The following is a 228198-nucleotide window of genomic DNA, read 5'->3' on the forward strand; positions in this document are numbered from 1 at the left end:
GAGGGTGACCGTGTCACCCGTCGTCAGTCGCTGGACGGCGGCACTGTCATTGGCCAGCACGAAGCTGTAGCTGCCATTGGCGTTGAGCTGCAAGGTGCCGTAGTCAGTCAGCACCGTCGACAACCCGGCCGGGGCAACCACCGTGCCGCTGCCGTCCCAGCTGACAAAGCTCTTGGGGTCGTCGGCGCCGTTGAGGTCATTGCTCAGCACAGAGGCACTGAGCGACTGGGTCGCACCGTCTTCGCGGACGCTCGGGGTGTCGTTGACCGCTTGTGGCAGGTCGTCCACCACCTTCACATCCAGCGAGGCGGTCTGACTGTCGCCGTCACGGTCCATCACCTTCACCGCAAAGCTGTCCAGCATGCTGTTGCTGCCGTCGCCCGTGGGGTGGTTTGCGTCATTGACCAGCGTATAGCTGTAGCTGACCGTGCCGTTGCTGTAGCCCGTCACCGTCAGCGTGCCCAGTGCCGAGCTGACGCTGTGATCCGTGGCCAGGGTGCCATCGGCATTGACCACCTGCTTGCTGCCGATCCACAGGCCTGCAAAGCCATCCGGGGTGCTGACGCTGAAGCTGCCGGTCTGCGTGAGCGCTCCGGCATCCGGGCTGCGCCCGTCGGCCAGATTGGCTTCATAGACGGTTTCTTCGGCACCTTCGCCCGACAGGCCGGTGATGCTGACCCCGTCATTGGCACCCTGGATGCTGATCACCAGCTGGGCGCTGGACGGGTCGCCGTCGGCATCCTGCATGGTGTAGCCCACCGTGAGGGTGACCGTGTCACCCGTCGTCAGTCGCTGGACGGCGGCACTGTCATTGGCCAGCACGAAGCTGTAGCTGCCATTGGCGTTGAGCTGCAAGGTGCCGTAGTCGGCCAGCACCGTCGACAACCCGGCCGGGGCAACCACCGTGCCGCTGCCGTTCCAGCTGATAAAGCTCTTGGGGTCGTCGGCACCGTTGAGGTCGTTATCAAGCACATTGCCTGATGCGCCAATGGACTCGCTTTCTTCCCCATAGCCATCTTCGCTTAACTTGACAGCGTCATCGATGGCTTGCGGTACCGTATCCAGAATATTGATCGATCCCGTATCCGTACCTGTCTGACCCAGTTGATCCGTCAAGGAAATACTGATGCTGTCACTCAAGGCTCCATTGCTATGATCCTGACCGCCGGGATTGACGACAAACTCATAACTCAAGGTCCCGGTCTGGCTGTCAAAGCCGGTGAGAATGAGTGTCCCGTGTTCGGTCACAAATTCGGCAGGTGAGCCGCCAAGATTCAGCAGCTGTGCAAGTGTTAGGGTAATGCTGCCTTCACTTCCGGTCAGAGTGACACTGGCAATACCACCATCAGCCTGCAGCAGAATATTGCCGGTCACTCCAGCCTGGGCATTTTCAACGATGGTATTGTTGCCTGCCGCCTCTCCGTTGCTGTCTAAGAAATCGACAACGGGAGGATCCACAGGCGTCACGCCAATCTTCACCGTTGCGGTATCAACCCCGCCTTTTCCGTCGGTAATGGTGTAGGTAAAGCTGCCGCTGCCGTTGAAACCCTCATCCGGTGTAAACACTACCTTGCCGTCGATTAGGGCTACAGTGCCATTGACTGCGCCCTGCACACTGATGATGGTCAGCGGGTCACCTTCCGGATCGGTGTCATTGGCCAGCAAGACGGCTGGATCAATAGTCAGCGGCGTGTTTTCACGAGTAATCAGGGCATCATTGATCGCATCCGGAATCGTGCCATCATCCACAGCATCGGGTGGCTGGTTGACTGCCGGTGGTGTTCCGGGATCGGAATTGGCAATCGGGTCAAGCAGGTTGACATTGATGCCACCCGTATCAAATCCGCTACTCAAAGTACGCTGGGTATCATTGAAGGCGACAACCACGATGCTGCCACCGCCGTCATCCCCCCCGCCACCGGCCCCTGTCGGCCCAGCTGCGGTTGCTTCGGTAATTTGGGTCGGGTCGACGCCCTGAGCAATCAATTGCTGGATTTTTTCAGCATCACTGACCTCGGCAGCCCGATCTGCCGGAGCCGCAGCCAATTCATCTGCAGGTTTGAAGACGTCGAAGTCCAGCAGCATGCTGCTATTGCGCCCCAGATCGAGATGCTGGCCATTCTGAAAGGCAATACTGACGCTGCCGTCCTGCGTCTGGATGGTCTCGTTCTGGAAAACGGTATCACCGGCCTTGAGTTGCCGAACCACACCGGCACTATCCACAGCAGTGACTTCACCCGTCACCGCCTTGACCGTACCGATACCTTGCGCAGTCGCGCTGCCCTTGATGGTTTGGGTGGATACCCCGCTTTGCCTGGCCATGATGCACCTCCATAGAGGAAATCAACTATCCCGATTGGATATAGGAATGCTTCAGGCTCAATTTAGGCTGTTGCGGTCAGCCCCCCCTCGTACTTAGGTACTAGGAATCCTGCGCGGCCTGACCGTTGGTCGATTGCTGCTGGTGCAAGAGCAAAGCCAGCTGCAGGCGATCTGCCACCCCGAGTTTGCTGAAGACGGCTGTCAGATGGGTTTTGACCGTGCGATCGGTAATATTCAGGGCACGGGCAATCTGCTTGTTGCTCGAGCCATCAGCCACCAGTTGCGCTACGTCGCGTTCGCGACCGGTCAAGGTTTGCAAGGCGCCTGCAGTTGGTGTAGCCATCGCCTCGCTGCGCTGTTGTAGATGCTGCATGAACAGTGGCCAGGCCCGGGCTGAAAGCCAGAATCCCCCTTGTGAGACCACCGCGATGATGCGGCGGCAGTCCTCCACTTTCAGGGCAGGATCACAACAGGCCAGAATGCCACAGCCCAGCCAGTGGAGCTCCTCCTGCTCGCTGAATCGGCGTCCGGCGAGCAACATCCGGCAGCGCCGCGCCAGCAGTGCCACCCAGCGCTCCAACACGACAGCGGGCATGCGGGCATCCAGCACGAGCAACTGCTCCTGCCCAAGTTGTTCAAGCGCCAGCAATTCGCAGCCTTCATGGCTGCATATTGGCGCTTGCTCCTCAAGAACCTGCTGCCAGGCGAGCCGGAAAGCCCGGCGACCAGAAACAATGTGCTGCACCTTGACCTTGCCCGCCGGCCAAGCCGGCATTAACGCTGCTTTACTTTTTATAGGCGGAAGCCGTCAATCTGCTGTCGCAATCAGCCGTGAAATGTCGACGGGGATCAGAGGAAACAATACATGCGTACGTATAGCCGTATAGTCGATTGAAAACATAGCAACCTGGCACATACCCACCACCCTCATCGCGTCGTCGCACACACTGGCGGGCGCCGATTCGGCTACAATAACAGCCCATACCGAGGTACCGACACGTGACGACATCCCGCTTTGCTTCGCTCAATCTCTCTGCCGATTTTCTGGGCAATCTGGATAGCCTTGGCTACCGGGAAATGACAGCAATCCAGGCAGCGGCGCTACCGGATGCGCTGGATGGCCGGGATCTGATCGCCCAGGCCAAGACGGGCAGCGGCAAAACCGCGACGTTTGGCATTCCGATTCTGCACAAGCTGAATCCGCGCTTTTTCGGCATTCAGGCACTGGTGCTGTGCCCGACGCGCGAACTGGCCGACCAGGTTGCCAATGAGCTACGCCGGCTGGCACGCCACATCGACAATGTGAAGATCGTGACGCTGTGCGGTGGCGTCCCAATGGGGCCGCAGATCGGTTCGCTTGAACACGGAGCGCATATTGTTGTTGGCACCCCGGGGCGCATCCAGGATCACCTCTACCGGGAAACGCTCGACCTGTCGCGCATCAGCACGCTGGTCTTGGATGAGGCCGACCGCATGGTGGACATGGGCTTTGTCGACGATATCACGCGCATCGTGCGGGCCTGTCCGCGCTTTCGCCAGACGCTGCTGTTTTCGGCCACTTATCCGGACAGCATCCGCAAGATTGCATCACCCTTCCTGCGCAGCCCGCTGGAAATCAAGGTGGAAAGCCAGCATACCAGCAAGCTGATCGAGCAGCGCTTTTATGCCTGCGAACACGAATCACGCAATGAGGTGGTCGCCGAACTGCTGCGGCATTACCGCCCAGTGTCGGCACTGGCGTTCTGCAATACCAAGATCCATTGCCGCGAACTGGTCGAGCAGCTGCAGGATGCCGGCTTCTATGCCCTGCCACTGTATGGTGAACTGGAACAGCGGGATCGTGATGCAACACTGGTACAGTTTGCCAACCGCAGCATCAGTGTACTGGTCGCGACCGACGTCGCCGCACGCGGGCTGGATATCTCCGGCATCGATCTGGTGATCAATGTGGACATCGCCAAGGATACGGAAATTCACATCCACCGGATCGGCCGCACGGGCCGTGCCGGCGAGAAAGGCATGGCGGTCAGTATCGCCAGTCCACAGGAAAAAAAATGGGTGCGCTTCATCGAGGAATATCAGGGCGGCCCGGTGCGCTGGTACGAGCGCGATAGCCTCAACGACCCGGATGGCGCCCCGTTGCTGCCTCCGATGAAAACACTGAACATTGCCGGCGGCAAAAAGGACAAGCTGCGCCCGGGCGATATTCTGGGCGCGCTCACCGGCGATGGCGGACTGAGCGGACAGCAAGTTGGCAAGATCGCGGTATTTGACCAGCAGAGTTTTGTAGCCATTGATCGCAGCGTGGCCGACAAGGTATTCCGCCAGCTGGAACGCAGCAAGATGAAAGGTCGCGAATTCAAGATGCGCTGGATCGGTCTCTAGCCAAGAGCGCGGCCAGCTGCAGGGCTGGTCGCACCCGAAAACTAGTAACTGCGCAGCGGGGCTCCCCCTGTCGACGGCGCCCCAGCCAGTTCGTACACCGTCTTGCCCTGGAGGCGGAAGTAATCTGCCGCGTGATACAGGTTTTCCGAATGCCCGACAAACAGCAAACCGTCCGGCTTCATCAGCGGAGCAAAGCGCTGCAGGATTTTGAGCTGGGTCGGCTTGTCGAAGTAGATCATCACGTTGCGGCAGAAAATCGCATCAAACGGGCCGCGCACCAGCCAGGAAGCCTCGATCAGATTCAGCTTGCGAAACACGATCATGTCGCGCAGTTCCTGCTTGACGCGGTAGGTTCGGCCATCGGCCTGCTTGTCAAAGAAACGACTGACACGCGCCGCACCGATTTTCTGCACTTCCTCGGCGTTGTAGATCCCGTTCTTGGCCACCTCGAGTACATTGGTATCCAAATCGGTTGCGACAATCTTCACCGGCGGGCGCAGCGTATCGAAGGCCTCGCAAGCGGTCATCGCAATCGTATAGGGCTCCTCGCCCGTGCTGGATGCCGAACACCAGACATTGAGCCCACCCAGGGCTGAGCGCTGCTTGCGCAGATGCTCGGCCAGAATCGGGAAATGATGCGCCTCGCGAAAAAACGAAGTGAGGTTGGTGGTCAGCGAGTTGGTGAACAGCTCGAATTCCTTGCTGTCGCCACGCTCCAGCACCCGCAGATAGTCGTTGAAGGTCTGCAGATTCAACGCACGCAAGCGCTTGGCCAGCCGGCCGTACACCATATCCTGCTTGGACGGTGCCAGCGCGATACCCGCGTAGTCGTAGATCATCTTGCGGACTTTTTCGAAATCGGCCTGGGTGAACTGAAATTCGCGGGAACTGGAAATCATGGGCTCACTCGGATGAGGTTATGTTGGGGATACTGGCACACGGCAAGCCGCGCCAGCCACTGGGCTTACTACGATATAGCACCTGCACTGGTGGGCTGCGCAAAACGCTGCGCCAATTGCGAGCCATAGTACTCGACCCGCAAGGCAGCGTGCCCCTGCTGCAGCAGGAACAGATTGATGCGGGCCAGCCGCGCCAGCAGTGCCGGGCGGCAGTCGGCACAGGCCGTTACCAGTTGTAGGCTGATTTCGACCGCTTCACGGTGCTGCTCGATCTCGGGCGGGATATAGCCCGCGTTTTTCAGTGGGCGATAAGCAATGCGCTGATGCTCGGGCAGCAGTGGGTCAATCGCTTCTTGTGGCAAGGGCTGCCCCATGCCGGGCAGATTATCGAACTCCCCTGCATCGCGCGCCGCCTCGATGCGGCGCTCGGCGAGCTCAAGCAGCAAACCGAAACTCATCGGCCAAGACCCAGGCTGGCAGGATCGATTTCAGCCAGCAGCGCATCGATGCGTGCCACGGCAGCGCCATCGCGTTCGATCACCCGGCCCCATTCGCGATTGGTTTCACCCGGCCACTTGTTGGTGGCATCCAGCCCCATCTTGCCGCCCAGGCCGCTGATGGGCGAAGCAAAATCGAGATAATCAATCGGCGTGTTTTCCACCAGCACTGTGTCGCGCACCGGATCCATGCGCGTGGTGATTGCCCAGATGACCTCCTGCCAGCTGCGCGCATCGACATCGTCATCCACCACCACAATGTACTTGGTGTACATGAACTGACGCAGGAAGGACCACACACCGAAGAGCACGCGCTTGGCGTGACCGGGGTATTGCTTCTTGATCGAAACGATCGCCATCCGGTAGCTGCAGCCTTCGGGCGGCAGATAGAAATCGGTGATTTCCGGGAACTGCTTTTGCAGGATCGGCACGAAAACTTCATTCAGTGCCACCCCCAGCATCGCCGGCTCATCAGGCGGCTTGCCGGTATAGGTGCTGTGATAGACCGGATTGTCGCGATGCGTGATGCAGTCGATTTCGAACACCGGAAACCAGTCCTGTTCGTTGTAGTAACCAGTGTGATCCCCGTACGGCCCCTCCAGCGCATGCAGGTAACCATTGATTTCCTTGATGGGGACGCCATGCTCTGAAACACCACTGAACCCCGGCTCGCAGGGCTTGATGGCGCCTTCGAGCACGATTTCTGCAGTGGCCGGCACCTGCAGATCGCTGCCGATGCAGCGGGTCAACTCGGTCTTGCTGCCACGCAGGAGGCCGGCGAACTGGTATTCGGACAGCGTGTCCGGCACCGGCGTAACAGCGCCGAGGATCGTAGCCGGATCACAGCCCAGCACCACGGCAATCGGGAATGGCTGGCCCGGATTTTGTGCGGCATGTTCGCGAAAATCCAGCGCGCCGCCCCGATGCGCCAGCCAGCGCATGATCACCTGATTTTTTGCGATCACCTGCTGCCGGTAGATGCCGAGATTCTGGCGCTTCTTGCCCGGCCCGCGCGTGACCACCAGCCCCCAGGTAATCAGCGGGGCCACATCACCGGGCCAGCAGTGCTGCACCGGAATCGTGCCCAGATCAACCTCGCTGCCTTCCAGCACATTCTGCTGCACCTGTCCCTTGCCGATTTCTTTCGGCGACATGGACAGCACCTGCTTCAGCAGCGGCAATTTGTCCCAGGCATCGCGCAAGCCTTTGGGCGGCTCGGGCTCTTTCAGATACGCCAGCGTCTTGCCGATCTCGCGCAACGCCGAGGTGTCCTGCGCGCCCATTCCCAACGCAACACGTCTGGGAGTACCAAACAGATTGCCCAGTACCGGCATGCGGTACCCGGGCACATTTTCAAACAGGATCGCCGGCCCTTGTGCGCGCAGGACGCGATCGCACAGTTCGGTCATTTCCAGGCGGGGCGATACCGGCACACTCAGCCGGCGCAATTCGCCCTGCTGCTCCAACCCCTTCATGAAATCGCGCAAATCTCGGTATTGCATGGCTTTTCCCGTGAAAACGCCCGGACTCGCCGGGCGCATATACATTAGCACGTACCAGCCGGAATCATCCGGAAATAGTCATGTTCGCGCGATATACCTCACCCGGCTTCAGGGTGATGGCATTATCGAACGCATCGCCCCGCTCAACACAGACAAAGCCGGTATACGCGGGACCGATATCACCGCCCTTGAGGGCATTGGTCCCCGGATTCCAGACAATCGCGCTGCGCGTGTCACTATCGATACGGGTTTGCCCTGAGGGCGTGCGGATGATCTGTACCGCCGGTACATCAAGATAAACCGAATCATGAACATCGCGGATGACCACATCGCCTTCATTATGCAGGCGGGTGATGCCACCCAGGGTATTGATCTGTTCGCAGCCAGCCAGCCCCTCGATCACGCATTCGGCCACATTCGGCACGGCAAAGTAGCTATGCATGGCAGCGGTAAATTCGACCGGCACATGCCCCTGATGTTCCGCCTCCAGCATCACGGTCAGCTCGCTGCCGACGGTGATGGCAAAGCGGAAATGGAAATGATGCGGCCACATCTCGCGGGTCAGCAAGGTATCCTTCAGGCCGAGCACCAGCTGATGGCGGCCGTCGGCGAGTACCTCGGCACTTTCCAGTTGCCAGTCGCTGGTGCGCGCGAAACCGTGCGCCGGCAGCCCGCGACTCTTGTCTGGATGGCCACCAAACCATGGCAGGCACAGTGGAATGCCGCCGCGGATCGCTTTGCCGGGATTGAATTTGGCCAGCGGCGACAGCCAGAGCAGGTCACGCCCGCCCTGCGGCACGAAGGACAGCAGATGCGCCCCCTGCAGGGCAAGGACAGCGCGCCCGTGGGCATTCTGGATTTCCAGTACGGGCAGTCCTGCCCCACGTCCCGGATACAACTCGTCCGAGGAACGCAGAACGACTCCGGGCACGGCAGCAAGCAGCTGGGCCAGATCGGCTGGACTGGTCATTGGAAATCTCCCTTTGGCAAAACGGGCATTGTAATGCATGGAGCCAAGCCGCGGCAAAGCCGGGGAGCGTCACCTTACATGCCGTTGCGCCGGGACAAGGGTAGAGAAAAAGCAGGCGAGGATGGCGGCCCCAACAGGAATCGAACCTGTAACTAGCCCTTAGGAGGGGCTTGTTATATCCATTTAACTATGAGGCCTGCCCAAGATGCATCCGCCGCCTCCGGACGAAGGCGTGTCTGACGCTGGCGCATGATACCGAAGCAGCGCAAAAACGGGAAGCTGCCATGGTCGCCCGCCCGGCATCGCGGTTGCATCCTTGTCGCCCGGATGCACGCAGTGCTGGCCGGGATACGCGCTTTGCTCTAAGGTGGCGGTTTGTCGCAATCGTGGAGCCGGTCATGAGCGTCATTGCCGTTTTCAACCAGAAAGGCGGGGTCGGAAAAACCACCATCGCGGTGCATCTGGCCGCAGCTCTGGCCCGCAATGGCGTTGAAACGATCGTGATCGACCTGGATCCACAGGCGCACCTGACCTCGGTCTGGCGGCCGCAAGCCAAGGCCAATGAATCCATCTACCGCTTCTATCAGGGCAGCTGCCAGCTGCTTGATCTGGCGCGCCCGCTGGATCGCCATGTGCATTTCATCCCTTCGCACATCGAACTCTCCCGCGTGGATGCCATGGTCAGCCGCCATCGCGATAATCTCTGGCGGCTCAAGCTGGCACTGGAAGCCGAAATGCTGGCTGGCAGCGACATACCTATCATCATCGATTGCAGCCCGATGCTGGGGGTACTGGCTTTTTCGGCACTGCTTGCGGCTGACATGGTATTGATTCCGGTTGCGGCCGAGTATCTGGCACTCAACGGCGCGCACCTGCTCGACAATACGCTGGCAGGTCTGGAAAAATTCCAGCCTCGGGTACCTCGCCGCTACCTGCTCAACCGCTACCAGCCCAATGCGCCGACCTCGCAGAAAATCCTGCAGCAGCTCAATCGGCATTATCCCGGCGAAGTTCTGCAGACGCGCATTCACGAGAACATCGACATCATCGAAGCCATCGGCGCAGGCACCGATGTGTTTACATCGACTCCTAATGGCAGCGGCGGCACCGATTTTGCGTTTTTGCTCGATGAGCTGGTCGAACAGGGTCTGATGCACGCCACGCCATCAAGCCGCGAGCAGACTCTGCTCGGGCTGTAGCTCACCGCAAGGCCTGCTGCTGCGGCATTTCTCACACCGCTGCACCGCAGCACAATGGTAAACTGCGCCCTCGCCAACCCGACGGCCTGCCATGTTCGAATTTCTGCTGGGCTTGCGCTACACGCGCGCCAAACGCCGCAACGGCTTCATTTCCTTCATCTCGCTGGTCTCCATCTTGGGCATCGCGCTCGGCGTCGCCGCGCTGATCATCGTGCTGTCCGTCATGAACGGTTTCCAGCAGGAAGTCCGCAACCGCATTCTCGGCATGACGGCACATGTCACGATCAGCTCCCCCGAAGGCCAGTTACATGACTGGGAACATGCCGCCGACGTCGCCAGCAAACAAAACGAAGTGATCGGCACCGCTCCCTTCGTGCTCGGTCAGGGACTACTGACCAGCGGTGAGCAGGTCAAGGGCACGCTGATCCGCGGCATCGATCCGCAACACGAAGGTTCAGTCAGCGAAATCCCGCAAAAAATGGCCATCGGCTCGCTGGCAGACCTGCGGCCGGGTGAATTCAACATCGTCATTGGCTGGGAAATGGCACGCGAGCTGGGCGTCAATCTGGGCGACAAGATCACCCTGATCACGCCCCAGGGTCAAGTCACTCCCGCCGGGATGATCCCCCGGCTCAAGCAGTTCAAGGTCGTTGGCGTCTTCAAGGCGGATTATTACCCGTACGATTCGAGTCTTGGCCTGTTGAATCTGCAGGATGCCCAGCGCCTCTTCCGACTGGGTGACGCCGTGAGCGGCGTGCACGTCAAACTGTCCGACATCATGCTGGCACGCCAATTGGCGCCGAAAATCAACGCTGGCCTGCCCAATCTCTACGTCAACGACTGGACGCACGAAAATCCAACGTATTTCCGCGCAGTTGAAATCGAAAAGCGCATGATGTTCATCATCCTCACGCTGATCGTGGCCGTCGCGGCATTCAATCTGGTGTCGACACTGGTCATGCTGGTCACCGACAAGCAGGCCGATATCGCCATTCTGCGCACACTCGGCGCCTCACCGGGCAGCATCATGCGCATTTTCATGATCCAGGGAGCCATTTCCGGCTTCATGGGAACCGCCGCTGGCGTGATCGGCGGTGTAGTGGTCGCACTGAACATCGGCACCATCGTGCCCTTTATCGAACGCCTGCTGGGCACGCGCATTCTCTCGCCGGATGTGTACCTGATTACCGAACTGCCATCACGGGTCATCCCGTCCGACGTTAGCAGCATCGCCATCATTTCCTTGCTGCTGGCACTGTTTGCCACGCTCTACCCGAGCTGGCGTGCCGCCCGCATCAATCCGGCCGAGGCCCTGCGCTATGAGTAAGCCCGACGACATCATCCTCGCCGCCAGCAGCCTTGGCCGCACCTACCGTAGCGGCAAGCTGGAAACACCCGTCTTGCATGCGGTGGATTTTTCCCTGCGGCGCGGCGAAATCGTCGCGATTGTCGGCGCCTCCGGCTCGGGAAAGTCCACCCTGCTGCATTGCCTCGGCGCACTTGACACCCCTGACAGTGGCAGCGTCAGCCTGCTGGGACAAAATCCGTTTGTACTGGACGCCCGCCGCCGCGGCGAGCTGCGAAACCGCAACCTGGGTTTTGTCTACCAGTTCCACCACCTGCTGCCGGAATTCACGGCCGCGGAAAATGTGGCCATGCCCCTGATCATCCGGCGCGAGCCCCGCAAGGCGGCCCTCGCACAAGCCGTTGCCATGCTGGACAAAGTGGGACTCGGAGCCCGTTCGCATCACAAGCCGGGCGAGCTCTCCGGGGGCGAGCGTCAGCGCGCAGCCATTGCCCGGGCACTCGTGACGCAACCTGCTTGCATCCTGGCCGATGAGCCAACCGGCAATCTTGATCGCGACACGGCCGAGGGCGTGTTCGCCCTGCTATTGCAACTGTCACGCGAATGCGGCAGCGGCATCGTCATCGTGACTCACGATAACGAGTTGGCAGCGCGCTGTGACCGCATCCTGCGACTTGACCATGGCCGGCTAAACAATACATAGGTATGAGCCCGTAAGCCCTATGAATAAGCTCACTACCGAACATACCCATCAGTGATGCAAATTACCCAGGTAATCCGCCTTCCCCAGGGGCACCCCGTTATGCCGCAAAATCGCATATGCCATGCTCACATGGAAGTACAGATTGGGCAGGGCAAAATGCAGCAGGTAGAAGTCTCCCTGCAAGGGAGAATCGGGTAGCCAGGGCAGAGTGATGTGCTGCTCGCCAGCCTGCGCCAAGTCATCCGGACGCAGGCTCTCGATATAGGATTGCGTGCGGGTGATACGCTGCTGCAGTTCCGCAAACGTCGTTTCCTCATCGGCAAAGCTCGGTGCCTGCTGCCCTGCCAGCCGCGCCAGTGCTCCCTTGCTGACATCGGAAACGATCTGCACCTGGCGCAGCAGCGGATACATGTCCGGCGCCAGCCGGCTTTGTAGCAGCACCTGCGGCTCGATCTTGCGCTCGATTGCCCAAGCTTCCGCGCTGGCCAGAATGGCCGACAGATTGGCCAGCATGCGGTGGCATGTCGGGGCAATGATCTTGTAATGACTCAGACTCATGATTTACTCCGGTGCGCGAATCTCTGACGGTGACTTGCCAAGTTATGGCAATGCTGGTGTACTTCGCCTTTATAAACGCTCGGCAAGCTTTTTGCCGGCATCCCTGTTCTATGGAGAGTAAAGCGGATGTTCAAGGAGTTTCGTGAATTCGCCATGCGCGGCAATGTCATCGATCTCGCGGTCGGTGTAGTCATCGGTGCGGCCTTCGGCAAGATCGTTGATTCGCTGGTCAAGGACGTGATCATGCCGCCGCTGGGTTTCATCATCGGCAAGGTCGATTTTGCCAACCTGTTTGTCACACTGGCCGATGGCAAGGTCGCCGGCCCCTACGCCACGCTGAAGGCTGCGCAGGATGCGGGCGCAGTCACCATGAACATCGGCATGTTCATCAATACCCTGATCAGCTTCATTATTGTGGCGTTTGCCATCTTCCTGGTGGTAAAGGCGATGAACAAGCTAAAGCGTGAAGAAGCACCGGCACCGGCGGAGCCTGCAGCGACTCCGGAAGACATCGCACTGCTGCGCGAAATTCGCGATCTGCTCAAAAAGTGAAGGTATAGCCCGCCACGCCTCACCAAGCAAGGCATTCAGGCACATACATCCAAAACCCGCCATCCGGCGGGTTTTGTCTATGCAATCCCATTCATTTGCGCTTGCAGCTGCGGATGTAATCCAGCTGCGGGAAACCGGCCTTGAGATAAGCCGCGCCATCTGGTGCCGCAATACGCTGCGGATCCGGCCCCTTGCCCCAGGGCGGCATGTCACCATACCGGGTTGTCAGCTGGGGCAACACCTTGCTCAGCGATGGCTCGGTAATCACCGCAAACGGTGCTTCCCAGGGTTGTGTACCCAGGCTCTCGACCTTCTCGCCCAGCGTAATGAAGGCATGGTTGCTGCGGCTATTAGGACCACTGCCTGCAAAACTCAGATAACCTCGCTTGAAGGGCAGCAGCTCCCTTTTCACCGGATCATCGGGTATTGCGGCATAGTTGCGCGCCCCCGCCTTCAGTGGCACGACACCGAACTGGCAGAGAAAGTTGTTCACACAGCGAAACAGTGGCACATCCTGATAAAAGCCTTGCTCGACCAGCTGCAAAAAACGGGCCGCCCCCTGTGGCGCCCAGGCGGGCTGAACCAGAATATCCAGATCACCCTTGCTGGTCGTGCAGACCACATGGACGGGTTTGACTACTGGCGTGGTCGCCTGCGCCGCCAGGAGCGGCGCAGCGGCAAACACAAACGAGACGAACAGGCTCAGACGCATGCTGGAATCCATCATCCATGGTAAAGGTGCCGAGCTTAACGCAATCGGCACGAGAGAGAAATGTGGGGCGCGCAACGATGATCAGATTGCCACACCATGCAAATACCCAAATCAGTATCTTTACCTAGACATTGATTTCAATGAATTACAGGCACATACCCATATAAACTCATATCTACCCCATCAAATAAAGGGGGCGACAACCAACAAAAAACCCGCCGAAGCGGGTTTTTTGTTGCAGACCGGAAGTGCTTAGCAGCCGTAAGGGTGACGCAGCACGATGGTTTCTTCGCGATCCGGGCCGGTCGACACGATATCGATCGGGGCTTCGCAAACTTCGGCAATGCGTTCCAGATACTTGCGGGCGTTTTCCGGCAGGTCTTCCCACTTCTTCACGCCGAAGGTGGATTCGCTCCAGCCCGGCATCGATTCGTAGACCGGCGTGCAGCGGGCGATCTGCTCGGCGCCGACCGGCAGGATGTCGATCTTCTCGCCATCGAGCATATAGCCGGTGCACAGTTCGATGGTTTCGATGCCGTCCATCACGTCGAGCTTAGTCACGCACAGACCGGAAACACCGTTGATCTGGATCGAGCGCTTCAGCGCAGCGGCATCGAACCAGCCACAGCGACGCGGACGACCGGTTACCGAACCGAATTCATTGCCGCGCTTGGCCAGACCAGCACCGACATCATCGAACAACTCGGTCGGGAACGGGCCGGAACCCACGCGGGTGGTATAGGCCTTCACGATACCCAGCACATACTGCAGCATCTGCGGCGCCACACCGGCGCCGGGCGCTGCGGCACCGGCCACACAGTTGCTGGAGGTCACAAACGGATAAGTGCCGTGATCGATGTCGAGCAGCGTACCTTGCGCACCTTCGAACAGCAGCGGCTTGCCTGCCTTGTTCATGTCGTAGAGCGTGCGCGAAACATCAGCCAGCATCGGACGGATGCGTTCGGCGTGCTTGAGGGTCTCGTCATAGACCTTCTGGAAATCAACCGGCTCGACCTTGAAATAATTGACCAGCTGGAAGTTGTACCACTCGAGGTTTTCCAGCAGCTTGGCGGCAAAACGCTCCGGATGGTAGATGTCCTGCAGGCGAATCGAGCGGCGTGCGATCTTGTCTTCATAGGCCGGGCCGATGCCGCGTCCGGTGGTACCGATCTTCTTGTCGCCCTTGGCGGCTTCGCGCGCCTGGTCCAGTGCAATGTGGTACGGCAGGATCAGCGGGCAGGATTCGGCGATACGCAGACGGCTGGCAACATCGATGCCGGCAGCATCCAGTTCGTCGATTTCCTTCAGCAGTGCTTCCGGCGAAATCACCACGCCGTTACCGATAAAGCAGGCCTTGCCTGCATGCAGGATACCGGACGGGATCAGGCGCAGAACGGTCTTCTTGCCTCCAACCACCAGCGTGTGACCCGCATTGTGGCCACCCTGGAAGCGAACCACACCCTGGGCGTGATCGGTCAGCCAGTCAACAATCTTGCCCTTGCCCTCATCGCCCCATTGGGTGCCGATCACGACGACGTTTCTGCTCATTCAAAACCTCGATGCCGTTTCAGTTGCAACACATGCACACTACACAAGACAAGGCACGGGAACGCTCCTCGCGGGCGTTCCCGTGCCGTAAAAATGCAATCATACCTGCTGTTAGGGTTTTCCGCTAATCCTCAGGCGTAACGATTCAGCCTTTCATCAGGCCGCTACAACCTGCCATTGCCCGCCCTGCTCGGCCAGACGTCGATCATAGGCCACTTCCCCATCCACCACACCGAGATCGACAATAACCGTTTCGCCAGCGGCACGCAGCGCGCGAATGGCCGCAACCAGCCCAGCCTCATCCCCCTGCGGCGCCAGAATACCCGGTTTACCCTGCGGGAAGGGCAACTGGGTCAGCGCGCGCACATCAAGACTGAAACCGGTGGCAGGACGCGAACGGCCGAATTTTTCGCCCACCGAATCATAACGCCCGCCCCTTGCGACGGCATTGGCAAACCCCGGCGTGTAGGCGTTGAACACCAGCCCCGTGTGGTAATAGCTGCTGTGCAGCTCGGAAAGGTCAAAACCAACGGCAATGCCACGCACCTGCAAGGCCGATTGCAGAGCCACCAGGGTATCCAGCGCAGCGCTGACAGCCGGCAATGCGGGCAGCGCGGCACGTGCCTTCGCCAGCACATCGCTGCCACCATAACAGCGGGCCAATGCCTGCAGCCCCTGTGCGGCATCCTGCGGCAATGCCGCCGTCAATTCGATCAGACCCGGCAGATCTTTCTGCTGCAATGCCACGAACACCTGCTCGCGCAACTCTCCCTGCAGTCCGGCTGCGTCAGCCAGCGCCAGGAACAGACCGATATGCCCGATTTCCAGGCGAATATCCTTGACACCAGCCAGCGACAGACTTTCCACCATCAACTCGATGATTTCAACGTCCGCGGCAATTCCAGGCACCCCGTAGAGCTCCGCGCCGATCTGGCGCGGCTCGCGCGTAGCCAGAATGCCATCAGGGCGAGTGGTCACCACCGAGCCGGCGTAGCACAGGCGCGTGGCCCCCTGACGGTTGAGCAGATGCGCATCAATCCGCGCCACCTGCGGGGTGATATCGGCACGCAGGCCCATCTGGCGCCCGGTCAGTTCATCAACCAGCTTGAAGGTTTTCAGATCCAGCGCCCGGTCGTCCTGGGTAAACAGGGATTCGACGTACTCCACCAGCGGTGGCTGCACCAGCTCATAGCCGTAGCGGGCAAACAGGTCGAGCAGATTGCGGCGCATGGCCTCGATCTGGCGCGCCTCGGAAGGCAGCACGTCGGAGATGTATTCGGGAAGGATCCAGTTTCGCATGTTCGGAGCACAGAAAAATGCCCGCGCACGACATGGCGCGGGCTGAAACACTATTCTACCTCAGTCAGCTCGCCAGCAGCACCACCGCCAGCCCGGCCAGCAGTCCACAGAAGCCAACCAGCCGGATCTGCCGGTCCGAAAGACGCGCCAGATTGAGCATGGTGGCCCGCCAGGCCGCCGGCATCGAAAAGGGCAGAATCCCTTCGAAGACCAGCATCAGCCCGACTGCCAGCCAGAGCGTGTCACTCACTTGCCGCCACCGGCGCGGGGATTCTTCATGTACTTGAAGAATTCCGAGCTCGGGTCAAGCACCATGACGTCGCTCTTCTTGTTGAAGCTTTCGCGGTACGCATCCATGCTCTTGTAAAAGGCATAGAACTCCGGATTTTTGCCGTACGCGGCCGCGTAAATTGCCGCAGCCTTGGCGTCGCCGTCACCCTTCATCTGCTGTGCCTTGTTGTAGGCATCGGCAAGAACCACTTCGCGCTGCTTGTCGGCATCGGCCCGAATCTGGTCAGCCTGGGCGGCCCCCTCGGCACGCAGCCGGTTGGCTTCTGTCTTGCGTTCGGACTGCATGCGCTCGTATACCGAATTCAGCGTACCGGTTTCCAGCTCTACGCGCTTGAGCCGCACATCGACAATGCGCACACCAATTCGCTCGGCGTCCGCATCAGCCACCTTGCGTACTTGCCGCATCACTTCCTCGCGTTTGCCGGAAATCACATCCTGCACAGTGCGCTTGCCAAACTCGTCTCGCAGCATGTTGTTCACTGTGGTGCGCAAACGATCAGTGGCCTTGCCTTCGACCTGGCCAACGGCCTTGTAGTATTTCTCCACATCAGCGATCTGCCATTTGATATAGCTGTCAGCCAGCACATTCATCTTCTCGACGGTCTGGATCCGTGCCGGACTGGATTCGTCGATGGTCTGGATGCGTTTGTCGAAACGGCGGACCTCCTGCAGGAACGGCACCTTGAAGTAGATACCTGGCTTGCTGATGATGCGCTTGGCTTCCGAGAACTGGAACACTACAGCGTGATAGCGCTCGTCAACCGTAAAGAACGAGAGGAAAAAGGCAAAGGCGGCAAACAGGCCGATGGCCACAACGGAAAATAAACGATTCATGGCTACCCCCTTAGCGGCCGTCACGGTCGGAGCGCAGCGGCGAAGCCGGGCGCTGCGGCGCAGTTTCAGCCGGCTTGGCGCTCACCACCTCGGCTGGCTTGACCTCGCCAGCCGGCGCCGGTGCAGCGGTCTGCTGCATCAGCTTGTCCAGCGGCAGATACAGCAGATTGCCACCCTGCTTCTGATCCACAATCACCTTGGTCGATTTCTGCATCACCTGTTGCATGGTGTCGTAATACATGCGGTCGCGCGTCACCTGTGGCGACTTGGCATACTCGGCAGCAATCTTGCTGAAACGATCAGCCTCACCCTCCGCACGCGACACCACCTGCTGCTGATAGCCTTCGGCTTCCTGCAGCAGCTTGCCGGCAGTACCGCTCGCACGCGGCACGACATCGTTGTAATACGCACGCCCTTCATTGATCAGACGTTCGCGATCCTGGCGGGCCTTCACCGCATCACTGAATGCTTCCTGCACTTCCTTCGGTGCATTCACATCAGCAATGTTCACACGGGCAATCGAAATGCCGGCGTTATAACGATCCAGCAAGCCCTGCATCAGCACCTTGGTGTCTTCGCCGACCTTGGCCCGGCCTTCATTCCACACGGCATCGACATTGTTGCGACCGATCACCTCGCGAATGGCCGACTCGGCAACCTGATTCACCAGATCGCGTTCATCACCATCCTTGAAGCGGTTGTTGAACAAATAGTCCCGTGCGCTGTTCAGCGTGTACTGCACATTCAGCTTCACCTCAATGACATTCTGGTCAGCGGTCAGCACCATATTCGATGCGGATGCAGAGCCACCGCCCAGCTCCAGACTGCGGATTTCGGTCATGTTGACCAGCTCCGAGCGCTGGATCGGCCATGGCAGATGCCAGTGCAAACCCGGGCTGGCCACGGTTTCGACATAGCGGCCGAACTGGGTCAGTACGGCGTTCTCCCGTTCATCGACCACATAGAGCCCGCTTGCCACCCACAGTGCGGCAACGGCACCAACAACCAGCCCCCCTATACCGGTGAAGCCTTTCCCCGGCTGTTGCGAGGCCCCGTTGCCACCGCCACCGAACAAGGAACCAACCTTGTTGCTGACCGAGCGCAGGATTTCGTCCAGTTCGGGCGGACCGTCCTTGCGGCCACCGCGTTGCGGATCATTTTGACTCATTCATCTTCCTTGACGGATTGGTCCATAGTTTCGATCAGCGCCTGGCGCAATTCATCCAGGCCCAGGTTCTGCATGGCACTGACCCGTACCGCCACGGCACGGCCATGCTCGTCGTGCTCAACGCCGGCAGGCTGGTCGCGCAGATCGATCTTGTTCCAGACCAGCAATTGCGGAATCTGTTCCGCACCAATTTCAGCGAGCACCTTGTTGACCTCGGCAATTTGCATCTCGCGCAGGGGATGGCTGACGTCAACCACGTGCAGCAGCAGGTCCGCTTCGACCGTTTCCTCCAGCGTCGCCCGGAATGCCGCTACCAGCGTATGCGGCAACTGGCGGATGAAGCCGACAGTATCAGAGATGATGACGGAGTGCTCGGAATCAAGGTAGAGCTTGCGCGATGTCGTGTCCAGTGTGGCAAACAACTGGTCGGCAGCATAGATCTTGGCTTTGGTCAGCGCATTGAACAGCGTCGACTTGCCGGCATTGGTATATCCGACAATCGAAACGGTAAACTGGCCGCGCCGCTGGCGTGCACGGCGCTGGGTCGAGCGCTGCTTTTGCACGGTCGCCAGTTGCCCCTTCAGGCGCTTGACCCGCTCGCCAATGAGCCGGCGATCGGTTTCAAGCTGGGTTTCACCCGGCCCGCGCAACCCGATACCACCCTTCTGCCGCTCCAAGTGCGTCCAGCCGCGAATCAGCCGGGTCTGGATGTGCGCAAGCTGCGCCAACTCCACTTGCAGCTTGCCTTCCGAAGTCCGTGCGCGCTGGGCAAAGATATCGAGAATCAGGGTTGTGCGATCCAGGACGCGACATTGCAGGGCGCGCTCCAGATTGCGTTCCTGGGCGGGCGAGAGCTGGTGATTGAAAATGACCAGCTCGGCACCGTGCGTGCGAACAGCCAGCGCGATTTCATCGACTTTGCCGGTCCCGGCAAAATACGCAGGATCGGGCCGCGAACGCTTGCCCTCGACCACATCCAGTGCAGTCACCCCAGCGGATTCGACCAGTTGCACGAATTCGGCAACATCATCACGAAAATCCGGATTGCCGAAATCAAGGCAGACCAGTATGGCCTCCTCGCCCCCTTTATGACGCTCGAACATCCAGTACTCGCAGGTATACAGACATAAACTACAAAATCAAAAACCCCGCGAGGGATACCCTGCGGGGTAATTGATAACCCGACACTTAACCCTCGAGGGTAGCCGCGTTCGGGGAGTCGTGCGGAATATTGACCGGGCGCGACGGCACGACCGTGGAAATGGCGTGCTTGTAAACCATTTGCGTGACTGTATTGCGCAGCAGGACGACATACTGGTCAAACGATTCGATCTGGCCTTGCAGCTTGATGCCGTTGACCAGGTAGATGGAGACCGGTACATGTTCCTTGCGCAGGATATTCAGAAATGGGTCCTGCAACATTTGCCCCTTGGCACTCATTTATTAGTTCTCCGACTTTTGCGTTATTAGGTACCACGATTTACGACGTCGCAGTGCTCAGCGTCTTACGCTTATAGTACAAACGACGTCAAAAGCCAATAGGCTAAAGCCCCTGCCTGCCTCTGGCTGTAACTATTACCAGGTTATTTCTTCGCCTTCCCTTCGGCCAGCTTACCACGATGCTTGGTTTTCATGCGCGGATTGAGCTTGGCTGTCGGCGCCGGCTTGACCTCGAACGGGTTCTCGCTCTTCTTGAACTGCACGCGCAGCGGTGTTCCCTGCAGCTTGAACATCTTGATGAAGCTGTGTTCCAGATAGCGCCAGTATGCTGCAGGCACAGCCTCCAGCGCATTGCCGTGGATCACAACCACTGGCGGATTGGTGCCTCCTTGGTGCGCATAGCGCATTTTGGGGCGAATCTTGCCGGCCAGCGGCGGTTGCTGCCGCTCGAGGGCCAGCTGCAGGGCGCGCGTGAGTTTCGGCGTCGGAATTTTGGTCATGGCCGCCGCATAGGCCTGGTCAATCGACGCGAAGAGGTCTCCGACACCCTTGCCCTGCAGCGCCGAGATGTAATGGAACTTGGCAAAATCGAGGAACGCCAGTTTGCGGGCGATATCGCGCTTGATCTGGTCTTTCTGCTCCTGCGTGGCTGCTTCCCATTTGTTCACGGCCACCACCAGCGCACGCCCGGCCTCCAGAACAAAGCTGGCTACACGGGCATCCTGATCGGAGACATCCTGCGTGGCATCCAGCACCAGCACGGCGACATTGGCATCTTCAATTGCCTGGATGGTTTTCACGACCGAGAATTTCTCGATCACATCAGTCACCTTGCCACGGCGACGCACACCGGCCGTATCAATGATCGTGTAGTTACCGCCATTGCGTTCGAAATCGATATAGATCGAGTCGCGGGTTGTACCCGGTGCATCGAAGGCAATGACGCGTTCTTCACCGAGCACGGCATTCACCAGCGTGGACTTGCCGACATTCGGACGACCAACAATCACGAATTTCGGATGATCGGGATCTTCCTCCGGTTCCGGCTCGGGGAAGCGTTCAAGAATTTCGTTAAGCAAGGTGCGCACACCTTCGCCATGCGAAGCAGAAATCGCCACCGGCTCGCCAAGACCCAGCTCGAAGAACTCGGAAGTCACGACGGCACGATTCATGCCCTCCGCCTTGTTGACCGCCAGCCACACCGGCCGGGAGCCTTGGCGAAGCCGGTTGGCGATGATCTTGTCATGCGGGGTCAGGCCGGTACGGCCATCAACGATAAAGACAATCGCATCCGCTTCATCAACAGCCTGCAGCGTCTGCTTGGCCATCTCGAACATGATGCCTTCGTCCACCACCGGCTCGAAGCCGCCAGTGTCCACCACCAGATAGGGTTTGTCACCCACGCGGCCATGACCATAGTGACGGTCGCGAGTCAGACCCGGCTGATCGGCCACCAGCGCGTCACGCGATTTGGTCAGGCGGTTAAACAGGGTCGACTTGCCAACATTCGGGCGGCCGACCAGAGCAATCGTGGGTTTCATTCAAATCCTTACTTCACACCAAAAGCGTACAGCCCACCCTTGGTGGTCTGTACCAGTACTGTATCGCCGGAAAGTGCCTGCGGAGCAACCGCTACACGCCCGCCGTCGGTCGGACGCTGAGCCACAAAGGCGCCGTCGTCGCGATTGATCCAGTGCAGATAGCCTTCAAAATCACCAACCAGCAAATAGTTGCCGTGTAGCGCCGGCGCACTCAAAGCGCGGTTCGCGAGCTTGTCCTGACGCCAGAGATTGCGGCCACTGCTGCGATCCAGCGCCACCACCGCCCCCTTGTCGTCCGTGAAATACACCGCCTGACCATCGGCTTCCAGACCAGAGGCACTGGAGGCCTCGCGCGTCCACAGCAAAGTACCAGAAGCGGCCTCAATGCATCCGACACGTCCCTGGTATGCCACGGCGCAGACCGAGCCACTGGCAAACACCGGGGTAGTCACGACGTCCGTTACGCGCTCCAGTTCGGAAGCCCCGCGCGGCAAGGCCAGCGGCGCATCCCAGCGCACCCGTCCATCCTGCAGATCGAGCGCAACCAGCCGCCCAGCCGGAAGCCCGACATAGGCGACTCCATTATTGATCAGCGGAGCCGCGAAATTGCGCAGCAGCAATGCCGGCTGCTGGCGCTGATAGAACCATTTCAGCGAGCCATCTTCGGCGGAAAATGCCGAGACACGCCCATCACCGCTGCGCACCAGAACCACGCCACTGCCGATTACCGGAGGAGCAATGATTTCGCTAGTCGCCTTGGCGGTCCACAGCTGTTGGCCGCTGCGACTGAAGGCGATCACGTCACCCTTGAGCGTCCCGACCACCACCAGCTTGTCATTCAGACCGACACCGCCTGCAACCGGACGCTCCAGCGTCACGGTCCAGCGAGCCTGACCGCTGGCCTTGTCCAGCAAGGCCAGCTGATTGGGAGCACCCGCTACGGCAATGGCCTCGTCACTGACCGCCGGCCGATAGCGCAGCTCGGTAGAACCACCAATGCTGCGATTCCACCGCACAGCAGCGCCGGCCTTGTCGGCAACTTGCGGCAGCGGATTGGGTTCAGGTGCATTGCTGGTGGTACCACACGCCGCCAGCGCCAGAATCAGGCAGGATGCAAGACCGAGACGCTTCGTCGACATTATTGGGCTCCAGCGGCGTGCAACTTGAATTCGATCAGCCGGTAATTCGGCATTTCCTTGTTGGTCTTGGCCAGCGCCTGCTGGTACGCATCGCGCGCGGCCCCCTTGTCACCCTTCAGCAGATAGGCGTCGCCACGGGTTTCGGCAAACACGGCCGAGAAACTGGTTTCTTCCGGCGCCTTGGCCAGAGACAGCGCCTCATCGAATTTCTTTTCGTCCAGCGCAATGCCGGCTTGACGCAGACGAGCCAGATCGCGCAGCACGGATTCGCCGGAGTGATCGATCACCCATTTCAGCTCCGCGCGCGCATCCTGCAACTTGCCCAGTGTATAGGCCTGTTGGGCAGCAATCATGGCCCCACGCGACGCATACGGAGTGGAGGTATAATCAGACTTCAGTTTATCCAGCTGAGCCTTGAACTTGGCGGGATCAGCCACCACATCCTGCAGCGCAATGAATTCAGCACCCGCTTTTTCATGCACATGCCGCTGCCAGGCTTGCCAGCCCTGCCAGCCGATAAAACCGATCAGGACGGCCGCCAGCACGGCTGCCAGATAGCGCCCCCAGTCCTGCCACCAGCCCTTCAACTGGGCCAGCTGTTCCTGTTCCTGCAGATCGAATGCAGCCATTTCACGTCACCCCTGTTCAGTTTGTTGTTCTTGCAGCCAAGATGATCTCAGCCAGATCGGTCAGCACCACGCTCTGCTGTTCACCCTGGCGCTCACCGGTCAGCACTTTCAGATTGGCCTGCCCGGCTTCGGCCTCGGCCTCGCCGATAATAACGGCGAAGCGGGCACCACTGCTGTCGGCTTTCTTGAATTGCGACTTGAAGCTGCCGCCACCGGCGTGCAGGATGACATCGAGTCCGGCCGCGCGCAATGCCATTGCACAGCGGAATGCCGGCATTGCGGCGGCGTCACCCTGATGCACCAGATACACATCCGGCTGGGCTACCTGGCCAGCAACACCTTGCGCCTCGAGCAACAGCAGCAAACGCTCGATGCCGATGGCAAAGCCAACAGCAGGGCAAGGCTTGCCCCCCAGCTGCTCGACCAGCCCGTCGTAGCGCCCGCCCGCCGCGACCGTGGCCTGCGCGCCAAGTTGCGTAGTCGTCCACTCGAATACCGTGCGGTTGTAATAATCCAGCCCGCGCACCAGCCGGTCATTCAGCACATAGCCGATACCCGCCGCATCCAGCCGTGCACGCACGCCATCGAGATGCGCGCGGGATTCGGCCCCCAGAAAATCCGCAAGTTTCGGCGCATTCTGCGCCATGTCCTGCAGAGCCGGATTCTTGGTATCCAGCACCCGCAGCGGATTGGTGTAGAGACGACGCTTGCCATCATCATCCAGAATGTCGACGAAACCTTCGAGGTAGGCAATCAGCGCCACACGGTGCGCAGCACGCTCATCGGCGTTGCCGAGCGAGTTAAGCTCGAGTTGCAGGCCGGTCAACCCCAGGCGTTGCCACAAGTCAGCCAGCATGACGATGAGTTCGGCGTCGACGTCAGGACCTTCGAAGCCGAAGGCTTCGATACCCAGCTGATGGAACTGGCGATAGCGGCCCTTTTGCGGGCGTTCGTGGCGGAACATCGGCCCGATATACCACAGACGCTGCGTCTGGTTGTAGAGCAGATTATGTTCGATGCAGGCGCGCACGCAGCCCGCAGTGCCTTCCGGGCGCAAGGTCAGCTTTTCGCCGTTGAGGCTATCCTCGAAGGAGTACATTTCCTTCTCGACGATGTCGGTATGCTCGCCTACCCCACGTACGAACAAGCCGGTCGGCTCGACGATGGGCATGCGGATATTCTTGTAGCCATACGCCGCGGCCCAGTTACGAAAGACCTGCTCGACATGCAGCCATGCCTGGGAATCCTGCGGCAGCACATCATTCATGCCGCGGATACCTTGAATAGTATTCGCCATAAATCGCTTATATTACTGGGTTACAACCTCATACCCCGACAATCGGGATAACCTTCTGCACCGGTTCGCGGCGCTTGCTGCCACCTTCGCCATAGCGGGTGCGCACATAGTTCTCGACGATGGCCTGGAATTCCTCGGCAACGCGCCCCCCCTTCAGGGTCACATCCTTTTCGCCATCGATATAGACCGGACATACCGGAACTTCACCCGTACCGGGCAGGGAAATGCCGATATCGGCAAGCTTGGATTCACCCGGGCCATTGACCACACAGCCCATTACGGCGACCTTCATGTCTTCGACGCCCGGATATTCCGTACGCCAGATCGGCATCTGCACACGCAGGAAATTCTGGATGTCCTGAGCGAGTTCCTGGAATACCGTCGACGTCGTGCGGCCACAACCTGGGCATGCCGTTACCAGCGGCACGAAAGAGCGCAAGCCCATGGTCTGCAGCAGCTCCTGCGCCACGACTACTTCCTTGGTACGGTCGCCGCCGGGCTCCGGGGTAAGCGAAATGCGGATGGTATCACCAATCCCTTCCTGCAGCAGAACCCCCAGCGCCGCCGAAGAGGCCACGATGCCCTTGGAACCCATGCCGGCCTCGGTCAGGCCGAGATGCAGTGGATAATCGCAGCGTCCAGCCAGATCACGATACACCGCAATCAGATCCTGCACATGCGACACCTTGCAGGAAAGCAGAATCTGATCGGCCGACAAGCCCCAGGACTGCGCCTGTTCGGCAGATTCAAGCGCTGACACAATCAGCGCCTCGCGCATGACGGCCTCGGCCGGCAGAGGCTGCGACAACCTGCTGTTTTCATCCATCATCCGGGCGGCAATCGCCTGATCAAGCGACCCCCAGTTCACACCAATGCGCACCGCCTTCTGATATTCGATCGCCTTCTCGACCATGAAGGCGAACTTCTCGTCACGCTTGGCTCCCTTGCCCACATTGCCGGGATTGATGCGGTACTTGGCCAGCACCTGGGCACATTCGGGGTAGTCGCGCAATAGACGATCGCCATTGAAATGGAAATCCCCTACCAGCGGCACTCGACAACCCCAGTTGTCCAGCTTTTCCCAGATGGCAGGTACGGCAGCCGCCGCTTCGGCACTGTTAACCGTGATGCGCACCACCTCGGAGCCTGCACGCCAGAGCTCGAAAATCTGCCGGGCCGTACCTTCGGCATCGGCTGTATCGGTATTGGTCATGGACTGAACCATTACCGGATGATCACTACCGACCCAGACATGGCCGATCCGGACCTGCCGGGTTTTACGACGGGGAATTGCTGATGTCATGGCTGTACTTATTTGAGTTCGATCGTGGCCACATTGGCTCGCGTTGCAGAAGCAAGATCAACCTGCTTGCCACGGAAAGTGATGCGGGTATTCGGTGCATTACCCACAGTAAGAGTGTAGGGAAGCTTGCCACCCAGCACCTGATCTGCGCCGGGCTTGAGCATTCCGGAGTAGAGTTTCTGGCCGTCGGCATCGCGGACCTCGACCCAGCTGTCTGCCTGCGCGGCGATCTGCAGATCGCCATGCCCCAGCGGCACACTAGCCCCGAGCGAGCCCGGCGCGCTGGCCGGCTTGATGACAATAACCGGCTCACTGGCAACCTGCGCAGCAGACCCCGCCAACACCTGGCTGGCGGCTGATGCCTGGCGCCCTGCGACTGCGGATGCCGGAATGATCTCACTGGCGACCAGATCACTCGCCGCAACAGGAACCAGCGCCACAGCCGGAGCCGAGGATTCAGCAAGAGCCAGCTCAGGGCGCGCCGGTTGCTGCAGATACCAGAACACCAGTACAGCACCAAGTAGCAAACCTGCGAGCACGGCGATGATACCCAGAAGCGGCTTGCCCCCCCCTCCCGCCGTTGCGGTAAAGCTCGGACCATCTTCCTGGGGCAAGCGCGGAAGTGCGGCTTGCGCTCGCTCTGCCGGTAGCAGCAAGGCCAGTTGCGCCAGCAAGGGTTCCGATTCCATTCCCAGCAAACGGGAGTAATTGCGGACAAATCCGCGGATGAAGGTGTTTCCGGGCAGCCGATCAAAGGCATCCGCCTCCAGCGCAGCAATCTGCCCGGTAGAGAGCTTCAACTGGGACGCGACGTATTCGATGGTCCAGCCCTTGATTTCACGGGCTACGCGCAGTGCAGCACCGGGAGACGGGGCCACAGAAGGTGCCACAGCAGCCTGGCTCAGTTCGTCCATACTCATTATTCGTACTGCCCTGCTTTCAAATAACCAGCTTCACGTGAATCGGGAAATTGCGCCAGCAATTGGTCGGCAAGTTTCTTCTCGGCAGCACGGTTACCTGCCTTGCGCTCAAGCCGCACGCCCAGCCAGATGACATCGGGAGCCGGGCGAGAAACGACACGTGTGAGGCCATTGTAGGCATCCCGCGCCTCCGCGAGCTGCCCCTCCCGCAGATACACCGAAGCCAGCCGATAACGCGCCAGCGCATTGCCGGGCCGATACTGTAACGCCATCCGGTAATAGGCCAGCGCCTGCTTGGTATCTCCCGCCTTATCCAGGCAATCACCTGCTACCGTGTAGCTGTTATCAATACCCGCATAGGAAGTAACCCCGAACACCTGCTGCAAGCGTGCCAAACCCGCTGCATATTCGCCCTTGCTGCACAGATATCGGCCATAGTTGTGATTCAGATCGAGATTGCCGGGCTCGATATTCAGCCCTTGCTGGAAATTGCTGCGCGCCATGCCATCATCCAGCAATTCGGCGAACGCCAAGGCCATCACGAGATACGCCGGGGCATAGTCTGCCTTGGATTGAAGAGCCTTCTTGGCCTCCTCGATTGCAATCGGATACTGATTGCGATTGTAATATTCGGCCGCCAGCTCCGTTCTAATCCGCGCCCGATCGGCATCGGTATAGGTCGGTGCCTCTTCGGCTGCGCTGGCTACCCGGCCAGTCAGCACACTGCACAGCAATACAGCACTTGCAAAAATCCGCATCAGTTTCCCTGCCCCTGTTTGTGAAACACGATGGGCGAAGCCTCGGCGAGCCGCGCAGTGCGCCGCGTTTTATCTTTCACCTGCCCAGCCAGCTGGCCACAGGCGGCGTCGATATCATCCCCACGCGTCTTGCGTACCGTAACGACCTGTCCGGCTTCGGCGAGCACATCCCGGAAACGGAGAATAGCATCGCGCGACGAACGGTTGTAGCCCGAGTTCGGAAAGGGATTGAAGGGAATGAGGTTGAACTTGCACGACACCTGCTTGGCGATATCGAGCAATTCACGGGCATGCTCGGGCTGGTCATTCACCCCTTCGAGCATGATGTATTCAAATGTCACAAAATCGCGCGGCGCCCTGTCCAGATAGCGGTTACAGGCTGCCAGCAGCTCTTTGAGCGGGTATTTCTTGTTAATCGGCACGATCTCGTCGCGAATCCGGTCATTGGATGCATGCAGACTTACTGCGAGTGCCACCGGACACTCATCCCGCAGCCGATCCATCGCCGGAACCAGCCCGGAAGTCGACAAAGTGACGCGTCGGCGCGACAGTCCGTAGGCATTGTCGTCCAGCATCAGCTTAAGCGCACGAACCACATTGTCGTAATTGGCCAAGGGCTCACCCATGCCCATCATGACCACATTGGAAACAATGCGGGCATCGTCATTGGCCACTTCACCGATCCGCGCGGTTTCACGCGACAGGCGCTGATTGGCCCACCACAGCTGGCCGATGATCTCGCCGGTTGACAGATTGCGGTTAAAACCCTGGCGCGCGGTAGAACAGAAGGTACATTCCAGTGCGCAGCCCACCTGACTGGAAACGCAGAGCGTTCCGCGGTCATCTTCAGGGATGAACACCGTTTCGATGCCGTTGCCGACACCGACATCGAGCAGCCACTTGTGCGTACCATCACTGGCCACCTGCTCGGCCAGCATGGACGGCGCCTTGACACAGGCACCGGCATGCAGCTTTGTGCGGAAAGTCTTGGCAATGTCGGTCATCGCGTCGAAATCGCTCTCGCCGCGCTGGTGCACCCATTTCATCAACTGCTTGCCGCGAAAGGGTTTCTCACCGAACTCGGCCATCAATTCCTGCATGCCTGCAGCGTCGAAATCCAGCAGATTGACCGACATTGTTTTACTCCTGCACTACCGGATTAACGACCGGCGTAAACTTCGCTGGAGGCGAAGAAAAAAGCGATTTCAATTGCGGCATTTTCCGGGCTGTCGGAACCATGCACCGCGTTAGCATCAATAGAAGCGGCGAAATCGGCGCGGATGGTGCCGGCGTCAGCCTTCTTCGGATCGGTAGCGCCCATCAGTTCGCGATTCTTCAGGATGGCGTTTTCACCTTCCAGCACCTGGATCATGACCGGACCGGAGGTCATGAAGTTCACCAGATCGTTGAAGAAGGGGCGTTCCTTGTGCACGGCATAGAAACCTTCGGCTTCAGCGCGGGACAGATGCTTCATCTTGGCGGCCACAATCTTCAGGCCAGCAGATTCGAAACGGTCATAAATTTTGCCGATTACATTCTTGCCTACAGCGTCCGGCTTGACGATGGAAATCGTGCGTTCGATAGCCATGTGAATATCTCCATTACTTTCACGGTTGTTATAAACTTGACACACCACCTCAGCGCCACGACATCCATTCCGGCTCTACGGACGGATCAGGAGCCATGCGCCACACACAAGCCAGCCAAAAACGGCTCTTGCGCCCAGGGTGAATGCAAAATAGCCGCACAGTATAACAAACCAGACACGCACGGGATATGAGCGACAGCCAAGACCCTCTTCTGCAGCAGCGCGAACAGAATCAGCTGCGCACCCAACTCCTTTGGCGACTCGCCATCGCCATCTGCCTGATCGGTGCCGCGCTAGGCGCCATTTACTGGCTTGAAAACCGGCAAGCCCCTGCCGAGCAACCTGCGCCCGTCACACCCAGGATTGCACCGCCATTAAGCACCCCGGTCATTACACCTGCCAGCCCTCCGGCATCGGCCAGTCCAGCGAGCAGCGCCAGCAGCACTGCCAGCGCCCCGATCACTAGCCAGACAACCATCACGCCCCTCCCCGCCAGCACGCCCCCATTGCCAGCAACTGACACAGGGGCAAGTCCGATTCCGACGCAGCCCCCAACCAACAAAAAGAGCGCAGCGGCCGCACCTGCACCAACTGCCGCAGCCTTACCTGCCAGGCTAGCGGAGAAAGCCACCCCTCAGCCCTCCAGCAAGCCCCAGCCGCAACCAGCGACTACACCACCGCAGTCAACCCAGAACTTGCCTCTTCCGGCAGTTGCAACCCCGGCCCCGAATAGCAAGAGCAGCTACACGGTGCAGGCCGGAGTGTTCCTGCATGCCGCACGGGCAGAAAAACTGCTCGAACAGCTGCAGCAGGCGGGCATTCCTGCGTACCTGGAAACGCGGGTGCAGATTGGGCCTTTCAACAACAAGGCAGAAGCGGACAAGGCCATTCAGAAATTGCGCAGCATGGGCATCGAACCCGTTGTACGGGTGCAATAACACATACCCACCAATGTATTTACCCCAAACTTTTAATAACAAATAGCTACAAGCGCATACCTGTGCATCAGTCTATTATTTCATCAGGAAGCATGGTCACCGTCGGCAGACCGGAAATCAGCACAGCCTGACGCAGCGCCTCGATTGCCGCCGCGCGGGGGAAATTCTTGCGCCAGGCCAGCAACACCCGGCGGGTCGGCGCCTCGCCGGAGAAGGGACGTATCGCCAGCAAATGTTCATCCGCCTCGGTCACCGAGGTCGCCGGCAACACCGTCACGCCCACCCCACCGGCAACCATGTGCCGGATAGTCGTCAGCGAGCTCCCTTGCAGGGTGCGCTGCAGACTGCCTGCGGGGAGACTCTCGCGATTCAGGTCCGGACAGGCCTGCAGCACATGATCACGGAAACAGTTGCCCGGCGAGAGCAGTAACACGTTCTCGTCCGCCAACTGCTCGGCCGAAACCGCCTCCTGTTCCTCCCAGGGATGCCCCTTCGGGGTGGCAACGACAAAAGGCTCCTCGTACACCACCTGGGTGAGTACGCCCGCCTCGCTGAACGGCTCGGCCAGGATGGCCACATCGATCTCACCCTGCTTGAGCATCTCGGCAAGCCTGGCGGTGTAATTTTCTTCCAACAGCATCTGCATCTGCGGCGCCTTCAGCCGCAGCGCCGGAATAAGATAGGGCAACAAATAGGGGCTAATGGTGTAGATGATCCCGACCCGCAGGGCTCCCGCCAGCGGATCCTTGCCTTGCTCGGCCAGCTGCTTGATGAGCTGCACCTCTTCAAGCACCGTTTGCGCCTGATTCACAATCCGCTCGCCAATCGGCGTCAGCGTGACATCGCCAGCGGAACGCTCGAACAGCGCCAAACCAAGCTCGTCCTCCAGTTTTTTCACTGCAACAGACAGGGTAGGCTGAGACACAAAACAACTGGCCGCTGCGCGTCCAAAATGGCGCTCGCGAGCCACCGCGACGATGTAGCGCAATTCAGTAAGCGTCATGCTTTTTCCTTGGAAAATTGCCAGTGGCGGATCAGCCAGCCCGAGGTGGCCATAGCCACAAACCCCAGCCCAGCCCAGATAGCCAGACTGAGACCGAGCACCTCATCCTTCGCAGCACATTCGCCATGACCGGAGAGAACCGAGCTGAACACCTGCAACCAGGGCTGCGTATCAAAGAGAAAGCCAAGTCCTGCACCGCAACTAGGCAGACTGGCCGGATCAATAAAATACTGCAGATAGACCTGCCGCAGCGAAATGGACAAGCCACCGAGCGCCACTCCACTCAGCAACAGAGGCCAGAAACGCGACCAGCGTGGCAAGGGCAGCACGGCTGCCATCAACGCCACCACGCCACAGCCCATCACGGCCACGCGCTGAAAAATACACAAGGGACATGGGTCCTTGAATTCGTAGTATTGCTGGTACAGCGCAAATGCGATCGTTGCCGCACAGAAAAGTACCACCGCAAGAAAGCCCAGCCGCCAGCGCATCATGTCCGATCCAGTCCAGTTTGGTTTCACAAAACGCTGATTCTAGCGCCAACCAGCAAAATCCTGTAACAGCGACGTTCGGCAGCAGCATGGCCTTCCCCGCCGGCATTCTGTATAATGCGGCTTTGCGTCCAAGGATTCGTACCAATGCGTGTCATCCAGAAAGCCCTCACTTTCGACGACGTTCTGCTCGTTCCCGCCCATTCCAATATCCTCCCGCGTGACGTCAATCTGGCCACCCAGCTGACGCGCGACATCCGCATCAATCTCCCGCTGATTTCCGCCGCCATGGATACCGTCACCGAGGCGCGTCTGGCCATTGCCATCGCACAGGAAGGCGGCATGGGCATCGTACACAAGAACATGACGCCCAAACTGCAGGCGCTGGAAGTCTCCAAGGTCAAGCGCTACGAGTCCGGTATCGTCAAGGATCCGGTCACCATCGCCCCGAACATGCTGGTTCGCGACGTACTGAACCTGACCCGCCAGCACAAGATTTCCGGCCTGCCGGTCATCGACGCCAGCGGCACCGTAGCGGGCATCGTTACCAACCGTGACCTGCGCTTCGAATCTCGCCTGGATGAATCGGTTGCCAACATCATGACCCCGCGCGAGCGCCTGGTTACCGTGCGCGAAGGTGCCAGTATCGATGAAGCCCGCCGCCTGATGCACGAAAACCGCCTTGAGCGCGTACTCGTTGTTGACGACGCCTTCCGCCTGAAGGGCCTGATTACCGTCAAGGACATCATCAAGACCAGCGAACACCCGAATGCCGCCAAGGACGATCAAGGTCGTCTGCGCGTTGGCGCCGCCGTTGGTGTTGGTGCCGGCACCGAAGAGCGTGTCGAGCTGCTGGCTGAAGCAGGCGTGGATGTCATCGTGGTCGACACCGCCCACGGCCATAGCCAAGGCGTACTGGACCGCGTGAACTGGGTGAAGAAAAACTTCCCGCAAGTGCAGGTCATTGGCGGCAACATCGCCACCGCGGGTGCGGCACTGGCACTGGTTGACGCCGGCGCCGATGGCGTCAAGGTCGGTATCGGCCCCGGCTCGATCTGCACGACACGCATCGTGGCCGGCGTCGGCGTGCCGCAGATCACTGCGGTTGCCAATGTCGCCGATGCCCTGGCCGGCAGCGGCGTACCGCTGATTGCCGATGGCGGCATCCGCTACTCCGGTGACATCGCCAAGGCACTGGCAGCCGGCGCGCATTGCGTGATGCTCGGCGGGCTGTTCGCCGGCACCGAAGAAGCACCGGGTGAAGTCGAGCTGTATCAGGGCCGCAGCTACAAGAGCTACCGCGGCATGGGCTCGCTGGGCGCTATGGCCGGCGCCAATGGCTCGTCCGATCGCTACTTCCAGGACAAGACCGCCGATGCGGACAAACTGGTTCCGGAAGGCATCGAAGGTCGCGTCGCTTACAAGGGCCCGATGACTGCCATCGTGCACCAACTGGTCGGCGGCATCCGCTCCTCGATGGGTTATCTGGGTTGTGCGTCGATTGCCGAGGTACACGCCAAGGCCGAGTTTGTCGAAATTACTTCGGCCGGCATCCGCGAATCACACGTGCATGACGTACAGATCACCAAGGAAGCACCGAACTACCGCATGGAATAAACGCGAGATCGTTCGGACAATAAAAAACCGGAGCCTTGCTCCGGTTTTTTATTGTCCGGTGTACTTCCTAGCTCCCACCGGCACGCAAGCGTGCCGCGCGGCGGGAAAAAACACCACGTCTGATCAACTCCAGTTGCAAATAGAGCCTGAGTCGATAGGCCAGTTGGTAGAGTCTGGACTCCGGTTTTGCAGTTTCCAGCATCTGCCCGGCCTGCTGCTCGATCTGCACCAGCTCGGCGGTTTCGTAAAGTTGCGGGTTCATGATTGCCAGCCTCCTTGCCATTGTGCGCGCAGCGTTTTCAGCAGCGCACTCAGAGTAAAGATATCGCCACACCCTGCAAAAACAAACAGCACACCGACACTCGGCAGACATAACTTGTAAGAATCAGAGCAACGACAAGCAAAGCATACGCGCTCGATCAAGATACCCATTACGGTATTACCGGATTGGACTTTATTAACAACACTCATTCTGATATACCCAACGGAAATCCAGATCGTCGTCTTGATCAACCATTCGTCGGAGAACGCTATCGACACCAGGAGACTGGCTGCCTTGGGCAAGCGCTCATGGTTTGTTATCATCGCCCTCCCTGCCCCGCGAGGTCGCCCGACGTGTCACGATTTGCACCTGAACCGGAATTCTCCCATGGTCAGCCTACCCGCACAGGGGTACTGGTGGTCAACCTTGGTACGCCCGCAGCGCCAACCTCCAGTGCCATACGCCCTTGGCTGAGGGAGTTCCTCTCCGACCCACGGGTGGTAGAACTTCCGCGCGCACTGTGGTTACCGATTCTGCATGGTTTCATTCTGCCATTTCGACCAGGCAAGACAGCGCACAAATATGCCAGCATCTGGAGCAAGGACGGCTCGCCACTTGCCATCTGGACCGAAAAGCAGGGCAAATTGCTCAAAGGCTGGCTGGGCGAACGCCATGGCGACAGCATCCGAATCGCCCATGCCATGCGCTATGGAAGCCCATCGATCGAAACTGGCATCCACCAACTTCGTCAATCCGGATGCGAGCGCATCCTGATTCTGCCGCTCTATCCACAATACTCCGCCAGCACCACAGCCACCGTCATAGATGAAGCAGCCCGGGTTCTCGCTACGTTGCGCAACCAACCTGCGCTTCGGACACTGCGTGGCTTTCATGATGACCCCGGTTATATCAAGGCACTGGCGCAGTCTGTGCAGCGAGACTGGATGACTCACGGCCGCGGCAACCACCTGCTGATGAGTTTCCATGGTGTACCACGCTATACCCTTGACAAGGGTGACCCCTATCATTGCCTGTGCCTGAAAACCGCCCGCCTGCTGGCGACTGAGCTCGGGCTTGCTGAAGGCAGCTGGTCGGTTGCATTCCAGTCCCGCTTCGGCAAGGCGGAATGGCTCAAACCCTACACCAGCACTGTCATCAGTGAACTGGCGAAGAAAAAGATCGGCCGACTTGACGTTATCTGCCCCGGCTTTGTCTCAGACTGCCTGGAGACGCTGGAAGAAATCGCCCTGGAAGGCAAAGCGGATTTTCTTGCAGCCGGCGGCAGCGAGTACCACTTCATTCCCTGCCTGAACGATGCGCCGGAGTGGATTCATGCCCTGGGCATGCTCGCCGAACGCGAGCTTTCAGGCTGGCTGACAGACGGCAAGAACGCATCTGCGCAAAAAAATCTTACAGAACAGACACTTTTGCGGGCCAAAGCCATGGGCGCCTCAAAATGAGCTTGGGGATTCACGAAATTAACGCTACACTCAGCGGTAAGTTTAGACTTACAAACACGGAGTTCCCGCATGGCTACACGCCTCTTTCTTGCCGAAGATGATCTGATTCTCGCCGATGCGCTGAAAACCAGCCTTTCTCAGGCAGATTTTCAGGTTGACTGTGTCAATGATGGCGCACTGGCAATGCAGATTCTGCTGCACAATGATTATGACGTCGTCGTCCTGGATATCGGCTTGCCCAATATGGACGGCCTGACCGTATTGCGCAACGTGCGCCAGCACAAGCCGTCGATGCCCATTCTGCTGCTGACTGCGCTTGATGGTCTGGAAGATCGGGTTGCCGGCCTGGATGCCGGCGCCGACGACTACCTGCCGAAACCTTTCGAATTCGCCGAACTGGAAGCTCGCCTGCGCGCCCTGCTGCGCCGCAGCCAGATTTTGCCGCAATCGGTACAGCAACTGGGCAATCTGCGACTGGATCGTGCCGGCCAGCGCGCCTGGTGTAACGATACACCGCTGGATCTCTCTGCCCGTGAACTCACGGTGCTGGAAATCCTGATGTCGAACATCGACCGCGTGGTAACCAAAGAGCAGATTGTCAGCGAACTCGGCAACGAGAACGCCGAGGTCGGCCTGAACGCCATTGAAGTTTACGTTCACCGTCTGCGCAAGAAACTGGAACCGTGCGGTGTTGTGATCCGTACCATCCGTGGCCTGGGCTACCTGCTGGAAAAACAGCAACCCGGCGTAACGGATGCAGACCAGTAAGCGCACCCTCAAGCAGCAGCTGCTCAAGTGGCTGCTGCTACCGCAACTGGTATTCTGGCTGGTCGGCGCGGCACTCTCCTACGGGGTCGCGCTGCACTATGCCAACACCATCATCGACGGAAACCTGCAGCAAATTGGCAGAGCCCTCTCCTTGTTGATCAGTACCACCCCCGCCGGGGTCAATGTGGCACTTCCGCCTGAAGCCGCCAGATTGCTCGATAGCTCCCAGCAAGGCTCGATTCATTACACAATCCGCGATCCTGCCGGAAATGTGGTTTCCAGCAACACCCTGCTCCCCCTTCCAGGCAAAACGGAACTTAGCAAGCTGACAGCAGAGCCTGAGCTTTATAACGCCCAGCTTGGGGAATCCGCCCTACGTATTGCGATACTGCGCCTTTCTCCGGCAAATGGCCCTTATCCATGGCTGATTTTCCAGACGGCCCAGAAAGCCGACTACCGCAATAATCTGTCCCACCAGATCATTCTCTCGATTGCACTGCCACTGGCGCTACTGATGCTGGCCACCTCGATTCTGGTGTGGTGGGGGCTGGGTACCGGCCTGCGTCCGCTGGCGAAGCTCAGGAATCTGGTGGCCAATCGCAAACCGCAGGACATGTCGCCCATCGTCATGCCTGATGCACCGGATGAAGTAATTCAGATTGCCGATTCACTGAACGAGCTGCTTTCCACCACAGAAGCCAGCATCGCCCGCCAAAGACGTTTCATTGCCGATGCCGCACACCAATTGCGGACCCCGCTAGCCGGCCTGAAATCCCAGACGGAACTGGCCATGCGGGAAACCTCGCCCGAGCAATTACGCGATCGCCTGCGCATGGTGCACACCAGTGCCACACGCAGCATTCACCTGGTCAACCAGCTGCTCACTCTGGCCCGCTCGGAGCCAGGCAGTCAAACCGGCATACCCAAGGTTCAGATGGATCTGGCACGGATGCTGCGCGACATCACCGCCGAATCAGTTCCGCGTGCACTGGCCGCCGGCGTTGATCTGGGCTGTGAGATTTTCGTCAGCGAAGCTGTTACCGAAGGCAACTCCGCCCTGCTGCGCGAACTGTTTATCAATCTGGTAGACAATGCGATCAAGTACATCCCCCGCAACGGCTGCATTACTGTACGCCTGCTGGAAGACGCAACCCACTATCGCATCTCCGTCGAAGACGATGGCCCGGGCATCCCTGATGAAGACAAGGTCCGGGTGTTCGAGCGCTTCTACCGCCGCGAACAGACCGGCAATGGCTGCGGCCTCGGCATGGCAATTGTCAGGGAGATTGCCGAGCGGCATGGTGGAACAGTCGAGTTGCGCGATGCCGACCCGCATGGTCTGATCGTGCTGGTGAGCCTGCCACACCACAAACCCGTGCAGCCTCCTGGCGAAGACTGAGTTAGCCCTTCATTCGATAAAAAGCCCGCGGTATCGCGGGCTTTTTATTTGTTTTACCACTCAGGAGAAGATCACCGTCTTGTTGGAATACACCAGCACCCGGTTTTCCAGATGCCAGCGCACAGCCCTGGACAACACGATGCGTTCAAGATCGCGCCCCTTGCGAATCAGCGAATCCACATCCTCGCGATGGCTGATACGGATCACGTCCTGCTCGATGATCGGACCATCGTCGAGCACTTCGGTCACATAGTGACTGGTGGCACCAATCAGCTTCACACCACGAGCAAAGGCGCGGTGATAGGGTTTGGCGCCATCAAACGCCGGCAGGAAACTGTGATGAATATTGATCACGCGCTGCGGATAATCCGCAGTAAAGTCGTGGCTGAGCACCTGCATGTAGCGGGCCAGCACAATCAGATCAATTCCATGCTCGGCCAGCAAAGCCTTTTGTTGCGCCTCGGCCTCGGCCTTGTTGTCCTTGCTTACCGGAATCACATGGAAGGGGATTCCGTAGAACCTGGCCAGCGGCTCGCAGTCCGGATGATTGGAAATGATCAGCGGAATCTCGCATGGCAATTCACCACTGCGATAGCGATGCAGCAGGTCAACCAGGCAGTGGTCATATTTCGACACAAAAATGGCCATGCGCTGGCGGCGCGAAGACAGGGCTACTTTCCACTCCATCTGGAAACGGTCGGCAATCGGAGCGAATGCGGGCGTGAACGCCTCCATATCCAGCGTGAAATCGGTCAGATCCCACTCCACGCGCATCAGGAACAAATTTTCGGTTGTATCCTGGTGCTGGTCGACATGCACGATATTGGCATTGTAGGTGTAGAGAAAATTGGCAATCGCGGCCGACAAACCCTTGCGGTCCGGGCAGCTGATAAGGAGGGTTGCGGTATTCATTGGCACCGATCAGCATTAATCAAATCACAATGCCTGATTCTAACAGCAGCCGGTGCAAACAGGCGATGCAGACAAACCCGATCCTGCTCCGGATCAAGCGCTAGTCGGCAATAAACAAACCGCTGTTTGCGCTGCGCGGCCCCGATGCGGATAATCCGCAACTTCTCTCGCCCGCGGCGGCCTGTCCCGCCCTCAATCGCAGCCTTCGCCATGTTCGATGTCGTTCTCTACCAGCCGGAAATCCCGCCCAATACCGGCAACATCATCCGTCTTAGCGCCAACACGGGCGTTCGCCTGCATCTGGTCAAGCCGTTGGGCTTTCCGCTGGACGATGCCAAAATGCGCCGCGCCGGGCTGGATTATCACGAATATGCCGAGATGCAGGTGCATGAGAGCTGGGAAGAATGCCTTGCAGCACTGCCGGGGCGCCGGTTTTTTGCCGCGACAACCAAGGGGGCAGTACGTTATGACTCGGTAGCGTATCAGGCTGGCGATGTGCTGGTGTTCGGTCCGGAAACACGGGGGCTTTCCGACGAACTACTGGCCACCCTTCCGGCGGAACAACGCATCCGGTTGCCGATGCGCCCGGACAACCGCAGCCTGAACCTCTCGAATGCCGTTGCCGTCATCGTGTATGAGGCCTGGCGGCAGCAAGGCTTTGCCGGCGGCGCATAAATAGCCACGTATAAGGCTACAAGCTCTATCAATCATCGGCTGCAGCCTTATACCCACCACGATTATTCTTTATTGCGCATGAAGTCCGCAGTCCGGAAGAACGCCTCCTCCAGATGGCTGCGCAGCCCTTCATCCATCGGGATCTCCGCCATCGCCTGATACATGCAGATCAGCCACTGATCGCGCTCGTCTTCACCGATGGCAAAGGGCAGATGCCGCGCACGCAAGCGGGGATGCCCGTATTTCTGCACAAAAAGCTCAGGCCCACCCAGCCAGCCGGATAGAAACTCGAACAGTTTTTCGCGGATCAGCCCCGTATCGGCCGCATGCATGGCATGAATTCCTGCGGCACGCGGATCACTGGCCATAATGTCGTAGAAGCGATCAACCAGCTGGCGCAGCACCGGCGACCCACCCAGCAAATCATACGGACTCAAAGCCTTGGGGTCGCTCATGCGCCCTCCTTGCTGACCACCACCGGTTGCACCAGGCTGGCTGCATGGCGTGCCCGCTCACGTGCCACGTCGGTATCCGGACCCGCAGCCAGCGCAACGCCCATGCGACGACGGGTGAACGCCTCGGGCTTGCCGAACAGTCGCAGGTCGGCCCCTGGCACCGCGAGTGCCGCCGGAACCCCATCGAAGGCAATGCCTGTCGCATCCACGCCGCCATAAATCACGGCACTGGCAGCCGGCTCACGCTGCTCGACATTCACGGGCAAGCCCAGAATGGCTCGTGCATGCAGTTCGAATTCCGAATAGCGCTGGCTCATCAATGTCACCAGCCCGGTATCGTGCGGACGCGGACTAACTTCTGAGAACCAGACCTGATCGCCCTTCACAAACAGCTCGACACCGAAGAGCCCTCGTCCACCCAATGCAGCCGTAACCTTGCCGGCAATATCCTGCGCCCGCTGCAAAGCCAGCGGGCTCATCAGCTGCGGCTGCCAGCTTTCCACATAGTCGCCCTTGACCTGGACATGGCCGACCGGTGCGCAGAATGACGTCGCGATCTGCCCGTCAGCCCCCAGCGAACGCACTGTCAGTAGGGTGACTTCATAATCAAAGTCGACAAACCCCTCCACGATTACCTTGCCATGATTCACGCGACTTCCTTCCAGCGCATACTGCCAGGCAGCTAGCACGTCCTCCGCCCCCCGCAGCAGTGATTGCCCCTTGCCGGAGGATGACATAACCGGCTTGACCAGACAGGGAAAGCCGATCTCGGCCACGGCCGCTTCTAGCTCGACCAGCGATCCGGCAAAACGGTAGCTCGAGGTGGGCAAGCCCAGCTCCTCGGCGGCAAGCCGGCGGATGCCTTCACGATTCATGGTCAGCTGGGTAGCCCGGGCGGTTGGGATCACGCTAGCCAGGCCATCCTCCTCGATACGCAGCAGCGCTTCGGTAGCGATTGCCTCGATTTCCGGAACGATCAGCTGCGGACGTTCGGCCTCGACAAGCCGGCGCAGAGCCTGTGCATCGCTCATGTCGATCACGTGGCTGCGGTGTGCGACCTGCATTCCCGGTGCATTGGCATAGCGATCCACGCCAATGACCTCGACGCCCAGACGCTGCAAGGCAATGATGACTTCCTTGCCCAGTTCGCCGCAACCAAGCAGCATCACCCGCGTCGCGGTATGACTGAGAGGGGTTCCGATGCGCATGTGCACTACTCCTGAATGATCTGCAACGAATGGCGGGATTCTAACAGTCTGCGCAGCAAGTTAACTGAGCCTTGTCTATATTGCGTGGAACTTCGCCTTGAATAATCCGGAGTGCCCCATGCTCAACCAGATCAATATTGCCAAACGCATTGCGCTTGGCTTCGCAATCCTGCTGCTCTTCATCCTGCTGATCTGTCTGGCAGCCCTCTACAACCAGCAGCGTCTGCAAGCAGTCAGCTCGGACATGATGCATCACACCTTGCGCTACAGTCTGGCGCTGGACGACGCCCGGTATCAGGTCGGCAATCTGCGTCGCTACGAAAAGGACATGTTCCTGAATATTGCCAAATCCGAGAAGGTCAGCGAATACAAGAAAAAATGGGACGAGACGCTGGAAAAGGCTGGCAAGGCACTCAAACAGGCCACCGAGGCAGCTCGGCCCGAACAGCAAGCTGACGTGCAAAAGCTTGAAGCAAGCCTGGCGGCATACGCACAGGGCCTGAATGCCGTGCACCAGGAAATCACCGCCGGACAAGTCACCACACCAGCAGACGCCAATGCGGCAATGGACAAACACAAAGCCGCCGTCCGGAAACTGGGGGACGATATCACTGCCCTGACCGATGCATCCCTGGAAGCAGCGATGAAAATTGACGACCAGCTCGATGCGATTTCGGACAGCAACCGCAGCAAGCTGATCACACTTGGCGCCATTGCGCTCGTACTGGCGGTAGCCGCCGCCTTTTACATCACCAACAGCATCCGCCGTCCGCTGGCGCAGATGCAGGACATGATCCGCAGCATTGACGAGAGCAAACAGATCAACCTGCGACTGCCAATACTCGGTAACGATGAAGTCTCGGCTACGTCTGCCAGCATGAACAATCTGCTCGCGGGCATGGGCAAGGTGATCGGCGCGGCCAAGCAAAACTCCACCCAACTGTTCACCGCCTCGCAGGAGCTGGCCAATGCGGCATCGCAGGTGAGTAGCGCCTCGGGCATGCAGGCGGAGGCAGCTTCTTCAACCGCTGCCGCCGTCGAGGAACTGGCGGTCAGTGTGAACATGATTTCCGACAACTCCCGCAGCCTGGAAGCAGACGCGCGCAATGTTGCAGGCACAGCGGCAGCCAGTTCAAGCCGGGCTCGCGCCGCCGCCGATGAAATCCTGCAGATTGCCGAGGCGATTGGTCATTCAACCACGCTGATCGGCAAACTGAATCAGCGCTCCGATGAAATTGGCAGCATTGCCATGGTGATCAAGGAAATCGCGGATCAAACCAACCTGCTGGCGCTGAATGCTGCGATCGAAGCCGCCCGCGCCGGTGAACTTGGCCGCGGGTTTGCCGTTGTCGCCGACGAAGTGCGCAAATTGGCCGAACGCACCACCCAGGCAACTGTCGAGATCACGTCGAAAATCCAGGCCGTGCAACAGGATACCGCCGAGGCCTCGCGTGGCATGCAGCAAGCCAGTGGACGCGTCGATCAGGGCGTGGAAACAACCCAGGAAGTATCCTCCGCACTGGGCGAAATCGAAGCCATGGCCAATAGTACGGTCGCACATGTCAGCAGCATTGCCATCGCACTGAAGGAGCAAAGCCAGGCCAGCCAGGAAATCGCTCGCCACGTTGAGCGCATTTCGCAGGCCAGCGAGGAGAACAATATGGCCGCACGTTCCACCAATGAACTGTCGCAACGGCTGACCGGGCTGGCCTCGCAGCTTGACGGCATCATCCAGCAATACCGTACCTGAGCGACATAACTAGGGAAAGCCCCAATCTTTTCAGTCTTGACGGCTGTTATTTGCAGGGAGCATCATCAATTCCATGACTACGTTCAACGCCGTTTCCTTCGCATATTATTACTGGTGGCGCCATTAGGCGGCACCGGGACGCGTTGCGCATCAACCGCATACACGAACCTGCCGCCGGATCTGGCGGCAGGTTTTTTTATATCCACACCCTCCCCCAGCATCCGGCAGCATAGACCAGGAGAAGTCCATGTCTGACCAGGAAATCATCGTCGTCACAGGCGACCGTACCACCGGCCCGCTGCACCTGGGCCACCTTGCCGGCTCACTCCAGAACCGCCTGCGTCTGCAGGGGCAGTACCGCCAGTTCCTGCTGCTGGCCGATACCCAGGCGCTGTCCGACCATCAGGGCGATTACAGCCGCGTGCGCCAGAGCGTGATCGACGTGGCACTGGATTATCTCGCCGTCGGCCTGGATCCCAAGCAATCGACTTTTCTGATCCAGTCCATGGTGCCCGAGCTGGCAGAATTGTCGTTCTACTTCATGAATCTGGTCTCGGTGGCCCGGCTTGAGCGCAACCCGACGGTGAAAAACGAGATCCGCCAGAAAGGCATGGAGCGCGATATTGCGGCCGGTTTTCTCAGCTATCCCGTCAGCCAGGCCGCCGACATCTGCGCCTTGAAAGGCACCCTCGTCCCGGTGGGAGAGGATCAGCTGCCCATGATCGAGCAGACCAATGAAATCGTGCGCCGTTTCAACCGCATGGTCGGCAGTGACATTCTGCGCGAGTGCAAGGCAGAAGTCGGCAAGGTGGCCAGACTGCCGGGCATCGACGGCGCCAGCAAGATGAGCCGCGCACTGGGCAATCACCTGCCCCTGTCTGCCTCGCCCGATGAAATTCGCCACGCGGTCCAGCGCATGTTCACCGACCCGCAGCACTTGCGAGTCAGTGATCCCGGCCGCATCGAGGGCAATGTGGTGTTCACCTTCCTCGATGCCTTTGCCAGCGATAGCGAGCAGGTAGCCGAATTCAAGGAGCACTACCAGCGTGGCGGGCTGGCTGATTCAGCCGTCAAGACCTACCTTGAACAGGTACTGCTGGAACTGCTGGAGCCGATCCGACTGCGGCGCGCCGAGCTGGCCAAAGATCCGGACCAGATCCTGTCACTGCTGATGGCCGGCTCCAGCCGGGCCCGCGAAGTGGCTGTACTGACGCTGTATCAGGTCAAAAAGGCCATGGGTATGTTCTACTTCTAGTGCGGGCGCCACAACATGGCAGCAGTACAAATCTGCATGCAAGAGGAACTTCGGCAATAATGTCAGTCTGATGTCATTTAGTCGCAGGAGGAAGATCGCATGCCCATTGCCCAGTTTCTGCTGCGCTATATGCGGCAGCTGCAGCAACAGCGTCTGCCGATGCGGGTGCTGTTCTGGAGCAGCTGGCTACTGGTGTTGCTGCTCGCGCACGTCACGCTGATCCACTATCTGGAAAAGCTGCGCTGGTTTGACGCGCTATGGCTGACCCTGACCACCGTCTTCACGGTTGGCTATGGTGACCTCTACCCGAAAACCGACGCCGGTCGCTGGACCACCATCCTGCTGCTGTACGCCGGCTCCATTTTCATCCTGGCCAATCTAGTCGGTGAATTCTTCCAGCTGCTTTCCGCCCACTTCCAGCGCCGGCTGCACGGCAAATGGAGCTATCACACCATGCATGATCATGTCGTCATTGTTGGCGCTCCCGCCAATCATCCCGTGCGCTATCTGGAACGCCTCATCGACGAATTGCAACGGCATCGCGACTGGCAGGACCGCAGCATCGTGGTTCTGAACCAGCGCTTCGAACAGCTCCCCATTGAACTGGTTGACCGCAAGGTGCGCTGGGTCAACGGCTGCGGCACCAGCCAGACCAGCCTGACTGCAGCAGCGGCCGGGCAGGCCCATGCCGTGATTCTGGTTGCCGCCAACAGCACGGATGCCGATTCCGACTCCTACACGCTGGATTGCATCGACCGGCTGCGCAACGGCGGCATGCGCGGGCTGATCGTCGCGGAATGCGTGAAGGATCCCAACCGCGAACGCATGAAACGCTTCGGTGCCAGCGCCGTAGTGCGTGTGATGCACGGCTACCCAGAGGCCATTGCCCGTGCCGTACTGGCGCCAGGCGCCGAAGTCGTTCTGGAGGGATTGTTTTCCAGCGAAGGCGAGGAATGCGAGCGCATCAGCCTCAGCGGAAGCTACGCCTGGCGTGACGTGCTGATCACACTGGCCGATGCCGGCATTGGTACCGCACTGGCAGCCCAAACACGCGCTGGCGAAATCGTGCTTAACCCGCTCGGGAAGACACTCGAAATCGAGGCCTTGTTCGTGATGATGGATGACAGCGGCTCGAGCAGAAAACACGAAGTCGCCGCGTTGCTCGCCGACAAGAAGAAATAGAGGGTATATACCCACAAGCGAATTTTGAATTAGCCTGCAGACATATACCCACTTAACATTAACTCAATCCGCGCTGCAGATCGGCGATCAGGTCGTCGGGATGCTCCAACCCCACCGAAATGCGGATCAGGCCGTCACGGATTCCGGCTGCAGCACGAGCCTCAGGGCTGACCCGGCCATGCGTAGTGGTTGCCGGATGCGTGATGGTCGTGCGCGTATCGCCCAGATTGGCGGTACGGCTCATCAGTGTCACCGCATCGACAAGCTTCCACGCCGCATCCTTGCCCCCCTTCACCTCAAACGACACGATGCCGCCGCCCCCCTTCTGCTGGCGTTGCGCCAGTTCATGCTGCGGATGCGAAGGCAGGCCGGGGTAATACACCCGCTCGATCTGCGGCTGGGCTTCCAGCCATTGCGCGAGCTTCAGCGCATTCTCGCAATGGGCACGCATGCGCAGCGGCAGGGTCTCCAGACCCTTGAGCATCACCCAGGCATTGAACGGCGACAGGCTCGGACCAGCGGTGCGCAGGAACAGATACACCGGATCAACCAGCTCCTTGCGGCCGACCACGGCACCACCCAGTACCCGCCCCTGCCCGTCCAGATACTTGGTACCGGAATGCACCACCAGATCGGCGCCCAGCTTCAGCGGCTGCTGCAAAATCGGGGTACAGAAACAGTTGTCCACCGCCAGCAGCGCACCGTGTGCATGCGCGATGGCTGCAATCGCAGCGATATCGGCCACTTCGGTTAACGGGTTGCTGGGGGTTTCCAGGAAAAACAGCCGGGTATTGGGCTTGACTGCCGCCGCCCAGGCGGACGGATCGGTCGGTGCGGCATAAGAGACTTCCACACCGAACTTGCTGAAGTAGGTATTGAACAGCTGGATCGTCGCACCAAACAGCCCATTGGACGCCACCACATGATCACCGGCCTTCAGGTGGGCCATTCCGAGTGACAGGATCGCCGCCATGCCGCTGGCGGTCGCAATGGCCGCCTCGCCGCCTTCCAGCGCCGCCAGCCGCTGCTCGAATGCGGTGACGGTCGGATTGGTAAAGCGGGAATAGATGTAACCCGGAATCTGATTAGTGAATTTCAGCGACGCCTCTTCGGCGCTGCCAACGCAGAAGCTCGACGTCAGATGCAGGGCATCGGAATGCTCGCCGAATTCGCTGCGCAGGGTGCCAGCCCGCACCGCCAGCGTTTCAGGATGCAGGTCATCAAAATCATCAAATTGCATGCTTCGTCTCCAGACGGCAACGGGGGCCGCAGCCCCCGTTGTGATTAGTATGGCTAGTTTCCGATTATCCGGAAAATGCCGGCATAGCCTGTAACCAGACTTACATCAGATTCTGCTCGGCCACACCGATGTTCAGGTCCAGATGACCAACCGAATCGGCCTTGGTCGACAAGGGCGAGAGGCGTTTGGCCTCCAGCTCGTCGAGATAGGCATCGGTCACATCGCCGGTGATGTAGTTGCCGTCGAAACAGGACGTTTCGAACTTGCTGATGCGGCCACCGCTGGCATCGCTACAGGCCTGGATCAGCGCCCCCAGCTCCTGATAGATCACGGCATCGGCTGAGATTTCGTGGGCAATCTGTACCGCATCGCGCCCCGTGGCGATCAACTCGCCGCGCGTGGGCATATCGATGCCGTACACGTGCGGGAATTTAACCGGCGGAGCCGCAGAGGCCAGATAAACCTTTTTCGCGCCGCAGTCGCGCACCATTTGCACGATTTCTTTCGAGGTAGTGCCACGAACGATCGAATCATCCACCAGCAGCACATTCTTGCCGCGGAACTCGACCGCAATCGGGTTCAGTTTCTGGCGCACGGACTTCTTGCGACTGGCCTGACCCGGCATGATGAACGTACGGCCGATATAGCGGTTCTTCATGAAGCCTTCGCGATACGGCTTGCCCAGTGCCAACGCCAGCTCCATCGCGGAATCGCGACTGGTATCGGGAATCGGGATGACCACATCGATTTGATCGTCACTGACCGTTGCACGCACCTTTTCGGCCAGCTGCTCGCCCATTTTCAGGCGCGCCTCGTGCACGGAAATACCGTCGATTACCGAATCCGGACGGGCAAAATACACGTGCTCGAAGATGCAGGGCACCAGTTGCGGGTTCGGATGGCATTGTTTGCTGTGCAGCTGGCCATCGAAGGAAATGAAGAGCGCCTCGCCCGGAGCAACATCGCGCTCGAAGCGGAAGCCCAGGGTATCGTGGACCACGGATTCGGACGCCACGGCAAACTCGGGGCCGTCTGCCGTCTCGTGACGACCGAGGCTGAGCGGGCGGATGCCATAGGGATCACGGAATGCCACGAGGCCGAAACCGGCAATCAGCGCCACCACGGCATAGGCCCCCTTGACGCGGCGATGTACGGCAGCCACCGCATCGAAAATGGTCGCCACATCCAGATGCGGCCCCTGCACACGGCGCGAGAGCTCGTGCGCAAACACATTCAGCAGCGCTTCCGAGTCGGAATTGGTGTTGATGTGCCGCAGATCGGTGCGGTACATCTCGTCCTTCAGTTGCTTGTCGTTGGTCAGATTGCCGTTATGCGCCAGCACGATACCGAAAGGGCTGTTCACGTAGAACGGCTGCGCCTCGGCCAGACTGGAGGCCGAACCGGCAGTCGGGTAGCGCACATGGCCGATGCCGGCATTACCCAGCAAGGAACGCATGTTGCGGGTGCGAAATACATCACGCACCAGCCCCTGACCCTTGTGCATGTGCAGACGCTGGCCTTCGGCGGTCACAATGCCGGCGGCATCCTGACCACGATGCTGCAGCATGAGCAGACCGTCATACAGCAACTGGTTTACCGGTGTTTTGGCCACGACGCCAACAATGCCACACATGGATGAAAATCCCTCGAACTCGATTTAGCAGACACACATCAGCACAGGATATACCTGCGCGATACAAATTACTCGTAACGCAGATGCTCGCCGAGCATTGCTGGCAGCCAAGGCCGCAGCAGCAGCACGCTTTCTTCAAAGAGCGGACTGAACATCGCGTTGCGCCAGACCTCACTGCGCGGCAGCGACGTCAGCCCCGCCAGAATGACCAGCATCAATACAAACAGATAACCTCGCAACAGGCCAAAGCCCGCCCCCATCACCCGATCCATCACCTTCAGCCCGCTGGCCTTGAGAAAGGCATTGAGCGTAATGCGCACGATGGCCGAGACCACCCAGACCGCAAAGAAAATCACCACAAACGCCGCCAGATAGCGCAATCCATCACTGGGCAGCGACGCCGGCATCTGCGTACTCAGCTCATCCGAATACGTGCACGCCAGCCAGAACGCCAAAACCCATGCCAGTAGCGCCAGCAACTCGGGAACCAGCCCGCGCATTACCGACAGCAGGATTGAAAGGCCAATGATGGTCAGCGCGACATAATCTACCAGCGTCATGCCGCTACTTCGCGATCAGTCGGCCATCGACGCCCAAGGCTTCCAACCGGCGCAGTGCTTCCTTCGCCTTGGCTTCGTCCTTGGTCGGACCGAGCCGCACCCGCGTCAGTACCCCTTTTTCCTTGGTGTCGATCTTGTCAGTGACCACCGGCAAACCGGCACCCTTGATTTTGCTTACATGTGCAGCTGCCTTGTCGGCATCGGCATACGCACCAACCTGGATCCAGTATGTTTTGCCCTCGGCTTTGTCATGCTTCACGGCAGAAGGGTCATCAAGGCCATCCAGTATCCGCTGGGGATCGGTAGTGGGCTTGGGGGCGGCAGTGGGTTTTGGCGCCGGTTTTTCCGTCGGTTTCGGCGTCGGGCGTGCAGTCGGTGCCGGCTTGGGCTTGGCGGTGGTCGAGGCTTCGGGCTGCTGGACATTTACCAGCTTGCCGGGCAAGGCTGCCGTAGGGGATTCCTCGGCAGGCGGCTCGGCGGGCGGTTGGGCCACCGAACTGGCCACCGCTGCCGCATCCGGCAGACTGGCCTGATCCGCCACCGCAATGGCGCTGGCTGCGGGCTGCGGAGCAGCCGTGACCAGCGCGGGCGCACTGGAAATCACTTCGATCGGCTGGACCTGCTGCATGCTGGCAGGAGGCTGGCTGTCCAGCGCCGTCCACAGCACGCACAGCGAGAAGACAACCAGCGCAATGGCGCCGATCAGGCGACGGCGCGCACGCTTGCGCAGATGGTGCAGTTCTTCGGGGATGTTCTGTTGGGGCATGCTCACGCTTCCCGGGCCGCCAGCACTTCAGCCACGGTATAGAAGGATCCGAAAACCAGAATTCTATCAGCTTCGGCCGCCTGCTCACAGGCGGCTTGGTAGGCCGCAGCAACGCTATCATGCACATGGCAGCGCGCCTGCGGCGAGCGCTGCTGTACCTGCTGCTGCAGCAATTCCGCCGTGGCAGCTCGTGGCAACTGCGGCGCAGCCAGATGCCAGACATCAATCAGTCCGGCCAGCTCGTCAAGCACGCCGGCAATGTCCTTGTCCTGCATCATGCCAAGCACGGCATGGGTCTGCGGGTAGAAGCCCATCTGCGACAGCGCCTCTTTCAGCACGTGAGCAGCATGGGGGTTATGCGCCACATCCAGCACGGTTACTGGTCTGCCGGGCAATACCTGGCATCGTGCCGGCCACTCGACTTCAAGCAGGCCACGCTTGATGGCGGCAAGCGGGACATGCAGGCGATCACTCAGCGCATCCAGCAGGGCAATCGCCAGCGCGGCATTCCCGAGCTGATAGGCTCCGCGCAGCGCCGGGATCGGCAAGGCATGCTTGCGCGCACCATCCCTGCCCCACCACGACCATTGCTGGCCTTCGCCATTACGGGCAAAGCCATAATCGCGACCGATCAGCCGGAAATCGCAACCAGTCTGTTCTGCTGCAGCCAGCAACGTTTGCGGCGGCTCTGGATCCGCGCAAAACGCAGGACGAGCAGTGCGGTAGATGCCCGCTTTTTCTTGCGCAACCGCCTCACGGGTATCTCCGAGGTAAGCCTGATGATCAAGACCAATGCTCACGACCGCGGCGACATCGGCATCAAACGCATTGACGGCATCCAGGCGCCCACCCAGACCGACCTCCAGAACCATGACGTCGACAGCGGCGGCCATGAAGACCGAAACCGCGGCCAGCGTACCGAATTCGAAATAGGTCAGGGAAATGTCGCCACGGGCGGCCTCGATGGCTGCAAATGCACTGGTGATTTTCTCATCCGCAACCGGGTGCAGATCGACCGTGATGCGTTCGTTGTAATGCAGCAGATGCGGTGACGTGTAAGTGCCAACCTTGTAACCGGCTGCCACCAGCATCGCCGACAGCATGGCGCAGACCGAGCCCTTGCCATTGGTGCCACCAACCACAATGACCGGACACGACGGCACCAGCTGCAGCCGGTCGCGTACGGTCGCGACGCGCTGCAGCCCCATGTCGATGGCTTTGGGATGCAGGCCTTCGAGATAGGCCAGCCAGTCGTCCAGACTATCGCAGGCCTGCATTTAGCCGACTGCCGCCTGTTTGGTCAGCAGGGTCAGCAGATCGGCCAGCTTGCGGCGCAGCTCGCGACGATCGACGATCATGTCGATTGCGCCCTTTTCCAGCAGGAATTCCGAACGCTGGAACCCTTCCGGCAAGGTCTCGCGCACGGTCTGCTCGATCACGCGCGGGCCGGCAAAACCGATCAATGCACCGGGCTCGCCAATGACCACATCACCCAGAAAGGCAAACGAGGCAGATACACCGCCCATGGTCGGGTCGGTCAGCACGGAGATGAACGGCAGGCGCTGATCCGACAGTCTGGTCAGAATGGCACTGGTCTTGGCCATCTGCATCAGCGAATTAAGGCCTTCCTGCATGCGCGCACCGCCGGAAGCGGCCACGCAGATGAAGGGCAGATTGTTGTCAATGGCGGTTTTCACGCCACGCACAAAGCGTTCGCCAACCACTGAACCCATCGAGCCGCCAATGAACTTGAATTCAAACGCGGCGACCACGCAGGGAACATTGTGAATCGCGCCCTGCATTACCACCAGCGCATCATCCTCGCCGGTGCTTTCCTGCGCCGCATCCAGACGATCCGGATAGCGCTTGCTGTCCTTGAACTTGAGGATGTCGACCGGTCGCACTTCGGCGCCGATCTCGAACCGCCCTTCCGCATCCAGCAGAATGTCCAGGCGACGGCGCGCGGAAACGGGGGTGTGATAGCTGCACTTCGGGCAGACATCGAGATTGTTTTCCAGGTCGGTACGGTACAGCACCGCACCGCAGGCATTGCACTTGCTCCACAGCCCTTCGGGTACACCCGACTTGCCGCCGTTACTGCGGCTTTTGATTTTCGGCGGTAGCAGCTTTTGCAACCAGCTCATGGGGATCTCCTAGTACAAGCTGAATTTCTGGCGAAGGCGCGGATTATGCCTGATCCATCGCCTGACGGACACCCGTCAGGAACGCGGTCAGACGATCGTTAAGGCCAGCGGCCCCAGCCTCGAACTCCTGTACCAGTCGCGAGCCGATTACTACGGCATCGCCAATGCGTGCAACCTGCCGGGCAGTTTCCGCGTCACGGATGCCAAAACCGACGCCGATCGGCAGCGCAATATGCTGGCGCAGCATGGCCAGCTTCTCGGCAACACTGGCGGTATCGAGGTTGGCCGCACCGGTTACCCCCTTGAGCGACACGTAGTACACATAGCCGCTGGCCAGACGCGCCACATGGGCCACGCGAGCTTCGGTGGTCGTCGGAGCCAGCAGGAAAATCAGGTCGATGCCGTGCGCCTTGAGAATATTGGCACAGGGTTCGGCCTCTTCCGGCGGCAGATCGACCGTCAGCAGGCCATCGACGCCTGCAGCGCGGGCTGCGGTCGCAAAGGTCTCATAGCCCATCGCCTCGACCGGATTGGCATACCCCATCAGCACAATCGGGGTCTTGTCATCGCTCTTGCGAAATTCGGCCACCATCGCCAGCACTTTCGTCAGCGTCATGCCTTTGGCCAGCGCACGCTCGGAGGCCCGCTGGATCACCGGGCCATCGGCCATCGGATCGGAGAACGGCACACCGAGTTCAATGATGTCGGCACCACCGGCCACCAGCGCATGCATGGCAGAAACGGTAACGTCCGGCTGCGGATCACCCGCAGTGATAAAGGGAATAAGAGCCTTGCGGCCGGAAGCCTTGAGTGCATCCAGCACGGATTGGATTCGGGACATATAGATTTCCAGGTATATCTCTACAAGCTTTGATATTCGCTACTTACAGCTGAATACCCTTCATTTTTGCCACAGTCGGAATATCCTTGTCGCCACGACCGGACAGGCAGACCAGCAGGACTTCGTCCTTGTTCATGGTCTTGGCCATCTTGGCGGCCTGCGCCAGCGCATGGCTGGATTCCAGCGCCGGGATAATTCCCTCGTATTTGCACAGGTCATGGAAGGCCGCCAGCGCTTCATCGTCGTTGATGGCGACGTATTCGGCACGTCCGATGTCCTTGAGGTAGCTGTGCTCCGGACCGACACCCGGATAATCCAGACCCGCAGAAATCGAATGCGTTTCAACGATCAGGCCGTTCTCATCCTGCATCAGGAAGGAGCGCTGGCCGTGCAGTACACCCGGCTTGGCGTTCGATGTCAGCGGCGCAGCGTGACGGCCGGTTTCGACGCCATCACCTCCGGCCTCAACGCCGATGATGCGCACGCCTTCAACCTCGATATAGGGATAGAACATGCCGATGGCGTTCGAGCCGCCCCCCACACAGGCAATCACGGCATCGGGCTGACGGCCGATCATTTCGACGATCTGGGTCTTGCACTCCTCGCCGATGATTTTCTGGAATTCGCGCACCAGCTTCGGGTACGGATGCGGGCCGGCGGCGGTGCCGATGATGTAATAGGTGCTGTCGATATTGGTCACCCAGTCGCGCATTGCCTCGTTCATCGCGTCTTTCAGGGTCTTCGAGCCGCTCTCGACCGGAACGACGGTGGCGCCCAGGAGCTTGATGCGGAATACGTTCGGCGCCTGCCGGGCCACGTCTTCGGCCCCCATGTAAACCACACATTCCATGCCATAGCGGGCCGCAACGGTCGCGGACGCCACGCCGTGCTGGCCGGCGCCGGTTTCGGCGATCACGCGCTTCTTGCCCATGCGGCGGGCCAGCAGCGCCTGACCGATGGTGTTGTTCACCTTGTGCGCACCGGTGTGGTTCAGGTCTTCGCGTTTGAGGTAGATCTGCGCGCCACCGAGCTCTTCCGACCAGCGCTTGGCATGGTAGATGGGGCTGGGGCGGCCAACATAGTGCTTGAGTTCATGCCGATATTCGGCCATGAATTCGGGATCGGCGAGGGCTTTTTCGAATTCGACGCGCAACTCGTCCAGCGCAGGAATCAGGGTTTCAGCGACGTAAATGCCGCCGAAAATGCCGAAGTGACCCTGCTCGTCCGGCAGGTTGTAATTGGCTTTATCGTTCATTGACCATCCCTCGTTGCGGCAGACTGCACTGCCTGGATAAATGCGGCCACCCGGCCCAGATCCTTGATTCCCTTGCTGCTTTCGACGCCACTGGACACGTCGACCGACCAGGGCGCCACCTGCCTGACTGCCTCGGCAACATTCTCCGGATGCAGCCCGCCAGAGAGAATCAGCGGCAGGGGCAGCGAATCGGGCAACAGCGACCAGTCAAAGCTGGCCCCCGTGCCACCGGGAACACCGTCAACAAAGGCATCGACCAGCAGGCCGCGACACAGGCCGCCGGTTGCGGCAAAGGAAAGCGCATATTCTAGCAAATCCAGTCCGGGTTTGACCCTAATTGCCTTGATAAAAGGACGGCCAAACTGCGCACAGTATTGCGGGCTTTCTTCACCGTGAAATTGCAACAGATCCAGCGGCACCTGCGCAGCCATATCCCGGACAAAGCCAGCCTCGGCATCGACAAACAGACCCACCGACATGACGAATGCCGGCAGTGCCGCAACGACTTCGCGAGCCTGCGCCAGATCAACGTGGCGAGGACTCGGCGGATAGAAAACCAGGCCGATGGCATCAGCCCCCAACTCCGCCGTTGCCCTGGCCGTTGCGCCATCGCGCAAACCACACACCTTGATGCGAGGACGCATAAACAAACCCACCGAGGTATTTAATCAGAATTTATTAATCAAGCCAGCCACAAAGACATACCCGGCAAGCACTACAGCAGACCATAGCGCTGCGCCGGCTCGCTGGGCAACTCGAACTCAGCCGGATAGCTTACACCGGAAAGATAGAGCCCGTCCGGCATGAACGTCGGCGGCGCAAGGCTGCGATCCCGCCAGGCGAGCAATTCGCTCATCCACTCGGCCGGCTGATTGCCTTTGCCGATGTGCAGCAAGGCACCCATGATATTGCGCACCATATGGTGCAGAAAGGCGCTGGCGGAAAAATCGAAACACAGCAGATGCCCATCCTGCCGGATGCGAATGGCGTGCATCAGCTTGACCGGACTGGGCGCCTGGCATTCGGCAGCGCGAAAGCTGGAAAAATCATGTTCGCCCAGCAGACGATCCGCAGCCAGCTGCATGGCAGCCACATCAAGCTTCTGATGCGCCCAGCCTATCCTTCCCGCCAGCAGAGCCGGGCGCACCGGGTGATTCAGCACCAGATAGCGGTAATGCCTTGCCATCGCCAGAAAGCGGGCATGAAAGTGCTCGGGCACGGTGCGCGACCAGGTTACAGCGACCCCTTCCGGCAAGAAGCTGTTTACCCCCCTCACCCAGGCAGTCAGCGGCCTTGGGGCAGCGGAATCAAAGTGGCAGACCTGCCCGGTGGCGTGCACGCCGGCATCGGTACGACCGGCCGCATGAATACGCACCTCATGACCAGCCATTTTGCTGATCGCCGTTTCCAGTGCGTCCTGCACCGTGGGGCGATCAGGCTGGATCTGCCAGCCATTGAAGGCACGGCCATCGTATTCGATACCGAGCGCGTAGCGTTGCATTACGGCCACGACAGCGTCCCCAGAAAAAAACAGGTCGCCATGATTGCGCAAACCAGCAGCAGCAGCAAGCCAGAATCTTTGCGGCGCAAAGGGCACAGCGGAAAATCAACCCAGCCCTGGTCGCCAGCCACAGGCGGCGCCGGGCTCACAAACTCATCGAGCAAGGCACTGAAGCTGCGCCGCTCTTCCAGCAAGCGATCAGTAAAATCCAGCGTCAGTGCAAGGCGCACTGCCAGCCGCTCGCGATTCAGCAGCCACTGCAATGGCCAGGCAAGCTGGAACAAGGCCCCGAACAAGGCCGGTCGATCCAGCCGCGCCAATACGAATTGCAAACCGGCAACCAGCGCCAGCAAGCGCAGCGCCTGCTCAAGGCCCAGCACCAAACCTTCGCGGGTCGGAGCAAAGCCCCCCGTCCAGAGATACCAGCCCGGCGTTGACCAGCCGTAGACCAGCACTACCGCCAGCAGCAACCACTTCATCCGGCGCAGCGCCTTGAACAGGCGCTCGCGCAGCAGAAGCAGCGCAGCAAGCAGCACCAGTGCGACCAGCATATAAAGCGACTGGCGCCCCAGTCCGGCCAGCATGACTGCCAGCCAGAACCAGAGCGCCAGAATATTAACAGCGTGCAAGAGCCGGGCTTAGATGCCGGAGAGCATGCCCTGCGCCACCGATTTCTGCTCGGCATTGCCTTCTTGCATGGCCTCCTGCAGGATTTCACGGGCACCTTCAACATCACCCATATCGATATAAGCACGCGCCAGATCGATCTTGGTCTGTACCGGATCATCCGAAGCCAGATCCAGTTCGGTAGCCGGGTCGGTATCGCTGGCAAAATTCAGATCAAAGCCGCTCAGCGTTTCCTCTCCCAGCTCGGTGCTGACCGCCTCAATGGCTTCAACAGGCGCAGCAGCATCCAGATTGAAGTCGAAATCCAGCCCCAGACCGGCATCCGCAGACTCGGCAGCCAGCTCAGGGAGTTCCAGATCAGCAGGCGCGGCAGCCGCACTGCCAAGATCAAGATCAAGGGCGGACAACTCCTCCCCCATATCCAGCTCCGGCAGTTCACCGAAATCCATGGCCAGATCGTCACCAGCCGGAGCAGCCGCCACATCAATCGGCAAATCCAGAGCCATCACACCATCGTCGGGTAACGCATCTGCCACATCCAGATCGAGCCCGGCCGCCAGCTCTGCCGGCTCCGGCAGATCAAGACTGAAATCCAGATCAGCCGCATCAGCAGACGGCATTTCCAGCGCAGCCGGAACGTCCGCAGCCACCGGCGGCACAACCGGATCAAGCGGAGCAGGTGCCGGCTCGACCGCAGCGGGAGCAGCCAGCACATTGTCGGCGACCACCGCAGCAACGCCCGCAGCCGCAACGGCCGCGACAGCGCCGTACAGCGAGTTATCCGGGGACATGGCACGCCCCATCTTCGCAGCCTCATCCCACAAGGGGCCTGCACCACCAGTCTGTTCGTGCAGCTCCTTGGCCAGGACATCGAATTGCGCCCGATCCTTGTTCGCGGAATAGATTTCCAGCAGCTTCAGCCGGATTTCGGCGCGCTGCGGATCCTTGGCCAAGGCGTCTTTCAGAATTTCTTCTGCTTGCGGATAACGGCCGTAGGCCATATAGACATCCGCCTCGGCAATCGGATCAACCTCATCAGTATCGATGGTCCCCAGACCCTGACGGCTAAAGTCCGTCAGAAAGGAATTTTCGGTAGGCTGGGTGCTGATCAAGCCGCCGCCAGTGCTGCCAAGCACGGTGTTGGCCTTAAGGTCGCTACCGGTAATGATGCTGTCTTCAAAGACCGGTGCCCGCTGCTGACGGCGACGCATGAAGATCAGGCCGCCAGCACCTGCCAGAAGGGCCAGCAGAACACCACCGACCGGAACGATATTTTCCATCAGCATATCGACGATACCCGGCTCTTCAACCGGCTCGGGCATCGGTACTGGCTTGCGCTTGGGCTTGGGAGCCGGGGCACTCGCTGCCTCGCTGGCCACAGACGCCATGCTGGCCACCGCGACCGCCGAAGCATCGCTGGCAACGGCGACAGCCGAAGCCACTGCGGATGCGGGAAGCGATGCGGCAGCCACCACTGCAGGGGCGGGGGCGGAAGCGGCAGAAGCTACGCTGGCCTTGGACTTGGTAGACAGGTACTGCTCCATGTCCTTGACGTTCTTGTTCAGCTCCTTGACGCGCTTGTTGGCATCATCGAGCGACTTCTGCTTGGCAACCGCCTCGTCTTCGAGCGCCTTGACCTTGGCATCCTTCGCCCCCGAGCCCTTGGCGTCGGATTTGGACAGTTTCAGCTCGGACTTGTGCGCATCTGGAACTGTCGCACCCTTGTCTTCCATCTTGGGGGTGATCTTACCGGTACTGGCGCTGGGGGCCGCCTCGACTGCCGGCGTTTTCGCGGCCACCTCACCGAGCTTGGCACGATAAGCCTGCCAGTTGCTGGTGTGTACCTTGATCTCGCTGCGCGCCTCAGCGGCAGAAACCGCCTTCATCTCCTCGGCGCCCGGGACATTCAGAATCTTGCCGCGCTTCAGGCGGTTCATGTTATTGGCCTCGAAGGCCTGCGGATTGGCACGGTACAAAGCCAGTAGTACCTGATCAAGGCTCACACCTTCCGGCTGCACACGACGAGCAATCGAAGACAGGGTATCACCGTTCTTGACCGTATAGCCCTCACCGGATGCAACCGCTGGCTCGGCGGCCGGCTTGCTTGCACGCTGCGGCGCCTCTGCCGCTTGCTCGGCAACCTCGGCTGCAGGCTTGGCTTTACCCCGCTTGACCTTGCCGCTGCTGCGCACACCAGGCAGCACATCGGTCTGGTAAGACGGCTCGGTCTGTGTCGCGCCCGCCGGAGCACGGTAGTTGGGAGGATCGATCAGCGCGGTAAATTCGCGCTTCACATTGCCACCATCCCAGTAAAGCTCGACGATCAGGTCCACAAAAGGCTCGGTTACAGCCTGGGCAGAATTGACCAGCACGACATAGCGGCCATTCTTGCGCTTTTCGACATTGAATCGCAGCCCCATCGAACCCGGATAGGGAAGCTGGGCATTTTCGTGCGCCTCGGGACTACCCAGCTTCACCAGCAAGGAATCCCCCTCGCCGGCATTGACACCGACAATCTCGATCTGCCCACGGAAAGGCTCGCCAAGACTGGAAAGCACATTCATCCGCCCAAGCCCTGCCGCACTGGCAAACATCGGTATCGCAGCCAGCGACAGAGCAAGGACACATTGTTTGAATCGAAGCGTTTTCCGCACAGCCCTTCTCCCTACAGCTCGGCATCTTGCTGAATAAGATGCGGCAAAAGTTACATCCTGCCCCCGCGGACGCGGCCATCAACTTACCGCAGCGATGACCACAACGCCCACCATCCGGAAGCACAAAATACGCATGCATGCAGCGCCCATCTCCAAGGCGCGCCTGTGCGGATCATAATTGAAAGAAATGGATTACAGGATTTTATAGCCACTCTTTGGGTCATACTCCACTGAAATGGCTTTGCAGTGTGGTATCTTGCTGACAGTCCAGTGCGCAACAGCCCACTCCCAGAGCCCGGAGAGCCCCCATAATTGCGCCCCGGCAGGTGGATTTTGTCCGAGCAACTGTAATACCAGCACGAGCAAATTGGTCTCACCCCCCTCCGGAAGCGGTGGCGCGAGCGTCTGCTTGCTGAGCTTTTCACCCGCTGAATTGACCAGCACCGGTAAATGCAGATAGTGCGGCTCGCCAAACCCGAGAATCCGTTGCAAATAAATCTGCCGTGGCGTCGAATCCAACAGGTCAGCCCCTCTTACTATCTGGTTCACTCCGCAATCCGCATCATCGACGACCACGGCAAGCTGATAAGCCCAGCAACCATCCGCACGCCGGAGTACAAAGTCACCAACATCGGCCGCAAGTTCCTGCGATTGTCGCCCCTGCAAACGATCGAGATACTCGACACACCCGACAGGCACCCGCAAGCGGACCGCCAGATCAGTGGCCAGCTGCAAACCGGCATCACGGCAAAACCCCGGATAGCGCCAGCCGTCCACGGCCAGCAGACCTGCTGCCTTGATCTTGCTGCGACTGCAATGACAAGGGTAAGCCAACCCTCGCTCAAGGAGCTCATCCATAATGTCGGCGTAGCGCCCATGCCGATGGCTCTGCCACACTATCTCGCCATCCCAGACAAAACCGTACCGTTGCAAGGTGGCAATCATGCGCTCTGCGACCCCGGGCACCTCCCGGGGCGGATCCAGATCCTCGATTCGCAACAGCCATTTCCCGCCATGACTGCGAGCATCCAGATAGCTCGCTACCGCCGTAAGCAATGAGCCGATGTGCAACTCGCCGGTCGGGCTGGGCGCAAACCGCCCGACATATCCCGACGCCCCGCCTTCAGCCGCAGAAGGCGCGCCCATGGAAATGAACTGGTTGGAATGACTGACTGATTGCGGCATAGTCCTGCCTGGCTGATACCTGTATTTTCTGGAGCATTATTTTATGGCTTTTGTCGTCACCGATGCCTGCGTGCGCTGCAAATATACTGATTGCGTCGCAGTATGCCCCGTTGACTGCTTTCGCGAAGGCCCCAACTTCCTCGCGATTGACCCCGACGAATGCATCGACTGCTCACTGTGCGTGGCCGAATGCCCTGTTGACGCAATTTTCCCCGGGGACGAAGTCCCCGAGCAATATCGCGACTATATCGTACTGAATGCCGAACTCGCGAAATCCTGGCCACCGATCACCGAGCGTAAAGCACCACCGGACGACCATGCCGAATGGGCATCGGTGAATCACAAGATCAAATTGATCGAACGCTAATCACTCCGCAGGAAGCACTTGAGCCAAACGGCGGCGCATGAGTATAATGCGCGGTTTACCGCCTTGCCTGACCGACGTCGCAATCGGCAGGCTGTGTCAAACCACAAGGAGTTCTCATGCGACACTATGAAATTGTATTCATCGTACACCCCGATCAAAGCGAGCAAGTGCCCGCAATGATCGAGCGCTACAAGAGCCTGATCACTGGCGCTAACGGTGTCATCCACCGCCTGGAAGACTGGGGCCGTCGTCAACTGGCTTACCCGATCCAGAAAATTCACAAGGCTCACTACGTTCTGATGAACGTGGAAATCGGCCAGGACACCCTGGACGAGCTGGAACACGCCTTCAAGTTCAATGACGCTGTTCTGCGTCACCTGACCCTGAAGAAGGAAGTGGCTGTGACTGAAGCTTCCCCGATGATGAAGGAAGAAAAGTCCAAGTCGCTGACCGCTGCCAGCGAAGAGCAGGCTGCCTGATCCAGGCCAGCCCTTGCGTAACCGGATCTTACTGGAAGGCATACTCGACACGGTACTGACGCTTCGGCAGACCCCGGCTGGCATCCCCATCGTGGAAGGCGAGCTGCTGCATGAATCGGAACAGCACGAAGCGGGGCTGACCCGCAAAGTAAAATGTGTCGTGAAAATCGTGGTGATCGGCAAACCAGCTGAACAGTTCTGCCGCATCCCGGTGCACAGCACCGTCAGATGCAAAGGCTTTCTCGCTGCACTGAATCACCGCCAGCCCGACAGACTAGTTATGCATATCGACGAATACGAATTTTCTGAATCAAGGAAAGACCATGTCCCAACGTAATCTGTTCAAGCGGAAAAAATACTGCCGCTTCACCGCCGAAGGCATCAAGGAAGTGGACTACAAGGATGTAGCCCTGCTGAAGGATTTCATTGCTGAAAACGGCAAGATCATCCCCGCCCGCATCACTGGTACCAAGGCGAAGTATCAACGTCAGCTGTCCACCGCGATCAAGCTGGCTCGCTTCCTGGCCCTGCTGCCGTACACCGACCAGCACTAAGACAGGAAAGGAATCAAGTCATGCAAATCATTCTGCTCGAAAAAGTGGCTAACCTGGGTCAACTGGGTGATGTAGTCAAGGTTAAGGATGGTTACGCCCGTAACTTCCTGATCCCGCAAGGCAAGGCCAAGCGCGCCAACGAAGCCAATCTGGCTGAATTCGAAGCCCGCCGCGCCGAACTGGAAGCTCGTCAGGCTGAAGTCCTGGCTGCAGCCCAGGCTCGCGCTGAAAAGCTGGCTGACGCCTCCTTCACTCTGGCTCAGAAGGCCGGTGTTGATGGCCGTCTGTTCGGCTCCGTTGGTACCCAGGACATCGCTGACGCGATCACTGCTGCCGGCACCGACGTGAAGAAGACCGAAGTTCGTCTGCCGGAAGGTCCGCTGAAGGCCATCGGCGAGTACGAAATCGCTCTGGCTCTGCACCACGACGTCGTCGTGTCCGTGAAGATCGTGATCGTTGGCGAGCAATAAGCTGGCTGCGTACTGATCCGCACACAAAAACAGGGGGCTATGCCCCCTGTTTTTTTATTACTACCAGTCATCCATCCCGAATCACTGACCTGCTTGCTCCCTGCCAGCGTACCCCACCAGACTGCAGCATGACCCGGAAGACCGGAGCACAGCATGCCCAGCCGTCGACTTCCTGCTGTTGCGGGTATCTTCTACCCCGCGCAAGCCAATCTGCTCTATGACACCATCAGCCAGCTGCTGGCTGAAAATCAGCGACAACTCGCCTGCGCGCCCAAAGCACTGATTGTGCCGCATGCGGGTTATCAGTACTCCGCAGCCGTAGCTGCTTGCGCCTACAGCACCCTGCAGCCGTTTGCCCACACGTACCAGCGGGTTGTTCTGGCCGGCCCGGCACATCGGGTTGCTTTCTCGGGGCTGTGCGTGCCAGCGACAGGAATTTTCAGCACGCCACTGGGCGAAATTCCGCTGCAAGCCCCGGCAGCCCTGACCGCACAGACAACGCTCAGCGACCTCCCGCATCAGCTCGAGCATTCACTGGAAGTCCAGCTCCCGTTTCTGCAGCACATTCTGCCCGAATTCACGCTCACCCCCTTGCTGGCCGGCCACACCACAGCGAGCGCCATGGCCGAAGCACTGGAGCAGCTCTGGGGGGATAGCGGCACGCTGATCGTCATCAGCAGCGATCTGTCGCACTACCTGAGCTACGACCATGCCCGCCAGAAGGATCGGGCAACCCTGCAGCAGATTCTGCGTGGCGATGCTGATCTGGACGGTGACCAGGCTTGTGGTGCCATCCCGATTGCCGGACTGCTACAGTGCATCCGGCAACACCAGCTTACCGGACACCTGCTGGACTACCGCAACTCAGGCGACACCGCCGGCGACCGGCAGCGTGTCGTTGGCTACGCCGCGCTGGCATATTGCGAGGAACATCATGACACCATTCACTGATACCGAAGGCGCCCAATTGCTGCGCCTCGCCCGGCACAGCATTCATGCTCATATCACTGGTATAGCGCCAGATCCACTGCCAGATCTTGATTACCTGAAGATACCCGCGGCATCATTTGTCACCCTCACCCAGCACAAGCAACTGCGCGGGTGCATTGGTTCACTTCAGGCCTGGCGCACACTGGGTGAAGACGTCAGCCAGAATGCCATCGCCGCGGCCACCCGCGATCCGCGCTTTCCTTCACTGCTGGCTGCCGAATTGCCGCTAACCCGCATCGAAGTTTCGCTACTGAGCGTCGCCGAGCCGTTGAGTTTCCGAGATGAAGCCGATCTATTGGCTCAGTTGCGCCCGCACACCGACGGCCTGATTCTGTATCACGGCCAGCAGCAGGCCACTTTCCTGCCCCAGGTGTGGCACCAGATTCCCGAGCCAGCCGACTTCCTGGCTCATCTGAAAATGAAAGCCGGCCTGGCACCTGACCATCAGACTGCCTCCCTGCGCTTTGCCCGCTATTCGGTGCAGAAATGGCTGGAAGCGCCCCACTGAGCCGCGGATTACGCGCCGGACAAGCCTGGTTTCACCGGCTTGACGATGGTCGACTGCAATGCGATCTCTGTCCGCGGGACTGCAAACTGAAAGAGGGTCAGCATGGCGCCTGCCTGATCCGCGAACGGCATGGCGATGCGATCGAGCTCACCAGTTGGGGGCGTTCGTCCGGCTTCTGCGTCGACCCGATCGAGAAAAAGCCACTCAATCACTTCTACCCCGGCAGCAGGGTATTGTCGTTCGGTACCGCCGGCTGCAATCTCGCCTGCAAGTTCTGCCAGAACTGGGATATCTCGCACTCGAAGGAGCTCGACCGGCTGCAGGATCAGGCCAACCCCCAGCAACTCGCGAGACTCGCAGGCGAGCTGGGCTGCCATAGCGTAGCGTTCACCTACAACGACCCGGTCATTTTTGCCGAATATGCGCTCGACGTGGCCGATGCCTGCCACGCACAGGGCATCCAGACCGTGGCGGTCACGGCTGGCTACATCAACCCCGGGCCACGGCAGCTGTTCTACGCCGCAATGGATGCCGCCAACATCGACCTGAAAGGCTTCAGCGAGGCATTTTACAAGCAGTATTGCGGTGCCCGACTCGCACCCGTTCTCGACACCCTGGCCTACGTACACCACGAAACCGCATGCTGGCTGGAAATCACCACGTTGCTGATCCCACAGGCGAACGATAATCCGGATGAACTGCGCCAGCTCTGCCAGTGGATCGCCCGCGAACTGGGGCCGGAAGTGCCACTGCACTTCACCGCCTTTCATCCCGACTACCGGCTGACTGATCGCTGCAGCACGCCGGCCAGCACGCTGGAGCTGGCGCAGCAGATCGGCCACGATTGTGGCCTGCACTACGTGTACACCGGCAATGTCCACACCCGCGATGGTGGCACCACCCACTGCCCGGGCTGCCACTCGGTCGTGATCGAACGCTGCGGTTACAGCATCACGGCCTACCAACTGGACGAGCATGGCCATTGCCTGGCGTGTGGCACAGCCCTGCCCGGACGCTTCAAGCCGTACACGGGCTGTTTTGGCAACCGGCGGATTCCCTTGCGAGTGCATCCCTGATTATGAAATTGCCCTGCTCCATGAAAAACGGCGCCTTCGGCGCCGCTTTTATAGGTATATGACTGCAAGCCTTATCCATCAAGATCTGCATGGCAATACTCGCTCACGTCTTTACCAAGTGCTTCAATGCCTGTGCCGCGGCAACAAAGCCGAAAGTACCCGTTACGGCGACACTGGCACCAAAACCGCCTGCGCAATCGAGCTTCACCGGACCATCGCCGGCCTGCGGTTTTTGCGCACAGACCGAGCCATCAGGCTGCGGATACTGCAATTGTTCGGTCGAATAGACAATCTCGACTCCCATCTTCTTGTCGCCCTTGGCAAAACCATACTCGCGACGCAGGGTACTGCGCACCTTGCTTGCCAGCGGGTCATGTGTGGTGCGCGAGAGATCGTCGACGCAAACCTGGGTCGGATCGATCTGGCCGCCTGCACCGCCGGTCGTGATGATCTTCAGCCGGTGATCGCGACACCAGGCGATCAGCGCCGCCTTGGTGCGCACCGAATCGATGGCATCGACCACGCAATCGGGCTGGCCAGCCAGATGCTCGGCGAAATTGTCGGCAGCAATAAAGTCCTCGATGCAGCTCACGACACACTCGGGGTTGATCGCGAGGATGCGCTCGGCAAGTGCCGCGACTTTCATCCGCCCGAAATTGCCGTCATGTGCCGGCAGCTGCCGATTGGTATTGGACACGCAGATATCATCCAGATCGATCAGGGTCAGCCGGCCGACCCCGGAACGTGCCAGCGCCTCGGCCACCCAGGAGCCGACCCCGCCAACACCGATCACCACCACGTGGGCCGCGCGGAACCTGGCCAGCGCGGCATGACCGTACAGCCGGGCAATCCCGCCAAAGCGCCGCTCGTAGGACTGATCCAGCGTCATGCGATCTGATCCGCCCACAGATCGTATTCATCGGCATCGGTGATGCGCACCTTGATGAAATCACCCGCCTTCACGCCAGCCTGCGGCGCGTCGATAAAGACCTGGCCATCGATTTCCGGCGCATCCGCGTAGGTGCGGGCCACGGCACCTTCTTCGACAACCTCATCGACCAGCACGGTGAATTCACGCCCGATTTTTGCCTGCAGCTTGGCGGCACTGATCGCAGCCTGGCGCTCCATGAACCGGGCTTTGCGTTCTTCGGCCAGCTCGGGGTCGATGTGGTCAGGCAGATCGTTGGCAGTCGCCCCCTCGACCGGTGAGTAGGTAAAGCAGCCCACGCGGTCGAGCTGCGCTTCATCCAGAAAATCGAGCAATTCATTAAATTCGGCTTCGGTTTCGCCCGGGAAACCGACGATGAAGGTCGAACGGATTGCGATATCCGGGCAAATGCTGCGCCATTTTTCCAGCCGGCGCAGCACGTTCTCGGCATTGGCCGGACGCTTCATCAGTTTCAGGATGCGCTGATTGGCATGCTGGAACGGAATATCCAGATACGGCAGCAGGGTACCTTCCGCCATCAGAGGAATGACTTCATCTACAGACGGATACGGGTAAACGTAATGCAGACGGGTCCAGATCCCCAGCTTCCCCAGCTCCTGACACAGCTCGGTCATGCGGGTTTTCACCGGACGGCCATTGTGAAAGCCGGTCTTGTATTTCACATCGACGCCATAGGCGCTGGTGTCCTGCGAAATCACCAGCAACTCCTTTACACCGGCCTTGGCAAGGTTTTCCGCTTCGCGCAGCACGTCGTGAATCGGGCGGCTGTCCAGGTCACCGCGCATCGACGGGATGATGCAGAAGCTGCAGCGATGGTTGCAGCCCTCGGAAATCTTCAGATACGCGTAGTGCTGCGGCGTGAGTTTCACGCCCGCCGGGGGCACCAGATCGATAAAGGGATCATGCGGCTTGGGCAGATGGTTGTGCACATGGCTCATCACCTCGTCACGTGCATGCGCACCGGTCACGGCCAGCACCTTGGGGTGGATGTCGCGAACAAAATCGCCGTCGCCCTTGCTGCCCAGACAGCCGGTAACGATCACCTTGCCGTTCTCTGCCAGCGCTTCGCCGATGGCATCCAGCGATTCCTGCACAGCGGAATCGATAAAACCACAGGTGTTCACCACCACCAGATCGGCATCATTGTACGACGGGGAAATGTCGTACCCTTCGGCACGCAACTGGGTGATGATCTGCTCGGAATCAACCAGAGCCTTCGGGCAGCCGAGGCTGACAAATCCCACTTTCGGGGCGGATGCGGACATGCTTACTCCAGAAATGACAACGGGCATGTCCAAGACATGCCCGGAAAACGAATGGCGCGCATTATAAATCAGTCAGTTAGGCAGGAAAATACCCGCTTACAGGCAAACGGGCCGCAGCGCGGCCCGTTTCGCCCTTTTGCAGCCTGATCAGGCGGCCGGTTTGCGGCGGCGCGGCTTGGCCGGATCAGATTCGGCCGGGGCTGCAGCTGCTTCCTCGGGCTTGGCAGCCGGAGACTGGGCAGGAGGAGTAAAGCCGGCAAACAGGGTCTTGGCCTGCTCCTGCATCTGCTGCTGCATCTCGGCAAACAGGTGCGTACTGTTCTCGAGATAATTGCCCATCATGTTCTGCATGGTCTGCGGCTGCATCTTCATCAGATCACCCCACAGCGCATTCGGGTTGAAGACCGGCGCACCGCCCTTCATTACGCTGCTGGCCTGCTCCTGCAGGCGCCCCTGCATTTCGGCGAACAGTTGCAGATTCTTTTCCAGGTAATTGCCCATCAACCCCTGCATGGTGTTGCCATAAACACGAATGATCTGCGTGAGCACGTCATAGCTGAACATCGGCATGCCGCCGGACTCTTCTTCCATGATGATCTGCAGCAGCACACCGCGGGTGATGTCTTCGCCGGTCTTGGCGTCAAGCACCTGGATGTCCACGTTGTCCAGCACCAGCTGTTTCACATCGGCCAGCGTGATGTATGAGCTGGTATCGGTGTCATACAGACGTCGGTTCGGGTATTTCTTGATTACACGCTTGTCCCCGCTCATATCGGCATCCCTGTCCTGTACAGATTTGTTAGCTTTCACTAATCCTGAGCATAGTCATGCACTTAGCCCAGTGCAAATTCATCGTGCAGTGCACAAAAAATCATTGACATCCCGGGAAAGACTATCCAGAATGGACTTGCATTGTGCACCGCAACATACGACTGGTGTGCAGCGAAGCCTGGTCTTCCGCGATCCGGCTCACCCTTTTACCAGAAACGGAGAAACGATCCATGACCACCAACGCACAACAGCAATTCCATGATTTTGCCACCGAACAGGTTGAAACGGCACTGCGTTTTGCACGCATCTCGTTCGATACCACCGAGCGTCTGGGCAAACTGCAAATCGAAACCGCCAAGAACCTGCTGGAAGACAGCGCCAAGTCGGCCAAATCCTTCGCCCAGGTCAAGGATGCCCAGGAAGCCGTGGCCCTGAGCCAGAAGCTGAACGAAGCCGCTGTAGAACAAGCCATGGGCTTCTACCGCAATGTGTACGAAATCGCCTCGCAAGCCCAGGCGGAATTCACCAAGCTGGTCGAAGAACGCACCACGTTCTTCAACAAGAATGCCGTGGCAGGTCTGGATCGCTTTGTGAAATCCGCTCCGGCTGGCACTGACGTGGCTGTTGCCGCGGTGAAGTCCACCGTGCAAGCAACCGCCGCAGCCGTTGACAGCCTGACCAAGGCCGCCAAGCAAGTTGCCGACTTCGCCGATGCATCGGTGAAAGCCGCCTCGACCGCCACTGCAGATGCCGTGAAGACCGCCGCCAAGAAGAGCAGCGGGGCTTCGACCCAACACTAACAGACGGGTTTAACTCGCTGTGCGCAGGCCCCGCCAGGTGCGGGGCCTTTTCTATTGCGGTGACGGGGATCCTTGCTCCGGTTTGGTCATTCGGCGAGCCAGCAGTTTGTCGATGCGCGGGCCGTCCATGTCGACCACCTCCAGCACCCACCCTTCCCATTCGCAACATTCGCCTGTCGCCGGAATCCGTCCCAGCAGCTGCAAGACCATGCCCCCCAGGGTATGGTAGCGCGCGCGGTCCTCATCGGGGATCTGCTTGAGCCCCAGCAGATCCTTGAGTTCGGGGATCGGCATCGCCGCCTCCAGCAACCATGAGCCATCCTGCCGCGCCACGGCCCAGACATCGTCGCTGCCTTGCGCGTGAAATTCGCCGGTCATCGCCTCCAGCAAATCCTGCAAGGTCACCAGCCCTTCCAGATCACCATATTCATTGACGACAAAGGCCATCGGCAGTGCGGCGCCGCGGAACTGTTCCAGCAGCGCCATCCCGCTGAGGCTTTCCGGGACGAAATCGCATGTCTGCAGCTGATCCAGGGGCAAAGCACCATTCAGCCCCTTGAACTGGGCGGCCAGCAACTGGCGGGCATCCAGCACACCGAGCAAATTGTCCAGTCCACCGCGGCAAACCGGGTAACGCATGAAGTTGTGCGCCTCGATCCGTTGCAGGTTCCGCTCCAGCGGATCATCAAGATCAAGATAAACCAGATCGGCGCGCGGCGTCATCAGCGAGCCGAGCAGACGATCATCCAGACGGAACACATTGCGCACGATGGCATGCTCCTGGGCTTCGATCACGCCGGCCTGGGAACCTTCTGCCAGCAGGGCTTCGATTTCTTCTTCGGTTACCCCAGGCTGCGCATCATGGCGCACGCGCAGCAGATGCAGCACCGCGTGCGTGGACGCGGTCAGCAGCCAGACAAACGGGCGGGTAATGCTCGCGAGCAGCTGCACCGGCCAGGCCACCAGCCGGGCAATCCGCTCTGGGCTGATCTGCCCTAGCCGTTTGGGCACCAGCTCACCCAGCACGATCGAAACATACGTCACCACGATCACCACCAGTGCCGTTGCCAGGGGATGGGCCCATTTTTCGGCCACCCCTTCGAGCATCAGCCACTGCGCCAGCGGGGCAGCGAGCACCGCCTCACCGACAATGCCGTTGAGCAGGCTGATCGAGGTAATGCCGATCTGGATGGTGGAAAGGAATTTCGTCGGATCCTCCCCCAGCTTGCGAGCCAGCTGGGCGCCGCGGTCACCCGCCTCAGCCGCTTTGGCCAACCGTGCCTTGCGGGCCGTCACCAGCGCAATTTCCGACATGGCAAAGACGCCATTGAGCAAAACCAGCCCCAGCAGTAAGAGGTATTCCATGAATTTTGTGCATTCCCTGTACGCCAGCCCCGATGCGGAGCCTGGCAAGATTCTAGCCTGCCACGCGCGTAACGCCCAAGCCAACCCGGCTAGACAAAAAAAGCCCCGGATGGGTTCCCATCCGGGGTCAAGTGGCTACCCGCCGATCAGGCAGGATCACCGTCCAATGCATCGGAGCGGTCCGGGCATGGACCAGCCCGCCCCACGGGCAGGCGGCAAGGAAGGAACTTGAGGGGAAGGAAAAGCGCAGACAAGCCAGCGCACCGATGCAAGGCGGCGCGCAAGAGGCAGCCCGCCGGCAGACAGGCGGCCAGACGGGACACATCAACAGCAAAAGAACTCCATCCTCAATCGGGCCGGCTCATGGCCTGCCTCGAACCGCCATCTACGGGCGGCTAGTCAATCGGCTATTGTGCGACCCTTACAGAGTTTCGTCCAGCCTTACAGTGCTGGCGTTGCATTCCGCCCGCAATCGGCCCCTGGCGGCGCGCTAAATACCAAACACCGTATATCAAAAAATGATCGCATGTAATTGGTGATCCATCGCATACCTGCCGCCCAGGCTCGGAGGAGCCACTCCACCCGCCAGCGCGGCCCGAGCTTGCCGTTTTCCTGCTCAGCCACACGACGGGACAAGGCCGCAGCCGACTGAAATGCGAAGGCTGGCGCGCCGTGCAAATTGAATCTGGAGCCAACAGCGCCTAGAATCTGCGGGTTTGCAATCCCAACCTATCAAGGCAAAGCTTCATGGCCCAATACGTGATGTCGATGCTGCGCGTGAGCAAGATCGTTCCGCCCAAGCGCCAGATCATCAAGGATATTTCCCTCTCCTTCTTTCCCGGCGCCAAGATCGGCCTGCTGGGCCTGAACGGCGCGGGCAAGTCGACCGTGCTGAAAATCATGGCCGGCGTGGAAAAGGAATACGAAGGCGAGGTGCAGTGGCAGCCGAACCTGAACATCGGCTACCTGCCGCAGGAGCCGCAGCTCGACGCGGAAAAGACCGTGCGCGAGGAAGTCGAAAGCGGCATGGGCGAAGTGATGGATGCGCAGAAGCGTCTGGACGAAGTCTATGCGGCCTATGCCGACCCGGATGCCGACTTTGACAAGCTGGCCGAAGAACAGGCACGACTTGAAGCCATCATCGCCGCTGGCGCCAACGACAATGTCGAACTGCAGCTGGAACTGGCTGCAGACGCGCTGCGCCTGCCGCCCTGGGATGCCAAGATCGGCCTGCTCTCCGGTGGTGAAAAGCGCCGCGTGGCCCTGTGCAAGCTGCTTCTGTCCAAGCCGGACATGCTGCTGCTTGACGAGCCGACCAACCACCTGGACGCCGAATCAGTTGAATGGCTGGAGCAATTCCTGGTGCGCTTCCCCGGTACCGTAGTGGCCGTCACCCATGATCGCTACTTCCTCGACAACGCGGCCGAATGGATTCTGGAACTCGACCGCGGCGAAGGCATTCCGTGGAAAGGCAACTACTCCGGCTGGCTGGAGCAGAAGGAAGCCCGTCTGGCACAAGAAGCCAAATCCGAAGCCGCCCGCGCCAAGGCCATGAAGCAGGAACTGGAATGGGTGCGCCAGAACCCCAAGGGGCGTCAGGCGAAATCCAAGGCACGGATTGCCCGCTTTGAAGAGCTTTCCAGCTACGAAACCCAGAAACGCAACGAGACGCAGGAGATCTTCATTCCGGTCGCCGAGCGCCTGGGCAATGAAGTCATCGAATTCGAAGGCGTCTCCAAGGGTTTTGGTGATCGCCTGCTGATCGACAACCTGAGCTTCAAGGCCCCGCCGGGTGCCATCGTCGGCATCATCGGCCCGAACGGCGCCGGTAAATCGACCCTGTTCAAGATGATTGCCGGCAAGGAACAGCCGGATGCAGGTAGCGTGAAGATTGGCCAGACCGTGCAGATGGCCTTTGTCGAACAGACCCGCGAAGGACTGGAAGCCGACAAGACCGTGTTCGAAGACGTGGCCGGCGGTCTCGAAATGATCCAGGTCGGCAAGTTCGAAATGAGCAGCCGCGCCTACCTTGGCCGCTTCAACTTCAAGGGCGGCGACCAGCAGAAGAAGGTCGGCATGTTGTCTGGCGGTGAACGCGGCCGCCTGCATCTGGCCAAGACGCTGCTCAAGGGCGGCAATGTGCTGCTGCTGGATGAACCGTCCAACGATCTGGACGTGGAAACCCTGCGCGCGCTGGAAGACGCACTGCTGGAATATGCGGGAACGGTGTTCGTGATCTCGCACGACCGCTGGTTCCTCGACCGGATCGCCACGCACATCCTCGCGGCCGAAGGCGATTCACAGTGGACATTCTTCGACGGCAACTATCAGGAATACGAAGCCGACAAGAAGAAACGTCTGGGTGAAGAAGGTGCCAAACCCAAGCGAATCCGCTACAAGCCGGTGACCCGCTGAGCATTGCTGTGCCCCTGTCAAGGCGGCCAGCCATCCGATGCCACGCCCGACACGGCGTGGCTTTTTTTTCTATGCTACAGCATCACGTGCAGCGGACTTACCGGATGCCCCCCTCGCCTGCGCCAGCCCATCCGCTGCACTATCAGAGTCCGCGCCAGCTGGAAAAGCTGGCCAGAGTCATTCATGCCGGTGAGGTTGCTGTAGAGACGGCGCGACCGATCGCAACCCTCTTGGGCTCGTGCATTTCTGTTTGCCTGTACGACGCCAAACGGCAGGCAATGGGGATGAACCATTTCATCCTGCCGGACATTCGTCGCGATCACACCTCGGCCACGGATCGCGAACTCTCGGGAATGGCCTCGCTGGAACTACTGGTCAACGCCATGCTCAAGGCCGGTTGCAGCAAGCAACGGCTGGTTGCCAAGGTCTTCGGCGGCGCGCAAATCCTGCCGTGCCTGCTGCACAATGTCGGAATACAGAATATCGACTTCACCTATAACTGGCTGCGGGCGGAACGCATCCCGGTGCAATCAGCCGATGTGGGTGAACAGCTCGCGCGCAAGATCGTTGCCAATCCGGCCAACGGCGACGTGTTCTGCCGACACATTGCCGCAGCCCATCTCCAGCATGACTTGCAACGCCGCGAACAGGCTTACGCCGAGCAGCTGCAAATCCAGCTGGCACAGCGCCAGATCCGCTTCTTCTAAATACAACGCCCCGTATTAGCCTGAAATCCAGTTAATTCGCCAAATGCAACCACATACCCAGTAAATCCTGACTGCATAACACACACCTTTCTGGCATATCCTTGTAATGGCAAGGGATTTGACTAGGCTGGACTATACCCGTGTCAGCCATCTCGGAGTCTTCATGCCGGTCACTTCCCGCTTCATTGCCCAACTGCTGTGCACTGCCATTGCGGTGATTGCCCCGCTCTGGCTTGGCAGTGGTGTGTCGGCCTGGGTGCTGGCCGCACTGGGCGCGGCCAGCGGCCTGTACATGCTGATCGGGGCGAACACCACTGTCAGCGACAATGCCGTTCCCGAGCTCGTGACCACCGCCGTCACCCGCGAACAGCCGGACTCCGGCAGCGCCGAGCGCCTGCTGGGCCAACTGCTTCCACTTTGGGAGCACAATCTTGCGCTGGCACGCGACCAGACCGAAACGGCCGCCAATGAACTCGTTCTGCGCTTTGGTGACATTCTCGAGCAGCTGAAACAGGCTCTGGGCAGCGAGCAGCATGGCTCACGGCAGATCGTCACCATCATCGAACGCGGCGAGCAGGAACTGCTGGCCATTTTTGCGCGGCTGGCCGAAGGCTCGCAGGAAAGGCAACAATTCCAGACTGAAATCAGTGCGATGGCCGGTTTCATGGCCGAACTGCAGCGCATGGCCAGCGACGTGGCCCAGATTGCCGGCCAGACCAATCTGCTGGCCCTGAATGCCGCCATCGAGGCCGCCCGCGCCGGTGAAGCCGGCCGCGGCTTTGCGGTCGTTGCCGACGAAGTGCGCAAGCTCTCGACCCTCTCGGGCGACACCGGCAAGCACATCCGGGAGAAAGTCGAGACCATCGGCGCTGCCATGCGGAATATCCTCACGCAAAGCAGCGCGCTGGCCAGCCGAGATCAGCAACTCATTACCCAGAGCAACGACACCATTCACCGGGTGCTGGAGCAATTCACCCAGGCCTCATCCCTGCTTTCGGCCGATCTCGACAGCATGCGCGGCACCAGCCAGCGTGTCGAGCAGGACATCACCGAGGTCATGGTCAATCTGCAATTCCAGGATCGCGTCAGCCAGATACTCGGGCACCTGAGTGCCGACATGCAAAAACTGGCGGATGCCGCCAGCCGCAACACCCTGGCGAGCCAGAATGTTGACGAGTGGATCCGCACCCTGCGCGCCAGCTACACGACGCTGGAACAGCACCAGCATCCCGCGCATGGCGGCGCGGCCGCTGGGGCGTCAGGCGTGACCTTTTTCTGAGCAAACACGACGGGGAGCACCATGAGTAAAACCATACTGATCGTCGATGATTCATCCAGCCTGCGCACCGTTGTCGGACTGGCACTCAAAGGCGCCGGCTATGAGGTCATCGAAGGCTGTGACGGCAAGGATGCGCTGGCCAAACTGGACGGACGCAAGATCCATCTCGTCATTTCCGACGTCAACATGCCCAATATGGATGGCATCAGCTTCGTCAAACAGATGAAAACCCTGCCAGCCTACAAGTTCACACCGGTCATCATGCTGACGACAGAATCCGGGGCCGACAAGATGAATGCCGGCAAGGAAGCCGGCGTCAAGGCCTGGGTAGTCAAACCCTTCCAGCCGCAGCAGATGCTGCAGGCAGTGCAGAAGCTGATCCTGCCATGACCCTGCCCCAGGGTGCTGGCGGCGCTGCAGCAGGGATCCATGCCAAACCTTAGCCTAGTCTGAACAGGGCAAGCCATCCCGGCGCCAAAAACACAATACATGGCAACCTATATCCAAGTAAGCACCAAAACAAAAAAATTCTAGCGGCATACCCTTCCATATCTTGAATGGAACCTTGTGGAGTGAATGATGCTGACGCTTGACAATGAGCAGACGATTTTCCAGATCGGCCAGACTCACCAGTTGCTGCATGAGGCACTGGAGGCGGGCGGTGTGCTGGAAATCGGGCTGCAGCAGGTCGAGGAATGCGATTCCTCCCTGATCCAGTTGCTGTGGTGGCTTAAACAGGAGGCGCAGGCACGTCAGCGCCCCCTGCAGTTCGTCAATCCGTCTGACTGCGTACTGGAGATCGCGTCCGTGCTGGGAATGCACGGGCTCTTTGCTTCCGAAGGAGTCAGCCATGAGCATTGAAGCCGGTCTGCAGGCCTTTATTGACGAGGCGCGCGAACTGCTGCAGCAGATGGAAGCCATCCTGCTGGATGCCGAAACGGCCCAGGCCGATGCCGAAGTCATGAATGCACTGTTCCGTACGGTGCACACCATCAAGGGCTCGGCCGGCCTCTTTGCACTGGACGCGGTCGTGGCTTTCACCCACGAGGTGGAAAACGTGCTGGATCAGGTGCGGGGCGGCACACTGGCACTGAGCGACACATTGGCCAGCGTACTGTTGCGCTGCCATGATCACCTCGAAGCCATGATTGCAGCACTGGGACGCGGGGGCCAGATGCCTGACGAAGCCGCTGGTGCGGCGCTCCTGAGTGAGTTGCATGCTCACGCTGCCCTATCACCCAGCCAAGCAGCGCGCACAGCCCCTGCACAGACCGCCCCGGCCACTGCTGACCCGGAGCAGCATGACTGGCTGCTGTATCTCGGGCTCAGCGGCGATCTGCTCCACCATGGCATCGATCCGGCAGCCCTGCTGCGCTATCTCGCCAGCCAGATCCGGATTGTCCAGGTGCTGCCATTGCCACAGAATTGGCATGGTACAGGCGGCTTCGATCCGGAACACAACTACCTGCACTTCGCCCTGCACCTGCAAGGCAATACGTCGCGCGAACAGTTGCTCGATGTCTTCGAATTCGCCCGCGAGGGCAGCTGCATACTGGCTTGCCCGGTGGCAGAGGCAAGCCCTTATCTGCAGGCCATTGCGGCTGAGACCCCTCCCGACATGCTCGCTGCGGCCTCCACGGCCTGGCAGCAGCTGGGCTGGAGCCCCCAGGTGCAGGCAGCCCCGCGCCAAGAGGAGCCTGAAGCATCCGGCACACCGGTAGCGGCGGAAAACGGGCCCGCCACGGTGAAAAAGAGCAAGCCGGCAGAGAAAAGTGGTGAATCGCATTTCCTGCGCGTCGAGGCCGAGAAACTCGATACGCTGATCAACCTGATCGGCGAACTCGTCATTGCCGGCGCGGCCGGCAATCTGCTGGCCAAGCAGGCCGGTTCCAGCAGCCTGCTGGAATGGAGCCAGGGCATCAGCAACCTGATCGAGCAGATCCGTACCGGGGCACTGTCGATGCGCATGGTGCAGGTGGGGGAAATCTTCAACCGCTTCCCGCGCGTAGTACGCGACGTAGCCAAGGAGCTTGGCAAGCAGATCGAGCTGAAGATTTCCGGCGCCGATGCCGAGCTCGACAAATCAATGGTGGAAAAACTGGGCGACCCCCTGATGCACATCGTGCGCAATGCCATCGATCATGGGATCGAGCCCGCCGAAGTGCGCCTGGCGCGTGGCAAGCCGGCCCAGGGCACTGTGCAGCTCAACGCCTACCACGAATCGGGCAGTATCGTGATCGAAGTCAGCGACGACGGCGGCGGGCTGAATCGCCACAGGATTCTGCAAAAAGCCGTCGACCGCGGCCTGATTTCAGCGGATGCACAACTTGCCGAACAGGAAATCTATGCCCTGATTTTCGAGCCCGGGTTTTCCACCGCCGAGCAGATCACCAACATTTCCGGTCGCGGAGTCGGCATGGATGTCGTACGCCGCAGCATCGAGCAGCTGCGCGGCATGATCACCATTGAATCCGAACTGGAAGTCGGCACGGTCTTTCGCATCCGGCTGCCACTGACGCTGGCGATCATCGACGGCTTCATGGTCAAGGTAGCCGAATCGGTGTTTGTGGTGCCGCTGGAAGCCGTAGTCGAATGCGTCGAACTGCCACCCGAAATGCATCCGGATGACAGCAGCAACTGCCTGAACCTGCGCAACGAGCTGCTGCCGCTGCTGCGGCTGGCCACGTTCTTCGACTTGAAACCGTCCACTTCCGACAAGCGCAATGTCGTGGTGCTGCAAATCGGCGACCGCAAGGTTGGCCTGGTGGTGGATGTGCTGCTGGGTGAATTCCAGACAGTGATCAAGCCACTGGGGGACTTGTTCCGCAGCCTGAAGGCGATCGGTGGTTCGACCATTCTTGGCAATGGCCAGGTGGCACTGATTCTGGATGTCAACGAACTGGTGCAATACGTGGTCATGCGCGAGAGCGCACGCTACGGACTGGAAAAAGACCGGGATCCGCAGCTGGCGGCCCTGCCTGGCAAATAACAAGCGCAACGCACAAATCTGCAAATCGATTGGGAAACAGGAGAGAACAATGGGCAACACGAAAAGCATGAGTGTGGCACTGCGGCTGTCACTGGGCTTCGGCCTGGTGGTACTGCTGCTGGTGGTGGCCGTGATGGTTTCGCTGAACGGGCTGCGCCGGGTCAGTGATCAGGTCAGCTACATGCTGCATGATTCCAACCCGCGCAAGGCCATGGCCGAAGACACCAATTCGGCACTGGACACCATGCGCATCGACTATCGCACCATCCTGCTGGAAACCGACACCAGCGTGTTTCCGCCGATTGTTGCCAGCTATGAAGCGGCCAAGAAGGATTTCTACGAAAACCTGAAAAAGCTCGACGAGGATATTTCGACCGACGATGGCGCGACGGCCAAGGAAAAAGAGCTGCTGGCGCAGATCCGGGAACAGGTACCACCGGCCATGCAGGCCATCGAGCAAGCCTTCAAACTCGGCGCGGAAAACAAGGCGGAAGAAGGCATTCTGGTGATGCGCAATTCAATTCCGATCGTGAAAAAATTGAAATCCGCACTACTGGGCATGTCCGCCGAACAATCGCACCTGAATGAACTGGCCGGCAAATCCGTCGAACAGACCCTCGCGACACTGACCATCGTGCTGATGGTGGTTGCCGGTATTGCGGTGCTGCTGGCTGGCGTGACGGCCTGGCTGATCACCCGCTCGCTGACACGCACCCTGGGCGGGGAACCGGATCAGGTCGCGCGCATCATGAACGAGATGGCGCAGGGCGAACTGAATGTCGAGCTGAAGCTGCGCCCCGGTGACAACAGCAGCCTGGCCTATGCCATCAGCCAGATGGTCGAGCGTCTGCGCGGCATCATCATGGATGTGAAGAACAACGCCGACAACCTGTCTGCTGCGGCACAACAGTTGTCTTCCACCTCGCTGGGATTATCGCAATCCGCCAGTGAATCCGCCGCCAGCATCGAGGAAACCTCATCGTCCATCGAAGAAATGAGCGCCTCGATCAACCAGACCAACGACAATGCCAAGGTCACCGAAAACATCGCCAGCAAGGCGGCCCGCGAAGCTGCCGAAGGCGGCACTGCGGTCAATGAAACCGTGCTGGCGATGCGCCAGATCGCCGAAAAAATCCGCATCATCGATGACATTGCCTACAAGACCAATCTGCTGGCGCTGAATGCGGCGATCGAGGCCGCCCGTGCCGGCGAGCACGGCAAGGGCTTTGCCGTGGTCGCCGCCGAAGTACGCAAGCTGGCCGAACGCAGCCAGATTGCCGCACAGGAAATCGGCGGGGTTGCCTCCAGCAGCGTGGCGCTGGCTGAACGCGCCGGAACACTGCTGGAAGAAATCGTTCGCTCCAGCACCAAGACATCGGATCTGGTGCAGGAAATCGCAGCGGCGGCCAATGAACAAGCCAGCGGAGTCGGACAGATCAATAGCGCGGTGCAGCAGATCAATGGCGCAACGCAGCAGAACGCCTCGTCCAGTGAAGAACTGGCTTCGACCGCCGAAGAGGTCAGCGGGCAGGCTGCAAGCCTGCAGGAAACAGTGAGCTTCTTCCGCATCGACGGCGCTGGCAGCCGCTCTGCCAGCGGCAGCAAGCCCCGTCGCCAGGAGCTGACCCAGCCCTCCCGACGCCCTTCGGCGCCGCCCAGCGAACATGATTTCGTGCGTTTCTGAGCCGGAGGTGCTGCACCATGTCTGCACTCACCTTGCAGCGTCAGAATGATCAGTCGACCGCGCATGCCCAGGCAGAGCATGCCGCGGAAGTGGCACAGTATCTGTCGTTCCAGCTAGGCGGCGAAACCTTCGCGATGGGCATTCTCAATATCCGGGAAATTCTGGAATATGAATACCTGACCGAAGTGCCGCTGATGCCGGACTTTATCCGTGGCGTCATGAATCTGCGCGGTGCCGTGGTGCCGGTCATCGATCTGGCCCTGCGCTTTAACCGGCCGCGCACCGAACTGGGCCGCCGCAGTTGTGTCGTGATCGTGGAAGTGGATGATCCCGAAACCGAAACCCAGCAGCTCATCGGCATTCTGGTCGATGCCGTGCACGAGGTGCTGGCCATCAGCGAACAGGAGATCGAAGCACCCCCCCAATTCGGCAGCAAACTGCGCACCGATTTCATCGCCGGCATGGCGCGGGTGGACAACCGGTTTATCGTGCTGCTGAACGTGCCCAAGGTGCTGTCGGTGGAAGAAATCACCCTGCTGGCAAGTTTGCGGGAGCATCCCGAGGGAGGTGGCCCGGGCGAATTGCCGGTGGTGGGTGATGCAGCTCAATGATGCAACTTTCCTGCGCTTCAGCAACTGGATGCGTGAACGGGCCGGGGTGAACCTGCCGCTGGAAAAAAAACCGCTGCTACAGCAGCGGCTGCTGAAACGACTCAATGCCCGCAAGGTGTCGAGTTATGAAGCCTATCTGCGCATTCTGGGCGATCCGCGGGAAGATCATGAGCGCGAGATGGCGATTGATCTGCTCACCACGCATGAAACTTTTTTTTTCCGTGAAAGCAAGCATTTCGACTGGTTGCGCGATACGGTGCGCCAGCAGTTTGATTCGCGGCCTCTGCACATCTGGAGTGCCGCGTGCTCCAGCGGCGAGGAAGTCTGGAGCCTGGCCATGCTGCTGGCCGATGTGCGCGGACTGGATGCCGACTGGCGCATTACCGGCAGCGACATCAGCCTGCCCGTTCTCGAGAAGGCCCGCATGGCGCATTACCCTCTGACCCGCACCGAAGGCATCCCGCAGCCCTATCTGAAAGCCTGGTGCCTGAAAGGGGTTGGCAGCCAGCATGGCACACTGCTGATTGATCCGGCCCTGCGCAAGAAAGCCGATTTCCTCCAGGTCAATCTGGCACAGGCCCTGCCGGCCATTGGCCCCTTCCAGATTGTTTTCATGCGCAACGTGCTGATCTATTTCGATGTTCCAACCAAGCTGGCCATCATTGAGCGGGTCATGAGCCGGATCGCCCATCATGGTTATCTGGTGGTCTCCCATTCGGAAAGCTTGCAGGGGCTGTGTCCGGGATTGCAGGCTCTGCGTCCCGGCGTATATAAAAAACTGTAAGCACCTGCATATTGCCGGCGCTACGGACAAGGATGACGCATGATCAAGGTGCTGATAGTCGATGATTCTGCAGTAGTACGGCAGGTAGTGACTGACATTCTGGAGAAGGCCGCCGGCATCAAGGTCATCGGGGCTGCCAGCGATCCGCTGTATGCCCGCGAACGGATGAACCGCGAATGGCCGGATGTGATCGTGCTGGATGTGGAAATGCCGCGCATGGATGGCATCAGCTTTCTCAAGCAGCTGATGGCCGAGCGCCCGACCCCCGTGGTCATCCTCTCGACACTGACGACACAGGGCTCCGAAACGGCAATCGAAGCCTTGCGCGCTGGCGCCATCCAGGTTCTGGCCAAACCCTCGCTGGGGGTGCGCCAGCAATTGCAGGATGATTCATCCTCGCTGGTGCAGGCGGTGCGCGCCGCCTCGCTGGCCGTGATGTCCCGGATCCGTACGGCAACGGCGGCAAGCCCGATTGATGCCACAGCCAGTCTGATTCGCCCCAAGCTCAATGCCGATGCGGTACTGGCTCCTCCGACCCAGGGCGCGATGATCCAGACCACCGAACGCATCGTGCTGCTTGGTACCTCGACCGGCGGCACGCAGGCACTGGAAGCGGTTCTTACCCGGCTGGGTTCAACCTGCCCGCCGCTGGCCATCGTGCAGCACATGCCGGAATCCTTCACCGCCTCGTTTGCCCGCCGGCTCAACGAGCTTTGCCAGATCGAGGTCAGGGAGGCCAGTAACGGCGAGCGCATGCGCAGCGGGCTGGCATTGATTGCGCCGGGCGGCAAACATCTGATGATCAAGCGCAGCGGTGCACAATACCTGGTTGAAGTCGTCGATGGGCCGCTGGTCAGCCGGCACAAACCGTCTGTGGATGTACTGTTCCGCTCCGGTGCCAAGTTCGCCGGCCGCAATGCCATCGGCATCATCATGACCGGCATGGGCGATGATGGCGCCCGGGGGCTAAAGGAAATGCACGATGCCGGTGCCCGCACCTACGCCCAGGATGAGCAGAGCTGCGTGGTGTTCGGCATGCCCAAGGAAGCAATCCGTCTCGGGGCTGCGGATGAAGTGGTTCCGCTGAACAGCATCCCCGGCATTATCGAGCGGCGATCATGAACAATCCGACTTCGCTGCAGGTTTACATCGTCGACGATTCCTCGGTACAACGCGAGCATGCCAAGCGCATCTGTACCGAGGCCGGACTGCAGCTCGCGGGCTTTGCCGAAGACGGCTTGCAGGCGCTGATGGCACTCAAGCAGGGGGAAGTGGCGCCCAATCTGCTGCTACTTGATCTGGAAATGCCCGGGCTCAACGGACTCGGGCTGCTGCAAGAGCTGATCCGGCTGGACATGCCTTTGAGCGTCATTGTCCTGAGCAGCCGGGAAGGTCCCTTGCTGGCCGCTATTGAGCAGCTGCGGGGATCGAGCCGGGTACGGATCCTCGCCTCCTTGCAAAAACCGCTCAGCCTCGAAAAACTGACCCTGGCACTGCACGAAGCAGACATGCACAGCCAGCCGGACTCACCTGCTCCGGAGCTGAGCGAGAGCGAGTTGCGTACGCTGTTCACCGACACGGCGGTCAATTTGCGCTACCTGCCCCATGTTGCACTGGGCAATGGCATGGTGCAGGGCTTGCTGGCCGAACCATTCTGGCATACGGGCCCGCAACTGATCCGGGCCAGCAACATCTATCCGCAGATCCCTGCCTCCGTCAGCGAGCAGTTACTGCTGGATACCCTGATCCGCCCGGCCTTGCGACACATTCAGCACCTGCGCAGCCGCGGGCTGAAGCTCACCCTGCGCATTCCCGTGCCCCAGCGGCTGCTGCTGCAACGCTTGTTCCCGGCTTTGCTGCTTAATGAACTGCACGCACTGGATCTGCCCCCGACTGCAGTCAGTTTGCTGGTCGAAGAAGAAACCCATCCCTTGAATGTGCCTTTGCTGATGAGCATCAGCCAGTTACGGCTGCAAAACTGCAATATCTGCATCCGCGGCTCACTGCATGGGGTGGGCTGGCTCGACCAGCTGGGGCTGGGCTACGCCCCTTTCAACGAGATCCTGCTCGATCCGCTGTTCATCCAGCGCGCCACTGCGCGCGAATTCACCCAGATCCTGCTGGAAGGACTGCTGCTGATCACCCGCAAGCTGAATATCCACAGCCTGGCTGAAGGCATCAGTGACCCGCTGCAATGGCAGACACTGCTGCAGCTCGGCTGTGCCAGCGGCAGCGGCCCGCTGATTGGCGAATGGCTGGACATCGAAGCCGTGCCAGGCTGGATACGCAGCAACAGCGAGCGCCTGCGCGCCTGCAGCCAGCCGGCCGGCTAAGGTGTAGCGATGCCACTGTACCCTTCAATGCCAAAATGCAGGGTATAGGCACACAATCCAACAAAATAGCGCCCCTTGGCCAGATACACTACAAGCAGCCGAATAGCCGCAGTTAATGAAACGGGTTAGAGACAGCTGATGCGCTCAATACGCCCGCCCTGCAGCCGGAAAAAGGCGTCTTGCGGCATATCCTGCTGCCAGAGTTCCGCCTGCGCCATGCGGGCGTACACACCGCGGAAAATCCGTCCCAGCAGGCCATGCGCCACCACGATCATCCGCTCGGGTAGCTGTGGATCGGACAGCCAGTGTTCGATACGGGCCACGATCTGCGCATAGGGCTCGCAGCCCGGGGCGTGAAAATACCAGTCGGGCAGCTGCTCCAGCGCCGGATGCTGCGCGAATACTTCGGGAACGCAGCGCTGCTCCCATTCGCCGAAGCTCACTTCGATCAGCCGCGCATCGATGGTGATCTGGTCTGCCGGCAAGCCCAGCTCTGCCGCCACCAGGCGTGCCGTATGCCGGGCACGCGGCAAGGGACTGGACAGGATGGCCCAGGATTGCGGATTGTCCAGCTCGCGCTTGAGGGTTAGCCCCATTGCGCGCGCCTGCGCCAGCCCCAGCTCGGTCAGCGGTGAATCGCAATGCCCCTGCATGCGGCGCTCGGTATTGAACGCCGTCTGGCCATGGCGCAGCAGATAGATAGTTCGATGCATGAGCAAATTCCAATTCCAGGGAAAGGCAAGGCCGCCAGCTTAGCGCCAGCGCCCTGCCCGTCCAAGGGAAATATGTCCTTTGCCTACTGCTCGAAGCCGAAGCCCTGCCGGCGCGCCACCGGGGCAACCTTGGGGAAATAGATCTGCTGGTAGAACTGCGCGGTATTGTCCGACCAGTTCTTGCCATCCGGCCGGCCGATATCCTGCCAGTATTGCACCAGGGTTGCATCGTAGGCATCGATGCTCGGGCGGATTAGCTGCGACTGGTAGGTTTCGTGATGCACGAAACTCTCGCGCGGCAGCCGCGGTTTCAGCGGGCTTTCCTCCTCGATGTAACCCAGCGCCAAACCGACAATCTGGAAGGTATTTGCCGGCAGATCGAGTAGTTCGATCATTGCCTGCGGATCGCGCCGGATACCCCCAATGGGTACTACGCCCAGACCGGCTGCCCGCGCGGCAGTCATCAGATTACCCAAAGCAATCCCTGCATCAACTGCGCCCACGCCAAAACCTTCGACGCTCTGCTGGATCTGCTGCTCGACCCCGGCCTTGGCCAGCGCGGCGGCAGTTTTGTGAAAATCCACCAGCACGGTCACAAATACCGGAGCCTTGGCAATCCACGGCTGGCCACCGGCAATCTCGGCAATGCGCTGCCTGCGGGCGGCATCCTGCACCACCACCAGCGAAACCTGCTGGCCGTTGATCGAGGTCGGGCCGCGATAGGCGGCATCCAGAATGGCGTCAAGCAGCTGTGGCGCGATCGGCGTGTCGCGGTAACTGCGCGAGCTGCGGTGCTGGTGCATCAGTTCAAGCATGGTATTCATGATTACTCCTAACTACTAGACCGGTCGTCTAGTTTCAGTTTCAGAAAAACCGCCAGGTCATGGCGGTACTTCGGTTTATCCCAACTGCAAACAATCAGCGCAGCAGATCAGTCCTGTCCCAGCAATTGCGCGGTGAGCACCAGTGCCTGTTGCTGGCTGGCGGCATCGTGCTGCACCTTGCTGCGCAAGGCACTGCCCAGCCAGAGGCTATAAAGATTGCTAGCCAGCTGTGCGGCATCCAGCGAACGCACAATCGAGCCTTCCTGCTGACCACGTGCCAGACATTCGGCCAGCCGTGCCACGATGCGGGCCGTGCCACGCGCCAGTTCTTCGCGCATCGGCTCGGAGAGATCCGCCACCTCGCCGGCAAGCTTCACCACCAGGCATCCCGGCATCGCGCCTTCGTTGCTGTGACAGTGCTGCCAGCCGGAAAAATACGCCAGCAGGCAGTCGCGGGCCGAGCCCTGCTCCGGGCAGAGCAACCGCTGCAACCGCTCGTCATAGTGCTCGAAGTAGCGCTGCAGCAGCGCGACACCGAAACCTTCCTTGGAGGGGAAGTAGTGGTAGAACGAGCCCTTGGGCACCCCTGCAGCAGCAAGAATTTCAGCCAGCCCGACCGCGGCAAAACCCTTGCCGAGCAGAATGGCCGTGGCGGTGGCCAGCAGGTGTTCGCGAGTATCGGTCTGGGTACGCATCATGGACGAGATAATATTAGACCAGTCGTCTAGATGCAAGCCGGCCCGATCACCTTCCGATCAGCGGCAAGCACTCAGTCAATGATGAATACGCCCTGCCGCAGCCGGTTGCCGCGGGGCTGGCCGGCAAAGTAGATCCAGGCGAGCAGCTCTTCGCCCGATGGCCCGCGCACCGGCACCTGCTCGCGCCGGTACTCCAGCGGATGCCCTTCCAGCTCGTCCAGATCCAGCAATGTAGCGTAATCCAGCAGATACAGTTCGCCACGCACCGGATAGCTGGCTTCGTCGCGGACCAGGTGTGGCACACCCGATTCGGCATACAGCGTATACCAGTCGATGGTTTCGGCTTCACCAAGGAAAGTGGCATTACCCAGCCAGCGGTGATTCCAGCCGCCCCGCTTGAGCGTGCCATACACCAGCACGGTAATCGGATGGATCATCAACACCTCCACCATACTGTTTGGCGTATTGGCTCATACGCCATTATTTCCGTAAGTCAGGGGTGCATACCCCGGAACTCAGAAACAATGCTCGATCTGCAGCTGCACATTGCGCTCGCCGCGGAATTCATTGATTCCAATACGATACGCCGCAGCAATCGTTTCCGGTAGCGGTTCGGCGTGCGAAAAGCGCATCGCGTCGAATACCTGGCCATACGCAGTCGCCAGGCGCAACTTGAGGTGCTTCTCGCCCACCAGCCGCTGCTCGACCACCCGGAACTGCCCGGTAAACAGCGGCGGCGGAAAACCCTGCCCCCAGACCTGCTTTTCCAGCCGTTCGACCTGCGCGAAGTGAAAGCCCTCCTGCGGAAGCTCGCCATCGGTGTCGAGCACCTGCTCGGGCGGACGCCCTTCGAGCAACTCGGCACAGACTGCCTCGAAGGCTGCGGCAAAGCGTGCAAAATCCTGCGGCAGCAACGATAAACCCGCCGCCATCGCGTGACCGCCAAAACGCTGGATCAGCCCGGGATGGCGCTTGCTGACCAGATCCAGTGCATCCCGCAGATGCAAGCCCAGAATCGAGCGTCCCGAGCCCTTGATTTCCTGGTCACTGGCCTGCGCAAACACGATGGTCGGCCGGTGAAAACGATCCTTCACCCGTGCCGCCACGATGCCGACGACGCCCTGATGCCAGTCCGGCTGGTAGAGCGTAACGGCAAACTGCGCACCGACATTCACGCCCGCCAGAATCTGCTCGGCCTCTTCGCGCATATCGGTTTCGATCTCGCGGCGTGCCCGGTTCATGCGATCCAGCTCGCGGGCCAGCGGCTCGGCCGCCGCTTCGCTGCCAGCCAGCAGGCAGGCGATGCCCAGGCTCATGTCATCGAGCCGGCCTGCGGCATTGAGTCGCGGTCCGAGTGCAAAGCCCAGATCAAAGCAACCGGCCCGCGCCGGGTTGCGGCCGGCCACCGCAAACAGGCTCAGCAGCCCCGGCACAGCCCGCCCCGCGCGGATGCGCCGCAGCCCCTGCTCCACCAGTATGCGATTATTGCTATCGAGCTTGACCACATCGGCGACCGTGCCCAGGGCAACCAGATCCAGCAGGCAGGCCAGATTGGGTTCGGCAGTGCCGGCAAAGGCGCCGCGTTCACGCAGCACCGCTCGCAGTGCCAGCAATACGTAGAACATCACGCCGACACCCGCCAGATGCTTGCTCGGGAAGGCACAGCCCGGCTGGTTCGGGTTGACGATCAGCGCCTCGGGCAGGGTATCGCCAGGCAAATGGTGATCGGTAATCAGCACCTCCAGTCCCAGTTCGTGCGCACGCGCAACACCGGCCACGCTGGCGATGCCATTGTCGACCGTGATCAGGATATCCGGCTGGCGCTGGGCGGCCTGCTCGACGATTTCGGGGGTCAGTCCGTAACCGTACTCGAAACGGTTGGGAACGATGAAATCGACGACCCCGCCCAGCAATGCCAGTCCGCGCAGGCCAACAGCGCAGGCTGTTGCGCCGTCGGCATCATAATCGGCCACGATCAGCAGTTTCTCGCGCCGGGCAATCGCATCCGCCAGCCGTTCGGCCATCTCACGGGCGTTCTTTAGCGGCTGCCAGGGCAGCAGCCGGCCGAGCTCATGCTCAAGCTCCGAGACCGATGCAATGCCGCGCGCCGCGTAGATGCGCGCTTCCAGCGCGCTCAACCCCTGCTGCTGCAGCAGGCCAGCCAGCGTGGCATCGACCGGACGGGGCTGCAAATGGATGGGGCGGCTCATTTCGGCAAACCCGCACGTTTCCAGAATTGCCAGCGACTGGCCGGGGTCAGCTCGCGCGCCATGCCCAGCTCCGGGAATTCGATGCGGATGAATTCCAGCTCCCGGCCTTGCCAGGCGGCGAGCAAGGGCGCAAACCAGTTCAGCTCCAGGGCCTGCCAGCAGGCAAACCAGCCGACCGGGTCATTGCCCTGCAAGACCGGCAATGCCTGATCGAGGACGGCATGGCGAACGCTCGATGCAAAGCTCGCCGGCAGCGCCGCGGCCGACTGCCCGGCAGCGTGCTGGATTGCCGCCAGTAGCGGATCATCCGCATGCAGCATGGGCGCGAGCGCCGGCAACGGTGCTGGCAGCGGCCACTCCCCCAGGCCCGAGAACCATACGCCGCTAATCAGAGGTTCACCCGCTGCGGAGCGGGCATCGTTCACCGGATGCGTGTAGAACAGCATCTGGATCTCATTGATCAGGCCATGCCAGAACAACGCGTCAGCACCTTGCGGCATCGCCTGGTTGATGCTGCGTCCGGCGACCTGCTGCAGGGGAACGAAACTGACCGACGGGCGCTGCGGCAAACGGAGATACCAGCGCCCTGCCGCGTCATCAGCCAGTATCCAGCCCTCCCTGGCGAAATGCTGCTGGAGTGCCGCAAACAGCTGTTCACGCTCGTCGCTGCGCACCTCCTTGCTGCGCAAGGGCTGCAGCACCAGCTGATCATTGTGCAGGTCCAGATTCACGGCATCCATGCGCAACCAGCAACCGGGCTCCGGGGCTGTTCCACTGGCCGCCAGCAGCAGCGCGGCTTCGGGCAGTTCGCCTGCGGGTGCACGCTGGGCAATCCAGCCGGCATAATCGGCCGTGGCAAGCGGCACCCGCCGCCCCTGCCCCCAGAGCCGTGCCAGCGCTGTGAGTTTCAGTTCTTTCAGGGCGGCGGCATTGATGGCCGGATCGGGCCAGCGCCAGCCGAATACAGTCAGTGTGACCGCACGCTGCGCAGCGGCAGCAGGAGGAAAAGGAGAATTCTGCATGGGCGCAATCTTAGCATGAAGGCGCTACCCGCTCAGTCGGGGCAAGCGGCATGCTAAACTCGCGGTTTGTGATTTCAAATCTGCTGCTGCATGGCCTACCTCGCGCTTGATACTGCCACCGACTACCTCTCGCTTGCCGTGAGTACGCCTTCGGGCATCGTCTGCCATGGCGAAATGGTCGGGCAGAAACACGCCGAGCTGACGCTACCGCGCCTGCAAGACCTGCTCACGGCAACCGGCACGGAACTGGCCGATCTCGAAGGCATTGCCTTTGCCAGCGGGCCGGGCTCGTTTACCGGTTTGCGCATCGGCTGCGGGATCGTGCAGGGGCTGGCCTTCACACTGGGGATTCCGGTGCTGGGGATTTCCACACTGGAAGCACTTGCACAGGCCAGTGGACAGGAGCGCGTCATCACCTGTCTGGATGCGCGCATGCAGCAGGTCTACGCCGCAGCCTACGTCCGCAGCGAATCAGGCTGGGTGTCGGTGTGCGAGCCTGTGGTATGCAACCCCGAGGCGGCACCGGTTCCGGATGGCTCTGGCTGGCATGCCTGTGGCAGCGGCTTTGCCGTATTCCCGGAAGCACTACAAGCCCGCTTTGCCGCCCAAGCGACAGCGTTCGACGCTGCGCTGCGCCCGAGTGCCGCCCAGCTGCTCGAACTGGCGATGCCCCGTTTTGCCGCCGGACACGGCCTTCCTGCCGCGCAGGCAGAACTGGTTTATCTGCGCGACAAGGTGGCACTGAAAACGGCCGAGCGCCAGCAGGCAGGTGGGCACTGAGATGCTGCGCACGCTGACCGAGGCCGATCTGCCGGCATTGCTGGCACTGGATGCCGCGACCAATAACCATCCCTGGTCAGAAAGCAGCTGGCGCAGCTCGCTGGCCGGGCACCTGTGTCTCGGGCTCTTCACCCCTGGCCGGCTGGCCGGGTTCTGCGTCGTCATGCCGCTGGTGGACGAGGCCGAGCTGCTGCTGATCGCGGTCGCACCGGAGCTGCAGCGACAAGGGCATGCCAGCACCTTGCTGCAGGCGGCCATGGTTGAGCTGCAGCAGCGCGGCATGGTGCAGCTGTTTCTGGAAGTCCGTGCCGGCAATTGCACAGCCCAAGCCTTCTACGCCCGTCATGGCTTTGTACAAACCGGGCTACGCAAGGGGTATTACCCGCTAGACCGCGAACGGGAAGATGCACTGATCTATACCCTTGATAGTATAAATTGCGGAGCGATGAGTCGATGAGCCTGCGCAACGACAGACTGGCGGCACTGGACCTAGGCCCATTCTGGATCAGACGCAGTGTGCTGGCCGACATGGCGCAGGCCGAACAGGATGCGCAGGCCGCCAGAGTCGAAAATCACGCCCCAGCCCTCGCCGCTGACCGCGTCGCCAGCGAAACACCGACACCCGCACCGGGACACCACACCCCGTCACCGGTTTCCCGCACGGCACAAAAACTGCTGGAACAAGTTACCCGGGTACGTCGCCCGCAGCAGGATGACACGCCTGCTCACACCGGAGCGGACAACGAAACCAGCAAGGACGAACGCAGCCTGCGCATCGCCCGGCTCGACTGGCAGGAATTGCAGGAAGAAGTCCGCGGCTGTAGCGCTTGCGGGCTATGCCAGCAGCGCCAGCAGGCGGTATTCGGTGTCGGCAACAAGCGCCCGCGGATTGCCATCGTCGGCGAAGCGCCGGGCGCCGAAGAGGATCGGCTGGGCGAACCCTTTGTCGGTGCGGCCGGCCAGCTGCTCGACAATATGCTGCGCGCCATCGGGCACAGCCGCGGCGATCAGGTCTACATTGCCAATGTGCTGAAATGCCGCCCACCGGGCAACCGCAATCCGGCTCCCGAGGAGGTTGCACGCTGCACGCCCTTTCTGGACCGCCAGCTGGCACTGCTGCAGCCTCAGGTGATTTTCGCCGTAGGGCGTTTTGCCATTTCCCATCTGCTGCGCACCGATGCTCCAGTCTCCGCCCTGCGCGGCCGGGTGCACCAGTGGCAGGGTATTCCGCTCGTCGTGAGCTACCACCCTGCTTACCTGCTGCGCAATCTGCCGGACAAGTCCAAGGCCTGGTCAGACCTGCTGCTATTACAGGACACCTTGCAACAGCAACTTGCAAAAGGAATGCAGGCTCCAGCCCAGATCGTCTAGAGTGGAAGTAAATCTGCTCCCGATCCGGTTCAATGTCCTCAACCCTGCACATCGGCCGCCAGCCCATCGTCAATCGCGACGGTGAACTCTTTGCCTACGAATTGCTGTTTCGCGACAGCCAGCACAACCGGGCGACGGTTCTGGATGACTTCGCCGCCACCTCGCACGTCATCCGCAACGCCTTTGGCGAATTCGGGCTGGGTCACGTACTGGAAAATCGCAGCGGCTTCATCAATGTCAGCGCCGATCTGCTGCTGTCGGACACCATCGAGCTGCTGCCAGCAGCGACTGTGGTACTGGAAATTCTGGAAACGGTCGAACTCAGCGAGGCCGTCGTTGCCCGCTGTGCCGAGCTCGCCGCCAAAGGATTCCGTCTGGCACTGGATGACGTCCTTGAATTCGACGCACGCCACCAGCCGCTGCTGCCACATATCCATGTCGTGAAGATCGATGTGCTTGCCTGCACACCTGCCCAGCTGGCGCATGCCGTAGCCGCGTTCCGACCATTCGGGGTTATGCTGCTGGCAGAGAAAATCGACTCGATGGAACAGTACGCGCAATGCCGCGAGCTGGGCTTCGACCTGTTCCAGGGCTATTTCTTTGCCCGGCCCACCATTCTGACCAGCAAGCAATCCAGTCCGCCGAACTGGGCCTTGCTGCAACTGCTCGGCCTGCTCAATCGCGATGCTTCGTTGGCCGAGCTGGTACAGGCCTTCAAGCCCTCGCCCCAGATGAGTTTCACCTTGCTCAAGCTGGTCAACTCGGTCGCCTGCGGCGCGCCCTGCCACATCGACAGCATCGAGCACGCGATTGCCATTCTCGGACGGCGCCAGCTGATGCGCTGGGTCCAGCTCCTGCTGTTTACCCGGCAGGAACAGGGCCTGCCCAAGCAGGATCCGCTGGTCAATCTGGCCGTCTGCCGCGGCCGGCTGATGGAGTTGCTTGCCCAGCAGCGCCATCCGGGCAATCGCTCGCTGGCCGAGCAGGGCTTCATGGTCGGTTTGCTCTCCTTGCTGGACGCGCTCTACCAGCAGCCACGCGACACCCTGCTGAATCCGCTGCAACTGCAGGATGATGTGCGCACCGCGCTGCTGGACGGATCAGGTACGCTGGGCTTGCTGCTTGCCGAAGTCCTGGCACTGGAAAGCAGCGAACCATCCCCTCCCGATCTGGCCAGTGATGCGGCGGGACTGCTGCTTGAGGCAATGCAATGGACAGACCGACTGTTGCTGGAGGTCGGAGGCTGATGGAAAAGCTGTATCTGCTGCTGGATCGCTTCCCACAAGCCGCACTGCGCACCGGCGTTGCGCTGGTGACCCTGTTTGCCATCGCCCTGTGCAGCAGGCTGGGCAGTCATATTGACAACATCGCCAATGAAAACCGCCTGAACTCCTTGAAAGGCGAAGCCCGCCAGTACGGCGATGCTTTCCGCCTCTGGCTGCACGGCATGGAGCAGCGCAGCCTGACCTTGCAGCAGCTCTGCCGCAGCGATACGGAAACGCAGAACTGCATCACGGCACGCTACAGCGTACAGCTGCTAGCCCCGTATGCGAGGGTATCGATCAGCAAGGGAGTCATTTCAGCTGATCCGGGCACATACCCTCAGGGAGTACTAGCCGGAACCGAGGCCTTGCCGGAACAACTGCAAGCGGCACTGCGCAGCGTGGCCACGGGAACGTCACCGCAGTGGCTGCTGGATGACCGCGACCCCCAGGGCATCTACCATGCCATCGCGCTTAGCCCGGAACGCTTGCTGCTAAGCCGCATCGAGCGCAAGCAGCTCAATACCTTGCTGGCGCCCGGCCTCTCCGGCGCCCTGCGTCCGGTCCTGGCGCTGACCGTCACCGGAGTGGGCTCCCCCCGCTACCTTGCCGGCGATCCGGACAGCACATTGCTGCTGCCGCTGCAGGAATGGCATAGCAACGGCAAGTGGCAGCTGGGCTGGACAACGCCGCTGCAGCTGCAACCCGGCCCGCTGCATGAGCTGGCAAACCTGATTACCGGCGTGGGCATTCTGATCAGCATTCTGACCGGTGCCATCGGCTGGATAGCCCTCAATGGCCTCTATGCCAGCCGCCGGCATGCGCGCGACCTGGAAAGCCTGACCGAAGAGCTGGCCGACAGCGAGCGCAATTACCGCATGCTGGTCGAGCAGATTCCCGGTATTGTCTTTCGCAGCAAACCCGGTGAAAACGGCCACCAGTTGTTGCTGGCCAGCCCCAGCATCAGCCTGATGACCGGTTACGCCGAACGGGAATTTCTGCCCTCCGGATCACGGCAGTACATGGAGCTGGTGCATCCGCAGGACCAGGCCAAGCTGGCGGAACAGGTTCGCGCGCACAGCCAGAGTGAAGGCACATACGAGATCGAATACCGTCTCCGCTCCGGCCGGGGCCAGTGGCTGTGGGTACTCGAATGTGCCCAGTCGCGCGAGCACCCATCGGGCGCCATCCTGATCGACGGCATCGTATTCGACATTACTGCCCGCAAACAGGCTCAATACACGCTGCAGCAGAGCGATACCATGCTGCACGCCATCATCGACCAGCCCGCGCACATTGCCATCCAGGGCTACACGAGCGATGGCCATGTCGTATTCTGGAATCGCGCCAGCGAATTGCTGTATGGCTGGAGCAGCGCCGAGGCCGTGGGTAAACGGGTAGATCAGCTGCTCTTCAACAGCCGTGAGTTGCTGAGCTTTCTGACCCAACTCAGCGATGTGGCCCGAACCCATCAGGCGGCCGAACCATTCGAGGCCCCGCTGCAGACCAAATCCGGACAGCGGCGCTGGGCACTCTGCACGATTTTTCTGGTGGACGATTACCTGGGTGAACAGGTATTTGTCTGCATGGATGTCGATATCCATGCCCGCAAGGAAGCCGAGCAGGAACTGCAGGCCATGCAGCAACGGCTGCAATCGGAAGTCCATCAAAGCCAGCGCGAACTGCAGACGGCCAATTCCGAGCTTGAGCAGGCACTCAAAAGCCTGGTACATGCCGAAACACTGGCCACCCTGGGCAGTCTGGTTGCCGGCCTTGCCCACGAGCTGAACACGCCGCTGGGCAATACCCTGACCGTCGCCACCACCCTGCGCGACAGTGCCAGGGACATCGGCCAGCATAACGAGAATGGCACCCTGAAGAAATCCAGCGTGCTCGAATTTCTTGCTCTGAGTGACGAGGCAGCCGAACTGATCGAGCGCAATGCCCGCCGCGCCAGCGAGCTGATCGCCCATTTCAAGACAGTAGCCACCGATACCAGCAGTGAGCGCCGGCGCGAATTCGATCTGGGGCAGACCATCCGCGAAGTGCTGACCACGCTCACTCCCCAGCTGAAACACCAGCCGCACCGCATCACGGTCGCGGCCGACGACGGGCTGCTGCTCGACAGCTATCCGGGAGCGCTGGAACAGATCCTGACCAATCTGATCATCAACAGCATCAAGCATGCATTCGCTGAGGGGCTGGCCGGCCAGATCACCATTTCCGCCTGCCGCAGTGCAGACGAACTGATCCAGCTGCAGTATCGCGACGATGGTTGCGGCATCCCGCCCGAACAGCAGGAAGACGTCTTCACCCCGTTTTTCACCACCAAACTGGCCGAGGGCGGCAGCGGTCTTGGTCTATACATAGTGAAGAATCTGACGGAAACAGTGCTCGGTGGCAGCTTGCGTCTGGAAAGCACGCCCGGGCAAGGCACGGCATTCACGCTTGATCTACCACGCGTGGCGCCAGCCGAAACGAGGAAAGAGAACAACAATGGCTGAACACGACCAGGATGAAGTGCTGCAATGGCTGGAGGAAGAGGACGAACAGGATGCAAACCATGTTCCGGCATGGCCGGTGCTGGTTGTCGACGACGACGACGCGGTGCATGCCGCAACCCGGCTGGCGCTGCACGGCATCCATATCCAGCACCGCCCCCTTGAACTGACCCATGCCTCATCGGCCAGCGAGGCAAGAGAGATTCTGGAAGCACGGCGTGATTTTGCAGTGATCTTGCTCGATGTCGTCATGGAAAGTGGCCAGGCCGGCCTGGAACTGGTCGGTGATATCCGCAACCGTTATGGCATGAGCGAGTGCCGCATCATCCTGCGTACCGGCCAGCCCGGCTACGCGCCGGAAATTTCCGTATTCAATGAATACGACATCAATGATTACCGCACCAAGTCCGAGCTGACCCGCACCCGGCTGATCACTGCCATTACTGCCGCGCTGCGCTCCTACGATCAGATCCGCACCATTGCCGAAAATCGCCGGGGGCTGGAGCTGATTGTCAGCGCAGTAGCCGACCTGATGGAAAAACACGCGCTGACGCAGTTTGCCGAAGGCGTACTCACCCAGATGACCGCCCTGCTGAAGCTGCCACTGGACGGGATTGTCTGCGCGCAGCGCGGCTCACCGCTGGATAGCGAGGATGAACGCCTCTATATCGTCGGCGCAGCTGGCCGCCTTGCGCATCTGATCACCGCGCCAGTCGAGGAACTGCACGAACCGGAAATCGAAACCGCGATCTTCCGCTGCATTAATCAACAAGCTCATCTGTTCGAAACGGAATCGACGACCCTTTATCTCAAGGGCGGCAACCAGGAGGCGGCCGTCTATCTGCACACCGGCAGTGGCCTCTCGGACCAGGATCGGCAGCTGGTCGAAGTATTTGCCGCCAACATCAGCGCCTGCTTCGGCAACGTCAAGCAGGTGGAGATGCTCAACTACGTGGCCTACCACGATACGCTGACCCGGCTGGCCAATCGCAGCTGCTTCATCCTGTGGCTGGATGTGGCTTCTCGCCAGCGCAATGAAAGCGATGTGGTCTGCCTGCTCGACGTGGACCATTTTGCCGACGTCAATGATGCGCTGGGCCACGATGTCGGGAATGCGCTGCTGGTCGCCGTTGCCGACCGGCTGGAGGCGCACCTGGGGAAAAGCTGCAAGCTGGCGCGCACCGGAGCCGATATTTTCGGCCTGCTCGGGCCAGAATCCGAACTGAATCCGGCCAATCTGCAGCGCATTTTCTCCCAGCCTTTCGCGGCCGGAGAGCACCATCTACCCGTCAGCATTTCCTGTGGCTACTGTCGCATGCTGGAAAGCGGTGAATCCGGGTTTACGCTGCTCAAGCGCGCCAATATCGCACTGAACCGTGCGAAAAAGCACTATCACGAAAGCCATGAATATTTCATGGCCGACATGGAAGACAACACCCGCTGGCGTCTGGAAGTCATTCGGCATCTGCGGCAGGACTTCCAGAGCAACAAGCTGCAGGTCTGGTACCAGCCGCAGATCGAACTGAACAGCAATCGCGTCGTTGGCATGGAAGCACTGGTGCGCTGGCCAGGAGAAAACGGCTTCGTTCAGCCTCCATCCGTGTTTATTCCTCTGGCCGAATATTCCGGTCTGATTGTTGAAATCGGCGAATGGGTACTGGCCGAAGCCGCCGATGCCTGGCGCAGCCTGCAGGATCTGCCCAATGCACCGCACCGCGTCGCCGTCAACGTAAGCATGCCGCAATTCCGCAACCGCATGCTGATCGACCGGATAGCCCATATCCTGGGCTCGCACCGGCTGCCGCCCACGGCGCTCGAACTGGAAATCACCGAGAGCATTGCGATGGACGAACCCAAGGTCGTGATTTCCGCACTTGGCGCCCTGAAGGAACTGGGGATCCGCATCTCGATTGACGACTTCGGCACCGGATTTTCGTCACTCGGGCAGTTGCGGGCCCTACCGATCAATTGCCTCAAGATCGACCAAAGTTTCATCCGTGAAATTGCCAACGGCCGGGGCGGGATGTACGCGGAAACCATCGTGGCTCTGGCCTCGAAACTGGGACTGTCGACGATTGCCGAAGGGGTCGAAACCACCGAGCAGGCCGGTTTCCTGCGCGGACTGGGCTGCGACGAGGCACAGGGCTATCTGTATGCCAAGCCGATGACCCTGGCGGATCTCCGCCAGTGGCTGGAGCAGCGCATCCCGGCGCACCGCGGCTAGACCGTCACCTGCCTGCGGCAGGGTTTGCGCCAAATCACTGAAGCCGCATTTTTTCCTGCGCATTCCGGCCCGGTCTGCTGAAGACCGGGCCGCATCCGCGTTACAATACGCCCATTTTCACTGTCACTCTGGAGCTGCTGCATGGCCAAGCTGTTTATTGAAGACCTCGATCTCGCCGGCAAACGCGTGCTGATGCGCGTGGATTTCAACGTTCCGGTCAAGAACGGCGTTGTCGAAAGCGACAAGCGCATCCGCGCCGCGCTGCCCACCATCCGCTACGCACTGGAGCAAGGTGCCTCCGTCGTACTGATGAGCCATCTGGGTCGCCCTAACGGCCAGAAGGTTGAAAAATACAGCCTGGCTCCGGTTGCCAACCGCCTGTCCGAACTGCTGGGCAAGCCGGTCACCTTCCTGAACGATTGCGTAGGTGCTGAAGTTGAAGCCGCCTGCGCCAAACTGGCCGCCGGCGACGTGGTCCTGCTGGAAAACGTCCGCTTCCACATCGAGGAAGAAGGCAAGGCCAAAGATGCGGATGGCAACAGCGTGAAGGCCGACCCGGCCAAGGTGGCCGAATTCCGCGCCAGCCTGTCCAAGCTCGGCGACGTATTTGTGAACGATGCCTTCGGTACCGCGCACCGTGCCCACTCCTCCATGGTTGGCGTTGATCTGCCGCGCGCATCGGGCCATCTGCTGAAGAAGGAACTCGACTTCCTTGGCGACGCAGTGAACAAGCCGGTTCGCCCGCTGGTTGCCATCATTGGTGGCTCCAAGATTTCCGGCAAAATTGATGTGATCGAAGCGCTGCTGCCCAAGGTTGACAAGCTGCTGATCGGCGGCGGCATGGCCTTTACCTTCCTGAAGGCCAAGGGCCTGGAAATCGGCAAGTCGCTGTGCGAGAACGATAAGGTCGATCTGGCCCGTGAACTGATGGCCAAGGCCGGCGACAAGCTGGAACTGCCGTCGGACACCATGGTCACCAAAAAGCTGGATTTCGATGCCCGTACGCTCGATGGGCTGGTGCAGGTTGATTCCACCGCCATCCCGGCAGACCAGGAAGGTGTGGATGTCGGCGCGGCGACCCGTGCCCGCTACGCCGAAATCATCAAGTCCGCCAAGACCGTGCTGTGGAATGGCCCGATGGGCGTCTTCGAAATCGACGCTTCGGCTGAAGGCACTTTTGCCATCGCCCACGCGCTGGTTGAAGCCACTGCCGCCGGCGCCATCACCGTTGTTGGCGGCGGTGATTCGGTTGCCGCCGTGGAAAAAGCCGGCCTGGAAGACAAGGTCTCGCACGTCTCCACCGGCGGTGGCGCATCGCTGGAATTCCTCGAAGGCAAGGCACTGCCGGGCGTGGAAGCACTGAGCGACAAGTAAGCAACTTCGCACCGCATGACAAAAGCCCCGCACTGCGGGGCTTTTGTTTTACATCGGCAGGTATATGGCTGAAAGCCATTTTATAAAAAGCCTACAGCCATATACCCCTAGTAAATAATAATTAGGCACGTCGCCAGGTCGTCACGCCCGCCTTGTCTTCCAGCACGATGCCGGCCGCGGCCAGCTCGTCACGGATACGGTCGCCTTCGGCCCAGTTCTTCGCGGCCCGCGCGTCGCGCCGCGCGACGATGGCAGCCTCGATGCGCTCGGCGCTCCATTCGCCTTCTCCGCCTGCACCGGCCTGCAGGAAGGCTTGCGGTTCGCGCTGCAGCAAACCGAGAATCCCGGCCAGAGTTTTCAGTTCACCCGCCAGTTGTGCGCCCTGCTCGGTGCCTGCGTGGCGATTGGCCTCGCTGGCCAGATCGAACAGCACGGCCATTGCATCCGAAGTGGCAAAATCATCGTCCATCGCCGCCTTGAAGCGTGCAGCATGCGGTTCGGCCCAATCAATATCTACGTCAGCCGGCGCAACGGTATTCAGGGTGGTGTAGAGTCGTGTCAGTGCATTCTTGGCATCCGTCAGGTGCACGTCGCTATAGTTCAGCGGGCTGCGGTAATGTGCGCGCAGGATAAAGAAGCGCAGCACTTCGGCATCGAATTTCGCCAGCACGTCACGAATGATGAAGAAGTTGCCCAGGCTCTTCGACATCTTCTCGTTGTCGACGTTGATGAAGCCGTTGTGCAGCCAGTAATTCACATACTGGTGGCCGTGCGCACCTTCGCTTTGCGCGATTTCATTTTCATGGTGCGGGAATTGCAAATCCTCGCCGCCACCGTGAATGTCGAAATGCTCGCCCAGATGGTGGCAGCTCATTGCCGAACATTCGATATGCCAGCCCGGACGCCCCTTGCCCCAGGGCGAATCCCATTTCACCTCCGCCGGCTCATCGGCCTTTGCGGCCTTCCACAGCACGAAATCACGCGGGTCGCGCTTGTTCGGATCGACCTCGACGCGCTCGCCCGCACGCTGTTCGTCGAAATCCTTGCGCGAGAGCTTGCCGTAGCCATCGAAATCCTTCACCGAGTAATACACGTCGCCATTCGGCGCGCTGTAGGCGATGCCCTTGTCAAACAGTTTGCCAATAATGGCCTGCATGCCACCGACATGCTCGGTCGCTTTGGGCTCATGATCGGGACGGATGACGCCGAGTGCGGCAAAATCCTCATTCATCGCTGCAATGAAGCGCTCGGTCAGGTTCTGGATGGGCTCGCCGTTTTCGACGGCCCGCTTGATGATCTTGTCGTCGATGTCCGTGATGTTGCGCACGTAGTTCACGTGATAGCCCGAACTGCGCAGCCAGCGCGCCACCATGTCGAACACCACCACCATGCGCGCATGCCCGATATGACAGTAGTCGTACACCGTCATGCCGCACACGTACATGTTTACGTGTCCGGGAGTGATCGGGGTAAAGACTTCTTTCTGACGGGTAAGCGTGTTGTAGAGCGACAGCATGAGTGGCAGTCCGGCGTTGGCAAAAAAGCAATTCTAGCAAATGCGTCAAGAGCCCGTATGGCGACTTCCCGCTAGTGGGCTGAATTCAAGACACGCAGCACAGCAACAACTTGGGTATATGCTCACAGCTTCTTCAAATTGACGCCTGTAGCAATATACCCATGAAAAAACCCGCAGCAGCGGGTTTTTTCATGGGAGGCAAACTGCCTTAGTTGCGCTCGACCGCCAGCGCAACGCCCATCCCGCCACCGATACACAGGGTAGCAATGCCCTTCTTGGCATCACGGCGCACCATTTCGTGCAGCAAGGTGACCAGCACGCGACAACCGGAGGCACCAATCGGGTGGCCCAGCGCAATCGCGCCACCATTCACGTTCACCTTGTCCATGTCCCACTGCATTTCGCGGGCCACGCCCAGCGCCTGGGCGGCAAAGGCTTCGTTGGCCTCGATCAGGTCCACATCGGCCAGTTGCCAGCCGGCACGCTCGAGCACGCGCTTGGTCGCCGGCACCGGGCCCATGCCCATGATGCTCGGATCAACACCGGCGGAAGCCGCCGCGCGAATCGTCGCCAGCGGCTTAAGGCCCAGTGCGGCAGCCTTTTCGGCAGTCATCAGCATCACGGCGGCAGCGCCGTCGTTGATACCCGAGGCGTTGCCGGCGGTCACAGAACCTTCCTTGTCGAAGGCCGGACGCAGCTTCGCCAGACCGTCAGCGGATGCATTGGTCTTGATGAATTCGTCATTGGCAAACACGACCGGGTCGCCCTTCTTTTGCGGGATGGTGACCGGCGTGATTTCGGCTGCGAAGCGCCCTGCTGCTTGCGCGGCAGCCGCTTTCTGCTGGCTGGCCAGCGCCAGGGCATCCTGTTCTTCGCGGGTAATGCCGTACTTTTTGGCGATGTTTTCGGCGGTGACGCCCATGTGGTAGCCCTGATACACGTCGGTCAGGCCGTCGTACACCATGCTGTCCACCAGCGAAGCATTGCCCATGCGGAAACCGTCACGGCTGCCCGGCAGGATGTGCGGAGAAGCGCTCATGTTTTCCTGACCGCCGGCAATCACGATTTCGTTCTCGCCACTCAGGATGGACTGCATGCCCAACGCAACCGCCTTGAGTCCGGAGCCACAGACCTGATTGATGGTCAGCGCCGGTACGGCATCCGGAATGCCTGCCTTGCGCAGAGCCTGACGGGCCGGGTTCTGCCCCAGGCCTGCCGTCAGCACGTTGCCGAGAATAACCTCGCTCACGGCCTCCGGAGCCACGCCGGTTTTGGCCAGCAGATCACGGATGATGATGGCACCCAGCTCTGGTGCAGAGACCTTGGCGAGGCTGCCGCCGAAATTACCCAGAGCGGTGCGCTGCGCAGCAACGATGACGATGTCAGTCATGTAAAACTCCCATGTGATTATGTTTTGTTAACAGAGTCAGTTTTAGGTAATCAACTACACCACAATTCCAATCAATCGGGCAAGAAAACTCCTGCCCGCTGCATCAGATCCGCTCTTTCACATAGCGACCCGGTGCGGGCTCGATGACCTTGTATTTGGCATTGCCCGGTTTTTTCGGAGCAGCGACCTGCTCGCCGGAACGGTTACCAAGCCACTGGCTCCAGTCCTGCCACCAGCTGCCGGGACGGGATTCAGCCCCCTCCAGCCAGGCCTCGGCCTCCTCCGGCAGCGCCTCGTTCACCCAGTAATTGCGCTTGTTGCTGGTGACCGGGTTGATGGCTCCGGCAATGTGGCCGGATGCCCCCAGCACGAAGCGGATCGGCCCGCTGAAAATGCCGGTGGTACGGTAGGCGGATTGCCAGGGAACAATATGGTCTTCGCGGGCGGCAAAGATATAGGTCGGCACATCGACCTTGGTCAGGTCGATCGGTACACCGCACAGGCTGAACGAATTCGGCTTGGTGAGGTTGTTTTCCAGATACATGTTGCGCAGGAAGAAGGTATGCATCGGCAGTGCCAGATTGGCGCCGTCGTTGTTCCAGTACAGCAGATCGAAAGGCGGCGGCGTCTGACCCTTCAAGTAATTATTGACCACGTAGTTCCAGATCAGGTCATTGGCGCGCAGTGAGGCAAATGTGCGCGCCAGCTCCTTGCCGGAGACCACGCCGCCACGGGCCACCTGCGTTTCCCGCTGGATGACGGTATTCCAGTCGAAGCAGTGCTTGATATCCCCCGGCTCGGTGTGATCCAGCATGACGGTCATGAGGGTGATCGATTCAAACCAGTCCAGGCCACGCGCCTGCATGACCGGAATGCTGGTCGTGACGATTTCACCACCGATGCAGAACGACAGCACATTCATTTTCTCGCGAGCGGTAATCTCGCGCACAACTCGCCCGGCTTCGAGCACGCCGCGCTCGATGTAATCATCCCATTGCAGGTTTCCCAGCTCCGGAGTAACCGATTTCCAGGACACCAGGAAGGTCGTGAAACCCTGCTCGACGATATAGCGCATCATCGAATTTTCCGGCTGCAGGTCCATGATGTAGTACTTGTTCACGCAAGGCGGCACCACCAGCAAGGGGCGGTCGTAGACCTTGGCGGTGGACGGGGTGTACTGGATCAACTGGAAAAGTTCATTTTCGAAAATGACACTACCCGGAGTGATTGCCAGATTGCCACCGACTTCGAACTTGCTTTCGTCGGTCATGGTAATCGTGCCGCGCTCCATATCAGCCAGCAGTTTTTTCATGCCCTCCTGCAGGCTTTCCCCCTTGGTGTCGACGGCGAGTTTCAGCACTTCCGGGTTGGTCAGGGCGAAATTGGCAGGGCTGATGGCATCGACAAACTGCCGGGTGAAAAACGCGATCTTTTCACGGGTAGCTTCATCCGAATGGCTGCTGTCAGCGAGGTTCACCAGCCAGCGGCTGGTGATCAGGTAATTCTGTTTGATGTAATCGAATAGCGGGGTTTCCCACTCCGGAGCCTTGAAACGGCGATCCCCACCTTTTTCACTGGCAGGCTTTTCTGCCGCCGGTTTGGCACCGATCAGCCCCAGCCACAGATTCAGGTGTTCCTGATAATAATTGGTGTGATGCTCAAGCCACTGGCCATGATTCTGCGAAAAATGCTGGATGAGATCATGCAGCATCGTCACGGGCTGCGCAGGGGCATCCGGGACTTTGGCGGCATTGATCCAGCCCTGCATCCATTGCTGGTTGGCGAGGGTCAGCTGTTTGAAAAACGATTCCATCGAAGGATTGGACAGCACGTTCAGGTCTCCGGTACAGGCGTTGTGGCAATTGATTCTAGCAAGAGTATTGTGCAACGCAACATTACCGTCATTCAAATTACGTGAAAGTCATGGGAAATTTTAATGCTGTGTCTGCAAAATGTTCGCATACGCCTTGTTTTAACATGACATTTCGGCTTTTTCTGCGTAAAATCAGTATCAACTGATACTCGTTGTTTTTTGGAGTCGGCAATGCGCAAAGCCTTGCTCTATCTCACCGCAGCCCTTCTCTCCGTCGGCGTTGCCGCCACTTCCGCCGCCAGCAGCACACAGACTGGCAGCAAGGTCACCAAGTCATCGACCAAAAAAGTCGAGAAAAAACAAGCCAAAACCCAGACTAGCCCGTCCAGAAAATCCGCAAAGACCAGTACCGGCAAAACCTCGGTCAAGCAGCAGGCCGTAGCCAATGCCCGCCGCGAAGTCAGCGTCACACCGGTAGTTGCTGCAGCCAGCACGATCGACAGCCCGGGCCTACGCTCGGCCAATGCGCTGGTTCTCAACGCCCTGACCGGTCAGGTGATGTATGAGAAAAATGCCGATCGGGCCACCCCGATCGCGTCGATCACCAAAGTCATGACTGCGATGGTGGTTCTCGATGCAAATCTGCCGCTGAATGAATTGCTGACCATCAATGAAGACGACATTGATACGCTGAAAAACACCACCTCCCGCCTGAGCGTGGGTACCCAGCTCACACGCGGCGAAATGCTGCTTCTGGCGCTGATGTCTTCAGAAAATCGCGCCGCCTCGGCACTGGGCCGCTACTACCCCGGCGGCAAAGCGGTCTTCATCCAGAAAATGAACGAGAAAGCCCTGCAACTGGGCATGACACACAGCCGCTTTCTTGACAGCAATGGCCTGAATCCGGGCAACGTATCGACACCACGCGACCTGGCGCTGATGGTCAAGGCGGCAGCCCGCTACCCCGCGATCCAGCAATTCTCCACCAGTAGTGAATATGTACTGACCTCCAATCTGAGTGGCCGCGAGATGGCTTTCCGCAACACCAATCCTCTGGTGAAATCGGAAGACTGGGAAATCACGCTAACCAAAACCGGTTACATCAGCGAAGCCGGCCGCTGCCTCGTGATGCAGACCACCATCAATGGCGCACCGGTTGTGATGGTTTTGATGGATTCCGATGGCAAGCAGTCGCGCATTGGCGACGCACAGCGCGTGAAAAAGTGGCTGGAGACATTCCACCCTCCGCAAGCGCAGCGGGCGGGCTAAAAGCAAAAGGACTTCCAAGCGAAGTCCTTTTTTCTTGACTGACCAGGCACTCAGGCAAACGTATCAACATTCTGCCCCAGATTGGGAGGATTGACGGAGCCCGCCGGAGCCGGCAGCGCGTCCAGCAGACTCATGACCGTTTGCTCCTGGATATCCAGAGCCTTGCGCAACATCAGCAGCGGCGCCGGATTGCTTGCCACAGCCGCACTGGCGGCACTTACCAGACCTGCATCCATATCGAGCCTCCTGCCTCAATTCATTCAGCTTCACTATACGCCGACAATTGTGCAATTGTCAGCATGCGGGCGCGCACACAGCACAAGCACAAGCACGCCTAAGGCAGTAAAATGCGCGGATGACTACACCCGCCTTTATCCACCTCCGCTTTCATTCCGAATTTTCCGTCACTGATGGCATCGTGCGTATTGATGACGCCGTCGCGCACGCCAAGGCGCTGGGCATGCCCGCGCTGGGCGTTGCCGACCTGGCCAACCTGTTCGGAATGGTCAAACACTACAAGGCCTGCCGCAATGCCGGCATCAAACCCATCGTCGGCGTCGATGCCTGGATCGAAAATGGGGAGGATCCCGACAGCCCGACCCGTGTCCAGCTGATCTGCAAGAATCGCAACGGTTACGGCCGGCTGTGCGAACTGCTGACACGTGCCTATCTGGAAAACCAGACCCGCGGGCAGGCCGAGCTGAAAAAGGAGTGGCTGCTTGAAGGCGACAACAGCGGACTGATCTGCCTCTCCGGTGCCCATCAGGGAGAAATCGGGCTGGCATTGCTGGCTGGCAATGACGAACTGGCCGAGCAGCTCACGCACTGGTGGGAGCAACGCTTCCCCGGATCCTTCTATCTGGAGTTGCAACGCAGTGGCAAGCCGGAATGCGAGGCCAGCATACAAGGACACCTATGGCTCGCCAGCCAAATGAATTTACCGGTTGTAGCCACACACCCCATACAATTCATGGAGCAGGACGACTTCAAGGCCCATGAAGCCCGCTGCTGCATCGCCCAGGGCTACGTACTCGCGGACAAACGGCGCCCCAAACTGTTCACCGAAGAACAGTATTTCAAAAACCCGCAGCAGATGGCCGAGCTGTTTGCCGACATCCCGGAAGCGCTGGCCAATACCGTCACCATCGCCCAGCGCTGCAACCTTTCCGTCCAGCTCGGCAAAAACTTCCTGCCGCTATTTCCAACCCCGGACGGCATGACGCTGGACGACTACCTGGTACACTTGGCCAAGGAAGGCCTGGAAATGCGCCTGGCCCAGCTCTACCCGGACGAGGAAAAGCGCAATGCCGAGCGCCCGCGCTACCTGGACCGGCTGAAGTTCGAAACCGACACCATCATCCAGATGGGCTTCCCGGGCTACTTCCTCATCGTTGCGGACTTTATCGTCTGGGGCAAACAGAATGGCTGCCCGGTCGGCCCGGGCCGTGGCTCGGGCGCGGGCTCGCTGGTGGCCTACGCACTGGGCATTACCGACATTGATCCGACAGCGTATGCCCTGCTGTTCGAGCGCTTTCTGAATCCCGAACGCGTCTCGATGCCCGACTTTGACATCGACTTCTGCCAGGACAACCGCTGGCGCGTGATCGAATACGTACGCGAAAAATACGGCGCCGAGGCCGTAAGCCAGATTGCCACCTTTGGTACCATGGCCGCCAAGGCCGTGGTACGCGACGTCGGCCGCGTACTCGATCTGCCCTACATGTTCTGTGATGGACTATCCAAACTCATTCCGGCCGCGCCCGGCAAGCACTTCAGTCTCGATGACGCCTATGAAATGGTGCCGGAACTGAAGCAGCGCGTGGACAACGAAGACGAAGTCAAACAGCTGTGGGAGCTGGCCAAAAAGCTCGAAGGCATGACGCGCAACATCGGCATGCACGCCGGAGGCGTACTGATTGCACCGGGCAAGATCACCGATTTCTGCCCGGTCTATCAGGCCAGCGGCGCCGACGCCTCGCCGGTGTCGATGCTCGACAAGGATGACGTCGAACAAATCGGGCTGGTGAAGTTCGACTTTCTGGGCCTCAGAAACCTGACGATTATCGAGCTCGCACTGCAATACATCAAGGATGCCACCGGAGAATACCTCGACCTGATGAGTCTGGGCTTTGAAGACCAGGCCGCGTATCAGGTCTTCCGTGATGCCAATACCACCGGCGTCTTCCAGGTGGAATCGGACGGCATGAAGCGTCTGCTGGAAAAGCTGCAGCCCGACCGTTTCGAAGACATCATCGCGGTATTGGCACTTTACCGCCCCGGGCCGCTGGGCTCAGGGATGGTCGACACCTTCATCAACCGCAAGAAAGGCCTGGAAGAGCCCGATTACTTCCACCCCGATCTGGAAAAATGCCTGGAGCCGACCTACGGCGTTATCGTGTATCAGGAACAGGTCATGCAGATCTCGCAGATCATCGGCGGCTACACGCTGGGTGGTGCCGACATGCTGCGTCGTGCGATGGGCAAGAAAAAACCCGAGGAAATGGCCAAGCACCGCACGACCATTGCCGAAGGCGCAGCAAAAAAAGGCTACGACCCCCAGCTTGCCGAAATGCTGTTCGACCTGATGACCAAATTCGCCGAGTATGGCTTCAACAAGTCGCACACGGCCGCCTATGCGGTGGTCAGCTATCACACTGCCTGGCTGAAGGCGCATTATCCCGCCGCCTTCATGGCCGCCACCATGTCCTCCGAACTGGACAACACCGACCAGCTCAAGGTCTTCTACGATGACTGCGTAGAAAAGAACAAGCTGGATGTGCTGCCACCGGACATCAACCAGAGTTTCTACCGCTTTGTGCCTGTCGGGAAAAACCAGATCCGCTATGCACTCGGTGCAATCAAGGGCGTGGGCGAAGGCGCCATCGAGATGATCGTGAAAGAGCGCGAAGCCAACGGACCATTCATGGATCTGTACGACTTTTGCCGTCGCACCGACAAAAAGGAAGTCAACAAGCGCGTCATCGAGGCCCTGATCCGCGGCGGCGCCTTCGACAGCATCGACGACCACCGCGCGCGCCTGCTGGCCAACGTCGAACAAGCCATGTCACTGGCGGAAACCGAAGCCGCGAACCGCAACCAGGGCTCACTGTTCGACATGTTCGAGGCCGAGGCGACACCGGGAGTTGAAATGATCGATGTGCCGCGCTGGGATGACAAAGTCAAACTGGCCGAGGAAAAGACCGCGATCGGCTATTACCTGTCCGGCCACCCTTTCGATGCGCACGCCAAGGTGATCCGTCCCTTCCTGAAAACCCGGCTTGATCGCCTGCAACCCAAAAAGGAACTGCAAACCATCGCCGGCATTGTCAGCGGGCTGCGCATCAAGGATGGCGACCGCGGCCGCATGGCGTTTGTCCAGATCGACGATGGACACGGCAAGCTGGAAGTGTCGGTCTTCAGCGAAGCTTACGAGGCCAATCGCAACAAGCTGCGTACTGACGCCCTGCTGGTCATCGAGGGCAAGATCAGCGAAGATCGCTTCAACGGCGGCGTGCGCGTGATCGCCGAGCGGATTTTTGATGTTGCCGAAGCACGCAGCCGCTTCACCCGCGGCCTGCAACTTGCGGTCACACCCGAACAGGCCGACCCCGCGCGACTGCGCACACTCCTCACCCCCTATCGCAGCGAAGATTACGGCTGCCCGGTGGTCATCGACTTCAGCACCAGCAGTGCGCGCTGTCAGATCCGTCTGGCCAGCGACTGGCAGATCCTGCTGCATGACGAACTGCTGGACAGTCTGCGCGAATGGCTGGGCGAGCAGCACGTCAGCCTGCTGGCTGGCTGAGGCACTGCGCATGCACGCGCTGCGTTACCGGATCGAAGGCCGCGTCCAGGGCGTTGGTTTTCGCTATCACACCTGCATCAGGGCACAGGCACTCGGCCTCACCGGCTGGGTGCGCAATCGCCGGGATGGCAGCGTGGAAGTCCATGCAGAGGGAACGGAATACCAACTGGCGCAACTGACGGGTTGGCTGCAACACGGAGAACCGCCGGCCCGGGTCCGCTCGGTCCGCGTCTGCGAGGCGCTTTATGAAGGTATGCAAGATTTCAGCGAGCGTCCGACCGCTTAATACAGCGATACAGTCACCCCCTTAATCCGCAAGACCATACAGCGCTTGACTTACAGACCAATACCTCAATCGGCCGCATGCCGCGGGGGAGCCCCGACAATACCGCGCGCAGGATCAAACCAGCGGGAAAACCACTTGAAAGTACGGCGGTACGCATCGCTGCCGGCATCTGGTGCGGCAGCGGCATTGGCCAGATCCGCCTGCGCCGAGATCGCCCCGCGATCACCGACTGGCACCACATGGAAGAGATCCTGCCGGGTGATTTCCGCAAGCTTGCGGCAGGCCTTCAAGCCATTCGCGCGACGCGGCTGATCGGACACCAGCACCAGCGTTGGCGCACCAACCTGATAATCCCGGCCAACGCGCACCCTGGCGCAATCGGCGTCAAACGTCACTGCAGCCTTGAGCCCCGGGTTAGTGCGCGCCAGCAGTTTCAGGGCCACCGTACCGCCCTGTCCCCAGCCCAGCACCCCAAGCCGGCTGCCATCGACCTCGCGGCGTGCATTCAGCCACGAAAGAGCATGCTGCGCATCGTTGGCACGGATTCCGCTGGAAGGTGCCGAGCGGGAGCCCGCTGCCGTACACGCATTGCGAACCTTGCGCGCCGAATAACTATCCAGCAGCAGCACCGCATAACCCAACTCCTGCAACAGATCCTTCATCTGCAGAAAGCGCTCGCCCACCTTGCCATCACGCCCGTAAAAGCCACCACACCCATGCAGCAGCACAATGGCAGGCGCAAGCACATGCGTCTGGCCAACCGGCGGATAGTATTCGCCCTTCAGAACGATATTGCCTGCGGGAATGCTTACCGGCGCGGCCCGAGCCGGCAACAGCAATAACAAGCCCAGCAGACACAGCAGAACACGCACAAAAGCTCCAATCTTTCCAAAAGACAGCAGAGAAATAACCGGCGATTATACCCGCTCGCCGCCGATACAGGGGATCAGGCTACCCACTTGAAGAGCCTCCCGGGCAAATAAAACAAAACAGCCGCATTCGCGGCTGTTTGTCCCAGTGAGAATTGCCCTTTACAGCACGACGTCGCGGGAAACCCCGTAGCGGCGCAGAATCCGGCGCAACTGCTCCAGCGCCTCGATCTGGATCTGGCGTACGCGTTCGCGCGTGAGGTTCAGATGCGCAGCCAGATCTTCCAGCGTACAGATCTCATACCCATTCAGGCCATAGCGGCGCTCGATCACCATGCGCTGCTTGTCATTGAGTTGCTTGAGCCACTCGCGCACATAGCGCTCTACCTCGGAGTTCTGCAGGGTTTCTTCAGGGCCTTCGCTTTGCTCATCAGGAATCGATTCACCGATGGTCAGCATCGGATCGATATCAAGCGGTGCATCCAGCGATGCCACGCGCTCATTCAGGCCGAGCACCCGGCGCACATCCTCGACCGGCTTGCCCACCAGATCGGCAATTTCTTCGACCGTCGGATCGCGTCCCAATTGCGATTCAAGGTGCCGCTGCGCACGCAGATAGACATTCAGTTCCTTGATCACATGCACCGGCAGGCGGATGGTGCGCGACTGGTTCATGATCGCGCGCTCGATTGACTGGCGGATCCACCAGGTGGCATAGGTGGAAAAACGGAAGCCACGCTCCGGATCGAACTTCTCCAGCGCATGCATCAAACCGATATTGCCTTCCTCGATCAGATCCAGCAGGGTCATGCCACGATTGATGTAGTGCTTGGCGATGTTCACCACAAGCCGCAAATTGTGCTGGATCATCTTCTGGCGGGCCTGGAAATCACCCTGCACCACACGTCGTGACAGTTCGCGTTCTTCATCAGGCTTGAGCAAAGGGCTCTGCCCGATTTCATTCAGATAAATCTGCGTTACATCGGCGGTTGATTCGGTCGCATAGACCTCTACCTCCTCCGCCTGTTCCATCTCCAGCTCGGCATCGCTCTCTTCTTCTGCCTCGCCGGACTCCATTTCCAGCAAATCGTCATTTTCGAGAATATCGATTTGTTCGCTCATGATCACTCTGCGCTTATATATTTTGTTGGATCAACCGGCTTGCCAAATCTGCGGATTTCGAAATGCAGCTTGGTCTCGTCGGAATCGGTATTACCCATTTCAGCGATCTTTTCTCCCTTCTTGACCAAGTCCCCCTCTTTGACCAGCAGTTTGCTGTTGTGAGCGTAGGTGGAGAGGTAGCCATTGCCATGCTGGACAATCACCATCTTGCCGTACCCGCGCAATCCGCTGCCGGCATAAACGACCTTACCACCGGCTGACGCAACTACAGACTGCCCCATCTTTCCGGCAATATCAATGCCTTTTCGTTCTTCGGTAAATCCATTACTCACCTTACCCGCCGTCGGGCGCCCCCAATCGATACTTGCCTCGGATGCTGCAGAGCTTGCCGACGCCTGCTTTTCCGCGATTTTACTGGCACTGACAGCTGAAGCGCGCACCGCCGAGGCGGTTTTCGGTTTGGTCTCATCAACTGTAACAGATTGTTGCTTAACCGCAACGCTCTGTCCTTCCGAATTGGCCTGCACAGACTCTGCTGCCGAGGCGCTATACGGCTGCCGCACGGCGCGCGGATAGCTTTTGACCTCGGCGACCGGCGTTGGCGAAGCAGCGACCGCCACTTTGGTACCGGCCGAAGCAGCTGAGATCTTGAGAACCTGTCCGGCCTTGATGTCGTCCATATTTGCCAGATTATTCAGCGTAACCAGCTCTTTTGCCGGAACGCCCTGCTCGCGGGCAATCTTGTAAAGCGTGTCTCCGCGCTGCACCGTGTACGTGCGGGCAACATCTGACTGAATGGATTGTGCGCGCACGGGCGCAGGTGTAACCACCGGCGCGGGCGTGCTCACGGGGGCACTGCGCACCTCCCCATCCTGACCCAGCGGCTTGCTGGTCGCGACCGGTGCCGGTACGGGAGTGACAAGCGGTGTCGGCACAGGGGTCGGCTGCCCGACCGGACGCTCGGTAATCGGAGCTGGCTGGCGGGGAGCTGAGCCGGCACAACCGGCGAGAGCGATAACGGCGCACAGGCCTGCGGCTACAACTTTCACGGCAATCTCCTGATTCAATTCGTGATACCGCCGAGCAAGGGCACGAAACGTACCGGCTCCAGACGGGTTTCAACCCAGACATCCGCTTCGCGGGCAATCAACGCCAACTCCTGGGATGCTTCGCCGACCGGCACGATCAGACGACCATGCGGGGCGAGCTGGGGGATAAGATGTTCGGGGGGAATGGGTGCTGCGGCAGCAAACAGGATGACATCGAACGGCGCAGCATCCGCGATACCTTTGCTGCCATCGGCATGGCGCAAGCGGGCATTATGCACCCCCAGATCAGCCAGCCGCTGCCGCGCCCGCTGCGCCAGCGGGCCGATACGTTCAATCGAATACACCGTTTTGAAAAGCTGCGCCAGAATCGCCGCCTGGTAGCCGCAACCGGTGCCGATTTCCAGCACCTTGTCGCGCGCACCACAAGCGAGCGCCAGTTCAGTCATTCGCGCCACGATATAAGGCTGCGAGATGGTCTGACCATAGCCGATCGGCAGCGAGGTATCATCATAGGCCTTGTGCTGCAGCGCCTCGTCGACAAACAGATGTCGGGGAACCTGCTCCATTACGGCCAGCACCTCGTGGTTGCTGATTCCCTGCTGCTTGAGCCGGTCAATCATGCGCGACCGGGTGCGTGCAGACGTCATGCCGCTCCCACCCAACAGGGCGGGGTTCAATCGGATAGCCACTCTGCCACCATCCCCGACTGGGTATATGCTGTAAGATCTGTTGACAAGGGGGTTATAGACACATACCCATCAGAAACCGCCTGAAAATCAGTTCCTTCGCCCGCATCAGCCGCTGCACCCGGCGGACCGACCCACCAGATGGTTTCCCCGCGGGGATTACTGGAACGAATCACCGGGGCGGATTTATGGCGCCTGCCCAGCCGGGTCACCCTGGTGCCACGCAATTCTTCGTAGGGCACATCGGGAACATTCACATTCAGCAGCACCGGCGCAGTAAATGGCCGCTGCTTGCAGCGCCGCACCAGATCGGCCGCGATGCGTGCCGCAGTCTCGAAGTGCTGCGGGGTACGCGAGGCCAGCGAAATCGCCACCGCAGGAATCCCCAGAAGATACCCTTCCGTTGCAGCAGCAACGGTTCCGGAATACACCGTATCGTCACCCATATTGGCACCGTGATTGATGCCGGAAAACACCATGTCGGGCAATTCGGCCATCAAGCCGGTTGCTGCCAGATGCACGCAATCTGTCGGAGTGCCGTTGACGTACAGAAAACCGCTCGGCGCCTCGCGCACGGTCAGTGGACGATCCAGCGTTAGCGAATTGCTCGCCCCGCTACGGTCACGCTCGGGGGCACACACCAGCGCCTCGCCCTCCTCGCCAAGCGCCATCGCCAGTGCGGCAATACCGGGGGCAAAATAGCCATCATCGTTTGAAACCAGAAAGCGCATCGACATCTCCAAGGATGCCGCTATTCTAGCGGCAGCCGGGGTGCACGCAAAATCAGGCTTGCGTTAGCGTGCAGCAGGACGCCGATCGCTGCTGAATATGCCACAACCCACGATCAGCACCATGCCGGCATAACTGGCCAGCGGCAGGGCATCCCCCCAGATGAGCACGCCGAACACGGTCGAAAACACCACCGTGAGATAAGCCAGACTCGCAACGGCCAGTGACTTGCCCTTGCGGTAGGCTCGCGTCATGGCCAGCTGGGCGACGGTCGCACAGATGCCCATACCCAGGACCTGCAACCACCCCGACAAGTCGGGGCATGCCAGCGGCCTCGACTGCAGAAGCATCCAGCACGCCGCACCAACCGTACACACCAGCGAGAAATAGAATACCGTGCGCCATTCCGGCTCGCCATGCCGCCCCAGTTCATGCACATTCAGATAGGCAATGCTGGCGAGTAACCCCGAGCCCAGTCCGATCAACCCGGTCAGCCACTGCTCGGCAGCCAGCGACGGCCGCAGCAGCACGACCACGCCGGCAAACCCTGCCACAATCAGCAGCAATTGCCGGCGCGCCAGCGGCTTGCGCTGCCATGCCCACACCAGCAGCGCCAAAAACAGTGGCGAGGTGTAGTTCAGTGTCACCGCTGTCGGCAGGGGCAAATGGGCAATCGCATGGAAATACAACATCAGCGCCAGAAAACCGGAAACGCTGCGCGAGAGATGCAAGCGCAACACCCCAGCCGGTACGCGGATACCCCGCCCCTGCGGCAGCATGACCAGCAAAATTCCGACCAGTCCGGCCAGACAGCGGTAAAACACCAGTTCAGCGGTGCTGAGCTGGCTGCTGGCCAGCTTCACGAACACCCCCATCACACCGAAAGACAAACCGGCAACCACCATCCAAAACGGGCCGGAATCACGCCAGTTGCGCAGAAACATCACTCGTTTCTCCATCAATGCAAAAAGCGCCCTAAGGCGCTTTTTGCATTATCCCAGATCGCCAGCAGCCGAGTGTAACAAGCCCCCCCGTGTTCACGATCAGTCTTTGAGCAGATCACCCATCTCGCGCCGATAGAACTCATGGAAATGCTGCATTCCATCCTCCATCGGGCTCTGGTAGGGACCAACTTCGTTGCGGCCCGCACGGTAGAGCGCCTCGCGGCCGGCCTCCATCCGGTCGATGATCTCGCGATCTTCGACAGCCGTTTCATCGTAGGCTGCCTGCTCGGCTGCGATGAATTCCGGCTCGAAATAGGCGATATCTTCCGGATAGTAGAATTCAACCACGTTCTTGTAGCTGCGCGGGCCGGTAGGAATGATGGTCGAAATCACCAGCGTATGCGGATACCACTCGACGGTGATGTTCGGGTAATAGGTCAGCCAGATTGCGCCGAATTCCGGCTTTTTGTCGCCATAGTAGGCATTGACCTGCTTGTGCCATTCCTCGTAGGTACGCGAGCCGGGCTTGGCCAGACCATTGTGCACGCCCACGGTCTGCACCGAATACCACGGGGCAAACTGCCATTTCAGATCATTGCACTCGACAAACTGCCCCAGTCCCGGATGGAACGGTACGACGTGGTAGTCCTCGAGATACACCTCGATGAAGGTTTTCCAGTTGCCCTGGTATTCATCGACATGTACCGAATGGAACACATAATTCGAGAAATCGAAGTGTTTGGCCACCCCCATGTCTTTCAGATCGGCCTCGATATCGCGGCCGCTTTCAAACAGCAGGCCATTCCAGCTTTGCAGCGCAGTATCGGGCAGATGCAGACAGGGGTTACCCGGAAAATGCGGCGCCCCCATCAGTTGGCCACCTTCGTCGTAAGTCCAGCGGTGCAGTGGGCAGACCGTGTGCTTGGCATTGCCGCGACCATCAAGCATGAAGGCCTGGCGATGACGGCAGATATTGGACAGGCACTTGACGTCACCCGCCTCGGTACGCTTCAGATAGCGCGCGCCATTGCTCGCTTCGAGCACATGATAGTCACCCGCTGCGGGCACCATCAGTTCATGACCGATGTATTTGGGGCCCTTGGCAAACAGACGATCCAGTTCTGCCTGATACAGTGTTTCGTCAAAATAGGATGACACCGGCAATTGCGTGTGCATCACGAGCTGCAGATTGGCATCGTGCAGTTTGGACATATCCCATACCCCCAGTGGTTGAAGGTCTAAGACGTCTTGCCACTTGTGCCGCTACGCTGGCGGCGATGGGTGGGCAAGCCATCGTTGCGAAATGTCGGCGCCTTGCGCGACCGACCCGAAAAAGGGTTGGGATTTTCCCCTATCGGCGCAGCCGGGGCAAGCTTTTTCTCGGAAATTCAAACAGATAAGTGGGAACTGCTGCCTGGGGTGCGACAAACAAGTTGAGGCATGCGCCGCCATCTAAATACATCACCATGTATACACATGAATACATTGGCATTATTTAAATTCAGGCATATACCCATAAAAAACAACCCCGCCACGGCGGGGTTGTTTCCGGAGCAAACCAGGGGCTATTACACCGTGACCTTGGCGGCTTCGGCCTGGTAGCTGTCCATCTCGTTGAAGTTCATGTACTTGTAAACTTCAGCGCCCTTCTCGTTGATGATGCCGATGTCAGCCATGTATTCCTCGCGGGTCGGGATCCGGCCCAGACGGGAAGCGATGGCAGCCAGCTCAGCCGAGCTCAGATACACATTGGTGTTCTTGCCCAGACGGTTCGGGAAGTTGCGCGTCGAGGTCGATACCACGGTTGCACCCTCGCGCACCTGGGCCTGGTTACCCATGCACAGCGAGCAACCCGGCATTTCCATGCGGGCGCCAGCGCGACCGAGAATGCCGTAATAGCCTTCTTCGGTCAGCTGCTGCGCATCCATCTTGGTCGGCGGAGCAATCCACAGACGAGTCGGGATGTCGGACTTGCCATCCAGCAGCTTGCCGGCAGCACGGAAGTGACCGATGTTGGTCATGCAGGAACCGATAAACACTTCGTCGATCTTGGTACCAGCGACATCAGCCAGGGTCTTCACGTCATCCGGATCGTTCGGGCAGGCCAAGATCGGCTCGACGATTTCGTTCATGTCGATTTCGATGACCGCAGCGTACTCGGCATCGGCATCCGCCTTCAGCAGCTCGCCCTTGGCAATCCAGTCTTCCATGGCCTTGATACGGCGGGCCAGTGTCTTGGCATCGCCATAGCCGTTGGCAATCATCGACTTCAGCAGCACGATGTTGGACTGCAGGTATTCAACCACCGGCTCGCGGTTCAGCTGCACGGTACAACCGGCGGCAGAACGCTCGGCCGACGCATCGGTCAACTCGAAGGCTTGCTCCACCTTCAGATCCGGCAGACCTTCGATTTCCAGGATGCGACCGGAGAAGATGTTCTTCTTGCCGGCCTTGGCCACGGTCAGCAGACCCGCCTTGATCGCATAGAACGGAATCGCGTTCACCAGATCGCGCAGGGTAATCCCCGGCTGCATGGTGCCCTTGAAGCGCACCAGCACCGATTCCGGCATGTCGAGCGGCATCACGCCGGTCGCAGCTCCGAAAGCCACCAGACCGGAACCGGCCGGGAAGGAAATGCCGATCGGGAAACGGGTGTGCGAATCACCACCGGTACCGACGGTATCAGGCAGCAGCATGCGGTTGAGCCAGGAGTGGATCACGCCATCGCCCGGGCGCAGGGATACGCCGCCACGGTTGCGGATGAATTCCGGCAGTTCGTGATGCATCTTCACGTCCACCGGCTTCGGATAGGCGGCGGTGTGACAGAAAGACTGCATAACCAGATCGGCGGAGAAGCCCAGACAAGCCAGGTCTTTCAGTTCGTCACGGGTCATCGGGCCGGTGGTGTCCTGCGAGCCAACCGAAGTCATGCGCGGTTCGCAATAGGTGCCCGGACGCACACCCTGGCCTTCCTGCAGACCACAGGCACGGCCAACCATCTTCTGCGCCAGGCTGAAGCCCTTGCTGGACTCGGCCGGAGCTTGCGGCAGACGGAATTCGGTGGAGGCAGGCAGCCCCAGGGCTTCACGCGCCTTGGCGGTCAGCGAACGGCCGATAATCAGGTTGATACGGCCACCGGCACGGACTTCGTCCAGCAGCACATCAGACTTGAGCTTGAATTCGGCAGCAACGGCGCCGTCCTTCTCGATCTTGCCGGCGTACGGGTAGATGTCGATCACGTCGCCCAGTTCGAACTTGGACACGTCCACTTCGATCGGCAGCGCGCCGGAGTCTTCCTGGGTATTGAAGAAGATCGGAGCAATCTTGCCGCCGAGGCAGACACCGCCAAAACGCTTGTTCGGCACGAAGGGGATGTCTTCACCGGTCCACCAGATGACCGAGTTGGTCGCAGACTTGCGCGAAGAACCGGTACCGACCACGTCACCCACGTAGGCAACCAGATTGCCTTTCTTCTTCAGTTCTTCGATCAGCGCGATCGGGCCGCGCTTGCCGTCGTCTTCCGGCTTGAAGGCGGCATCCGGGCGGGTATTCTTGAGCATGGCCAGGCCATGCAGCGGGATATCCGGGCGGCTCCAGGCATCCGGCGCCGGCGACAGATCGTCGGTATTGGTTTCGCCCGGAACCTTGAACACGGTCACGGTAATTTTTTCCGGCACGGCCGGACGGCTGGTGAACCACTCGGCATCTGCCCAGCTTTGCAGTACGGCCTTGGCGTTGGCATTACCGGCGTCGGCCAGTTCCTTCACGTCATGGAAGTAGTCGAACATCAGCAGGGTCTTTTTCAGACCTTCTGCCGCCACGGCGCCCACTTCGGCATCACCCAGCAGATCGATCTGCGGTTTGATGTTGAAGCCGCCCAGCATGGTACCGAGCAGCTCGGTCGCGAGGCTGCGCGAAATCAGCTTACAGGAATCGCTACCCTTGGCGACGGCGGCCAGGAAGGCGGCCTTGACCTTGGCGGCATCGTCCACGCCCGGCGGAACGCGGTTGGTGATCAGGTCAACCAGGAATTCTTCTTCACCGGCCGGCGGATTTTTCAGCAGCTCGACCAGTTCGGATACTTGCTGCGCGGTCAGTGGCAGCGGCGGGATACCAAGAGCGGCACGCTCGGCGACGTGCTGGCGATAGGCTTCAAGCATGATTCTCGATCCTTCGGGTAAGGAGTGGCAAACAAGGCGCCAACCGCTGTCATGGGCTGGCACCTGCTGTATTGCCGTCGCCTGTCTAGCGCAGGCGTCGGCGGAGCAATCGACGCGACGATGTTACGCCCAATTGCCCCAAGGAACAAACGAGTAATCGCCACACAGCATGTGAGATATACTCACAGCCATTCGTTCGATAGTTTTTACTGCAGGCGAATGAAAACGCGAGTAGCCCCAGCAAACCCGAGTTCCAATTAGTCACAGCACAGCATGAGCCAGACACTCCCCCCCTTGAATGCCCTGCGCGCCTTCGAAGCTGCAGCACGCCTGAACAGCTTTTCGCTGGCTGCAAATGAACTGCACGTTACGCACGGCGCGATCAGCAAGCAGATCCGGCACCTCGAAGACTGGCTGGGGCAAGCCCTTTTCGAGCGCCATGGCGGTCGCGTGAAACTGAGCGAAACCGGCTGGCGCTATCTGGTACAGATCCAGGACAGCTTTGACATCATCAGTAGCGCCACCTCGCAATTGCGCGAACCGGTGGTACAACGGCGCCTGACGATCAACTCGACACCGACCCTGGCGATGCGCTGGCTACTGCCGCGGCTGCAGCACTTCCGCGCTGCCAATCCCGATATCGAATTGCGGATTGCCACCTCTGATCGCGACATCAGCCGGCTGGAAAGCCCTTTTGACATCGCGATTCGCCGCGGCCCCGGTGACTGGCCGGGCTTTGTCAGTCACCCTTTCCTGCAGGAATGGGAGCTCCCGCTCTGCCATCCGCAACTGCTCGAGCACAATCCGATCCGTGAGCCTGCCGATCTGGCTCGGCACACCCTGCTGATTGCCGATACACGTCCGGCCGCCTGGCCCCGCTGGCTGACACTGGCCGGGATTCCCGACCTCAAGCCCGCAGCCACGCTGGAATTCGACCATTTCTATCTTGCACTGCAGGCTGCGATTGATGGACTAGGGATCGCGCTGGGCCCACTGCCGATGATGCAGCAGGAACTGGATAACGGTGCGCTCTGTGCGCCACTGGCCAGCCCGGTAGCGCCAGTACGAGGCTATTGCTGGATCGTGCCACGCAATCTGATGGAAGACCCTGCAGTCAGTGCATTCTGCAGCTGGCTGGAAGCGCAGTAAGTATACACCATACCGTATACACTAAAAATCATTGCCAAATAACACCCTCAGCGACATACCCACCATACACATAAGCATCGCACCGATTGGCTCCGCAAATGACAAAGCCGCCCAAGGGCGGCTTTGTCATGGCACGTCAGGCAGATTACTCGGCCTTGGCCGCCTTGGCGACCGGCACCTTCACTTCATAGCGAGTCTTGAGCGCATCCAGATAGGCAAAAGCCTCGCGATTGGCCAGCTGCCGCTGCAGCATGGCAGCAAATTGCTGGCGGGTCTGGGCATTCAATTCCGCAGCTGGTGTTACTTTGTTCACACGCACCAGCAGGTAGCCCTGACCCGGCACTTCGGCACCCACGTACGCGGGCAGCTTGCCTGCATCAACCTTGAAGATCTCCTTCACCGGACCACCTGCCTGCCCATTCAAATCCTGACGCACAGGCTTGCTTTCACCCCAAGTCAGCGCCATGGCAGAGCCCGACTGCAGCTGCTTGAGCTTCGCCTCACCATCCTGCTTGGCCAGCGCAACCGCCTTGTCCTGCTTGAGCATCTGCTCAATCACCGGCTTCACTTCATCCAGCTTGTGCTGCTGCTCCGGCTTGTGCTCCAGCACACGCGCAGCAATGAACATTCCCGGCGCCACTTCGATCGCGGAGGTGTTCTGCTTGTTCTTCAGCACATCGTCGGCAAAGACGGCCTCGATCAGTTTCGGGTTGTTCAGCTGCTGATCCTGCGCACCCTTGCGAGTCAGCCAGTTACTGCTTAGAACAGTCAGCTGGAACTTGTCAGCAGCAGGCTTGAGACTACCGCCTTCCTGATAGAGGAACTCGTTCAGCTCTTCGATCTTCTTCTGTACTTGTTCCTGGGCCGCCTGGTTCTTCAAGCGCCCCTCGATCTCCGGACGCACGTCGGCGAGCTGGCGAGCCTTGATGTCCTCAACCAGCAGGATGCTCAGGCCTTGCGGGCCTTCGACCAGATCGCTGACCTGCCCCTTGGCCAGCTTGAATGCAGCGGCATCAAAGTCGGCATTCTGGCTAACCCCCTTGGCGAGATAGCCGAGATCACCACCATTGGCCGCAGACAGCGCATCCTGCGACTTCTGCTTGGCGACATTGGCAAAATCGGCCGGGTTCTTTTTCAACTGTGCCAGCACTGCTTCGGCATCCTTGCGAACGGCCGCCTTGGCATCTGCGGAGGCATTAGCCGGGTAATTCAGCTGGATCAGGCGAATCTTGCGCTCTTCCTTGGCCAGCTCGCTGCGATGCTCCTCGAAGTACTTGGCCACATCAGCCTCGTTCACCGAGGCCGCCTCGGCGAACTTCTGTGCACTGAGCGTTACGTAGTCGATGCGCACCATCTCCGGCGACTTGAATTTGGCCTGGTTGGCACCGTAGTACTTGCTGATCTCGTCATCGCTGACCGTAGCCTTGGCGAGGTAATCCTGCCCCGGCAGGGTCACGACCGACACCTCGCGGGTTTCGCCCAGAATACGGTTCAGCAGATCCAGCGAAGCATTGCTGACAAAACCAGAGGCAAAAATGGGCTGCAGCAACTGATTGATCAGAACATCCTTGCGCACACTCTCATCATACTGGTCAGCCGTCATGCGGCGCGCCTCGAGTTGCTGCTTGTAAAGTACCTGGATTTCTTCCGTTGTCGGACTGGGCTTGCCGCTGCTCATTGCCAACCCCTTCGCAATCAGGCCCGCGAGATCGGACTGGCTGATCGCCAGCCCTTGCTCTTTGGCCTCAACCGTGAGCAGGCGCTGCTGGATCAATTGCTCGACAATCTGGGCCTTCTCGGCGTCCGGCACTGGCTGCCCCTGCGTGGCAACCGCAAAGTCATAAGGAGTGATCTTGGACCCGGCGACTTTGGCCAGATAGCCTTCGTTGTCGGACATCGCACCGTAACCGGTCACACCGGCGGTAACGATCAGCCCCAGAGAGACAGCACCCAGCAGCACTTGCGCTGCCGTCTTGTGATTTTGGACGTAGTCGAACATTGCGTATAGCACTCCCCTGCTTTTGTGCAGGCATCTTGCCAGATAACGGAACCGCTGTCTGCTATCCGTGTAAGCAAGTCGGAAAATCAAAAGGGCAAACCGAAGTTTGCCCTTGGAGAAACTGGCGGAGCGGACGGGGCTCGAACCCGCGACCCCCGGCGTGACAGGCCGGTATTCTGACCAACTGAACTACCGCTCCGGAACCGGCAAGCGCCTTGCCGGACAGGTACCGCCAAAACAGGCAGACCCGTTCACTCGCCGCCGCCCGTGCAGCCTTGGGCGCTCAGGCGGCGACGGGGATTACTGTACAGCGTCCTTCAGCGACTTGCCAGCGCGGAACTTCGGTTGCTTGGCAGCTTCGATCTTGATGGATTCGCCGGTGCGCGGGTTGCGGCCGGTGCGAGCTTCACGCTCGGCTACATAGAAAGAGCCGAAGCCGACGAGGGTTACTTCCTGGCCGCCTTGCAGAGCACCAGTGATAGCCTCAATCGTAGCGTCCAGAGCTTTACCGGCAGCGGCCTTGGACAGACCTGCGGATTCGGCGATAGCGTCGATCAGTTCCGATTTGTTCACTTACATCCCCTTCGTATTGGTTGAATTTATTCAGTCAGCCGATTGCTCAGCCTTTATATCAAGCAGCAAAAAACAGTGTCAACTAGTGTTTGGTGCTATGTGTTCCCGTTTCCACGGCTGGCTTGTCAGCGGAAGATTCAAGAGCGGCTTCCGCCTCGGCCAGAGGCAAAGGCTGCGACTCCAGCGCCAGTGATAGTACCTGATCAATCCATTTGACGGGATGAATTTTCAGGCCACGCTTCACGTTGTCAGGGATTTCCGCAAGGTCCTTGGCATTCCCCTCGGGAATCAGCACATGCTTGATCCCGCCGCGCAACGCTGCAAGAAGCTTTTCTTTCAAACCGCCAATCGGCAATACTTCGCCGCGCAGCGTGATTTCACCAGTCATGGCAACATCACAGCGCACCGGAATGCCGGTAAGGATCGATGTCAGCGCCGTTGTTATGGCAATACCGGCAGATGGCCCATCCTTGGGGGTAGCCCCCTCGGGCAGATGGATATGAATGTCGTGCTTCTCATAGAAGCCCGGATCAATCCCCAGTGTCGAAGCTCGGGCACGCACCACCGACAGAGCGGCCTGAATCGACTCCTGCATGACCTCGCCCAGCTGGCCGGTCTGAATCATCTTACCCTTGCCGGCGAACTTGACCGCCTCGATGGTCAGCAATTCACCGCCCACCTCGGTCCAAGCCAGACCGGTAACCTGACCCACCTGATTCTGCTTCTCGGCCTGACCGAAATCATAACGGCGCACACCCAGATATTTGTCCAAGCCCTTGGCCGTGACCGTCAGTGTCTTGTCGCTCGGCTTAAGCAGCAACGCCTTGACCACCTTGCGGCAGATTTTGGCGATCTCGCGATCGAGGCTGCGCACCCCCGCTTCCCGGGTGTAATAGCGAATGATCTCGCGCACGGCCGATTCCTGAACGACCATCTCGCCCTCTTTCAGGCCATTGGCCTTCATCTGCTTGGGCACCAGATACTTGAGCGCAATATTGACCTTCTCGTCTTCGGTATATCCCGCGAGCCGAATCACTTCCATGCGATCCAGAAGCGCCGCAGGAATATTCAAGGAATTGGCTGTCGCCACAAACATCACGTCGGACAGATCGTATTCGACTTCCAGATAATGATCGCTGAACGCGTGATTCTGCTCCGGATCAAGCACCTCGAGCAGTGCAGACGAGGGATCACCCCGGAAATCCTGGCCAAGCTTGTCAACCTCATCAAGCAGGAACAGCGGATTTTTCACACCAACCTTGTTCATGCTCTGGAGAATCTTGCCCGGCATGGACCCGATATAGGTACGGCGATGCCCGCGAATTTCAGCCTCGTCACGCACACCGCCCAGCGCCATGCGCACAAACTTGCGATTGGTTGCGCGTGCAATGGATTCACCCAGCGAGGTTTTACCCACACCCGGAGGTCCGACCAGACACAGGATCGGACCCTTCAGCTTCTCGACGCGCTGCTGCACGGCGAGATATTCGACAATGCGTTCCTTGACTTTGTCCAGACCATAATGGTCCGCATCAAGCACCGTCTCGGCCTCGGCAAGATCCTTGCTGATTTTGGTCTTCTTTTTCCAGGGCAGACCAACAATCGTCTCAATGTAATTGCGTACCACCGTCGCTTCAGCGGACATTGGCGACATCATGCGCAATTTTTTCAGCTCGCCCTCGGCCTTTTCTCGGGCTTCCTTGCTCATGCCCACCGTCTTGATGCGCTTTTCCAGCTCATCCAGATCGGCATTTTCATCCAGCTCACCCAATTCCTTCTGGATGGCCTTGACCTGTTCGTTCAGGTAGTACTCGCGCTGGCTCTTCTCCATCTGGCGCTTGACACGACCACGGATACGCTTTTCGACCTGCAGGATATCCAGCTCTGCCTCCAGCTGCTTCAGCAGGTGATCCATGCGATCCTTGACCGATGGCATTTCCAGCACTACCTGCTTCTGCTCGAGCTTGAGGGGCAAGTGCGCGGCAACGGTATCTGCCAGACGACTGGCCGACTCGATACCGGACAGCGAAGTGAGGATTTCCGGAGGGATTTTCTTGTTGAGCTTTACGTACTGGTCAAATTGGGCCAGCAAGGTACGGCGCATGGCCTCGGTCTCGTGACTGAGCTCGTCTTCCGGTGCCAGCGGCTCGGCCACGGCGCTGAAATAACCATCTTCCTCGGTCAAACCATGCAGACGGGCACGCTGACTCCCTTCCACCAGCACCTTGACCGTACCATCCGGCAGCTTGAGCAACTGCAGGACCGTAGCAATTGTCCCCACCTCATAGACATCTGCCAGAGCCGGCTCATCCTTGGCCGCATTTTTCTGGGCAGCCAGCAAAATCGGCGTACCGCTCTCGGTCGCCACTTCAAGGGCACGGATCGATTTGGGCCGCCCCACAAAGAGCGGAATAACCATATGGGGGAAAACCACCACGTCGCGCAAGGGCAACATGGGGAAAGAAACGGGATCGGAAGGCAGAACTTGGGGATCGGACATGGCAGGAAATACGAATCCGCGAAAAAGGTTACTCAAATAATGCGGGCTGGCTCGGCAAAATTCAATGCCAGGCCAGCCCCATCAGCGCGGAAAAACCGAAAACAACTCAGGCAGCCGAATCTGCCGGTACAAATACAGGCTTGGCACCAGCAGTCACCACTTCCTCGGCGACGACCACCTTGGCGACATCCTGCATGGCAGGCAACTCGTACATGGTATCCAGCAAGGTCTGCTCCATGATCGAACGCAAACCGCGTGCACCGGTCTTGCGCTCCATGGCCTTGCGGGCAATCGCCTTGAGCGTTTCAGGCGGCATTTCCAGTAGCACGTCTTCCATTTCGAACAATTTCTGGTATTGCTTGACCAGTGCGTTCTTGGGCTCCGACAGAATGGAAACCAGCGCCTCCTCATCCAGCTCGTCCAGCGTTGCCACGACCGGCAGGCGGCCGACAAACTCCGGAATCAAGCCGAAGCGGATCAAATCATCGGGCTCGACTTCATGCAGCACACTCACCGAGCTGGCTGCTTCATCCTTGCTCACCACTTCTGCACCGAAACCGATGCCGCCCTTGACCGAACGGTTGCGGATGATCTTGTTCAGACCTTCGAACGCGCCACCGCAAATGAACAGGATGTTGGTGGTATCAACCTGCGGCATATCCTGGTTCGGATGCTTGCGACCACCGTGCGGCGGCACCGAAGCAACGGTACCTTCGATCAGCTTCAGCAGCGCCTGCTGGACACCTTCTCCAGATACATCGCGAGTGATCGAGGGATTCTCGGACTTGCGGGCAATCTTGTCGATTTCATCGATATAAATAATGCCGCGCTGCGCCTTTTCGACATCGTGATCACATTGCGCCAGCAACTTGGCAATAATGTGCTCGACGTCTTCACCGACGTAACCAGCTTCAGTCAGTGTTGTGGCATCGGCCATCACGAAGGGCACATCCAGCAGGCGCGCCATGGTCTGAGCCAGCAGCGTCTTGCCCGAGCCGGTCGGCCCGATCAGCAGGATATTGGATTTCGACAGTTCAACACTTTCGTCATCCTTGATCTTTCCCTTGGTCGCCAGACGCTTGTAGTGGTTGTAAACCGCCACAGCGAGAATTTTTTTTGCACGCTCCTGCCCGATCACATACTGATCGAGCACATTGCGGATCTCCGTCGGCAGAGGCAGCTTCTTGCCGGAAGGAGTTTGGGCATCCTCGATGCCAATCTGGGCAATTTCGTCTTTCAGGATGTCATTGCACAGCTCGATACACTCGTTGCAGATGAATACCTGCGGACCTGCCACCAGCTTCACGACTTCATGCTGGCTTTTGCCGCAGAAAGAGCAATAGAGGAGTTTGTCGCTGTTTTTTTCGGACATGATGCTAATCACCCAAGCCTGCCCGAAACGGCAGGCTGTTCAGAAACAAACGCCGCCAGATCAACTGGCGGCGTGCTAAGGCGTTGGCCAGCCTCAGGCGGCTTGGCCGCCGCGAGAAACCAGCACTTCGTCGATCAGGCCGTAGGCCTTGGCCTCGGCTGATGACAGGAAATTGTCGCGATCAGTATCGCGCTCGATCGTTTCGACCGATTGACCAGTATGTTTCGCCAGCAATTCGTTGAGCTGACGCTTGGTCTTGATCAGCTCCTTGGCATGGATCTCGATATCCGAGGCCTGGCCAGCCAGACCACCAATCAGCGGCTGATGGATCATGATGCGGGAATTCGGCAAGGCAAAGCGCTTACCCTCGGCACCACCCGCCAGCAGGAACGCGCCCATGGAGGCTGCCATACCGATGCACAGCGTGGAAACCTGCGGCTTGATGAATTGCATGGTGTCGTAAATCGACATGCCGGCAGTCACCGAGCCACCCGGCGAATTGATATACAGATGGATGTCCTTGTCCGGATTTTCCGATTCAAGGAACAACAGCTGTGCCACCACGAGGTTGGCGGTCTGGTCATTGACCGGACCGACCAGGAATACGACCCGCTCTTTCAGCAGTCGCGAGTAGATATCATACGAGCGTTCGCCACGCCCGCTCTGCTCCACGACCATCGGGATATACCCGAGATTTTGCGGATCGAATTCCATTCAGTTACCTCGTTGTGTCAGTCAGATCAGCCTTGCTGGCCCATCAGGTCTTCAAAGCCCACGGCTTCGTCAGCAACCTTGGCACGCGCCAGCACGAATTCAACCACGTTGTCTTCCAGCGCCATCGACTCCGGGCCAGCCAGACGTTGGGCATCCTGGTAGTACCAGGCCACCACTTCAGCCGGATCTTCGTAATTCTGCGCCAGATCTTCAACGATCGCCTTGACCTGCTCCGGCTTGGCAACCAGCTCGTTAGCCTTGACCAGCTCGGCCAGCGCCAGACCCAGATGCACGCGGCGACGGGCTTGCGCCTCGAAGAATTGCGGGTTGAACGGTACCAACTTGGGGTCGATGCCACGCTGTTTCAAGTCAGCCTTCGCACCCTCGACCAGACGGCCGATTTCCAGACCGATCAGCGCCTTCGGCAGTTCCACCGGAGTCACCTCCAGCAGCGCATTCATCACGTTTTCCTTGGCGCGAGCCTTCAGGCGGAAGCGGACTTCGCGCTCGAGGTTGGAGCGCACTTCGGCACGCATCTTACCCAGATCGCCGTCTTCGATGCCGAGGCTCTTGGCGAAATCGGCATTCAGTTCCGGCAGCTTGGCTTCGGCAACATTCTTCACGGTAATGGAGAATACGGCAGTCTTGCCGGCGACATCCTTGCCGTGATAGTCCTCAGGGAACTTCACGTCAACATTCTTGGCTTCGCCTTCCTTCATGCCAACGACGCCCTGCTCGAAGTCCGGCAGCATCTGGCCCTTGCCGATCAGGAACGCATAGTTGTCGGCCTTGCCGCCTTCGAAGGCTTCGCCATCGATGGTTCCGGCGAAGTCGATGATCACACGATCACCTTCGGCTGCAGCACGCTCGACGCGCTCGAAGCGAGTACGTTGCTTGCGCAGGATCTCGACAGTCTTTTCCACTTCGGCATCGCTGACTTCCAGTACCGGCTTCTTGACTTCAGCAGCAGCCAGATCGCCGATCTGCACTTCCGGATAAACCTCGAAGGTCGCCACAAATTCGAACTGGTCAGCAGACGGCTCGCCATCCTTCGGCTCGAAGCGCGGATAGCCGGCAACCTGCAGATTCTGCTCGGTCACTGCTTCGGCAAAGGCGCGTTCGACGGTTTCACCCAGCACTTCTTCCTGTACGCGGAAGCCGTATTGCTGAGCCACGATGTTCAGCGGAGCCTTGCCCGGACGGAAACCGTCGATCTTGGCAGTCTTGGCTACGCGCTTGAGGCGGCCATCAACCTGCTTGGCGATTTCAGTACGCGGTACCGCGATGGCAAAGCGGCGCTCGAGGCCGGCCAGAGTTTCCAGTTGTGCTTGCATTTCTTAACTTTCCTCGAACTGTGATCCGCAAGCCGCAAAGGCTCTGCGTGAAAATCACCACAGGCTATGGGTTCAAAACAATCGAAAGAATTCTGGTGCGCGAGGGGGGACTCGAACCCCCACACCTTGCGGCGCTGGAACCTAAATCCAGTGCGTCTACCAATTTCGCCACCCGCGCAGATGTCTGATACCACCGGCGTTTCTGCCGGCGTTTACAACTAAGCCGTCGATTATAGGGTAAAGCCGCGCAGAAAAACAAACCCCACCTTGCAGACGCTTGGCGAGCCGTGCAGCGAGTGGCTATACTTTCCGCGCCGATCAACACAGTCAGAGACGGGTTATCAACCCGCCACCGCAGGACCGCCATGAAAAAAATCGAAGCCATCATCAAGCCGTTCAAACTCGACGAAGTGCGCGAATCGCTGTCGGAACTGGGCATCTCCGGCCTGACCGTCACCGAAGTAAAGGGTTTCGGGCGCCAGAAAGGTCACACCGAGCTCTATCGTGGCGCCGAATATGTCGTGGATTTCCTGCCCAAGGCCAAGATCGAAGTCGTCATCAGCGATGACAAGGTCGACGCGGCCATCGAGGCCATCATCAAGGCAGCTCACACCGGCAAGATCGGAGACGGCAAGATTTTTGTCACCCCGGTCGAGCATGTGGTACGCATCCGTACCGGCGAAACCAACGACGAAGCCGTCTAAGCTCGTTCCACTGCACAAGCCCGCCTTCACGGCGGGCTTTTGTGTATCCACCCAAACCGCGTCACACACATACCCACAGACGTATTTCCCGCATGATCAGGAAAACAAGGATCAAGAGGCCAATACGTCAAACCACGCAATTCTGCGGATTACCTGCCAGATATGCCGCGACATTATCGATCAGCTGGCCAGCCAGTCGTGACATGGTTTCCTGGCTCGCCCACGCCACATGCGGCGTCAGCAGCAGGTTGGGCAGATTGACCTCCAGCAGGGCATTGCCGGCACGTGGCGGCTCCTCGACCAGCACATCCAGCCCCGCACCAGCCAGACGGCCGGCCCGCAGCGCCTCCAACAGGGCGATTTCGTCAACCAGTCCGCCGCGCGAGGTATTGATGAGAATGCACGAGGGCTTGAGTTGCGCCAGCTCGTCACGGCCGATCAGATTGCGCGTCTGCGCAGTAAGTGGACAGTGCAGACTCAGCACATCGGCCTGTGCCAGCGCCTCGGCAAACGGCACATAACCTGAGCGTATCTGCTCGGCACCCTGGTGCTCGGCCCACACGATACGCATGCCGAAGGCCTCGGCCAGCCGCGCCGTTGCCTGCCCCAGCGCGCCACGCCCAAGCAGCACCAAGGTACTGCCGGCCAGATCGTGCATGGGCGCACCAAAGTGGCAGAATCCTTGCGCCCGCTGCCATGCTCCCGCCGCCAGATCGGCGCGATACGCCAGCAACTGCCGGCGCAAGACAAGCATCAGCATCAGCGCATGTTCAGGTACACCGGCGACCGCATAATCGCGGATATTGCACACCCGAATACCCCGCTGGCGGCATGCATCGAGATCGATGTTGTTGTACCCGGTCGCGGCCACAGCAACCAGACGCAGCGACGGTGCCGTATCTAGCAACTCCGACGTGACCGGCACCTTGTTGGTGACGCACACCGTCGCCGAACCCAGCCTTTGCAGCGCCTCTTGCGGTGTACTGCCCGGGTAATTTACCCAGCGGTGCGGCTGCGACAAACCGGGCAGTGGCACGGGAAGCGTGGCACTGTCCAGAAACACAATTTCGGGAACAACAGCATTATCACTCATGGGTATATCCGCCAAATCCATTCAAAATAAAGCCGCCAAACCCATACATGGCAACGTATCAATGCGCCAAGCGCACGGGCAGCATCCGGATGGCTTCGGCATTCGAAGGAGAGAACACCATTTCTGCGGCCTGCTGCCAGGGCACCCAGCGAAAGCGCCGATGCTCACGCGCGGACAAGCTCACCGCCTGTGCCTCAGGGATTTCCAGACTGAATACATGCTCGGTATTCGTCGTCACCCCTGGCGCATAACGATGCCGCCAGAGTTCGTAGATTTCAAAATCACTGCAGTACTGCCAGTCCCGCAGTACACCCTGCTCGGCTCGCAGGCCGGTCTCTTCGAGCACCTCGCGGCAGGCCGTCTGCCACAAGCTCTCGTCACCATCGCGGCCACCCGTGACACTTTGCCAGGCCTCGGTGAAATCGGTACGTTCCAGCAGCAGCACCTGCAGATCAGGCGTGTGCACGACAACGAGGACGGAAATCGGCTGTTTATAGTTCATCGCGGCATTATACAATTGCCCGATGGACTCACAACGCCCACCCTTGCGCACCCTGCCCGGCCGCGACCAATTCCCGCTACTGCAGGCGCAGCCGGAACTGATCTACCTCGACAGCGCGGCCACCAGCCAGAAGCCACTTGCCGTGCTGGACGCCGAGCGCGACTTCTACACCCGCGACTATGCCAATGTGCACCGCGGCAGCTACCAGCTCGCCGCACGCGCCACGGCCGCCTACGAAGGAGCCAGGGCGCGGGTCGCCCGTTTTCTGAATGCCGAGGCGGACGAAATCGTCTTTACCCGCGGCTGCACCGAAGCCATCAACCTCGTTGCAGCAAGCTGGGGCTGCTCACTCAAGGCTGGCGATGAAATTCTCGTGAGTACACTGGAACACCACGCCAACATCGTACCCTGGCAATTGCTGGCGGCACGCTGTGGCGCCATCGTCCGGCCGATTCCGCTCAATCAAGACGGCCAGATTGATCTGGCGGCCTTCCACCGGCTACTCGGCCCGCGAACCCGGCTACTGGCCATCACCCAGGCCGCCAACGCCACCGGCACTCGTCCGCCGCTCGCCGAAATACTGGCCGCAGCCCGCGCACATGGCGTGACCACGCTGGTCGATGGCGCTCAGGGCGTGGTCCATGACACGCACGACATGCAGGCACTAGGCGCGGATTTCTACGCCTTTTCCGGGCACAAGCTGTTTGGCCCGACCGGCATCGGCGTGCTGTACGGTCGCGGAGCACTACTGCAAGACATGCCGCCGTGGCAGGGCGGCGGCGAAATGATCGAAAGCGTCAGCTTTGACGGCACCCGCTTTGCCGAAGCCCCCCAGCGCTTCGAAGCAGGAACACCGCCCATCGCGCAGGCGGTGGGCCTGGCCGCCGCGCTGGACTGGCTCAGCCAGTACGACCTTGCCCACTGGGAGCTACACGAACTGGCACTGCAACACCAGCTGGAAGCAGGCTTGTCGCTCATGCAAGGCGTCCATGTCCTGGCCCGCCACACCGAGCGTGCGCCCATCAGTTCGTTGCACTTCTCCGGCGCCCACCCCTATGATGTCGCGCAGTTTCTCGATGCCCGCAGCATTGCGGCACGCGTGGGACAGCACTGCGCCCAGCCATTGCTGGCTCACCTCGGGGTCAGCAGCACCCTGCGCCTCTCTTTCGGCCCGCACAATACCACCAGCGACGTCGAGCAGGTACTCGCCGCACTGGCGGAAACCCTGGATCTGCTGGCATGACGGCGAACATCCCATTCCCCGCTCACCCTTTCGGCCAGCAGATCGATCAACACAACATTGAGCAGCGGCTGGCACAGGCCAACGGCTGGGAGGCCAAAAATCGTCTGTTGGTTCAGCTGGCGCGCGAACTCCCGGACTGGCCGGCAGAACTGCGCACACAGGAACGGCTCGTCAGCGGCTGCGAAAGCCGGGTCTGGTTGCATATCAGGGAAGACCGCGGGCACTTTCAGATCAGCGCCGACAGCGATTCCCGCATCGTGAAGGGACTACTGACACTGGTGCTGACGGCCTATCACGACAAAACCACCGGCGAGATTGCCAGTTTCGACCTGGAGCGATGGATCGAAAAGCTGGGCCTGCTGCGCTTTCTGTCTGCCTCGCGCGGTAACGGCCTGCGGGCCATCACGCGTGAAATCGTGCAACAGACACAATACCCACACCAGTAATCAATTCAAGGCCATATATATAAAGGCCTGCATGCGCATACCCATACAGCCATCATCTATGGCTACGTGTTTTCTCCGATTGCCGCGACGCAGTAGAACGTAGGATGCTCGCTGGGTACCCATCCACACCGGAGCAATTCATGCTGAACAAACTGACTTGCGGTCTGCTACTGGCCGCCAGCCTGCTGGGCACGTCGGCCGTCGCCGCAGAAAAAACCCTGACCGCCGGCACCGACGCCACCTTTGCGCCATTCGAAATGCTGAATGAAAAGCGCGAAATCATCGGCTTTGACGCAGAGCTGATCCAGGCCATTGCCGCCAAGGCCGGCCTGAAGGTAAAACTGGTCAACACGCCATGGGAAGGGCTGTTTGCCGGCCTGGCCAATGGCGAACGGGATCTGGTCATTGCCGCCGTCACCATCACGCCGGAACGCAAGCAGACCATGGATTTCAGCGAACCCTATTTCGAAGCCAAACAGCTGCTTGTCGTACCGGCCAGCAGCAAAATCACATCGCTCGCAGAACTGAAGGGCAGGAAAATCGGGGTACAAACCGGCACCACGGGTGACAGTGTAGCCCAGAAAGCTTTCGGCAAAACCAGCCCGAATATCCGCCGCTATGAAAGCATCCCGCTGGCCCTGACCGAGCTGAAGGATGGAGGCATCCAGGCCGTCGTGGCCGACAACGGCGTGGTACGCAACTACCTGCATAACAATCCGAATCTGAAACTGCGCACAATCGAAGACAACAGCTTTGCCAAAGAGTATTACGGTATCGCCGTCAAGAAAGGCAACAAAGCCCTGCTCGACAAGCTGAACCAGGGGCTTGCCGGCATCAAGGCTGACGGCAGCTACGCCCGCATCACCAGCAAGTATTTCGGCCAGTAAATCTGAGCCAGCCCTGGCGGCAATTGCCGCCGGGCATTCGGGCATCTATGCTGCAGTAACCCAGCCTTGCCTCGGCTACCACACCATGCAAAAAGCACTCGACCCGGCCGTCGCCGAACAACTGCTCAAGAATATTGTCATTCCGCCCCGCCCGGCCATTCTGGCCGAGCTGGATCGCGAGCAGCGCCGCGAAGAGCCGGACTTCGACCGTATCAGCCAGCTGATCAGCAGTGATCTGACCCTGTCCGCCGCGGTACTGAAAACCATCAACTCGCCATTGATGAAATTGCCGCAGAAGATTTCATCGGTAAATCACGCCCTGCAGCTGCTGGGACTCAATAACGTCTGCAACATTGTCCAGGGTCTGTCGCTCGGACACATCATGCCGAAAAAGCCCGGAGCACAGCTCGAGCAATTCTGGGAAAGCTCGAACCGCATCGCCATGATCAGCGCCTATCTCGCCGGCGGCATCCACGGCATCAGCGAAGATGAAGCTCACACCTTCGGCATGTTCCACAACTGCGGCCAGCCCCTGATGGCCGCACGCTATGGCAATTATCCGGAATCGATGCGCAAGGGCGAGCGCATGTCGCGAGAAGAATTCATCGCTCTGGAGATCAGTCGTCACAACACCAGCCACAATGTCGTCGGCTACCTGCTGGCGCGGGCATGGCTACTGCCCGAGCCAATGACGCTGGCCATCCTGAACCACCACGATTACGCCATCTTCGACCACCCCGAAGACGGTGACTGGCACCACGTCTGCACACTGATTGCGATCGCCAGTCTGTCCGAGCACATTTTCAAGATGTATGTAAAGCAGTTCGAGCACGTCGAATGGCGACTCATCGAGCCCAAGCTCCTCAATCATCTGGCGCTGGAGCTGGAAGAATTCGAAGACATGGTCGACGCGGTTCACGACATGCTGATCAACGATTCCAATTAAGACGCGCACATATAGGCCGCCACAAAACCTACAGCTGGTCGCTAACGACATCCAACCTGCGCCCCCCGTTAGCTGCCAGCACTGAATCTGCAGCCGCAACCCGGCACGGCTGAGGTAGAATCCGCGCATGTCTCAAGCCGCCTGTTTTCATTGCACGGAACCCGTAGCGGAAACTGCCAAGTTCCCTGTCAACTACCGTGAACAAACTCACCCTTGTTGTTGCGCCGGCTGCCAAGCCATCGCCCAGACGATCATCGACAGCGGACTGGGGCGCTACTACGACGACCGTACCGATGCAGCCACCCAGGCCAACCCGTTACCGGCAGAAGTGCTTGAGCAGATCCGCCTGTACGACGACGAAGCAATGCAGCGCAACTTCGTCGATCAGTCCGGCGAGGCAAGCCGCGAAGCTCATCTCTTGCTCGAAGGCATCACCTGCGCCGCCTGCATCTGGCTGAACGAGCAGCACATCGGGCGCCTGCAGGGCGTACAACTGGTCAGCATCAACTACACAACCCATCGGGCGCGGATACGCTGGAACCCAGCTCAGATCAAGCTCTCCGAAATCCTTGAGGCGATTGCCGCAATCGGATATCGCGCAACACCTTACGACCATGCGAGAGCAGAAGCCGCCTGGCAGAAACGGCACAAACAGGCTCAGTTCCGGCTATGGACAGCTGGTCTGTCGATGATGCAGGTAATGATGTTCGCGGTTCCCGTCTACCTGGCCGAACCCGGAGATATTGCCCCACAGTGGCTACTGATGATGAACTGGGCCAGCATGCTGCTCACGCTGCCGGTAGTACTCTATTCCAGCTGGCCATTCTATCAATCTGCCTGGCGCGATCTCAAAGCACGCCGGGCCGGAATGGATCTCCCGGTCACCGTAGGAGTTCTCGCAGCCTTCATCGCCAGCCTCCCCCCTTTGTTAAGCGGGCGAGGTGAAGTCTATTTCGACTCGGTAACCATGTTCGTCTTTCTGCTGCTGGGCGGGCGTTATCTGGAAATGCGCGCCAGACAGCGGGCAGGTGCGGCAACCGAGCGACTGGTCAAGCTCATTCCTGCATTCACGCACCGGCTCAGCGAGACGGCTGACGGCCAACGCCTGGAGGAGTACCCCGTCAGCCAGCTCCGCCCGGGGGATCGGGTCGTATGCCGGCCCGGCGAAATAATACCGGCGGATGGAGTAATCATCGAAGGGCAAACCGAAGTCAACGAAGCCCTGCTCACCGGTGAAAGCACGCCCATCTGCAAGGCAGTCGACGACGAAGTCACTGGGGGTGCAAGCAACCTGCTTTCACCAATCACCATTCGCGTCAGCGAGGTCGGCGACCACACAAGACTAGCCGCGATAGTCCGCCTGCTCGACCGTGCCATGCAACACAAACCGCGACTGGCACAACTGGCTGACCGCATCTCCGGCTGGTTTGTCCTGATATTGCTGCTAGTAGCAGCTGCCACCTGGTGGTTCTGGCATCTGCATGACCCCATTCACGCCCTGCCCATCACCGTAGCCGTTCTGGTCATTTCCTGTCCCTGCGCCTTGTCTCTGGCGACCCCTGCGGCACTGGTCGCAGCAACCGGACACCTCGCGACCCACGGGATCCTGAGTCACCGTCCCGACAGCCTGGAAGATACTGCACAGATCACCGATATCGTTTTCGATAAAACCGGCACCCTGACATTAGGCCAGCCCGCATTGCAAGAGCAGATCATGCTCCACGGCTCTCCCCATCACGCCCGCGAGCTCGCTGCCGCGCTGGAGGCCACCTCCTCCCACCCGCTGGCAAAAGCCCTGCAACAAGAAGGCTGCACACCCGCGCAAGACATCACGTATTTGCCCGGCGGGGGCCTGACTGGCCTGATTGATGGAGAACCCTACTGGATCGGCCACCCCGACTTCATCCGGGCGAACTGCCCGGCACCCGAACCGGCACCCCTGCCATACGGAGGAACCGGAACAGTAGTCGTACTGGCTTCAGCCACGCACTGGCTGGCTCTGTTCATTCTGCAGGATCAATTGCGCGAAAATGCAGCCGCTGCAATCTCCAGGCTGCAACAGCTTGGCCTGAATGTACACTTGCTATCCGGTGACAATCGGCAAACTGTCGAGCATGTGGCCGGTTTGCTTGGCATTTCAAAGCATCGCGCGGCTGCCAGCCCCGAGCAGAAGCTCGACTATGTACAAAAACTACAACAGTCGGGACGGCGGGTGCTGATGCTGGGTGACGGGGTCAACGATGCCCCGGTGCTTGCTGCTGCCGAAGTTTCCATGGCAATGGGCAGCGGGGTCGATATCAGCCACGCCGCTGGCGACATGGTACTGCTAAATAACCAGCTAACCGGAGTCGTGACGCTGCTTGCACTCGCGCGCAAGACACGCAGCATAATTCGTCAGAATCTGGCGTGGGCACTATTGTACAATGCGGCCGCAATTCCTCTTGCTGCATGCGGTTATGTAACCCCCTGGATTGCCAGTGCCGGCATGGCCGCAAGTTCATTACTGGTCGTCATGAATGCACTGCGACTGACACGAGCCCGAACAGGAATGCAAAAATAATGGAAAGCCTCTACCTTCTCATTCCGCTTTCTGTTCTACTCGTATTTCTGATTGGCCTGATCTTCTGGTGGTCTGTCCGCAGCGGACAATTTGACGATCTCGAAGGCCCGGGCTGGCGCGTCCTGCAGGACGATGACAAGCCAGCCGACACAGCTGCCGAAACGAAAAAAAACAACTGACTGACCTTGTCCGGAAGAGTACAATCCGCCCCGTCAGAACCGGCAACTGAATTGACTTCGATCAATTCCCCATACAGCTAACAGGGTTATGCTCGCGAGCGAGGATTTCCGTCCCATGACGGCAGTTCTATGCATAAGCAGGCGGTAACCCTTCCGGGCTGCCGGCTTGCAAAAAAAAAACACTACGTAAGCTATCCTGAGCCGGTCAGCCGGCCGGCTTATGGAGATCAATCGGAGCGCTCTTATGGAAAACCAAGCCACATACAATTACCACGTGGTGCGGCAATTCGCGATCATGACCGTGATCTGGGGGATTGTCGGGATGCTGGTCGGCGTCATCTGTGCTGCACAGATGTACTGGCCAGAACTGAATGTCGGACCTTACCTGCACTTCGGGCGTCTGCGCCCGCTGCACACCAACGCAGTGATTTTTGCGTTTGGTGGCTGTGCACTGTTTGCTACTTCCTATTACGTGGTACAGCGCACCTGTAACGCACGTCTGTTCTGCGACAAGCTCGCCGCCTTCACCTTCTGGGGCTGGCAGTTGGTTATTGTCCTTGCCGCCATCACATTGCCGCTCGGCATCACCTCCGGCAAGGAATATGCCGAACTCGAATGGCCGATCGACATTCTGATCACCGTGGTATGGGTATCCTATGCCATCGTGTTCTTCGGTACGCTCGCCAAGCGCAAGGTTCAGCATATCTACGTCGCCAACTGGTTCTTTGCCGCCTTCATCCTGGCTGTGGCACTGCTGCACCTGGTCAACAGCATGGCCATTCCGGTGACGCTGACCAAGTCCTACTCGGTGTATGCCGGTGCCGTTGATGCCATGGTTCAGTGGTGGTACGGTCACAATGCCGTCGGTTTCTTCCTGACTGCAGCCTTCCTGGGCATGATGTACTACTTCGTTCCGAAGCAGGCTGGCCGCCCGGTTTACTCCTATCGCCTCTCGGTCGTGCACTTCTGGGCGCTGATCTTCACCTACATGTGGGCCGGCCCGCACCACCTGCACTACACCGCCCTGCCTGACTGGACCCAGTCGCTGGGCATGGTGTTCTCGCTGATTCTGCTCGCGCCGAGCTGGGGTGGCATGATCAACGGCATCATGACGCTGTCGGGTGCATGGCACAAACTGCGCAGCGATCCGATCCTGAAGTTCCTGATCACTGCTCTGTCCTTCTACGGCATGTCGACCTTTGAAGGCCCGATGATGTCCATCAAGACTGTCAACGCCCTGTCACACTACACCGACTGGACGGTTGGCCACGTGCACTCCGGCGCACTGGGCTGGGTTGCCATGATCTCCATCGGTTCGATCTATTACCTGATCCCGCGCCTGTTCAACCGCGACGAAATGCACTCCACCAAGCTGATCGAAGCCCACTTCTGGCTCTCGACCGTCGGCGTGGTGCTCTACATCTCCTCGATGTGGATTGCCGGTGTGACCCAAGGCCTGATGTGGCGTGCCGTAAACGAAGACGGCACCCTGATGTATGCCTTCATCGATGCAGTCAAGGCCTCGTATCCGTACTACTTCATCCGCTTCCTGGGTGGCGCGATCTTCCTCTCCGGCATGGTTCTGATGCTCTACAACGTGCTGCGTACGGCATTTGCCGGCAAGGCGGTTGACGCACCGATTCCGGCCGTAGCCGCACACGCACACTAATCCGGGAGAAGAACAAAAATGGAAAAAATCCAGAAAATGATCGAAGAAAACGTCGTATGGCTCATCGTACTGACGTTCCTGACCATCAGTGTTGCGATGCTGGTGGAAATCCTGCCGCTGATGTTCAGCAAATCGGTTACCAAGCCGATTGACGGTGTAAAACCGTACACCGCACTGCAGCTGGCCGGCCGTGATGTGTATATCCGCGAAGGCTGTTACAACTGCCACTCGCAGATGATCCGCCCGTTCCGCGCCGAAACCGAGCGCTATGGCCATTACTCCGTTGGTGGCGAGTCAGTTTACGACCATCCCTTCCAGTGGGGCTCCAAGCGTACAGGCCCGGACCTGGCTCGTGTCGGTGGTCGCTATTCCAATGAATGGCACTATGCTCACCTGATTAATCCGCGCGACGTGGTTCCGGAATCCAACATGCCGGCATTCCCGTGGCTGGCAGCCAATCTGGTCGATGCCGAACTGGTACCGAAGAAGATGGCTGCGCTGCGCAAGGTTGGCGTACCGTATTCCGATGAAGACATCGCCGGTGCAGCCAAGGCCGTCGAAGGCAAAACCGAAATGGATGCCGTCATTGCCTACCTGCAGGGCCTTGGTCTGGCTCTGAAGAACAAGCGGTAATCGCGCAATGGATATGCAGAACGACTTGCGGATCATCGTCACCGTACTGGGCATGCTGTGCTTTCTGGCCATCTGTATCTGGGCCTACGGCAAGCGCAGCAAGACCCGTTTTGACGAAATTGCCGAGGACGTCATCAAGGATGACGACTCGCCTTCCGCCAGCCAGCGTTCCTGAATAAGCTCGGAGAATACAAATGGACTTCACAAGCGGCTTCTGGCCGGTCTATATCCTGGTCATGGTCATCATCTCCATCAGCTTCGTGCTGGTGGTGCTGGTGACCCAGACCAAAATGAAAATCAAGAAGGGTGAAAAGGTCGAAGTCACCGGCCACAAGTGGGACGGCGACCTCGAGGAATACAACAATCCGCTGCCGGGCTGGTGGGTTGTCATGTTTTACATGACTATCGTGTTCGCTGTCGGCTACCTGATCATGTACCCGGGCTCGGGCGTATCCCAGGGCAAGTTCGGCTGGTCCTCGCACGGCCAGCATGCTTCGGAAGTTGCCGCGGCCAACCAGAAGTTCGGTCCGATCTATGCGGAATTCGCCAAGACCCCGATTCCGGAACTGGCCAAGAATGAAAAAGCCGAGCTGCTGGGCAAGCGTCTGTTCCAGACCTATTGTATCCAGTGCCATGGCAGCGATGCCCGCGGCGCCAAGGGCTACCCGAATCTGACCGACAAGACCTGGCTGTGGGGCGGCACTCCGGAAAAAATCACCGAGACTATTTCTCATGGTCGCGTCAACCAGATGCCGGCCTTTGGCGTAGTTCTCGGCGAAGAAAAGGTGCGCGACGTCGCCAACTATGTCCTGAAAATCTCGGGCAACAAGCACAATGATGCACGTGCGACCCGTGGCGAGATCATCTTCAAGACGGCTCAGCCACTGGCCTGCGCCAGCTGCCACGGCCCGGACGGCAAGGGCAATCCGGAATCCGGAATCCCCAACCTGACCGACAAGGACTGGCTGTACGGTGTTTCCGAAGCCACCATCGTGGAAACCATCACTAATGGCCGTCAGAACCAGATGCCGGCCTGGAAGGAATTCCTCGGCGATGACAAGGTTCACCTGCTGGCCGCTTATGTCTATGGCCTGAACGCCAAACAAGACAAGTAACACCATTGCACTAGCGCAATGCGGGCGAGGAAACTCGCCCGTTTTGCTTTGCGTGATCACCGTTGCAGTATTTTTATATCATTTAATAGTATATATTTACATAATATGTACTAAGGCCATGCCCTACCCCGGCATGCAGGGAGACGATGATGAGCAACAAGCTGAAGGATATCCCCGTCAAAGTGGTTGATGTGCGGGCAGATGGCGAGATAGAGGAGATCAGTCTCTACGCCAAGCACAAAAAACTCTATCCGCGCTGGATCAACGGCTTTTTCAACAAATGGCGGATTCTGCTGGTTGTCATCACGCAACTGTTCTTCTACGGCATGCCCTGGCTGCAGATTCACGATCGGCAAGCATTGCTGTTCAATCTGGTCGAGCGCAAGTTCTACATTTTTGGCCTGGTTCTACTGCCGCAAGATTTCATTTATCTCACCGCCCTCCTGCTGCTCTCGGCACTGGGGCTATTTGTCTGGACCGCCATCGGCGGCCGGCTATGGTGCGGCTACGCCTGTCCTCAGACGGTCTATACCGAAATCTTTCTCTGGATAGAGAAATGGGTCGAGGGTGATCGCGCGGCACGCATCAAACTCGACAATGGTCCGCTCAATGCGCGCAAGCTGCGCCTGAAAGCCACCAAGCACACCCTCTGGATTCTGCTGGCGCTGTGGACCGGCTTTACCTTTGTCGGTTTCTTTACCCCGATCCGCGAGCTCGCAGGCTCGGTGGGGGCGATGACACTGGGACCATGGGAAACGTTCTGGATCCTGTTCTACGGTTTTGCCACCTACGGCAATGCCGGCTGGATGCGCGAACAGGTCTGCAAGTACATGTGCCCCTATGCCCGCTTCCAGAGTGCCATGTTCGACAAGGACACCCTGATCATCAGTTACGACGCCGAGCGTGGCGAACCGCGCGGCAGTCGCAAGAAAGGCAGCGACTACAAGGCACAAGGCCTGGGCGAATGCATCGACTGCACGATGTGCGTGCAGGTCTGTCCGGTAGGAATCGACATCCGCAACGGCCTGCAATACGAATGCATCGGCTGTGCGGCCTGTATTGATGCCTGTGACGAGGTCATGGACAAGGTCGGCTACCCGCGCGGACTGGTTCGCTACACCACCGAGAATGCCCTCCAGCACCAGTACGCCGAACAGGACATCATCAAGCATCTGCGCCGTCCGCGCGTACTGCTTTACGGTGCGATTCTGGGGATCGTCTTTATCGCAATGGTAACGTCATTGGTGCTGCGCAAGCCGCTGAAGGTGAATATCAACCGTGACCGCGTAGCACTGGTACGCACCGATAGCGAAGGCTGGCTGGAAAACGCCTATCGCGTACAAATCCAGAATGCATCGGAAAAAACACGCCGCTTCGTCATCACCGTAGAAGGACAGCCTGGCATCAGGATGGAAGCCGAGAAGCACGGCATTCTCAAGCTGGAACCAACGGAGACCAACGATGTCGCAGTACGGGTCAAGCTTGCCCCGGATGTCGCCGGCCCGGGCAGCCACCCGATCCTCATCACGGTGACCGCCGAGGATGACCCAGCCATTACCACCAAGGAAAAGGCCACCTTCATTGGCCAGTAAACGATGCAAGATAACGCGAAACCCTGGTATACCCATTCCTTCGTCTGGCTGCTGATTGCTCTGCCGGCCACGGCAGTGATCGCCAGCGGCCTGCTGATCTATCAGGCGGCCTCCACCGCCGACGGACTGGTTGCCGATGACTATTACAAGGCCGGACAGGAAATCAACAAGGATCTCCACCGAGACGAGGCGGCCACCAAACTCGGCATCAACGCGCAACTGATGCTTTCCGCTGATGGCAAGCACATCCGCGTGCTTTTCACGGCCCCGCCTCCCGGCCAGCAGCTACAACTCAAGCTACTGCACCCAACCCGTTCGGGACTCGATCATGTTTTGCCGCTCACTGCGCAGGGTGGACAGATATGGCAGGCCAGCATCGACCGGCCACTGGAAAGTGCCCGCTGGAAAATCGAACTCAGCGATCAGGGCAAAAACTGGCGGCTGACCGGCAACTGGCGGGCTGACGCCATCGAGCCGGCGCAACTGGGCACGACCGCTTCAGCCGTCAGCCACTAGCAGGCTGTTGAAAACAGCCTGCGATCCGTTTTTCTCGGCAAAGCCGGGAAAAATGTATGAAATACAAAAAAGGCGTTGATTTTCAGTTGGTGGATTGCGCCGGGCTTGGCCCGGTTCTTGATGCCAGAGAATAGACCGACTTTTCAACACACTGCCAGGCAGGGGGGGAACCCAATCATGCATGAGACCATTACCCTTGCAGGTGGCTGCTTCTGGTGCCTTGAGGCGGTATATAGCCGTATCAAAGGAGTGACAAGGGTCAGATCCGGATACATGGGTGGGCATAGGGAAAACCCCAGCTATGAGCAGGTATGCACCGGCGTATCCGGACATGCCGAAGTCGTACAGCTCGAATTCGACCCGCAGTTGCTCAGCCTCGACGATTTGCTGGACGTGTTTTTCACGATTCATGATCCGACCAGCAAGGATAGACAAGGCAATGATGTCGGCACGCAGTACCGCTCCGGCATTTACTGGCACTCAGCCGAACAAGAAGCCACCATCCGCGCCAGCGTGGCCCGCTGGCAGGAATCCTACCCGCGCCCCATTGTTACCGAGCTGCGGGCAGCGAGCACTTTCTGGCCTGCGGAAGCGGAGCATCACGACTACTACAACCGCCACCCGGTCCAGCCTTACTGCGCCATCATCATCGCGCCCAAGCTGCAAAAGCTCTACGCGCATTTTCCACGTCTGGCCCACGATTAAGGCATGGCCGCCCGCACACGCCCGCGGCTATAATCGCGGTTTTCCCTTATCAACTGATCGCCGATGTCGCCGCGCCTGTCCGAACTGCACCCCTACCCGTTCCAGAAACTGCGTCAGCTGTTTGCCGGCTTGGCCGCCCCTGCAGGCCTTGGCCACATCAATCTGTCGATCGGTGAGCCCAAGCACCCGACACCCGAATTCATCAAGGATGCGCTGGTCGCCAATTTTGCCGGGCTGTCCGCCTATCCGGCTACCCAAGGCTCGGACGATCTGCGCAGCAGCATCAGCGACTGGATCGCCCAGCGCTACGGCATTACAGCTCCGAACCCGGCTTCTGAAGTCCTGCCGGTCAACGGCAGCCGCGAGGCACTGTTTGCCTTTGCGCAGGCCGTGATCAACACCGACGTGCCCTACAAGCCCGTGGTACTCTCGCCTAACCCCTTCTACCAGATCTACGAAGGCGCGGCACTCTTGGCCGGCGCCGAGCCCTGGTATGTGAACTGCACCGCCGAAACCGCCTTCCAGCCGGACTGGGACAGCGTCCCCGAAGACGTCTGGGCACGCACGCAACTGGTTTACGTCTGCAGCCCGGGCAACCCGACCGGCGCCGTCGCCAAGCTGGCTGACTGGGAACGATTGTTTGCCCTGTCTGATCGCTATGGCTTCGTGATCGCCAGCGACGAGTGCTATTCCGAAATCTATTTCGGCAACGACAAACCGCTGGGTGGGCTGGAAGCGGCCGCCAAGCTGGGTCGCAGCAACGAGCGACTGGTCATGTTCTCCTCGCTGTCGAAGCGCTCCAACGTGCCGGGCCTGCGCTCCGGTTTCGTCGCCGGGGACGCGAAAATACTCGAACAATTCCTGCTCTATCGCACCTATCACGGCTGCGCGATGAGCCCGACCGTACAGGCCGCCAGCGCCGCGGCGTGGCGCGATGAAGCGCATGTGCAGGATAATCGCGAACAGTACACTGCCAAATTCCAGGCCGTAACCACCAAACTGGCCAGCGTGCTCGATGTATCGCTGCCCGATGCCGCCTTCTACCTGTGGGCGAAAGTGCCGGGCGGCGACGATCTGGCCTTTGCCAAACGCCTGTTTACCGAAGCGCACATTACTGTTCTGCCCGGGTCTTACCTCGCGCGTGAAGCCCATGGTGTGAACCCGGGCGCTGGCTACATCCGCATTGCGCTGGTTGCGCCACTGGCAGAGTGCATCGAAGGTGCAGAGCGCATCGTCGCCCTGCTCCGGAGCTGACAACCAATACCCGACACCCGATATAGCTGAAACCATTCTAATGGATAGGCTACATGACAATACCCCATTAATCAGACCGACCCATCAGGACCATTACCCATGAGCAACCTGCAACAAGTCATCGAAACCGCGTTTGAAAACCGCGCCGACATCAACCCGGGCAATGTCTCGCCGGAACTGCGCGATGCCATCAATGAAGTCATCATCGGCCTGGATCGCGGCCAGTATCGCGTCGCCGAAAAAATCAACGGTGACTGGCACACCCACCAGTGGCTGAAAAAGGCGGTACTGCTGTCCTTCCGCATCAACGACAACGAAGTAATGGCCGGCGGCTGCACCCAGTATTTTGACAAGGTGCCGAGCAAGTTCGCCGATTACACCGAGGCTGATTTCCGTGCTGGCGGCTTCCGTGTCGTGCCGAACGCCATCGCCCGCCGCGGCTCCTTCATTGCCAAGAACGCCGTACTGATGCCGTCCTACGTCAACATCGGCGCCTACGTTGACGAAGGCACCATGGTCGACACCTGGGCCACTGTTGGCTCCTGCGCGCAGATCGGCAAGAACGTGCACCTCTCCGGTGGCGTGGGCATCGGCGGCGTACTCGAACCGCTGCAGGCCGGCCCGACCATCATCGAAGACAACTGCTTCATCGGCGCCCGCTCCGAAGTCGTCGAAGGCGTGATCGTCGAGGAAGGCTCGGTGATCTCGATGGGCGTGTACATCGGCCAGTCCACCCGCATCTATGACCGCGAAACCGGCGAAGTGAGCTACGGTCGCATCCCGGCTGGCTCGGTCGTGGTCTCCGGCAACCTGCCGTCCGCGGATGGCAAGTACAGCCTGTACTGCGCCGTGATCGTGAAGAAGGTTGATGCCAAAACCCGCAGCAAGGTCGGCATCAACGAACTGCTGCGCGGCATCTAAGAGGTATAGCCCGGCAGGTAGCTTTCTGTCTAAGCTGCACAGCCATACCCACAAAGCCCGGTCAAGCCGGGCTTTTTTTTGCCCTTGGTCGACAGGCGAAAAAAAACCCGGCTCGCCACTGCGAACCGGGTCACCAATTACATCTACAAAGGAGAAACTATCAAGATACCAATTGAGCATCCCAACGTAAGCAATTTACCTTACAAGCATAACTTTGTCAAACAGATCAAGAGTTTGCTAATGCAGCCACTCCCGAACTGGTGCTCCTAGCAAACTGCGGGCAGGATGAATCGCTGCAGGTATAATACGCGCCTTGCATCATATTCCGGCCCCGACCATGTACCTGACCGACCCCCGCCAGTATCCCCGCGTGAACCCGCAAAATCCGGTAATCCGCGCCCTGATGAGCTACCTCACCGAAAAGGACGCCGATGCGGCGCAGGCCAAGCGCCGGCAGCTGGCGGAGCTGATCGATGAGCTGCTGCTCAATCATGATCATCCGGCACTGAATGCGGCTCTGACCCAGACCCCGTCGCAGGACGCCTGGCTCGCGCTGTGGCAAATCGTGTGCGACGCCGTTGAAGGTCCGGTCAGCAGTGGCAGCAAAGCCCTGCCGTTTGCCATTCCGCTGATTCTGGTGGCCGGCAGCAAGAACGAAATCACCCTGAACGAGCAGCTGGATGCCGATGCCGTTCTGGCCGTGCTGCGCGATGCCGGGATCATTCGTGCCGATGCCGTCATTAGTCTCTCCGGTGCATTGGTGCATCCGGACACACTGGCGGCAATCAATCCGGCGCAGCTGCGCCAGTGGCGCGACAGCCACGACGCCAGCCAGCCGTTGCCGGATCTGCCTGCCACCGCGCTGACCTTCAAGAACGAAGGCGTTTTCCTGCGCTATCTGGTTGGCGTTGCCCGGCAGGATGCTGGCCAACCCGCAGCGATCCGGCTCGGCGGGCAAGTCGGCAACTGGGCTAATGTGCTGGCCAAGCTGGTTGGCGATGCGCTGGCACAGGATGGCCTGACCCTTTTCCCGATTCCGCGCGTACCGCAAGGCCTGCTGGCCGCACAGGATGGCGCCCGGCAGACGCAGCTGGAAACCCGGCTGCAGGTAGCCACCAGCAACGCGCTGCGCAGTATCCGCAGCAAGGGGCGCACGCCGGTGATCTGCATCGCCAGCCATGAGCCGGCCGAAATCCGCATCACCTTCGCCGCGCAGGAAGACAGCGAACGCTGGGAAGGCTATGTCTGGCCGCTGGCACCGGGCGACCGCGTTGAAGCCATTCAGCACTACGCCGTCGAGCTGTTCCGGGAATGCCAGGTCAACGACATCCGCCTGATTGACGGCGTACAGCCGGATAAGGATGTCGACGAGCTGCCGTATTTCATCACGGCCCACACTGCCGCTACCACCCAGCAATAAAGGAAGCTTGCATGAGCCACTTCAAGTACCACGTGTTTTTCTGCCAGAACCAGCGCGCCGAAGGCGAATCCTGCTGCAACAACTGCGGGGCGACCGAGATGCAGACCTATGCCAAGGATCGCGTGAAAGCCCTCGGGCTGAACGGCGCCGGCAAGGTGCGGATCAACCGAGCCGGTTGTCTGGATCGCTGCGATGATGGCCCGGTCTTGGTGATTTATCCCGAGGAAACCTGGTATACCTACGTGGACAAGGACGACATCGACGAAATCATCGACAGCCACCTCGTGAACGGCAAGGTTGTCGAGCGGCTGAAGGTGTGAGCATGAGTTCGGTACGCAAGGCGCCATCGTTCGAACTGCTGCACATCGCGGGCCCGGCCGGGCAGCTGGAATGCCTGTGGCTGGATTCCGCGCTGGAGGATACGATCGGCATCGCACTGGTTGCCCACCCCAATCCGACCGAGGGAGGCACCTTCAACAACAAGATCGTGCACACACTGGCTAAAACGCTCTCTCGCCGGGGGTATGTCGCCTACTGCCCGAACCTGCGGGGCGTGGGCAAGTCCGAGGGTGCGCACAGCCGTGGCGAATTCGAGCCTGATGACATGGCAGCGGTGCTGGCCCACGCGCGCAGCCAGCACCCGCAACTGACACGCCTGACGCTGGCGGGCTTTTCGTTTGGCACGCTGGTGCAAAGCCGCCTGCGCCAACGGCTGGCGGATGATGAAGTCGAGAGCATGATTCTGGTCGGCCCGGCTATCAGCCGTTACGACTTCCCCGCAGTTCCCGCCAATACACTGATAATTCACGGCGAGGAAGACGAAGTGATTGCACTGCAGGCGGTGCTGGATTGGGCACGACCACAGGGTTTGCCGATCGTGGTTGCTCCGGGCGTCGGGCACTTCTTCCATGGCAAACTAACCCTGCTGGCCGAGCTGGTCAACCGCTTCTGGCGCACCTGAGGTGGCATGAACCTGCTTGCGGCGCCCTTCCCGGAAGAATGGCTCTGGCTGGCCAGTGCCATTGCCGCACTGCTTCTCTTGCGCGCCGGCATGCGCATCCGCTGGTTGCAGCTCAGCCAGCCAGAGCTGAGCAGCTGGTTCGGCGCAACCACGCTGATCCTGCTGCTGTGGCAATTGCAGGCCAGCGTTACCCCCGGAATTGCGTTCCACCTGCTTGGCGCGACCGCGCTGATGCTGATCGCCGGGCGCGACCGTGCCCTGTTCAGCATGCTGGTCATCATTGTGGTCGATGCCCTCTGGCAAGGGCACGGCGATGCCGAAGCAGCCGGATTGTCCTGGCTGATCGCCGGCTGGGTTCCCGTAACGCTGAGCCATTACCTGCTGCAGCTGAGCCAGCGACGGCTGCCCTGCAATTTCTTCATCTACATTTTTCTCAACAGCTTTGCTGCCGGTGCGCTCTGCATCTGGACCACCGGATTGCTGCAATGTCTGGCACTGGCGGCCAGCCCGGCATTCGACCTTGCCACACTGCTCGACGAACAGTTTCCATACTTCTTCATGCTGGGTTTTCCGGAGGCCTTCACCACAGGCCTGAACATCACCATCCTGGTAATCTGGCGCCCCCAGTGGGTAGCCAGCTTTGACGACCAGCGCTATCTTGGACGTAACTAGCAAAGCAGAAAGCACACAGTTATCTGCCGGCTGCATTCTCGTAACTTGCCGATAGCTGGCAAACTGCCTACATTGCAGAGCAGTATGGGGAGTTCCATGAACAGCATCCGCCAGCATCTCAATATTCTGCTCGTCTGCGTCGTCACGATCGTGCTGGCCGCTTCCGGCGGCTATAGCTACTGGCGCGCGGAGCGTGACCTGCGCAACAACATGGAGCAGTACAGCAAGGCGCTGGAAAACCGCCTGAAAACGGTGCTGCCTAATCTGATCTGGAATTTCGACGACGAGCAGCTGGCCAAAGTGCTGGACGCGGAAATGTCTCTCTCCTATGTCAACGCAATTGTTGTCTACAACAACAATCTGCCACTGGCAGGCCGCATCAAGCGGGGCGACCAGATTACCCCCCTGCAGGGCAAGCCGCCGGTGGCAACGTCCAAGAGCATGGAATTCCCGGTCTTCTATGCCGGCAACCCGCAGGCCATCGGCAAGGTCACGATTGAGCTCACCGATGCGCCGGTACAGGCCGCATTGCGTCAGCAGATCATCGAGCGCGTGATTGAAATTGTGCTGCTGGTCATCATCTTGCTCATCGCATTAAGCCGCAGTGTCACGATCGCGATCATGCGACCGCTGGACGAACTGCGGGACAAGCTCAATCAGGCCGCCGAACAGAAAGACAATATCCAGAGCATTCAGGAAAGCCGCTACGTCGAATTTGCCGATGTGATGGCCGGCTTCAACCGGATTGCCGAGCGATTAATGGCAGACATCACCGAAAAAAGTCATGCGGCGGCGGAGATGCGGCAAGCCAAGGAAAGTGCCGAAACCGCCTACCGGCAACTCAAGGAAGCCCAATCCTCCCTCGTGCAATCGGAAAAGATGGCTTCGCTGGGAAATCTGGTGGCGGGTGTCGCGCATGAAATCAACACCCCGGTTGGCGTAATCGTGACCTCGGCCTCGGTACTGGTCGACGAGACACTGCAATTCCGCAAGGCACTGGAAAGCAATGCCCTTAAGAAATCGGAAGTACTGCAGTACAGCACGGTCGCCGAGCAGTCATCGAATCTGATTCTGGCCAATGCCGAGCGCGCCGCCAATCTGATCCAGAGCTTCAAACGGGTCGCCGTCGATCAGACCTCCGAAGCACGGCGCGATTTCGAATTGAACAGCTACCTCAACGAAATCATCACCAGTCTGCGGCCAACGCTGAAGCACACCGCAATCGAAGTCAATTGCGACTGCCCCGAGGGCATCCGCATGGACAGCTACCCGGGGGCCTTATCGCAAATCATTACCAATTTCCTCACCAATGCGATGGCGCATGCCTTCGAGCCCGGACAGAGTGGACATATTCGCATTGCGGCCGAAGAAGAGGGGCCGATGGTCACCTTATCGTTCAGCGATGACGGCAAGGGCATTGCCAGCGAACATCTGTCGCGGATTTTTGATCCGTTCTTCACCACGAAACGAGGCAGTGGCGGTAGTGGTCTGGGGTTGAACATCGTTTACAACCTCGTCACCCAGACACTCGGCGGAACGATTTTTGTCAATTCCCAGCCGGGTATCGGCACCAGCTTTGTGGTGTGCATTCCCAAGGCCGGTCCGCGCGACGGCGGCTCTGACAGTTAAACCGACGAAGCCCGAACAGATGCCCTCTCGGGCGGCATCCGGTATCCTTGCGCTTTTGCTCCGGTAATGTAGCCATGACCACCGTTTTGCTCCCTCCTCCCTCCGGCTTTCTGGCGTACTGCCGCCCGGGTTTTGAAGCGGAAGCACTGGCCGACCTGCAGGCAAGGCATGGCAAGCAAGGCGGTCAGGACAGCGCGGCCGGCTGGGTCTGGCAGGCTCGCTCCCCGAAAAGCAGCGACGATGAAGGCAGCTGGAATAACAGTTTCGTTTTCATTCGTCAGCATTTGCCGACGCTGGGCCGCATTGCCCTGCCCGAGCGCGACCGTCTGACCCCGATTATCGACTTTCTCAAGGGGTATAGCCCAGTATTCCATGAAATATGGATCGAATATCCGGATACCAATGAGGGGAAAGCCCTTTCCAGCTTTGCCAAGAAATTCCAGCCGTATGTGGAAAAAGCTGCACGTGCACAAGGCTGGCTGCAAGCACACGGCAATGGCCCACTAATCCGCCTGCATCTGTTCTTCGCCAGCCAGAACGAGGTCTTTGTCGGCTTGCGCATTGCCCGTCCGGGTGATTGGCTGTGTGGCATTCCGCGCCTGCGCTTTCCCAGCGAAGCGCCGAGCCGCTCGACACTAAAGCTGTTCGAGGCCTTCATCACGCTGGTCGACGAACCCGAGCGGCGCCTGAAACCGGGGATGACCGGGGTCGACCTGGGGGCAGCCCCCGGCGGCTGGACCTACCAGCTGGTGCATCGCGGGCTGAAAGTGTATGCGATCGACAATGGCCCGATGAAAGGCAGCATGGATGGCCACCCGCAGGTCAAGCATCTGCGCGAAGACGGTTTTCGCTGGAAGCCTCGCCAGCCAGTTGACTGGCTGGTCTGCGACATGGTCGAGCAACCGGTACGCATCGCTGCACTGATTGCACAATGGCTGGCCAGCGGGCTAGCCCGCCAGACTGTCTTCAACCTCAAGCTGCCGATGAAAAAACGCCATACCGAGGTTGAGCGCTGTCTGCAACTGATCCGCGATGCTCTGGACGATGCCGGTCTGCGTTACCGCATCCGCGCGCGGCACCTGTATCACGACCGCGAAGAGATCACCTGCTACATCCGCGTCGGCAAGGACTGACCACGGCGGCCCAACTGCCGCGCACGACAGCGATTCTGGTTTATCATTGGCACAGGCGGCCTGCCGCCCCGTTTTCTGTCCCGGCGTCCGGCAAGACGCCTGAATGTCGTTTTTCGGCTTCGCCGGAACACGCATGGATACAACAAGCAAGTCGTTACTTTCGAATCAGCCCTGCAGCAGCCCCCGCTGCGGGCTCCCCCCGAAAGCGACGTATTCACCACCCTGCTCTGCAAGGACATCCCGATGGCACTTCCCCGCTCCGCATTTGATCAGTACATGGTTCCCAATTACGCGCCTGCCGCCTTTGTTCCGGTGCGCGGTGCCGGTAGCCGCATCTGGGATCAGGAAGGTCGCGAGTACATCGATTTTGCCGGCGGGATTGCCGTGAATGCACTAGGCCACTGCCATCCGGCGTTGGTCAGTGCGCTCACCGAGCAGGCGAAACAGCTCTGGCACGTCTCCAATGTCTATACCAACGAGCCGGCGCTGGCGCTTGCTCAGAAACTGGTGGATGCCACCTTTGCCGACAAGGTCTTCTTCTGCAACTCGGGGGCCGAAGCCAACGAAGCTGCGCTGAAACTGGCTCGCCGCGCAGCCATCGAACGCTTTGGCGAACAGAAGCACAAGGTGCTCTCGACCCTGAACAGCTTTCACGGTCGCACCTTTTTCACCGTCACCGTCGGCGGCCAGCCGAAGTATTCCGACGGCTTTGGCCCGAAGCCGCAGGGCATTGCCTATTTCGAGTACAACAATCTGGACAGCCTGAAGGCGCTGATCGACGACGATACTGCCTGCGTGATCATCGAGCCAATCCAGGGCGAAGGCGGCGTACTGCCGGCCAGCCGCGAATTCCTGCAAGGCGTACGCGAACTGTGCGACAAGCACAATGCCTTCCTGATTTTCGACGAAGTGCAAACCGGCATGGGCCGCTCCGGCAGCCTGTTCGCCTATCAGGAATACGGCGTTACACCGGACATCCTTTCCAGCGCCAAGAGCCTGGGGGGCGGCTTCCCGATCGGCGCCATGCTGACTACCGCCGAGATCGCCAAGCATCTGGTGGCCGGCACGCACGGCACCACCTATGGTGGCAATCCGCTGGCCTGCGCCGTTGCCGGCAAGGTTTTCGACATCGTCAGCGACCCGGCTGTACTGGCGGGAGTAAAGGCCAAGCACCAGCGTTATCTGGCAGGCCTTGAAGTGCTAAACGCCGAAACAGCCGTCTTTGCCGAGGTTCGCGGCCTGGGCCTCTTGATCGGTGCGGTACTCCGGGACGAGTATGCCGGCCGGGCAAAGGACATTCTCAACCTGGCCACTGAAGAAGGCCTGATGGTGCTGATGGCTGGCCCTAACGTCGTGCGTTTCGCCCCCTCGCTGGTCATCGACGATACGGACATCGATGAAGGCTTGCAGCGTCTGGGCAAGGCGCTGCGCCGCTTTGTTGCCTGAATGACTGCATGATGCGACGCCAAACGGCAGCGGCGGCTGCCGTTTGGCATTTATGCCACGCCGGCATGGGGCTTACGCAAAAACGCTAGACAGGCGTCAGGGAAAACACCTATAAACATATCTCCTGCACCTGTAAGGAAGCTGACCGTGCGCACGATTCTGCTGTCATTCTCTCTGCTGTACATGGCTCAGGCCCTCGCGGAACACCCCACCATCCGCCTGATGACACAGCAGCAAGCACCTTACAACATGGAGGATGAACGCGGCCGTCAGAGTGGTCTGGCACTGGATGCCGTGCGCTGCGCCATGCAGCGCATGGGACGGACAGTACAGTTCCAGTTTGTTCCCTGGGTCCGCGCACAGAATACGGTCAAGGCCGGTCAGGCAGACGGTTTCTTTCCCGCCTCGCAAAACAGCGAGCGCGACAGCTATGCCACCATCAGTGCAACCGTGGCGCCACAGCAGTGGCGCTGGTACCTGCTGAGCAGCAGCCAGGCAGATCCGCTGGATGCGGATTTCCGCAGCCACTACAAGGTCGGCGCCTATCTCGGATCGAACATGATGCAATGGCTCAAGCAAAGTGGGTACATGATCTACGCGGCCCCGTACAATCACGAACAGTTGCTGCGCATGCTGCTGGCCGGGCGTGTCGAAGCCGTACTGGCCAGTGATCTGGCCATGCAGGAAGCCATCCAGAAGTCAGGGGCCGAAAACCGCATCCGCTCGACACTGCAACAGGATAAACCGATGGGCCTGTATTTCAGCCATCAGTTCCTAGCGCATGAAAGCAGCGACTTCCTGCCCGCATTCAATCGCGAACTGGCCAGCTGCCGCAAGCCGTCCAGCGCAGCCGGGATAGCGCCTTCCGGCAATGCTGCCAGTAGGGGTGGCTAGGGGTATATGACAGAAAGGCTTTTATTTAAAAGCTTTCGTCTAAATACCCATATAGCTATTAGTGATGATGATGTCCCGGAACCTCATCCAGATCCTTGGGCATGATTCGCACCAGCAAGATGCGTGGACCACGCATCTTTTTGACCACCACATCGAAGTGCTCGAAGACGATCCGCTGCCCTTCTTCCGGCAGACTACCCAGCTTCCACTGGATCAAGCCACCGATGGTTTCCGCCTCCGGGTGATCGATGTCGCGGCCCAGAGCCCGGCTTAACGTAAACAGCGGCAGGCTGCCCTTGCCGATCAGCGTACCATCGTCCTGCTCCAGCCAGTCCTGCCGCGCCTGACGGAATTCGTCACGGATTTCTCCGACCACCGCACCCAGCAGATTATCCAGCGTCACAAAGCCCAGCGGCACTTCGTCGTCGTAACACACCACGGCGAAGTGCGGGGCACCGGCACGAAAACGGCGAAACAGATCAATCGCCGCAGCCTGCGGGGTGACCGTTTCGACAGGTCGGGCCAGCTCGGCGAGATCAATCCCATCCTTATCCTGCAGTTGGCGCATGAATACATCTTTGAGATGCACCACGCCCTGCACATGCCCCTCTTCATCCAGCAGCGGATAGCGGCTGTAGCGGTTCTGCGCAATCGTCTCCAGCTGGGTTGCCAGGGCATCCCCGGCATGCAGCGCGACTGCCTCGTGAAACGGCCGCATCAGATCGGACACCTTGAGCCGGCTGAAATCGATGGCCTGTGCCAGCACGTTCCAGTCCTCGCCTTCCTTGCCGCCCTTGTTGCGGCTGCCACGCAGGATCAGCTTCAATTCTTCGGGCGAATAATGGCTGTCATGCCCGGCTTCGGTATCGAGGCCCGCAAGCTTCAGCACGGAATTCGCACTGCGGTTCAACAGCCAGATTCCCGGGTACATCAGCCAGTAGAACAGCCACAGCGGCGTGGCTGTCCACAGGCCGACGGCCTCGGGTTTGCGGATCGCCATCGATTTGGGCGCCAGCTCGCCCACCACGATGTGCAAAAAGGAAATCACACTGAAAGCGAACACGAAGGAAATCGTATGTACCAGTTTCGGTTCGGTAATACCGAAGGTAACCAGCACTGGATGCAGCAGTTCGGCAAATGCCGGCTCGCCGATCCAGCCCAGGCCCAACGAAGCGAGCGTAATGCCGAGCTGGCAGGCCGAGAGGTAGGCATCAAGCTGACCATGCACATGCAACAGAATGCGCCCACGCAGGCCATGCAGTTTGGCAATGCTGCGCACACGGGTCTGGCGCAGTTTGACCAGGCCGAATTCAGCCGCGACAAAGAAACCGTTCAACGCCACCAGCAACAACGCGGCAACGATCAGCAGAAAATTATTCATGAACTCCGCAACAAGGGCCGGCAACAGGCCACCCTGAAACCGCATTGTAGCCGAAGCAGGAGTTTGCTTCAGATTCAGCTTGGCATAAGCCTGCGCTGCTAGAATGCAGTTTTTGCCCGTTCCCGCACCATGAGCGCGATGATCGAAACAGCCGGCAGTGCTTCTGCCACCGAACGCCAGAATGCCGCCCGCACCAGTACCCTGGTCAGCGTGGTCGTGAATGTGCTGCTCACGATTGTCCAGATCGTGGTCGGCATTCTGGCCAAATCACAGGCCCTGGTCGCCGATGGCGTTCACTCGCTTTCGGATCTGCTGGCCGACTTTGTCGTGCTGTTCGTCAACCATCACAGTCACAAGGATGCGGACGACGATCACCAGTACGGCCACGCCCGCTTCGAGAATGCCGCCTCTCTGGTGCTGGGTGTCCTGCTGCTGGTCGTCGGTGCCGGCATGCTCTGGACGGCAGCGGACAAGCTGCTGCATCCGGAACACATCGCCCGCGTGCATCCGGTTGCACTTTGGGTGGCACTGCTGGCACTCGCGGGCAAGGAAGGTCTCTTCCGCTATATGCTGGCCGTTGCCAAACGGGTGAGTTCCAGCATGCTGATCGCCAACGCCTGGCACGCCCGCTCGGATGCGGCGTCTTCGCTGGTTGTTGCCGTGGGCATCGTCGGCAACCTGCTCGGCTATCCGCTGCTTGACCCGCTGGCGGCGCTGATTGTCGGCATCATGGTCGGCAAGATGGGCTGGGAATTCTCCTGGGATGCCCTGCACGACCTGATGGATCGCGCCCTGCCTGCTGATGAGGTCACAGCCATTACCGCCACCCTGGCGGGCACCCCCGGGGTACTGGGCGTTCACGACCTGCGCACCCGCAAGATGGGCGATCTGGCCGTCATCGATGCCCATATCGAGGTTGATCCGCGCATCAGTGTCACCGAAGGCCATCTGATTGCGGTGCGTTGCCACGACCGTGTCATGGCAACGCATGCCGTGCTCAATATCACCGTCCACGTCGATCCGCGTGAAGAATGCGAATCGCACCTGCTACCGCTACCGCCCCGCGATGAGCTGGCCTGCGCGGTGGCCGCACAACTGGCACAGCAAGCACATCAATTGCACCTGCACTTTGTCGAAGGCGCGGTTGAACTCGACATTCTGCTGGCCGAGACCCCGGTTCGCCCCGTGGACACGGCCAGCCTGCGCGAACGCTTTCCTGCGCTCAGACAAATCCGGATTTTCGTGGAGCAGCGCGCGTGACACGCCCTCTCCGCCGTTCTCCGCCAGCACAGCACCGCGCTGCGGATAGAGCCAAGGCCACTCCGGGCAGGCAGCATGAGCAGATCGCCAGTATCGCCCGTGCCCTGTCACGCCTGGGCTACTGCTCGCGCAGTCAGGCCGAGGCGCTGGTACTGGCCGGCCGCGTCAGTGTCAATGGCCGGCGCGAAACCAATCTGAACCGCCGGGTCAGTCTGGCTCAGGATCAGCTGAGCGTCGACGGAACGGCGGTCAGCGCCCGGCAGCATGTCTACCTGATGCTCAACAAGCCGCGTGGTTATGTGACGACGGCGAGTGACGAACAGGGGCGCCAGACCGTCTACGACCTGCTGAACGACCCCGCGCTGCCATGGCTGGGGCCGGTGGGGCGGCTGGACATGGCCAGCGAAGGCCTGCTGCTTCTGAGCAATGACACCCGCTGGGCTGCCCGCCTGACGGACCCTGCCAGCCATCTGGACAAGCTCTATCACGTACAGATCGACTGTGTGGCCGACACGGAGCTACTGGCCCGGCTGGAATCCGGCATCGCAGCGCCCGAAGGACTGCTGCGCGCCAAGCATGCGGCACTGCTGCGTCAGGGCGAGAAAAACAGCTGGCTGGCCATCACCCTGGATGAGGGACGCAATCGTCACATCCGCCGCCTGCTGGAGGCTCATGGCATTGCCACATTGCGACTGGTGCGTGTAGCCATCGGCCCACTGCAGTTGGGACAGCTGGGCAAAGGAAGCTACCGCGCACTGAGCACTGCGGAACTTCAGCAGCTGGAACAGGCACTCGGCCGCCCGCCGGCCAGGAACTAGCGCGCTCACACGCACGGCTTTGCGTCACCGGCAGGCTGGTTTATGCTGGAAGCTCGAGTCTGATTGACAAAAAACTGACAAATCAATGACTGCCACATCCACACCCAACAAGACCATCGACCAGTTGCGCGACGACCGTCTCGCCATGCTGCAGGACATCGCCCGCGAGCTGGAGGGGGATCTGGTATTTCCGGTCTGTTTTGATGCCACCATCAAGATCAGCGGCATCATGAAAAGCCCGACGGCCTCGCTGCAACGGATTGCGCAGGAAATCCAGCACGATCCGCTGATCACCGCCAAGTTGCTGCAGCTGGCCAATAGCGTTGCCTACAACCCTTCGGGCAGCCCGGTACATGATGTGGCACAGGCCATCAATCGCATCGGGCTGGATACGGCGCGAGGCGTCGCGCTGGGCTGTGCCATGCAGCAATTGCGCAGCTCGGCCGAATTGGCCCAGTTCGAGGATTATTCGCGGACACTGTGGCTGCACAGCCTGCACACTGCCGCCATTGCCAAAGTGCTCGCCCGCAGCCTCACGCGAGTGAACCCCGAACTGGCCCAGCTGGCCGGGCTGGTACACGACCTGGGAGCCTTTTATCTGCTGGATCGGGCACGGAATTACCCGGAACTGCTGGAACGGCCGAAAACCCTGCAGTATCTGATTGCACAGTGGCATGAAAGCATCGGCACCATCGTGCTGGACAATCTGGCCCTGCCCGAAGCAGTCATTGATGCCGTGCGCGAAAACGACGTGCCGCGCCCGACAGTCGAGACATTGCGCACACTCAGCGACGTGGTGTATGTCGCCAATCTGTTTGCCGGTGGCATGGAAGAGGTCATGCTGCTGGATCTGCCCGAGCCGCATCAGGCACTCGAGCTGAATCTGCCCTGCTACCTCGAACTCAAGCCTGCGATGGAGCAGGCCTGCAAAGAGCTGGTTGGCTTGTGGTAAAAAGATACCCACCACCCCTCACAGCCAAACTGCTTTTTATGAATAGCCCTTAAAGGCATACCCCCATTTAGCGCAGACGGAATACTTCGCGATGCAGTGCCTGCGACAAGCCCTGCTCGCGCAGAAATGCCTCCAGCGCATCGCCCAGCCCCTGCGGCCCGCAGAACCAGACCTGCGCATCCTGCGGCAGCCTTGCCAGCAACCGTGGCGCATCGGCACGACCTGCCGCCTTGCTGTCGTGCAGGTGCAGATTGACTGAAGGCAGTCCGGTACAGAGTTGCTGCACGCGGTCCAGCTCCGGTGCGCTGGCCGCATCGCTCACGCAAAAATGCAAATCGGCCACCGGCGCACTGGCGGGGTGCGCCTGCCAGCTTTCCAGCCAGGCCAGAAAGGGAGTTATACCGATCCCTGCGGCGACCCAGCGCTGCGGCCTACCCGAAGCCGGCGGCGTAAAGCGGCCATATGGCCCTTCCAGCGTGAGCATCTGCCCCGGCTGCAGCAATGCGGGTAAGCGCGCCGTATAGTCTCCCAGAGCCTTGATGCAGAAGCGCAGGCTGCGATTTTCCCCTGGGGCACTGGCAATCGTGAACGGATGAGCGCCTTCCCAGCCCGGGAGACGCACAAAGGCAAACTGGCCGGCCTCATGGCGCCAATCCGGCGGTACACGGCACTCCAGCAGCAGCACATCACCGCGCTGCGTGACAGACAGCACTTCGGCCCGAGCCTGCCGGCGCCGCCCGATTCGCCCGGCGAGCGACAGCAGGGCACAGGCGCTGCCAAGCAGGGCCGCGCTTCCGATCAGCAGACCCAGCGGTTGCTGCCACCAGGCAGGTGGCGCCAGCACAACCGCATGCGCGGCCAGCACCAGAAAGATGACGGCAAGGATTTTATGCACGTAACGCCAGACGTGATACGGGAAACGTTGCCAGAGCGTAATCACCAGCATGCCGGCCAGCAGCCAGACCGACCACTCCCCCAGATCCTTCACGGGCCCGCGCAGCACATCCAGCCAGTAGTCAGGACGAGGCACTCGGGGCGGGCGCTCGACAAACAGGCGCAGCAGGCCTTTCGCCAGATCCAGTCCATAGTGCAGCAGGGCAAAACTGATGGCAGCGATCCCCGCCCATTTATGCACGCGGTACATCCGGTCCAGACCACCGAAGCGGCTTTCCAGCCATGCCGGCCGCACGGCCAGCAGCATGATGAACCCCATCAGCACAAACGACAGTGCACCACTCAGATTGATCAGCTGGCTGCGCCACCACCAGATATCCGCCACTGCCGGTGGCGCCTGCCACAGAGTGAGCAACCAGGTGCCGACCACCATTGCCAGCAGGCCATAGACGATTTTCATTGCGAGCCCTCCATGCCCGTCACGCATGCAGCCATGCTACGCCGGCCTGACTTAAACCGCGCTGAAGGAGATCCCGCAGAAAACGGTAATATTACAACTGTCCGGCTTCGCTCGGCCGCAGCAGGGTGTAATGGTAGAGATCAAAGCACCCCGATCGCGTGCGAAAGCCCTGCTCGCGCACGCCCGAGCGGCGAAACCCGGCCTGCTCGAGCAAATGCCAGCTGGCCGGATTGGCAGCAACCGCACCGGCATGCACGCAACAGGCACCATGCTCGACAAAGGCGGCTTGCAGCAGGCGCTGCAGCACGATCTTGCCGATGCCCCGCCCCCAGCTGGACCGGGCAAAATGATAGAAAACTTCGAATTCATCCGGGCCGGGCAAGCGCACCGCGCCGGCAAAACCGATCACCTCGCCAGCTTCGCGCACGACCCAGGGACCGATGCCGGTAAAGCCGGCCAGAATACCCTGAATCCGCGCTTCGCTATCAGCCAGCGTGCGCACCCCGCGAACATAGGTGAAGCGGGTTACCTCCCGGTCTGACCAGATCGGCAGCAAAGCCGCTGCATCGGCAAGCGTCAGCGCGGATAGCTGCAGGCAAGGGGCGGCAGGCTCTGGCACCATTTTTCCGGTCGGCACACACGATAAACGAGTATACCGCGCGGATAAGGCCTACCCGCACCGATCACGACAGATCTGATCCAGCGCAAGCCCGTCTGTGCCGTCAATCGTCGTCATGGTCACGACCATGCCAGCCATGCCGGTGACCATGGCGGTACCGGTCATCGTAGGCATAGCGATCATCGTCTCGCTGGACAGCATGTCGCCGGTAATAGGCCGGCACGTAGACAGTGCGATACCAGCTGTCGCGCACGAAATACACCGGCCGATCACAGGCCTCGTAGCGCCAGCAATGCTTGCCCCAGTGGCGCTCATGCCCGGGGGGCACCCGGACATACACCGGACGTGCTTCGTCCCGGGGCGGGCTGATGATGACCGGCTGCGGATAGATGATCTGGGGTTGCTGATCGCCCAGCACGATCCGGCCGTAAAAATCGGGCTTGCCGATATTGACTGACACGCCGCCAGCGGCAACGACGGCCGATGCGGTGCCGGCGAACAGGGCCAGCGAAATGATCCAGTGCTTCATGCTGTACTCCATTGCGCCATCAGGGCGCCTGTGGAAACAGCATATCGCCGCGAGGGTGAACCGCATCTGAACACCGGCGCCATCCCGTCCGCGCTTCTTGCGGCAGGCGGCCTACTGTGAGACGAAACACATCCGCACATTTGATTACAGCAACAGTAATGGCCAACCACCTAGGATTCAGCATTACTTGAAGGAAATCCAGCCATGCGCCCGTCCGTGCTCCTGATCACCCTAGCCGCTGCGCTCCTGCTTGCCTGCAGCAAGAAGGAAGAAGCCTATCCAGCCGGCGCGGCACCGGCCGCCGACTCCGTTGCGGAGCCAGCAGCCGAACAGGCCCCGACTGCACCAGCCGCCTCCTCGGTCGCCAGCGTGCTGCAATCCGGGCTCATCACCCAGAGCCAGGGCGAGCGCCAGTTCATCATCCGCTCCGAACTGCGCTTCGAAGTGCAGGATGTCTACCGCTCGACCCGCTTCATCGAAGACCTGAGCAGCGAGCATGGTGGCTTCATCGAACGCAGCACGATCGCCACCAGCCGCAGCGAAGTCACCCGGGTCGCGATGCCGCAGCAACAGGTGCAGGTGATCGAAGCGCTAACCCCCCGTGCCAGTCTGGTCGTGCGCATTCCCGCCGGCAGGACCCGTGATTTTCTGCGCGCACTGGCCAGCCAGATCACGGTACTGGATGAACGCAACTACAGCGCGCAGGATGCCTCGCTCGCCCTATTGCGGGCTCGGCTGGAGCAATTGCGCCAGCAGGCAGCCCGACAGGCCTTGACGGAAGTCAGCACCCAGCCGGGCAAGACCGCCGAACGGGTGGCCGCCATCCAGGCCCGCACCAGCGCGCAGGCGCAGCAGGATGAGGCGCTGCTGCAGGAAAAGCAGTTTGCCGATCAGGTGGCGTACAGCACGCTCACACTGGAATTCTCGCAACCGGCCCTGCTGGCACGGCATACCGCAGCCGATCTTGATGCGGCCATTGCCGAGGCTGGCCCAGGCTTTCTCAGCCGCTGTGCCGAAGCCCTGCATACGGGCTGGCGCGGACTGCAGGAGTTCGTGCTACTGCTGGTGATGATCTGGCCGCTGATTCTGGTGCTGCTCGGCGTGGTCGTGCTGACGCTCTGGCTGGCCCTGCGCAAGCGCAAGGCCCAGCCGGCGACCTGATCAGCGCGCGCGGCTGACCTGGCTGGCCGCGCTCGCGGTCAGCGGGCGCCGGCTGCCGACCGGCTCCAGCTGCAGCGGCACGCTCAACTGGGGCGGCTCGACGGGTGGCAGTTCGGCCTCGCCCCGCATGAACAACTTACCTTCCAGATCAAACATCGATACGGAAAGCCGGAGCTTGCTCTGCGGGTCCAGCGTATCGGGGAGGCGGAAGCTCAGCGCAAAGGGCATGCCGCTGTGATGCTGGAGCTTCTGTTCCTCCACCAGGACAGCGTTTTTCTCGCCCTTGCTGATGTCCTGCAGCCGCGCTTCGATCCGCGCGCCGGGGTAGGTATTGCGCCCGGCCCAGCCCAGCTCGGCACGCAGCATGATCGGGTTGCCCTGGCAGCTCACGTCGGGCTTGCCCGGCCGAACCAGCGTGGCGCTGGCGCCCTTGATCGTCCACTGCACGCCATCGGCCTGATAGCAGCGCTGTTCGCTGTCGGGAACCGGCGTGAGCGCCAGCTTGCCACCACCGGATTCGTGCAGCCAGAACTGGCCATCGGCCGGCTCGAACATCCGGCGGGTCTGATCCGAGCATTCGTAGATCCGCCCGCCGGCCAGCGCCGCCGGCAGGATCAGCGCGGCGAGTACGGGCAGCAGACAGTAATGAGCGTTACGCATGGTATTTCCTCCAGAATGGCCGGTTCTGTGACCGGATCGCACACAAATGGTTGCCTATCTTGCCTCAGGAAGGAAGCGGATGCTGCAGGCTGTTGCCGGATCGCGCCAGCCAGCCACAAACCCATTCAGGTATCAGCCCGTAACATCCGGCATCAAAAGCCATCCGGAATATACCCATTGCACATATCAAGCCAACTGCGGGTAGCTGAACAGCAGAAAATGCCCGGCATTCACGGCAAAATGCACCAGCACCGCCGCCGGCAGGCCACCCCGCTGCCAGGCCAGTCCGTAGCCCAGCCCGGCCAGGGTCGCCAGCAGCACCCACGCCACGCCACCCGGCGCATGCGCCAGCCCGAACAGCACGGCCGTGAACAGCAGCGCCAGCATCGGGCCATGCCGCCACCCCGACCAGCGCCGGGCCAGCCAGGCTTGCAGCCCGCCACGAAACAGCAGCTCCTCGACCACACAGACAATCAGCAGATTATTCGCCAGCCACAGCACCACCAGCGGCCAGGCCGGCCCGCGCCCGGGCGACCAGACCGGCTGCCAGGCGATCACACCGGCGAGCCAGGCCAGTGCCAGCACCAGCACCACCGTGGCGGGCAGCAGCACCAGTGCCCGTATCGCAGCGCGACTTGGCGGCGGCGGCGGATACCGCAGCAGCAGTGCCAGCCCCAGCAAGGGTTTGTCGAGATTCAGGTAAGCACTGCTTGGCAGCACGCCGGGGCCGAGCGTCTGAGCCTGCCATAAGGGCAGATTGCCAAAACCGGGAAATCGGTGTAGCACGAGCCCAGCCGCCACCAGCAACAGCACACCGATGCCGGCTCGCCGTGCCAGCACGCCCGTCGCCCGCAACAAGCCCCCCGCCAGCAGCAGCAAGCCCAGCGGCAACAGCACGACCGCCCCCAGCCGGCCGGCCAGTACCGCCAGCGCGTAGCCACACACCGCCGGCCACAACCATCGCCGTGCCGAGCCCCCCAGCAGAGCCATCCCCAAGGCCAGACCGATCAGCCCCCAGGGCAGCAAGGTATACAGATCCGGCAACATGGCTCAGCCGTCGTAACGCACGCCCGTCTGCGGATCATACAGCGGGCAGCCATAGCAAGCGGCCAGATCGATAAAGCGGTTCATCACCGAGCCGGACAGGCCATGACAATCCACGCGCAGCCATTGGGGCGAAGTCGTCAGCGTAAAGGCGCCCTGCGGCCCCTCCCAGCTGGATTCGCCGACACGCAGCCAGCCATCGGCAAAGTCAGCGGCAATGTCAGCCACCAGCGCGGCAATCGGCAGGCTCTGCAGCCCCCCCACGGGCAGGCCTTCGCACAGCTGCTCATACACCTGCTGATGATCGGCGCTGACGCCATCCGCGTATTTCCAGAAATTCAGGTCGTAACTCACCCACAGCCCCGCCGCAGTCACTCACACGGGCGGCAGTGTATAGCTTTCCGGCTACTGACGAACAGCTTCGTTTTACACCCCGTTTTTCACCAGCTGCATTACCGTACCGTAATCCAGTGTGCGGGCCTGCTGCTGGATCTGCGGCAGATACTGGCTCTGCAACTGCCTGGCCGGTGCCAGCAGCTGGCCGAAGGTGTCCTTCAGCACCGCCGTTTCCATCTTGCGGCCGCCGGCGTAATAGCGCTTGGCCAGCTGGCCCAGGGCGTAGGTAGTGGCAAAGGAAAACGCGATGCCCGTCGCCGCGCGGCCGGCCTTGCCGGCCGTCTTGCCGGCATATTTGCCCAGCAGCCCGCCCAGCAGCTTGCGGCCGAACTGCTCGACATACTGCGAGGTCAGCCCCACACCGGCGGCCGCCAGAAATTCGCGGATATGCCCCTGATCCAGCTCGATACCATAGGCCTTGCCCACGCCATGCACCAGCTTCAGCTGCAGCGGCACAATCGCCATCGTCGCCCACGATTGCGGCAACAACTCCAGCGCGCCGCACACAATGGCAAAGCGCAGCACCGAAGCATCCAGCGCCCGCTCGGTCTCCAGCGGCAGGGTCAGCAGCGCGGTCTGCTGCGCTGCAGGTGCAAGGGGCACCGCGACGGGTGACGCGGCCCCCACTGCCGGGATGTCATAACCGAACCAGGCATTGGCTTCGGCTTCGATGGCCGCCGCCGCGCCATCCAGCCCGAGCGCGGTTTTCAGCGCGGCCAGAAAGGCCGTCTCGGCCGCCGTCTGTCGGCCATCGGCATCCACAACGCACACGGCCATCTCGTAGGCCAGTTGCCGCGCCCCTTCATCCTGCAGCGCCGCCACTGCATCGGCCTGCGTATAGCGCTTGAGCAGCACGTCCTGATACAGCCGCGGCAGATCCACCCCCTGCCCGCCCAGCGATGCGGCAATGCCCTTGATCGCATCGCGTTCACGGCTGTCCTTGTCGCCGTCGCAGAAAGCGGCAAGCAGGGTAATGGCCAGAATGGCCTGCTGTTCACTCGCGGTCATCGTGGAATACTCCGGGTAAAACAGCTCGGACACCCGGCACCGCCGACGGTTCCACCAGATGTGGCGTGCCGTGTTTCCTGCATGCGACAACTGCATCAGGGATTGCTACTGCGGCTTGCCAGCCGAGCCAGTCATGCCAAGATCATCGTGTTGCCCACAGCAGGCAACATCACATAAAAAGGAAGATCGAGGAATGAAAACCACACTGAAGCACGGGCTGCTCGGCATCCCGGCCTTACTCGTTGCGCTCACCGCTCACGCCACCCCCGCCATGTGCACAGGCACCTACCCGCAACTGCCGACGCGTCCGGCTGGCAGCGAAGCCATGCCGATCATGGAGCCAGCGTTTACCCAGTTCCAGGGAGCCAGTACCCCTCGCCCAACCTACCCGGGCCTGGGCCAGCTGTTCTGGCCGGGCGAACCCAGCAACAGCGGCCAGCAATGGTGTATCGGGGTGATCTACAGTACGGCCGCCCAGCTGAATGCCCTGGATGATGCGCAGCTGCAGCGGGTAGCCGCTGGCGTCGCACCGGCCTGGGAAAGCAGCCGCACTTACAATGCCGGCGATCAGGTCAGCTATAACAGCCAGATTTACAAGGCCAAATGGTGGACACAGAACGAAGCCCCCGGCAACGCCTACGGTGCCTGGGAGCAACAGAGCAACGGCAGCACCGGCCCGCAAGCCTGGGACAGCACCCGCGTCTACAACACCGGTGACGAAGCCGTATTCCGCGCCAGCCTGTATCGCGCCAAATGGTGGACCCAGGGCAACCAGCCCGGCGAAGACTGGGGGCCATGGACCCTGCTTGGCGTTGCACCTGCCACCGCGCCCCGGCCGGCCGGCTACCAGCTGCAGCTCATCCCCGGCGACAGCGGCCTGCGGCTGAATTACCTGAGCAAGCCCTCCTTCGAGACCGTGAACTACACCGTCGATGCGCAGTGCAAGGTCAATGCACAAAGCAGCTGGAGCAATGACAATGGCAGCAACACGCCCCCGCAGAAACTGGAAGTCCTGCGCGACGGCCAGCTGATTGCCTCCATCAGCGGCAACCAGTTCCTGACCGGCCTGCCGCGCCCGATTCCGCCCAAGCCGCTGCTGGAAACCCTGCAGGCGCAGGTCCGCAACGACGATGGCAGCTGCCGGTATGCCGACGGGGCACTGCTGCTGAGCTGGAGTGGTGACACCGGCGCCAGCGTTTCTGCCTCCATCGTGCTGCCGGCGCAGAGCAACAGCAATTTCCTCAGTGCCCGCGCCTGCAACAGCGACAGCTGCCGCAGCACGCCACTGCTGTGGGAATCGGCCCTGGGCGGCGGCGGCAAGCGCGTACTCGGCTACTAAGTCAGCGTTGCACCCGCACCACGGCCGCTGGACATGACCAGCGGCCGTGCCGCTCTGTGCGGAGTGCGTTGGCGACTGCGCCATCCCTCCGCAAGCGGCAGACCGGCAAGCCCACCACCTCGACAGCAAATGGCAAGCAAAAGCCAGCTTTCTTGTCAGACCTGGCCGCACACGGCATGATTGGCGCCCTGTTTCCAACCCGCCTATCCGCACACCATGTCCCGCCTCCTCGCCACCCTGCTGTTCAGCGCCGCCGCCACGGCCCACGCTGCCCCCAAAGTCGACCTTGACCGCTATGTCCGCCTGCTGGAATGCCGCCCGACCACCGCCGACATGAAAATCGATGCCGACAGCGGCCTGCCCGCACTGGGCGACAATCACCCGCTGGTTAAAAGCCATCAGGCCATGCGCTCGGCCATCAGGCTGCCCAAACCCGTCACCGCCAACGGCATGACTAGTGACCTGATCTACGCCGGTGGTGGCGCGGTGATGATGCTGATCCCCAGCAAGAACCCGGCCGCCGACATCATGGCCAAGGCCCGTGAGCTGAATATCTCCACTGAGGAGTTCAACAAGGATTACCCGGTGTACAGCTTCAGCCAGCGCCGCCCGAGCAAGGAGCGGGACGTGAACGGCCGCCCGCTGAGCGACATGCGCCTGAGTGTCAGCCAGGGCTGGGATGGGGTAAAGGAGGACAAATACTACCTGCTCGGCTGCGAATTCTGATCGCCCGAGGTGGGCCCGATACACCATACCCATGCCGTGATATGGCTATAGGCCATCATTCAAAAGGCCTGTAGCCACATACCCATCAAAAACGCGGCAAGCAATGCCCAAGGACTGGGTTTTTGACAGCACACCGGCACTGGCTGCCTGCCCACAATCCCCGCCGCCTGGCAAACGGCCAGAAGGGATCGGGAACGCGGATGGCCGGGTTCGCTCGTTGCAGGGCGGCAAACAGCTTGCGATGGCTGAAGGCAAAGTTCGGGCACAGCGCCAGCTGCTGCCCGTCCTTCAGGACGATGCGAATGGCCGACTGCCCCTTGCGGCGGTTGCCATAGCTGATCTCGGCAATGTCCTGCGGATGCACCGCAAAACACCACGCCTTGAACTGCGGATGATGCGAGGAAAACAGTGTACGGCCCAGGCTGATCGTAAAAGCTGCGGGGCGCGCCAGCAGCCACAGCAGCACGCCCAGCATCACCAGCTCGCAAGCGATCAGCAGCGGCTGCAACACCGTCACGAACTTCCGGTAGGCTGCAGGGTCGTCGACCAGCAGCAGCAAGAGTCCCAGCACCACGGGCAGAAACAGCATATTGAACGCCAGCACGGCCGCCTGCTGACGGCGGGTGCGCTCATAGTAAAACAGCAGTTCGTCGGTCATGCGCCCCCCCTGATCATTCCAGTCACATTAATGCATGGTCGGCTCGGCCAGGCAAGGCATGCCCGGCAATCCGGCGATTCATTCATGTGCATTGGATTTTATGCGCCTGCGGCGCGGGGTTTGCATGCGCGTTCCGCCGCGCGCACGGCGGCGCGAGACAATTCGGCCCTGCGGGCCTCAAACACGTCCCGCACCTGATCCTCCCCCTTCGGGGAAAACTGCGCTTCTCGGCGGCTGCGAGGGCATCGCGTGCTAAGCAGCGGCACAATATACCCATTCAGTGATAAGCCTACAGCCAAATAATCTAAAGGGCTGCAGTCGCATACCCACCATCGTAGGTTGGGTTGAGCGTAGCGAAACCCAACAATCCAGCAAGTAGGTACGAATAGCGCAGCGTATTCGTACGCATGGGTTTATGCGCCTGCGGCGCGGTGTTTTGATGCCGGGTGTGCCCGGCGGCACGTCAGGGGGCTTGTCTTGCCAAGCCCCCCGACACCCCCAAGGCGCGCCCGGTCCGCCGGCCCTTCGGGCTGCCCTGCGATGCTCGCTTTTCCGGGGGCGCGAGACAACTCGGCCCTGCGGGCCTCAGACACGTCCCGCACCTGATCCCGGAAAACCTGCGCTTCTCGGCGGCTCCAGGGCATCTTGTCCTAACAAGCATGACGACATACCCATGCAGTGATAAAGCCAAAGCCAAATAAGATAAAGGGCTACAGCCGTATACCCATCGCTAGAATCATCGAAAGAGGCTTGGCTTTTCAGACCTACGAATCACCACCGCCGCCGATTAGCACGCCCCGCCCTGAAGCCGCCGAGAAGCGCAGTTGCGGCCAGGGTTTCGGCGCGACGAGTGTCTGAGGCCAAAGGCCGAGTTGCGGCGCGCCGCTGGACGCAACGAGCATCGCAGGGCACCCCGCGCAGCGGGGCGGCGGATCGGGCTCGCCTTTTCTTTGGTTCGTTTCTTTTGGCGAAGCAAAAGAAATGAACACGTCCGCCGGCGACCGCAGGAAGTCCCAGTTGGGAGCGGAACCGGCATCAAAACACCGTGCCGCAGACACAGACAAAACAAAACCGCCGGACATAATCCGGCGGTTCAATTCATGCGGCGCAATGCCTGCGGCGATTGCGCCTCAATTCGCAAAGATTATAGCAACGCAACTCCGAATCCCATTCACATTTAAGAATGGGAACATTACACATGCCTAGTAAAATATCAGCATAAATATCAGGAGCATCGCACCCAAGAACGACTGCAACCAAAGAATCACAAATATTTAAATAGGAATAATCGTCAGTTTTTTGATACACAACCACCCGAAATTCACTCTCAGAAGCCCAGTCAAAATGTTTACAAAAAAGAAACCTGTCACCACCATCCCTAAGCTTATTAAATACATACTCATATAAATCGAAATCACCCTGAGGGCAAGATATATTGGTAAACGAACAAAGACCTTCTGCCGTCGAGTCATTATAATAAACTTGCTCCGCACCAACAAAACCTTCAATTTTCCGCGCAACATCAACTAATTTTTTCTTATCAAAAATCAGACAGGCGCCGCGCGAATTTCCTGCATATTGCGCCCACATTCTCGGCTTCCTCCAGCATGAAGCGCCATCAACACCAATAGAAAAACAGGCAACTTTTATCCCACTTCTCTTTGCTCTTTCATGCTCAATATACAACCCATCATAATTATCAGGAAGGCGCCAAGGATCACCAGGAACCCCAGAATACAGCATCATCGAACTCTCACCCTTAGATTCCTTTGGGTCGTTCAGTTTATACAATGGACTAAATCTAATTCGACAATCTGGGATTATAAATTCAATCAAGGAATTCATGCTAGTAAAGTGAGAAACGAATCCTTCACCTTGAAAATCATCACCCATTTTCGAAACCTCAGAAAAAAAGGCCGCACATCGGCGACCTTTTTGATTTAGAAACCTACGCTTAATCCCAGCTCAACGCCCCGCCAGTTTGATACTCGGTGACGCGAGTCTCGAAGAAGTTCTTTTCCTTCTTCAGATCAATCATCTCGCTCATCCACGGGAAGGGGTTGGTCGCGCCGGGGAAGAGCTCGTTCAGACCAATCTGCTGCAGACGGCGGTTGGCGATGAAGCGCAGGTATTCCTTGAACTGGCTGGCATTCAGGCCCAGCACGCCGCGCGGCATGGTGTCTTCCGCATAGGCGTATTCCAGCTCCACCGCCTTCTGGAACAGGCCGTAGATTTCATTCTTGAAGTCTTCCGTCCACAGCAACGGGTTTTCCATCTTGATGGTGTTGATCAGGTCGATGCCGAAATTGCAGTGCATGGATTCGTCACGCAGGATGTACTGGTACTGCTCGGCGGCGCCGGTCATCTTGTTCTGGCGGCCCAGCGCGAGGATCTGCACGAAGCCGACGTAGAAGAACAGGCCTTCCATCAGGCAGGCGAACACGATGATGGAGCGCAGCAGCTGCTGATCCGCTTCCAGTGTGCCGGTCTTGAATTCCGGATCGCACAGGATGTCGATGAAGGGGATGAGGAATTCGTCCTTGTCGCGGATCGATTTCACTTCGTTGTAGGCATTGAACACTTCGCCTTCGTCCAGACCCAGGCTTTCGACGATGTACTGGTAGGCGTGGGTGTGGATGGCTTCGTCAAAGGCCTGGCGCAGCAGGAACTGGCGGCATTCCGGGCTGGTGATCTGGCGATAGGTGCCGAGCACGATGTTGTTGGCGGCCAGGCTGTCGGCGGTGACGAAGAAGCCGAGGTTGCGCTTCACGATGCGCATTTCGTCTTCCGTGAGTGCGCCCATCTTCCACTGCTCGATGTCGCGCTGCATGTTCACTTCCTGCGGCATCCAGTGGTTGGCGCACTGGGCGAGGTATTTTTCCCACGCCCACTTGTGCTTGAACGGCACCAGCTGGTTGACGTCGGTGGTGCCGTTGATGACCTTCTTGTCGACGGCGTTCACGCGGTTGGCGCTGGCGGCGTGGGACACGCTGGTCATGGCCGGGGCGGCAGGCGCGGCGGCGGATTGCGGGGCGGCGGCAGCGGCCGGGCGGGACGGGGTGATCACGTCATCATCAAAGCTCAGCGACATGGCTAATTCCTTCTTCGGGTATCCGGATAATCGGTTCGGTTAATCGTTGTTCGGGTTTACTGTGCGGCAGACGGTGCCTGCAGCGGGGCAATGCGGATATTGCTGGTGTCGGTCACACCCCAGCGGGTTTGCATATGGTGAAAATCGCGCTCGCGCTCGGCGTGCAGCTCGTAGGACGGGCGGAAATTCAGATTCAGGTGGGCGTCGCCCAGATAGACCACTTCGCCGGCCTTGAGGCTGAACGGCGCGTTGATGGTGGCGGTCACCATTTCACGGCGGCGCCACAGGCCGCTTTCAACCAGCCAGCTGCCGTACATGCGGCTGGCCACGTAGTCGCCCGGCGCGAGCGCCACGGCGCTGAGCCGGCCATTGCCGTTGGGAGCGTCACCGGGGGCAACAATGCCGGCAGTGGCCGTGTTGGCCCAGATCTGGGTGCGGCCGGCCGGGCCGATGAGCTCCAGCGCGGCATCGGGGTCGCTGCTGATGTCGTCGTAGCTGTGCATGGTCACCCCGACAATGGCATAGGCCATGCCGGCGGGGGGCTGCAGCTGGCCGTTGCTGCCCAGCTGCGGCTGCATGCTGGCGCAGCCGACCAAGAGGGTGATCGTGATGAGTGCCAGTAGCGTGCGGATCATGCTGCGACTCCTTCCTGCCGGGCTATGCGGCTAATCTCGGCCAGCCAGAAAGCCTGCTGCTCGGCGGGCAGCCAGCTGGCGCTGATGCTGTTGCGGGCCAGCTGGACGATGTCCTGCGCCGTCAGCGCCAGCTTGTCGCGGCAGGCGATGAAATTGTCATTCAGATAGCCACCAAAATACGCCGGGTCGTCGGAATTGACCATCGCGCACAGCCCGGCGGCCAGCAGCTCGCGCAGGTTGTGCTCGGCCAGGTCGTTCACCACGCAGAGCTTGAGGTTGGACAGCGGGCACACAGTCAGCGGAATCTGCTCCCTGGCTAGGCGCGCGACCAGCGCCGGGTCTTCGGTGCAGCGCACGCCGTGGTCGATGCGGCGGGAATGCAGCAGATCCAGCGCCTGCCAGATGTAGTCCGCCGGGCCTTCCTCACCGGCATGCGCCACCGCCGGCAGGCCCAGCTCGGCACAGCGCGCAAACAGCCGTGCGAATTTCTCCGGCGGGTTGCCGCGCTCGCCCGAATCCAGCCCCACGCCGTCGATGCGATCCAGATAGGGCATCGCGTCTTGCAGGGTGGCAAAACCGTCTTCCTCACTGAGGTGGCGCAAAAAGCACATGATCAGCTTGGAGGTGATGCCGAACTGCTTTTCCGCCAGCGCCAGCGCACGGCGGATGCCTTCGAGCACGGTCAGGAATTCAACCCCGCGCGCGGTGTGCGTCTGCGGATCGAAGAAAATCTCGGTGTGGACGATGTGATCGGCCTGCGCGCGCTTCAGATACGCCCAGGTCAGATCAAAAAAGTCCTGCTCGGTTTGCAGCACACCGGCACCGGCGTAGTAGAGATCGAGAAAGGACTGCAGATCGGTAAAGTTGTACGCCGCCCGCACCGCCTCGACGCTGGCATACGGCAGGACAATCTCGTTGCGCTCGGCCAGCGCGAACATCATCTCCGGCTCCAGCGAACCCTCGATGTGCAGATGCAGCTCGGCTTTTGGCAGCTTGCGGATCAGCTGGTCCAGCGGATGATCATTCGTCATGGCAAAACCTTTTTAAGCACACCGACACAGCGGCACAGAAAACGACGAGTAAAGCAATACATCAACACCCATCAAGCTACAAGCAATCAAAAACAATGGCTGCAGCCATATACCCAACAACACACCGTAGGGTGTGGGAATCCCGAAGGGATTTGCGCCCCCTACTCGGCTACCAAATCCGTTGGGTTTCGCAGCACTCAACCCAAGCTACAGCCACCACTACCGCCCATGAGCACGCCCCGCCCTGAAGCCGCCGAGAAGCGCAGGTTTTTCGGGATCTGAAGGAGGACGTGTCTGAGGGGCGCAGCCCCGAGTTGTCCTCCTTCCCCGAAAAACCGAGCATCGCAGGGTAGCCGCCGCAGGCGGCCGGCGGACCGGGCTCGGCTTTGGGGTGAAGGGGGATTTGCCGAAACAAATCCCCCTTCCCGTCCGCCGGGCGCCCCACAGGGACTCCCTGCGGTCGGAACCGGCGTGTAAAACAACGCGCCGAAGGCGCTTAACCTCACCCCAACCTACTTACGAAAATCCATCCAGCCAGCAGGTTGACCGTTCAAATCGTACTCGAGCACCACGTTACGGCGTAGGGCCTAATCGCCAAAGGCATTACGCCGCACACGTTGATATGCCCTCATCCGGCGTATTGCCGCTTGCGCGGCGAATACGCCCTACGCCTGCTTACTGGCAAGCCTCGCAATCCGGGTTGTCGATCGAGCAGAACTTCACATCAGTCGCCGGGGTATTATCCACAGGAGCAGCAGCAACCGGAGCTGCAGCGGCATACCCGCCATCCACCGGCACTGCATTCAGCTCGCCGCCACGGCCAGTCGATTTCTCGGCCGAGGACGCGCCCAGCGTGCGCAGGTAGTAGGTGGTTTTCAGGCCACGCACCCACGCCAGCTTGTACAGCTCGTCCAGACGCTTGCCAGAGGCGCCAGCCATGTAGATGTTCAGGCTTTGCGCCTGATCGATCCACTTCTGGCGGCGCGAGGCCGCTTCAACCAGCCACTTCGGATCCATTTCGAAGGCCGTGGCGTACAGCGCCTTGAGGTCTTCCGGAATGCGGTCGATGCGCTGGACCGAGCCGTCGAAGTACTTCAGGTCGGAGACCATCACTTCGTCCCACAGGCCGCGCGCCTTCAGGTCACGCACCAGGTTTTCGTTGATGACGGTGAATTCGCCGGACAGGTTCGATTTCACGAACAGGTTCTGGTAGGTCGGCTCGATCGAAGCATCCACACCGACGATGTTGGAAATCGTCGCGGTCGGTGCAATCGCCAGGCAGTTGGAGTTGCGCATGCCGTATTCCTTGATGCGTTCACGCAGCGCGTTCCAGTCCAGACGCTCGGTGCGATCCACGTCGAGGAAACCGCCACGGGCCTCCATCAGCAGATCGAGCGAATCGTGCGGCAGCACGCCCTTGTCCCACAGCGAACCGCGGAAGGAGGCGTAGGTGCCGCGTTCCTTGGCCAGCTCGGTCGAGGCCCAGTAGGCGTGGTAGGCCAGCGTTTCCATCGAGGTGTCGGCAAATTCCACTGCGGCATCAGAAGCATACGGGATGCGCAGCTGGTGCAGCGCGTCCTGGAAGCCCATCAGGCCCAGACCAACCGGGCGGTGGCGCAGGTTGGAATTGCGCGCCTTGCGAACCGGGTAGAAGTTGATGTCGATGACGTTGTCGAGCATGCGCATCGCCACACGCACGGTGCGGGCGATCTTTTCGCCATCCAGCTCCAGCGCGCCATCGGCGTTCTGCTTGAGGTGGTTGGCCAGATTCACCGAGCCCAGATTACATACGGCAATCTCGTTCTCGTTGGTGTTCAGCGTGATCTCGGTGCACAGGTTGGAGCTGTGAACCACACCCATGTGCTGTTGCGGGCTGCGAATGTTGCACGGGTCCTTGAAGGTGATCCACGGGTGGCCGGTTTCGAACAGCATGGTGAGGATCTTGCGCCACAGCGACAGCGCCGGGATCTTCTTCACCACTTTCATTTCGCCACGGGCTGCCTTGGCTTCGTAGCGCACATAGGCTTCTTCGAAAGCCTTGCCGTACAGATCGTGCAGATCCGGTGCCTCGGAAGGCGAGAACAGGGTCCAGTCGGCCCCTTCCATCACGCGGCGCATGAACAGATCCGGAATCCAGTTCGCGGTGTTCATGTCGTGCGTGCGGCGGCGGTCGTCGCCGGTATTCTTGCGCAGCTCGAGGAATTCCTCGATGTCGGCGTGCCAGGTTTCCAGGTAGGCGCAGACAGCGCCCTTGCGCTTGCCGCCCTGGTTGACGGCCACGGCCGTGTCGTTCACCACCTTCAGGAAGGGAACGATGCCCTGCGACTTGCCGTTGGTACCCTTGATGTGGCTGCCCAGTGCACGCACCGGCGTCCAGTCGTTGCCCAGACCGCCGGCAAATTTCGATAGCAGCGCGTTTTCCTTCAGTGCTTCGTAGATGCCATCCAGATCGTCGGCCACGGTAGTCAGGTAGCAGCTGGAGAGCTGGCTGCGGCGCGTGCCGGAATTGAACAGCGTCGGCGTGGACGACATGAAGTCGAAGGTCGACAGGATGGTGTAGAACTCGATCGCGCGGGCTTCGCGGTCGATTTCGTTCAGCGCCAGCCCCATGGCCACACGCATGAAGAAGGCTTGCGGCAGCTCGATGCGGGTGCCGTCGATGTGCAGGAAGTAGCGATCGAACAGGGTTTGCAGGCCCAGATAGCCGAACTGGTAGTCGCGGGTGTGATCCAGTGCCGCACCCAGCTTGGCCAGATCGAATTGCGCCAGTTTCTCGTCAAGCAGCTCGGCCTCGATGCCCTTCTTGATGAATTTCGGGAAGTACTCGGCGTAGCGGCTTGCCATGTCTTCGTGGCTGGCTTCTTCGCCCAGGACTTCGGCGCGCAGGGTATCGAGCAGCAGGCGCGCGGTGACCTGGCTGTAGGCCGGATCTTTTTCGATCTGCTGGCGGGCAGCCAGAATCACGGACTTGCTGACTTCGTCGGCGGACACGCCGTCGTAGAGGTTCTTCAGCGTTTCGTTCAGGATCAGCTGCTGGTCGGTGATGCCGTCAAAGCCCTGGCAGGCCGAGGCGATCAGCGCCTTCAGGCGCCCCAGATCCAGCGGACGGGAATCGCCGCTGGCGAGCTTCACATTGATGGCGTGGTGGACATCGGCCGCGAGGTCTTCACCCTTGGCGTGGCGCTCCTGCGCACGCTGCTCGCGATACAACACATAGGCTCGCGCCACGTCGTGCTCGCCGGAGCGCATCAGCGCCAGCTCGACCTGATCCTGCACGTCTTCGATGTGGATGGCGCCGCCTTCGGGCTTGCGGCGCATCAGCGCGCCCACCACGGCGTCAGTCAGACGGGAAACCTGTTCGCGCACGGCCGCCGAAGCAGCGGCATGGCTGCCCTGTACGGCGATAAAGGCCTTGGTGACCGCCACGGAGATTTTGGACGGTTCGAAGGGCACCACCGAGCCGTTGCGGCGGATGATCTTGTAGTCGGTGTAGTTCACCGGTGCGGCCAGATCGGCAGCGGAACGACTGATGGAAGCGCTCTCAAGCGTTGCGTACATGCAAGTTTCTCCAGCTGTGCATAACTGTGTGAGTATTTTGTGAAGAAACACAATATCTTGTGTCACTCCCTTTTGGTTGACACAAATACTAGGGTGTTTCGCGCGGTGGCGCAAGCGACTCCGATTGTGTTATCCGTGTATTGACAACCCCGGCACAAGGCGTATCAGAGGGGCTGCGTGGCTGCTATCTGGCGCCATGCAAGACGGGACAAGGGCTATGGACTGATACCCTGCCCGGTACTGTTTTGCCATGACTGATGCCCGACTGTCGCGGCGCACGGGCGGACCGCCGCAGCGTTGGATTAAAACAACGCCAGAAAGAATGGGGACAGAAGCTTACGGGCGTGCCGGAAACCGCCAAAGAAAAAGGCCCCCTGCAACAGGGGGCCTTCGCCATGCCGGTGCAGAGGGAATTACTTCAGGTGACCGCGGATCACCTGGAGCATCTGGCCGAAAACTTTCGGCGTTCCGCAGAGGATGTCACCGGATTCCATGAATTTCTCCTCGCCGTTCAGATCGGTCACCAGGCCACCGGCCTCCTGCACGATCAGCGAACCGGCAGCGATGTCGTGCGGCTTGAGGTCGAATTCGAAGAAACCGTCGAAGCGGCCGCAGGCCACCCAGGCCAGATCCAGCGAGGCCGCGCCCGGACGGCGCACGCCGCCGGCCTTCTGCGCCATGTCGCGGAAGATGTTCAGATAGGTTTCGAGGTTGTCGAAACGGGTATACGGGAAACCGGTACCGACCAGTGCATCGGACAGATCGCGCACCTTGGACACGCGGATACGGCGGTCATTCAGGAAGGCGCCAACGCCACGGGTGGCGGTGAACAGGTCATTGCGGTTCGGGTCGTAGATCACCGCCTGGGTGATGATGCCCTTGTGCTCCAGCGCGATCGAGACGGCGTATTGCGGCACGCCATGCAGGAAGTTGGTGGTGCCATCGAGCGGGTCGATGATCCACACGTAATCCGATTTGCCGCGGCTACCGGACTCCTCTGCTAGAATCGCGTGGCTCGGATACGCCTCGAGGATGGTTTCGATAATGGCGTTTTCCGCTGCGCGGTCAACTTCGGACACAAAATCATTGTGTCCCTTCTTTTCGGGCGTGATGGTGTCCAGATTGTTGGACGCACGCTGGATAATGGCGGCAGCGCGGCGCGCGGCGCGCACTGCGGTGTTCAGCATCGGATGCATGGCTATTTTCAACTTGAAAGAACGGATTTGGCCGCCATTCTACCTGCCCTTGCCTTTTGAATAAACTGGAAACTTGTCTAAGTGGAATCAACCGACCAACTGCCAGCAGCTCCCGGGCTGGATTGTCTGAAGCATTTTCGCGTGGTGCTTTCGCACACCTCGCACCCCGGCAACATCGGCTCGACCGCCCGGGCGATGAAAACCATGGGGTTGACCCGTCTGTATCTGGTCAACCCGCAGGAATTCCCCTCCGAGGTCGCCGTGGCGCTCGCCTCCAGCGCCGACGATGTACTCAACAATGCCGTGATCTGCTCCAGCGTGGAAGAAGCACTGCGCGGCACCACGCTGCAGGTGGCCATGACCGCGCGCCGCCGCGAGCTGACCCAGCCCCTGCAGACGCCGCGCCAGCTGGTGCCGGAGCTGCTGCAGGAAGCCAACTCCGGCGGCGAAGTGGCACTGCTGTTCGGTCCGGAAACCAGCGGGCTGACCATCGACGAGGTGCGCCAATGCAACCGCCTGATCACCATTCCGACCAATCCGGACTATTCCAGCCTGAATCTGTCGCAGGCCGTTCAAGTGTTGACTTACGAGATCCGCTCGCAGCTGCTCGATGATGTGTCGTATCTGGAAAAGAAGGCCCCGCTGGCCAGCCATGAATACCTGGAGCTGTATTTCGAAAAGCTGGAAGAAACACTGCTGAAAATCGGCTTCCTCAAACCCTATGCGCCCAAGCGCCTGATGCCGCGCCTGCGCCGGCTGTACCAGCGCGCGACACCGGAACAGGAGGAAGTGGATATCCTGCGCGGTATCCTGCGTGCCACGCTGGAATACAAGCTGGTTGCCGATGCGCCAGCCTCTCTGGAGCAATCCAGCAAGGATCCGGCCGCAGAGTAAGGCAACGTATCGCCCTGCAGCCCTTTATCAACAAAGTCTGCAGGGCAATACCTGGCAAATCAAAGCTTGGACATTTCGTCCAGCAGCTTGCGCCAGCACAGCACCAGCACCACCAGAGCCGCGAGCAGTGCGACCGCCGTCCAGATGACCCGTGGCAATTGCGCGCTGCGCCGCTGCTCGGCCACGGCCTGCACGCCCTGCTGGTAGCCGGCATAGTCAACGATGCGGCAACCGGTTTCACCCAGCGCCAGCGCGGCACCGGCCAGCTGCTGACGCTCGACGACCAGCAAGCCGTAATCACAGTAATCCCGCTCGAAAATGGCCCGGTTGCCGGCGTACGGCAACAGCAGGCGCGCGCCGGCAGCCGGAGGAATCGTGCAATCCGCTTCCGGGCAGCTGGCCCATACCGCATCCCAAACCGCCTGGGCCTTGTAGCCGCTGAAGGTCAGCTTGCGCCCGAAAAAGCGCTGGAAGCGCATGCGTGCCTCCTGCAACTCATCGGCGCGGGTTTCCGGCATGGACTTGTGATAGGGCAGCTCCTGCGGCAGGTAGACCGGCGGCGGCTGGCGCAAGGCCATTGCCGCGGTGGTTACCCCGGCAATCAGCAGCAGTGCCAGCAGCAGCATCAGGATGCAGGTGCCCAGTAGCAGATAGCCAGTGCCCCCCAGGGCGCGCAGACGGAAAAAGAAAGTCGAATCGGCGGACATGGATACAGGTGGGGTGAAAACGGTTAATCAGAACGGTTGATCCATTCAGGATCGCGGGCAGTATCGCACAGGGTGGCTGCCGCGCGCAGACCGGCAACACCGGCCTGCCGCAGAACCGACACCTCAGGCAGCCTTTTCGCCACCGTATTCCTCAAAGGCCAGCAAGGCCTCGGCGGCGGTCATCATGCTCGGGCCGCCCCCCATATAGATCGCCACCTGCAGCATTTCGAGAAATTCGGCGCGCGTCACGCCCATCTTCACGCAGGCCATCGCGTGAAAGCCCAGACAGCCGTTGCAGCGGGCAGAAATGGCAATCGCCATCGCCATCAGTTCCTTGTGCTTTTTCGACAGCGCACCATCGTCATGGGTGGCGCGCGCCATGCCCTGGAAGCTGTTGTAGGTATCGGGGATTTCCTTCACGAACTCGCGCAGCTTTTTGCTGATGTCCGCCACCAGCGGTTTGAATTCGGTGCTCATGCAACACTCCTTGTCATGCAGAAACGGCAAAGGCCGGAAACCGGCCTTGGCAGTGAAAGCGGAATTCGCGCTCAGGTCTTGGGCAGCGTGACACCGACCTGGCCCTGATACTTGCCGCCACGATCGCGATAGCTGGTTTCGCAGACATCGTCTTCATCCGCCTCGAAGAACAGCACCTGCGCCACACCTTCATCGGCGTAGATCTTGGCCGGCAGCGGCGTGGTGTTGGAAAACTCCAGCGTGACATAGCCTTCCCACTCGGGCTCGAACGGGGTGACGTTGACGATGATGCCGCAGCGTGCGTAAGTGGATTTGCCCAGGCACACGGTCAGCACATTGCGCGGAATGCGGAAATACTCGACCGTCCGGGCCAGTGCAAACGAGTTCGGCGGAATGATGCAGTAGCCCTTGCCGGAGACATCGACAAAGCTGTTTTCGTCGAAGTTTTTCGGGTCGACGATGGTGGAGTTGAGGTTGGTAAACACCTTGAACTCGTCCGCGCACCGGATGTCGTATCCATAGCTGGAAGTGCCGAACGACACGATGCGCGCACCGTCGCGCTCCTTGATCTGGCCGGGAATGAATGGCTCGATCATCCCGTGTTCCTGGGCCATGCGGCGAATCCACTTGTCCGACTTGATGCTCATGCTGTCACATCCCTGTAAAAAGTTCCGCCGTATTGTAAACACTTGCCGGCCGCCCCGCACTTGCCGCAGCAAGGAGTATTGCCGACAATCAAGACAAGGGGCTCCCGCCAGGACAACAAGAACCAAGGAGGTTTCATGACACCGGACATCTGCCCGGCCATTTTGCTTGCCACCACCAGCGGCGGCCAGTTCGACGCAGCCGCACTGCGCGGCCAGAACGTGGTGCTGTATTTCTATCCCAAGGACAGCACTCCCGGCTGCACCACCGAAGGCGGTGATTTCCGCGATCGCCATGAGGCTTTCCGTGCGGCCAACTGCGTCGTATTCGGCGTTTCGCGCGATTCGCTGAAATCGCACGAAAACTTCAAGGCCAAGCAGAATTATCCCTTCGAGCTGATCAGCGATCCGGAAGAAGCACTCTGTGAAGCCTTCGGCGTGATGAAGCAGAAGATGATGTACGGCAAGCAGGTGCGCGGCATCGAGCGCAGTACCTTCGTACTCAACAAGGAGGGCAAGATCGTGAAGGAGTGGCGCGGCGTGAAGGTGCCGGGCCATGCCGAAGAAGTCCTGGCGTTTGTCCAGGCAATGCAGTGAATCAGGGGCGACACTAGTCGCCCTTTTTTGTCCCGCACACCCAGCAGCATCAAGGAGACTGTCATGGCTAGCCGCAAGCGCAAGACCCCTGCGAACACCAAGTTTTTCGTGCTGGACACCAATGTGCTGATGCACGACCCGACGTCGATCTACCGCTTCCAGGAGCACGACATCTTCCTGCCGATGATGACGCTGGAAGAACTGGACAGCAACAAGAAGGGCACCAGCGAAGTCGCCCGCAACGCCCGTCAGGCCAGCCGCTTCATGGAAGAGCTGATCGCCGGCAAGGAGCATACGCTGCACGACGGTGTGCCGCTGGAAGAAGCCAGCCGTGGCCAGGCCAGCGGCTCGCTCTTCCTGCAGACCGAAGCCATCACCAGCGTGCTGCCGGCGCAATTGCCGATGGGCAAGGCCGACAACCAGATTCTCGGCGTCGTGCACCATCTGCAGCAGATGTTTCCCAAGCGCGAAGTCATTCTGGTGTCGAAAGACATCAATATGCGCATCAAGGCCCGCGCACTGGGACTGGCAGCCGAGGACTATTTCAACGACAAGGTGCTGGAAGACTCCGACCTGCTCTACACCGGCATGCTGGAGATCGGCCAGGACTTCTGGGAAAAGAACGGCAAGGATCTGCAGAGCTGGCAAGAAGGCGGGCGCAGCTACTGGAAAATCAAGGGCAACGACGTGCCCGATCTGCACCCCAACCAGCTGCTCTATCAGAACGGGGACCAACCCTTGCAGGCGCGGGTGCTTGCCGTGGACGGCAAGACAGCCACCATCGAGAGCCTGAAGGACTACAGCCACAGCAAGAACGCCATCTGGGGCATTACCGCGCGCAATCGCGAGCAGAATTTCGCGCTCAACCTGCTGATGAACCCGGATGTCGATTTCGTCACCCTGCTGGGCCAGGCCGGCACCGGCAAGACCCTGCTGACACTGGCGGCAGGGCTCACACAGACGCTGGAATCGAAGATCTACAGCGAAATCATCATGACCCGCGTCACCGTGCCGGTCGGCGAGGACATCGGTTTCCTGCCCGGCACCGAGGAAGAAAAGATGCTGCCGTGGATGGGTGCGCTGGAAGACAACCTGGATGTCCTCAACAAGACCGACAGTGAGGCCGGTGACTGGGGCCGTGCCGCCACGCGCGACCTGATCCGCAGCCGCATCAAGGTGAAATCGCTGAACTTCATGCGCGGGCGTACGTTCCTCAACAAGTTCCTGATCATCGACGAAGCGCAGAACCTGACACCCAAGCAGATGAAAACGCTGATCACCCGCGCCGGCCCCGGCACCAAGGTGGTGTGTCTCGGCAACATCAGCCAGATCGACACGCCCTACCTGACCGAAGGCTCGTCGGGTCTGACCTTCGTGGTGGACCGCTTCAAGTTCTGGGAACACTCCGGCCATATCACGCTCACGCGCGGCGAGCGCTCCCGTCTGGCGGATTATGCGGCGGACGTCCTCTAAACCCAAACAGGTATTGTCATGCAAACATTGTCATTGAAAGCCACCAAGGCAATACCCGTGATATAAACAGAAAGCCCGTGCCCTGCACGGGCTTTTTTACATCGTCGCGCCCTAACGCAGCTGGCATACTGCGGGCGATGAACAGCAAACCCCATTCTCGGCTCTCCTTCGCCGCCCTGCTCTTTCCTGCCGCGCTGGTGATCTTCGAATTCGCCACCTACATCGGCAACGACATGATCCTGCCCGGCATGCCGGCCGTGGTGCGCGAATTCGGCGCCTCCGAGCATCTGGCGCCCAGCGGCATGTCGGCCTACCTGGCGGGGGGCATGATGCTGCAGTGGCTGCTGGGGCCGCTTTCTGATCGCATCGGCCGCCGCCCGGTGCTGCTCACCGGCGTGTTGCTGTTCATAGCCAGCTGCCTGGCCATTCTGGTCAGCAACAGCATGACCAGCTTTCTGATCCTGCGCGTCATCCAGGGCTTCGGTCTGTGCTTTCTGGCTGCCGTGGGCTATGCCGCCATCCAGGAAGCCTTCGATGAAGTCACGGCCATCCGTGTGACGGCGCTGATGGCCAATGTGGCCCTGATCTCCCCATTGATCGGACCGCTCGCCGGTGCGCTGGTCATCGAGTACGCGCCCTGGCGCTGGGTATTCGTCATCATGGCGGCAGTGGCGGCCATCGGGCTGGCCGGGTTGTGGCACACCATGCCGGAAACCTCGCCGCGCCTGAAAACGCCACTGGGCATCGCAATGCTCTGGCAAACCTATCGCCACATTTTCGGCAATCCGCGTTTTCTGGCAGGGACCTTGGCGCTGGCCATGGCCGGGCTGCCGCTGCTGGTCTGGCTGGGGCAATCCCCGGTCATCCTCATGAATGATCGCCACCTGAGCGCACTGGATTTCGGTCTGTGGCAGATCCCGGTATTCGGCGGGCTGATCGCCGGCAACCTGTTGCTGGCCTGGCTGGTCAGCCGTGTGCCAGTCGCACGCCTGATCCGGCTGGCCTGCATGCCGCTGCTGGCCGGACTGGCCTTCGCCCTGCTGGCCGGCCTGGTGGCATCGGAGAACACCGCCTTGCTGGTCGCCGGCCTCTCGATCTATGCGCTGGGCTGCGGCATTGCCTCGGCCGGGCTCTACCGGTTGGTGCTGTTCGCCAGCGACGCCAGCAAGGGCGCCGTCTCGGCGGCGCTGGGCATGCTGACAATGCTGATCTATGCACTGGGCATCGAACTGGCGCGTCACGTGCATGCCACAGCGGGCCTGACCGGGTTTACTTCACTGATGTTGCTTGCTGGCATGCTGTGCCCGCTGCTATTGCGCCGGTTCTTTGCCTGAGGCACTACACAAAGAGCAAGCAGGCCACATAATCCTTTCGGACTATGGCATCCCGGCTGACGGATTCTATAACAAAGAATCATAACTGCTGCCGGGCTGTGTCATGTCGCTCCATACCCGTACCAAACTATTGCTGATGGGGGGGCTGCCTGCGCTGGCCCTGCTGTTCTTTGCCATTACCGCGACACAGGAAAAGCGCCAGCAGGCCAGCGAACTGGCAAGGCTGGAGCAACTGGTCCGGCTTTCGGTCAGCATCGGCGAACTCGGGCACGAAATGCAGCGCGAACGCGGCCTCAGCGCCGGTTTCATCAGCAGCAAGGGCGAACGCAACCGGCAGGAACTGCCGGCCCAGCGCGAGAAAACCGATGAGAGCATCCGCCAGCTGAACACGGCCCTGGCTGCCTTTGATGCTGGGGCTTACGATCCAGCACTGGCCGGAATACTGGCCGAGGCCAAAAACAGACTTGGCGAATTACCGGCCCGCCGCCAGGCGGTCAGTGCCCTCGGCATCACCCCGGCTGAATCCGCCGCGTATTACACCACTCTGATCAGCAGTCACTACCAGTTGCCGGCCATGGTCTCGACCTTGAGCAGCAATGGCGAAATTGCCCGGCTCAGTGCAGCTTACTCCAGCATGCTGCAAGCCAAGGAGCGCGCAGGTCGCGAACGCGCAATGCTGTCTGCGGTGTTTACCGTCAAGGCGTTCACTCCGGCGACCCTGTCGGCGTTTTTGCAGAATCTGTCCGCTCAGCAGGTCTACTTCGACGAATTCGCTCACTATGCACTGGATAGCCAGAAGGCCATTCTGCAGCGCGAACTGCAGGACAAGGCCGTCGCGGAAGTCAAACGCCTGCAGCAATACGCCATCGACAACAGCGCGGCAGCACTGGATATCGACCCCGGCTACTGGTTCAAGACCTCAACCGCACGCATAGATCAGCTGAAAAATGTCGAAACCGCACTGGCAAAAGACCTGCTGGATCGGCAGCAGCAACTGCGCACCGCAGCGCAGGACAGTGTCCAGCGCTACCTGCTGCTCACGGCAGTAACCCTGCTGCTGACTCTGGCGCTGGTCTGGCTGATCACCCGCAGCATTCTGCGGGCACTGGGGGGCGAGCCGGCACTCGCCGCCGACATCACGCGCGCCATTGCCGCCGGGAGGCTGGACACCGTGATCCCGCTGCGCAAAGGCGACAGCAGCAGTCTGCTGGCCTCCATCCAGCGCATGCAGGAGCAACTGCTGGCACGCATCACGGCAGAGAAGCGGGTCGCCGACGAGAATTTGCGCATCCGCATCGCGCTCGACAACGTCAGTACCGGGGTCATGATTGCCGATGTGGATCGCACGATCATTTATGCCAACACGGCCGTGCAGCATATTCTGCAAGAGGCTGAAGCCGACATCCGCAAGGTGCTGCCCTCATTCTCCGCAGCACAACTGGTGGGGCAAAATATCGATGCCTTCCACAAGCGCCCCCAGCATCAGGCGGATCTACTGGCCACCTTTACCAGCTCCTACACCGCGGATCTGGCCGTGGGCGTGCGCCGCATGCAGGTAATTGCGAATCCGGTAATCAACGCCAGCGGCGAGCGACTGGGGTCGGTCGCCGAATGGCGGGATCGCACTGCCGAACTGGCCGCAACCGAACGGGAAGCCGCACTGGCAGCAGAAAATCTGCGGGTACGCATTGCGCTGGATAACGTGAGCACCGGCGCCATGATTGTCGATAACGAGCGCACGATCGTGTATGCCAACAAAGCCGTCTGCGCCATGCTGCAGCATGCCGAAGCAGCAATCCGTACCCAGATTCCCGGGTTTGATGCACACCGCCTGATCGGCACCAACATCGACAGCTTCCACAAGAACCCGGCGCATCAGGCCAGGCTGCTGGCCGAGTTCACCCGTCCCTATACTTCATCCCTCGTGATTGGCGGGCGGCATATGACGGTCACCGCCAACCCGGTCATCAATGACCGCGGTGAACGTATGGGGGCGGTTGCGGAATGGGTAGACCGCACCGCCGAAGTCCAGATTGAAGAGGAAGTGGAAAATCTGATCCTGGCGGCCAGCGAGGGGAATTTTGATGCCCGCCTGGAGGTCAGCGGCAAGGAAGGCTTCTACCGCAAGGTTTCCGAAGGGCTGAACCAGCTTTCCGCTACGGTCGACAGCGGCCTCACCGATGTCAGCACGGTACTCAGGGGGGTCACCGAGGGCGATCTCAGCCGCACCATAACGGCCAACTACCATGGTCGCTTCGGCGAACTGAAGGACCATACCAACGCCACCATCACCCATCTGCGCGAGGTCGTTGGCGAAATCCAGCAGGCTGCCAGCCAGATCAATACGGCAGCCAAGGAAATCGCGGCGGGCAACACCGATCTGTCCAGCCGCACCGAAGAACAGGCCAGCAGCCTCGAAGAAACCGCCAGCTCGATGGAGGAACTCAACGGCACCGTAAGGCAAAATGCCGGCAATGCCGAGCAGGCCAACCGGCTGGCGCGTGAAAGCAATGCCATCGCAGCCGATAGTGGCCGGATCGTGCAGAGCATTGTCTCTACCATGCAGGGCATCTCCGAAAGCAGCCAGAAGATTGCCGACATCATCAGTGTCATCGACGGCATCGCCTTCCAGACCAATATCCTGGCATTGAACGCTGCTGTAGAAGCGGCTCGGGCCGGCGAACAAGGGCGCGGATTTGCCGTAGTCGCCAGTGAAGTTCGCAGCCTGGCCCTGCGCAGCGCCACGGCAGCCAAGGAAATCAAGGAGCTGATCAATGAGTCGGGCGGCAAGGTGGAAGCCGGTGCAGGCCAGGTCAACCAGGCAGGAAAAGCCATGAGCAGCCTGGTCAGCAGCTTTGAAAAAGTCGCGGCATTGGTAACCGAAATCGCGGCGGCAAGCCGCGAACAAAGCACCGGCATCGAGCAGGTGACCCAGGCGGTTGGCCAGATCGACGAAATCACCCAGCAAAATGCAGCGCTGGTGGAAGAGGCCGCCGCAGCAGCGGAAAGTCTGCAGGAGCAAGCCGAGCGACTGGTCGAATCGGTCGCCCTGTTCCGCCTTTGAAAGACGGGTCGCACCGGCCTGTCCGGTGCGACCCTGATACCCAGGGCAGCATTGCGCCACAATCCAGCCACAATAAGGCGCCAGTGCAAATACCCCTGTCATTTCCTGCGTCAATCTTTCGCGATTTTCCTACCAGCTGACATCAGTCGCGCCTTAGGTGTACACCCTTAGAGGAAACACCTGACTGCGCCTGCCCTACCCCTCTTGCATAATCCCCGCTAAATCAGCTGCTTGCCGCCAGCTCTTGCTGTGACACGACGCTGACTGAGAGGTCCCCGTCCGTCAGAACGTGGCCATGCTGTATTCATAAATTCAGAGAAATTTAATATTATTATCAACGAATATTATGATTTTATTATTTTCTGTGCGCGACTGTGATCGGCAACACAGAAACTCAAGGCCTTTGCAGTGATGACCACCCCACTTCGCTACCACCTGCTTGCCGCCAGCATGGCGCTGGCTTTTCCGCTGGCCACCAATGCCGCGCGGGCAGCCTCCCCCTATCCGGCACTCCCGCCGACGCTTTCCACCTCGGTGCCACCGAACGTGATGCTGTTCATCGACAACTCCGGCAGCATGCTGCAAGACCGCAACAACAACTGGATGCGTACGGATCTCTGCGATTTCAGCAGCAACTGGTCGAACTGCGTCAACAGCAACACCCGCAATGTTCGCGACGTGCTGGACGATGAAAGTCAGTCACCGAACACCAAAATGAACATTGCCAAGCGAGTATCGCGCAACCTGATCGACAGCAATCCGGATCTGCGCTGGGGGGTTTTTTCCTTCCACGTCAGCAATGCCAACACCGTGGGCGGCAGCGAGCGGGGACAATCCGGCGTGTTGCAGTCGGCGATTGGCCAGGGCAATGCCTCCGCCAAGGCCGCCATTTCGCGCCTGAAAGCCCGCACAGCCACCCCGCTGGGAGAAGCGCTACTGGAAATCACCCGTTATTACGAAGGCAAGACCTCGCTGTACGGCAAAAGCAATAACAGCTACAACAGCCCTATCCAGTACCGCTGCCAGAAGAACTTTGCCATCGTAATGACCGATGGTGACGCGACGGATGACAACGATCTGCCTGGCAGCGGCAAGGCCGCGCTGCCCTATACCTATGTTGATGCCAACAATGTCAGCCGCAGCGGCAGTTTCTCGGTATGCACGTCAGCCGATGGCGCCAGCTGTCCGGCGGCACTGGAAGGCAGCAGTACAAGCGCCGGCTTCGGCGACGGCAACAATCGCTACCGCGCACTGCGCGATGTGGCCAAGTACGCCAACGAGATGGATCTGCTGACCAGCGGGACCGATCAGGATGGCAAGTCCTTCGATGACGCGCGGTTCAAGAAACAAAGCCTGCAGACCTACACAATCGGCTTCTCGGTCAATAACGCCGTGCTGCCGGCGGCCGCCAGGGTGGGAGGTGGCAAGTACTACACTGCGGATAGCGAATCCGCACTGAATCAGGCACTGACCAATGCGGTCAATGACATCGTGGCGTCCATTTCCAATGCGGGCGGGGTCGCCACGCAAAGCGAAGCGGTCGCCGCCGGCAACAAGGTCTTCCAGCCCGTTTTCAACCCCAAGGGCTGGTATGGCGAGTTGCGCTGCTACAACGTCGATGCCAACGGCAACTTCAATCCGGCCACCGCGCAATGCAGCCCGAACGGCAAGGCGGTGATTCCGGCACATGCCAGCCGCAAGATTCACAGCGCCAAAATTTCCGGCAGCAGCACCGTGGCATTTGCCTTCAACGACAGCACGGGGCTCGCCAGCATGACCACGGCCCAGCGCAATGCGCTGGGTGCGGATGATACCGAGCGTCGCAAGATCATCAACTTCCTGCGCGGACAGGAAGGCCAGGCCGGCCTGCGCACTCGGCCGGACAGCCTCCTGGGAGACATCATCGACAGCCAGCCGGTTGTCGTGGGCAAGCCCGCCGGTGAAACGCCCGACAGCGATTACGCGATATTCAAGTCGGCACAGGCCAGCCGCAACATGGTCTTCATCGGTGCCAACGACGGCATGCTGCACGCCTTCAATGTGGCCGACATGACCGAACTGATGGGCTACATTCCCTCGCCGGTCTACCCCAATCTGAAAAGCCTCGCTGCCAGCGATTACGGCCAGTCCGGCGGGACGCCGCACGCCTTTTTCGTCAACGGCAGCCTGCGGCAAGCCGATATCAAGACCGGCTCGGGCTGGCGCACGCTGCTCAGTGGCGGGCTCGCACAAGGCGGTCGCGGATACTTCACGCTCGACGCCACACAAGCCAGCAACTTCAACCTGGCTTCGACCACCGTCAAATGGGAATGGACCGACCAGCATGCCACCAGCATGGGGTATGCGTTCGGCGCCCCCATCATTTACAACGTACGCACCTCGGCCACCACCGTAACTCCTGCGGTCATCCTCAACAACGGTTATGAAAACCGCTGGGGGCAAACTCCGGCGGCCAGCAATACGTCGGCGCTTTACATCGTCAATGCCGATACCGGCGCCCTGATCAAGCAGATCGACGTTCCGGGCAGCACAGGCCTGTCTTCCCCGGCCGGGGTCGATTACGGCCAGGATGGCATTCTGGATTATGTCTATGCCGGCGACATGAGCGGCAAGCTCTGGCGCTTCGATCTGACCAGTGACAATCCCGCCAGCTTCCGTGTTGCCAGCAACCCGGTATTCGATGCAGGCACATCCCGCCCGATCGTGATGCGCCCGGCCATTGCCGCGCTCAACCGTCCCGATGGCACATCGCTGGGCAATCTGGTGCTGTTCGGCACCGGCAAGCTGCTGACCGATGGCGATCGCAGCGACACCAGTCGCCAGACCCTATATGGCATCGTCGACCGCATGGATGACACCCCTGTTACCGTGTCCGAAACAGCCCTGGTAGAGCAGCGTTTCACCGACAGCAAAACACTCAGTGGCGGCAGCCAGCGGGCAGGCACTTACCGCAAGATCTCCGGCGAAAGCATCGACCTGCGCAGCGAGAGCAATACCCGACTGGGCTGGTACATCGACCTGCCTACCAGCAGTGAACGGCTGGTAGCTTCACCCATGCTGTACGACGACAAGGTGTTGTTCGGCACCGGCGTTCCGCAATCGACGGAAAAATGCACGCCCGGGGGCAAGGGCTGGATCATCGGACTGAATCCTTTTACCGGCTCCGTACCCGCAGATCGCAAGAACCGCGCCTACAGCTTCATCGACATTTCGCAGGATGGCAAATCCACCGCCGCCGACAAGATTCCCTTTGCCAGTGGTGATGATTTCCTCGCCGGCTTTGAAAAGGACGGCATTCCGACCGAGCTGACCTATGTTGCCTCGGAAACCAGGCTGGTCACGCCCTCGCCGCGCGGGGATACCAGCCTGGGTGATATCGGCAAGGTTGTGGCACAGCGCGAAGCCAATTACTCCGCGGTATTTACCGGCAATGCCAAAGAAGGCGTCAAGACCGGTCGCCCCATGAGCAAGCCAGCATCGACCGGCAAAGGCACGCTGTACGGCGGCACCATCGGCAGCGATACCGTCGACAAGGAGACCCTGTTGTCGCCCGCAACCGGCGTCAAGATCGAAACCACCGTATGGCGGGAAATCAAATGAACACATTCAACACTCTGCGGCGCCAGCACGGCGTCACCCTGATCGAGCTGATGGTCGTCATCAGTGTCCTTGGCATTCTGGCCGGCGTCGCAGTACCCAACATGCTGGACTGGATCCGCGATGCCCGGCTCGCTACCCAGAGCGACCTGCTGGTCAGCGGGCTGGCCAACGCACGTCTGGATGCCATCAAACGCCGCAGCGACAGCACCTTCTGCCCAGCTGCCAGCGCCAACAGCGCCAGCGACTGCTCCGCAAGTGCCAGCGACTGGTCCAAAGGCTGGCTCATCCGCAACAGTGGTGCGATCGAGCAGCGTTTCACCGTGCAAAAGGACATCACCATCAGCAACACGACCGCTAGCAGCGTGATCTTCAACGGCACACTGGGCAGCGCCCAGGCCGCCAGCACCTTCACAATCTGCGCGGACGGCCGCAAGGAGCACATCGTCGAGGTCAGCTTGTCCGGTCACATCAGCAAGCGCATCGGCACAAACGTCTGCGGAGCAAGCACATGAACACCGTACGGCATCTCCGACAGCAGGGCCTCTCGCTGATCGAGGTCATGCTCTCGGTCGCTATCCTCGGCATCGGCTTACTGGGACTGGCCGGACTGCAAACCCGCGCTGTCATGATGAACCAAAGCGCCTACTACCGCAGCATCGCCTCCGATCTGGCCGCCAATCTGGCCGACCGGATCCGCGCCAGCCGCACGCCCTTTCTGGCAAGCAGCGATGCCGATACCCAGCCCCCGCTGCCGCCCGACTTTGCCCGCTGCAGCCGCGCCAACCCGGCAGATACCAATCTCACCTGCACCGCACAGGAGGCCGGGCACGAGAGCTATCTGGTCAGCAATGAAATGAACGAGTGGTTCGGGCAAGTGCAGAGCCAACTGCCAGCCGCCTCGTACACCCTGCAGTCGATGCCAGGCCAATCGACCGGTTTCTACCGCTACCGCCTGACCATCAGCTGGACCGACGACCGGCAGGGTCGCACGACCGCCGCCAAAAACACCAGCTTTGAAACGGTGATTGAATGAAGCACAGCAAACACAGCGGCTTTACGCTGATCGAACTCATGGTGGCCATGGCAATTGCCATGATCGCCCTGCTGGCCATTGCCAAGGTATATATCCAGACCAGGCAGACCTTCAACCTGCAGGCCATGCAGAATCGTGTCGCCGAAGACGGACGTTTTGCGATGGCCATGCTGCAGCGTGCGGTGAGCCAGGCCGGCTTTCGCCCGAATCCGGCCACGGCCCTGCCGGCCAACCACCTGGCATCGACTGGTGCGGGGGCTTTCAGCGTGCGCTTCACCGCCGACGGCACAAACCAGATGAGCTGCAACGGCAGTGTCGCACCTGCCGGGGACACAACACTGCAGATCGCCCGCTCCGGCAGCAGACTGCAGTGCGGCAGCGTGGACTGGATTGCCCCGAACAACGGCGGCAGCGGTACCGAAGTCGCTGACTTCAGCGTGCAGTACGGTATCGACACCAATGACAACGATGCGCTCGGCAATCCACGCACCCCGGCCGAATACGGCTGCGGTGCCGATGTCGGCAGCATGAAAGCGCGCGACTGCGTTGCCAACCGCTACGTCAGCAATCTTGCAGGCATCACGGCCGACCAGGTGGTCGCGGTGAAACTCTGCCTGATCCTGCGCACGGAAAAAACAGCGCCCCAGCTGGAAAAGGGCGCGGCCGTCACCGACTGTTCCGGCAATGCGCTGAACGGCTCGCAGACGGATCGCCGCCTCTACCGCACGTTCAACAGCACCGTACTCGTGCGCAACCGCTAGAAGGCTCGTCATGCATTACCACCTCACCCCGCCCCCCCGCCAGCAGGGCTTTGTCCTGATCGTAGCCTTGCTGCTGCTGGTAGTCGTCACCATTCTGGTGCTCAACGGCATGCGCGGCACCACACTGAATGAAAAGATGGCCGGCAGCTACATGGACCGGCATCGCGCCTATCAGGCTGCGGAACAGGCACTGCGGCAAGGCTCGGCACTGTTGCAGGCCAATGCCGAAACCTGTCTGGATGGCTGCACCAACAGCAATGTCGTCGGCACCGGCCCCGCCAGTGCCGGCGGGCTTCCCACCAGCTGGAGCGACACCCACGCCGTGGCCGCCACACTGGCCAGCGGCCAGCAAAGCTCGGGCAAATTCGTGATCAACCTGCTACCCGATACCCTGCGCCCGGCCGATAAAACCAGCTGCAAAGCCTACAGCGTCATGGGGCGCGGTCAGGGGCTCGATAGCCGTGCCGTGGTGGTGTTGCAGACCACCGCCTTTGTTTGCCCCATTTGAAACAGGACATTCCACCCATGCGTGTACCGCGCGGCTTTACCCTGATCGAAATGATGGTGGTCATCGCCATCATCGGCATTCTCGCCGCAATCGCGATCCCGAATTATCAGCAGTACCTGATCAAGACCCGACGCACCGACGTGCAGAAAGAGCTGACCAGCCATGCGCAGGATCTGGAACGCTATTTCAGCACCAATGGCCGCTATACCAGCAGTGGCACCACCTGTGGCATCAGTGATCCGGTGAGCAGCTATTACACCATCACGACCAGCTGCGCGACGGCCAACGAATTCACCATCACCGCGTCGCCGATTGCCGGCAAATCGCAAAGTGCGGATGGCGATCAGACGCTCTCCAGCAGTGGCGCCAAAACCGGCAAATGGTCAAACTGAACGTCGAACAAAAGCATTACCCTGCAACGTATTGCCATACAGGTAAATTTTTAGAATACCTGTATGGATATACCCATCAGGAAATCCATGCCTGCACATAATCCGGTGCCGATACCGGACAATCAGTAGCCGGCTCGGGAGCCCCACGCATCACACGCAACGGCAGCACGCCGGTCCAGGTCGCGATGGCCAGATCCTTTTCATCGTCCTGCGGCCCGCCCGTGCGCAACTTGGCTGCCGCCTCGGCCAGCGAAATCCGCAGGACAATAGTTGCGCCCAGCTCCTGCGGGCTGCCGCGACGCGCTTCATTTTCGCGCCCCGGGGCCAGATGGTGCATGAAGGCATCCAGCGCCGCCGACTTGGCCTCCTCGCCCTCTACCTTTTCAAAGACGCCGTAAATCACTGCGGAGCGGTAATTCATCGAGTGATTGAACGCCGAGCGCGCCAGCACCAGCCCGTCAAGGTGGCTGACCGCGATGCTGACTTCCGCACCACCAGCCAGCCGTTTCATCAGGCGGCTGCCATTGGAGCCATGAATATACAGATGCTCGCCTTCGCGCCAGTAGGCCATCGGCAGGCAATGCGCCCCGCCCGCCTCGTCGGTAAAGGCGATGTGGCAAAGATAGCCGTCATCCAGAATCGCGTGTAGCGTGGCACGCTGGTAATCGGCATTGTCTGGGATGCGGCGGATACGGGTACGCGGGGTCGGTGCGCTGCTCATGATGATATTCCGGCAAATGAGTGAGGAAGTCAGCATAGCCAGCCAGGTGGTTCCAGCATAAGATCCACTACCCGCAAATATTCAGGAACCACCGCATGGATTACGCGCTACTGCTCGGCCCACACGGCAATCACTCCAGACAGCAGCAGCTCTACCTTGGCCTGCGTGCAGCCATTCTGGATGGCCGGCTGGCAGGGGGCACACGCCTGCCTGCCAGCCGCGAGCTGGCGGGCGAGTTGCGCATCGCGCGCAATGCCGTGGTTTATGCCTACGAACAGCTCGCCAGCGAAGGGCTGGTGCACGCGTCCGCACGTGGCACGGTCGTCGCCCCGCTGAATCGCCCGGGGCAGTTGCAGCCCGCCGCTCACACCGCCGCACAGCAGTTGTCGCAACGCGGTGGTGCCTTCCGCACGCCCTTTGCCGAACCAGAGCCGGCCAGCGCCTTCACCCCCGGCGTCCCGGCACTCGGTGACTTCCCGCTGGCCCGCTGGCAAAAACGGCTGGCCAGGGCATGGCGCAGCGCCGATGCCGCCACGATTGGCTATGGCCCGGCGGCGGGCGAGCCGGCGCTGCGCGAAGCAATCGCCAGCCATCTGCGCAGCACGCGCGGCGTACGCTGCGACACCGCGCAACTCTTCATTACCGACGGCACCCAGCACGGACTGGATCTGTGTGCGCGACTGTTTGCCGATGCCGGCAACACGGCCTGGGTCGAAAATCCCGGCTACCACGGCGCGCTGAATGCCTGGCGCACCGCGCAACTGGAGGTACGAGGCATTGCGGTCGACGAGCACGGCCTCCGCCCGCTGGCCGCCGACTGGCAACAGCACCCACCCCGGCTGATCTACGTGACGCCCTCGCACCAGTACCCGCTGGGCAGCGTGCTGTCGCTGGAGCGCCGCCTGCAGCTGATTGCCGACGCCCGCGCGCATGGCACGCTGATTATCGAGGATGACTACGACAGCGAATTCCGCCGCGACGGCCCGCCGCTGCCAGCCATGCAGGGGCTGGAAGCCGACGCCCCGGTGGTGTATCTGGGCACCTTCAGCAAGACCCTGTTTCCGGCACTGCGCATCGGCTTCATGATCGTGCCCGCGGCATTGGTGGTTCAGGTCGAGGCCGCGCTGGCGCAATGCCAGCCGCGCGGCCGGCAGATCGAACAGCGCGCGCTGGCCGGATTTATCCGCGACGGCGAATTTCTCGCCCACCTGCGCCGCATGCGCAAACTCTACAGCGAACGCCGCGATGCCATGCTCGCCGCCATCCACCGCCATTTCGGCGAGCTGGCCGAAGTCTGCGGCGGCTCGTCCGGCATCCACCTTGCCATCCGCATTCCCGTCCGCATTCCCGATTCGCTCATCAGCCAGCAGGCACGCACCGCCGGACTGATCGCCCGCCCCTTGAGCGCCTACCGCATTGGCAACGAACCGGACAGCGCCAGCAATGGCTTCATTCTCGGCTACGCACAGGTACCGGCTGACGAGATGGACGGACAGATCACCATGCTCGCGCAGCTGGTGCGCGAACATGCCGCAGGCAAGCAGCAGACGCCGGATATACCCACAACAGGATAGTGCTACAAGCAATACGCTAAAGAGGCTGCAGACTAATACCCATGCATAACCACGTAAATGCAGGCTGCAGGCAACACCCGGCGCCGCACACTGGCGAGCATCCGGGGCGGTTGACAGCCCGTGACGGCATCTTTAGGCTGGTTTGCTTGAATCTTACGTAAAACACTGAGAAGCCGAGGTAAACATGGCCGCCAAATCCGTACAAACCCTGCTCGAAGACTTGCGCCTGGTTTCCGAAGAACGCTACGCCCTGGTCCAGGCCGTACGTGATCTGGTGCGCGCCACGCTGCCGGAGATCAGCGAGGAAGTGAAATACGGCGGCATCCTGTTTGCCTCCGCCGGCCAGCCATTCGGCGGGGTATTTGCCTACAGCCAGCATGTTTCGGTGGAATTCGGCGCAGGCGCCAGAATCAGCGACCCGCACGGGCTGCTGGAAGGCAGCGGCAAGGGGCGGCGGCATATCAAGCTACGAGTGAGTGACGACATTGCGGCGAAAAAACTGGCGGCGTATTTGCCGCTGGCGCTGACAGCAGCCGGCAGGTAAATCACCATGCCGTACTTGCAGTATTGCTCTCGTCAAACCGTGGTCTGTTCCCTCTTGCCGCAAATGCAATCTGCCTCCAGCACGGCCATACATGCCCATAATGAAAAGCCATGAAACTGAAATTCATCCCCTGGAATAGCAAGCCGCGCACTATGCTGCGCTACTTAAAACCAGGGCATATTTTCGCGCTGCAACTGGATGCCACTCGATTTGCCTTTGGGCGGATTATTGCCACACCTACAGCAGGCACCCCCGCCGAGTTTTTTGACATTATCAAAGACAGCCCGGTGCTCGGCGAGGATGAGATCAGCGCTGCCCAGCGCCTTATTCATCCACTCATCATCGATGCTTACTCGCTGTTTGATCGCCGAATTCTTGGCAACTGGCAAATGATTGCATTACAGGAAGACTTCATTGCGCACGACGCTGCACAGATTTTTTTCTGGTACGGCGACCCAATTGGCGGTTACAAGAAAACAAATGCACTGGGTGAAACAATCGGCCTGATCCCGGAAAGTGAAGCCAAGACGATGCAGGATGCGGGGCTTTCCGGTGACCGTTATGTACGTTTTCACATACTCAAAGTGCTGAATGAAATCAGTACCATGCCGGAAGTCCCGCTGCTCCACCCTGCATGACGAGAAAAACGTCATTCACATACCGCGTACAACGTACTCTGTAGAGCACAATCGCCACAGGCATCGCGCCGAACGGCCCCTCGAATAACCCGGCATTCGTGAAATAAATGGGGGGCAGACCATGGTTACTCCTTGGCGAAGAAATGCTGCTTTGCGAGGAGTGCCTGCCAAGCGGGCATAGATGGGCAATCCGTTAAAAGCATACCATTGAGCTATATCGACACCTTCGACCACGAATATCTCGGCCATCTTGCTATCTGCCGATTTACCATCCGCAGGTTTGCGTTCCAATTGGCCACAACCCACCACTGCGGGGCTTGCGTGCTAGCCCGCACGGCTGGCGCGAAACTCGATCTTGCTCACCCGTACGCGCAGCTGTCCGCAACCCGCCATCGACATCCAGGCTATCGAAGTTGCGAAGCTCACCCAGCAAGGGCGTAGCAGCCACCTCAATCCACAATAAATAGCTTCGCCCCCGTCGGGCTCGAGGAACGATGGGCTTCGGCATTGTCCGCGACCTGATAGCTCATCCCGGGCTTGAGGACAAAGCTGCGACCATCGTCGAGCTCGGTATGCAGCTCGCCTTCCAGACACAGCAGGATATGCCCCTTCGAACACCAGTGATCGGCAAGATAACCGGCGGTGTATTCAACCATACGTACCCGGATGCTGCCGAACTGGCAGGTACGCCAGTACGCCATGCCCTGTTCACCCGCATGTGCGGTGGATGCCACCGCAGACCAGTCGGTCGTGCCAAACGGTATCTGCTCGATCTTCATGAACCACCTCCATGATCATGGAACGAATGGCGCTATCCTAACCCGCAGGCGGGAATCTGGCTGGCGGCACTAAGAGGACAGGCATGCTAGGCTAGCTCCCTTGCCGTTATGCGGCGCGGAGGAGCACCCGCACCATGCCTCACTGCATTCTCGAATACAGCAGCAACATCATCGACCAGCCGGATTACCGCGCGCTGCTGTTGACCATCCACGACACCCTGATGCAAAGCGGGCAATTCGAGCTTGCCGACATCAAAAGCCGTGTCATACGGCACGAGCAGTTCCTGATCGGTGATGGCAATCCGGCGCTGGCTTTTGTCACCTGCACCCTGCAATTGCTGGCTGGCCGTAGTGATGCCGTGAAGACCGCACTGGCCGAGGCGCTGCAGCAGCGGCTGGTTGCGGCTTTTCCGCGATCACTGGCGCAACTGCAGTGCAGCATCACCGTACAGCTTTGCGACATTCACCGCGCCAGCTACCAGCGCAAAGTCGGCAGCACCACGCCATGATCGCGCCTGTGTCTCTTCGGGAACGTGTTCTGGCCGAGCTGGCTGCGGCATTTGCCAATGTTCCCCGCCCGGTGCGCTTTACCGCTGCAAGCCATCCGGGGGACGACGAGCGCGAGGCCCGGGAAGCTTTGCTGCAACGGCGCGGGCGGGACAAGCTGGATCTGGACGACATCGCCCACCCCTGGGATGACCCGATCCTATCGTGCACCGCGCCAGCCAAGGCGTGGCTTCTGCCGACCCTTGCCAGGCTGGCATTGGCACAAGCTCCGGGTGGAGACTGGTATGCAGCACAGCTGGTGCAGGTGCTTTATTCCGGCTTCAGCCAGAATGAGCTGTATTGTTTTTGCAATGCTGCCCAGCGCCAGGCCGTTGCTGGCTGGCTGGGCTACCTGCTGGAACAGGAAGCAAGCCGCATTGATGCGCATGGTCTAGCCGATGAGGTGTTGCGCTGCCATGCACTCTGGAGTGCCCGTCCAGCCTGATCTGCCGAAGCCCACTCCTGCCAGCCTCAAAGCCTGAAGCTGCCGACCACCTTGTCGAGTTCATCGGTCATCTGCTGCAACTCGTGCACGATCCGGTCTGCATGGCGAATTTGTACATCCTCGTCCTGCGCACGACGGGACATCATTTCGGATGCTTTGGCCATATCCTCGGTAGCGCGGGATTGTTCGGCCGCAGCGTGGTTAATTTCGCCGATTTTCTCGGTAATCCCGGCCATGCTCTGCCGGATGGCGTCGATATCTTTCAGCGCGACATCCACCAGTGATACACCACTCTGGACACTGCCATAAGTATCGTCCACCCGGTGCACGGCCTGATCAGAAGCCTGCCGCATCGCACCGACCATCTGTTCGATTTCCACAGTGGCCTGCGCAGTCCGTTCGGCCAGTTTGCGTACTTCATCGGCCACCACGGCAAAGCCCCGCCCCTGTTCGCCTGCCCGAGCCGCCTCAATGGCGGCATTCAGCGCCAACAGATTGGTCTGGTCGGCAATATCCTTGATCACGCTGGCAATCGAGCCAATCTGGCGTGACCGATCGCCCAGTTCGCTCATGACCTGATTGAGCGTGTGCATCGAGCCGGCGGCCGTACTGATTGTTCCCGAAACCTGATGCACCGATTGGCTGCTGCGCCCGGACAGCTCGCCAGCCTGATGGACGGCATCACTGGCGTGCTGGGTATTATTGGCAATATGTGCCGCGGAAACGGTGATTTCTTCGATACTGGCAGCCGCCGATTCGGCAAGTGAGGCATTCCCCTGCGAGTTGGCCGACAGCGAATGTGCCATGCCACCCAGCGCAGTTACGCTTTGCTGCAACTGCCCGGACTGCTGCCGAACGGTGAGGAACTTCTGGTGCAACTGTTCCATGAAGGTATTGAAGCAGCTCGCAATTTCGCCGACCTCATCCGCGCTTTCCACTCGCAGACGGCGAGTCAGATCACCGTTTCCTCCGGTCAGATCCCGCATCGCGGCATGCAGCTTGCCCAGTGGCTTGGTGATGGTTCCTGCCACGGCAAGAATCAGGGGGAGCGAGATCGCCAGCACCGCCAGACAGAGCAAGCCCAGCTGCAACATGGTTCGGGTAATGGCCGCATAGACTTCACTTTCCGGCAACTCGACCACAACTAGCCAGCCGGCATCAGGCATATAACTCGATGCCGACAGCATTTTTCCCTGTGGGCCCTCATAGTGGGCGAGATTAAAGTTGTTCTTGCCCGTCAGAATGGTAGCGACTCCAGCCATCCCCGGCAGACTGTCCATCTTGACCTTTCCCTCGGCACGCACCAAGGCCGGATCACGGTGGATCTGGATATTGCCTGCGGTATCGATAATGAATACCTGCCCTTGCTTGCCGACACTGCTTTTCTGCACCAATTCGGCCAGGGCACTGGCATCCATGCCGATACTGGCAATGGCACGCTGCCCCTTGCCATCGGTGGCCAGGGCATTCACGAACATCATCAGCCTGCCGTTTTCGACGCCAAGGTTGAAATTGCCCTTCTGCCCGCTTTGCAGAAAGGCCGTGAACCAGCCATCCTTGCCGGCCGGATCAACCTTGCGCAACAAGCCCTTGCTGTCGTCGTAATAGTTGTGCGTCGCTTCGGAGACCCACGACACCATGCTCACCCCCGTGGTGGCCTTCATGTGCTGCGCGAACCGCAGCCAGGCGGGCAAGCCGGATTCGGGCTCGCCGGCGGCCATCCAGTCAAGCAGGAACTGGTTATTGGCCAGCATGGCTGTCTGCGCCATGGGTACGGCCAGGGAACGATCCAGCTGGTTACGCACCGCGCTGACCGTCTGCACCAGTTCATGATTGACCAGCCGCTCGGTCATCACGGCCTTGAAGAGCGAGGCGGCGACCAACCCGGCGGCCAGCAGCGAACTACTCAAAATAAGCGCGACGCTAACCAGCATCTTGCGTCGGATAGACCATGAACGAAACATACGGCCTCCTGCCTCTGCCTGAACGGCATTCCAGTGCTGGCACTATAGGTTCGGGGATAGCTGTTCGCTGCAGGTATTTAAGCTGCGCAGGGGGCAAGAGGCAGACGAGCCTTCAGAAACAGGCGAGGCCGACTCAGTGCCGGGAAAACGGGGCGAGAAGCGTGAACTCACTGCCACGTATCGTGCCAGATAACTCAATCACACAAGCCTGCAGAGAAATACCCAGGATGGGTATAAAAACGCTTAGCCAGCCCTGCTGGCGCGGAATTCGATTTTGCTGACCCTTGCGCGCAGCTGGCCGCAGCCGCCGTCGACATCCTGGCCGGCGGAGTTGCGCAGCTTGGTCAGTACGCCACGCGAATGCAGCTCGCGGGCAATCGCCGCGGCTTTTTCCCAGCTTGGGCGCTGGTAGGGCAAGGCGTCGACCGTGTTGTACGGGATCATGTTCATGATCGCGTACTTGCCTTTGAGCAGCCGTACGATGCCGTCGAGCTCTTCCGGCGTGTCGTTGATGCCTTCGATGAGCGTCCACTGGTACTGGATCGGGTAGCCAGTCTTGCGCGCGTAGTCTTCGCCCAGTTCGACCAGCTCGTCGGGCGTCAGGCGCGGCGCGCGCGGCAACAGCTCGGCGCGCAAGTCGGCGCGGGTAGTGTGCAGCGACAGCGCCAGTGCGGGCTTCACGATGCCGCCCGGCAGCGCGTCGAACACGCGCGTGTCGCCCACCGTCGAGAACACCAGATTCTTGTGGCCGATGCCGCCCAGCGTGCCGAGCAGCTCGATCGCTTCCAGCACATTCGCCATATTGTGCGCGGGCTCGCCCATGCCCATGAACACAACCTTTTTCACCGGACGTTTCTGCCGGGCCAGCACCACCTGCGCGACGATTTCGGCGCTGCCGAGCTGGCGCAACAGCCCCTCCTTGCCGGTCATACAGAATACGCAGCCGACCGCGCAGCCCAGTTGCGAGGACACGCACACGCCATCGCGCGGCAGCAGCACGCTTTCCACCGTCTGGCCGTCGGCCAGACTCACCAGCAGGCGCGCCGAGCCATCTTCGCTAGGATGTTCGCTCTTCACACTGGCCAGTTTTGCCAGCACGGCATTAAGCTCGGGCATGGCCTCACGCAGGGCTTTCGGCAGCGCGTGCTCGGCCTGCTGGCGCTTCGGGCCCTGATCGAGCGCACTGCCGGACAGCCAAGCGCGCAGCATGCGCAGCTCATGCACTTCGCGTGCGCCGAGATCACGCAGGGTCTGGCGCAGCTCGCCGAGCTGATAAAAGGATGAGGCGCCCATGGCGCCGGATGCGGTGACCGTATTCATACGGGCGCGACTATACCAGCTGCGGCAAACTGCAGCACGGCCGGCCGTCACGCCCGTAGCGCACTACTCGGCTGGTTTGTCGCTCTGACACTCGCCCCCCGCACAGCAGGCGTCCTTGCCGCAGGTGTTGATTTTCAGCAGCGGGTACAGCGGACAGAAGCGGAACAGCCCGGTCGCCAGCGGCACGACGCCGAGCCAGCCCCAGGGCCCGATCACCCCGGCCAGCGTCAGGCCGATCAGCGCCAGCCCCAGAATGATGCGCAGAATACGGTCGGCTCCGCCGACATTGGCTTTGCAGCAGTTCATGGTCTTCACTCCTTGTGGTCGAACACTTAACGGATGGTCTGCCCCAGCCAGGCGGCAAACTGCGAAGCGGGCAAGGCCCCTGCCATCTGGGCGGCAATCTCCCCGTTCTGCCAGATCATCAGCGTGGGGATGCTGCGGATCTGGAATTGCTGCGCGAGCATGGGCTCAGCTTCAGTATTCACTTTCACGAACAGCGCCCTGCCCGCCCAGTCGGCGGCAGTCGCAGCAAAGGTCGGCGCGAACATCCGGCACGGCCCGCACCACGGCGCCCAGAAATCCAGCACGATGGGTAGCGGCGCATGCTGGAGCAATTCAATCAGGTTGGCGGCGGTCGCCTCCAGTGGCGCGCCAGACAGCAGAGGCTGCTTGCAGGCACCGCAGTTCGGATTATCGGCCAGCCGCGCAGGATCGAGACGGTTACCGGTGTGGCAATGCGGACAGGACAGAATGACGCTCATGGCAATACCCTTATATCTATCAATCAGTAATCTTTTATCAATAGAGCTCGCAGAGGCATACCCTTAGAGCACATCCAGCGGGATCTGCAGATAGCGCTTGCCGTTGGCAGCAGGTGACGGCAGCTCGCCGGCACGCACATTCACCTGGATACTGGGGATGATCAGCACCGGCATCGCCAGCGTGGCGTCGCGCGCTTCGCGCAGGGCGACAAACTCCGCCTCGCTGGTTGCGGCATGCAGGTGAATATTGCCGGCCTTCTGCGCGGCAATCGTGCTTTCCCACTGCGGCTTGGGACGTGTTGGCGGCTGGTAATCGTGGCAGACAAATACGCGCGTCTCATCCGGCAAGGCATACAGTTTCTGCACCGAGCGATACAGCAGGGCGGCATTGCCGCCAGGAAAATCACAGCGTGCGGTGCCCACATCGGGCATGAAGATGGTATCGCCGACAAACAGCGCATCACCAATGAGATACGCCATATCGGCCGGCGTGTGGCCGGGAACGAACAGAGCCTGCGCAGACAGCTTGCCGACCTGGAACAGCTCGTCCTCGGCAAACAGGTAATCGAACTGGCTGCCGTCGGTGGCGAAATCCTCGCCCAGATTGAAAATGGGCTTGAAGGTACGCTGCACACTGTCGATGTGCGCGCCGATGGCGATGCGGCCACCCAGCTGCTCCCTGAGCCAGTGCGCCCCGGAGAGGTGATCGGCATGCGCGTGGGTTTCCAGAATCCAGTGCACGCTCAGTGCGTGCTCGCGCACGAAATCGACAATCTGCTGCGCGCTGTGCGTGCTGGTACGCCCGGATTTGGCATCGTAATCCAGCACCGGATCGATGATGGCGGCCTCGCCACCGTCGTGCTCGTAGACCACGTAGCTGACGGTAAAGGTGACAGGATCATAGAAGGGTGCGACGCGGGGCTGGCTCATGGCTACACTCCGAATGAAATCAGAAACGGCTTTACACACATTATATTCATAAATATAATATCGTCAACTTAATCAAAACAGGAGCCATAATGACTCCCGAACAGATCACCCTGATGCGCGAGGCCGCCAGCCGGGCCTGTGCCCTGCTGAAAGTACTTGGCAACGAAGACCGCCTGTTGCTGCTGTGCCAGATGGTCGACGGCGAAAAATGCGTTTCGGACTTTGAAGCCCTGCTGGACATCCGCCAGCCCACGTTGTCGCAACAGCTGGGCGTCTTGCGCAATGAAGGCCTGGTCAGCACGCGCCGGGATGGCAAGCGTATTTTCTACAGCATAGCCAGCCCGGAGGCACAGCAGATGCTGAATGTGCTTTACGGGATGTATTGCCCGGTAGACCTTGGTAAACAAAGCATAGAGAGCGATACCCATGCAAATTGATCTGATCAACTTCACCCCTTGGTCGGCGCTGGCCGGTGGCGCCCTGATCGGCCTGGCTGGTGGCCTGCTGGCACTGCTGAGCGGACGGATTGCCGGAATCAGCGGCATTGTTGGCGGTCTCTTCGATGGTCGCCCTGCTGCGGATCGCAACTGGCGGATTGCCTTTGTCGCCGGGCTACTGGCCGCCCCGCTGCTGTGGCAGCTGGTCGCACCACTACCGGCCATCCAGCAGGTCGCCGGCATCCCGGCCATGATGATTGCCGGCCTGCTGGTTGGGCTGGGGACACGGTATGCCAATGGCTGCACCAGCGGCCATGGCGTGTGCGGCTTGTCGCGCCTGTCACTGCGTTCACTCGTGGCCGTACTCAGCTTCATGGGCGCCGGCTTTGTCACTGTTTTCATCATCCGCCATGTCCTGGCCTAAGGAGAACGCCATGCTGATTGTGATTGCATTGCTTACCGGCTTGCTGTTCGGCTTTGGCCTGTTGCTGTCCGGAATGGTCAACCCGGCCAAGGTTCAGGGTTTTCTTGATATTGCTGGCCAGTGGGATCCAAGCCTGGCTTTCGTGATGGGTGGCGCTATCGGCGTCGGGCTGGTGTTCTTCACGCTCGCCAAAAAGCGCGATACCACGCTCGCCACGCATGAACCAATGCGTCTGCCCGGCAACAACTCGCTCGACCGCCGCCTGATTCTGGGTAGCGTCGCCTTCGGCGCAGGCTGGGGAATTGCCGGCATCTGCCCGGGGCCGGCGCTGGTCGCCCTGGGCGCAGGCAGCCTGCAGGTCATCGCCTTTGTGATCGCGATGCTGGCAGGAATGGCCTTGTTCAGCTTGCTGCAGCGTAAACACTGACACCTGCCATGCACACGCCGCGCTGGCTGCCGCTCCTGCACTGGTTGCCCCTGTATCGCCGGGAGCAATTCCACGGCGATCTGCTGGCCAGCCTGATCGTCGCGCTGCTGCTGCTGCCACAAGGGATTGCCTATGCGCTGCTGGCCGGCCTGCCACCGGCGGCCGGGCTGTATGCCAGCATCCTGCCGCTGCTGATCTACGCCATGCTGGGCAGCAGCATGACGCAATCGGTGGGGCCGATGGCAGTAACGTCCGCCATGACCTACGCGGCACTTGCGCCACTGGCCAGTGCCGGCAGCACGCAGTGGCAAACCCTGGCCGTCTGGCTGACGCTGCTGACTGGCAGCTGGCTGCTACTGCTGGCTCTGGCACGGCTTGATCGCCTGTTGCGGTTGGTTTCGGCGCCGGTATTACAGGGCTTTGCCGACGGCGTGGCGCTGCTGATCGTCCTGGGGCAGCTCGGCCCGCTACTCGGGCTGCACGCCAGAGGCGAAACATTACTGCCACTGCTGACGGCACTGCACAAGGCCGCAGGCCAACTGATCCTGCCCGCCACCCTGTTCGGCCTGGGCGGGCTGGGTTTGCTGCTGCTAGCTGGCCGGCCACTGCAAAGACTCCTGCGGCGCGCCGGCTTACCCGCCACGCGGGCAGCACTGGCCAGCAAGGCCGCCCCGGCACTGCTGCTTCTACTCGCCACAGCAGCACTGGCCATCTGGCCGCACGCGCGACTGGCCACACTGGGCGCACTACCTGCAGGCCTGCCAAGCTTGACCCTACCGGAGCCACTGCCATTGGCAATGCTGCTACAGCTTGTATGGCCAGCATTGGGCATTGCCCTGGCCGGCTACCTGCAAAGCTTCAGTGTCGCCCGCCAACTGGCCAGCCTAGAGCATCCCGTGAGCAGCCGCCAGGAATTACTGGCACTCGGTAGCGGCAATCTGGGTGCCGCACTCTGCGGCGGGATTCCGGTGAGCGGCGGTTTTTCCCGCAGCGCAGTCAACGCGGCAGCCGGCGCACAGACACCGCTTGCCGGTGCAATGACAGCCGGCTGGCTGATGCTGATTCTGCTGTTCTTCGCCCCCCTGCTGGCCACGCTACCGCTCGCCTGGCTGGCTGCGACCATCATTCTAGCCGCCGCACGACTGATGCAGCCAGGCTATGCATGGCGACTGGCAAAGGCCGGACGCAGCGGCCTCACCGAGGCACTCCCGTATGTCGCGACACTGCTCATCGTACTGTTCAGCGGCGCCATCAGTGGCATTCTGGCCGGCGTACTGCTGGCTCTGGGATTGGTGCTGCTGCGTGCCAGTCAGCCGCACATCGCCATCGTCGGCCGCATTCCGGGCTCGGAGCACTTCCGCAACGTGCAGCATTTCCAGACCGAAACCTGGCCCGGACTGCTGATTGTCCGCATTGATGAAAGCCTGTTTTTTGCCAACATCGACGGCGTCGTACAGACAGTGGAGCAGGCACTGGCCAATGCACCGGACACCCAGCAGCTATTGCTGTCACTGAGCGCAGTCAATCACATCGACCTGAGCGCGGCCGACGAACTGCTGCGCTGGCAGCAATCGCTGGCCGCACGCCGAATCAGCCTGGATGTCGCCGAACTGAAAGCCCCTGTTGCCGCCGAACTGGCGCAGCATGCGTGGCTGCAAGGGCTGGCCGGGCACATCCATCTCTCCACCCACGCGGGAGTCGAGGCACTAAGGGGGACGCCGGCCGCGTGATAAGGCTACTGCAGCACACGTGAGCCATTACTGGCGTCCACACCTTCGAGCGCCGCGAACTCCTCTTCGAAATGGATCAGCACCCCGCCAAATAGCGTATTGAAGGTGGATTCGGGGAAATGCGTGCCAGCCGGATAAAAGCCCACATATTCCAGCCAGAAATTCCCATCCTCATCCAGACTGCGCGCAAAAGGGTGGCTGCGGTTGCGCTCATTGAGGAAATCCAGCACCTCATGCCAGCGGTCCATGTAATTGGTGCGGCTGACACAGGCAATCTCCAGCCGCAGATCACCCGAATCCCCCGTCGACAGGCACACGAACACCCCCGCCTCACCACTGGGGAACTGCCAGCCCATCTGCAAAAAGGACTCGCCATGCTCGCCCTTGACGACATGCAGCTGGATATCACGCGACTGCAGGTAATTCTTGAGGGTATCGAGGGTCAGTACTTCGGTGGACATCGTCGTCTCGCCAATGGATTGTCTGCCTGCATTATAGGCAGCCAACACACATGTGCCAGCTCGACCAACAGGTATACATGCCAACCTATATCCATCTACAGCATTACATTATTAACTCCCGCCACCATACCCGGCAGGACTGCGGCAAACCCATTGGACAGCTAGAATAGGCACTTTCGTCCGCATCGCACGTCGACATGCCCTTCACCCTCGCAAGCCCCGCACACAGCGAACTGCTGATCCGCAAAAGCCGCTTTCTGGGGTGCGTCGAGCCCATGCCCGACCGTGCCAGCGCCAGCGCCCGCGTCGCAACCCTGCGCCAGCAGCACCCTGATGCCGCCCACGTCTGCTGGGCATTGCTTGCCGGCGGACAATCCGCGGCCGTCGATGACGGCGAACCCTCCGGTACTGCAGGCCGCCCGATGCTGGATGTATTGCGCCATCAGGCTATGGAACAGGTATTGGCAACAGTGGTGCGCTACTACGGGGGTATCCGGCTAGGCGCTGGCGGTCTGGTACGCGCATATACCGACAGTGTGGCGCAAGCACTGGCCAGCGCAGAGAAAATCCGCCTGCAGCCCATGACCCTCCTGCATTTCCAGGCCCCCTACGCACTCGAGGGCAGCATCCGCCGCCAGCTGGCCGCCAGCGGAGCAACCTTGCTGCAGGTCGAACACGGCAGCCTGGTCAGCTTCCAGGCCAGCATCCCTGCCAGCGACAGCGAGGCGCTGCGTGCGCAACTCGACGAACTCGGGCACGGCCAACTGGGCTGGCTAGGGCCACGCTAAGCGAGTGCAATATTTTGTGAAGGAATGCAAAAAGCCCGCTTTACAGCAGGCTTTTTGGGTGGCATCACGCCGTAACTGGCGTCCCCACGGGGATTCGAACCCCGGTTATCGCCGTGAAAGGGCGGTGTCCTAGGCCTCTAGACGATGGGGACTGAGGCAACTGCGATGCGTTGCAGTGACAGGAGAGACATGGCGCGCCCGGAGCGATTCGAACGCCCGACCCTTTGGTTCGTAGCCAAATACTCTATCCAACTGAGCTACGGGCGCGCTGTCCTCGAAAGGTCCTGGCGGAGACGGAGGGATTCGAACCCTCGATAGAGGTTTTGGCCCCTATGCTCCCTTAGCAGGGGAGTGATTTCAGCCACTCATCCACGTCTCCGTTCAGGGAAGGCGAATAATATAGACTCACTTTCCGAGCGTCAACCGCCACTGCAACTTTTCTGCATAAATGCTTGTTCTGTCAGGAACACACCACACTCACCGGAACAGAATCAGATTGGTGCAGGTGCATTAGCCGATTTAGAATTGCAGCATCACTACCCGCCCGACCGGCCCACCATGCCCGAAACGGATCTCTCAGCACTGCGTATTGAACGCGCGGGTGCCGCTGCCAGCAGCAAAGCCCGCCCGCGCTGGCTGCGCCCCCTGCTGGGCCTTGCCCTGCTGGCGCTGGCTAGCGCGGCGTATCTTGCGCATCGCCACACCAGCGCCGTGCGCGTGCAGACCGCCACAGTCACGCTGGCCTGGCCGGCACAAGGCCTGACCCTGCTCAATGCCACCGGATACGTGGTTGCCGACACCAAGGCCGCGGTCGCGTCCAAAGCCACCGGCCGGCTGGAATGGCTGGGCGTGCGCGAAGGCAGTAGCGTCAAGGCTGGCGAGGTAATCGCCCGGCTGGAAAACAGCGACATGCAGGCACAGCTCAGCCAGGCTCGTGCAAATGTGCTGGCAGCCAGAGCCCGGTTCGAACAGGCACGGGCCGAGCGCATCGATGCCGAGTTCCAGCTCAAGCGCCAGCAGGATCTGGCCAGCCGCAATTTTGTCGCACAGGCCGCCGTCGACGCCGCGCGCAACCGCGCGCAGCAGGCAGCTGCCGGTGAAAAGGCACAAGCGGCGCTGATCCAGATGAATGAAGCCGTGGTGCGCAATGCCGAGGTGGCGCTGGACAATACCATCATCCGCGCCCCTTTCAGCGGAGTCGTGCTGACCAAGGAAGCCGACGTCGGCGATGTGGTCGCCCCCTTCAATGCCAGCAGCAATTCCAAGGGGGCCGTCGTCACCATGGCCGATCTGGCCACGCTGGAAGTCGAAGCCGATGTATCCGAGACCAGCCTCGCCAAGGCGCGGGTCGGCCAGCCGGTGGAAATCCGGCTCGATGCCCTGCCCGACCTGCGGCTTGCCGGCACGGTGGCTCGGCTGGTTCCGACGGTGGATCGCAGCAAGGCCACCGTAAAATTCAAGATCCGCTTTGACGATGGCGATCCACGCATCCTGCCGGACATGAGTGCCAAAATTGCTTTCCTGGAACGCGCCCTGCGTAGCGATGAGCGCCAGCCGCGGCTGGCCATTGCTGCCAGCGCGGTGCGCGATGGCAAGGTGTTTGTCATCCAGGATGGGCACGCCAGTGGGCGCACCGTGGCAAGCGGACAGAAACTGGGCGACCTGCTGGAAATCCGCAGCGGACTGAAAGCCGGGGATGTGGTCATTGCCAACCCGCCCGCCGGACTCACTGACGGCAGCCGCGTCGAGGCCAGTGCACCGTGACTCCCCCTTGTGTCAGCCTGCAGCACGTCAGCAAGCACTACGAGCGCGGCGGCCAGCGCCTGCCGGTGCTCAGCGACATTCACTTCGACATCCAGCCGGGTGATTATCTGGCCCTGATGGGACCATCCGGTTCAGGTAAATCCACCCTGCTCAACCTGATTGCCGGCATCGACCAGCCCAGCAGCGGCGCCATCGTGGTCGGCGGCACCGACATTGCCACCCTGGGCGAGCGTGCCCTGGCCGACTGGCGCGCCGCCAACATCGGTTTCATTTTCCAGTTCTACAATTTGATGCCCGTGCTCAATGCCCTGGAAAATGTCGAATTGCCACTGCTGCTCACCGGCCTCAATCGCCGGCAGCGACGTGAGCGGGCCTTGTTTGCCCTGGAACTGGTCGGCCTGTCCGACCGCCTGCAGCATTACCCATCCGAACTGTCGGGCGGGCAGCAGCAGCGCGTAGCGATTGCCCGTGCGATTGTCAGCGACCCGACCCTGCTGGTTGCCGATGAGCCGACGGGCGATCTGGACCGCAAATCCGGCGAGGAAATCCTCACCCTGCTGGAGCGCCTGAACCGCGATGCCGGCAAAACCATCATCATGGTCACGCACGACCAGAAAGCCGCCGACGCCGCACGCTCGGTACGGCATCTTGAAAAAGGCGAACTCTCCGCACTGGAGGTTCGCGCATGAACCTGAACCGGAATAGCCCATGAGCCTTGCCTCCGTTCGCGCCGAGTTTGCCGCGCGCCAGATCGACCTGCCCATCATCGAGCTTGAAACCAGCACCGCCACCGTCGCGCTGGCCGCCGCCGCACACGGTGTCGAGCCCGGCCGTATCGCCAAAACGCTGGCATTCCGGCTGGCAGACCGTGTCATCCTGCTGGTCGCCAGCGGTGATGCCCGCATCGACAACCGCAAATTCAAGGAGGCCTTTGGCAAGGGGCGCATGCTGCCCGCCGAGGAAGTCGAGGCACTCACCGGGCATCCGGTCGGAGGCGTCTGCCCCTTCGGGCTCGCTACTGCACTACCGGTGTATCTGGACAGCTCGCTCAGACATTTTGACGAAGTCTTGCCCGCTGCCGGCGCCGTGCACAGTGCCGTGCGCCTGAGCCCGTTGCATCTGGCCGAGATCACCGCTGGTAGCTGGGTCGACGTCTGCCAGAGCATCGACGCCGCGCTGCCGGCCTGATTGATACCCAGCACCATATAGCCCTGTAAAACTTATAAATAAAAGCTTTTAGAGCAATACCCATGCGCATCGCCTACCTGATTCTGGCTCACGCCCATCCGCAGCAGCTCGGCCGGCTCGTCGCCCGCCTGGCGGCCCCCGGTGTGCGCTGCTATCTGCACATCGACGCCAATACCGATGATGCAACCTTCGCCAGGATGTGTAGCGCCGCCGAGGCCGCAGGTGATGTCCGCTTCATCGCCCGCCGCCCCTGCCGCTGGGGTGGCTTTTCGCTGGTGGCCGCCACGCTGGATCTGCTGCGCGCCGCCCGGGCCGACGGCTGCGACTGGGCGGTCTTGCTCTCCGGGCAGGATTACCCGCTGAAGAGCCACGCCCAGATCTGTGAACGGCTGGCAAGCGAGGATGTCGCGGGCTGGATCGACCTGCGCAGCGCCCGGCAATTTGACGTCGGCTACCGCTGGCAGCGCTATCACCCTGAAGCCCTGAACCAGACCCGCCGTGGCAAACTGCTGCAGCGCAGCCAGCGTCTGCTGCAAGGGCTGGGCTGGCAGCGCCGGCTGCCCGCACCGCTTGAGGAAATCCGCGCTGGCAGCCAGTGGTGGCTGCTGCGTGCCGATGCAATTGCCGCCGTACTGACACTGTGCGCACAGTACCCCCAGCTGGAACAGTTCTTCGCCAGCACCCTGGTTCCCGACGAGATGTTCTTCCAGACCCTGCTCTGGCATAGCCCGTTGCGCGAGCAACTGCGCAGCGACCCCTTGCGGCATATCGAATGGGCTGACGGCGCGTGGTCGCCGCGCACACTGGAACCCGCCGACCTGCCCACGCTGTACAACAGCCCGGCGCTATTTGCGCGCAAGTTTGCGCCTGACAGCGACTGCACCCGGCAGCTTGACACCCTGCTCGGCATACCTGATCCAGGTATATCGTGCTAACCCTTTTCTTTCGGTTTGCACTGCGCAATACCCTCAGGCACCGTTTGCGCTCGCTACTAACGCTGGCCGGACTCATCGTTGCCATACTGGCCTTCGGCCTGCTGCAGACCATCATTTCGGCATGGTATGCCGGGGTCAATGCTGCCTCGCCAAACCGCCTCATCAGCCGCAACGCCATTTCGCTGACCTTTCCGCTCCCCCTGGCCTACGCCGAACGCATCCGCGCCCAGGAAGGCATCGAGCGCTTGAGCTGGGCCAACTGGTTCGGCGGCGTCTATATCGACGAAAGCAATTTCTTTCCCTCCTTTGCTGTCGATGCCCCCAGTTATTTCGCACTCTATCCCGAGTTCGTACTGCCCGCCGAACAGCAGGCAGCATTCATCCGCGACCGGCGCGGCGCGGTGGTAGGCGCCAAACTGGCAAAACGTTTCGGCTGGGAAGTGGGCGATGTCGTGCCGCTGCGTGGCACCATCTACCCCGGCAACTGGGATTTCGTGGTGCGCGGCATTTATCACGGTCGCGATGCCAGCACGGACGAAAACCAGTTTTTCTTCCAGTGGGATTACCTGAATGAGCGCCTACGCAATACCCTGCCGGGAATGAGCAATCAGGTCGGCATCTACCTGCTGCAGTTGGCGCCGGGACAAAATGCGGCAGGCGTTTCCGTGCGTGTTGATGCCGAATTCCGCAACTCGCTAGCCGAAACCCTGACCGAAACCGAAAAAGCCTTCCAGATGAGCTTTGTCGCGATGACCGGCGCCATTGTGAGCGCCATCGAAATCGTCTCCTACGTCGTCATCCTGATCATCATGGCGGTGATGGCCAACACCATGGCAATGGCCGCCCGCGAGCGCAGCCGCGAATACGCCACACTCAAGGCACTGGGCTTTCCTCCGCACGGCATCGGCATGCTGGTGCTGGCCGAATCCCTGCTGCTGGCTCTGGCCGGCGGCGCCATTGCGGTTGCGCTCACCCCGCCACTGGCCAGCGCCATCAGCCACCAGCTCGAGCAGTTTTTCCCGGTTTTTGCCGTGCAGACTGTCACCATGCAGCACCAGGCTCTGGCGGCACTGGGCATTGGCTGCGTGGCGGCAATACTGCCCGCGCTGCGAGCGATGCGCATCCGCATCACCGATGGCCTGCGAGCCATCGCCTAGGGGGCAACATGCTGCGCGGCGTACCCCTGAGCTATATCGGACGCAATCTGCTGACGCGTCGCCTGACAACCGCCTTGACAGCCGGGGGCATGGCGCTTGTGGTGTTCGTGTTTGCTACCGTGCTAATGCTGGAAGCCGGACTGCGCCAGACGCTGGTCGATACCGGCAGCGCCAGCAATGTCATCGCCATTCGTGCCGGCTCTCAGACCGAAATCCAGAGCGGCCTGCCACTGGCCGAGCTGGATACACTGGCAACCTTGCCGCACATTGCCCGTGACAGTCAGGGCCGGCCGCTCTTGGTGCGCGAAACACTGGTTCTCAATAGCCTTGTCAAGAAAAGCAGCGGCCAGCCCAGCAATGTCACGCTGCGTGGCACCAGCCATACCGGGCTCGCACTGCGGCCGCAGGTACGGATCAGCAGCGGACGGGCATTCCTCCCCGGCAGCAACGAAATCATGGTCGGGCGCAGCATTGCCGAACAGTTTGCCGGCGTTGCCGTGGGCAGCAGCCTGCGTTTTGCACGGCGCGACTGGCTGGTGGTCGGCATTTTCGACGCAGGCAAAACCGGTTTCAATTCGGAAATATGGGGCGACAGCGAGCAGATGCAGCAGGCCTTTCGCCGCAGCGGCGCTTACTCGTCGGCGATTTTCCGCCTCGAGCAGGCCAGCGACTTTCCCAAGGTGGCCAGCGCCGCCGCTGCAGAACGACGCCTGACTGTCGATGTGCAGCCCGAAAATGCATTCTACGCCGGGCAATCCAAAGTCATGGCCACCTTCATCGGCATTCTCGGGCTGACGCTGACGCTGATTTTCTCGATCGGAGCCATTATCGGCGCCATGATCACGATGTATTCGTCAGTGGCCAGCCGGGTCAACGAAATCGGTGCATTGCGGGCGATGGGATTTCGCCGCAGCCGGATTCTGACCGCCTTCCTGCTGGAATCCCTGCTGCTCAGCCTGCTCGGAGGCATGACAGGGCTGCTGCTGGCAAGCGGCATGCAGTTCTTCACGATTTCGACGATGAACTGGCAAACCTTTTCCGAACTGGCGTTCAGCTTCGCGCTCACGCCAGCGATCATGCTGCAAAGCCTGCTGTTTGCGCTGACGATGGGCTTTCTGGGCGGCTTTCTTCCTGCGCTGCGGGCGTCTAGGATGAAGATTGTGGATGCCCTGCGCACGGCCTGATTGCGCCCCGGTGGCATCCGGAACCCGTGGACTCCCGCATGCCCGAATTGACCGCCCTGTGCGCCGCACATGACATCCTGCCCGCCGTTGCCGACCTGCTGCCCAAGCAGGCAGCGCCCGACCGCCACTATGCCCTGCAATTTGCCAGCGCTGCCGGCACTGGCAGCCAGAGCGGCACACTTGCATCCTACGCACCACCCGCTGGCGTTCGCAGCCTGTGGGCGATGGCGGTACATGGCAGCGCGCCACAACTGCAGCAGGCCAGCGACAATACACTGGTCATCAATGCCATCGGCGTGCTGGAAAATCATGCCGAACAGGCAAGCAACTGCGGACTTCCCCCTGACACGCCACTGGCTGCACTCCTGCTGGCGCGCCTGAATGCCCTGCGTGCCGACAGATCCCTGACCGAGGCACTTCTGCAATTGCGCCAGCAGCTGCATGGCTATCTGGCCTTCATCGTGCTGGAAACACAGGCCGCGGATCAGTTCTTCATTTGCAGCCTGGGCTGGCCACTCTATCTGGGCATCCGCAACCGCGATCTGCACATTTGTACGACCGAACTGGCACTGGCACGCGACATTGCCGACCAGATCCATACGGTGCAGAGCGGCGTACTGCTCCGCTTCGGCCCGCATGGCTCGGCCAGCCTGCATGGCGATGGCTCGGAACACCCGCTGATACTGCTGGCACCCGCCCAGCTCGGCAAGTTCCCCCACTTCATGCTGGAAGAAATTTATGCGCAGCCGGCCATACTGGCGGCGTTGGCCGCCCGCAGCCAGCAAGGGCTCTCTCCCGTATCTCCGGCACTACGCAGCGACCTCGCCCATGTAACGCATGTACTGCTGCTGGCCTGCGGGTCCAGCTTTCACAGCGCCCAGGTGGCCAGCTACTGGCTGGAAAGCCTCGGGGGTGTAACCGTACAAGTCGAGCTTACCAGCGAATACCGCTACCGCGACTCACTGCCCCCGCCACAGACCCTGGTGATTGCCATTTCCCAATCCGGCGAAACGGCTGATACGCTGGCCTCGCTGCGGCACACGCAGGCACAGGGGCTGAGCGCGTCGGTCGCCATTACCAACACCCCGGGCAGCAGCATCACCCGGCTCGCACGCCATCATCTGCTTACGCTGGCCGGGCTGGAGCGGGCCATTTTTTCGACCAAGACCTTCACCGCGCAGCTGCTGATGCTCTACCAGCTGGCACTGGCACTGGGCGAAGCACGCGGGCGACTGGGGCCGGAAAGACTGGCCCTGGCAAAACAGGAAATGGCCAGGCTGCCGGCACTGGTAAACGCCACGCTGCAGCTGGCACCACAAATCCGGGAATGGGCGCAGCAACTGGCACAACGCCATAGCCTGTTCGTAATTGGCCGCAACATGCACTACCCGGTTGCCATGGAAGGCGCATTCAAACTGAAGGAAGTTGCCTATCTGCATGCCGAGGGTTACCCGGCCGGCGAACTCAAGCACGGCCCCATTACCATGGTTGACAGCACACTGCCGGTCATTGCCTGCCTGCCGTGGAACAACCATGCCGAAAAGGCGCTTGCCAACCTGCAGGAAGTCCGTGCCCGCAATGGCGAAATTTTCGCCTTCAGCGATGCCGCGCTGGCTCCGGTCGAGCGCCTGCACGTCATCCGTGTACCAGGCGGACTCAACGACCTCAGCCCGATCATCTACACGGTGGCCCTGCAGCTGTTCGCGTATTACTGCGGTGTGGCGCGCGGCAACAATATCGACACACCGCGCAACCTGGCCAAGTCGCTTAGCAGCGATCAACCATCCGGACAGCGCTGAAACGCAAAAAGCCGCTTGCAAGAGCAAGCGGCTTTTCTGAATGCTGGCGCACCCGGAGCGATTCGAACGCCCGACCCTTTGGTTCGTAGCCAAATACTCTATCCAACTGAGCTACGGGTGCGCGGATCTGGAAAACAAAGTCTGTTTCACAGAGAGGCCGAACTATACCCAAGCCGGCCGCTGTTGGCAAGCCCCATTTGATAAGTGATGGCCACGACGGTAGGCCAGCACCAGCAGGATGCATGCCACGGTGGCAAACAGGTGCTTGAGCGTATGTCCGGACAAATGGCCAGAGAGCGCCACAAACCAGGCTTGGTCATGCAACTCGGCGATCTTGGCCAGCACATAACCGAGCGACGCGGCCAGTACCAGCTGCTGTTCGCCGCGGCTGCGTTGCAGTTGCCAGTACCATAATGGAAGCAGCAAGAGGGGCAGCAGCTGCAACATCAGATAAGGACGCAAATCCGCCGTCCACTGCCACCACCAGACCCCCGAGACGGCCCAGAATACCAGCCACAACGCAGGCCAGATCGCGCGTACCCGTCCATGCAGCTCCGAGCCCACTCCTGCCAGCAGGCCGGCGCAAGCAAGCGCAATCGGCAAGCGATCCCACACCAGCGTCTGATCGTCCGGATGCAGGTGATACCAGCTGGAGCCCAGCCCCGTCAGTGCCACACCGGCATAGGCCAGCAACCAGCCAGCTCGACCACCTGCGGGCGGCACACGCCGCAGCACTTCAAATACCCCCCAGAGGCCAGCCAGCAGAAAGCCCAGATTCGACAACACATCCGCGGCATTGGGCAAACCTTCCCAGCTTCGGCGGTCAGCGAAATCGTGATAGTTCGCATACTGGGCAATCGGACCATGCACAGCAAGCAGCAGCATGATCACACAGGCCAGCCCCAGTGCGGGGCGCAAGCGTTGACAGGCAGACACGAGGAGCTCCTTCAAGCGATGACAGACACAAGCTTGCGCCAAATGGCAGCAAACACCAACAAAGCTGTCATTCATGGCAAAATTTGCACTCTCCCGTTGCAGGATATGCGCCCTTCATGCAAGAAACCGAACAAATGCTGCAGTTCCTGCGCAAGCGACTCAAGGCGCAGGGCATCACGCAGAAAGACCTCGCCGCACGCCTGGATGTCTCGGAAGCCAGCATCAAGCGGATGTTTGCCAGCCCTCGAGTGACACTCGAGCGGCTTGCGGAAGTCTGTGCCCTGGCGGGCATGAGCATTGCCGAGCTGGCCCAGGAAACAGCAATGCAAAGCGAGAAGCTGCCGCAACTGAGCGAGCAGCAGGAACGCGAGGTTGTGGCCGACCTGAAGCTGCTGCTGGTCGCCGTGTGCGTGCTCAATCACTGGAGCATGGACGACATTTTCCGGGCCTTCCAGCTGACCGAGCCCGAGCTGATTCTGGCACTGACACGACTGGACCGCATCGGCCTGATCGACCTGCTGCCGGGCAACCGCATCCGGCTGAAGGTCTCGCGCGATTTCCGCTGGCTGCCCAACGGCCCGATCCAGACGTTTTTCCGCGAACGCGCCGAGCACGACTACCTCAGTGCCCCGTTTCCGCCCGGGCAATACGTATTCACCCAGGGCATGCTCACCGATGCGGCCCGCCAGCGCGTCACCAAACTGCTGGAAAAGGTACGTCAGGAGTTCTCGGAGCAGCATCGCGCCAGCCTGCAGCAGCCACTGGAGGAAAGGCATGGCACCGGGCTGTTGCTGGCGATGCGCGAGTGGGAGCCATCGGCATTCAGTGCGCTGCGTCGCCGTTCCTGCTGATCGGCAGCGTATAATCAGGTTTTGCTCCGGATAGTCCCATGCGTCACGAACACCTCATCCAGGTCAATGATCTCAGCAATCCGCATACACCATGCCTGACGCGCAATCAGCTCTGGCAGGGGCTGGTGCTGCGCGCCCGCGAACCGCAGCGCTTCATGGAGCAGCTCGATGGCGTCATAATTCTGGGTGAAGGCGAAGGCTGGATCCGGCGTGAAATGCGCTTCGGCAAGATGGCGGTGGTCGACCACATCGTTTTCACCCACGAAACATCAGTGCACTATCAAACGGAAGCTGGCGTTGATCACGCCGGCGGAACTCTGGTCATGCTGATCGAGGAGCCGGAGACGGAGTCGCTGTTTGTCCGCTTCCGCTATGACACACCACACGAGGTACCGGAGGGCGAACGCCATCTGCTGAATTACGTCCGTCAGGCCTGGCAGGACAATGATCTGGCGACCGTGCAACTGATCCGCCAGCTCGCCGCCGAAGGACTGCTGGGCTAATCGTCGCATACGCCATCATGTATATGGCTATTCATGATGTTTTTCGTGAATAACCAGGCAATACCCCGCAATTCACCGACTCAGCAACACGGCCAGTTCATCGACGACTTCGGCCCATTCGGAATCCTCCATCAAAGCCTGGCGCAGGAAGTCGGCCTGCGAGGGGCGCCAGAAGGACGCCTCGGGGGCCAACCCCCGCAGCCAGTGGATGGCTGGCGATGAAGGCCCGAATCTCCGTTGCAGCCGTGGGCAGCCCAAGTTGGGCAAAAAGTCCCGGCAGATCGGTATGCAAAGCTTCCATCGTGGCCTCCTCGCCTTTTTCACAGCCTTAGCCAGCGGCGCGCCGCACGCCGGCCACAAGAGGCACGGGCAGACGGATGGCGCCAGATGCCTGCCTTCAATGTGCCGGGTGGCCAAAGTGCATTGGCTGCGCGGCCGCAGTCTGTCCGCGGCGCAGACGAATGCGCTCCCAGATTTTCTCGTGGAAATGGTACGCCACGGTATTCACCATCGGTTCGACCAGTGCCAGCAGGCTGGCCACACCGAAACTGCCGGTCAGCACATAGGCAACAGCAAACGCCACGGAAAAGTGGGTCACGGCAAAGGTGGTGGTCTTGAGCATGGCGATCTCCTCATGTGCGATTAAGTTAATGATATACATTATCAACAAAACTCATGATTGATCATTGCCACTGCCGTGATAGCTACATGCTATACATCCCGCGCCCAGTGAGAACCCTTCCAGCCCGATCGAATGGGGCTCACTGAACCACGCGACAATGCATGATGGGTATACGCGCACAAGGCCTATTTCATAAGGCCTTCAGAAACATACCCATCAAATTACGACACAATTACCCGGACGCACTCGCGACAATGCCGCAACAGGTCGCCGGCCCGATGGTTCAGCTCCGGGCGATGGCCAGTGCCACGGCTTCCGCCAGCTTGATGCCGTCGACACCGGCCGACAGAATCCCGCCCGCATAACCAGCACCTTCGCCGCCCGGATACAGGCCGCGCACATTCAGGCTCTGGAAATCATCGCCTCGAGTGATGCGCAACGGCGAAGACGTGCGGGTTTCCACGCCGGTCAGCACCGCATCATGCATGTCATAGCCGCGGATTTTCTTGGCCATTTCCGGAATCGCCTCGCGCATGGCGGCAATGGCGAAATCCGGCAAGGCACTGCTCAGATCGGTCCAGGTCACCCCGGGCTTGTAGGACGGCTCGACCGAGCCGACCGCCGTCGACGGGCGGCCTGCGAGAAAATCTCCCACCAGCTGCGCCGGCGCGTTGTAATTGCTGCCGCCCAGCACAAACGCGTGGCTTTCCAGCGCCCGCTGGAATTCGATCCCGGCCAGTGCTCCGCCCGGATAATCACTGGGGTCGATGCTGACCACCAGCCCCGAATTGGCATTGCGCTCGTTGCGCGAATACTGGCTCATGCCATTGGTGACCACCCGCCCTTCTTCGCTGGTCGCCGCCACCACAGTGCCGCCCGGGCACATGCAGAAGCTGTAGACCGCCCGGCCGTTCGCCGCGTGGTGCACCAGCTTGTAGTCTGCGGCACCCAGAATTTCATTGCCGGCATACTTGCCCCAGCGCGCCTTGTCGATCAGTGACTGCGGGTGCTCGATGCGAAAGCCCACCGAGAAGGGTTTGGGCTCCATGAATACGCCGCGTTCATGCAGCATCGCGAAGGTGTCACGGGCGCTGTGCCCCAGCGCCAAGACCACGTGCTCGCTGAACAATTCGCTGCCGTCGGCCAGGCGGACGCCACGCAACTGCTTCTGGCCATCGCGCTCGTCGATGATCAGATCGTCAACGCGGGACTCGAAGCGAATCTCGCCCCCCAGGGCGATGATCTCGGCACGCATTTTCTCAACCATGCCGACCAGCTTGAAAGTACCAATGTGCGGCTTGGCCAGCCAGAGGATTTCTTCGGGGGCACCGGCCTTGACGAATTCTTCCATGACCTTGCGACCGAGATGACGCGGGTCCTTGATCTGGCTGTAGAGCTTGCCGTCCGAGAACGTGCCTGCCCCACCTTCGCCATACTGCACGTTCGATTCCGGATTCAGAATGTGCTTGCGCCACAGCCCCCAGGTATCCTGCGTGCGCTTGCGCACTTCGCGACCGCGCTCGAGCACGATGGGCTTGAAGCCCATCTGGGCCAGCAGCAGTGCAGCGAAAATCCCGCAGGGCCCGAAGCCGACCACCAGCGGGCGCTGCGGCAGGGCGGCCGGTGCCTGCGCAACATAGTGGTAACTCATGTCCGGAGTCGGCCCGACATGCGGATCCGCCTTGAATTTCGCCAGAATCTTGCCTTCGCCGGCCACCTCGGCATCGATGATGTAGGTAAGCATCATGTGCGACTTGCGCGCATCGAAGCTGCGCTTGTGCACACTGAAGCCAAGCAGGTCCTCGGCGCGGATTTTCAGCCGCTGGAGGATCGCGGCAGACAGTTCTTCGGAGGTATGTTCCAGTGGCAGCTTGAGTTCGGCGATACGGAGCATGGGGTCATCCTGGTGGTTGGTGGTTAGTCAACAGAGCAAACAAGCCGGCATTACAAACACCCTGCCGGCCAAAAAGACAAAACCCGCCGCAGCGGGCGGGTTCTGTTCAGGCGCATCCGCTTAGTGGTGATGGCCGTGGGCGCCGTGCACGTGACCGTGCGCGATTTCTTCGTCGTTGGCCGAACGCACCTCGGTCACCTTGGCGACAAAGCGGATGGTCATGCCGGCAAACGGGTGGTTGGCATCGACGACAACCTTGTTGCCGTCGATTTCGGTGACGCGGAACACCAGCAGATCGCCGGAAACCGGATCATCGGCCTCAAACATCATGCCGACTTCGACGTCGGACGGGAAAACGTCTTTTTCTTCTTCGCGCACCAGATCCGGATCGAATTCGCCAAAGGCATCATCCGGTTGCATGGTTACTTCGACGCTGTCGCCGATCCCCTTGCCGTGCAGGGCCTCTTCGACCAGCGGCAGGATGTTGTCGTAGCCGCCGTGCAGATACGCAATCGGCTCCTCGGTCTGGTCGAGAAGGTTGTTCTCGGCGTCGTACATCTGATAGTGGAGAGTCACGACGGAATTTTTAGCGATCTGCATTGAGCTGTCCTAACTGTTTAACGTAAGCGAAAACTTCGGCCGCATGCCCTTTGGGCTGCACATGATACAGGGCAAGGCGGATAACGCCCGCCTTGTCGATGACAAAGGTCGAACGTTCGATGCCATATCTTACCATGCCCTGCGCCTGCCATTCGGTCAGTACATGGTAAAGCCTGCTGACCTCGCCTTCGGTATCGGCCAGCAGGTCGAAATCCAGCCCCTCCTCTTCGCGGAAGGCTTCGTGCGCCAGACAGTCATCAAGGCTGACCCCGAGCACCACCGTATCATGCCGGGCAAATTCAGCCAGCAGTTCATTGAATTCGACCGCCTCGGTAATCCCTCCCGGGGTGTGATCCTTGTTGAAAAAATACAGCACGATGTTTGCAGTTTCGCGAAAAGAAGAGAGCCGCAGCAGCTCCATCCTTGCATCGGGCAGTTCGAAATCGGGGGCCAGATCACCGGCTTGCAGCATGGCTTCTCCAGTCGGGGCATAATGCTTGTTGTTATGAATTACGTTATAGAGCAGGAAATGGGTTTGCAATTACTGGGTGGCCTCACCCCTGAAGAATTCCTCCGCGACTACTGGCAGAAAAAACCGCTGCTGATCCGTCAGGCTGTCACCGACTTCCCAGGCATGATCGATCTGGCCGGCCTCACCCGGCTCGCGCAGCGTGACGACGTGGAAAGCCGCCTGATCGAGCAGCGCAACGGCAAATGGAAACTGGAACACGGCCCGTTCAACAAGGCACGTTTCAACCGCCTGCCAGACAGCGACTGGACCATTCTGGTCAGCAACATGAACCACCTCGACCCCGCGATGGATGAACTGCTGCAGCGCTTCAACTTCCTGCCCTACACCCGGCTGGATGACCTGATGATTTCCTGGGCACCGCCGGGCGGCTCGGTCGGCCCGCACTATGACAGCTACGATGTGTTTTTGTTGCAGGTTGGCGGCCAGAAGCAATGGCAGATTTCCAGCGATGACGAGGGCAATTTCATCGAGGATGCGCCCATCCGCGTACTGCGCGATTTCCATCCCGAACAGGAATGGGTGCTGGAACACGGCGACATGCTGTACCTGCCACCCAAATATGCCCACCACGGCATCGCCCTTACCTCGGGGATGACCTGGTCCATCGGCTTTCGGGCCCCGCGCACGCAGGAAATCGCGGTGAAATTTCTCGAATTCCTGCAGGACGAAATCTGTCTCGAAGGCATGTACAGCGACCCCGATCGCCAGCCGACCAGTGAGCCGGGCCGCATTGATGATGAGTTTGTCGCCAGCATCACCGCGATGCTGCAGAAAGTGCAGTGGGACGAAAGCACCATCCGCCGCTTCGTCGGGCGTTACTTCACCGAACCCAAACCGCATGTCTTTTTCACGCCACCGGCGCGTGAGCTGGATTTTGACGACTTTGCCGAACAGCTGGCCTGCCATGGCATCCGCCTGGACAGCAAGAGCCAGCTCCTGTTCGAGGGTGAACAGTTCTATCTGAACGGCGAAGAGCTTGACTGCGAGCCCGAATGCCACCCCGCCTTGCAGCAGCTGGCTCACCAGCGCCGGCTGGATGCAGGCAATTACGATGACGCATTGCAGGAGTTGCTGTATGAGCAATACCAGCTTGGATACCTCCACCCCGCATCCTGAGCAAGACGGCGAACCAGTTAAGTTTGCCGACTATACCTCGTACAGGCAGGCATTTCTCGCAACGCTCGCACAGGCTCGCAGCAGCCTGATCCTGTGCGAGCGTGATTTCAGCGAGAGCCCGCTGGGCAGCCTTGACGCCGAAGCATTGATCCAGAGCTTTCTGACGCAGCCGGGCAACCCGCAATTGCGCCTGCTCTGCTTCGATGTCGCGCACCTCGCCGGCGCCTGCCCGCGCTTCACCCGCCTGCTGGATCGCTTCGCTCATCGTCTGTTGTTGCAACGCGTCGACAGTGAGGCCCTCTGCCAGTGGGATAAAGGCTTTATCGTTGCAGACGGACAACACTATCTGCTGCGCCACCACTTCGACTGGCCTCGTGGCGAAACCGGAAAAAACACCAGCATAATCAGGCAACTGGAACGGTCATTTGAAGAAATGTGGCAAATTTCCGCACCGGATCTGGCCTGGCAGCGACTGTCGCTCTAGGTGTCGCTTTGGAGGTGGGAAGACAGGGTGCATATCAGTACACGACGTTACACTTCGCCCCCTGTACTGTACCGGCAACTTCGGTAGTATTCGCCACATCGGTTGACCAGTGATGCCGTCAAGTTTAAGGCAATCGATCTCGGTCGATTTGCCGACAAAAACACTCTGTGTATTCACATCTTTCAAAGGTAGATAAAAAATGAAGAAGTCCCTGCTCGTTGCTGCTCTGTTCGCCCTGGGTCTGGTTGCTTGCGGCAAGAAAGAAGAAGCTCCGGTAGCTTCCGCTGTTGTTGAAGCTTCCGCTCCGGTTGCTTCCGAAGTTGCTTCCGCTCCGGCTGCTTCCGAAGTTGCTGTTGCTTCCGACGCTTCCGCTGCTTCCGCTGCTCAGTAATTCGAGCCCGGCAGTGCAAAAAGCCGACCGCAAGGTCGGCTTTTTTCGTTTCTGATGTCCGGAAAACGCCTCTCAGGATCATTCATGCCCCGTCTGCAGGCCCTCTACCCGCGCTGGCTTATCCAGCCCCACTCCCGCACGGCTCTCGAACAGCACGCACTTATCATTCGCGAGAACCGCATCCACGACATTTTGCCAGCCGCTGCGGCGCGCGTGCAGTATCAGGATGCCGATGCAGTCAGCCTGCCCGAGCATGCCCTGCTCCCCGGACTGATCAATTTGCACTGCCATGCCGCAATGACACTGCTGCGCGGCTACGCCGACGATCTGGTACTGATGGACTGGCTGCAGCAGCACATCTGGCCTGCGGAAGCGCGGCATGTCAGTGACGAATTCGTTTTCGACGGCACCCAGCTGGCGATTACCGAGCTGATCGCCGGCGGCGTAACCTGCACCAACGACATGTATTTCCACCACGATGCCGTCGCGCGAGCGGCCATCGATGCACATTACCGCATGGTCGTGGGTTGCTCGATTCTGGAATTCCCCACGCCCTACGCCAGCGATGCCGACGCCTATATCAGCAAGGCGCTGACCTGCCGCGACCAGTTTGCCGGCGAGCAACTGGTGAGTTTCACTCTGGCACCACATGCACCCTACACCGTCAGCGATGCCACCTTCCGTCGCGTGATCACGCTGGCCGACGAGCTGGGAATGGGCATTCACTGCCACATCCATGAAACACAGGATGAAATCGCCGGCAGCCTTAATGAGCACGGCGTGCGGCCGCTGGAGCGCCTGGCGCGACTGGGACTGCTGGGCAGCCAGCTGGTCGCCGCGCACATGGTGCATGTCACCGATGCGGAAATGGACCTGCTAGCCAGACACGGCGTCAGCGTCGCGCATAATCCGGCGTCGAATCTGAAACTGGCGTCGGGCTTTGCCCCTGTCGCGGCGCTGCAACGCCACGGCGTGAATGTCGGGCTTGGCACCGACGGCGCCGCCAGCAACAACAAACTCGACCTGTTTGCCGATCTGCGGCTGGCTGCTCTGCTGGCCAAGGCCACCGACCATAACCCGACCGCGCTACCGGCATGGGATGCCCTGCAGATGGCAACGAACAACGGTGCGGCCGCACTCGGCCTTCAGGACCAGATTGGCAGTCTGTTACCGGGGCTTCAGGCCGACGTGATTGCCGTCAGCCTCGCAGCAAGCGGCGCACAGCCGTGTTACGATCCGGTATCGCAGCTGGTGTACGCCACTGACCGCAGCCAGGTCAGCGACGTCTGGATCGCCGGACGCCGCGTCTTTGCCGAACACCAGCACACCGGGCCGATTGCCACTCGCGCACTGGCTGCCGCACAACGCTGGCAGGCCCGAATCATCGCCAACAGGGATGCCGCAGACAGGACCATCGCATGACCGAGCAACAGATCAACGTCGACGCCGCCGAAATCGCCAAATTTTCCGCACTGGCCCACAAATGGTGGGACAAGACCAGCGAGTTCAAGCCGCTGCATGAAATCAACCCTTTGCGCATCGGCTACATCGACGAATACGCCGGTATCAACGGTAAGACCATCCTCGACGTCGGTTGCGGTGGCGGCATTTTGTCAGAGGGACTCGCAGAACGCGGCGCCAGCGTAACCGGCATCGATCTGGCGGAAAAATCGCTGAAAGTCGCCAAGATGCACCTGTTCGAATCGGGGCTCACAGTTGACTACCGCTGCGTGCCGGTAGAAGAACACGCCGAAGCCCAGCCGGAAAGCTACGACGTCGTCACCTGCCTGGAAATGCTGGAACATGTGCCGCAACCGGCCAGCGTGATCGCAGCCTGCGCTCGGCTGGTCAAGCCGGGCGGCTGGGTCTTTTTCTCGACGCTGAACCGTAATGCCAAGGCTTATCTGCTAGCCGTGATCGGCGCCGAATACGTGCTGAACATGCTGCCGCGCGGGACGCATGACTACGGCAAATTCATCAAACCGTCCGAACTGGGCCGCATGGCGCGGCTGGCAGGACTGGAAACCGCCGATGTGCGCGGCATGCACTACAACCCGCTCACGCAGATCTACAGCCTCGGCGGCGACACCGATGTCAATTACCTGATGGCCTGCCGGAAACCGCTATGATCCGCGCCGTTCTCTTCGATCTTGACGGCACACTGGCCGATACCGCCCCCGATCTGGGTGCGGCACTGAACCGCCTGCTGGCCGAAGAAGGCCGGCCGGCACAGCCTTACACCGCCATCCGGCCAGTCGCCAGCCACGGCGCACGCGGCCTGCTGGAACTGGGTTTTGGCATCGGCCCGGCCGATGCCGAGTTTGCCAGCCTGCGCGAGCGCTTCCTGCGGCACTACGAAACAGCGCTGTGCGAAGAAACGCGGCTGTTTGACGGGGTGAACGAGCTGATTACCGCTCTGGGCGAACGCGGCCTGAAATGGGGTATCGTCACCAACAAGCCGATGCGCTACACCGACCCGTTGATTGAAATACTCCCCCTCCCTATCGCCCCGCAGACCTGTGTTTCCGGTGATACGGTCGGCATACCCAAGCCAGACCCCAAGCCGATGCTGCATGCCGCTGCAGAATTGGGAATTGACCCGGCCGAATGCCTCTATGTGGGTGATGCCGAACGTGATATTGAGGCTGGGCGGCGGGTCGGCATGACCACCGTTCTGGCCAGCTACGGCTACATCAGCAGCAGCGACGAGCCGCAGCGCTGGGGCGCCGATCTCGCCATCAATCATCCACTGGAGCTGCTCGCACACCTGCCGGGCTGATCCAGCTGACTCCAAAGCAAAGCCGGGCTTGTCCCGGCTTTTGTTTTGCCTGCGCGCAGAAAATGCACAAAAAAAACCCGGCGGATTTGCATCGGCCGGGCACAGGAGGATGAGGAGTCGATAACACAACGGCTTGCGCCGTAGAAAACCAGTAGCTCGCGCTACCTAACAGCATGTGGCTTGCGCCACGAAACAGATCACAGGAATTCGATCATCCGGAGATATCACTCCGGGAGGGCCTTACAGGGAGCGGGTCAGCTGCCAGCCGTAAGCCTTGACTACCATCTGCTGAGCAAATTCAGCATTCTTTACCAGCTTCATCAGAGTACGCATTTCAATTCTCCTTCGGTGCTCCGCGCCCTTCTGGGGCCTGGAGGCTTTCATCAGTGGTGTCGGTTTGTCGACAGAACGAACTTTATCAAAACTACCAAAACAGTGCAAGTGTTTTTGTAGGCAAACTACATGATTTTCAACGTAACGCAATGTATTTGACTACACTTTAAATGTAATAGTCGTTATTTATCAGCTACTTGCGGTGTAGGTATAACAATTTCACGAACCAATCGTAGCGTAGCAATACTACGCGCTTGTGACGTATTCACACTTTTGGTGCACTGCTCTGCCTCAGGATGGCGCAAACAACAACGCCGTGGCGGCGGCAACCGGCACGGCGTTGTGGCAGGGCTTCTGCGGGGAGCCTAATCGCTGACGTCACCATCCACATAAAACCAGCGCCCGTCTTCGCGTACAAAACGGCTGTGCTCTTCCATGCGATAGGCGCGTCCGCCCACCTTGTAGCGGGCCACAAACGCCACCACGCCGCGCTCACCATCCGTCTCGGCAAGTTTTACCGCCAGCCCAAGCCATTTCGGGCGAGGTTCCTCACCCAATGCCAATGCCTCGGGACGGGTCGATGCATGCCAGGTGGCGAGCAGGTAGGATTCAAGCTCCAGCACATAGGCGCTGTAGCGCGAGCGCATCAGCCGCTCGGGGTCAGGTGCGGCCTCTCCGGCATGAAAACGGCCGCAACACAGCGGCAAGGCGTGGCCGGAGCCACAGGGACAGAGATCGGCAGGCGGAGTTTTCTTCACGGGCACAGTATGTAGTAATGCTACGAATGGATCCGGCGCACAGCCGTAGTACACTACGCGCCGGCCAGACCCGATTATAGACAGGAAGTATGATGCAGCACGCCTATCCGCACCACCCCGCGATCCGCGCCGCCATTTTCGACATGGATGGACTGATGCTCGACACCGAGCGCATTGCCATCCGTGCGTGGGAAGCTGCTTCACAGGAACTGGCCGTATCGCTGGGGGATGACGCCATCTACGGCATGGTTGGCATGCATTCAAGCAAGATTGCCGCGCATCTCGCCGAATACCTGTCCGATTCCGGCGTGATCCGCGACCTGATCGACTGCACGCACCGCCACTACCAGGCCCTCACCGACGCACCGATCCCGCACAAGGCCGGCATCATCACCATGCTCGAATGGCTGAAAGCCTGCGGCCTGCCCTGCGCCGTCGCCACATCCACCCGCCGCAGTATCGCCGAACATCACCTCAAGGCCGCCGGCCTGTGGCCCTATTTCAGTGCGACCGTGTGCGGTGACGAAGTCAGCCAGCCCAAGCCGGCGCCGGAAATCTACCAGACAGCTGCTGCGCGGCTGGGGCAAGCGCCGCAAGCCTGCCTAGCCTTCGAGGATTCCAACTTCGGCGTGCGCGCCGCCCATGCAGCCGGTTGCCAGGTCATCATGATTCCGGACCTGAAACAGCCGACCACGGAGACCCTGGCACTGGGGATGCCGGTCGTCAGTGACCTGCAGGCGGCGCACGCACTGGCACAACAATGGCTAGGCCATTAATACACCCAACCCCATAGCTCCATAAGCTCCTGGCAGCAGGGCCTACAGCCTCATACCCGACAACTGTATCGCCAGTCTCAGTCTGGACTAGACTGAACCCAGACCGTTCCGGAGATCAGGGACATGCAGGATCGCTTGCAGCAGGTGGAAACACAGCTGGTGACAGAGATCGCACGCTGCCGCTCGCGCCTGCTGCGCAACTACGACGACGAGGTACTGCACGAGTTGCGTGTAGCCATACGAACCCTGCGTGCGCTGCTGCCACTGCGACAACCCAAAGCTCGTGATCGGGCTCTGCGCCGGCGCTGGCGCCAGATGGCAAAACTGACCGATGCCGCCCGCGATCTCGATGTGCTGGCGGATCTGCTGGCCGGGCTGCAGCCACAGCATCCGCAGCTTGCAGCGCTGCGTTCGGCTGCGGCGCGGGAGCACCGGGTCGTAGTGGCCGAGCTGAGCCGGCGGCGCTGGCAGGGTCTGTTGCAGGCAACAAGACAGCGGCCAGAACAAAAGAAAGGCACCACCTCGAAGCGCTTTGTCCGACGCCGGCAAAAACTGCAGCGACAGCTGCGCCGGCAATTGCCGCGATTAAGCCCGGCCAGCAGCAGCGCGGCTTGGCACCGGCTCAGATTAACCATCAAGCGACTACGCTATCTGCAGGAAGCCGGCGCCCTGCTGGCCCAACCGCCTGCGCCAGCCGGCCAGCTGAAAAAACTGCAGACCCTGCTGGGCGAGCTGCACGACCTGGACAATTTGCAGCAGCAACTCGACTGCGATACGGGATTGGCAACGCTGATCAGCCCCCGTCGTGCAGCCTTGCTGCAAAACATCGCCGACATCCTCCCGGCGCTGCCGACACTCGCGTAACCTATCAGCCGGAGACATCCGGCGACGACCGCGCCGGCTTCTCGATGCCCCGCGGCGGCCCCTGCTCGGGCGCAGGCGCAATCGGCGGTACCGGCCGACCGCGCAGCACCCAGCCCAGATGCACGATAACACCGAGCAGCAGCAAGACCACAAGCAGTGCAACCAGCAACAGACCAATGCCAGACCAGGACCACAGCGGCAAGCCGGCCGGCCAGAGCGCCCGGGCCAGCAGCCAGCATGCCGGAAAGAACAAGCCCAGCCCCGGCGCCAGCGGCACAAGCCGTTCCTCACTGCTCTGCTGCCAGAGCAGAAACAGCATCCCCAGCAGCAAGCAGCCTGCCAGCACCCAGCCCTGCCAAGGCAGCAGAAGGACCAGCAGCACGCAGCCCAGCAGCAGCAGACACCAGCCAAGCACACCCACTAAAAACCGCATATCCCTGCCCGGCAGCAGGATCGTTGGCGACTCACCCCGCAGCAGCCGAGCTGCCAGCTGCGCCCACAGCGGCAACAAAAACCAGAATGGCAACAAGACCAGCACGGCCAGCAACGTCACTAAAGGGCCGGGAATCGCCGCCAGCCAGGGCGCTGCCGGCTGAGAACCGCTCAAGCGGTCATACAGGTAGAAACAGGAAAAGCCGCTCCCCAGCAGCAGTAACCAGCCGGTCGCCTTAAGCAATTCACGCTGCCAGTATTCACCAGCGAGCAGCAGCAGCCAGAAACCGGCCAAGACCAGCACGCCCAGCGGCCAGGCAGCCAGCGTGGCTAGAGGAAACAGGAAAAATCCTGCCAGCAGCATAAGCAGAAAGGCCAGCAGTTGCAGCAGCAGCTTCGCCAGCTCGCGCATTACCACCACGCATGAAAATGATGGACCGGACCGATGCCGTGGCCGACCTGCAAGCGCTCGGCGTTGGCAATCGCCTGCAGCAGCCAGGCCTTGGCGTGCTGTACCGTCGCGGCCCAGTCAGCGCACTGCGGGCGCAGCGCCGCCAGCGCCGCCGACAAGGTGCAGCCGGTGCCGTGCGTATGCCGCGTCGGAATGCGCCGCGCCGGAAAACTGAGCGGCTCCTGCCCCGCCACCAGCAGCCAGTCCGGGCATTCATCACCCGGCAGGTGACCGCCCTTCATCAGCACCGCCTTTGCCCCCAGCGCCAACAGCGCTTCGCCCTGGCACAGCATCTCGTCTTCGGTCTGCGCTTCGGCACAATCCAGCAGCGCCGCTGCTTCCGGCAAATTGGGCGTAATCAGGCTCGCCAGTGGCAACAGTTGCTCGCGGATACCGGCCACCGCATCGGGCAGCAGCAGCGCATGCCCGCCCTTGGCGATCATCACCGTATCGACCACCACAAAGCGCGGCTGCCAGCGCTGCAGGCTCTCGGCCACCGCGGACACAATCTGCGCATTCGCCAACATGCCGAGTTTCACGCTGTCGATACGGATGTCGCTGAACACCGCATCCAGCTGCGCGTGCACGAACTCCGGAGGCACCGGATGCACGGCCGACACCCCGCGCGTATTCTGCGCCGTAAGCGCCGTAATCACGCTCATGCCATACGCACCCAGCGCGGAAAAGGTTTTTAGATCAGCCTGGATGCCAGCACCACCGCCGGAATCGGAACCGGCGATGGTCAGGGCATGGGGGATGGGGCGGTCGGGGGCGTTCATGCTACACCTCACAATTGCTTACGCAATTTGACATTTTACAAAAAAACAACTATAAGCTCTATGCATTACTACTCGAAACTTTAATTAACCTCAAATTCGATTTTCAAATAAAGAACGCGAACAATAACAACTTTTAAAATCAACAATAGCAACAAAACAGAAGCATCAAACAATCCAATCCAACAATCAACGAAAAGGAATTTGCAATGGCAATTGCAACCGCATACAAAGCAATCAACATGAACACTGGATCATTCGTCGATGATGATCAAGCAACATATATTGGTGATTACCAAATCACGCTACAGAACGGGTTGGAAAAACAAAACTTCTATGGCAAATTTTATGACAGCGATTTTCTGCCAACGGGCACCGTCAGCAAAATCAATGAATATTACAGCACAAGCAAACTATATGAAATATCCGGACTAAGTCATGATGCGTATAAAATAGCCAACTATATTCTTGGCAACGACTTCAAAGGCATGTTGTCATACATTTTCGCTGGTAACGACACATTCAACGGCTCGGCTTATAGCGATGTTGTGAATGGCTATGCCGGCAGCGACAAGCTCTATGGAAATGCCGGAAGCGATGTCCTCAATGGGGGCCTTGGCAACGACATCCTCACTGGGGGGGCTGGCCGTGACATACTCACAGGCAGCACCGGCTATGATACTTTCGATTTTAACAGCCTGACCGAATCAGGACTGACCTCGACTACGCGCGATATCATCACCGACTTCATTCGCGGTCAAGACAA

The 228198-nt window shown here is 60.1% G+C and carries 224 protein-coding genes, 7 tRNA genes and 1 pseudogene (1 of these 232 only partly in view); 115 read left to right on the plus strand and 117 right to left on the minus strand.

Annotation, left to right across the window (positions count from 1 at the left end):
- Window positions 1-2322: retention module-containing protein (locus tag INR99_RS09435; protein WP_194116104.1), on the minus strand; the 2322-nt coding region annotated here is incomplete at its 3' end.
- A gap of 100 nt (window positions 2323-2422) precedes the next feature.
- Entirely contained in the window at window positions 2423-3097 is a 675-nt protein-coding gene (locus INR99_RS09440; RefSeq protein ID WP_228098187.1) for a helix-turn-helix transcriptional regulator, read from the minus strand.
- A 224-nt stretch (window positions 3098-3321) separates the two neighbouring features.
- Here INR99_RS09440 and dbpA point away from each other — a divergent pair, with 224 nt between their 5' ends.
- Entirely contained in the window at window positions 3322-4707 is a 1386-nt protein-coding gene (gene dbpA / locus INR99_RS09445; RefSeq protein ID WP_194116105.1) for an ATP-dependent RNA helicase DbpA, read from the plus strand.
- 41 nt (window positions 4708-4748) lie between these two features.
- Here the strand turns inward: dbpA and INR99_RS09450 are convergent, their stop codons facing one another.
- The 5 genes from INR99_RS09450 to INR99_RS09470 form a co-directional block, all read right to left on the minus strand.
- Window positions 4749-5606, minus strand: coding sequence for a CheR family methyltransferase (locus INR99_RS09450; RefSeq protein ID WP_194116106.1), 858 nt, complete (start codon window positions 5604-5606; stop codon window positions 4749-4751).
- Between the two features lie 68 nt (window positions 5607-5674).
- Window positions 5675-6064, minus strand: coding sequence for a DnaJ family domain-containing protein (locus tag INR99_RS09455; protein ID WP_194116107.1), 390 nt, complete (start codon window positions 6062-6064; stop codon window positions 5675-5677).
- A complete protein-coding gene (ubiD, locus tag INR99_RS09460; RefSeq protein ID WP_194116108.1) occupies window positions 6061-7605 on the minus strand; it encodes a 4-hydroxy-3-polyprenylbenzoate decarboxylase in 1545 nt (514 codons plus the stop codon). Before ubiD ends, INR99_RS09455 begins: the two co-directional genes overlap by 4 nt.
- A gap of 64 nt (window positions 7606-7669) precedes the next feature.
- A complete protein-coding gene (locus INR99_RS09465) occupies window positions 7670-8575 on the minus strand; it encodes a D-hexose-6-phosphate mutarotase (protein ID WP_194116109.1) in 906 nt (301 codons plus the stop codon).
- 122 nt (window positions 8576-8697) lie between these two features.
- Window positions 8698-8772, minus strand: a tRNA-Arg gene (locus INR99_RS09470).
- A 201-nt stretch (window positions 8773-8973) separates the two neighbouring features.
- On the opposite strand from INR99_RS09470, the gene INR99_RS09475 reads away from it, so the two are divergent.
- The 3 genes from INR99_RS09475 (at window position 8974) to INR99_RS09485 (ending at window position 11783) form a co-directional block, all read left to right on the plus strand.
- Window positions 8974-9774: a ParA family protein gene (locus INR99_RS09475; RefSeq protein ID WP_194116110.1), complete on the plus strand. Its 801-nt coding sequence runs from the start codon at window positions 8974-8976 to the stop codon at window positions 9772-9774.
- 91 nt (window positions 9775-9865) lie between these two features.
- Entirely contained in the window at window positions 9866-11101 is a 1236-nt protein-coding gene (locus INR99_RS09480; protein ID WP_194116111.1) for a lipoprotein-releasing ABC transporter permease subunit, read from the plus strand.
- Entirely contained in the window at window positions 11094-11783 is a 690-nt protein-coding gene (locus INR99_RS09485; protein WP_194116112.1) for an ABC transporter ATP-binding protein, read from the plus strand. Before INR99_RS09480 ends, INR99_RS09485 begins: the two co-directional genes overlap by 8 nt.
- A gap of 48 nt (window positions 11784-11831) precedes the next feature.
- Here the strand turns inward: INR99_RS09485 and INR99_RS09490 are convergent, their stop codons facing one another.
- Window positions 11832-12341 (minus strand): DUF1993 domain-containing protein, encoded by a 510-nt coding sequence (locus tag INR99_RS09490; protein WP_194116113.1) that lies wholly within the window; start codon window positions 12339-12341, stop codon window positions 11832-11834.
- A 126-nt stretch (window positions 12342-12467) separates the two neighbouring features.
- Here INR99_RS09490 and mscL point away from each other — a divergent pair, with 126 nt between their 5' ends.
- Window positions 12468-12893 carry a large conductance mechanosensitive channel protein MscL gene (gene mscL, locus INR99_RS09495; protein WP_194116114.1) on the plus strand — a complete coding sequence of 142 codons (426 nt, stop codon included), beginning with the start codon at window positions 12468-12470 and terminating at the stop codon, window positions 12891-12893.
- 91 nt (window positions 12894-12984) lie between these two features.
- Here mscL and INR99_RS09500 read toward each other — a convergent pair whose 3' ends face one another.
- Window positions 12985-13605 carry a peptidylprolyl isomerase gene (locus INR99_RS09500; protein WP_194116115.1) on the minus strand — a complete coding sequence of 207 codons (621 nt, stop codon included), beginning with the start codon at window positions 13603-13605 and terminating at the stop codon, window positions 12985-12987.
- On the opposite strand from INR99_RS09500, the gene INR99_RS09505 reads away from it, so the two are divergent.
- The gene (locus tag INR99_RS09505) at window positions 13604-13861 is read left to right on the plus strand and encodes a hypothetical protein (RefSeq protein WP_194116116.1); all 258 of its coding nucleotides are present in this window, start codon (window positions 13604-13606) and stop codon (window positions 13859-13861) included. The genes INR99_RS09500 and INR99_RS09505 overlap by 2 nt on opposite strands.
- On the opposite strand, the gene INR99_RS09510 is transcribed toward INR99_RS09505, so the two are convergent.
- From INR99_RS09510 to INR99_RS09590, 17 genes are all read right to left on the minus strand, one after another.
- The gene (locus tag INR99_RS09510) at window positions 13858-15153 is read right to left on the minus strand and encodes an adenylosuccinate synthase (protein ID WP_194116117.1); all 1296 of its coding nucleotides are present in this window, start codon (window positions 15151-15153) and stop codon (window positions 13858-13860) included. The genes INR99_RS09505 and INR99_RS09510 overlap by 4 nt on opposite strands.
- A gap of 156 nt (window positions 15154-15309) precedes the next feature.
- The gene (locus INR99_RS09515; protein WP_194116118.1) at window positions 15310-16452 is read right to left on the minus strand and encodes an ATP phosphoribosyltransferase regulatory subunit; all 1143 of its coding nucleotides are present in this window, start codon (window positions 16450-16452) and stop codon (window positions 15310-15312) included.
- 64 nt (window positions 16453-16516) lie between these two features.
- Entirely contained in the window at window positions 16517-16702 is a 186-nt protein-coding gene (locus INR99_RS09520) for a DUF2065 domain-containing protein (protein WP_194116119.1), read from the minus strand.
- Window positions 16699-17577: a protease modulator HflC gene (gene hflC, locus INR99_RS09525; protein ID WP_194116120.1), complete on the minus strand. Its 879-nt coding sequence runs from the start codon at window positions 17575-17577 to the stop codon at window positions 16699-16701. The genes INR99_RS09520 and hflC overlap by 4 nt, the downstream gene beginning before the upstream one ends.
- 10 nt (window positions 17578-17587) lie before the next feature.
- Window positions 17588-18745 (minus strand): FtsH protease activity modulator HflK, encoded by a 1158-nt coding sequence (gene hflK, locus INR99_RS09530; RefSeq protein WP_194116121.1) that lies wholly within the window; start codon window positions 18743-18745, stop codon window positions 17588-17590.
- On the minus strand, window positions 18742-19848 hold the full coding sequence (gene hflX, locus INR99_RS09535) for a GTPase HflX (RefSeq protein ID WP_194116122.1): 1107 nt from the start codon (window positions 19846-19848) through the stop codon (window positions 18742-18744). Before hflX ends, hflK begins: the two co-directional genes overlap by 4 nt.
- Before the next feature lie 85 nt (window positions 19849-19933).
- On the minus strand, window positions 19934-20185 hold the full coding sequence (gene hfq, locus INR99_RS09540) for an RNA chaperone Hfq (RefSeq protein WP_194116123.1): 252 nt from the start codon (window positions 20183-20185) through the stop codon (window positions 19934-19936).
- 143 nt (window positions 20186-20328) lie between these two features.
- Complete coding sequence (der, locus tag INR99_RS09545; protein WP_194116124.1) at window positions 20329-21726, minus strand: ribosome biogenesis GTPase Der; 1398 nt, start codon at window positions 21724-21726, stop codon at window positions 20329-20331.
- 8 nt (window positions 21727-21734) lie between these two features.
- Entirely contained in the window at window positions 21735-22865 is a 1131-nt protein-coding gene (gene bamB / locus INR99_RS09550; protein ID WP_194116125.1) for an outer membrane protein assembly factor BamB, read from the minus strand.
- Window positions 22865-23494, minus strand: a complete 630-nt coding sequence (locus tag INR99_RS09555; protein ID WP_194116126.1) for a YfgM family protein — start codon at window positions 23492-23494, stop codon at window positions 22865-22867. The genes bamB and INR99_RS09555 overlap by 1 nt, the downstream gene beginning before the upstream one ends.
- A 16-nt stretch (window positions 23495-23510) precedes the next feature.
- Window positions 23511-24791 (minus strand): histidine--tRNA ligase, encoded by a 1281-nt coding sequence (hisS, locus tag INR99_RS09560; RefSeq protein WP_194116127.1) that lies wholly within the window; start codon window positions 24789-24791, stop codon window positions 23511-23513.
- A gap of 28 nt (window positions 24792-24819) precedes the next feature.
- Window positions 24820-26094, minus strand: coding sequence for a flavodoxin-dependent (E)-4-hydroxy-3-methylbut-2-enyl-diphosphate synthase (ispG, locus tag INR99_RS09565; RefSeq protein WP_194116128.1), 1275 nt, complete (start codon window positions 26092-26094; stop codon window positions 24820-24822).
- 8 nt (window positions 26095-26102) lie between these two features.
- On the minus strand, window positions 26103-27008 hold the full coding sequence (locus INR99_RS09570; protein WP_194116129.1) for a helix-turn-helix domain-containing protein: 906 nt from the start codon (window positions 27006-27008) through the stop codon (window positions 26103-26105).
- Window positions 27009-27013: 5 nt separating this feature from the next.
- On the minus strand, window positions 27014-27772 hold the full coding sequence (gene pilW / locus INR99_RS09575; protein ID WP_194116130.1) for a type IV pilus biogenesis/stability protein PilW: 759 nt from the start codon (window positions 27770-27772) through the stop codon (window positions 27014-27016).
- A complete protein-coding gene (gene rlmN / locus INR99_RS09580; RefSeq protein ID WP_194116131.1) occupies window positions 27772-28908 on the minus strand; it encodes a dual-specificity RNA methyltransferase RlmN in 1137 nt (378 codons plus the stop codon). Before rlmN ends, pilW begins: the two co-directional genes overlap by 1 nt.
- Window positions 28909-28931: 23 nt before the next feature.
- Window positions 28932-29360, minus strand: coding sequence for a nucleoside-diphosphate kinase (gene ndk / locus INR99_RS09585; protein WP_194116132.1), 429 nt, complete (start codon window positions 29358-29360; stop codon window positions 28932-28934).
- A gap of 304 nt (window positions 29361-29664) precedes the next feature.
- Window positions 29665-29838, minus strand: coding sequence for a hypothetical protein (locus tag INR99_RS09590; RefSeq protein WP_194116133.1), 174 nt, complete (start codon window positions 29836-29838; stop codon window positions 29665-29667).
- A gap of 217 nt (window positions 29839-30055) precedes the next feature.
- On the opposite strand from INR99_RS09590, the gene INR99_RS09595 reads away from it, so the two are divergent.
- Window positions 30056-30298, plus strand: a complete 243-nt coding sequence (locus INR99_RS09595; RefSeq protein WP_228098188.1) for an SPOR domain-containing protein — start codon at window positions 30056-30058, stop codon at window positions 30296-30298.
- Window positions 30299-30365: 67 nt separating this feature from the next.
- On the opposite strand, the gene INR99_RS09600 is transcribed toward INR99_RS09595, so the two are convergent.
- Complete coding sequence (locus tag INR99_RS09600) at window positions 30366-31301, minus strand: hydrogen peroxide-inducible genes activator (protein WP_194116135.1); 936 nt, start codon at window positions 31299-31301, stop codon at window positions 30366-30368.
- Window positions 31298-31795 carry a disulfide bond formation protein B gene (locus INR99_RS09605; RefSeq protein WP_194116136.1) on the minus strand — a complete coding sequence of 166 codons (498 nt, stop codon included), beginning with the start codon at window positions 31793-31795 and terminating at the stop codon, window positions 31298-31300. The genes INR99_RS09600 and INR99_RS09605 overlap by 4 nt, the downstream gene beginning before the upstream one ends.
- Before the next feature lie 144 nt (window positions 31796-31939).
- Here INR99_RS09605 and guaB point away from each other — a divergent pair, with 144 nt between their 5' ends.
- Entirely contained in the window at window positions 31940-33409 is a 1470-nt protein-coding gene (guaB, locus tag INR99_RS09610; protein WP_194116137.1) for an IMP dehydrogenase, read from the plus strand.
- A gap of 67 nt (window positions 33410-33476) precedes the next feature.
- On the opposite strand, the gene INR99_RS09615 is transcribed toward guaB, so the two are convergent.
- A complete protein-coding gene (locus INR99_RS09615; protein WP_194116138.1) occupies window positions 33477-33671 on the minus strand; it encodes a hypothetical protein in 195 nt (64 codons plus the stop codon).
- Between the two features lie 353 nt (window positions 33672-34024).
- On the opposite strand from INR99_RS09615, the gene hemH reads away from it, so the two are divergent.
- The 3 genes from hemH to INR99_RS09635 all read left to right on the plus strand — a co-directional run bounded on the left by hemH (window position 34025) and on the right by INR99_RS09635 (window position 37298).
- Window positions 34025-35131 (plus strand): ferrochelatase, encoded by a 1107-nt coding sequence (hemH, locus tag INR99_RS09625; RefSeq protein ID WP_194116378.1) that lies wholly within the window; start codon window positions 34025-34027, stop codon window positions 35129-35131.
- A gap of 69 nt (window positions 35132-35200) precedes the next feature.
- Window positions 35201-35899, plus strand: coding sequence for a response regulator transcription factor (locus INR99_RS09630; RefSeq protein WP_194116139.1), 699 nt, complete (start codon window positions 35201-35203; stop codon window positions 35897-35899).
- Window positions 35886-37298: a sensor histidine kinase gene (locus tag INR99_RS09635; RefSeq protein ID WP_194116140.1), complete on the plus strand. Its 1413-nt coding sequence runs from the start codon at window positions 35886-35888 to the stop codon at window positions 37296-37298. The genes INR99_RS09630 and INR99_RS09635 overlap by 14 nt, the downstream gene beginning before the upstream one ends.
- A gap of 60 nt (window positions 37299-37358) precedes the next feature.
- Here INR99_RS09635 and purU read toward each other — a convergent pair whose 3' ends face one another.
- Window positions 37359-38210 carry a formyltetrahydrofolate deformylase gene (gene purU / locus INR99_RS09640; protein WP_194116141.1) on the minus strand — a complete coding sequence of 284 codons (852 nt, stop codon included), beginning with the start codon at window positions 38208-38210 and terminating at the stop codon, window positions 37359-37361.
- 210 nt (window positions 38211-38420) lie between these two features.
- Here purU and trmL point away from each other — a divergent pair, with 210 nt between their 5' ends.
- Window positions 38421-38885: a tRNA (uridine(34)/cytosine(34)/5-carboxymethylaminomethyluridine(34)-2'-O)-methyltransferase TrmL gene (gene trmL, locus INR99_RS09645; protein ID WP_194116142.1), complete on the plus strand. Its 465-nt coding sequence runs from the start codon at window positions 38421-38423 to the stop codon at window positions 38883-38885.
- Window positions 38886-38947: 62 nt separating this feature from the next.
- Here the strand turns inward: trmL and INR99_RS09650 are convergent, their stop codons facing one another.
- Together INR99_RS09650 and purT are read right to left on the minus strand one after the other, a co-directional pair.
- Window positions 38948-39340, minus strand: coding sequence for a group II truncated hemoglobin (locus INR99_RS09650; protein ID WP_194116143.1), 393 nt, complete (start codon window positions 39338-39340; stop codon window positions 38948-38950).
- Window positions 39337-40548, minus strand: a complete 1212-nt coding sequence (gene purT, locus INR99_RS09655; protein ID WP_194116144.1) for a formate-dependent phosphoribosylglycinamide formyltransferase — start codon at window positions 40546-40548, stop codon at window positions 39337-39339. Before purT ends, INR99_RS09650 begins: the two co-directional genes overlap by 4 nt.
- 118 nt (window positions 40549-40666) lie before the next feature.
- On the opposite strand from purT, the gene INR99_RS09660 reads away from it, so the two are divergent.
- The 3 genes from INR99_RS09660 (at window position 40667) to INR99_RS09670 (ending at window position 44735) form a co-directional block, all read left to right on the plus strand.
- A complete protein-coding gene (locus INR99_RS09660) occupies window positions 40667-42298 on the plus strand; it encodes a methyl-accepting chemotaxis protein (protein ID WP_194116145.1) in 1632 nt (543 codons plus the stop codon).
- A 247-nt stretch (window positions 42299-42545) separates the two neighbouring features.
- The gene (gene trpS / locus INR99_RS09665) at window positions 42546-43553 is read left to right on the plus strand and encodes a tryptophan--tRNA ligase (RefSeq protein WP_194116146.1); all 1008 of its coding nucleotides are present in this window, start codon (window positions 42546-42548) and stop codon (window positions 43551-43553) included.
- Window positions 43554-43652: 99 nt separating this feature from the next.
- The gene (locus tag INR99_RS09670) at window positions 43653-44735 is read left to right on the plus strand and encodes a potassium channel family protein (protein WP_194116147.1); all 1083 of its coding nucleotides are present in this window, start codon (window positions 43653-43655) and stop codon (window positions 44733-44735) included.
- Between the two features lie 58 nt (window positions 44736-44793).
- On the opposite strand, the gene INR99_RS09675 is transcribed toward INR99_RS09670, so the two are convergent.
- From INR99_RS09675 to gluQRS, 13 genes are all read right to left on the minus strand, one after another.
- Window positions 44794-45975, minus strand: a complete 1182-nt coding sequence (locus INR99_RS09675; protein WP_194116148.1) for an O-succinylhomoserine sulfhydrylase — start codon at window positions 45973-45975, stop codon at window positions 44794-44796.
- Window positions 45976-46075: 100 nt separating this feature from the next.
- Window positions 46076-47608, minus strand: a complete 1533-nt coding sequence (gene purF / locus INR99_RS09680; RefSeq protein WP_194116149.1) for an amidophosphoribosyltransferase — start codon at window positions 47606-47608, stop codon at window positions 46076-46078.
- Between the two features lie 68 nt (window positions 47609-47676).
- Complete coding sequence (locus INR99_RS09685) at window positions 47677-48168, minus strand: CvpA family protein (RefSeq protein WP_194116150.1); 492 nt, start codon at window positions 48166-48168, stop codon at window positions 47677-47679.
- 4 nt (window positions 48169-48172) lie between these two features.
- Window positions 48173-48934: an SPOR domain-containing protein gene (locus INR99_RS17710; protein ID WP_194116151.1), complete on the minus strand. Its 762-nt coding sequence runs from the start codon at window positions 48932-48934 to the stop codon at window positions 48173-48175.
- 2 nt (window positions 48935-48936) lie between these two features.
- Window positions 48937-50211 (minus strand): bifunctional tetrahydrofolate synthase/dihydrofolate synthase, encoded by a 1275-nt coding sequence (gene folC / locus INR99_RS09695; protein ID WP_194116152.1) that lies wholly within the window; start codon window positions 50209-50211, stop codon window positions 48937-48939.
- Window positions 50212-51078 (minus strand): acetyl-CoA carboxylase, carboxyltransferase subunit beta, encoded by an 867-nt coding sequence (gene accD, locus INR99_RS09700; RefSeq protein ID WP_194116153.1) that lies wholly within the window; start codon window positions 51076-51078, stop codon window positions 50212-50214. It lies immediately after the preceding gene.
- 43 nt (window positions 51079-51121) lie between these two features.
- Entirely contained in the window at window positions 51122-51919 is a 798-nt protein-coding gene (trpA, locus tag INR99_RS09705; protein ID WP_194116154.1) for a tryptophan synthase subunit alpha, read from the minus strand.
- A 43-nt stretch (window positions 51920-51962) separates the two neighbouring features.
- Window positions 51963-53174, minus strand: coding sequence for a tryptophan synthase subunit beta (gene trpB, locus INR99_RS09710; protein ID WP_194116155.1), 1212 nt, complete (start codon window positions 53172-53174; stop codon window positions 51963-51965).
- On the minus strand, window positions 53171-53818 hold the full coding sequence (locus INR99_RS09715) for a phosphoribosylanthranilate isomerase (protein ID WP_194116156.1): 648 nt from the start codon (window positions 53816-53818) through the stop codon (window positions 53171-53173). Before INR99_RS09715 ends, trpB begins: the two co-directional genes overlap by 4 nt.
- 71 nt (window positions 53819-53889) lie before the next feature.
- Window positions 53890-54675 carry a tRNA pseudouridine(38-40) synthase TruA gene (gene truA, locus INR99_RS09720; protein WP_194116379.1) on the minus strand — a complete coding sequence of 262 codons (786 nt, stop codon included), beginning with the start codon at window positions 54673-54675 and terminating at the stop codon, window positions 53890-53892.
- Window positions 54675-55304 (minus strand): CbiQ family ECF transporter T component, encoded by a 630-nt coding sequence (locus INR99_RS09725; RefSeq protein ID WP_194116157.1) that lies wholly within the window; start codon window positions 55302-55304, stop codon window positions 54675-54677. Before INR99_RS09725 ends, truA begins: the two co-directional genes overlap by 1 nt.
- 9 nt (window positions 55305-55313) lie before the next feature.
- Window positions 55314-57896, minus strand: a complete 2583-nt coding sequence (locus tag INR99_RS09730; protein ID WP_194116158.1) for a motility hub landmark protein FimV — start codon at window positions 57894-57896, stop codon at window positions 55314-55316.
- Window positions 57897-58148: 252 nt separating this feature from the next.
- Window positions 58149-59102 (minus strand): tRNA glutamyl-Q(34) synthetase GluQRS, encoded by a 954-nt coding sequence (gene gluQRS, locus INR99_RS09735; RefSeq protein WP_194116159.1) that lies wholly within the window; start codon window positions 59100-59102, stop codon window positions 58149-58151.
- An 82-nt stretch (window positions 59103-59184) separates the two neighbouring features.
- Here gluQRS and fdxA point away from each other — a divergent pair, with 82 nt between their 5' ends.
- The 8 genes from fdxA (at window position 59185) to amrS (ending at window position 63585) form a co-directional block, all read left to right on the plus strand.
- On the plus strand, window positions 59185-59508 hold the full coding sequence (fdxA, locus tag INR99_RS09740) for a ferredoxin FdxA (RefSeq protein ID WP_194116160.1): 324 nt from the start codon (window positions 59185-59187) through the stop codon (window positions 59506-59508).
- Window positions 59509-59624: 116 nt separating this feature from the next.
- A complete protein-coding gene (gene rpsF, locus INR99_RS09745; RefSeq protein ID WP_194116161.1) occupies window positions 59625-59987 on the plus strand; it encodes a 30S ribosomal protein S6 in 363 nt (120 codons plus the stop codon).
- A 13-nt stretch (window positions 59988-60000) separates the two neighbouring features.
- The gene (priB, locus tag INR99_RS09750; protein ID WP_194116162.1) at window positions 60001-60324 is read left to right on the plus strand and encodes a primosomal replication protein N; all 324 of its coding nucleotides are present in this window, start codon (window positions 60001-60003) and stop codon (window positions 60322-60324) included.
- The gene (gene rpsR, locus INR99_RS09755; RefSeq protein WP_194116163.1) at window positions 60311-60541 is read left to right on the plus strand and encodes a 30S ribosomal protein S18; all 231 of its coding nucleotides are present in this window, start codon (window positions 60311-60313) and stop codon (window positions 60539-60541) included. The genes priB and rpsR overlap by 14 nt, the downstream gene beginning before the upstream one ends.
- 20 nt (window positions 60542-60561) lie before the next feature.
- A complete protein-coding gene (rplI, locus tag INR99_RS09760) occupies window positions 60562-61011 on the plus strand; it encodes a 50S ribosomal protein L9 (protein ID WP_194116164.1) in 450 nt (149 codons plus the stop codon).
- A 153-nt stretch (window positions 61012-61164) separates the two neighbouring features.
- On the plus strand, window positions 61165-61962 hold the full coding sequence (gene amrB, locus INR99_RS09765; protein ID WP_194116165.1) for an AmmeMemoRadiSam system protein B: 798 nt from the start codon (window positions 61165-61167) through the stop codon (window positions 61960-61962).
- Window positions 61946-62509 (plus strand): AmmeMemoRadiSam system protein A, encoded by a 564-nt coding sequence (gene amrA / locus INR99_RS09770; RefSeq protein WP_194116166.1) that lies wholly within the window; start codon window positions 61946-61948, stop codon window positions 62507-62509. Before amrB ends, amrA begins: the two co-directional genes overlap by 17 nt.
- A complete protein-coding gene (amrS, locus tag INR99_RS09775; protein ID WP_194116167.1) occupies window positions 62488-63585 on the plus strand; it encodes an AmmeMemoRadiSam system radical SAM enzyme in 1098 nt (365 codons plus the stop codon). The genes amrA and amrS overlap by 22 nt, the downstream gene beginning before the upstream one ends.
- Before the next feature lie 103 nt (window positions 63586-63688).
- Here amrS and tcdA read toward each other — a convergent pair whose 3' ends face one another.
- From tcdA to phaR, 3 genes are all read right to left on the minus strand, one after another.
- Window positions 63689-64474, minus strand: a complete 786-nt coding sequence (tcdA, locus tag INR99_RS09780; RefSeq protein WP_194116168.1) for a tRNA cyclic N6-threonylcarbamoyladenosine(37) synthase TcdA — start codon at window positions 64472-64474, stop codon at window positions 63689-63691.
- Window positions 64471-65799, minus strand: coding sequence for a 30S ribosomal protein S12 methylthiotransferase RimO (rimO, locus tag INR99_RS09785; protein ID WP_194116169.1), 1329 nt, complete (start codon window positions 65797-65799; stop codon window positions 64471-64473). Before rimO ends, tcdA begins: the two co-directional genes overlap by 4 nt.
- Before the next feature lie 147 nt (window positions 65800-65946).
- Window positions 65947-66570 (minus strand): polyhydroxyalkanoate synthesis repressor PhaR, encoded by a 624-nt coding sequence (phaR, locus tag INR99_RS09790; RefSeq protein WP_194116170.1) that lies wholly within the window; start codon window positions 66568-66570, stop codon window positions 65947-65949.
- 230 nt (window positions 66571-66800) lie between these two features.
- On the opposite strand from phaR, the gene INR99_RS09795 reads away from it, so the two are divergent.
- Window positions 66801-67370, plus strand: a complete 570-nt coding sequence (locus INR99_RS09795) for a phasin family protein (RefSeq protein WP_194116171.1) — start codon at window positions 66801-66803, stop codon at window positions 67368-67370.
- Between the two features lie 51 nt (window positions 67371-67421).
- On the opposite strand, the gene INR99_RS09800 is transcribed toward INR99_RS09795, so the two are convergent.
- Complete coding sequence (locus INR99_RS09800; protein WP_194116172.1) at window positions 67422-68735, minus strand: hemolysin family protein; 1314 nt, start codon at window positions 68733-68735, stop codon at window positions 67422-67424.
- Between the two features lie 747 nt (window positions 68736-69482).
- On the opposite strand from INR99_RS09800, the gene ettA reads away from it, so the two are divergent.
- From ettA to INR99_RS09855, 11 genes are all read left to right on the plus strand, one after another.
- Window positions 69483-71150, plus strand: a complete 1668-nt coding sequence (ettA, locus tag INR99_RS09805) for an energy-dependent translational throttle protein EttA (RefSeq protein WP_194116173.1) — start codon at window positions 69483-69485, stop codon at window positions 71148-71150.
- A gap of 104 nt (window positions 71151-71254) precedes the next feature.
- Window positions 71255-71857: a chemotaxis protein CheD gene (locus INR99_RS09810; RefSeq protein WP_194116174.1), complete on the plus strand. Its 603-nt coding sequence runs from the start codon at window positions 71255-71257 to the stop codon at window positions 71855-71857.
- A 163-nt stretch (window positions 71858-72020) separates the two neighbouring features.
- On the plus strand, window positions 72021-73136 hold the full coding sequence (locus INR99_RS09815) for a methyl-accepting chemotaxis protein (protein ID WP_194116175.1): 1116 nt from the start codon (window positions 72021-72023) through the stop codon (window positions 73134-73136).
- A 21-nt stretch (window positions 73137-73157) separates the two neighbouring features.
- Window positions 73158-73526, plus strand: coding sequence for a response regulator (locus INR99_RS09820; RefSeq protein ID WP_194116176.1), 369 nt, complete (start codon window positions 73158-73160; stop codon window positions 73524-73526).
- 189 nt (window positions 73527-73715) lie between these two features.
- Window positions 73716-73997 (plus strand): STAS domain-containing protein, encoded by a 282-nt coding sequence (locus INR99_RS09825; protein WP_194116177.1) that lies wholly within the window; start codon window positions 73716-73718, stop codon window positions 73995-73997.
- Window positions 73987-76125 carry a chemotaxis protein CheA gene (locus tag INR99_RS09830; RefSeq protein WP_194116178.1) on the plus strand — a complete coding sequence of 713 codons (2139 nt, stop codon included), beginning with the start codon at window positions 73987-73989 and terminating at the stop codon, window positions 76123-76125. Before INR99_RS09825 ends, INR99_RS09830 begins: the two co-directional genes overlap by 11 nt.
- Before the next feature lie 49 nt (window positions 76126-76174).
- On the plus strand, window positions 76175-77809 hold the full coding sequence (locus INR99_RS09835) for a HAMP domain-containing methyl-accepting chemotaxis protein (RefSeq protein WP_194116179.1): 1635 nt from the start codon (window positions 76175-76177) through the stop codon (window positions 77807-77809).
- Window positions 77810-77826: 17 nt separating this feature from the next.
- Window positions 77827-78420, plus strand: coding sequence for a chemotaxis protein CheW (locus tag INR99_RS09840; RefSeq protein WP_194116180.1), 594 nt, complete (start codon window positions 77827-77829; stop codon window positions 78418-78420).
- Window positions 78407-79204, plus strand: coding sequence for a CheR family methyltransferase (locus tag INR99_RS09845; protein WP_194116181.1), 798 nt, complete (start codon window positions 78407-78409; stop codon window positions 79202-79204). The genes INR99_RS09840 and INR99_RS09845 overlap by 14 nt, the downstream gene beginning before the upstream one ends.
- 39 nt (window positions 79205-79243) lie before the next feature.
- A complete protein-coding gene (locus INR99_RS09850; RefSeq protein WP_194116182.1) occupies window positions 79244-80326 on the plus strand; it encodes a protein-glutamate methylesterase/protein-glutamine glutaminase in 1083 nt (360 codons plus the stop codon).
- Entirely contained in the window at window positions 80323-81537 is a 1215-nt protein-coding gene (locus INR99_RS09855; protein WP_194116183.1) for an EAL domain-containing protein, read from the plus strand. Before INR99_RS09850 ends, INR99_RS09855 begins: the two co-directional genes overlap by 4 nt.
- Before the next feature lie 125 nt (window positions 81538-81662).
- Here the strand turns inward: INR99_RS09855 and INR99_RS09860 are convergent, their stop codons facing one another.
- From INR99_RS09860 to INR99_RS09885, 6 genes are all read right to left on the minus strand, one after another.
- Window positions 81663-82250, minus strand: a complete 588-nt coding sequence (locus tag INR99_RS09860) for a histidine phosphatase family protein (RefSeq protein ID WP_194116184.1) — start codon at window positions 82248-82250, stop codon at window positions 81663-81665.
- 83 nt (window positions 82251-82333) lie between these two features.
- The gene (locus tag INR99_RS09865) at window positions 82334-83074 is read right to left on the minus strand and encodes an NADPH-dependent oxidoreductase (protein ID WP_194116185.1); all 741 of its coding nucleotides are present in this window, start codon (window positions 83072-83074) and stop codon (window positions 82334-82336) included.
- 107 nt (window positions 83075-83181) lie between these two features.
- On the minus strand, window positions 83182-83769 hold the full coding sequence (locus INR99_RS09870; RefSeq protein ID WP_228098189.1) for a TetR/AcrR family transcriptional regulator: 588 nt from the start codon (window positions 83767-83769) through the stop codon (window positions 83182-83184).
- A 74-nt stretch (window positions 83770-83843) separates the two neighbouring features.
- Window positions 83844-84209 (minus strand): gamma-glutamylcyclotransferase family protein, encoded by a 366-nt coding sequence (locus tag INR99_RS09875; RefSeq protein ID WP_194116187.1) that lies wholly within the window; start codon window positions 84207-84209, stop codon window positions 83844-83846.
- 78 nt (window positions 84210-84287) lie between these two features.
- On the minus strand, window positions 84288-85982 hold the full coding sequence (gene recJ, locus INR99_RS09880) for a single-stranded-DNA-specific exonuclease RecJ (RefSeq protein ID WP_194116188.1): 1695 nt from the start codon (window positions 85980-85982) through the stop codon (window positions 84288-84290).
- Entirely contained in the window at window positions 85979-87004 is a 1026-nt protein-coding gene (locus INR99_RS09885; RefSeq protein ID WP_194116189.1) for a hypothetical protein, read from the minus strand. Before INR99_RS09885 ends, recJ begins: the two co-directional genes overlap by 4 nt.
- 90 nt (window positions 87005-87094) lie before the next feature.
- Between INR99_RS09885 and tsaB the strand changes: the two genes are divergently transcribed.
- The 7 genes from tsaB (at window position 87095) to INR99_RS09920 (ending at window position 96516) form a co-directional block, all read left to right on the plus strand.
- Complete coding sequence (gene tsaB / locus INR99_RS09890; protein WP_194116190.1) at window positions 87095-87784, plus strand: tRNA (adenosine(37)-N6)-threonylcarbamoyltransferase complex dimerization subunit type 1 TsaB; 690 nt, start codon at window positions 87095-87097, stop codon at window positions 87782-87784.
- Between the two features lies 1 nt (window position 87785).
- Window positions 87786-88241 (plus strand): ribosomal protein S18-alanine N-acetyltransferase, encoded by a 456-nt coding sequence (rimI, locus tag INR99_RS09895; RefSeq protein ID WP_194116191.1) that lies wholly within the window; start codon window positions 87786-87788, stop codon window positions 88239-88241.
- Window positions 88238-89155 carry a uracil-DNA glycosylase gene (locus tag INR99_RS09900; protein ID WP_194116192.1) on the plus strand — a complete coding sequence of 306 codons (918 nt, stop codon included), beginning with the start codon at window positions 88238-88240 and terminating at the stop codon, window positions 89153-89155. The genes rimI and INR99_RS09900 overlap by 4 nt, the downstream gene beginning before the upstream one ends.
- A gap of 32 nt (window positions 89156-89187) precedes the next feature.
- Window positions 89188-90402: an EAL and HDOD domain-containing protein gene (locus INR99_RS09905; RefSeq protein ID WP_194116193.1), complete on the plus strand. Its 1215-nt coding sequence runs from the start codon at window positions 89188-89190 to the stop codon at window positions 90400-90402.
- A complete protein-coding gene (locus tag INR99_RS09910; RefSeq protein ID WP_194116194.1) occupies window positions 90402-92921 on the plus strand; it encodes a PAS domain-containing sensor histidine kinase in 2520 nt (839 codons plus the stop codon). The genes INR99_RS09905 and INR99_RS09910 overlap by 1 nt, the downstream gene beginning before the upstream one ends.
- A complete protein-coding gene (locus tag INR99_RS09915; protein WP_194116195.1) occupies window positions 92914-95142 on the plus strand; it encodes a putative bifunctional diguanylate cyclase/phosphodiesterase in 2229 nt (742 codons plus the stop codon). Before INR99_RS09910 ends, INR99_RS09915 begins: the two co-directional genes overlap by 8 nt.
- Window positions 95143-95283: 141 nt before the next feature.
- Window positions 95284-96516: a phosphoglycerate kinase gene (locus INR99_RS09920; protein ID WP_194116196.1), complete on the plus strand. Its 1233-nt coding sequence runs from the start codon at window positions 95284-95286 to the stop codon at window positions 96514-96516.
- A 121-nt stretch (window positions 96517-96637) separates the two neighbouring features.
- Here the strand turns inward: INR99_RS09920 and cysS are convergent, their stop codons facing one another.
- The 3 genes from cysS to INR99_RS09935 all read right to left on the minus strand — a co-directional run bounded on the left by cysS (window position 96638) and on the right by INR99_RS09935 (window position 101253).
- Window positions 96638-98032, minus strand: coding sequence for a cysteine--tRNA ligase (gene cysS / locus INR99_RS09925; protein ID WP_194116197.1), 1395 nt, complete (start codon window positions 98030-98032; stop codon window positions 96638-96640).
- A 208-nt stretch (window positions 98033-98240) separates the two neighbouring features.
- A complete protein-coding gene (locus INR99_RS09930; RefSeq protein ID WP_194116198.1) occupies window positions 98241-99422 on the minus strand; it encodes an acetyl-CoA C-acetyltransferase in 1182 nt (393 codons plus the stop codon).
- A 103-nt stretch (window positions 99423-99525) separates the two neighbouring features.
- The gene (locus tag INR99_RS09935; RefSeq protein ID WP_308431474.1) at window positions 99526-101253 is read right to left on the minus strand and encodes a PHA/PHB synthase family protein; all 1728 of its coding nucleotides are present in this window, start codon (window positions 101251-101253) and stop codon (window positions 99526-99528) included.
- 213 nt (window positions 101254-101466) lie between these two features.
- Here INR99_RS09935 and pbpG point away from each other — a divergent pair, with 213 nt between their 5' ends.
- A complete protein-coding gene (pbpG, locus tag INR99_RS09940) occupies window positions 101467-102504 on the plus strand; it encodes a D-alanyl-D-alanine endopeptidase (protein ID WP_194116199.1) in 1038 nt (345 codons plus the stop codon).
- 50 nt (window positions 102505-102554) lie between these two features.
- Here pbpG and INR99_RS09945 read toward each other — a convergent pair whose 3' ends face one another.
- Window positions 102555-102740, minus strand: coding sequence for a YjfB family protein (locus INR99_RS09945; RefSeq protein WP_194116200.1), 186 nt, complete (start codon window positions 102738-102740; stop codon window positions 102555-102557).
- Between the two features lie 119 nt (window positions 102741-102859).
- Here INR99_RS09945 and dnaE point away from each other — a divergent pair, with 119 nt between their 5' ends.
- Both dnaE and INR99_RS09955 read left to right on the plus strand, forming a co-directional pair.
- Window positions 102860-106309, plus strand: a complete 3450-nt coding sequence (dnaE, locus tag INR99_RS09950) for a DNA polymerase III subunit alpha (protein WP_194116201.1) — start codon at window positions 102860-102862, stop codon at window positions 106307-106309.
- Window positions 106310-106319: 10 nt separating this feature from the next.
- Complete coding sequence (locus INR99_RS09955) at window positions 106320-106595, plus strand: acylphosphatase (RefSeq protein ID WP_194116202.1); 276 nt, start codon at window positions 106320-106322, stop codon at window positions 106593-106595.
- A 65-nt stretch (window positions 106596-106660) separates the two neighbouring features.
- Here INR99_RS09955 and INR99_RS09960 read toward each other — a convergent pair whose 3' ends face one another.
- From INR99_RS09960 to acnB, 8 genes are all read right to left on the minus strand, one after another.
- Window positions 106661-107467, minus strand: a complete 807-nt coding sequence (locus INR99_RS09960) for a dienelactone hydrolase family protein (protein ID WP_194116203.1) — start codon at window positions 107465-107467, stop codon at window positions 106661-106663.
- A gap of 159 nt (window positions 107468-107626) precedes the next feature.
- Entirely contained in the window at window positions 107627-108586 is a 960-nt protein-coding gene (gene rpoS / locus INR99_RS09965) for an RNA polymerase sigma factor RpoS (protein WP_194116204.1), read from the minus strand.
- 2 nt (window positions 108587-108588) lie between these two features.
- Entirely contained in the window at window positions 108589-109635 is a 1047-nt protein-coding gene (locus tag INR99_RS09970; protein WP_308431475.1) for a peptidoglycan DD-metalloendopeptidase family protein, read from the minus strand.
- Between the two features lie 14 nt (window positions 109636-109649).
- A complete protein-coding gene (locus INR99_RS09975; protein WP_194116205.1) occupies window positions 109650-110282 on the minus strand; it encodes a protein-L-isoaspartate(D-aspartate) O-methyltransferase in 633 nt (210 codons plus the stop codon).
- Window positions 110283-110308: 26 nt separating this feature from the next.
- Window positions 110309-111052 (minus strand): 5'/3'-nucleotidase SurE, encoded by a 744-nt coding sequence (gene surE / locus INR99_RS09980; protein WP_194116206.1) that lies wholly within the window; start codon window positions 111050-111052, stop codon window positions 110309-110311.
- 63 nt (window positions 111053-111115) lie between these two features.
- A complete protein-coding gene (locus tag INR99_RS09985) occupies window positions 111116-111994 on the minus strand; it encodes a DMT family transporter (RefSeq protein ID WP_228098191.1) in 879 nt (292 codons plus the stop codon).
- 99 nt (window positions 111995-112093) lie between these two features.
- Window positions 112094-113206 carry an aromatic ring-hydroxylating oxygenase subunit alpha gene (locus INR99_RS09990; protein ID WP_194116207.1) on the minus strand — a complete coding sequence of 371 codons (1113 nt, stop codon included), beginning with the start codon at window positions 113204-113206 and terminating at the stop codon, window positions 112094-112096.
- Window positions 113207-113562: 356 nt separating this feature from the next.
- Window positions 113563-116154, minus strand: coding sequence for a bifunctional aconitate hydratase 2/2-methylisocitrate dehydratase (gene acnB / locus INR99_RS09995; RefSeq protein ID WP_194116208.1), 2592 nt, complete (start codon window positions 116152-116154; stop codon window positions 113563-113565).
- A gap of 273 nt (window positions 116155-116427) precedes the next feature.
- Here acnB and gcvA point away from each other — a divergent pair, with 273 nt between their 5' ends.
- The gene (gcvA, locus tag INR99_RS10000; RefSeq protein ID WP_194116209.1) at window positions 116428-117303 is read left to right on the plus strand and encodes a transcriptional regulator GcvA; all 876 of its coding nucleotides are present in this window, start codon (window positions 116428-116430) and stop codon (window positions 117301-117303) included.
- Between the two features lie 145 nt (window positions 117304-117448).
- Here the strand turns inward: gcvA and INR99_RS10005 are convergent, their stop codons facing one another.
- From INR99_RS10005 to INR99_RS10040, 8 genes are all read right to left on the minus strand, one after another.
- On the minus strand, window positions 117449-119302 hold the full coding sequence (locus INR99_RS10005) for a peptidyl-prolyl cis-trans isomerase (RefSeq protein WP_194116210.1): 1854 nt from the start codon (window positions 119300-119302) through the stop codon (window positions 117449-117451).
- Window positions 119303-119424: 122 nt separating this feature from the next.
- A tRNA-Asp gene (locus INR99_RS10010) sits at window positions 119425-119501 on the minus strand.
- 101 nt (window positions 119502-119602) lie between these two features.
- Complete coding sequence (locus INR99_RS10015) at window positions 119603-119875, minus strand: HU family DNA-binding protein (protein ID WP_028451057.1); 273 nt, start codon at window positions 119873-119875, stop codon at window positions 119603-119605.
- An 82-nt stretch (window positions 119876-119957) separates the two neighbouring features.
- Window positions 119958-122375, minus strand: a complete 2418-nt coding sequence (lon, locus tag INR99_RS10020; RefSeq protein ID WP_194116211.1) for an endopeptidase La — start codon at window positions 122373-122375, stop codon at window positions 119958-119960.
- A gap of 106 nt (window positions 122376-122481) precedes the next feature.
- A complete protein-coding gene (clpX, locus tag INR99_RS10025; protein ID WP_194116212.1) occupies window positions 122482-123747 on the minus strand; it encodes an ATP-dependent Clp protease ATP-binding subunit ClpX in 1266 nt (421 codons plus the stop codon).
- A 93-nt stretch (window positions 123748-123840) separates the two neighbouring features.
- Window positions 123841-124461, minus strand: coding sequence for an ATP-dependent Clp endopeptidase proteolytic subunit ClpP (gene clpP / locus INR99_RS10030; protein WP_194116213.1), 621 nt, complete (start codon window positions 124459-124461; stop codon window positions 123841-123843).
- 26 nt (window positions 124462-124487) lie between these two features.
- Window positions 124488-125795: a trigger factor gene (gene tig, locus INR99_RS10035; RefSeq protein WP_194116214.1), complete on the minus strand. Its 1308-nt coding sequence runs from the start codon at window positions 125793-125795 to the stop codon at window positions 124488-124490.
- Between the two features lie 93 nt (window positions 125796-125888).
- Window positions 125889-125973, minus strand: a tRNA-Leu gene (locus INR99_RS10040).
- Between the two features lie 187 nt (window positions 125974-126160).
- On the opposite strand from INR99_RS10040, the gene INR99_RS10045 reads away from it, so the two are divergent.
- A complete protein-coding gene (locus INR99_RS10045; protein WP_028451052.1) occupies window positions 126161-126499 on the plus strand; it encodes a P-II family nitrogen regulator in 339 nt (112 codons plus the stop codon).
- Window positions 126500-126626: 127 nt separating this feature from the next.
- Here INR99_RS10045 and INR99_RS10050 read toward each other — a convergent pair whose 3' ends face one another.
- Window positions 126627-127592, minus strand: a complete 966-nt coding sequence (locus INR99_RS10050; RefSeq protein WP_194116215.1) for a D-2-hydroxyacid dehydrogenase — start codon at window positions 127590-127592, stop codon at window positions 126627-126629.
- Window positions 127593-127650: 58 nt separating this feature from the next.
- Window positions 127651-128094, minus strand: coding sequence for a dihydroneopterin triphosphate diphosphatase (gene nudB / locus INR99_RS10055; RefSeq protein ID WP_194116216.1), 444 nt, complete (start codon window positions 128092-128094; stop codon window positions 127651-127653).
- Between the two features lie 22 nt (window positions 128095-128116).
- On the opposite strand from nudB, the gene INR99_RS10060 reads away from it, so the two are divergent.
- From INR99_RS10060 to INR99_RS10170, 23 genes are all read left to right on the plus strand, one after another.
- A complete protein-coding gene (locus INR99_RS10060) occupies window positions 128117-129337 on the plus strand; it encodes an aminotransferase class V-fold PLP-dependent enzyme (protein ID WP_194116217.1) in 1221 nt (406 codons plus the stop codon).
- On the plus strand, window positions 129334-129783 hold the full coding sequence (locus INR99_RS10065) for a SufE family protein (RefSeq protein ID WP_194116218.1): 450 nt from the start codon (window positions 129334-129336) through the stop codon (window positions 129781-129783). The genes INR99_RS10060 and INR99_RS10065 overlap by 4 nt, the downstream gene beginning before the upstream one ends.
- A gap of 140 nt (window positions 129784-129923) precedes the next feature.
- Complete coding sequence (locus INR99_RS10070) at window positions 129924-130670, plus strand: basic amino acid ABC transporter substrate-binding protein (RefSeq protein WP_228098192.1); 747 nt, start codon at window positions 129924-129926, stop codon at window positions 130668-130670.
- A gap of 85 nt (window positions 130671-130755) precedes the next feature.
- A complete protein-coding gene (locus INR99_RS10075) occupies window positions 130756-131616 on the plus strand; it encodes an HDOD domain-containing protein (RefSeq protein ID WP_194116220.1) in 861 nt (286 codons plus the stop codon).
- A 127-nt stretch (window positions 131617-131743) separates the two neighbouring features.
- Window positions 131744-134176: a heavy metal translocating P-type ATPase gene (locus INR99_RS10080; RefSeq protein WP_194116221.1), complete on the plus strand. Its 2433-nt coding sequence runs from the start codon at window positions 131744-131746 to the stop codon at window positions 134174-134176.
- A complete protein-coding gene (gene ccoS / locus INR99_RS10085) occupies window positions 134176-134355 on the plus strand; it encodes a cbb3-type cytochrome oxidase assembly protein CcoS (protein WP_194116222.1) in 180 nt (59 codons plus the stop codon). Before INR99_RS10080 ends, ccoS begins: the two co-directional genes overlap by 1 nt.
- Before the next feature lie 244 nt (window positions 134356-134599).
- Entirely contained in the window at window positions 134600-136024 is a 1425-nt protein-coding gene (ccoN, locus tag INR99_RS10090; RefSeq protein WP_194116223.1) for a cytochrome-c oxidase, cbb3-type subunit I, read from the plus strand.
- Window positions 136025-136042: 18 nt separating this feature from the next.
- On the plus strand, window positions 136043-136657 hold the full coding sequence (gene ccoO / locus INR99_RS10095; protein WP_194116224.1) for a cytochrome-c oxidase, cbb3-type subunit II: 615 nt from the start codon (window positions 136043-136045) through the stop codon (window positions 136655-136657).
- 7 nt (window positions 136658-136664) lie between these two features.
- Window positions 136665-136832, plus strand: coding sequence for a cbb3-type cytochrome oxidase subunit 3 (locus INR99_RS10100; RefSeq protein ID WP_194116225.1), 168 nt, complete (start codon window positions 136665-136667; stop codon window positions 136830-136832).
- Between the two features lie 19 nt (window positions 136833-136851).
- Window positions 136852-137772: a cytochrome-c oxidase, cbb3-type subunit III gene (gene ccoP / locus INR99_RS10105; RefSeq protein ID WP_194116226.1), complete on the plus strand. Its 921-nt coding sequence runs from the start codon at window positions 136852-136854 to the stop codon at window positions 137770-137772.
- Window positions 137773-137921: 149 nt separating this feature from the next.
- A complete protein-coding gene (ccoG, locus tag INR99_RS10110) occupies window positions 137922-139364 on the plus strand; it encodes a cytochrome c oxidase accessory protein CcoG (protein ID WP_194116227.1) in 1443 nt (480 codons plus the stop codon).
- Window positions 139365-139367: 3 nt separating this feature from the next.
- Window positions 139368-139880 (plus strand): FixH family protein, encoded by a 513-nt coding sequence (locus INR99_RS10115; protein WP_194116228.1) that lies wholly within the window; start codon window positions 139368-139370, stop codon window positions 139878-139880.
- Window positions 139881-140057: 177 nt separating this feature from the next.
- Complete coding sequence (msrA, locus tag INR99_RS10120) at window positions 140058-140585, plus strand: peptide-methionine (S)-S-oxide reductase MsrA (RefSeq protein ID WP_194116229.1); 528 nt, start codon at window positions 140058-140060, stop codon at window positions 140583-140585.
- 63 nt (window positions 140586-140648) lie between these two features.
- Window positions 140649-141839, plus strand: a complete 1191-nt coding sequence (dapC, locus tag INR99_RS10125; protein WP_194116230.1) for a succinyldiaminopimelate transaminase — start codon at window positions 140649-140651, stop codon at window positions 141837-141839.
- Window positions 141840-141938: 99 nt separating this feature from the next.
- Window positions 141939-142760 (plus strand): 2,3,4,5-tetrahydropyridine-2,6-dicarboxylate N-succinyltransferase, encoded by an 822-nt coding sequence (gene dapD, locus INR99_RS10130; protein ID WP_194116231.1) that lies wholly within the window; start codon window positions 141939-141941, stop codon window positions 142758-142760.
- 337 nt (window positions 142761-143097) lie between these two features.
- Complete coding sequence (locus INR99_RS10135) at window positions 143098-144180, plus strand: hypothetical protein (protein ID WP_194116232.1); 1083 nt, start codon at window positions 143098-143100, stop codon at window positions 144178-144180.
- A gap of 11 nt (window positions 144181-144191) precedes the next feature.
- Window positions 144192-144500 carry a (2Fe-2S) ferredoxin domain-containing protein gene (locus tag INR99_RS10140; protein ID WP_194116233.1) on the plus strand — a complete coding sequence of 103 codons (309 nt, stop codon included), beginning with the start codon at window positions 144192-144194 and terminating at the stop codon, window positions 144498-144500.
- A 2-nt stretch (window positions 144501-144502) separates the two neighbouring features.
- Entirely contained in the window at window positions 144503-145141 is a 639-nt protein-coding gene (locus tag INR99_RS10145; protein ID WP_194116234.1) for an alpha/beta hydrolase, read from the plus strand.
- Window positions 145142-145147: 6 nt separating this feature from the next.
- Entirely contained in the window at window positions 145148-145813 is a 666-nt protein-coding gene (locus INR99_RS10150) for an energy-coupling factor ABC transporter permease (protein ID WP_194116235.1), read from the plus strand.
- Between the two features lie 96 nt (window positions 145814-145909).
- Window positions 145910-147442 carry a sensor histidine kinase gene (locus INR99_RS10155; protein ID WP_194116236.1) on the plus strand — a complete coding sequence of 511 codons (1533 nt, stop codon included), beginning with the start codon at window positions 145910-145912 and terminating at the stop codon, window positions 147440-147442.
- Window positions 147443-147516: 74 nt separating this feature from the next.
- Window positions 147517-148575: a 23S rRNA (cytidine(2498)-2'-O)-methyltransferase RlmM gene (gene rlmM, locus INR99_RS10160; RefSeq protein ID WP_194116237.1), complete on the plus strand. Its 1059-nt coding sequence runs from the start codon at window positions 147517-147519 to the stop codon at window positions 148573-148575.
- A 243-nt stretch (window positions 148576-148818) separates the two neighbouring features.
- Window positions 148819-150021, plus strand: a complete 1203-nt coding sequence (locus tag INR99_RS10165) for an aspartate aminotransferase family protein (protein ID WP_194116238.1) — start codon at window positions 148819-148821, stop codon at window positions 150019-150021.
- Between the two features lie 147 nt (window positions 150022-150168).
- Window positions 150169-150915: a substrate-binding periplasmic protein gene (locus tag INR99_RS10170; protein WP_194116239.1), complete on the plus strand. Its 747-nt coding sequence runs from the start codon at window positions 150169-150171 to the stop codon at window positions 150913-150915.
- A 58-nt stretch (window positions 150916-150973) separates the two neighbouring features.
- On the opposite strand, the gene INR99_RS10175 is transcribed toward INR99_RS10170, so the two are convergent.
- The gene (locus INR99_RS10175) at window positions 150974-152296 is read right to left on the minus strand and encodes a hemolysin family protein (protein ID WP_194116240.1); all 1323 of its coding nucleotides are present in this window, start codon (window positions 152294-152296) and stop codon (window positions 150974-150976) included.
- Window positions 152297-152425: 129 nt separating this feature from the next.
- Between INR99_RS10175 and INR99_RS10180 the strand changes: the two genes are divergently transcribed.
- The 3 genes from INR99_RS10180 (at window position 152426) to INR99_RS10190 (ending at window position 155326) form a co-directional block, all read left to right on the plus strand.
- Window positions 152426-153556 (plus strand): cation diffusion facilitator family transporter, encoded by a 1131-nt coding sequence (locus INR99_RS10180; RefSeq protein WP_194116241.1) that lies wholly within the window; start codon window positions 152426-152428, stop codon window positions 153554-153556.
- Window positions 153553-154374 (plus strand): pseudouridine synthase, encoded by an 822-nt coding sequence (locus tag INR99_RS10185; protein ID WP_308431476.1) that lies wholly within the window; start codon window positions 153553-153555, stop codon window positions 154372-154374. The genes INR99_RS10180 and INR99_RS10185 overlap by 4 nt, the downstream gene beginning before the upstream one ends.
- A gap of 85 nt (window positions 154375-154459) precedes the next feature.
- Window positions 154460-155326, plus strand: a complete 867-nt coding sequence (locus INR99_RS10190; protein WP_194116242.1) for an HDOD domain-containing protein — start codon at window positions 154460-154462, stop codon at window positions 155324-155326.
- 67 nt (window positions 155327-155393) lie between these two features.
- On the opposite strand, the gene INR99_RS10195 is transcribed toward INR99_RS10190, so the two are convergent.
- From INR99_RS10195 to INR99_RS10205, 3 genes are all read right to left on the minus strand, one after another.
- Window positions 155394-156680 carry a ferredoxin reductase family protein gene (locus INR99_RS10195; RefSeq protein WP_194116243.1) on the minus strand — a complete coding sequence of 429 codons (1287 nt, stop codon included), beginning with the start codon at window positions 156678-156680 and terminating at the stop codon, window positions 155394-155396.
- Window positions 156681-156771: 91 nt separating this feature from the next.
- Window positions 156772-157299 (minus strand): GNAT family N-acetyltransferase, encoded by a 528-nt coding sequence (locus INR99_RS10200; protein ID WP_194116244.1) that lies wholly within the window; start codon window positions 157297-157299, stop codon window positions 156772-156774.
- Window positions 157300-157402: 103 nt separating this feature from the next.
- On the minus strand, window positions 157403-157828 hold the full coding sequence (locus INR99_RS10205) for a hypothetical protein (RefSeq protein ID WP_194116245.1): 426 nt from the start codon (window positions 157826-157828) through the stop codon (window positions 157403-157405).
- A 204-nt stretch (window positions 157829-158032) separates the two neighbouring features.
- Here INR99_RS10205 and INR99_RS10210 point away from each other — a divergent pair, with 204 nt between their 5' ends.
- Window positions 158033-158989 carry a DUF4349 domain-containing protein gene (locus INR99_RS10210; RefSeq protein ID WP_194116246.1) on the plus strand — a complete coding sequence of 319 codons (957 nt, stop codon included), beginning with the start codon at window positions 158033-158035 and terminating at the stop codon, window positions 158987-158989.
- Here the strand turns inward: INR99_RS10210 and INR99_RS10215 are convergent, their stop codons facing one another.
- From INR99_RS10215 to INR99_RS10230, 4 genes are all read right to left on the minus strand, one after another.
- Window positions 158990-159649, minus strand: coding sequence for a hypothetical protein (locus INR99_RS10215; RefSeq protein WP_194116247.1), 660 nt, complete (start codon window positions 159647-159649; stop codon window positions 158990-158992).
- A gap of 186 nt (window positions 159650-159835) precedes the next feature.
- On the minus strand, window positions 159836-160696 hold the full coding sequence (locus INR99_RS10220; protein WP_194116248.1) for a CPBP family intramembrane glutamic endopeptidase: 861 nt from the start codon (window positions 160694-160696) through the stop codon (window positions 159836-159838).
- Window positions 160697-160699: 3 nt separating this feature from the next.
- Window positions 160700-161047: a hypothetical protein gene (locus tag INR99_RS10225; RefSeq protein WP_194116249.1), complete on the minus strand. Its 348-nt coding sequence runs from the start codon at window positions 161045-161047 to the stop codon at window positions 160700-160702.
- A 72-nt stretch (window positions 161048-161119) separates the two neighbouring features.
- On the minus strand, window positions 161120-162097 hold the full coding sequence (locus tag INR99_RS10230) for a YcjF family protein (protein WP_194116250.1): 978 nt from the start codon (window positions 162095-162097) through the stop codon (window positions 161120-161122).
- Between the two features lie 193 nt (window positions 162098-162290).
- Here INR99_RS10230 and INR99_RS10235 point away from each other — a divergent pair, with 193 nt between their 5' ends.
- Window positions 162291-163436, plus strand: a complete 1146-nt coding sequence (locus tag INR99_RS10235; RefSeq protein WP_194116251.1) for a carbohydrate-binding protein — start codon at window positions 162291-162293, stop codon at window positions 163434-163436.
- A gap of 216 nt (window positions 163437-163652) precedes the next feature.
- Window positions 163653-164162 (plus strand): hypothetical protein, encoded by a 510-nt coding sequence (locus INR99_RS10240; RefSeq protein ID WP_194116252.1) that lies wholly within the window; start codon window positions 163653-163655, stop codon window positions 164160-164162.
- Between the two features lie 85 nt (window positions 164163-164247).
- Here the strand turns inward: INR99_RS10240 and INR99_RS10245 are convergent, their stop codons facing one another.
- From INR99_RS10245 to INR99_RS10275, 7 genes are all read right to left on the minus strand, one after another.
- Window positions 164248-164820: a hypothetical protein gene (locus INR99_RS10245; protein ID WP_194116253.1), complete on the minus strand. Its 573-nt coding sequence runs from the start codon at window positions 164818-164820 to the stop codon at window positions 164248-164250.
- A gap of 1098 nt (window positions 164821-165918) precedes the next feature.
- Complete coding sequence (locus INR99_RS10250) at window positions 165919-166713, minus strand: DUF2971 domain-containing protein (RefSeq protein WP_194116254.1); 795 nt, start codon at window positions 166711-166713, stop codon at window positions 165919-165921.
- A gap of 61 nt (window positions 166714-166774) precedes the next feature.
- Window positions 166775-167911 (minus strand): ribonucleotide-diphosphate reductase subunit beta, encoded by a 1137-nt coding sequence (locus tag INR99_RS10255; protein ID WP_194116255.1) that lies wholly within the window; start codon window positions 167909-167911, stop codon window positions 166775-166777.
- A 56-nt stretch (window positions 167912-167967) separates the two neighbouring features.
- Complete coding sequence (locus INR99_RS10260; RefSeq protein WP_194116256.1) at window positions 167968-168546, minus strand: hypothetical protein; 579 nt, start codon at window positions 168544-168546, stop codon at window positions 167968-167970.
- The gene (locus INR99_RS10265; protein ID WP_194116257.1) at window positions 168543-169577 is read right to left on the minus strand and encodes an adenosine deaminase; all 1035 of its coding nucleotides are present in this window, start codon (window positions 169575-169577) and stop codon (window positions 168543-168545) included. The genes INR99_RS10260 and INR99_RS10265 overlap by 4 nt, the downstream gene beginning before the upstream one ends.
- A 675-nt stretch (window positions 169578-170252) precedes the next feature.
- On the minus strand, window positions 170253-173135 hold the full coding sequence (locus INR99_RS10270; RefSeq protein WP_194116258.1) for a ribonucleoside-diphosphate reductase subunit alpha: 2883 nt from the start codon (window positions 173133-173135) through the stop codon (window positions 170253-170255).
- 413 nt (window positions 173136-173548) lie between these two features.
- Window positions 173549-174331 (minus strand): inositol monophosphatase family protein, encoded by a 783-nt coding sequence (locus tag INR99_RS10275; RefSeq protein WP_194116259.1) that lies wholly within the window; start codon window positions 174329-174331, stop codon window positions 173549-173551.
- A gap of 81 nt (window positions 174332-174412) precedes the next feature.
- Here INR99_RS10275 and INR99_RS10280 point away from each other — a divergent pair, with 81 nt between their 5' ends.
- Complete coding sequence (locus INR99_RS10280) at window positions 174413-175225, plus strand: RNA methyltransferase (protein ID WP_308431477.1); 813 nt, start codon at window positions 174413-174415, stop codon at window positions 175223-175225.
- Between the two features lie 59 nt (window positions 175226-175284).
- Here the strand turns inward: INR99_RS10280 and INR99_RS10285 are convergent, their stop codons facing one another.
- The 3 genes from INR99_RS10285 to dcd form a co-directional block, all read right to left on the minus strand.
- Window positions 175285-175932 carry a hypothetical protein gene (locus INR99_RS10285; RefSeq protein WP_194116260.1) on the minus strand — a complete coding sequence of 216 codons (648 nt, stop codon included), beginning with the start codon at window positions 175930-175932 and terminating at the stop codon, window positions 175285-175287.
- Window positions 175933-176055: 123 nt separating this feature from the next.
- Window positions 176056-176409, minus strand: a complete 354-nt coding sequence (locus INR99_RS10290) for a carboxymuconolactone decarboxylase family protein (protein WP_194116261.1) — start codon at window positions 176407-176409, stop codon at window positions 176056-176058.
- A gap of 71 nt (window positions 176410-176480) precedes the next feature.
- On the minus strand, window positions 176481-177056 hold the full coding sequence (gene dcd, locus INR99_RS10295) for a dCTP deaminase (protein WP_194116262.1): 576 nt from the start codon (window positions 177054-177056) through the stop codon (window positions 176481-176483).
- Between the two features lie 135 nt (window positions 177057-177191).
- Here dcd and INR99_RS10300 point away from each other — a divergent pair, with 135 nt between their 5' ends.
- The 10 genes from INR99_RS10300 to INR99_RS10345 all read left to right on the plus strand — a co-directional run bounded on the left by INR99_RS10300 (window position 177192) and on the right by INR99_RS10345 (window position 189815).
- Window positions 177192-177650 carry a peroxiredoxin gene (locus INR99_RS10300; RefSeq protein WP_194116263.1) on the plus strand — a complete coding sequence of 153 codons (459 nt, stop codon included), beginning with the start codon at window positions 177192-177194 and terminating at the stop codon, window positions 177648-177650.
- A 63-nt stretch (window positions 177651-177713) separates the two neighbouring features.
- On the plus strand, window positions 177714-179123 hold the full coding sequence (locus tag INR99_RS10305; protein ID WP_194116264.1) for a PhoH family protein: 1410 nt from the start codon (window positions 177714-177716) through the stop codon (window positions 179121-179123).
- A 137-nt stretch (window positions 179124-179260) separates the two neighbouring features.
- Window positions 179261-180457 carry an MFS transporter gene (locus tag INR99_RS10310; RefSeq protein WP_194116265.1) on the plus strand — a complete coding sequence of 399 codons (1197 nt, stop codon included), beginning with the start codon at window positions 179261-179263 and terminating at the stop codon, window positions 180455-180457.
- 103 nt (window positions 180458-180560) lie between these two features.
- Entirely contained in the window at window positions 180561-183521 is a 2961-nt protein-coding gene (locus INR99_RS17805; RefSeq protein ID WP_194116266.1) for a nitrate- and nitrite sensing domain-containing protein, read from the plus strand.
- Between the two features lie 411 nt (window positions 183522-183932).
- Window positions 183933-187121, plus strand: a complete 3189-nt coding sequence (locus INR99_RS10320; RefSeq protein WP_194116267.1) for a pilus assembly protein — start codon at window positions 183933-183935, stop codon at window positions 187119-187121.
- Entirely contained in the window at window positions 187118-187633 is a 516-nt protein-coding gene (locus tag INR99_RS10325; protein ID WP_194116268.1) for a GspH/FimT family pseudopilin, read from the plus strand. Before INR99_RS10320 ends, INR99_RS10325 begins: the two co-directional genes overlap by 4 nt.
- Entirely contained in the window at window positions 187630-188154 is a 525-nt protein-coding gene (pilV, locus tag INR99_RS10330; RefSeq protein ID WP_194116269.1) for a type IV pilus modification protein PilV, read from the plus strand. The genes INR99_RS10325 and pilV overlap by 4 nt, the downstream gene beginning before the upstream one ends.
- Window positions 188151-188915: a prepilin-type N-terminal cleavage/methylation domain-containing protein gene (locus tag INR99_RS10335; RefSeq protein ID WP_194116270.1), complete on the plus strand. Its 765-nt coding sequence runs from the start codon at window positions 188151-188153 to the stop codon at window positions 188913-188915. The genes pilV and INR99_RS10335 overlap by 4 nt, the downstream gene beginning before the upstream one ends.
- Window positions 188916-188925: 10 nt before the next feature.
- Window positions 188926-189423 (plus strand): pilus assembly PilX family protein, encoded by a 498-nt coding sequence (locus tag INR99_RS10340; RefSeq protein WP_194116271.1) that lies wholly within the window; start codon window positions 188926-188928, stop codon window positions 189421-189423.
- 17 nt (window positions 189424-189440) lie between these two features.
- Window positions 189441-189815, plus strand: coding sequence for a type IV pilin protein (locus tag INR99_RS10345; protein WP_194116272.1), 375 nt, complete (start codon window positions 189441-189443; stop codon window positions 189813-189815).
- Window positions 189816-189891: 76 nt separating this feature from the next.
- Here INR99_RS10345 and INR99_RS10350 read toward each other — a convergent pair whose 3' ends face one another.
- On the minus strand, window positions 189892-190536 hold the full coding sequence (locus tag INR99_RS10350) for a pyridoxamine 5'-phosphate oxidase family protein (protein WP_194116273.1): 645 nt from the start codon (window positions 190534-190536) through the stop codon (window positions 189892-189894).
- Window positions 190537-190631: 95 nt separating this feature from the next.
- On the opposite strand from INR99_RS10350, the gene pdxR reads away from it, so the two are divergent.
- The 3 genes from pdxR to INR99_RS10365 all read left to right on the plus strand — a co-directional run bounded on the left by pdxR (window position 190632) and on the right by INR99_RS10365 (window position 193292).
- Window positions 190632-192110, plus strand: coding sequence for a MocR-like pyridoxine biosynthesis transcription factor PdxR (pdxR, locus tag INR99_RS10355; protein WP_194116274.1), 1479 nt, complete (start codon window positions 190632-190634; stop codon window positions 192108-192110).
- A gap of 184 nt (window positions 192111-192294) precedes the next feature.
- Window positions 192295-192654 (plus strand): DUF1801 domain-containing protein, encoded by a 360-nt coding sequence (locus INR99_RS10360; protein ID WP_194116275.1) that lies wholly within the window; start codon window positions 192295-192297, stop codon window positions 192652-192654.
- Window positions 192655-192764: 110 nt separating this feature from the next.
- Window positions 192765-193292 carry an Imm26 family immunity protein gene (locus tag INR99_RS10365; RefSeq protein ID WP_194116276.1) on the plus strand — a complete coding sequence of 176 codons (528 nt, stop codon included), beginning with the start codon at window positions 192765-192767 and terminating at the stop codon, window positions 193290-193292.
- A gap of 449 nt (window positions 193293-193741) precedes the next feature.
- On the opposite strand, the gene INR99_RS10370 is transcribed toward INR99_RS10365, so the two are convergent.
- Window positions 193742-194071: a DHCW motif cupin fold protein gene (locus INR99_RS10370; RefSeq protein WP_194116277.1), complete on the minus strand. Its 330-nt coding sequence runs from the start codon at window positions 194069-194071 to the stop codon at window positions 193742-193744.
- A 134-nt stretch (window positions 194072-194205) separates the two neighbouring features.
- Here INR99_RS10370 and INR99_RS10375 point away from each other — a divergent pair, with 134 nt between their 5' ends.
- Both INR99_RS10375 and INR99_RS10380 read left to right on the plus strand, forming a co-directional pair.
- Window positions 194206-194580 (plus strand): 5-carboxymethyl-2-hydroxymuconate Delta-isomerase, encoded by a 375-nt coding sequence (locus INR99_RS10375; RefSeq protein ID WP_194116278.1) that lies wholly within the window; start codon window positions 194206-194208, stop codon window positions 194578-194580.
- Window positions 194577-195062: a hypothetical protein gene (locus INR99_RS10380; protein WP_194116279.1), complete on the plus strand. Its 486-nt coding sequence runs from the start codon at window positions 194577-194579 to the stop codon at window positions 195060-195062. Before INR99_RS10375 ends, INR99_RS10380 begins: the two co-directional genes overlap by 4 nt.
- A gap of 26 nt (window positions 195063-195088) precedes the next feature.
- Here the strand turns inward: INR99_RS10380 and INR99_RS10385 are convergent, their stop codons facing one another.
- The 5 genes from INR99_RS10385 to INR99_RS10405 form a co-directional block, all read right to left on the minus strand.
- Window positions 195089-197026: a methyl-accepting chemotaxis protein gene (locus tag INR99_RS10385; protein ID WP_194116280.1), complete on the minus strand. Its 1938-nt coding sequence runs from the start codon at window positions 197024-197026 to the stop codon at window positions 195089-195091.
- Between the two features lie 243 nt (window positions 197027-197269).
- Window positions 197270-198346 carry an RNA methyltransferase gene (locus INR99_RS10390; RefSeq protein WP_228098196.1) on the minus strand — a complete coding sequence of 359 codons (1077 nt, stop codon included), beginning with the start codon at window positions 198344-198346 and terminating at the stop codon, window positions 197270-197272.
- Window positions 198347-198409: 63 nt separating this feature from the next.
- Window positions 198410-198652: a YgaP family membrane protein gene (locus INR99_RS10395; RefSeq protein ID WP_194116282.1), complete on the minus strand. Its 243-nt coding sequence runs from the start codon at window positions 198650-198652 to the stop codon at window positions 198410-198412.
- 26 nt (window positions 198653-198678) lie between these two features.
- Window positions 198679-199110, minus strand: a complete 432-nt coding sequence (gene trxC, locus INR99_RS10400; protein WP_194116283.1) for a thioredoxin TrxC — start codon at window positions 199108-199110, stop codon at window positions 198679-198681.
- Window positions 199111-199173: 63 nt separating this feature from the next.
- Entirely contained in the window at window positions 199174-200040 is an 867-nt protein-coding gene (locus INR99_RS10405) for an MBL fold metallo-hydrolase (protein WP_194116284.1), read from the minus strand.
- A gap of 89 nt (window positions 200041-200129) precedes the next feature.
- Here INR99_RS10405 and INR99_RS10410 point away from each other — a divergent pair, with 89 nt between their 5' ends.
- Genes INR99_RS10410 through INR99_RS10425 form a run of 4 tightly spaced genes read left to right on the plus strand, consistent with a single transcriptional unit; the run spans window position 200130 to window position 203058 of the window.
- The gene (locus INR99_RS10410; RefSeq protein WP_194116285.1) at window positions 200130-200477 is read left to right on the plus strand and encodes an ArsR/SmtB family transcription factor; all 348 of its coding nucleotides are present in this window, start codon (window positions 200130-200132) and stop codon (window positions 200475-200477) included.
- The gene (locus tag INR99_RS10415; RefSeq protein WP_194116286.1) at window positions 200467-200901 is read left to right on the plus strand and encodes a YeeE/YedE family protein; all 435 of its coding nucleotides are present in this window, start codon (window positions 200467-200469) and stop codon (window positions 200899-200901) included. Before INR99_RS10410 ends, INR99_RS10415 begins: the two co-directional genes overlap by 11 nt.
- Before the next feature lie 10 nt (window positions 200902-200911).
- Complete coding sequence (locus INR99_RS10420; protein WP_194116287.1) at window positions 200912-201328, plus strand: YeeE/YedE family protein; 417 nt, start codon at window positions 200912-200914, stop codon at window positions 201326-201328.
- Window positions 201329-201336: 8 nt separating this feature from the next.
- Window positions 201337-203058, plus strand: coding sequence for a SulP family inorganic anion transporter (locus INR99_RS10425; RefSeq protein WP_194116288.1), 1722 nt, complete (start codon window positions 201337-201339; stop codon window positions 203056-203058).
- A gap of 5 nt (window positions 203059-203063) precedes the next feature.
- Here INR99_RS10425 and INR99_RS10430 read toward each other — a convergent pair whose 3' ends face one another.
- Window positions 203064-203519 (minus strand): type III secretion system chaperone family protein, encoded by a 456-nt coding sequence (locus tag INR99_RS10430; RefSeq protein ID WP_194116289.1) that lies wholly within the window; start codon window positions 203517-203519, stop codon window positions 203064-203066.
- A 197-nt stretch (window positions 203520-203716) separates the two neighbouring features.
- On the opposite strand from INR99_RS10430, the gene INR99_RS10435 reads away from it, so the two are divergent.
- Window positions 203717-204307, plus strand: coding sequence for an IMPACT family protein (locus INR99_RS10435; RefSeq protein ID WP_194116290.1), 591 nt, complete (start codon window positions 203717-203719; stop codon window positions 204305-204307).
- A gap of 76 nt (window positions 204308-204383) precedes the next feature.
- On the opposite strand, the gene INR99_RS10440 is transcribed toward INR99_RS10435, so the two are convergent.
- The 3 genes from INR99_RS10440 to INR99_RS10450 form a co-directional block, all read right to left on the minus strand.
- A tRNA-Glu gene (locus INR99_RS10440) sits at window positions 204384-204459 on the minus strand.
- Window positions 204460-204497: 38 nt separating this feature from the next.
- Window positions 204498-204574 (minus strand) — tRNA-Arg (locus tag INR99_RS10445).
- 18 nt (window positions 204575-204592) lie between these two features.
- Window positions 204593-204686 (minus strand) — tRNA-Ser (locus INR99_RS10450).
- 179 nt (window positions 204687-204865) lie between these two features.
- Here INR99_RS10450 and INR99_RS10455 point away from each other — a divergent pair.
- The 7 genes from INR99_RS10455 to INR99_RS10485 all read left to right on the plus strand — a co-directional run bounded on the left by INR99_RS10455 (window position 204866) and on the right by INR99_RS10485 (window position 212334).
- The gene (locus INR99_RS10455; RefSeq protein ID WP_194116291.1) at window positions 204866-206071 is read left to right on the plus strand and encodes an efflux RND transporter periplasmic adaptor subunit; all 1206 of its coding nucleotides are present in this window, start codon (window positions 204866-204868) and stop codon (window positions 206069-206071) included.
- A complete protein-coding gene (locus INR99_RS10460; RefSeq protein ID WP_194116292.1) occupies window positions 206068-206760 on the plus strand; it encodes an ABC transporter ATP-binding protein in 693 nt (230 codons plus the stop codon). The genes INR99_RS10455 and INR99_RS10460 overlap by 4 nt, the downstream gene beginning before the upstream one ends.
- Window positions 206761-206779: 19 nt before the next feature.
- Window positions 206780-207259 (plus strand): YbaK/EbsC family protein, encoded by a 480-nt coding sequence (locus tag INR99_RS10465; protein ID WP_194116293.1) that lies wholly within the window; start codon window positions 206780-206782, stop codon window positions 207257-207259.
- Between the two features lie 62 nt (window positions 207260-207321).
- Window positions 207322-208194: a beta-1,6-N-acetylglucosaminyltransferase gene (locus INR99_RS10470; RefSeq protein WP_194116294.1), complete on the plus strand. Its 873-nt coding sequence runs from the start codon at window positions 207322-207324 to the stop codon at window positions 208192-208194.
- 44 nt (window positions 208195-208238) lie between these two features.
- Entirely contained in the window at window positions 208239-209351 is a 1113-nt protein-coding gene (locus INR99_RS10475; RefSeq protein ID WP_228098198.1) for an ABC transporter permease, read from the plus strand.
- An 8-nt stretch (window positions 209352-209359) separates the two neighbouring features.
- Window positions 209360-210535, plus strand: coding sequence for an ABC transporter permease (locus tag INR99_RS10480; protein WP_194116296.1), 1176 nt, complete (start codon window positions 209360-209362; stop codon window positions 210533-210535).
- Between the two features lie 38 nt (window positions 210536-210573).
- A complete protein-coding gene (locus INR99_RS10485; protein WP_194116297.1) occupies window positions 210574-212334 on the plus strand; it encodes an isomerizing glutamine--fructose-6-phosphate transaminase in 1761 nt (586 codons plus the stop codon).
- A 44-nt stretch (window positions 212335-212378) separates the two neighbouring features.
- Here INR99_RS10485 and INR99_RS10490 read toward each other — a convergent pair.
- Both INR99_RS10490 and INR99_RS10495 read right to left on the minus strand, forming a co-directional pair.
- Window positions 212379-212455: transfer RNA gene (locus INR99_RS10490), tRNA-Arg, on the minus strand.
- Between the two features lie 41 nt (window positions 212456-212496).
- The gene (locus tag INR99_RS10495; protein WP_194116298.1) at window positions 212497-213270 is read right to left on the minus strand and encodes a hypothetical protein; all 774 of its coding nucleotides are present in this window, start codon (window positions 213268-213270) and stop codon (window positions 212497-212499) included.
- 116 nt (window positions 213271-213386) lie between these two features.
- Here INR99_RS10495 and INR99_RS10500 point away from each other — a divergent pair, with 116 nt between their 5' ends.
- A complete protein-coding gene (locus INR99_RS10500) occupies window positions 213387-214121 on the plus strand; it encodes a helix-turn-helix domain-containing protein (protein ID WP_194116299.1) in 735 nt (244 codons plus the stop codon).
- A 38-nt stretch (window positions 214122-214159) separates the two neighbouring features.
- Window positions 214160-214624, plus strand: coding sequence for an AtaL-like protein (locus INR99_RS10505; protein WP_194116300.1), 465 nt, complete (start codon window positions 214160-214162; stop codon window positions 214622-214624).
- A gap of 72 nt (window positions 214625-214696) precedes the next feature.
- Here INR99_RS10505 and INR99_RS17715 read toward each other — a convergent pair whose 3' ends face one another.
- From INR99_RS17715 to INR99_RS10530, 6 genes and pseudogenes are all read right to left on the minus strand, one after another.
- Window positions 214697-214816: a DUF2789 family protein gene (locus INR99_RS17715; protein ID WP_265588330.1), complete on the minus strand. Its 120-nt coding sequence runs from the start codon at window positions 214814-214816 to the stop codon at window positions 214697-214699.
- 52 nt (window positions 214817-214868) lie between these two features.
- A pseudogene (locus tag INR99_RS17720) lies at window positions 214869-214925 on the minus strand (hypothetical protein); the annotation flags it as partial.
- Between the two features lie 96 nt (window positions 214926-215021).
- Window positions 215022-215246, minus strand: a complete 225-nt coding sequence (locus tag INR99_RS10515) for a DUF2061 domain-containing protein (protein ID WP_194116301.1) — start codon at window positions 215244-215246, stop codon at window positions 215022-215024.
- Window positions 215247-215529: 283 nt separating this feature from the next.
- On the minus strand, window positions 215530-217140 hold the full coding sequence (locus tag INR99_RS10520) for an NAD(P)/FAD-dependent oxidoreductase (protein WP_194116302.1): 1611 nt from the start codon (window positions 217138-217140) through the stop codon (window positions 215530-215532).
- 120 nt (window positions 217141-217260) lie between these two features.
- Window positions 217261-217740: an FKBP-type peptidyl-prolyl cis-trans isomerase gene (locus INR99_RS10525; protein WP_194116303.1), complete on the minus strand. Its 480-nt coding sequence runs from the start codon at window positions 217738-217740 to the stop codon at window positions 217261-217263.
- Entirely contained in the window at window positions 217727-218212 is a 486-nt protein-coding gene (locus tag INR99_RS10530; RefSeq protein WP_194116304.1) for a peroxiredoxin, read from the minus strand. Before INR99_RS10530 ends, INR99_RS10525 begins: the two co-directional genes overlap by 14 nt.
- Before the next feature lie 33 nt (window positions 218213-218245).
- Here INR99_RS10530 and INR99_RS10535 point away from each other — a divergent pair, with 33 nt between their 5' ends.
- From INR99_RS10535 to INR99_RS10560, 6 genes are all read left to right on the plus strand, one after another.
- Window positions 218246-219388 carry a cupin domain-containing protein gene (locus INR99_RS10535; RefSeq protein WP_228098199.1) on the plus strand — a complete coding sequence of 381 codons (1143 nt, stop codon included), beginning with the start codon at window positions 218246-218248 and terminating at the stop codon, window positions 219386-219388.
- Entirely contained in the window at window positions 219348-219872 is a 525-nt protein-coding gene (locus INR99_RS10540) for a DUF7931 domain-containing protein (protein WP_194116305.1), read from the plus strand. Before INR99_RS10535 ends, INR99_RS10540 begins: the two co-directional genes overlap by 41 nt.
- Before the next feature lie 199 nt (window positions 219873-220071).
- Window positions 220072-220263, plus strand: coding sequence for a hypothetical protein (locus INR99_RS10545; protein WP_194116306.1), 192 nt, complete (start codon window positions 220072-220074; stop codon window positions 220261-220263).
- A gap of 84 nt (window positions 220264-220347) precedes the next feature.
- Window positions 220348-221685 carry a TRZ/ATZ family hydrolase gene (locus INR99_RS10550; RefSeq protein WP_194116307.1) on the plus strand — a complete coding sequence of 446 codons (1338 nt, stop codon included), beginning with the start codon at window positions 220348-220350 and terminating at the stop codon, window positions 221683-221685.
- On the plus strand, window positions 221682-222392 hold the full coding sequence (gene ubiG, locus INR99_RS10555) for a bifunctional 2-polyprenyl-6-hydroxyphenol methylase/3-demethylubiquinol 3-O-methyltransferase UbiG (RefSeq protein ID WP_194116308.1): 711 nt from the start codon (window positions 221682-221684) through the stop codon (window positions 222390-222392). The genes INR99_RS10550 and ubiG overlap by 4 nt, the downstream gene beginning before the upstream one ends.
- Window positions 222389-223042, plus strand: a complete 654-nt coding sequence (locus INR99_RS10560; protein WP_194116309.1) for an HAD family hydrolase — start codon at window positions 222389-222391, stop codon at window positions 223040-223042. The genes ubiG and INR99_RS10560 overlap by 4 nt, the downstream gene beginning before the upstream one ends.
- Before the next feature lie 698 nt (window positions 223043-223740).
- Here the strand turns inward: INR99_RS10560 and INR99_RS10565 are convergent.
- A complete protein-coding gene (locus tag INR99_RS10565) occupies window positions 223741-224133 on the minus strand; it encodes a YchJ family protein (RefSeq protein ID WP_308431478.1) in 393 nt (130 codons plus the stop codon).
- 92 nt (window positions 224134-224225) lie between these two features.
- Between INR99_RS10565 and INR99_RS10570 the strand changes: the two genes are divergently transcribed.
- Complete coding sequence (locus tag INR99_RS10570; protein WP_194116310.1) at window positions 224226-224909, plus strand: HAD family hydrolase; 684 nt, start codon at window positions 224226-224228, stop codon at window positions 224907-224909.
- Window positions 224910-225032: 123 nt separating this feature from the next.
- Window positions 225033-225773 carry a CHAD domain-containing protein gene (locus INR99_RS10575; RefSeq protein WP_194116311.1) on the plus strand — a complete coding sequence of 247 codons (741 nt, stop codon included), beginning with the start codon at window positions 225033-225035 and terminating at the stop codon, window positions 225771-225773.
- Window positions 225774-225777: 4 nt separating this feature from the next.
- Here the strand turns inward: INR99_RS10575 and INR99_RS10580 are convergent, their stop codons facing one another.
- Together INR99_RS10580 and thiD are read right to left on the minus strand one after the other, a co-directional pair.
- Window positions 225778-226617, minus strand: coding sequence for a hypothetical protein (locus tag INR99_RS10580; RefSeq protein WP_194116312.1), 840 nt, complete (start codon window positions 226615-226617; stop codon window positions 225778-225780).
- Window positions 226617-227435 carry a bifunctional hydroxymethylpyrimidine kinase/phosphomethylpyrimidine kinase gene (gene thiD, locus INR99_RS10585; protein WP_194116313.1) on the minus strand — a complete coding sequence of 273 codons (819 nt, stop codon included), beginning with the start codon at window positions 227433-227435 and terminating at the stop codon, window positions 226617-226619. Before thiD ends, INR99_RS10580 begins: the two co-directional genes overlap by 1 nt.
- A gap of 206 nt (window positions 227436-227641) precedes the next feature.
- On the opposite strand from thiD, the gene INR99_RS17725 reads away from it, so the two are divergent.
- Window positions 227642-228198: the 5' portion of a calcium-binding protein gene (locus INR99_RS17725; RefSeq protein WP_194116314.1), read on the plus strand. Its footprint extends 217 nt past the window's final position; 557 of the gene's 774 nt are visible here — the first part of the coding sequence; the start codon lies at window positions 227642-227644; its stop codon lies off the right edge, out of view.

Origin of the sequence: Chitinilyticum piscinae (assembly GCF_015223195.1) — a bacterium.
GTDB classification, from domain to species: Bacteria; Pseudomonadota; Gammaproteobacteria; order Burkholderiales; family Chitinibacteraceae; genus Chitinilyticum; species Chitinilyticum piscinae.

Excerpts from the sequence above, each read along its gene's own strand:
- INR99_RS09440 (WP_228098187.1), bottom strand. The coding sequence starts at position 3,097 with ATGCCGGCTTGGCCGGCGGGCAAGGTCAAGGTGCAGCACATTGTTTCT.
- INR99_RS09450 (WP_194116106.1), bottom strand. The coding sequence starts at position 5,606 with ATGATTTCCAGTTCCCGCGAATTTCAGTTCACCCAGGCCGATTTCGAA.
- INR99_RS09455 (WP_194116107.1), bottom strand. The coding sequence starts at position 6,064 with ATGAGTTTCGGTTTGCTGCTTGAGCTCGCCGAGCGCCGCATCGAGGCG.
- ubiD (WP_194116108.1), bottom strand. The coding sequence starts at position 7,605 with ATGCAATACCGAGATTTGCGCGATTTCATGAAGGGGTTGGAGCAGCAG.
- INR99_RS09465 (WP_194116109.1), bottom strand. The coding sequence starts at position 8,575 with ATGACCAGTCCAGCCGATCTGGCCCAGCTGCTTGCTGCCGTGCCCGGA.
- INR99_RS09475 (WP_194116110.1), top strand. The coding sequence starts at position 8,974 with ATGAGCGTCATTGCCGTTTTCAACCAGAAAGGCGGGGTCGGAAAAACC.
- INR99_RS09480 (WP_194116111.1), top strand. The coding sequence starts at position 9,866 with ATGTTCGAATTTCTGCTGGGCTTGCGCTACACGCGCGCCAAACGCCGC.
- INR99_RS09485 (WP_194116112.1), top strand. The coding sequence starts at position 11,094 with ATGAGTAAGCCCGACGACATCATCCTCGCCGCCAGCAGCCTTGGCCGC.
- INR99_RS09490 (WP_194116113.1), bottom strand. The coding sequence starts at position 12,341 with ATGAGTCTGAGTCATTACAAGATCATTGCCCCGACATGCCACCGCATG.
- mscL (WP_194116114.1), top strand. The coding sequence starts at position 12,468 with ATGTTCAAGGAGTTTCGTGAATTCGCCATGCGCGGCAATGTCATCGAT.
- INR99_RS09505 (WP_194116116.1), top strand. The coding sequence starts at position 13,604 with ATGCTGGAATCCATCATCCATGGTAAAGGTGCCGAGCTTAACGCAATC.
- INR99_RS09500 (WP_194116115.1), bottom strand. The coding sequence starts at position 13,605 with ATGCGTCTGAGCCTGTTCGTCTCGTTTGTGTTTGCCGCTGCGCCGCTC.
- INR99_RS09510 (WP_194116117.1), bottom strand. The coding sequence starts at position 15,153 with ATGAGCAGAAACGTCGTCGTGATCGGCACCCAATGGGGCGATGAGGGC.
- INR99_RS09515 (WP_194116118.1), bottom strand. The coding sequence starts at position 16,452 with ATGCGAAACTGGATCCTTCCCGAATACATCTCCGACGTGCTGCCTTCC.
- hflC (WP_194116120.1), bottom strand. The coding sequence starts at position 17,577 with ATGAATCGTTTATTTTCCGTTGTGGCCATCGGCCTGTTTGCCGCCTTT.
- hflK (WP_194116121.1), bottom strand. The coding sequence starts at position 18,745 with ATGAGTCAAAATGATCCGCAACGCGGTGGCCGCAAGGACGGTCCGCCC.
- hflX (WP_194116122.1), bottom strand. The coding sequence starts at position 19,848 with ATGTTCGAGCGTCATAAAGGGGGCGAGGAGGCCATACTGGTCTGCCTT.
- hfq (WP_194116123.1), bottom strand. The coding sequence starts at position 20,185 with ATGAGTGCCAAGGGGCAAATGTTGCAGGACCCATTTCTGAATATCCTG.
- der (WP_194116124.1), bottom strand. The coding sequence starts at position 21,726 with ATGAAACCCACGATTGCTCTGGTCGGCCGCCCGAATGTTGGCAAGTCG.
- bamB (WP_194116125.1), bottom strand. The coding sequence starts at position 22,865 with ATGTCGACGAAGCGTCTCGGTCTTGCATCCTGCCTGATTCTGGCGCTG.
- INR99_RS09555 (WP_194116126.1), bottom strand. The coding sequence starts at position 23,494 with ATGGCTGCATTCGATCTGCAGGAACAGGAACAGCTGGCCCAGTTGAAG.
- hisS (WP_194116127.1), bottom strand. The coding sequence starts at position 24,791 with ATGGCGAATACTATTCAAGGTATCCGCGGCATGAATGATGTGCTGCCG.
- ispG (WP_194116128.1), bottom strand. The coding sequence starts at position 26,094 with ATGACATCAGCAATTCCCCGTCGTAAAACCCGGCAGGTCCGGATCGGC.
- INR99_RS09570 (WP_194116129.1), bottom strand. The coding sequence starts at position 27,008 with ATGGACGAACTGAGCCAGGCTGCTGTGGCACCTTCTGTGGCCCCGTCT.
- pilW (WP_194116130.1), bottom strand. The coding sequence starts at position 27,772 with ATGCGGATTTTTGCAAGTGCTGTATTGCTGTGCAGTGTGCTGACTGGC.
- rlmN (WP_194116131.1), bottom strand. The coding sequence starts at position 28,908 with ATGTCGGTCAATCTGCTGGATTTCGACGCTGCAGGCATGCAGGAATTG.
- ndk (WP_194116132.1), bottom strand. The coding sequence starts at position 29,360 with ATGGCTATCGAACGCACGATTTCCATCGTCAAGCCGGACGCTGTAGGC.
- INR99_RS09590 (WP_194116133.1), bottom strand. The coding sequence starts at position 29,838 with ATGGTTGTCTGGCTAGTGATCGGGGCGCTGGCAGTGCTGCTGGCGCTG.
- INR99_RS09600 (WP_194116135.1), bottom strand. The coding sequence starts at position 31,301 with ATGACGCTTACTGAATTGCGCTACATCGTCGCGGTGGCTCGCGAGCGC.
- INR99_RS09605 (WP_194116136.1), bottom strand. The coding sequence starts at position 31,795 with ATGATGCGCTGGCGGCTGGGCTTTCTTGCGGTGGTACTTTTCTGTGCG.
- guaB (WP_194116137.1), top strand. The coding sequence starts at position 31,940 with ATGCGTGTCATCCAGAAAGCCCTCACTTTCGACGACGTTCTGCTCGTT.
- INR99_RS09615 (WP_194116138.1), bottom strand. The coding sequence starts at position 33,671 with ATGAACCCGCAACTTTACGAAACCGCCGAGCTGGTGCAGATCGAGCAG.
- INR99_RS09630 (WP_194116139.1), top strand. The coding sequence starts at position 35,201 with ATGGCTACACGCCTCTTTCTTGCCGAAGATGATCTGATTCTCGCCGAT.
- INR99_RS09635 (WP_194116140.1), top strand. The coding sequence starts at position 35,886 with ATGCAGACCAGTAAGCGCACCCTCAAGCAGCAGCTGCTCAAGTGGCTG.
- purU (WP_194116141.1), bottom strand. The coding sequence starts at position 38,210 with ATGAATACCGCAACCCTCCTTATCAGCTGCCCGGACCGCAAGGGTTTG.
- trmL (WP_194116142.1), top strand. The coding sequence starts at position 38,421 with ATGTTCGATGTCGTTCTCTACCAGCCGGAAATCCCGCCCAATACCGGC.
- INR99_RS09650 (WP_194116143.1), bottom strand. The coding sequence starts at position 39,340 with ATGAGCGACCCCAAGGCTTTGAGTCCGTATGATTTGCTGGGTGGGTCG.
- purT (WP_194116144.1), bottom strand. The coding sequence starts at position 40,548 with ATGCGCATCGGAACCCCTCTCAGTCATACCGCGACGCGGGTGATGCTG.
- INR99_RS09660 (WP_194116145.1), top strand. The coding sequence starts at position 40,667 with ATGCTCAACCAGATCAATATTGCCAAACGCATTGCGCTTGGCTTCGCA.
- trpS (WP_194116146.1), top strand. The coding sequence starts at position 42,546 with ATGTCTGACCAGGAAATCATCGTCGTCACAGGCGACCGTACCACCGGC.
- INR99_RS09670 (WP_194116147.1), top strand. The coding sequence starts at position 43,653 with ATGCCCATTGCCCAGTTTCTGCTGCGCTATATGCGGCAGCTGCAGCAA.
- INR99_RS09675 (WP_194116148.1), bottom strand. The coding sequence starts at position 45,975 with ATGCAATTTGATGATTTTGATGACCTGCATCCTGAAACGCTGGCGGTG.
- purF (WP_194116149.1), bottom strand. The coding sequence starts at position 47,608 with ATGTGTGGCATTGTTGGCGTCGTGGCCAAAACACCGGTAAACCAGTTG.
- INR99_RS09685 (WP_194116150.1), bottom strand. The coding sequence starts at position 48,168 with ATGACGCTGGTAGATTATGTCGCGCTGACCATCATTGGCCTTTCAATC.
- INR99_RS17710 (WP_194116151.1), bottom strand. The coding sequence starts at position 48,934 with ATGCCCCAACAGAACATCCCCGAAGAACTGCACCATCTGCGCAAGCGT.
- folC (WP_194116152.1), bottom strand. The coding sequence starts at position 50,211 with ATGCAGGCCTGCGATAGTCTGGACGACTGGCTGGCCTATCTCGAAGGC.
- accD (WP_194116153.1), bottom strand. The coding sequence starts at position 51,078 with ATGAGCTGGTTGCAAAAGCTGCTACCGCCGAAAATCAAAAGCCGCAGT.
- trpA (WP_194116154.1), bottom strand. The coding sequence starts at position 51,919 with ATGTCCCGAATCCAATCCGTGCTGGATGCACTCAAGGCTTCCGGCCGC.
- trpB (WP_194116155.1), bottom strand. The coding sequence starts at position 53,174 with ATGAACGATAAAGCCAATTACAACCTGCCGGACGAGCAGGGTCACTTC.
- INR99_RS09715 (WP_194116156.1), bottom strand. The coding sequence starts at position 53,818 with ATGCGTCCTCGCATCAAGGTGTGTGGTTTGCGCGATGGCGCAACGGCC.
- truA (WP_194116379.1), bottom strand. The coding sequence starts at position 54,675 with ATGCAACGCTACGCGCTCGGTATCGAATACGATGGCCGTGCCTTCAAT.
- INR99_RS09730 (WP_194116158.1), bottom strand. The coding sequence starts at position 57,896 with ATGTTTGCCAGTGCGGCAGGGCTTGGGCGGATGAATGTGCTTTCCAGT.
- gluQRS (WP_194116159.1), bottom strand. The coding sequence starts at position 59,102 with ATGGGCGCGCCTTCTGCGGCTGAAGGCGGGGCGTCGGGATATGTCGGG.
- fdxA (WP_194116160.1), top strand. The coding sequence starts at position 59,185 with ATGGCTTTTGTCGTCACCGATGCCTGCGTGCGCTGCAAATATACTGAT.
- rpsF (WP_194116161.1), top strand. The coding sequence starts at position 59,625 with ATGCGACACTATGAAATTGTATTCATCGTACACCCCGATCAAAGCGAG.
- rpsR (WP_194116163.1), top strand. The coding sequence starts at position 60,311 with ATGTCCCAACGTAATCTGTTCAAGCGGAAAAAATACTGCCGCTTCACC.
- rplI (WP_194116164.1), top strand. The coding sequence starts at position 60,562 with ATGCAAATCATTCTGCTCGAAAAAGTGGCTAACCTGGGTCAACTGGGT.
- amrB (WP_194116165.1), top strand. The coding sequence starts at position 61,165 with ATGCCCAGCCGTCGACTTCCTGCTGTTGCGGGTATCTTCTACCCCGCG.
- amrA (WP_194116166.1), top strand. The coding sequence starts at position 61,946 with ATGACACCATTCACTGATACCGAAGGCGCCCAATTGCTGCGCCTCGCC.
- amrS (WP_194116167.1), top strand. The coding sequence starts at position 62,488 with ATGGCTGGAAGCGCCCCACTGAGCCGCGGATTACGCGCCGGACAAGCC.
- tcdA (WP_194116168.1), bottom strand. The coding sequence starts at position 64,474 with ATGACGCTGGATCAGTCCTACGAGCGGCGCTTTGGCGGGATTGCCCGG.
- rimO (WP_194116169.1), bottom strand. The coding sequence starts at position 65,799 with ATGTCCGCATCCGCCCCGAAAGTGGGATTTGTCAGCCTCGGCTGCCCG.
- phaR (WP_194116170.1), bottom strand. The coding sequence starts at position 66,570 with ATGAGCGGGGACAAGCGTGTAATCAAGAAATACCCGAACCGACGTCTG.
- INR99_RS09795 (WP_194116171.1), top strand. The coding sequence starts at position 66,801 with ATGACCACCAACGCACAACAGCAATTCCATGATTTTGCCACCGAACAG.
- INR99_RS09800 (WP_194116172.1), bottom strand. The coding sequence starts at position 68,735 with ATGGAATACCTCTTACTGCTGGGGCTGGTTTTGCTCAATGGCGTCTTT.
- ettA (WP_194116173.1), top strand. The coding sequence starts at position 69,483 with ATGGCCCAATACGTGATGTCGATGCTGCGCGTGAGCAAGATCGTTCCG.
- INR99_RS09810 (WP_194116174.1), top strand. The coding sequence starts at position 71,255 with ATGCCCCCCTCGCCTGCGCCAGCCCATCCGCTGCACTATCAGAGTCCG.
- INR99_RS09815 (WP_194116175.1), top strand. The coding sequence starts at position 72,021 with ATGCCGGTCACTTCCCGCTTCATTGCCCAACTGCTGTGCACTGCCATT.
- INR99_RS09820 (WP_194116176.1), top strand. The coding sequence starts at position 73,158 with ATGAGTAAAACCATACTGATCGTCGATGATTCATCCAGCCTGCGCACC.
- INR99_RS09825 (WP_194116177.1), top strand. The coding sequence starts at position 73,716 with ATGCTGACGCTTGACAATGAGCAGACGATTTTCCAGATCGGCCAGACT.
- INR99_RS09830 (WP_194116178.1), top strand. The coding sequence starts at position 73,987 with ATGAGCATTGAAGCCGGTCTGCAGGCCTTTATTGACGAGGCGCGCGAA.
- INR99_RS09835 (WP_194116179.1), top strand. The coding sequence starts at position 76,175 with ATGGGCAACACGAAAAGCATGAGTGTGGCACTGCGGCTGTCACTGGGC.
- INR99_RS09840 (WP_194116180.1), top strand. The coding sequence starts at position 77,827 with ATGTCTGCACTCACCTTGCAGCGTCAGAATGATCAGTCGACCGCGCAT.
- INR99_RS09845 (WP_194116181.1), top strand. The coding sequence starts at position 78,407 with ATGCAGCTCAATGATGCAACTTTCCTGCGCTTCAGCAACTGGATGCGT.
- INR99_RS09850 (WP_194116182.1), top strand. The coding sequence starts at position 79,244 with ATGATCAAGGTGCTGATAGTCGATGATTCTGCAGTAGTACGGCAGGTA.
- INR99_RS09855 (WP_194116183.1), top strand. The coding sequence starts at position 80,323 with ATGAACAATCCGACTTCGCTGCAGGTTTACATCGTCGACGATTCCTCG.
- INR99_RS09860 (WP_194116184.1), bottom strand. The coding sequence starts at position 82,250 with ATGCATCGAACTATCTATCTGCTGCGCCATGGCCAGACGGCGTTCAAT.
- INR99_RS09865 (WP_194116185.1), bottom strand. The coding sequence starts at position 83,074 with ATGAATACCATGCTTGAACTGATGCACCAGCACCGCAGCTCGCGCAGT.
- INR99_RS09870 (WP_228098189.1), bottom strand. The coding sequence starts at position 83,769 with ATGCGTACCCAGACCGATACTCGCGAACACCTGCTGGCCACCGCCACG.
- INR99_RS09875 (WP_194116187.1), bottom strand. The coding sequence starts at position 84,209 with ATGATCCATCCGATTACCGTGCTGGTGTATGGCACGCTCAAGCGGGGC.
- recJ (WP_194116188.1), bottom strand. The coding sequence starts at position 85,982 with ATGAGCCGCCCCATCCATTTGCAGCCCCGTCCGGTCGATGCCACGCTG.
- INR99_RS09885 (WP_194116189.1), bottom strand. The coding sequence starts at position 87,004 with ATGCAGAATTCTCCTTTTCCTCCTGCTGCCGCTGCGCAGCGTGCGGTC.
- tsaB (WP_194116190.1), top strand. The coding sequence starts at position 87,095 with ATGGCCTACCTCGCGCTTGATACTGCCACCGACTACCTCTCGCTTGCC.
- rimI (WP_194116191.1), top strand. The coding sequence starts at position 87,786 with ATGCTGCGCACGCTGACCGAGGCCGATCTGCCGGCATTGCTGGCACTG.
- INR99_RS09900 (WP_194116192.1), top strand. The coding sequence starts at position 88,238 with ATGAGCCTGCGCAACGACAGACTGGCGGCACTGGACCTAGGCCCATTC.
- INR99_RS09905 (WP_194116193.1), top strand. The coding sequence starts at position 89,188 with ATGTCCTCAACCCTGCACATCGGCCGCCAGCCCATCGTCAATCGCGAC.
- INR99_RS09910 (WP_194116194.1), top strand. The coding sequence starts at position 90,402 with ATGGAAAAGCTGTATCTGCTGCTGGATCGCTTCCCACAAGCCGCACTG.
- INR99_RS09915 (WP_194116195.1), top strand. The coding sequence starts at position 92,914 with ATGGCTGAACACGACCAGGATGAAGTGCTGCAATGGCTGGAGGAAGAG.
- INR99_RS09920 (WP_194116196.1), top strand. The coding sequence starts at position 95,284 with ATGGCCAAGCTGTTTATTGAAGACCTCGATCTCGCCGGCAAACGCGTG.
- cysS (WP_194116197.1), bottom strand. The coding sequence starts at position 98,032 with ATGCTGTCGCTCTACAACACGCTTACCCGTCAGAAAGAAGTCTTTACC.
- INR99_RS09930 (WP_194116198.1), bottom strand. The coding sequence starts at position 99,422 with ATGACTGACATCGTCATCGTTGCTGCGCAGCGCACCGCTCTGGGTAAT.
- pbpG (WP_194116199.1), top strand. The coding sequence starts at position 101,467 with ATGCGCAAAGCCTTGCTCTATCTCACCGCAGCCCTTCTCTCCGTCGGC.
- INR99_RS09945 (WP_194116200.1), bottom strand. The coding sequence starts at position 102,740 with ATGGATGCAGGTCTGGTAAGTGCCGCCAGTGCGGCTGTGGCAAGCAAT.
- dnaE (WP_194116201.1), top strand. The coding sequence starts at position 102,860 with ATGACTACACCCGCCTTTATCCACCTCCGCTTTCATTCCGAATTTTCC.
- INR99_RS09955 (WP_194116202.1), top strand. The coding sequence starts at position 106,320 with ATGCACGCGCTGCGTTACCGGATCGAAGGCCGCGTCCAGGGCGTTGGT.
- rpoS (WP_194116204.1), bottom strand. The coding sequence starts at position 108,586 with ATGAGCGAACAAATCGATATTCTCGAAAATGACGATTTGCTGGAAATG.
- INR99_RS09975 (WP_194116205.1), bottom strand. The coding sequence starts at position 110,282 with ATGACGTCTGCACGCACCCGGTCGCGCATGATTGACCGGCTCAAGCAG.
- surE (WP_194116206.1), bottom strand. The coding sequence starts at position 111,052 with ATGCGCTTTCTGGTTTCAAACGATGATGGCTATTTTGCCCCCGGTATT.
- INR99_RS09985 (WP_228098191.1), bottom strand. The coding sequence starts at position 111,994 with ATGTTTCTGCGCAACTGGCGTGATTCCGGCCCGTTTTGGATGGTGGTT.
- INR99_RS09990 (WP_194116207.1), bottom strand. The coding sequence starts at position 113,206 with ATGTCCAAACTGCACGATGCCAATCTGCAGCTCGTGATGCACACGCAA.
- acnB (WP_194116208.1), bottom strand. The coding sequence starts at position 116,154 with ATGCTTGAAGCCTATCGCCAGCACGTCGCCGAGCGTGCCGCTCTTGGT.
- gcvA (WP_194116209.1), top strand. The coding sequence starts at position 116,428 with ATGAGCCAGACACTCCCCCCCTTGAATGCCCTGCGCGCCTTCGAAGCT.
- INR99_RS10005 (WP_194116210.1), bottom strand. The coding sequence starts at position 119,302 with ATGTTCGACTACGTCCAAAATCACAAGACGGCAGCGCAAGTGCTGCTG.
- lon (WP_194116211.1), bottom strand. The coding sequence starts at position 122,375 with ATGTCCGATCCCCAAGTTCTGCCTTCCGATCCCGTTTCTTTCCCCATG.
- clpX (WP_194116212.1), bottom strand. The coding sequence starts at position 123,747 with ATGTCCGAAAAAAACAGCGACAAACTCCTCTATTGCTCTTTCTGCGGC.
- clpP (WP_194116213.1), bottom strand. The coding sequence starts at position 124,461 with ATGGAATTCGATCCGCAAAATCTCGGGTATATCCCGATGGTCGTGGAG.
- tig (WP_194116214.1), bottom strand. The coding sequence starts at position 125,795 with ATGCAAGCACAACTGGAAACTCTGGCCGGCCTCGAGCGCCGCTTTGCC.
- INR99_RS10045 (WP_028451052.1), top strand. The coding sequence starts at position 126,161 with ATGAAAAAAATCGAAGCCATCATCAAGCCGTTCAAACTCGACGAAGTG.
- INR99_RS10050 (WP_194116215.1), bottom strand. The coding sequence starts at position 127,592 with ATGAGTGATAATGCTGTTGTTCCCGAAATTGTGTTTCTGGACAGTGCC.
- nudB (WP_194116216.1), bottom strand. The coding sequence starts at position 128,094 with ATGAACTATAAACAGCCGATTTCCGTCCTCGTTGTCGTGCACACGCCT.
- INR99_RS10060 (WP_194116217.1), top strand. The coding sequence starts at position 128,117 with ATGGACTCACAACGCCCACCCTTGCGCACCCTGCCCGGCCGCGACCAA.
- INR99_RS10065 (WP_194116218.1), top strand. The coding sequence starts at position 129,334 with ATGACGGCGAACATCCCATTCCCCGCTCACCCTTTCGGCCAGCAGATC.
- INR99_RS10070 (WP_228098192.1), top strand. The coding sequence starts at position 129,924 with ATGCTGAACAAACTGACTTGCGGTCTGCTACTGGCCGCCAGCCTGCTG.
- INR99_RS10075 (WP_194116220.1), top strand. The coding sequence starts at position 130,756 with ATGCAAAAAGCACTCGACCCGGCCGTCGCCGAACAACTGCTCAAGAAT.
- INR99_RS10080 (WP_194116221.1), top strand. The coding sequence starts at position 131,744 with ATGTCTCAAGCCGCCTGTTTTCATTGCACGGAACCCGTAGCGGAAACT.
- ccoS (WP_194116222.1), top strand. The coding sequence starts at position 134,176 with ATGGAAAGCCTCTACCTTCTCATTCCGCTTTCTGTTCTACTCGTATTT.
- ccoN (WP_194116223.1), top strand. The coding sequence starts at position 134,600 with ATGGAAAACCAAGCCACATACAATTACCACGTGGTGCGGCAATTCGCG.
- ccoO (WP_194116224.1), top strand. The coding sequence starts at position 136,043 with ATGGAAAAAATCCAGAAAATGATCGAAGAAAACGTCGTATGGCTCATC.
- INR99_RS10100 (WP_194116225.1), top strand. The coding sequence starts at position 136,665 with ATGGATATGCAGAACGACTTGCGGATCATCGTCACCGTACTGGGCATG.
- ccoP (WP_194116226.1), top strand. The coding sequence starts at position 136,852 with ATGGACTTCACAAGCGGCTTCTGGCCGGTCTATATCCTGGTCATGGTC.
- ccoG (WP_194116227.1), top strand. The coding sequence starts at position 137,922 with ATGAGCAACAAGCTGAAGGATATCCCCGTCAAAGTGGTTGATGTGCGG.
- INR99_RS10115 (WP_194116228.1), top strand. The coding sequence starts at position 139,368 with ATGCAAGATAACGCGAAACCCTGGTATACCCATTCCTTCGTCTGGCTG.
- msrA (WP_194116229.1), top strand. The coding sequence starts at position 140,058 with ATGCATGAGACCATTACCCTTGCAGGTGGCTGCTTCTGGTGCCTTGAG.
- dapC (WP_194116230.1), top strand. The coding sequence starts at position 140,649 with ATGTCGCCGCGCCTGTCCGAACTGCACCCCTACCCGTTCCAGAAACTG.
- dapD (WP_194116231.1), top strand. The coding sequence starts at position 141,939 with ATGAGCAACCTGCAACAAGTCATCGAAACCGCGTTTGAAAACCGCGCC.
- INR99_RS10135 (WP_194116232.1), top strand. The coding sequence starts at position 143,098 with ATGTACCTGACCGACCCCCGCCAGTATCCCCGCGTGAACCCGCAAAAT.
- INR99_RS10140 (WP_194116233.1), top strand. The coding sequence starts at position 144,192 with ATGAGCCACTTCAAGTACCACGTGTTTTTCTGCCAGAACCAGCGCGCC.
- INR99_RS10145 (WP_194116234.1), top strand. The coding sequence starts at position 144,503 with ATGAGTTCGGTACGCAAGGCGCCATCGTTCGAACTGCTGCACATCGCG.
- INR99_RS10150 (WP_194116235.1), top strand. The coding sequence starts at position 145,148 with ATGAACCTGCTTGCGGCGCCCTTCCCGGAAGAATGGCTCTGGCTGGCC.
- INR99_RS10155 (WP_194116236.1), top strand. The coding sequence starts at position 145,910 with ATGAACAGCATCCGCCAGCATCTCAATATTCTGCTCGTCTGCGTCGTC.
- rlmM (WP_194116237.1), top strand. The coding sequence starts at position 147,517 with ATGACCACCGTTTTGCTCCCTCCTCCCTCCGGCTTTCTGGCGTACTGC.
- INR99_RS10165 (WP_194116238.1), top strand. The coding sequence starts at position 148,819 with ATGGCACTTCCCCGCTCCGCATTTGATCAGTACATGGTTCCCAATTAC.
- INR99_RS10175 (WP_194116240.1), bottom strand. The coding sequence starts at position 152,296 with ATGAATAATTTTCTGCTGATCGTTGCCGCGTTGTTGCTGGTGGCGTTG.
- INR99_RS10180 (WP_194116241.1), top strand. The coding sequence starts at position 152,426 with ATGAGCGCGATGATCGAAACAGCCGGCAGTGCTTCTGCCACCGAACGC.
- INR99_RS10190 (WP_194116242.1), top strand. The coding sequence starts at position 154,460 with ATGACTGCCACATCCACACCCAACAAGACCATCGACCAGTTGCGCGAC.
- INR99_RS10195 (WP_194116243.1), bottom strand. The coding sequence starts at position 156,680 with ATGAAAATCGTCTATGGCCTGCTGGCAATGGTGGTCGGCACCTGGTTG.
- INR99_RS10205 (WP_194116245.1), bottom strand. The coding sequence starts at position 157,828 with ATGAAGCACTGGATCATTTCGCTGGCCCTGTTCGCCGGCACCGCATCG.
- INR99_RS10210 (WP_194116246.1), top strand. The coding sequence starts at position 158,033 with ATGCGCCCGTCCGTGCTCCTGATCACCCTAGCCGCTGCGCTCCTGCTT.
- INR99_RS10215 (WP_194116247.1), bottom strand. The coding sequence starts at position 159,649 with ATGCGTAACGCTCATTACTGTCTGCTGCCCGTACTCGCCGCGCTGATC.
- INR99_RS10220 (WP_194116248.1), bottom strand. The coding sequence starts at position 160,696 with ATGTTGCCGGATCTGTATACCTTGCTGCCCTGGGGGCTGATCGGTCTG.
- INR99_RS10230 (WP_194116250.1), bottom strand. The coding sequence starts at position 162,097 with ATGACCGCGAGTGAACAGCAGGCCATTCTGGCCATTACCCTGCTTGCC.
- INR99_RS10235 (WP_194116251.1), top strand. The coding sequence starts at position 162,291 with ATGAAAACCACACTGAAGCACGGGCTGCTCGGCATCCCGGCCTTACTC.
- INR99_RS10240 (WP_194116252.1), top strand. The coding sequence starts at position 163,653 with ATGTCCCGCCTCCTCGCCACCCTGCTGTTCAGCGCCGCCGCCACGGCC.
- INR99_RS10245 (WP_194116253.1), bottom strand. The coding sequence starts at position 164,820 with ATGACCGACGAACTGCTGTTTTACTATGAGCGCACCCGCCGTCAGCAG.
- INR99_RS10250 (WP_194116254.1), bottom strand. The coding sequence starts at position 166,713 with ATGGGTGATGATTTTCAAGGTGAAGGATTCGTTTCTCACTTTACTAGC.
- INR99_RS10255 (WP_194116255.1), bottom strand. The coding sequence starts at position 167,911 with ATGTCGCTGAGCTTTGATGATGACGTGATCACCCCGTCCCGCCCGGCC.
- INR99_RS10260 (WP_194116256.1), bottom strand. The coding sequence starts at position 168,546 with ATGATCCGCACGCTACTGGCACTCATCACGATCACCCTCTTGGTCGGC.
- INR99_RS10265 (WP_194116257.1), bottom strand. The coding sequence starts at position 169,577 with ATGACGAATGATCATCCGCTGGACCAGCTGATCCGCAAGCTGCCAAAA.
- INR99_RS10270 (WP_194116258.1), bottom strand. The coding sequence starts at position 173,135 with ATGTACGCAACGCTTGAGAGCGCTTCCATCAGTCGTTCCGCTGCCGAT.
- INR99_RS10275 (WP_194116259.1), bottom strand. The coding sequence starts at position 174,331 with ATGCATCCGATGCTGAACACCGCAGTGCGCGCCGCGCGCCGCGCTGCC.
- INR99_RS10285 (WP_194116260.1), bottom strand. The coding sequence starts at position 175,932 with ATGTCCGCCGATTCGACTTTCTTTTTCCGTCTGCGCGCCCTGGGGGGC.
- INR99_RS10290 (WP_194116261.1), bottom strand. The coding sequence starts at position 176,409 with ATGAGCACCGAATTCAAACCGCTGGTGGCGGACATCAGCAAAAAGCTG.
- dcd (WP_194116262.1), bottom strand. The coding sequence starts at position 177,056 with ATGAGCATCAAGTCGGACAAGTGGATTCGCCGCATGGCCCAGGAACAC.
- INR99_RS10300 (WP_194116263.1), top strand. The coding sequence starts at position 177,192 with ATGACACCGGACATCTGCCCGGCCATTTTGCTTGCCACCACCAGCGGC.
- INR99_RS10305 (WP_194116264.1), top strand. The coding sequence starts at position 177,714 with ATGGCTAGCCGCAAGCGCAAGACCCCTGCGAACACCAAGTTTTTCGTG.
- INR99_RS10310 (WP_194116265.1), top strand. The coding sequence starts at position 179,261 with ATGAACAGCAAACCCCATTCTCGGCTCTCCTTCGCCGCCCTGCTCTTT.
- INR99_RS17805 (WP_194116266.1), top strand. The coding sequence starts at position 180,561 with ATGTCGCTCCATACCCGTACCAAACTATTGCTGATGGGGGGGCTGCCT.
- INR99_RS10320 (WP_194116267.1), top strand. The coding sequence starts at position 183,933 with ATGACCACCCCACTTCGCTACCACCTGCTTGCCGCCAGCATGGCGCTG.
- INR99_RS10325 (WP_194116268.1), top strand. The coding sequence starts at position 187,118 with ATGAACACATTCAACACTCTGCGGCGCCAGCACGGCGTCACCCTGATC.
- pilV (WP_194116269.1), top strand. The coding sequence starts at position 187,630 with ATGAACACCGTACGGCATCTCCGACAGCAGGGCCTCTCGCTGATCGAG.
- INR99_RS10335 (WP_194116270.1), top strand. The coding sequence starts at position 188,151 with ATGAAGCACAGCAAACACAGCGGCTTTACGCTGATCGAACTCATGGTG.
- INR99_RS10340 (WP_194116271.1), top strand. The coding sequence starts at position 188,926 with ATGCATTACCACCTCACCCCGCCCCCCCGCCAGCAGGGCTTTGTCCTG.
- INR99_RS10345 (WP_194116272.1), top strand. The coding sequence starts at position 189,441 with ATGCGTGTACCGCGCGGCTTTACCCTGATCGAAATGATGGTGGTCATC.
- INR99_RS10350 (WP_194116273.1), bottom strand. The coding sequence starts at position 190,536 with ATGAGCAGCGCACCGACCCCGCGTACCCGTATCCGCCGCATCCCAGAC.
- pdxR (WP_194116274.1), top strand. The coding sequence starts at position 190,632 with ATGGATTACGCGCTACTGCTCGGCCCACACGGCAATCACTCCAGACAG.
- INR99_RS10360 (WP_194116275.1), top strand. The coding sequence starts at position 192,295 with ATGGCCGCCAAATCCGTACAAACCCTGCTCGAAGACTTGCGCCTGGTT.
- INR99_RS10365 (WP_194116276.1), top strand. The coding sequence starts at position 192,765 with ATGAAACTGAAATTCATCCCCTGGAATAGCAAGCCGCGCACTATGCTG.
- INR99_RS10370 (WP_194116277.1), bottom strand. The coding sequence starts at position 194,071 with ATGAAGATCGAGCAGATACCGTTTGGCACGACCGACTGGTCTGCGGTG.
- INR99_RS10375 (WP_194116278.1), top strand. The coding sequence starts at position 194,206 with ATGCCTCACTGCATTCTCGAATACAGCAGCAACATCATCGACCAGCCG.
- INR99_RS10380 (WP_194116279.1), top strand. The coding sequence starts at position 194,577 with ATGATCGCGCCTGTGTCTCTTCGGGAACGTGTTCTGGCCGAGCTGGCT.
- INR99_RS10385 (WP_194116280.1), bottom strand. The coding sequence starts at position 197,026 with ATGTTTCGTTCATGGTCTATCCGACGCAAGATGCTGGTTAGCGTCGCG.
- INR99_RS10390 (WP_228098196.1), bottom strand. The coding sequence starts at position 198,346 with ATGAATACGGTCACCGCATCCGGCGCCATGGGCGCCTCATCCTTTTAT.
- INR99_RS10395 (WP_194116282.1), bottom strand. The coding sequence starts at position 198,652 with ATGAACTGCTGCAAAGCCAATGTCGGCGGAGCCGACCGTATTCTGCGC.
- trxC (WP_194116283.1), bottom strand. The coding sequence starts at position 199,110 with ATGAGCGTCATTCTGTCCTGTCCGCATTGCCACACCGGTAACCGTCTC.
- INR99_RS10405 (WP_194116284.1), bottom strand. The coding sequence starts at position 200,040 with ATGAGCCAGCCCCGCGTCGCACCCTTCTATGATCCTGTCACCTTTACC.
- INR99_RS10410 (WP_194116285.1), top strand. The coding sequence starts at position 200,130 with ATGACTCCCGAACAGATCACCCTGATGCGCGAGGCCGCCAGCCGGGCC.
- INR99_RS10415 (WP_194116286.1), top strand. The coding sequence starts at position 200,467 with ATGCAAATTGATCTGATCAACTTCACCCCTTGGTCGGCGCTGGCCGGT.
- INR99_RS10420 (WP_194116287.1), top strand. The coding sequence starts at position 200,912 with ATGCTGATTGTGATTGCATTGCTTACCGGCTTGCTGTTCGGCTTTGGC.
- INR99_RS10425 (WP_194116288.1), top strand. The coding sequence starts at position 201,337 with ATGCACACGCCGCGCTGGCTGCCGCTCCTGCACTGGTTGCCCCTGTAT.
- INR99_RS10430 (WP_194116289.1), bottom strand. The coding sequence starts at position 203,519 with ATGTCCACCGAAGTACTGACCCTCGATACCCTCAAGAATTACCTGCAG.
- INR99_RS10435 (WP_194116290.1), top strand. The coding sequence starts at position 203,717 with ATGCCCTTCACCCTCGCAAGCCCCGCACACAGCGAACTGCTGATCCGC.
- INR99_RS10455 (WP_194116291.1), top strand. The coding sequence starts at position 204,866 with ATGCCCGAAACGGATCTCTCAGCACTGCGTATTGAACGCGCGGGTGCC.
- INR99_RS10465 (WP_194116293.1), top strand. The coding sequence starts at position 206,780 with ATGAGCCTTGCCTCCGTTCGCGCCGAGTTTGCCGCGCGCCAGATCGAC.
- INR99_RS10470 (WP_194116294.1), top strand. The coding sequence starts at position 207,322 with ATGCGCATCGCCTACCTGATTCTGGCTCACGCCCATCCGCAGCAGCTC.
- INR99_RS10480 (WP_194116296.1), top strand. The coding sequence starts at position 209,360 with ATGCTGCGCGGCGTACCCCTGAGCTATATCGGACGCAATCTGCTGACG.
- INR99_RS10485 (WP_194116297.1), top strand. The coding sequence starts at position 210,574 with ATGCCCGAATTGACCGCCCTGTGCGCCGCACATGACATCCTGCCCGCC.
- INR99_RS10500 (WP_194116299.1), top strand. The coding sequence starts at position 213,387 with ATGCAAGAAACCGAACAAATGCTGCAGTTCCTGCGCAAGCGACTCAAG.
- INR99_RS10505 (WP_194116300.1), top strand. The coding sequence starts at position 214,160 with ATGCGTCACGAACACCTCATCCAGGTCAATGATCTCAGCAATCCGCAT.
- INR99_RS10515 (WP_194116301.1), bottom strand. The coding sequence starts at position 215,246 with ATGCTCAAGACCACCACCTTTGCCGTGACCCACTTTTCCGTGGCGTTT.
- INR99_RS10520 (WP_194116302.1), bottom strand. The coding sequence starts at position 217,140 with ATGCTCCGTATCGCCGAACTCAAGCTGCCACTGGAACATACCTCCGAA.
- INR99_RS10525 (WP_194116303.1), bottom strand. The coding sequence starts at position 217,740 with ATGCAGATCGCTAAAAATTCCGTCGTGACTCTCCACTATCAGATGTAC.
- INR99_RS10530 (WP_194116304.1), bottom strand. The coding sequence starts at position 218,212 with ATGCTGCAAGCCGGTGATCTGGCCCCCGATTTCGAACTGCCCGATGCA.
- INR99_RS10535 (WP_228098199.1), top strand. The coding sequence starts at position 218,246 with ATGAATTACGTTATAGAGCAGGAAATGGGTTTGCAATTACTGGGTGGC.
- INR99_RS10540 (WP_194116305.1), top strand. The coding sequence starts at position 219,348 with ATGAGCAATACCAGCTTGGATACCTCCACCCCGCATCCTGAGCAAGAC.
- INR99_RS10545 (WP_194116306.1), top strand. The coding sequence starts at position 220,072 with ATGAAGAAGTCCCTGCTCGTTGCTGCTCTGTTCGCCCTGGGTCTGGTT.
- INR99_RS10550 (WP_194116307.1), top strand. The coding sequence starts at position 220,348 with ATGCCCCGTCTGCAGGCCCTCTACCCGCGCTGGCTTATCCAGCCCCAC.
- ubiG (WP_194116308.1), top strand. The coding sequence starts at position 221,682 with ATGACCGAGCAACAGATCAACGTCGACGCCGCCGAAATCGCCAAATTT.
- INR99_RS10560 (WP_194116309.1), top strand. The coding sequence starts at position 222,389 with ATGATCCGCGCCGTTCTCTTCGATCTTGACGGCACACTGGCCGATACC.
- INR99_RS10570 (WP_194116310.1), top strand. The coding sequence starts at position 224,226 with ATGCAGCACGCCTATCCGCACCACCCCGCGATCCGCGCCGCCATTTTC.
- INR99_RS10575 (WP_194116311.1), top strand. The coding sequence starts at position 225,033 with ATGCAGGATCGCTTGCAGCAGGTGGAAACACAGCTGGTGACAGAGATC.
- INR99_RS10580 (WP_194116312.1), bottom strand. The coding sequence starts at position 226,617 with ATGCGCGAGCTGGCGAAGCTGCTGCTGCAACTGCTGGCCTTTCTGCTT.
- thiD (WP_194116313.1), bottom strand. The coding sequence starts at position 227,435 with ATGAACGCCCCCGACCGCCCCATCCCCCATGCCCTGACCATCGCCGGT.